The 230,686-nt window shown below is 41.7% G+C and carries 236 protein-coding genes, 1 tRNA gene, 1 other RNA gene, 19 pseudogenes and 2 other annotated features; of the genes and pseudogenes, 198 read left to right on the top strand and 59 right to left on the bottom strand.

Annotation, left to right across the window (positions count from 1 at the left end; genetic code table 11):
* Positions 1 to 27: 27 nt before the first annotated feature.
* The gene (locus JQX68_RS13935; protein ID WP_147772447.1) at positions 28 to 684 is read left to right on the top strand and encodes a DUF421 domain-containing protein; all 657 of its coding nucleotides are present in this window, start codon (positions 28 to 30) and stop codon (positions 682 to 684) included.
* Between the two features lie 3 nt (positions 685 to 687).
* Here the strand turns inward: JQX68_RS13935 and spoVB are convergent, their stop codons facing one another.
* Positions 688 to 2,244 (bottom strand): stage V sporulation protein B, encoded by a 1,557-nt coding sequence (gene spoVB, locus JQX68_RS13930; protein WP_147772308.1) that lies wholly within the window; start codon positions 2,242 to 2,244, stop codon positions 688 to 690.
* Between the two features lie 115 nt (positions 2,245 to 2,359).
* On the opposite strand from spoVB, the gene comN reads away from it, so the two are divergent.
* The 8 genes from comN to dtd all read left to right on the top strand — a co-directional run bounded on the left by comN (position 2,360) and on the right by dtd (position 11,732).
* The gene (comN, locus tag JQX68_RS13925; protein ID WP_014664815.1) at positions 2,360 to 2,656 is read left to right on the top strand and encodes a post-transcriptional regulator ComN; all 297 of its coding nucleotides are present in this window, start codon (positions 2,360 to 2,362) and stop codon (positions 2,654 to 2,656) included.
* Between the two features lie 38 nt (positions 2,657 to 2,694).
* Positions 2,695 to 4,908, top strand: a complete 2,214-nt coding sequence (gene secDF / locus JQX68_RS13920) for a protein translocase subunit SecDF (RefSeq protein ID WP_014664814.1) — start codon at positions 2,695 to 2,697, stop codon at positions 4,906 to 4,908.
* A 157-nt stretch (positions 4,909 to 5,065) separates the two neighbouring features.
* Complete coding sequence (locus tag JQX68_RS13915) at positions 5,066 to 5,563, top strand: cation:proton antiporter regulatory subunit (protein WP_014664813.1); 498 nt, start codon at positions 5,066 to 5,068, stop codon at positions 5,561 to 5,563.
* 74 nt (positions 5,564 to 5,637) lie between these two features.
* The gene (locus JQX68_RS13910; protein ID WP_014664812.1) at positions 5,638 to 5,961 is read left to right on the top strand and encodes a LapA family protein; all 324 of its coding nucleotides are present in this window, start codon (positions 5,638 to 5,640) and stop codon (positions 5,959 to 5,961) included.
* A gap of 66 nt (positions 5,962 to 6,027) precedes the next feature.
* A complete protein-coding gene (recJ, locus tag JQX68_RS13905) occupies positions 6,028 to 8,388 on the top strand; it encodes a single-stranded-DNA-specific exonuclease RecJ (protein WP_147772307.1) in 2,361 nt (786 codons plus the stop codon).
* Between the two features lie 5 nt (positions 8,389 to 8,393).
* The gene (locus tag JQX68_RS13900) at positions 8,394 to 8,906 is read left to right on the top strand and encodes an adenine phosphoribosyltransferase (protein WP_014477521.1); all 513 of its coding nucleotides are present in this window, start codon (positions 8,394 to 8,396) and stop codon (positions 8,904 to 8,906) included.
* 168 nt (positions 8,907 to 9,074) lie between these two features.
* The gene (gene relA / locus JQX68_RS13895) at positions 9,075 to 11,279 is read left to right on the top strand and encodes a GTP diphosphokinase (protein ID WP_003229747.1); all 2,205 of its coding nucleotides are present in this window, start codon (positions 9,075 to 9,077) and stop codon (positions 11,277 to 11,279) included.
* Positions 11,280 to 11,291: 12 nt separating this feature from the next.
* On the top strand, positions 11,292 to 11,732 hold the full coding sequence (gene dtd / locus JQX68_RS13890) for a D-aminoacyl-tRNA deacylase (protein ID WP_040082299.1): 441 nt from the start codon (positions 11,292 to 11,294) through the stop codon (positions 11,730 to 11,732).
* A gap of 26 nt (positions 11,733 to 11,758) precedes the next feature.
* On the opposite strand, the gene JQX68_RS13885 is transcribed toward dtd, so the two are convergent.
* Positions 11,759 to 13,315 carry an N-acetylmuramoyl-L-alanine amidase family protein gene (locus tag JQX68_RS13885; RefSeq protein ID WP_205440318.1) on the bottom strand — a complete coding sequence of 519 codons (1,557 nt, stop codon included), beginning with the start codon at positions 13,313 to 13,315 and terminating at the stop codon, positions 11,759 to 11,761.
* A 132-nt stretch (positions 13,316 to 13,447) separates the two neighbouring features.
* Between JQX68_RS13885 and JQX68_RS13880 the strand changes: the two genes are divergently transcribed.
* From JQX68_RS13880 to JQX68_RS13860, 5 genes are all read left to right on the top strand, one after another.
* A complete protein-coding gene (locus JQX68_RS13880; RefSeq protein WP_014664807.1) occupies positions 13,448 to 13,618 on the top strand; it encodes a YrzK family protein in 171 nt (56 codons plus the stop codon).
* Positions 13,619 to 13,677: 59 nt separating this feature from the next.
* Positions 13,678 to 13,910: a binding site (T-box leader), on the top strand.
* Positions 13,911 to 13,999: 89 nt separating this feature from the next.
* Positions 14,000 to 15,274 (top strand): histidine--tRNA ligase, encoded by a 1,275-nt coding sequence (gene hisS / locus JQX68_RS13875; protein ID WP_205440317.1) that lies wholly within the window; start codon positions 14,000 to 14,002, stop codon positions 15,272 to 15,274.
* 13 nt (positions 15,275 to 15,287) lie between these two features.
* A complete protein-coding gene (aspS, locus tag JQX68_RS13870; RefSeq protein WP_069149972.1) occupies positions 15,288 to 17,066 on the top strand; it encodes an aspartate--tRNA ligase in 1,779 nt (592 codons plus the stop codon).
* Positions 17,067 to 17,126: 60 nt separating this feature from the next.
* A non-coding RNA gene (gene ssrS, locus JQX68_RS13865) (6S RNA) lies at positions 17,127 to 17,319 on the top strand.
* 81 nt (positions 17,320 to 17,400) lie between these two features.
* A complete protein-coding gene (locus tag JQX68_RS13860; RefSeq protein WP_014664803.1) occupies positions 17,401 to 18,165 on the top strand; it encodes a tRNA threonylcarbamoyladenosine dehydratase in 765 nt (254 codons plus the stop codon).
* A 39-nt stretch (positions 18,166 to 18,204) separates the two neighbouring features.
* Here JQX68_RS13860 and JQX68_RS13855 read toward each other — a convergent pair whose 3' ends face one another.
* Positions 18,205 to 19,470 carry a replication-associated recombination protein A gene (locus JQX68_RS13855; protein ID WP_147772305.1) on the bottom strand — a complete coding sequence of 422 codons (1,266 nt, stop codon included), beginning with the start codon at positions 19,468 to 19,470 and terminating at the stop codon, positions 18,205 to 18,207.
* Between the two features lie 202 nt (positions 19,471 to 19,672).
* Between JQX68_RS13855 and cymR the strand changes: the two genes are divergently transcribed.
* The 8 genes from cymR to JQX68_RS13815 all read left to right on the top strand — a co-directional run bounded on the left by cymR (position 19,673) and on the right by JQX68_RS13815 (position 26,458).
* Complete coding sequence (gene cymR, locus JQX68_RS13850; RefSeq protein ID WP_003225879.1) at positions 19,673 to 20,089, top strand: cysteine metabolism transcriptional regulator CymR; 417 nt, start codon at positions 19,673 to 19,675, stop codon at positions 20,087 to 20,089.
* 18 nt (positions 20,090 to 20,107) lie between these two features.
* A complete protein-coding gene (locus tag JQX68_RS13845) occupies positions 20,108 to 21,250 on the top strand; it encodes a cysteine desulfurase family protein (protein ID WP_147772304.1) in 1,143 nt (380 codons plus the stop codon).
* 27 nt (positions 21,251 to 21,277) lie between these two features.
* Positions 21,278 to 22,393 (top strand): tRNA 2-thiouridine(34) synthase MnmA, encoded by a 1,116-nt coding sequence (gene mnmA / locus JQX68_RS13840; RefSeq protein ID WP_004398509.1) that lies wholly within the window; start codon positions 21,278 to 21,280, stop codon positions 22,391 to 22,393.
* 85 nt (positions 22,394 to 22,478) lie between these two features.
* Positions 22,479 to 23,099, top strand: coding sequence for a tetratricopeptide repeat protein (locus JQX68_RS13835; RefSeq protein WP_206696623.1), 621 nt, complete (start codon positions 22,479 to 22,481; stop codon positions 23,097 to 23,099).
* A gap of 24 nt (positions 23,100 to 23,123) precedes the next feature.
* Positions 23,124 to 25,520 (top strand): SF1B family DNA helicase RecD2, encoded by a 2,397-nt coding sequence (gene recD2, locus JQX68_RS13830; protein ID WP_014664799.1) that lies wholly within the window; start codon positions 23,124 to 23,126, stop codon positions 25,518 to 25,520.
* 57 nt (positions 25,521 to 25,577) lie between these two features.
* A complete protein-coding gene (locus JQX68_RS13825; protein ID WP_082032957.1) occupies positions 25,578 to 26,102 on the top strand; it encodes a PRC-barrel domain-containing protein in 525 nt (174 codons plus the stop codon).
* 11 nt (positions 26,103 to 26,113) lie between these two features.
* Complete coding sequence (locus JQX68_RS13820) at positions 26,114 to 26,305, top strand: hypothetical protein (RefSeq protein ID WP_003225893.1); 192 nt, start codon at positions 26,114 to 26,116, stop codon at positions 26,303 to 26,305.
* 21 nt (positions 26,306 to 26,326) lie between these two features.
* Entirely contained in the window at positions 26,327 to 26,458 is a 132-nt protein-coding gene (locus tag JQX68_RS13815) for a DUF3918 family protein (RefSeq protein ID WP_014664797.1), read from the top strand.
* Between the two features lie 34 nt (positions 26,459 to 26,492).
* Here JQX68_RS13815 and JQX68_RS21980 read toward each other — a convergent pair.
* Positions 26,493 to 26,750 (bottom strand): annotated as a pseudogene (locus tag JQX68_RS21980) (amino acid ABC transporter permease); the annotation flags it as partial.
* 102 nt (positions 26,751 to 26,852) lie between these two features.
* Here JQX68_RS21980 and JQX68_RS13810 point away from each other — a divergent pair.
* The 13 genes from JQX68_RS13810 to JQX68_RS13750 all read left to right on the top strand — a co-directional run bounded on the left by JQX68_RS13810 (position 26,853) and on the right by JQX68_RS13750 (position 40,128).
* The gene (locus JQX68_RS13810; protein ID WP_147772303.1) at positions 26,853 to 27,914 is read left to right on the top strand and encodes an AI-2E family transporter; all 1,062 of its coding nucleotides are present in this window, start codon (positions 26,853 to 26,855) and stop codon (positions 27,912 to 27,914) included.
* Positions 27,915 to 28,243: 329 nt separating this feature from the next.
* On the top strand, positions 28,244 to 30,880 hold the full coding sequence (gene alaS, locus JQX68_RS13805) for an alanine--tRNA ligase (protein ID WP_147772302.1): 2,637 nt from the start codon (positions 28,244 to 28,246) through the stop codon (positions 30,878 to 30,880).
* Positions 30,881 to 30,964: 84 nt separating this feature from the next.
* The gene (locus tag JQX68_RS13800) at positions 30,965 to 31,231 is read left to right on the top strand and encodes an IreB family regulatory phosphoprotein (RefSeq protein WP_003225903.1); all 267 of its coding nucleotides are present in this window, start codon (positions 30,965 to 30,967) and stop codon (positions 31,229 to 31,231) included.
* Between the two features lie 7 nt (positions 31,232 to 31,238).
* Positions 31,239 to 31,655, top strand: coding sequence for a Holliday junction resolvase RuvX (ruvX, locus tag JQX68_RS13795; RefSeq protein WP_003229795.1), 417 nt, complete (start codon positions 31,239 to 31,241; stop codon positions 31,653 to 31,655).
* A gap of 17 nt (positions 31,656 to 31,672) precedes the next feature.
* The gene (locus JQX68_RS13790) at positions 31,673 to 31,954 is read left to right on the top strand and encodes a DUF1292 domain-containing protein (protein WP_014664792.1); all 282 of its coding nucleotides are present in this window, start codon (positions 31,673 to 31,675) and stop codon (positions 31,952 to 31,954) included.
* Between the two features lie 130 nt (positions 31,955 to 32,084).
* Positions 32,085 to 33,167, top strand: a complete 1,083-nt coding sequence (gene mltG / locus JQX68_RS13785) for an endolytic transglycosylase MltG (protein ID WP_147772301.1) — start codon at positions 32,085 to 32,087, stop codon at positions 33,165 to 33,167.
* Positions 33,168 to 33,318: 151 nt separating this feature from the next.
* Positions 33,319 to 33,972, top strand: coding sequence for an O-methyltransferase (locus JQX68_RS13780; RefSeq protein WP_040082308.1), 654 nt, complete (start codon positions 33,319 to 33,321; stop codon positions 33,970 to 33,972).
* A 5-nt stretch (positions 33,973 to 33,977) separates the two neighbouring features.
* On the top strand, positions 33,978 to 34,907 hold the full coding sequence (locus JQX68_RS13775; RefSeq protein WP_040082309.1) for a peptidase U32 family protein: 930 nt from the start codon (positions 33,978 to 33,980) through the stop codon (positions 34,905 to 34,907).
* 18 nt (positions 34,908 to 34,925) lie between these two features.
* Positions 34,926 to 36,194: a peptidase U32 family protein gene (locus JQX68_RS13770; protein WP_003229802.1), complete on the top strand. Its 1,269-nt coding sequence runs from the start codon at positions 34,926 to 34,928 to the stop codon at positions 36,192 to 36,194.
* Between the two features lie 6 nt (positions 36,195 to 36,200).
* Positions 36,201 to 36,836, top strand: coding sequence for a uridine kinase (udk, locus tag JQX68_RS13765; RefSeq protein ID WP_003225916.1), 636 nt, complete (start codon positions 36,201 to 36,203; stop codon positions 36,834 to 36,836).
* Positions 36,837 to 37,086: 250 nt separating this feature from the next.
* On the top strand, positions 37,087 to 37,560 hold the full coding sequence (greA, locus tag JQX68_RS13760) for a transcription elongation factor GreA (RefSeq protein WP_004399078.1): 474 nt from the start codon (positions 37,087 to 37,089) through the stop codon (positions 37,558 to 37,560).
* A gap of 53 nt (positions 37,561 to 37,613) precedes the next feature.
* Positions 37,614 to 39,368 carry a peptidoglycan D,D-transpeptidase FtsI family protein gene (locus JQX68_RS13755; RefSeq protein ID WP_014664788.1) on the top strand — a complete coding sequence of 585 codons (1,755 nt, stop codon included), beginning with the start codon at positions 37,614 to 37,616 and terminating at the stop codon, positions 39,366 to 39,368.
* Between the two features lie 64 nt (positions 39,369 to 39,432).
* On the top strand, positions 39,433 to 40,128 hold the full coding sequence (locus JQX68_RS13750) for a YrrS family protein (protein WP_014664787.1): 696 nt from the start codon (positions 39,433 to 39,435) through the stop codon (positions 40,126 to 40,128).
* Between the two features lie 36 nt (positions 40,129 to 40,164).
* On the opposite strand, the gene JQX68_RS13745 is transcribed toward JQX68_RS13750, so the two are convergent.
* Positions 40,165 to 40,368 carry a YrzA family protein gene (locus JQX68_RS13745; protein WP_071577188.1) on the bottom strand — a complete coding sequence of 68 codons (204 nt, stop codon included), beginning with the start codon at positions 40,366 to 40,368 and terminating at the stop codon, positions 40,165 to 40,167.
* Between the two features lie 192 nt (positions 40,369 to 40,560).
* On the opposite strand from JQX68_RS13745, the gene JQX68_RS13740 reads away from it, so the two are divergent.
* The 5 genes from JQX68_RS13740 (at position 40,561) to JQX68_RS13720 (ending at position 44,357) form a co-directional block, all read left to right on the top strand.
* Positions 40,561 to 41,202: a class I SAM-dependent DNA methyltransferase gene (locus tag JQX68_RS13740; protein ID WP_014664786.1), complete on the top strand. Its 642-nt coding sequence runs from the start codon at positions 40,561 to 40,563 to the stop codon at positions 41,200 to 41,202.
* Between the two features lie 20 nt (positions 41,203 to 41,222).
* Positions 41,223 to 41,918, top strand: coding sequence for a 5'-methylthioadenosine/S-adenosylhomocysteine nucleosidase (gene mtnN, locus JQX68_RS13735; protein WP_014664785.1), 696 nt, complete (start codon positions 41,223 to 41,225; stop codon positions 41,916 to 41,918).
* Between the two features lie 61 nt (positions 41,919 to 41,979).
* Positions 41,980 to 42,903 carry an O-acetylserine dependent cystathionine beta-synthase gene (locus JQX68_RS13730; protein WP_014664784.1) on the top strand — a complete coding sequence of 308 codons (924 nt, stop codon included), beginning with the start codon at positions 41,980 to 41,982 and terminating at the stop codon, positions 42,901 to 42,903.
* A 1-nt stretch (position 42,904) separates the two neighbouring features.
* Positions 42,905 to 44,044: a bifunctional cystathionine gamma-lyase/homocysteine desulfhydrase gene (locus JQX68_RS13725; RefSeq protein ID WP_014664783.1), complete on the top strand. Its 1,140-nt coding sequence runs from the start codon at positions 42,905 to 42,907 to the stop codon at positions 44,042 to 44,044.
* Between the two features lie 82 nt (positions 44,045 to 44,126).
* The gene (locus tag JQX68_RS13720; RefSeq protein ID WP_003237358.1) at positions 44,127 to 44,357 is read left to right on the top strand and encodes a YrhC family protein; all 231 of its coding nucleotides are present in this window, start codon (positions 44,127 to 44,129) and stop codon (positions 44,355 to 44,357) included.
* A 32-nt stretch (positions 44,358 to 44,389) separates the two neighbouring features.
* Here JQX68_RS13720 and JQX68_RS13715 read toward each other — a convergent pair whose 3' ends face one another.
* Entirely contained in the window at positions 44,390 to 44,872 is a 483-nt protein-coding gene (locus JQX68_RS13715; protein WP_134975277.1) for a helical membrane plugin domain-containing protein, read from the bottom strand.
* Positions 44,873 to 44,894: 22 nt separating this feature from the next.
* Positions 44,895 to 47,837 (bottom strand): formate dehydrogenase subunit alpha, encoded by a 2,943-nt coding sequence (gene fdhF / locus JQX68_RS13710; RefSeq protein WP_103749985.1) that lies wholly within the window; start codon positions 47,835 to 47,837, stop codon positions 44,895 to 44,897.
* A gap of 315 nt (positions 47,838 to 48,152) precedes the next feature.
* Here fdhF and JQX68_RS13705 point away from each other — a divergent pair, with 315 nt between their 5' ends.
* From JQX68_RS13705 to cypB, 7 genes are all read left to right on the top strand, one after another.
* Complete coding sequence (locus JQX68_RS13705; RefSeq protein WP_014664781.1) at positions 48,153 to 48,521, top strand: Na-translocating system protein MpsC family protein; 369 nt, start codon at positions 48,153 to 48,155, stop codon at positions 48,519 to 48,521.
* Positions 48,522 to 48,782: 261 nt separating this feature from the next.
* Positions 48,783 to 49,583 carry a formate/nitrite transporter family protein gene (locus tag JQX68_RS13700; RefSeq protein WP_147772300.1) on the top strand — a complete coding sequence of 267 codons (801 nt, stop codon included), beginning with the start codon at positions 48,783 to 48,785 and terminating at the stop codon, positions 49,581 to 49,583.
* Positions 49,584 to 49,974: 391 nt separating this feature from the next.
* Positions 49,975 to 50,124, top strand: coding sequence for a YrzI family small protein (locus JQX68_RS13695; protein ID WP_004399102.1), 150 nt, complete (start codon positions 49,975 to 49,977; stop codon positions 50,122 to 50,124).
* A gap of 155 nt (positions 50,125 to 50,279) precedes the next feature.
* Positions 50,280 to 50,438: a hypothetical protein gene (locus tag JQX68_RS13690; RefSeq protein ID WP_134975278.1), complete on the top strand. Its 159-nt coding sequence runs from the start codon at positions 50,280 to 50,282 to the stop codon at positions 50,436 to 50,438.
* A gap of 187 nt (positions 50,439 to 50,625) precedes the next feature.
* Positions 50,626 to 51,168: a class I SAM-dependent methyltransferase gene (locus JQX68_RS13685; RefSeq protein ID WP_014664777.1), complete on the top strand. Its 543-nt coding sequence runs from the start codon at positions 50,626 to 50,628 to the stop codon at positions 51,166 to 51,168.
* Positions 51,169 to 51,387: 219 nt separating this feature from the next.
* Entirely contained in the window at positions 51,388 to 51,972 is a 585-nt protein-coding gene (fatR, locus tag JQX68_RS13680) for a transcriptional regulator FatR (protein ID WP_014664776.1), read from the top strand.
* Positions 51,973 to 51,987: 15 nt separating this feature from the next.
* Positions 51,988 to 55,152 (top strand): bifunctional cytochrome P450/NADPH--P450 reductase CypB, encoded by a 3,165-nt coding sequence (cypB, locus tag JQX68_RS13675; protein WP_147772299.1) that lies wholly within the window; start codon positions 51,988 to 51,990, stop codon positions 55,150 to 55,152.
* A gap of 246 nt (positions 55,153 to 55,398) precedes the next feature.
* Here the strand turns inward: cypB and JQX68_RS13670 are convergent, their stop codons facing one another.
* The 5 genes from JQX68_RS13670 to JQX68_RS13650 all read right to left on the bottom strand — a co-directional run bounded on the left by JQX68_RS13670 (position 55,399) and on the right by JQX68_RS13650 (position 60,219).
* On the bottom strand, positions 55,399 to 55,689 hold the full coding sequence (locus JQX68_RS13670) for a YrhK family protein (protein ID WP_147772298.1): 291 nt from the start codon (positions 55,687 to 55,689) through the stop codon (positions 55,399 to 55,401).
* Positions 55,690 to 55,822: 133 nt separating this feature from the next.
* Positions 55,823 to 57,727: a peptidoglycan O-acetyltransferase OatA gene (gene oatA / locus JQX68_RS13665; protein WP_147772297.1), complete on the bottom strand. Its 1,905-nt coding sequence runs from the start codon at positions 57,725 to 57,727 to the stop codon at positions 55,823 to 55,825.
* Between the two features lie 112 nt (positions 57,728 to 57,839).
* Entirely contained in the window at positions 57,840 to 58,697 is an 858-nt protein-coding gene (gene rsiV / locus JQX68_RS13660) for an anti-sigma-V factor RsiV (protein WP_014664772.1), read from the bottom strand.
* Entirely contained in the window at positions 58,697 to 59,197 is a 501-nt protein-coding gene (gene sigV / locus JQX68_RS13655) for an RNA polymerase sigma factor SigV (protein ID WP_014664771.1), read from the bottom strand. Before sigV ends, rsiV begins: the two co-directional genes overlap by 1 nt.
* A 194-nt stretch (positions 59,198 to 59,391) precedes the next feature.
* A complete protein-coding gene (locus JQX68_RS13650; protein WP_014664770.1) occupies positions 59,392 to 60,219 on the bottom strand; it encodes a TrmB family transcriptional regulator in 828 nt (275 codons plus the stop codon).
* A 153-nt stretch (positions 60,220 to 60,372) separates the two neighbouring features.
* Between JQX68_RS13650 and JQX68_RS13645 the strand changes: the two genes are divergently transcribed.
* The gene (locus tag JQX68_RS13645) at positions 60,373 to 61,005 is read left to right on the top strand and encodes a LysE family transporter (protein WP_103030731.1); all 633 of its coding nucleotides are present in this window, start codon (positions 60,373 to 60,375) and stop codon (positions 61,003 to 61,005) included.
* A gap of 83 nt (positions 61,006 to 61,088) precedes the next feature.
* On the opposite strand, the gene JQX68_RS13640 is transcribed toward JQX68_RS13645, so the two are convergent.
* Positions 61,089 to 62,477 carry an amino acid permease gene (locus tag JQX68_RS13640; RefSeq protein WP_069149951.1) on the bottom strand — a complete coding sequence of 463 codons (1,389 nt, stop codon included), beginning with the start codon at positions 62,475 to 62,477 and terminating at the stop codon, positions 61,089 to 61,091.
* 38 nt (positions 62,478 to 62,515) lie between these two features.
* A pseudogene (locus JQX68_RS21765) lies at positions 62,516 to 62,584 on the bottom strand (hypothetical protein); the annotation flags it as partial.
* 624 nt (positions 62,585 to 63,208) lie between these two features.
* Between JQX68_RS21765 and levR the strand changes: the two are divergent.
* From levR to sacC, 7 genes are all read left to right on the top strand, one after another.
* A complete protein-coding gene (levR, locus tag JQX68_RS13635; protein ID WP_069149950.1) occupies positions 63,209 to 66,016 on the top strand; it encodes a transcriptional regulator LevR in 2,808 nt (935 codons plus the stop codon).
* A gap of 189 nt (positions 66,017 to 66,205) precedes the next feature.
* Positions 66,206 to 66,646 carry a PTS fructose transporter subunit IIA gene (gene levD / locus JQX68_RS13630; protein ID WP_014664766.1) on the top strand — a complete coding sequence of 147 codons (441 nt, stop codon included), beginning with the start codon at positions 66,206 to 66,208 and terminating at the stop codon, positions 66,644 to 66,646.
* Entirely contained in the window at positions 66,646 to 67,134 is a 489-nt protein-coding gene (gene levE / locus JQX68_RS13625; RefSeq protein ID WP_069150778.1) for a PTS fructose transporter subunit IIB, read from the top strand. The genes levD and levE overlap by 1 nt, the downstream gene beginning before the upstream one ends.
* Before the next feature lie 16 nt (positions 67,135 to 67,150).
* Positions 67,151 to 67,960: a PTS fructose transporter subunit IIC gene (gene levF / locus JQX68_RS13620; protein ID WP_014664764.1), complete on the top strand. Its 810-nt coding sequence runs from the start codon at positions 67,151 to 67,153 to the stop codon at positions 67,958 to 67,960.
* A gap of 20 nt (positions 67,961 to 67,980) precedes the next feature.
* On the top strand, positions 67,981 to 68,808 hold the full coding sequence (gene levG, locus JQX68_RS13615) for a PTS fructose transporter subunit IID (protein ID WP_147772295.1): 828 nt from the start codon (positions 67,981 to 67,983) through the stop codon (positions 68,806 to 68,808).
* A 116-nt stretch (positions 68,809 to 68,924) separates the two neighbouring features.
* Entirely contained in the window at positions 68,925 to 69,056 is a 132-nt protein-coding gene (locus tag JQX68_RS21760; RefSeq protein WP_231560761.1) for a hypothetical protein, read from the top strand.
* Positions 68,995 to 70,998, top strand: coding sequence for a levanase SacC (sacC, locus tag JQX68_RS13610; protein WP_240345576.1), 2,004 nt, complete (start codon positions 68,995 to 68,997; stop codon positions 70,996 to 70,998). The genes JQX68_RS21760 and sacC overlap by 62 nt, the downstream gene beginning before the upstream one ends.
* Positions 70,999 to 71,231: 233 nt before the next feature.
* Here the strand turns inward: sacC and JQX68_RS13605 are convergent, their stop codons facing one another.
* The 5 genes from JQX68_RS13605 to JQX68_RS13585 are packed head-to-tail and all read right to left on the bottom strand — an operon-like array spanning position 71,232 to position 73,548.
* On the bottom strand, positions 71,232 to 71,531 hold the full coding sequence (locus tag JQX68_RS13605; protein ID WP_040082347.1) for a spore coat protein: 300 nt from the start codon (positions 71,529 to 71,531) through the stop codon (positions 71,232 to 71,234).
* Complete coding sequence (locus tag JQX68_RS13600; protein ID WP_147772293.1) at positions 71,528 to 71,743, bottom strand: hypothetical protein; 216 nt, start codon at positions 71,741 to 71,743, stop codon at positions 71,528 to 71,530. The genes JQX68_RS13605 and JQX68_RS13600 overlap by 4 nt, the downstream gene beginning before the upstream one ends.
* Positions 71,744 to 71,761: 18 nt before the next feature.
* A complete protein-coding gene (locus JQX68_RS13595) occupies positions 71,762 to 72,898 on the bottom strand; it encodes a zinc-dependent alcohol dehydrogenase (protein ID WP_134975285.1) in 1,137 nt (378 codons plus the stop codon).
* Between the two features lie 18 nt (positions 72,899 to 72,916).
* Positions 72,917 to 73,285, bottom strand: a complete 369-nt coding sequence (locus JQX68_RS13590) for a spore coat protein (RefSeq protein WP_009967868.1) — start codon at positions 73,283 to 73,285, stop codon at positions 72,917 to 72,919.
* Positions 73,286 to 73,302: 17 nt separating this feature from the next.
* Positions 73,303 to 73,548, bottom strand: a complete 246-nt coding sequence (locus JQX68_RS13585) for a spore gernimation protein GerQ (protein WP_147772292.1) — start codon at positions 73,546 to 73,548, stop codon at positions 73,303 to 73,305.
* 286 nt (positions 73,549 to 73,834) lie between these two features.
* Here JQX68_RS13585 and JQX68_RS13580 point away from each other — a divergent pair, with 286 nt between their 5' ends.
* The 3 genes from JQX68_RS13580 to JQX68_RS13570 all read left to right on the top strand — a co-directional run bounded on the left by JQX68_RS13580 (position 73,835) and on the right by JQX68_RS13570 (position 75,435).
* On the top strand, positions 73,835 to 74,221 hold the full coding sequence (locus tag JQX68_RS13580) for a VOC family protein (RefSeq protein ID WP_147772291.1): 387 nt from the start codon (positions 73,835 to 73,837) through the stop codon (positions 74,219 to 74,221).
* Positions 74,222 to 74,667: 446 nt separating this feature from the next.
* Positions 74,668 to 75,027 (top strand): SH3 domain-containing protein, encoded by a 360-nt coding sequence (locus JQX68_RS13575; RefSeq protein ID WP_069839574.1) that lies wholly within the window; start codon positions 74,668 to 74,670, stop codon positions 75,025 to 75,027.
* 51 nt (positions 75,028 to 75,078) lie between these two features.
* Positions 75,079 to 75,435, top strand: a complete 357-nt coding sequence (locus JQX68_RS13570; protein ID WP_014664754.1) for an SH3 domain-containing protein — start codon at positions 75,079 to 75,081, stop codon at positions 75,433 to 75,435.
* Positions 75,436 to 75,722: 287 nt separating this feature from the next.
* Here the strand turns inward: JQX68_RS13570 and JQX68_RS13565 are convergent, their stop codons facing one another.
* Together JQX68_RS13565 and JQX68_RS13560 are read right to left on the bottom strand one after the other, a co-directional pair.
* Positions 75,723 to 76,535, bottom strand: coding sequence for an alpha/beta hydrolase (locus JQX68_RS13565; RefSeq protein ID WP_147772290.1), 813 nt, complete (start codon positions 76,533 to 76,535; stop codon positions 75,723 to 75,725).
* A gap of 136 nt (positions 76,536 to 76,671) precedes the next feature.
* The gene (locus tag JQX68_RS13560) at positions 76,672 to 76,935 is read right to left on the bottom strand and encodes a CD3324 family protein (RefSeq protein ID WP_147772289.1); all 264 of its coding nucleotides are present in this window, start codon (positions 76,933 to 76,935) and stop codon (positions 76,672 to 76,674) included.
* Positions 76,936 to 77,380: 445 nt separating this feature from the next.
* Between JQX68_RS13560 and csn the strand changes: the two genes are divergently transcribed.
* The 10 genes and pseudogenes from csn to JQX68_RS13510 all read left to right on the top strand — a co-directional run bounded on the left by csn (position 77,381) and on the right by JQX68_RS13510 (position 86,914).
* Entirely contained in the window at positions 77,381 to 78,217 is an 837-nt protein-coding gene (csn, locus tag JQX68_RS13555; RefSeq protein ID WP_040082357.1) for a chitosanase, read from the top strand.
* Positions 78,218 to 78,412: 195 nt separating this feature from the next.
* Positions 78,413 to 78,655 (top strand): annotated as a pseudogene (locus JQX68_RS13550) (sigma factor-like helix-turn-helix DNA-binding protein); the annotation flags it as partial.
* A 153-nt stretch (positions 78,656 to 78,808) separates the two neighbouring features.
* On the top strand, positions 78,809 to 79,561 hold the full coding sequence (locus tag JQX68_RS13545; RefSeq protein ID WP_136654269.1) for a metal-binding protein ZinT: 753 nt from the start codon (positions 78,809 to 78,811) through the stop codon (positions 79,559 to 79,561).
* Positions 79,562 to 79,877: 316 nt separating this feature from the next.
* Complete coding sequence (locus JQX68_RS13540) at positions 79,878 to 80,345, top strand: MarR family winged helix-turn-helix transcriptional regulator (protein ID WP_038829673.1); 468 nt, start codon at positions 79,878 to 79,880, stop codon at positions 80,343 to 80,345.
* A gap of 151 nt (positions 80,346 to 80,496) precedes the next feature.
* A complete protein-coding gene (locus JQX68_RS13535) occupies positions 80,497 to 81,906 on the top strand; it encodes an MDR family MFS transporter (protein WP_147772288.1) in 1,410 nt (469 codons plus the stop codon).
* Positions 81,907 to 82,426: 520 nt separating this feature from the next.
* Complete coding sequence (locus JQX68_RS13530) at positions 82,427 to 83,263, top strand: transketolase (RefSeq protein ID WP_014664745.1); 837 nt, start codon at positions 82,427 to 82,429, stop codon at positions 83,261 to 83,263.
* The gene (locus JQX68_RS13525; protein ID WP_147772287.1) at positions 83,260 to 84,213 is read left to right on the top strand and encodes a transketolase family protein; all 954 of its coding nucleotides are present in this window, start codon (positions 83,260 to 83,262) and stop codon (positions 84,211 to 84,213) included. The genes JQX68_RS13530 and JQX68_RS13525 overlap by 4 nt, the downstream gene beginning before the upstream one ends.
* 22 nt (positions 84,214 to 84,235) lie before the next feature.
* Entirely contained in the window at positions 84,236 to 84,994 is a 759-nt protein-coding gene (locus tag JQX68_RS13520) for an SDR family NAD(P)-dependent oxidoreductase (RefSeq protein WP_014664743.1), read from the top strand.
* 189 nt (positions 84,995 to 85,183) lie between these two features.
* The gene (locus JQX68_RS13515; protein ID WP_147772286.1) at positions 85,184 to 86,524 is read left to right on the top strand and encodes an MFS transporter; all 1,341 of its coding nucleotides are present in this window, start codon (positions 85,184 to 85,186) and stop codon (positions 86,522 to 86,524) included.
* A gap of 240 nt (positions 86,525 to 86,764) precedes the next feature.
* The gene (locus JQX68_RS13510; RefSeq protein WP_014664741.1) at positions 86,765 to 86,914 is read left to right on the top strand and encodes a GapA-binding peptide SR1P; all 150 of its coding nucleotides are present in this window, start codon (positions 86,765 to 86,767) and stop codon (positions 86,912 to 86,914) included.
* 85 nt (positions 86,915 to 86,999) lie between these two features.
* On the opposite strand, the gene JQX68_RS13505 is transcribed toward JQX68_RS13510, so the two are convergent.
* From JQX68_RS13505 to JQX68_RS13485, 5 genes are all read right to left on the bottom strand, one after another.
* Positions 87,000 to 87,701, bottom strand: coding sequence for a FadR/GntR family transcriptional regulator (locus JQX68_RS13505; RefSeq protein ID WP_038829685.1), 702 nt, complete (start codon positions 87,699 to 87,701; stop codon positions 87,000 to 87,002).
* Positions 87,702 to 88,199: 498 nt separating this feature from the next.
* Complete coding sequence (locus tag JQX68_RS13500) at positions 88,200 to 88,907, bottom strand: YrpD family protein (RefSeq protein WP_040082365.1); 708 nt, start codon at positions 88,905 to 88,907, stop codon at positions 88,200 to 88,202.
* Between the two features lie 400 nt (positions 88,908 to 89,307).
* Positions 89,308 to 90,105, bottom strand: coding sequence for a glutamate racemase (murI, locus tag JQX68_RS13495; protein WP_147772285.1), 798 nt, complete (start codon positions 90,103 to 90,105; stop codon positions 89,308 to 89,310).
* A 330-nt stretch (positions 90,106 to 90,435) separates the two neighbouring features.
* Entirely contained in the window at positions 90,436 to 91,479 is a 1,044-nt protein-coding gene (locus JQX68_RS13490) for a nitronate monooxygenase (protein WP_136654263.1), read from the bottom strand.
* Positions 91,480 to 91,579: 100 nt separating this feature from the next.
* Positions 91,580 to 92,461, bottom strand: coding sequence for a glutamate biosynthesis transcriptional regulator GltR (locus JQX68_RS13485; protein ID WP_147772284.1), 882 nt, complete (start codon positions 92,459 to 92,461; stop codon positions 91,580 to 91,582).
* Positions 92,462 to 92,776: 315 nt separating this feature from the next.
* Here JQX68_RS13485 and aadK point away from each other — a divergent pair, with 315 nt between their 5' ends.
* The 8 genes and pseudogenes from aadK to JQX68_RS13445 all read left to right on the top strand — a co-directional run bounded on the left by aadK (position 92,777) and on the right by JQX68_RS13445 (position 99,433).
* Positions 92,777 to 93,631 carry an aminoglycoside 6-adenylyltransferase AadK gene (aadK, locus tag JQX68_RS13480; RefSeq protein WP_147772283.1) on the top strand — a complete coding sequence of 285 codons (855 nt, stop codon included), beginning with the start codon at positions 92,777 to 92,779 and terminating at the stop codon, positions 93,629 to 93,631.
* A 280-nt stretch (positions 93,632 to 93,911) separates the two neighbouring features.
* Positions 93,912 to 94,415, top strand: coding sequence for a DinB family protein (locus tag JQX68_RS13475; RefSeq protein WP_069149938.1), 504 nt, complete (start codon positions 93,912 to 93,914; stop codon positions 94,413 to 94,415).
* A gap of 411 nt (positions 94,416 to 94,826) precedes the next feature.
* Entirely contained in the window at positions 94,827 to 94,982 is a 156-nt protein-coding gene (locus JQX68_RS13470; RefSeq protein ID WP_176720971.1) for a hypothetical protein, read from the top strand.
* Between the two features lie 45 nt (positions 94,983 to 95,027).
* A complete protein-coding gene (locus tag JQX68_RS13465) occupies positions 95,028 to 95,399 on the top strand; it encodes a YrdB family protein (protein ID WP_147772282.1) in 372 nt (123 codons plus the stop codon).
* Positions 95,400 to 95,629: 230 nt separating this feature from the next.
* Positions 95,630 to 96,197 (top strand): annotated as a pseudogene (locus JQX68_RS13460) (cysteine hydrolase family protein).
* A gap of 229 nt (positions 96,198 to 96,426) precedes the next feature.
* Positions 96,427 to 96,840 (top strand): annotated as a pseudogene (locus JQX68_RS13455) (substrate-binding domain-containing protein); the annotation flags it as partial.
* A 532-nt stretch (positions 96,841 to 97,372) separates the two neighbouring features.
* On the top strand, positions 97,373 to 98,308 hold the full coding sequence (locus JQX68_RS13450) for a cation diffusion facilitator family transporter (protein WP_147772281.1): 936 nt from the start codon (positions 97,373 to 97,375) through the stop codon (positions 98,306 to 98,308).
* 87 nt (positions 98,309 to 98,395) lie between these two features.
* The gene (locus JQX68_RS13445; protein ID WP_147772280.1) at positions 98,396 to 99,433 is read left to right on the top strand and encodes a flavin-containing monooxygenase; all 1,038 of its coding nucleotides are present in this window, start codon (positions 98,396 to 98,398) and stop codon (positions 99,431 to 99,433) included.
* A 1,005-nt stretch (positions 99,434 to 100,438) separates the two neighbouring features.
* Here JQX68_RS13445 and JQX68_RS13440 read toward each other — a convergent pair.
* Entirely contained in the window at positions 100,439 to 101,305 is an 867-nt protein-coding gene (locus JQX68_RS13440; protein WP_147772279.1) for a DUF1259 domain-containing protein, read from the bottom strand.
* Between the two features lie 270 nt (positions 101,306 to 101,575).
* On the opposite strand from JQX68_RS13440, the gene JQX68_RS13435 reads away from it, so the two are divergent.
* The 6 genes from JQX68_RS13435 (at position 101,576) to JQX68_RS13410 (ending at position 107,876) form a co-directional block, all read left to right on the top strand.
* Complete coding sequence (locus JQX68_RS13435; protein WP_147772446.1) at positions 101,576 to 102,535, top strand: FUSC family protein; 960 nt, start codon at positions 101,576 to 101,578, stop codon at positions 102,533 to 102,535.
* Between the two features lie 67 nt (positions 102,536 to 102,602).
* Positions 102,603 to 103,637, top strand: coding sequence for an XdhC family protein (locus tag JQX68_RS13430; RefSeq protein WP_147772278.1), 1,035 nt, complete (start codon positions 102,603 to 102,605; stop codon positions 103,635 to 103,637).
* Positions 103,634 to 104,254 (top strand): NTP transferase domain-containing protein, encoded by a 621-nt coding sequence (locus JQX68_RS13425; RefSeq protein WP_147772277.1) that lies wholly within the window; start codon positions 103,634 to 103,636, stop codon positions 104,252 to 104,254. Before JQX68_RS13430 ends, JQX68_RS13425 begins: the two co-directional genes overlap by 4 nt.
* 5 nt (positions 104,255 to 104,259) lie before the next feature.
* Positions 104,260 to 106,590 (top strand): xanthine dehydrogenase family protein molybdopterin-binding subunit, encoded by a 2,331-nt coding sequence (locus JQX68_RS13420; RefSeq protein ID WP_147772276.1) that lies wholly within the window; start codon positions 104,260 to 104,262, stop codon positions 106,588 to 106,590.
* Complete coding sequence (locus JQX68_RS13415) at positions 106,577 to 107,419, top strand: FAD binding domain-containing protein (RefSeq protein ID WP_147772275.1); 843 nt, start codon at positions 106,577 to 106,579, stop codon at positions 107,417 to 107,419. Before JQX68_RS13420 ends, JQX68_RS13415 begins: the two co-directional genes overlap by 14 nt.
* Positions 107,412 to 107,876, top strand: a complete 465-nt coding sequence (locus JQX68_RS13410) for a (2Fe-2S)-binding protein (RefSeq protein WP_147772274.1) — start codon at positions 107,412 to 107,414, stop codon at positions 107,874 to 107,876. The genes JQX68_RS13415 and JQX68_RS13410 overlap by 8 nt, the downstream gene beginning before the upstream one ends.
* Before the next feature lie 203 nt (positions 107,877 to 108,079).
* Here JQX68_RS13410 and bltD read toward each other — a convergent pair whose 3' ends face one another.
* Entirely contained in the window at positions 108,080 to 108,538 is a 459-nt protein-coding gene (bltD, locus tag JQX68_RS13405) for a spermine/spermidine acetyltransferase (protein WP_103030708.1), read from the bottom strand.
* Between the two features lie 200 nt (positions 108,539 to 108,738).
* Entirely contained in the window at positions 108,739 to 109,941 is a 1,203-nt protein-coding gene (gene blt / locus JQX68_RS13400) for a multidrug efflux MFS transporter Blt (protein ID WP_014664714.1), read from the bottom strand.
* Between the two features lie 114 nt (positions 109,942 to 110,055).
* Here blt and bltR point away from each other — a divergent pair, with 114 nt between their 5' ends.
* From bltR to JQX68_RS13355, 10 genes and pseudogenes are all read left to right on the top strand, one after another.
* The gene (gene bltR, locus JQX68_RS13395) at positions 110,056 to 110,877 is read left to right on the top strand and encodes a multidrug efflux transcriptional regulator BltR (protein WP_014664713.1); all 822 of its coding nucleotides are present in this window, start codon (positions 110,056 to 110,058) and stop codon (positions 110,875 to 110,877) included.
* 355 nt (positions 110,878 to 111,232) lie between these two features.
* A complete protein-coding gene (locus JQX68_RS13390; RefSeq protein WP_205440316.1) occupies positions 111,233 to 111,793 on the top strand; it encodes a cupin domain-containing protein in 561 nt (186 codons plus the stop codon).
* 360 nt (positions 111,794 to 112,153) lie between these two features.
* A complete protein-coding gene (locus JQX68_RS21755) occupies positions 112,154 to 112,471 on the top strand; it encodes a sulfurtransferase (protein WP_081483632.1) in 318 nt (105 codons plus the stop codon).
* Between the two features lie 21 nt (positions 112,472 to 112,492).
* Entirely contained in the window at positions 112,493 to 112,753 is a 261-nt protein-coding gene (locus JQX68_RS13385) for a metal-sensitive transcriptional regulator (RefSeq protein ID WP_003237170.1), read from the top strand.
* Between the two features lie 153 nt (positions 112,754 to 112,906).
* Positions 112,907 to 113,389, top strand: coding sequence for a DsrE/DsrF/DrsH-like family protein (locus tag JQX68_RS13380; RefSeq protein ID WP_014664711.1), 483 nt, complete (start codon positions 112,907 to 112,909; stop codon positions 113,387 to 113,389).
* A gap of 41 nt (positions 113,390 to 113,430) precedes the next feature.
* Complete coding sequence (locus JQX68_RS13375) at positions 113,431 to 113,799, top strand: rhodanese-like domain-containing protein (RefSeq protein ID WP_069839540.1); 369 nt, start codon at positions 113,431 to 113,433, stop codon at positions 113,797 to 113,799.
* Positions 113,800 to 113,864: 65 nt separating this feature from the next.
* Positions 113,865 to 114,434, top strand: coding sequence for a sulfurtransferase TusA family protein (locus JQX68_RS13370; protein WP_095432903.1), 570 nt, complete (start codon positions 113,865 to 113,867; stop codon positions 114,432 to 114,434).
* Positions 114,400 to 115,564, top strand: a pseudogene (locus tag JQX68_RS13365) (MBL fold metallo-hydrolase). Before JQX68_RS13370 ends, JQX68_RS13365 begins: the two are co-directional and overlap by 35 nt.
* A 33-nt stretch (positions 115,565 to 115,597) precedes the next feature.
* Positions 115,598 to 115,825 carry a sulfurtransferase TusA family protein gene (locus JQX68_RS13360; protein ID WP_014664707.1) on the top strand — a complete coding sequence of 76 codons (228 nt, stop codon included), beginning with the start codon at positions 115,598 to 115,600 and terminating at the stop codon, positions 115,823 to 115,825.
* Positions 115,826 to 115,884: 59 nt separating this feature from the next.
* Complete coding sequence (locus JQX68_RS13355; RefSeq protein WP_147772273.1) at positions 115,885 to 116,661, top strand: sulfite exporter TauE/SafE family protein; 777 nt, start codon at positions 115,885 to 115,887, stop codon at positions 116,659 to 116,661.
* 459 nt (positions 116,662 to 117,120) lie between these two features.
* Here the strand turns inward: JQX68_RS13355 and JQX68_RS21750 are convergent.
* A pseudogene (locus JQX68_RS21750) lies at positions 117,121 to 117,318 on the bottom strand (DUF255 domain-containing protein); the annotation flags it as partial.
* Positions 117,319 to 117,918: 600 nt separating this feature from the next.
* Positions 117,919 to 118,178 (bottom strand): annotated as a pseudogene (locus tag JQX68_RS13340) (ImmA/IrrE family metallo-endopeptidase); the annotation flags it as partial.
* A gap of 269 nt (positions 118,179 to 118,447) precedes the next feature.
* Here JQX68_RS13340 and JQX68_RS13335 point away from each other — a divergent pair.
* Positions 118,448 to 118,984 (top strand): ATP-binding protein, encoded by a 537-nt coding sequence (locus tag JQX68_RS13335; protein WP_014664704.1) that lies wholly within the window; start codon positions 118,448 to 118,450, stop codon positions 118,982 to 118,984.
* A gap of 206 nt (positions 118,985 to 119,190) precedes the next feature.
* Here JQX68_RS13335 and JQX68_RS13330 read toward each other — a convergent pair whose 3' ends face one another.
* Both JQX68_RS13330 and JQX68_RS13325 read right to left on the bottom strand, forming a co-directional pair.
* The gene (locus tag JQX68_RS13330; RefSeq protein WP_014664703.1) at positions 119,191 to 119,718 is read right to left on the bottom strand and encodes a PadR family transcriptional regulator; all 528 of its coding nucleotides are present in this window, start codon (positions 119,716 to 119,718) and stop codon (positions 119,191 to 119,193) included.
* Positions 119,715 to 120,557 carry a sialate O-acetylesterase gene (locus JQX68_RS13325; RefSeq protein WP_014664702.1) on the bottom strand — a complete coding sequence of 281 codons (843 nt, stop codon included), beginning with the start codon at positions 120,555 to 120,557 and terminating at the stop codon, positions 119,715 to 119,717. The genes JQX68_RS13330 and JQX68_RS13325 overlap by 4 nt, the downstream gene beginning before the upstream one ends.
* Positions 120,558 to 120,906: 349 nt before the next feature.
* On the opposite strand from JQX68_RS13325, the gene JQX68_RS13320 reads away from it, so the two are divergent.
* The 5 genes and pseudogenes from JQX68_RS13320 to JQX68_RS13300 all read left to right on the top strand — a co-directional run bounded on the left by JQX68_RS13320 (position 120,907) and on the right by JQX68_RS13300 (position 122,716).
* A complete protein-coding gene (locus JQX68_RS13320; RefSeq protein WP_240345545.1) occupies positions 120,907 to 121,305 on the top strand; it encodes a hypothetical protein in 399 nt (132 codons plus the stop codon).
* A gap of 170 nt (positions 121,306 to 121,475) precedes the next feature.
* Positions 121,476 to 121,764, top strand: a pseudogene (locus JQX68_RS13315) (ATP-binding protein); the annotation flags it as partial.
* Positions 121,755 to 121,904: a hypothetical protein gene (locus JQX68_RS13310; RefSeq protein ID WP_080478253.1), complete on the top strand. Its 150-nt coding sequence runs from the start codon at positions 121,755 to 121,757 to the stop codon at positions 121,902 to 121,904. The pseudogene JQX68_RS13315 and the gene JQX68_RS13310, both read left to right, overlap by 10 nt.
* A 92-nt stretch (positions 121,905 to 121,996) precedes the next feature.
* Positions 121,997 to 122,425 (top strand): RusA family crossover junction endodeoxyribonuclease, encoded by a 429-nt coding sequence (locus tag JQX68_RS13305; protein ID WP_147772272.1) that lies wholly within the window; start codon positions 121,997 to 121,999, stop codon positions 122,423 to 122,425.
* A gap of 81 nt (positions 122,426 to 122,506) precedes the next feature.
* Positions 122,507 to 122,716 (top strand): XtrA/YqaO family protein, encoded by a 210-nt coding sequence (locus tag JQX68_RS13300; protein WP_147772271.1) that lies wholly within the window; start codon positions 122,507 to 122,509, stop codon positions 122,714 to 122,716.
* A 146-nt stretch (positions 122,717 to 122,862) separates the two neighbouring features.
* On the opposite strand, the gene JQX68_RS13295 is transcribed toward JQX68_RS13300, so the two are convergent.
* Positions 122,863 to 123,222, bottom strand: a complete 360-nt coding sequence (locus tag JQX68_RS13295) for a BLB8/JUQZ-1 family protein (RefSeq protein ID WP_017697598.1) — start codon at positions 123,220 to 123,222, stop codon at positions 122,863 to 122,865.
* 209 nt (positions 123,223 to 123,431) lie between these two features.
* Between JQX68_RS13295 and JQX68_RS13290 the strand changes: the two genes are divergently transcribed.
* The 10 genes and pseudogenes from JQX68_RS13290 (at position 123,432) to JQX68_RS13245 (ending at position 129,632) form a co-directional block, all read left to right on the top strand.
* On the top strand, positions 123,432 to 124,190 hold the full coding sequence (locus JQX68_RS13290) for a hypothetical protein (RefSeq protein ID WP_147772270.1): 759 nt from the start codon (positions 123,432 to 123,434) through the stop codon (positions 124,188 to 124,190).
* A gap of 134 nt (positions 124,191 to 124,324) precedes the next feature.
* Positions 124,325 to 124,735: pseudogene (locus tag JQX68_RS13285) on the top strand (sigma-70 family RNA polymerase sigma factor).
* Between the two features lie 144 nt (positions 124,736 to 124,879).
* Positions 124,880 to 125,272, top strand: coding sequence for a hypothetical protein (locus tag JQX68_RS13280; protein WP_129508155.1), 393 nt, complete (start codon positions 124,880 to 124,882; stop codon positions 125,270 to 125,272).
* A 115-nt stretch (positions 125,273 to 125,387) separates the two neighbouring features.
* A complete protein-coding gene (locus tag JQX68_RS13275) occupies positions 125,388 to 125,855 on the top strand; it encodes a hypothetical protein (RefSeq protein WP_147772269.1) in 468 nt (155 codons plus the stop codon).
* Between the two features lie 184 nt (positions 125,856 to 126,039).
* A complete protein-coding gene (locus tag JQX68_RS13270) occupies positions 126,040 to 127,119 on the top strand; it encodes a nucleotidyltransferase family protein (protein WP_147772268.1) in 1,080 nt (359 codons plus the stop codon).
* 105 nt (positions 127,120 to 127,224) lie between these two features.
* A pseudogene (gene terS / locus JQX68_RS13265) lies at positions 127,225 to 127,880 on the top strand (phage terminase small subunit).
* Positions 127,873 to 128,058: pseudogene (locus tag JQX68_RS13260) on the top strand (phage terminase large subunit); the annotation flags it as partial. The pseudogenes terS and JQX68_RS13260, both read left to right, overlap by 8 nt.
* A gap of 26 nt (positions 128,059 to 128,084) precedes the next feature.
* Positions 128,085 to 128,225: pseudogene (locus JQX68_RS13255) on the top strand (phage holin family protein); the annotation flags it as partial.
* Positions 128,226 to 128,268: 43 nt separating this feature from the next.
* Positions 128,269 to 129,097 (top strand): annotated as a pseudogene (locus JQX68_RS13250) (peptidoglycan recognition protein family protein).
* A 118-nt stretch (positions 129,098 to 129,215) separates the two neighbouring features.
* Positions 129,216 to 129,632: a hypothetical protein gene (locus JQX68_RS13245; RefSeq protein WP_015483456.1), complete on the top strand. Its 417-nt coding sequence runs from the start codon at positions 129,216 to 129,218 to the stop codon at positions 129,630 to 129,632.
* 265 nt (positions 129,633 to 129,897) lie between these two features.
* Here the strand turns inward: JQX68_RS13245 and JQX68_RS13240 are convergent, their stop codons facing one another.
* Positions 129,898 to 130,422, bottom strand: a complete 525-nt coding sequence (locus JQX68_RS13240; RefSeq protein ID WP_187248794.1) for an HNH endonuclease — start codon at positions 130,420 to 130,422, stop codon at positions 129,898 to 129,900.
* Between the two features lie 263 nt (positions 130,423 to 130,685).
* Positions 130,686 to 131,624 (bottom strand): annotated as a pseudogene (locus tag JQX68_RS13235) (ribonuclease YeeF family protein); the annotation flags it as partial.
* 185 nt (positions 131,625 to 131,809) lie between these two features.
* On the opposite strand from JQX68_RS13235, the gene JQX68_RS13230 reads away from it, so the two are divergent.
* A complete protein-coding gene (locus JQX68_RS13230; RefSeq protein WP_147772266.1) occupies positions 131,810 to 132,937 on the top strand; it encodes a Rap family tetratricopeptide repeat protein in 1,128 nt (375 codons plus the stop codon).
* Positions 132,938 to 133,479: 542 nt separating this feature from the next.
* On the opposite strand, the gene JQX68_RS13225 is transcribed toward JQX68_RS13230, so the two are convergent.
* On the bottom strand, positions 133,480 to 134,037 hold the full coding sequence (locus tag JQX68_RS13225; protein ID WP_147772265.1) for a GNAT family N-acetyltransferase: 558 nt from the start codon (positions 134,035 to 134,037) through the stop codon (positions 133,480 to 133,482).
* A gap of 369 nt (positions 134,038 to 134,406) precedes the next feature.
* Positions 134,407 to 135,603: a DUF418 domain-containing protein gene (locus JQX68_RS13220; RefSeq protein WP_205440315.1), complete on the bottom strand. Its 1,197-nt coding sequence runs from the start codon at positions 135,601 to 135,603 to the stop codon at positions 134,407 to 134,409.
* A 268-nt stretch (positions 135,604 to 135,871) separates the two neighbouring features.
* On the opposite strand from JQX68_RS13220, the gene yrkP reads away from it, so the two are divergent.
* The 5 genes and pseudogenes from yrkP to JQX68_RS13200 form a co-directional block, all read left to right on the top strand.
* Positions 135,872 to 136,567, top strand: coding sequence for a two-component response regulator YrkP (yrkP, locus tag JQX68_RS13215; protein ID WP_147772263.1), 696 nt, complete (start codon positions 135,872 to 135,874; stop codon positions 136,565 to 136,567).
* The gene (gene yrkQ, locus JQX68_RS13210; protein WP_147772262.1) at positions 136,554 to 137,852 is read left to right on the top strand and encodes a two-component system sensor histidine kinase YrkQ; all 1,299 of its coding nucleotides are present in this window, start codon (positions 136,554 to 136,556) and stop codon (positions 137,850 to 137,852) included. Before yrkP ends, yrkQ begins: the two co-directional genes overlap by 14 nt.
* Positions 137,853 to 137,896: 44 nt before the next feature.
* On the top strand, positions 137,897 to 138,313 hold the full coding sequence (gene psiE, locus JQX68_RS13205) for a phosphate-starvation-inducible protein PsiE (RefSeq protein ID WP_003246154.1): 417 nt from the start codon (positions 137,897 to 137,899) through the stop codon (positions 138,311 to 138,313).
* Between the two features lie 541 nt (positions 138,314 to 138,854).
* A pseudogene (locus JQX68_RS21740) lies at positions 138,855 to 139,030 on the top strand (hypothetical protein); the annotation flags it as partial.
* Positions 138,991 to 139,090, top strand: a pseudogene (locus tag JQX68_RS13200) (recombinase family protein); the annotation flags it as partial. The pseudogenes JQX68_RS21740 and JQX68_RS13200, both read left to right, overlap by 40 nt.
* A gap of 102 nt (positions 139,091 to 139,192) precedes the next feature.
* Here the strand turns inward: JQX68_RS13200 and sigK are convergent.
* A complete protein-coding gene (gene sigK, locus JQX68_RS13195) occupies positions 139,193 to 139,921 on the bottom strand; it encodes an RNA polymerase sporulation sigma factor SigK (RefSeq protein ID WP_013308023.1) in 729 nt (242 codons plus the stop codon).
* A gap of 196 nt (positions 139,922 to 140,117) precedes the next feature.
* Between sigK and nucB the strand changes: the two genes are divergently transcribed.
* Positions 140,118 to 140,528, top strand: a complete 411-nt coding sequence (gene nucB / locus JQX68_RS13190) for a sporulation-specific Dnase NucB (RefSeq protein ID WP_147772261.1) — start codon at positions 140,118 to 140,120, stop codon at positions 140,526 to 140,528.
* A gap of 32 nt (positions 140,529 to 140,560) precedes the next feature.
* Here nucB and JQX68_RS13185 read toward each other — a convergent pair whose 3' ends face one another.
* A complete protein-coding gene (locus JQX68_RS13185; protein ID WP_103032335.1) occupies positions 140,561 to 141,283 on the bottom strand; it encodes a YqeB family protein in 723 nt (240 codons plus the stop codon).
* Positions 141,284 to 141,519: 236 nt separating this feature from the next.
* Between JQX68_RS13185 and JQX68_RS13180 the strand changes: the two are divergent.
* Positions 141,520 to 141,812: pseudogene (locus JQX68_RS13180) on the top strand (NAD(P)-binding domain-containing protein); the annotation flags it as partial.
* 159 nt (positions 141,813 to 141,971) lie between these two features.
* Here the strand turns inward: JQX68_RS13180 and JQX68_RS13175 are convergent.
* Positions 141,972 to 142,598, bottom strand: coding sequence for a TVP38/TMEM64 family protein (locus JQX68_RS13175; protein WP_147772260.1), 627 nt, complete (start codon positions 142,596 to 142,598; stop codon positions 141,972 to 141,974).
* Between the two features lie 432 nt (positions 142,599 to 143,030).
* Here JQX68_RS13175 and JQX68_RS13170 point away from each other — a divergent pair, with 432 nt between their 5' ends.
* On the top strand, positions 143,031 to 143,762 hold the full coding sequence (locus JQX68_RS13170; RefSeq protein ID WP_014664678.1) for an SGNH/GDSL hydrolase family protein: 732 nt from the start codon (positions 143,031 to 143,033) through the stop codon (positions 143,760 to 143,762).
* 305 nt (positions 143,763 to 144,067) lie between these two features.
* Here JQX68_RS13170 and sda read toward each other — a convergent pair whose 3' ends face one another.
* Positions 144,068 to 144,208 carry a sporulation histidine kinase inhibitor Sda gene (gene sda / locus JQX68_RS13165; RefSeq protein ID WP_003226124.1) on the bottom strand — a complete coding sequence of 47 codons (141 nt, stop codon included), beginning with the start codon at positions 144,206 to 144,208 and terminating at the stop codon, positions 144,068 to 144,070.
* A gap of 361 nt (positions 144,209 to 144,569) precedes the next feature.
* Here sda and JQX68_RS13160 point away from each other — a divergent pair, with 361 nt between their 5' ends.
* From JQX68_RS13160 to JQX68_RS13125, 8 genes are read left to right on the top strand one after another with little or no spacing between them, the layout of a single operon-like run.
* On the top strand, positions 144,570 to 145,088 hold the full coding sequence (locus JQX68_RS13160; protein WP_003226126.1) for a YqeG family HAD IIIA-type phosphatase: 519 nt from the start codon (positions 144,570 to 144,572) through the stop codon (positions 145,086 to 145,088).
* A 3-nt stretch (positions 145,089 to 145,091) separates the two neighbouring features.
* On the top strand, positions 145,092 to 146,192 hold the full coding sequence (gene yqeH, locus JQX68_RS13155) for a ribosome biogenesis GTPase YqeH (protein WP_147772259.1): 1,101 nt from the start codon (positions 145,092 to 145,094) through the stop codon (positions 146,190 to 146,192).
* A 17-nt stretch (positions 146,193 to 146,209) separates the two neighbouring features.
* On the top strand, positions 146,210 to 147,052 hold the full coding sequence (gene aroE / locus JQX68_RS13150; RefSeq protein WP_147772258.1) for a shikimate dehydrogenase: 843 nt from the start codon (positions 146,210 to 146,212) through the stop codon (positions 147,050 to 147,052).
* A complete protein-coding gene (yhbY, locus tag JQX68_RS13145; RefSeq protein WP_014664674.1) occupies positions 147,046 to 147,336 on the top strand; it encodes a ribosome assembly RNA-binding protein YhbY in 291 nt (96 codons plus the stop codon). Before aroE ends, yhbY begins: the two co-directional genes overlap by 7 nt.
* An 11-nt stretch (positions 147,337 to 147,347) precedes the next feature.
* Complete coding sequence (locus tag JQX68_RS13140) at positions 147,348 to 147,917, top strand: nicotinate-nucleotide adenylyltransferase (RefSeq protein ID WP_014664673.1); 570 nt, start codon at positions 147,348 to 147,350, stop codon at positions 147,915 to 147,917.
* Entirely contained in the window at positions 147,907 to 148,467 is a 561-nt protein-coding gene (gene yqeK, locus JQX68_RS13135) for a bis(5'-nucleosyl)-tetraphosphatase (symmetrical) YqeK (protein ID WP_014664672.1), read from the top strand. The genes JQX68_RS13140 and yqeK overlap by 11 nt, the downstream gene beginning before the upstream one ends.
* 17 nt (positions 148,468 to 148,484) lie before the next feature.
* Positions 148,485 to 148,841, top strand: coding sequence for a ribosome silencing factor (gene rsfS / locus JQX68_RS13130; RefSeq protein ID WP_014664671.1), 357 nt, complete (start codon positions 148,485 to 148,487; stop codon positions 148,839 to 148,841).
* A complete protein-coding gene (locus tag JQX68_RS13125; RefSeq protein ID WP_014664670.1) occupies positions 148,838 to 149,581 on the top strand; it encodes a class I SAM-dependent DNA methyltransferase in 744 nt (247 codons plus the stop codon). The genes rsfS and JQX68_RS13125 overlap by 4 nt, the downstream gene beginning before the upstream one ends.
* 65 nt (positions 149,582 to 149,646) lie before the next feature.
* Here JQX68_RS13125 and comER read toward each other — a convergent pair whose 3' ends face one another.
* Complete coding sequence (comER, locus tag JQX68_RS13120) at positions 149,647 to 150,468, bottom strand: late competence protein ComER (protein WP_004398597.1); 822 nt, start codon at positions 150,466 to 150,468, stop codon at positions 149,647 to 149,649.
* 83 nt (positions 150,469 to 150,551) lie between these two features.
* On the opposite strand from comER, the gene JQX68_RS13115 reads away from it, so the two are divergent.
* The 3 genes from JQX68_RS13115 to JQX68_RS13105 all read left to right on the top strand — a co-directional run bounded on the left by JQX68_RS13115 (position 150,552) and on the right by JQX68_RS13105 (position 154,139).
* Complete coding sequence (locus tag JQX68_RS13115; RefSeq protein ID WP_014664669.1) at positions 150,552 to 151,169, top strand: helix-hairpin-helix domain-containing protein; 618 nt, start codon at positions 150,552 to 150,554, stop codon at positions 151,167 to 151,169.
* Positions 151,170 to 151,235: 66 nt separating this feature from the next.
* Entirely contained in the window at positions 151,236 to 151,805 is a 570-nt protein-coding gene (locus tag JQX68_RS13110; RefSeq protein ID WP_014664668.1) for a ComE operon protein 2, read from the top strand.
* Positions 151,806 to 151,808: 3 nt separating this feature from the next.
* Positions 151,809 to 154,139 (top strand): DNA internalization-related competence protein ComEC/Rec2, encoded by a 2,331-nt coding sequence (locus tag JQX68_RS13105; protein WP_147772257.1) that lies wholly within the window; start codon positions 151,809 to 151,811, stop codon positions 154,137 to 154,139.
* A gap of 40 nt (positions 154,140 to 154,179) precedes the next feature.
* Here the strand turns inward: JQX68_RS13105 and JQX68_RS13100 are convergent, their stop codons facing one another.
* Positions 154,180 to 154,314: a YqzM family protein gene (locus JQX68_RS13100; RefSeq protein ID WP_003229983.1), complete on the bottom strand. Its 135-nt coding sequence runs from the start codon at positions 154,312 to 154,314 to the stop codon at positions 154,180 to 154,182.
* A 76-nt stretch (positions 154,315 to 154,390) separates the two neighbouring features.
* Between JQX68_RS13100 and JQX68_RS13095 the strand changes: the two genes are divergently transcribed.
* Positions 154,391 to 154,504, top strand: a complete 114-nt coding sequence (locus tag JQX68_RS13095) for a hypothetical protein (protein ID WP_134975484.1) — start codon at positions 154,391 to 154,393, stop codon at positions 154,502 to 154,504.
* 39 nt (positions 154,505 to 154,543) lie between these two features.
* The gene (holA, locus tag JQX68_RS13090; protein ID WP_014664666.1) at positions 154,544 to 155,587 is read left to right on the top strand and encodes a DNA polymerase III subunit delta; all 1,044 of its coding nucleotides are present in this window, start codon (positions 154,544 to 154,546) and stop codon (positions 155,585 to 155,587) included.
* 14 nt (positions 155,588 to 155,601) lie between these two features.
* Here holA and rpsT read toward each other — a convergent pair whose 3' ends face one another.
* Positions 155,602 to 155,868, bottom strand: coding sequence for a 30S ribosomal protein S20 (rpsT, locus tag JQX68_RS13085; protein ID WP_003229989.1), 267 nt, complete (start codon positions 155,866 to 155,868; stop codon positions 155,602 to 155,604).
* A 203-nt stretch (positions 155,869 to 156,071) separates the two neighbouring features.
* On the opposite strand from rpsT, the gene gpr reads away from it, so the two are divergent.
* The 12 genes from gpr to mtaB all read left to right on the top strand — a co-directional run bounded on the left by gpr (position 156,072) and on the right by mtaB (position 170,006).
* Complete coding sequence (gene gpr, locus JQX68_RS13080; protein WP_136654231.1) at positions 156,072 to 157,178, top strand: GPR endopeptidase; 1,107 nt, start codon at positions 156,072 to 156,074, stop codon at positions 157,176 to 157,178.
* Positions 157,179 to 157,240: 62 nt separating this feature from the next.
* Positions 157,241 to 158,446, top strand: coding sequence for a spore autolysin SpoIIP (spoIIP, locus tag JQX68_RS13075; RefSeq protein WP_147772256.1), 1,206 nt, complete (start codon positions 157,241 to 157,243; stop codon positions 158,444 to 158,446).
* Between the two features lie 16 nt (positions 158,447 to 158,462).
* Positions 158,463 to 158,801 carry a YqxA family protein gene (locus JQX68_RS13070; protein WP_014664663.1) on the top strand — a complete coding sequence of 113 codons (339 nt, stop codon included), beginning with the start codon at positions 158,463 to 158,465 and terminating at the stop codon, positions 158,799 to 158,801.
* A gap of 133 nt (positions 158,802 to 158,934) precedes the next feature.
* On the top strand, positions 158,935 to 160,770 hold the full coding sequence (gene lepA / locus JQX68_RS13065) for a translation elongation factor 4 (RefSeq protein WP_014664662.1): 1,836 nt from the start codon (positions 158,935 to 158,937) through the stop codon (positions 160,768 to 160,770).
* A gap of 55 nt (positions 160,771 to 160,825) precedes the next feature.
* On the top strand, positions 160,826 to 161,965 hold the full coding sequence (gene hemW, locus JQX68_RS13060; RefSeq protein ID WP_040082580.1) for a radical SAM family heme chaperone HemW: 1,140 nt from the start codon (positions 160,826 to 160,828) through the stop codon (positions 161,963 to 161,965).
* A gap of 80 nt (positions 161,966 to 162,045) precedes the next feature.
* On the top strand, positions 162,046 to 163,077 hold the full coding sequence (gene hrcA, locus JQX68_RS13055) for a heat-inducible transcriptional repressor HrcA (protein WP_003226167.1): 1,032 nt from the start codon (positions 162,046 to 162,048) through the stop codon (positions 163,075 to 163,077).
* 71 nt (positions 163,078 to 163,148) lie between these two features.
* Entirely contained in the window at positions 163,149 to 163,712 is a 564-nt protein-coding gene (grpE, locus tag JQX68_RS13050) for a nucleotide exchange factor GrpE (RefSeq protein WP_014664659.1), read from the top strand.
* A 23-nt stretch (positions 163,713 to 163,735) separates the two neighbouring features.
* The gene (gene dnaK / locus JQX68_RS13045) at positions 163,736 to 165,571 is read left to right on the top strand and encodes a molecular chaperone DnaK (RefSeq protein WP_014114462.1); all 1,836 of its coding nucleotides are present in this window, start codon (positions 163,736 to 163,738) and stop codon (positions 165,569 to 165,571) included.
* Between the two features lie 199 nt (positions 165,572 to 165,770).
* Positions 165,771 to 166,898 carry a molecular chaperone DnaJ gene (dnaJ, locus tag JQX68_RS13040; protein WP_014114461.1) on the top strand — a complete coding sequence of 376 codons (1,128 nt, stop codon included), beginning with the start codon at positions 165,771 to 165,773 and terminating at the stop codon, positions 166,896 to 166,898.
* A gap of 24 nt (positions 166,899 to 166,922) precedes the next feature.
* Positions 166,923 to 167,858, top strand: a complete 936-nt coding sequence (prmA, locus tag JQX68_RS13035; protein ID WP_134975324.1) for a 50S ribosomal protein L11 methyltransferase — start codon at positions 166,923 to 166,925, stop codon at positions 167,856 to 167,858.
* Positions 167,859 to 167,880: 22 nt separating this feature from the next.
* Entirely contained in the window at positions 167,881 to 168,651 is a 771-nt protein-coding gene (locus tag JQX68_RS13030; protein ID WP_134975325.1) for a 16S rRNA (uracil(1498)-N(3))-methyltransferase, read from the top strand.
* Entirely contained in the window at positions 168,651 to 170,006 is a 1,356-nt protein-coding gene (gene mtaB / locus JQX68_RS13025; protein WP_205440314.1) for a tRNA (N(6)-L-threonylcarbamoyladenosine(37)-C(2))-methylthiotransferase MtaB, read from the top strand. Before JQX68_RS13030 ends, mtaB begins: the two co-directional genes overlap by 1 nt.
* Positions 170,007 to 170,042: 36 nt before the next feature.
* Here mtaB and JQX68_RS13020 read toward each other — a convergent pair whose 3' ends face one another.
* A complete protein-coding gene (locus tag JQX68_RS13020; protein WP_147772254.1) occupies positions 170,043 to 170,966 on the bottom strand; it encodes a Na/Pi symporter in 924 nt (307 codons plus the stop codon).
* A 172-nt stretch (positions 170,967 to 171,138) separates the two neighbouring features.
* Between JQX68_RS13020 and rpsU the strand changes: the two genes are divergently transcribed.
* The 25 genes from rpsU (at position 171,139) to JQX68_RS12895 (ending at position 194,183) form a co-directional block, all read left to right on the top strand.
* Positions 171,139 to 171,312, top strand: a complete 174-nt coding sequence (gene rpsU, locus JQX68_RS13015; RefSeq protein WP_003152957.1) for a 30S ribosomal protein S21 — start codon at positions 171,139 to 171,141, stop codon at positions 171,310 to 171,312.
* A 14-nt stretch (positions 171,313 to 171,326) separates the two neighbouring features.
* On the top strand, positions 171,327 to 171,773 hold the full coding sequence (locus tag JQX68_RS13010; RefSeq protein WP_003230022.1) for a GatB/YqeY domain-containing protein: 447 nt from the start codon (positions 171,327 to 171,329) through the stop codon (positions 171,771 to 171,773).
* A 130-nt stretch (positions 171,774 to 171,903) separates the two neighbouring features.
* Positions 171,904 to 173,217 carry an NfeD family protein gene (locus tag JQX68_RS13005; protein WP_147772253.1) on the top strand — a complete coding sequence of 438 codons (1,314 nt, stop codon included), beginning with the start codon at positions 171,904 to 171,906 and terminating at the stop codon, positions 173,215 to 173,217.
* A gap of 21 nt (positions 173,218 to 173,238) precedes the next feature.
* The gene (floA, locus tag JQX68_RS13000) at positions 173,239 to 174,234 is read left to right on the top strand and encodes a flotillin-like protein FloA (RefSeq protein ID WP_014664652.1); all 996 of its coding nucleotides are present in this window, start codon (positions 173,239 to 173,241) and stop codon (positions 174,232 to 174,234) included.
* A gap of 24 nt (positions 174,235 to 174,258) precedes the next feature.
* Positions 174,259 to 174,678 carry a YqfB family membrane protein gene (locus JQX68_RS12995; protein WP_040082590.1) on the top strand — a complete coding sequence of 140 codons (420 nt, stop codon included), beginning with the start codon at positions 174,259 to 174,261 and terminating at the stop codon, positions 174,676 to 174,678.
* Positions 174,679 to 174,734: 56 nt separating this feature from the next.
* A complete protein-coding gene (yqfC, locus tag JQX68_RS12990) occupies positions 174,735 to 175,016 on the top strand; it encodes a sporulation protein YqfC (RefSeq protein ID WP_003237082.1) in 282 nt (93 codons plus the stop codon).
* An 18-nt stretch (positions 175,017 to 175,034) separates the two neighbouring features.
* Positions 175,035 to 176,231 (top strand): sporulation protein YqfD, encoded by a 1,197-nt coding sequence (yqfD, locus tag JQX68_RS12985; protein WP_003230033.1) that lies wholly within the window; start codon positions 175,035 to 175,037, stop codon positions 176,229 to 176,231.
* On the top strand, positions 176,228 to 177,187 hold the full coding sequence (locus tag JQX68_RS12980; RefSeq protein ID WP_014477373.1) for a PhoH family protein: 960 nt from the start codon (positions 176,228 to 176,230) through the stop codon (positions 177,185 to 177,187). The genes yqfD and JQX68_RS12980 overlap by 4 nt, the downstream gene beginning before the upstream one ends.
* Positions 177,188 to 177,265: 78 nt before the next feature.
* Complete coding sequence (gene pgpH, locus JQX68_RS12975; protein ID WP_014664649.1) at positions 177,266 to 179,401, top strand: cyclic-di-AMP phosphodiesterase PgpH; 2,136 nt, start codon at positions 177,266 to 177,268, stop codon at positions 179,399 to 179,401.
* Positions 179,402 to 179,875 carry an rRNA maturation RNase YbeY gene (ybeY, locus tag JQX68_RS12970; RefSeq protein WP_014664648.1) on the top strand — a complete coding sequence of 158 codons (474 nt, stop codon included), beginning with the start codon at positions 179,402 to 179,404 and terminating at the stop codon, positions 179,873 to 179,875. It begins immediately after the preceding gene.
* Entirely contained in the window at positions 179,856 to 180,227 is a 372-nt protein-coding gene (locus tag JQX68_RS12965) for a diacylglycerol kinase family protein (protein ID WP_069149890.1), read from the top strand. The genes ybeY and JQX68_RS12965 overlap by 20 nt, the downstream gene beginning before the upstream one ends.
* Positions 180,228 to 180,345: 118 nt before the next feature.
* Entirely contained in the window at positions 180,346 to 180,756 is a 411-nt protein-coding gene (locus JQX68_RS12960; protein ID WP_014664646.1) for a cytidine deaminase, read from the top strand.
* On the top strand, positions 180,737 to 181,642 hold the full coding sequence (gene era, locus JQX68_RS12955) for a GTPase Era (protein ID WP_014664645.1): 906 nt from the start codon (positions 180,737 to 180,739) through the stop codon (positions 181,640 to 181,642). The genes JQX68_RS12960 and era overlap by 20 nt, the downstream gene beginning before the upstream one ends.
* A gap of 147 nt (positions 181,643 to 181,789) precedes the next feature.
* Entirely contained in the window at positions 181,790 to 181,933 is a 144-nt protein-coding gene (locus JQX68_RS12950) for a YqzL family protein (RefSeq protein ID WP_003230053.1), read from the top strand.
* A gap of 36 nt (positions 181,934 to 181,969) precedes the next feature.
* Positions 181,970 to 182,737: a DNA repair protein RecO gene (recO, locus tag JQX68_RS12945; protein WP_014664644.1), complete on the top strand. Its 768-nt coding sequence runs from the start codon at positions 181,970 to 181,972 to the stop codon at positions 182,735 to 182,737.
* 39 nt (positions 182,738 to 182,776) lie between these two features.
* Positions 182,777 to 182,951 (top strand) — a binding site (T-box leader).
* A gap of 82 nt (positions 182,952 to 183,033) precedes the next feature.
* Entirely contained in the window at positions 183,034 to 183,921 is an 888-nt protein-coding gene (gene glyQ, locus JQX68_RS12940; RefSeq protein WP_040083765.1) for a glycine--tRNA ligase subunit alpha, read from the top strand.
* Positions 183,914 to 185,953, top strand: a complete 2,040-nt coding sequence (gene glyS / locus JQX68_RS12935) for a glycine--tRNA ligase subunit beta (RefSeq protein ID WP_147772252.1) — start codon at positions 183,914 to 183,916, stop codon at positions 185,951 to 185,953. Before glyQ ends, glyS begins: the two co-directional genes overlap by 8 nt.
* A 132-nt stretch (positions 185,954 to 186,085) precedes the next feature.
* Positions 186,086 to 186,724, top strand: coding sequence for a transcriptional regulator CcpN (gene ccpN, locus JQX68_RS12930; RefSeq protein WP_003237058.1), 639 nt, complete (start codon positions 186,086 to 186,088; stop codon positions 186,722 to 186,724).
* Between the two features lie 25 nt (positions 186,725 to 186,749).
* A complete protein-coding gene (locus JQX68_RS12925; protein ID WP_014664641.1) occupies positions 186,750 to 187,562 on the top strand; it encodes a pyruvate, water dikinase regulatory protein in 813 nt (270 codons plus the stop codon).
* Between the two features lie 253 nt (positions 187,563 to 187,815).
* The gene (locus tag JQX68_RS12920; protein ID WP_071578553.1) at positions 187,816 to 188,310 is read left to right on the top strand and encodes a YaiI/YqxD family protein; all 495 of its coding nucleotides are present in this window, start codon (positions 187,816 to 187,818) and stop codon (positions 188,308 to 188,310) included.
* 33 nt (positions 188,311 to 188,343) lie between these two features.
* Positions 188,344 to 190,155, top strand: a complete 1,812-nt coding sequence (gene dnaG, locus JQX68_RS12915) for a DNA primase (RefSeq protein WP_071578554.1) — start codon at positions 188,344 to 188,346, stop codon at positions 190,153 to 190,155.
* A 199-nt stretch (positions 190,156 to 190,354) separates the two neighbouring features.
* Positions 190,355 to 191,470, top strand: coding sequence for an RNA polymerase sigma factor RpoD (gene rpoD / locus JQX68_RS12910; RefSeq protein WP_003226225.1), 1,116 nt, complete (start codon positions 190,355 to 190,357; stop codon positions 191,468 to 191,470).
* Between the two features lie 329 nt (positions 191,471 to 191,799).
* Entirely contained in the window at positions 191,800 to 192,162 is a 363-nt protein-coding gene (gene cccA / locus JQX68_RS12905) for a cytochrome c550 (RefSeq protein ID WP_003230068.1), read from the top strand.
* Positions 192,163 to 192,418: 256 nt separating this feature from the next.
* Positions 192,419 to 193,069 carry a tRNA (adenine(22)-N(1))-methyltransferase TrmK gene (trmK, locus tag JQX68_RS12900; protein WP_240345575.1) on the top strand — a complete coding sequence of 217 codons (651 nt, stop codon included), beginning with the start codon at positions 192,419 to 192,421 and terminating at the stop codon, positions 193,067 to 193,069.
* Complete coding sequence (locus tag JQX68_RS12895) at positions 193,062 to 194,183, top strand: Nif3-like dinuclear metal center hexameric protein (protein ID WP_136654223.1); 1,122 nt, start codon at positions 193,062 to 193,064, stop codon at positions 194,181 to 194,183. The genes trmK and JQX68_RS12895 overlap by 8 nt, the downstream gene beginning before the upstream one ends.
* A gap of 22 nt (positions 194,184 to 194,205) precedes the next feature.
* Here the strand turns inward: JQX68_RS12895 and JQX68_RS12890 are convergent, their stop codons facing one another.
* Together JQX68_RS12890 and JQX68_RS12885 are read right to left on the bottom strand one after the other, a co-directional pair.
* Positions 194,206 to 195,150: a 4-hydroxy-3-methylbut-2-enyl diphosphate reductase gene (locus JQX68_RS12890; protein WP_147772251.1), complete on the bottom strand. Its 945-nt coding sequence runs from the start codon at positions 195,148 to 195,150 to the stop codon at positions 194,206 to 194,208.
* A gap of 122 nt (positions 195,151 to 195,272) precedes the next feature.
* On the bottom strand, positions 195,273 to 196,010 hold the full coding sequence (locus JQX68_RS12885; protein ID WP_147772250.1) for a YqfQ family protein: 738 nt from the start codon (positions 196,008 to 196,010) through the stop codon (positions 195,273 to 195,275).
* A 168-nt stretch (positions 196,011 to 196,178) separates the two neighbouring features.
* On the opposite strand from JQX68_RS12885, the gene cshB reads away from it, so the two are divergent.
* Both cshB and JQX68_RS12875 read left to right on the top strand, forming a co-directional pair.
* Positions 196,179 to 197,495 (top strand): DEAD-box ATP-dependent RNA helicase CshB, encoded by a 1,317-nt coding sequence (cshB, locus tag JQX68_RS12880; RefSeq protein ID WP_041521384.1) that lies wholly within the window; start codon positions 196,179 to 196,181, stop codon positions 197,493 to 197,495.
* A 9-nt stretch (positions 197,496 to 197,504) separates the two neighbouring features.
* Positions 197,505 to 198,398, top strand: coding sequence for a deoxyribonuclease IV (locus tag JQX68_RS12875; RefSeq protein ID WP_095431705.1), 894 nt, complete (start codon positions 197,505 to 197,507; stop codon positions 198,396 to 198,398).
* A 26-nt stretch (positions 198,399 to 198,424) separates the two neighbouring features.
* Here the strand turns inward: JQX68_RS12875 and JQX68_RS12870 are convergent, their stop codons facing one another.
* On the bottom strand, positions 198,425 to 198,679 hold the full coding sequence (locus JQX68_RS12870; protein ID WP_014664631.1) for a DUF2624 domain-containing protein: 255 nt from the start codon (positions 198,677 to 198,679) through the stop codon (positions 198,425 to 198,427).
* Between the two features lie 115 nt (positions 198,680 to 198,794).
* Here JQX68_RS12870 and JQX68_RS12865 point away from each other — a divergent pair, with 115 nt between their 5' ends.
* Positions 198,795 to 199,676: a YitT family protein gene (locus tag JQX68_RS12865; RefSeq protein WP_147772248.1), complete on the top strand. Its 882-nt coding sequence runs from the start codon at positions 198,795 to 198,797 to the stop codon at positions 199,674 to 199,676.
* A 136-nt stretch (positions 199,677 to 199,812) separates the two neighbouring features.
* Positions 199,813 to 200,250 carry a zinc uptake transcriptional repressor Zur gene (zur, locus tag JQX68_RS12860; protein WP_004398578.1) on the top strand — a complete coding sequence of 146 codons (438 nt, stop codon included), beginning with the start codon at positions 199,813 to 199,815 and terminating at the stop codon, positions 200,248 to 200,250.
* Between the two features lie 40 nt (positions 200,251 to 200,290).
* On the opposite strand, the gene JQX68_RS12855 is transcribed toward zur, so the two are convergent.
* Positions 200,291 to 200,872, bottom strand: coding sequence for a hypothetical protein (locus JQX68_RS12855; RefSeq protein WP_147772247.1), 582 nt, complete (start codon positions 200,870 to 200,872; stop codon positions 200,291 to 200,293).
* Between the two features lie 132 nt (positions 200,873 to 201,004).
* Between JQX68_RS12855 and JQX68_RS12850 the strand changes: the two genes are divergently transcribed.
* Positions 201,005 to 201,394, top strand: a complete 390-nt coding sequence (locus JQX68_RS12850; protein WP_080478340.1) for a DUF308 domain-containing protein — start codon at positions 201,005 to 201,007, stop codon at positions 201,392 to 201,394.
* 25 nt (positions 201,395 to 201,419) lie between these two features.
* Here the strand turns inward: JQX68_RS12850 and ispG are convergent, their stop codons facing one another.
* The 3 genes from ispG to JQX68_RS12835 form a co-directional block, all read right to left on the bottom strand.
* Positions 201,420 to 202,553, bottom strand: coding sequence for a flavodoxin-dependent (E)-4-hydroxy-3-methylbut-2-enyl-diphosphate synthase (gene ispG, locus JQX68_RS12845; RefSeq protein WP_080487989.1), 1,134 nt, complete (start codon positions 202,551 to 202,553; stop codon positions 201,420 to 201,422).
* 122 nt (positions 202,554 to 202,675) lie between these two features.
* A complete protein-coding gene (locus JQX68_RS12840; RefSeq protein WP_040082610.1) occupies positions 202,676 to 202,975 on the bottom strand; it encodes a LysM peptidoglycan-binding domain-containing protein in 300 nt (99 codons plus the stop codon).
* Between the two features lie 94 nt (positions 202,976 to 203,069).
* The gene (locus JQX68_RS12835; RefSeq protein ID WP_103030659.1) at positions 203,070 to 203,831 is read right to left on the bottom strand and encodes a DUF1189 domain-containing protein; all 762 of its coding nucleotides are present in this window, start codon (positions 203,829 to 203,831) and stop codon (positions 203,070 to 203,072) included.
* 109 nt (positions 203,832 to 203,940) lie between these two features.
* Here JQX68_RS12835 and JQX68_RS12830 point away from each other — a divergent pair, with 109 nt between their 5' ends.
* The 9 genes from JQX68_RS12830 (at position 203,941) to pstB (JQX68_RS12790) (ending at position 213,434) form a co-directional block, all read left to right on the top strand.
* Positions 203,941 to 204,423, top strand: coding sequence for a DUF456 domain-containing protein (locus JQX68_RS12830; RefSeq protein ID WP_014664624.1), 483 nt, complete (start codon positions 203,941 to 203,943; stop codon positions 204,421 to 204,423).
* A 178-nt stretch (positions 204,424 to 204,601) separates the two neighbouring features.
* Positions 204,602 to 205,210, top strand: a complete 609-nt coding sequence (gene sodA, locus JQX68_RS12825) for a superoxide dismutase SodA (protein ID WP_069839500.1) — start codon at positions 204,602 to 204,604, stop codon at positions 205,208 to 205,210.
* A 106-nt stretch (positions 205,211 to 205,316) separates the two neighbouring features.
* Positions 205,317 to 206,609: an MFS transporter gene (locus JQX68_RS12820; protein WP_014664622.1), complete on the top strand. Its 1,293-nt coding sequence runs from the start codon at positions 205,317 to 205,319 to the stop codon at positions 206,607 to 206,609.
* A gap of 113 nt (positions 206,610 to 206,722) precedes the next feature.
* Positions 206,723 to 208,873 (top strand): penicillin-binding protein 2A, encoded by a 2,151-nt coding sequence (gene pbpA, locus JQX68_RS12815; protein WP_147772246.1) that lies wholly within the window; start codon positions 206,723 to 206,725, stop codon positions 208,871 to 208,873.
* 154 nt (positions 208,874 to 209,027) lie between these two features.
* A complete protein-coding gene (locus JQX68_RS12810; protein ID WP_147772245.1) occupies positions 209,028 to 209,930 on the top strand; it encodes a phosphate ABC transporter substrate-binding protein in 903 nt (300 codons plus the stop codon).
* 67 nt (positions 209,931 to 209,997) lie between these two features.
* A complete protein-coding gene (gene pstC / locus JQX68_RS12805) occupies positions 209,998 to 210,927 on the top strand; it encodes a phosphate ABC transporter permease subunit PstC (RefSeq protein ID WP_147772244.1) in 930 nt (309 codons plus the stop codon).
* The gene (gene pstA, locus JQX68_RS12800) at positions 210,927 to 211,811 is read left to right on the top strand and encodes a phosphate ABC transporter permease PstA (protein ID WP_014664618.1); all 885 of its coding nucleotides are present in this window, start codon (positions 210,927 to 210,929) and stop codon (positions 211,809 to 211,811) included. The genes pstC and pstA overlap by 1 nt, the downstream gene beginning before the upstream one ends.
* Positions 211,812 to 211,831: 20 nt before the next feature.
* The gene (pstB, locus tag JQX68_RS12795) at positions 211,832 to 212,641 is read left to right on the top strand and encodes a phosphate ABC transporter ATP-binding protein PstB (protein ID WP_014664617.1); all 810 of its coding nucleotides are present in this window, start codon (positions 211,832 to 211,834) and stop codon (positions 212,639 to 212,641) included.
* A 10-nt stretch (positions 212,642 to 212,651) separates the two neighbouring features.
* A complete protein-coding gene (pstB, locus tag JQX68_RS12790; RefSeq protein ID WP_040082619.1) occupies positions 212,652 to 213,434 on the top strand; it encodes a phosphate ABC transporter ATP-binding protein PstB in 783 nt (260 codons plus the stop codon).
* Positions 213,435 to 213,464: 30 nt separating this feature from the next.
* Here pstB (JQX68_RS12790) and JQX68_RS12785 read toward each other — a convergent pair whose 3' ends face one another.
* Positions 213,465 to 213,929 (bottom strand): endolytic transglycosylase MltG, encoded by a 465-nt coding sequence (locus JQX68_RS12785; protein WP_040082620.1) that lies wholly within the window; start codon positions 213,927 to 213,929, stop codon positions 213,465 to 213,467.
* Positions 213,926 to 214,279 (bottom strand): hypothetical protein, encoded by a 354-nt coding sequence (locus JQX68_RS12780; protein ID WP_014477348.1) that lies wholly within the window; start codon positions 214,277 to 214,279, stop codon positions 213,926 to 213,928. Before JQX68_RS12780 ends, JQX68_RS12785 begins: the two co-directional genes overlap by 4 nt.
* 179 nt (positions 214,280 to 214,458) lie before the next feature.
* Here JQX68_RS12780 and JQX68_RS12775 point away from each other — a divergent pair, with 179 nt between their 5' ends.
* The 12 genes and pseudogenes from JQX68_RS12775 to JQX68_RS12720 all read left to right on the top strand — a co-directional run bounded on the left by JQX68_RS12775 (position 214,459) and on the right by JQX68_RS12720 (position 224,719).
* Entirely contained in the window at positions 214,459 to 214,920 is a 462-nt protein-coding gene (locus tag JQX68_RS12775) for a hypothetical protein (RefSeq protein WP_147772243.1), read from the top strand.
* A 5-nt stretch (positions 214,921 to 214,925) separates the two neighbouring features.
* On the top strand, positions 214,926 to 216,005 hold the full coding sequence (locus tag JQX68_RS12770) for a glycosyltransferase family 4 protein (protein WP_147772242.1): 1,080 nt from the start codon (positions 214,926 to 214,928) through the stop codon (positions 216,003 to 216,005).
* 83 nt (positions 216,006 to 216,088) lie between these two features.
* A complete protein-coding gene (gene rpmG / locus JQX68_RS12765; RefSeq protein ID WP_003153056.1) occupies positions 216,089 to 216,238 on the top strand; it encodes a 50S ribosomal protein L33 in 150 nt (49 codons plus the stop codon).
* Between the two features lie 84 nt (positions 216,239 to 216,322).
* Positions 216,323 to 216,886, top strand: coding sequence for a 5-formyltetrahydrofolate cyclo-ligase (locus tag JQX68_RS12760; RefSeq protein ID WP_147772241.1), 564 nt, complete (start codon positions 216,323 to 216,325; stop codon positions 216,884 to 216,886).
* 66 nt (positions 216,887 to 216,952) lie between these two features.
* Positions 216,953 to 217,126 (top strand): hypothetical protein, encoded by a 174-nt coding sequence (locus JQX68_RS12755; RefSeq protein ID WP_003230126.1) that lies wholly within the window; start codon positions 216,953 to 216,955, stop codon positions 217,124 to 217,126.
* Between the two features lie 89 nt (positions 217,127 to 217,215).
* Positions 217,216 to 218,727, top strand: coding sequence for a rhomboid protease YqgP (gene yqgP, locus JQX68_RS12750; protein WP_147772240.1), 1,512 nt, complete (start codon positions 217,216 to 217,218; stop codon positions 218,725 to 218,727).
* Positions 218,728 to 218,838: 111 nt separating this feature from the next.
* Positions 218,839 to 219,055 (top strand): annotated as a pseudogene (locus tag JQX68_RS12745) (YqgQ family protein).
* 10 nt (positions 219,056 to 219,065) lie between these two features.
* On the top strand, positions 219,066 to 220,031 hold the full coding sequence (gene glcK / locus JQX68_RS12740; RefSeq protein WP_147772239.1) for a glucose kinase GlcK: 966 nt from the start codon (positions 219,066 to 219,068) through the stop codon (positions 220,029 to 220,031).
* A gap of 118 nt (positions 220,032 to 220,149) precedes the next feature.
* On the top strand, positions 220,150 to 222,066 hold the full coding sequence (locus JQX68_RS12735) for an LTA synthase family protein (RefSeq protein ID WP_147772238.1): 1,917 nt from the start codon (positions 220,150 to 220,152) through the stop codon (positions 222,064 to 222,066).
* A gap of 82 nt (positions 222,067 to 222,148) precedes the next feature.
* Entirely contained in the window at positions 222,149 to 223,279 is a 1,131-nt protein-coding gene (locus tag JQX68_RS12730; RefSeq protein ID WP_147772444.1) for a M14 family metallopeptidase, read from the top strand.
* Positions 223,280 to 223,346: 67 nt separating this feature from the next.
* Positions 223,347 to 224,402, top strand: coding sequence for a YqgU-like beta propeller domain-containing protein (locus JQX68_RS12725; RefSeq protein WP_147772237.1), 1,056 nt, complete (start codon positions 223,347 to 223,349; stop codon positions 224,400 to 224,402).
* Positions 224,403 to 224,404: 2 nt separating this feature from the next.
* Complete coding sequence (locus JQX68_RS12720) at positions 224,405 to 224,719, top strand: MTH1187 family thiamine-binding protein (protein ID WP_014664603.1); 315 nt, start codon at positions 224,405 to 224,407, stop codon at positions 224,717 to 224,719.
* Between the two features lie 31 nt (positions 224,720 to 224,750).
* Here the strand turns inward: JQX68_RS12720 and JQX68_RS12715 are convergent, their stop codons facing one another.
* Positions 224,751 to 224,924: a DUF2759 domain-containing protein gene (locus JQX68_RS12715; RefSeq protein WP_003230141.1), complete on the bottom strand. Its 174-nt coding sequence runs from the start codon at positions 224,922 to 224,924 to the stop codon at positions 224,751 to 224,753.
* A gap of 156 nt (positions 224,925 to 225,080) precedes the next feature.
* Between JQX68_RS12715 and JQX68_RS12710 the strand changes: the two genes are divergently transcribed.
* Complete coding sequence (locus JQX68_RS12710; protein ID WP_014480263.1) at positions 225,081 to 225,716, top strand: MBL fold metallo-hydrolase; 636 nt, start codon at positions 225,081 to 225,083, stop codon at positions 225,714 to 225,716.
* Between the two features lie 39 nt (positions 225,717 to 225,755).
* Here JQX68_RS12710 and JQX68_RS12705 read toward each other — a convergent pair whose 3' ends face one another.
* Positions 225,756 to 226,001 carry a DUF2626 domain-containing protein gene (locus JQX68_RS12705; protein WP_003226300.1) on the bottom strand — a complete coding sequence of 82 codons (246 nt, stop codon included), beginning with the start codon at positions 225,999 to 226,001 and terminating at the stop codon, positions 225,756 to 225,758.
* Between the two features lie 233 nt (positions 226,002 to 226,234).
* On the opposite strand from JQX68_RS12705, the gene mgsR reads away from it, so the two are divergent.
* Positions 226,235 to 226,615, top strand: coding sequence for a transcriptional regulator MgsR (gene mgsR, locus JQX68_RS12700; protein ID WP_014664601.1), 381 nt, complete (start codon positions 226,235 to 226,237; stop codon positions 226,613 to 226,615).
* A 66-nt stretch (positions 226,616 to 226,681) separates the two neighbouring features.
* On the opposite strand, the gene JQX68_RS12695 is transcribed toward mgsR, so the two are convergent.
* Positions 226,682 to 226,752 (bottom strand) — tRNA-Gln (locus JQX68_RS12695).
* 84 nt (positions 226,753 to 226,836) lie between these two features.
* Between JQX68_RS12695 and rsbRD the strand changes: the two genes are divergently transcribed.
* A complete protein-coding gene (rsbRD, locus tag JQX68_RS12690; RefSeq protein WP_136654215.1) occupies positions 226,837 to 227,673 on the top strand; it encodes an RsbT co-antagonist protein RsbRD in 837 nt (278 codons plus the stop codon).
* A gap of 49 nt (positions 227,674 to 227,722) precedes the next feature.
* Here rsbRD and JQX68_RS12685 read toward each other — a convergent pair whose 3' ends face one another.
* Positions 227,723 to 229,051, bottom strand: coding sequence for a hemolysin family protein (locus tag JQX68_RS12685; RefSeq protein ID WP_069150775.1), 1,329 nt, complete (start codon positions 229,049 to 229,051; stop codon positions 227,723 to 227,725).
* Between the two features lie 142 nt (positions 229,052 to 229,193).
* On the opposite strand from JQX68_RS12685, the gene corA reads away from it, so the two are divergent.
* Complete coding sequence (gene corA / locus JQX68_RS12680; protein WP_103030653.1) at positions 229,194 to 230,147, top strand: magnesium transporter CorA; 954 nt, start codon at positions 229,194 to 229,196, stop codon at positions 230,145 to 230,147.
* A 62-nt stretch (positions 230,148 to 230,209) separates the two neighbouring features.
* Entirely contained in the window at positions 230,210 to 230,620 is a 411-nt protein-coding gene (locus JQX68_RS12675; RefSeq protein WP_147772236.1) for a CBS domain-containing protein, read from the top strand.
* The last annotated feature ends 66 nt before the right edge of the window (positions 230,621 to 230,686 follow it).

The following is a 230,686-nucleotide window of genomic DNA, read 5'->3' as shown; positions in this document are numbered from 1 at the left end:
CATCCTATGACGAGTCGGAGGTGCATGATGGAAGAGCTTCTCACTATTGTGTTTCGCACAATCGTATTGTATTTTGTGATACTGATCATTTTTCGTTTCATGGGCAAACGGGAGATCGGGGAGCTTAGCATTTTAGACCTCGTTGTCTTTATCATGATGGCTGAAATTGCCGTTTTGGCCATAGAAAACGTAGAAGATCATTTGTTTCACACCATTTTGCCAATGCTTGTATTAATGGTTATTCAAGTGACATTCGCATACCTATCTTTAAAAAACCGAAAAGTCCGCCAGCTTCTTGACGGTAAGCCGACCATAATTATTAAATATGGGAAAATTGACGAAGACGCCATGAGATCACAGCGGTATAATTTTGATGATTTAATGGTTCAGCTCAGAGAAAATAGTATCGACAGAGTAGCTGATGTATCATTTGCCATTTTAGAACCGTCGGGCAAACTGACTATTGTAAAGAAAGAAAATAGCGGAGAGCATCGGCAGCTCGATTTGCCAATCATCCTTGACGGCTCCATTCAAACCGAAAACCTGTACAGAATCGGTAAAGATAAACAATGGCTGCTTGAAAATTTGCGAAAACACGGATACACAAACCCTTCAGATATTTCATTTTGCTCGTTTACAGACGGAGAATTATTTATTGATGAAAAAGATGGGCACCGTACGTGACCATTATCGGATGATCAAACGTCCGATAATGGGAATGCGGCGAAGCTCATCTTTTTTAATTAAACGGAAAACGAGCAGGAGGGCAATGTAAATAGCGGTGCTCACCGCAATCCATCCAGCGAGATTCACAGCCTCAGATGCTCCAAAATGAATATATTGTTTGATGGCGGAGCTGATGAATCCGCTAATCACAATAACAGCGAAGCTGAGTGCGTATTCCTTAATTTTAATGCTGATCGGTAGCACTTTGCTTACAGTTGCTGCATGCAATAGCGTGACGAGCACCATGCCTGTAACAATGGCCAATGCCGCCCCCATAATGCCAAGAGACGGCCTTGTGGCTAGGACAAAAATAAGACCTGTTTTGACAAGCGCTCCGATTAAGCTGTTCATCATCGCAGCTCCTGCCAAATTAAGCGCCTGCAGCACAGCTTGAAGCGGGCCTTGGAAATAATAAAGCAAAAAAAACGGGGCCATCACTTTTATAAATACAGCTGCGCTTGAGGAACCGTACATCACTCTCATCAGTTCATCCGCAAATACAAATAAAATAACAACCGAAATGCCTCCGCTGAGCAGACAGAGACGCATCGCCTGTTCCAAGCGGTATTCCACCACCTGCAATTTTTTCTGCTCCATTCCTTCACTGATCGCAGGAACAAGCGCGGTCGACAAAGAATATGTAATAAAGCTGGGCAGAGTCAGCAGAGTCATGGCAAAGCCGGTCAGTTCACCGTATTGCTTTGTTGCGGAAATTGTCGCCACACCTGCAATGGCAAGGCTTTGAGCGACGACAATCGGCTCGAAAAACCAAGAAAGGTTTCCGATAAAGCGGCTCCCGGTAGTTGGAAGGGATACGCTCATTAATTGGGTAAAGGTTTGTTTTCCATTTTTAATTGACTGGAAAAAATGCTTTCTGATTTTAATTGTTTTTTTATACTTAAAGCAAACAAATAAATAAAGAAGGGATGCTAGCTCACCTGCTACTGAGGAAAGCATGGCCCCCGCTGCAGCATATTCAATTCCGTAAGGGAGAAAAATCGTCGTGCAGACAGCTACGAGTGAAATACGGACGACCTGTTCAAGGACTTGTGACATAGCGAGCGGGTTCATATTCTGTTTTCCTTGAAAGTACCCCCTCAGCACACTCGAAATAGCAATAATCGGCACAACCGGCGTAATGGCCAGAAGCGGGTACAGTGTTCGCTTATCTGTCAGCATCGTTTCAGCCATAACCGGGGCGAAAAACAGAAACAGCGGTGTAAAGATGAGGCTGAGCACTCCCGTGATGGTCAGAGACATGACTAAAATGTTTTTCGTTTTTTGATGATCTCCGCGCGCACTGGCTTCAGCGACAAGCTTGCTGATCGCGACCGGCAGACCGAATTGAGTTAATGTAGTGGCCAAGAAAAAGGTAGGCGCCGCCATCATGTAAAGCCCGACCCCTTCTTCACCGATAAAACGGGCGATAACCACCCGGTTGACAAACCCGAGCATTCTTGTAACCATTCCTGCTGCGATAAGAATAAGAGTGCCCTTTAAAAACGTCTGTTTCGCCATTTTTACCCCCTGCCTTCTCAAACTACCTGGAATCATATACAATAAAGATATGCGTATATATCGTCCAAGCATGACAAGTCTTCATGAAAAACAATAAAAAAGGAGCGTGGAATTCATGGAGAAGCATCCCGCAGATCTATATAAAGACCACGTCAGGCCGTTTCTTTACAGCAAACTGGAAGAGTTTAAGATTCTCGGGTATGATGATGTTGAACTTGAAAGTTTGTGGTCATACTTAACAAATAAGAAGTGGAAAAAGAAAATGGAACTGAACATTTATGAACTGGCGAGTGATATTTTATCAGTGAAAATTGGCGAATTTATGAACTATGCAACCGTTGAGTCATTCAAAACGTCTAATTGGCTGGGCAGTGAAGAAGGACAGGAAGCATTGGAAGAACTGCTGAGATAGCAGATTGATTCGCACAGGTTTAAGGGAGGATATACATAATGAAAAAAGGACGCTTGATTGCGTTTTTCCTTTTCGTTTTATTGATCGGCACGGGCTTGGGCTACTTTACGAAGCCTGCCGCGAACAATATTACGTTAGGATTGGATTTGCAAGGCGGATTTGAGGTGCTGTATGATGTACAGCCTGTAAAAAAAGGTGACAAAATCACAAAAGACGTTCTGGTCAGCACAGTAGAGGCGTTGAACCGCCGGGCCAATGTTCTCGGTGTCAGCGAACCGAACATCCAAATTGAAGGAAATAACCGGATTCGCGTTCAGCTCGCTGGGGTGACAAACCAAAACAGAGCGCGTGAAATTCTGGCAACTGAAGCGCAGCTTTCTTTCAGAGATGCAAATGATAAGGAACTGTTAAACGGTGCTGATCTTGTTGAAAACGGAGCTAAACAAACATATGACAGCACAACAAACGAGCCGATTGTCACTATCAAACTGAAAGACGCTGATAAATTTGGTGAAGTGACCAAAAAGGTCATGAAAATGGCACCAAACAATCAGCTTGTCATTTGGCTGGATTATGATAAAGGTGATTCCTATAAGAAAGAAGTTCAAAAAGAGCATCCTAAATTTGTATCCGCTCCAAATGTAAGTCAGGAGCTAAATACAACTGATGTAAAAATTGAAGGGCATTTCACAGCTCAAGAAGCGAAAGATTTAGCCAGCATTTTAAACGCTGGTGCACTTCCTGTGAAACTGACTGAAAAGTATTCGACATCAGTAGGCGCACAATTTGGACAGCAAGCTCTCCATGATACGGTGTTTGCCGGTATTATCGGTATCGCAATTATTTTCTTATTTATGCTTTTCTATTACCGTCTGCCGGGATTTATCGCGGTGATTACGCTATCCGTTTATATCTACATTACACTCCAGGTCTTTGACTGGATGAATGCTGTACTTACGCTTCCGGGGATTGCCGCGCTCATTTTAGGGGTAGGGATGGCGGTTGACGCCAACATCATTACCTATGAGCGGATTAAAGAAGAGCTTAAGCTAGGCAAGTCAGTTCGCTCTGCCTTCCGTTCAGGAAACAGACGGTCATTTGCGACAATTTTTGACGCGAATATTACAACGATTATTGCCGCGGTTGTGCTCTTTATCTTTGGGACAAGCTCTGTTAAAGGGTTTGCGACAATGCTGATCCTATCGATTTTGACAAGCTTTATCACTGCCGTTTTCTTATCAAGATTTCTACTCGCTCTCCTTGTGGAAAGCAGATGGCTTGATCGGAAAAAAGGCTGGTTTGGCGTTAATAAGAAGCATATTATGGATATTCAGGATACGGACGAAAATACAGAGCCGCATACGCCGTTCCAAAAATGGGATTTCACGAGCAAACGCAAATATTTCTTTATTTTCTCCAGTGCGGTCACGATTGCCGGGATTATTATCTTGCTTGTGTTCAAGCTGAATCTTGGCATTGACTTCGCAAGCGGTGCACGGATAGAAGTGCAAAGTGACCATAAGCTGACGACAGAGCAAGTTGAGAAGGATTTTGAATCTCTGGGCATGGACCCTGATACTGTTGTTCTGTCAGGCGAAAAGAGCAATGTCGGTGTTGCCCGTTTTGTTGGAGTGCCTGATAAAGAAACGATTGCCAAAGTGAAAACGTACTTTAAAGACAAATACGGGACAGAGCCGAATGTCAGCACAGTTTCACCGACAGTCGGCAAAGAGCTGGCAAGAAATGCGCTGTACGCAGTTGCTATAGCTTCTATTGGCATCATCATTTACGTTTCAATCCGATTCGAATACAAAATGGCGATTGCCGCAATCGCTTCACTGCTATATGACGCATTCTTTATCGTCACGTTCTTCAGTATTACAAGGCTGGAGGTAGATGTTACGTTCATTGCGGCCGTCTTGACGATTATCGGGTATTCGATTAACGATACAATTGTTACATTTGACAGGATTCGCGAGCATATGAAAAAGCGCAAGCCGAAAACATTTGCCGACCTGAACCATATTGTAAACCTGAGCCTGCAGCAAACCTTTACACGATCTATTAACACTGTATTAACTGTCGTGATCGTTGTTATCACGTTGCTGATCTTTGGAGCATCTTCTATTACAAACTTCTCAATTGCTTTATTGATCGGGCTGTTAACAGGCGTTTATTCCTCTCTATACATTGCCGCACAAATTTGGCTTGCATGGAAAGGGAAAGAATTGAAAAAAGACTCGGCTCAATAAAACATCTCAGGCTGTCCTCTGCAGGACAGCCTGTTTTTTGAAGTTTCATTGAACTTAAAACAGGCATTTGCTATAATGACATACGCTTACATTTAAACATATATATGGTGTTAAACGTGTTTGTGACTGGTTTTCAGATATGTAGGAGGGTTTATATATGAGGGTTCGCGAATCAGAGCTGCCGGGCATAGGACAAAAAGTTGAAATGGTTACTAGAAACCGTGATAAAATTTCAATTATCATTCATCATGACGGACGGAGAGAGCTTTACTATTTTGACGAAAACGACCATGAAGAATGTGTTGCCTCCATGCAGCTTGATGACGCTGAAGCAAGGCAGATTTCTGCAATTCTTGGCGGAATGGCATATAAACCGAAAGCAATAGAACAGGTTGAGTCAGCCCTTGATGATTTTATGATAGAGTGGTGTAAAGCAGAAGCGGGAGCGCCTGCCATTCATCAGACGATTGGTGATTTGGATATGGGGCAGGAATATCATGTGACGGTCATTGCAATGATTAAGAAGAATCAGGATAAACAACTAAATCCGAGCTCTGAAACAATCATTGATGAAGGCGATACACTTGTCATGTCCGGTGAGGGAAACGGACTGAAGAGGCTGATCCGGGAAAAATTGACCGCAAACATGGCTTAACCTAGTGTTAAGCCATGTTTAAAACCAGTCTTGATAGGGAAAGTTACCTCAATAAAAAGTTTGGGGGAAAGAGAATGAATAAACAATGGACCATTATTTTCGCACTTATTTTTACCTTAATTGTCGCTATTTTTGCAGTTATTAATGTTCGATCCGTAGAAGTTGATTACCTGTTTGGCAGGTCAGAATGGCCGCTTATTCTTGTTATTTTAGGCTCGGTTTTAATGGGAGCGCTCATTGTATTTTCTGTCGGCATTTTTCAGGTGATGAAATTAAAGCGGGAAATCAAAACGCTGCGGAAAGAAAATAGAGCTGCAATCCATAAACAAGAGGATATCCAGCTTGCTGATCAGACCGACACACAGGATGCTTCAGCCATGATTGAGAAAAAAGACTAGTTTTCGAATATTATTTGAAACCCTTCAGCCTGCTCTAGTATAATAGGGTGGTTGAGGGGTGAATTTATGTTAGCGTCAAAAATGCGATGGGAAATCCAGCGACCAGATCAGGATAAGGTCAAATCACTCACAGAACAATTGCATATAACACCTCTTGTTGCGTCCCTGCTTGTAAAAAGAGGCTTTGATACGGCAGAAAGCGCTAGGCTGTTTTTACATACAAAGGATGCCGATTTTTATGATCCTTTTGAAATGAAAGGCATGAAAGAAGCGGCAGATCGAATAAAACAGGCGATTTCACAACAAGAACAGATTATGATATATGGCGATTATGACGCCGATGGGGTTACCAGTACGTCAGTGATGCTTCACACGCTGCAAAAACTATCGGCTCAAGTTGATTTTTATATACCTGACCGTTTTAAAGAAGGATATGGACCTAATGAACAGGCGTTTCGTTCGATTAAAGAACGGGGCTTCTCTTTGATCATTACGGTTGATACAGGAATTGCCGCTGTGCATGAAGCGAAGGTGGCGAAAGAACTCGGGCTGGATGTCATTATTACAGATCATCATGAACCGGGACCGGAGCTTCCGGATGTCCATGCGATCGTCCACCCGAAGCAGCCGGGCTGCACTTACCCGTTTAAAGAGCTTGCAGGGGTCGGAGTCGCGTTTAAGCTGGCCCATGCTTTATTGGGTGAACTTCCGGATGAACTGCTTGACCTGGCGGCAATCGGCACCATTGCTGACCTTGTCCCGCTGCATGACGAAAACAGATTAATTGCAACACTAGGACTTGAAAGGCTCCGGCGGACAAACCGGCTCGGCTTAAAAGAACTGATTAAGCTGTCAGGCGGAGACATTGGAGAAGCGAACGAAGAAACTGTCGGATTTCAGCTCGCTCCAAGGCTGAATGCCGTCGGAAGAATCGAACAGGCGGACCCAGCTGTTCATTTGCTCATGTCAGAGGATTCGTTTGAAGCGGAAGAGCTTGCCGCAGAAATTGACCAGCTGAACAAAGAGCGCCAAAAAATGGTCAGCAAAATGACGGATGAAGCGATTGAAATGGTTGAACGGCAAGGGCTCGATCAAACTGCAATTGTCGTGGCAAAAGCCGGATGGAACCCGGGAGTCGTCGGGATTGTGGCCTCAAAGCTTGTGGACCGTTTCTATCGCCCTGCTATTGTGCTTGGCATTGATGAAGAAAAGGGGATCGCTAAAGGTTCGGCCCGAAGCATCAGGGGATTTAATTTATTTGAGAGCCTTTCTGAATGCAGAGATATTCTTCCTCATTTCGGCGGCCATCCAATGGCAGCGGGGATGACGCTGAAAGCCGAAAATGTGCCGAATTTGCGAAGCAGGCTGAATGAAATAGCGGACAATACGCTTACGGAAGAGGATTTTGTTCCTGTACAGGAAGTCGACCTTGTCTGCAGCGTCGAGGACATTACAGTTGAAAGCATCACAGAAATGAACATGCTTTCTCCTTTTGGCATGCTGAACCCGAAACCGCACGTTCTCGTAGAAAACGCAGTACTGGAAGATGTCCGCAAGATAGGGGCAAATAAAACTCATGTCAAAATGACGATCAAAAATGAGTCGTCTCAGCTTGATTGCGTCGGTTTTAATAAAGGTGAGCTCGAAGAAGGCATCGTACCTGGATCAAGAATTTCCATTGTCGGTGAGATGTCAATCAACGAATGGAACAATCGGAAAAAACCGCAGCTTATGATAAAGGATGCCGCTGTTTCTGAATGGCAGCTGTTTGATTTAAGGGGAAAACGGACGTGGGAAGATACAGTTTCCGCCCTTCCATCTGCTAAACGGGCCATTGTCTCTTTCAAAGAAGACTCAACAACACTTCTTAAAACTGAAGGCCTTCGTCAAGAAGTGCAGGTCATCAGCTCAGAAGATCAAGCAAAGGCGTTTGACCTCGATGGTGCATATATTGTATTGCTGGATCCGCCGCCTTCGTTGGACATGCTCGCACGTTTGCTGGAAGGAAAGGCGCCTGAGCGGATATATTTTATTTTTCTCAATCATGAGGACCACTTTTTATCGACTTTTCCCGCAAGAGACCACTTTAAATGGTATTATGCGTTCTTGCTGAAAAGAGGCGCTTTTGATGTGAAAAAACACGGTTCAGAGCTTGCAAAACATAAAGGCTGGCCCGTTGAAACAATCAATTTCATGACAAAGGTGTTTTTTGATCTCGGTTTTGTTAAAATAGAGAATGGTGTGCTGTCTGTTGTGAGCGGAGCAAAGAAACGCGACTTAACAGACTCACAAACATATCAGGTGAAACAGCAGCTGATGGAACTGGATCAAAAGCTGAATTATTCTTCTGCTGAAGAGCTGAAGGAATGGCTGAATAAGCTGATGAAACAAGATTCAGAGGCTTATGAAAGTACGAGGAGGACATAAAACAGATGGATTTAAAACAATACGTAACAATTGTACCGGATTACCCGAAAGAGGGCGTGCAATTTAAAGATATTACAACACTGATGGATAAAGGCGATGTATACCGCTATGCCACAGATCAAATTGTTGAATATGCGAAAGAAAAGCAAATCGATTTGGTCGTTGGCCCTGAAGCGCGCGGCTTTATTATCGGCTGTCCCGTTGCTTACGCGCTTGGCGTAGGTTTCGCGCCGGTCCGCAAAGAAGGCAAATTGCCTCGTGAAGTAATCAAAGTGGATTATGGCTTGGAATACGGAAAAGACGTATTAACGATCCACAAAGATGCGATTAAGCCTGGTCAGCGTGTGCTTATTACAGATGACCTGCTTGCGACAGGCGGCACAATTGAAGCGACAATCAAACTTGTTGAAGAACTTGGCGGCGTTGTTGCTGGTATCGCTTTCTTAATCGAGCTTTCTTACCTTGACGGCAGAGATAAGTTGGAAGATTATGACATCTTAACATTAATGAAATACTAAGGATAATCGCATAACGAAAAAAGCACTCCATGTCAGGGTGCTTTTTTCCTATTGTTTTGCATTTATTTTATATAATATTTGGCTATTTGAACTTCTGCTCTTTACATCTTTCGTTTTTTTCTTGATAATAAACTACAATACAGTTTACATTTTAAAAAAGGTGATTCCATGGCGAACGAACAAGTATTGACTGCCGAGCAAGTTATTGATAAAGCGCGAAGCTATCTATCTGATGAGCATATCGCATTTGTCGAAAAAGCATATCTGTACGCTGAAGATGCTCACCGCGAGCAATACCGCAAATCGGGCGAGCCATATATTATTCATCCGATTCAGGTTGCGGGGATTCTCGTCGATCTTGAAATGGACCCTTCCACAATTGCGGGCGGATTTTTGCACGATGTCGTGGAAGATACAGATGTGACGCTCGATGACCTGAAAGAAGCATTTTCCGAAGAAGTGGCAATGCTTGTAGACGGCGTAACAAAACTCGGCAAAATTAAATATAAATCTCAAGAGGAACAGCAGGCGGAAAATCATCGCAAAATGTTTGTCGCTATGGCTCAAGATATCAGGGTCATATTGATCAAGCTGGCGGATCGTCTTCACAATATGCGGACACTGAAACATCTGCCTCAAGAAAAACAGCGAAGAATCTCCAATGAAACACTGGAAATTTTTGCTCCTTTGGCGCATCGTCTCGGGATTTCAAAAATTAAATGGGAATTGGAAGATACGGCGCTCCGTTATTTGAATCCTCAGCAATATTACAGAATTGTCAACCTCATGAAGAAGAAACGCGCAGAACGTGAGCTTTATGTCGATGAGGTTGTCAATGAAGTGAAGAAACGTGTCGAAGAAGTGAATATCAAGGCTGACTTCTCGGGACGTCCGAAACATATTTACAGCATTTATCGAAAAATGGTGCTGCAAAATAAGCAATTTAATGAAATTTACGATTTGCTGGCTGTCCGTATTCTTGTGAATAGCATAAAGGACTGCTACGCGGTGCTCGGCATCATTCACACATGCTGGAAACCGATGCCCGGCAGATTCAAAGATTATATCGCAATGCCGAAGCCGAATATGTATCAATCGCTTCATACAACGGTTATCGGGCCTAAAGGCGATCCGCTGGAAGTGCAGATCCGCACCTTCGAAATGCATGAAATCGCTGAATACGGGGTTGCGGCTCACTGGGCTTATAAAGAAGGGAAAGCAGCCAATGAAGGCGCAACTTTTGAGAAAAAGCTTTCTTGGTTCCGTGAAATTTTAGAATTTCAAAATGAATCGACAGATGCAGAAGAATTTATGGAATCGCTCAAAATTGATTTGTTCTCTGACATGGTGTATGTCTTTACGCCAAAAGGAGATGTAATCGAGCTTCCGTCCGGTTCTGTTCCGATTGATTTTTCTTACCGGATTCACTCTGAAATCGGCAATAAAACAATCGGTGCCAAAGTGAACGGAAAAATGGTTACGCTTGACCATAAGCTTCGGACGGGTGATATCGTTGAAATTCTCACTTCTAAGCATTCCTATGGTCCGAGCCAGGATTGGGTGAAGCTTGCCCAAACATCCCAAGCGAAGCATAAGATCCGTCAATTCTTTAAGAAACAGCGACGTGAAGAAAATGTCGAAAAAGGCCGTGAACTGGTCGAAAAAGAAATAAAAAACCTGGATTTTGAATTGAAGGATGTCTTAACACCGGAGAATATTCAAAAGGTTGCTGACAAATTTAATTTCTCAAATGAAGAAGATATGTACGCAGCGGTCGGCTACAACGGTATTACAGCTCTGCAGGTGGCAAACCGCCTAACAGAAAAAGAGAGAAAACAGCGCGATCAGGAAGAGCAGGAAAAGATCGTTCAGGAAGTCACCGGGGAACCTAAGCCATACCCTCAAGGAAGAAAACGGGAAGCTGGTGTTCGCGTCAAGGGCATCGACAACCTCCTTGTCCGTTTATCAAAATGCTGCAATCCTGTGCCGGGTGATGATATTGTCGGCTTTATCACAAAAGGCAGAGGGGTTTCGGTCCATCGCGAAGATTGTCCGAATGTCAAAACGAATGAAGCCCAAGAGCGGCTGATCCCGGTAGAGTGGGAACATGAGTCACAGGTTCAAAAGCGCAAGGAATACAATGTTGAGATAGAGATTCTTGGGTACGACCGTCGCGGATTGCTGAACGAGGTGCTTCAGGCAGTGAACGAAACAAAAACAAATATTTCATCTGTCTCTGGCAAATCGGATCGAAATAAAGTGGCAACCATTCATATGGCGATTTTTATTCAGAACATCAATCACTTGCACAAAGTCGTCGAGCGTATTAAACAGATTAGAGATATCTACTCTGTGCGCCGCGTCATGAACTAAAGGGGTTAGAAAATGAGATTAGTTGTTCAGCGAGTAACAGAAGCAAGCGTTACAGTGGACGAAGAGGTCGTCGGCCAAATTGGACAAGGCCTCATGGTGCTGGTCGGCATCACTCACGATGACACAGAAGAGGATGCAGCTTATTTAGCCGATAAAGTTGTCAATCTCCGTATTTTCGATGACAGTGAAGGAAAAATGAATCTGTCTCTTTTAGATATAGGAGGAGAAATTTTATCTGTCTCACAATTTACGCTTTATGGAGATACGAAAAAAGGGCGCCGGCCGAACTACATGAATGCGGCCAAACCTGATAAAGCTTTAGGCCTTTATGAAAAATGGAATGACCTGCTTCGTGAAAAAGGAATCAAAGTAGAGACCGGAACGTTTGGAGCCATGATGGATGTTCAGCTTACAAACTCCGGACCGGTCACGCTTATAATGGATTCAAAATAAAAAAAGCTGCCAAGAGGCAGCTTTTTTTATTGGAAGTATTTCTCTAATCCGCTTTCGATCCCATCTGTTACTTTTTCTTGGTATGAATTGCTATGTACAATGGCTTCTTCCTGCGGATGGCTTACATATCCCAGCTCATACAGCATAGCGGGCTGTCTGTTTTCCCGGAGCACATAATAATCCCCGAATAATACGCCGCGGTCTGGAATGGAAGACCGCTTTACCACTTCAGAGTGTACATCTGATGCGAGTTCCTGATCTTTGGCAGGGCTGTAGTAGTATGCAGTACTGCCTCTTGTAGAGGTATCCGCATAGCTATCATAGTGAATGCTGATAAAGGCGTCAGCGTTGCGATAGTGAGACGTGGAGACCCGTGACTGCAGGCTGACAAAGGTATCATCCTGGCGTGTCACATACACATCTGCCCCAGCCGATCTAAGTTTGCTGGCGAGCAGTTTTGCCGTTTTGATCGTCAGGTTTTTCTCGAATTTCCCCGAATACCCGATCGTGCCGCTGTCTTTTCCTCCGTGTCCCGGGTCAACAATAATCGTTTTATTGTTGAGAGAGCCGTTTCCAGACGGGGAATCAGAGACTGGCGGTTCACCTGCTTCTTCTGCGCTTTTAGATGTTTGGACTACCCAATTGGCTACATAAGCAGTCTGCCCGTTATCAAGCTTGATTTCATACCAGTTTCCCTTTGAACCGGTAATGGTGTATGAATCTCCTTTGGCAGCACGCTCAACGATCGAAGCTGATGTTGACGCATCGCTTCTTAGATTCGTTCCTCCGTACATAATATAGGCTTTTTTAGCGGAGGACGAACTGCTTGCATTTGCCGAATTCTCAGCTGGATCAGAATTAGTCAAAAGGTAATGGCTTGCAACCCAGCCTTTCAGCCCATTCACCTCAATGTGAGCCCAGCCATTTTTCTCGTTGAGAACCGTCAGTTTCGTTCCGCGGTCAAGTTTTGTTATAATTGCCGCGTCATGTGAGGCGGAGGCTCTTACATTTAGTGAAGAAACACCGACTGTGCCCGTCGTTGACGCACCGGAATCCTCGGTTTGGTCACTCTCATTAGATGCTGAACTGCTGCCTCCTGACGTGACATATTCAGATGATACCCATCCGGTGGCATTTTGATAGGAAATCTTGATCCAGCCGGAATCTTTCTCAAGGACAGATGCTTGGCTGCCTTGAGGGAATTTGCCGATGACTTCGTATGAAGTGCCCGGACCGGTTCTCATCCGCAGATCGGGGTCTGTTGATGTCACAGTGTCCCTGCTTCCTGAAGAGCTTGTGCTGGCCTGGTGTTCCTTTGTAATTAGCCAGGAGACTACCCAGCCCTTTTCTCCGGAACCAAGCTGGATCTGCACCCAGTCTCCATCTTCCTTTAAAATGGGATAGCGTTCTCCCTTTTTTACTTCCGCTGTAATGCCGTAGCTAAGCCCCGGGCCGCTTCTGACATTCATTTCATCTGTTGCGATGACTGCTTCTCCTTGAGCGGCTGTAACGGATGAAAATGTCGGGAAAAGCGCTCCGGTGAAAATAATACATACAATAAGGACAAAGTATTTCTTGCTCATTGTTTCCTCCTTTCAGATGATCATTAAAAAAGCATTCTTGTTTAATATCGTAAAGTCCTTTCTGATTTTTAAATAAAAATAAAATGATTTGTTTATACTAAGCGTAAATACAATCAAAAAGGTGTGCAAATCATGAAATATCATCCAAAAATGGGACGGGCATTTCAAGACGGTGAAGCAAATCTGCATTACAGCGATCACGCAGATCCCGATACGACTGGTTATCTAACGGAAACAGCATCTGAATTTGGTCTTATGTCCAAAGAAGCAGCGCTGAGGAAAAACAACCGGAATAAAGCTTGACAGAGAACCCCAATCCCATTATTATAATAGAAATTGAGTACATAGCAAATGATGAAAGATTTGAACCAATAATGGAGAAGAGTAGGTCAGATTGCATGGCTAGAGAGGAACCCGCCCCAGGCTGAAAGCGGATCCCATTGCGTCTTTCTCGAAACAACACTCCGGAGGTTTCCTGCTGAACGCGTGAATAACGTCATTAGGCAGTGAACGTGAACCTGCGTTAAAGGATCGAGCGGGAATATGAACATATTCCAACTAGGGTGGCACCACGGGTATAACTCTCGTCCCTACTATCATGTATAGTAGGGGCGGGAGTTTTTTTCATTTTCATCATGAACGACAATTGTATATTTTAAAAGGAATACATAAGGAGGTCTACTTATGGGATATAACATTCCAAGAGGAACACAGGATATTCTGCCTGGAGAATCAGATCGCTGGCAGTTTGTTGAACAAATTATGAGAGACACTTGCCGCACTTATCAATATAAAGAAATCCGCACACCGATTTTTGAGCATACAGAACTGTTTGCCAGAGGCGTCGGAGAATCAACGGATATCGTACAAAAAGAAATGTATACCTTCGAGGACCGCAAAGGCAGAAGCCTGACGCTTCGTCCGGAGGGAACAGCTGCGGCGGTTCGCGCTTTTAATGAAAACAAGCTGTTCGCGAATCCTGTACAGCCGACAAAGCTTTATTATGTAGGGCCGATGTTCCGTTATGAACGTCCTCAGACGGGTCGTTACCGCCAGTTTTATCAGTTTGGAATTGAAGCGATTGGCTCGAAAGACCCAGCAATAGACGCTGAAGTGATGGCGCTTGCGATGAGTATTTATGAAAAAGCAGGTTTAGAAAACGTAAAGCTTGTCATAAACAGCCTCGGCGATCAAGCTAGCCGCAAAAGCTACAGAGAAGCGCTCGTGAAACACTTCGAGCCTCGCATCGAAGAATTTTGTTCAGACTGCCAGTCACGGCTGCACACAAATCCGCTTAGAATTTTGGACTGCAAAAAAGACCGTGATCATGAGCTGATAAAATCGGCACCTTCGATTTTGACATATTTAAATGAAGAATCAGCCGTTTATTTTGAGAAAGTGAAACAATACTTAAACGATCTTGGCATTTCGTATGAAATTGATCCGAACCTTGTGAGGGGGCTGGATTATTACAACCACACCGCATTTGAAATTATGAGCAATGCGGAGGGCTTCGGCGCGATTACGACACTTGCCGGCGGCGGACGCTACGACGGACTTGTCGAACAGATCGGCGGACCTGAAGCTCCGGGCATCGGATTTGCGATGAGCATCGAACGCCTGCTTGCCGCAATTGATGCTGAAAAAAGAGAGCTGCCTGTTGATAAGGGGATCGACTGCTATATCGTCACACTCGGCGAAAAAGCCAAGGATTATTCTGTTTCATTGGTGTACAAACTGAGAGAAGCAGGCATTTCCAGTGAAATCGATTATGAAAATAAGAAAATGAAAGGCCAGTTTAAAACAGCTGACCGCTTGAATGCGAGATTTATTGCGATTTTGGGTGAAGATGAGCTGGCCCAAAACAAAATCAATGTAAAGGATGCACAGACGGGCGAACAGATTGAAGTGGCACTTGATGAATTTATACATGTAATGAAGGCAAACCAAAAGGGATAAGGAGTGGAACACATTGTTTGGTAGAACATATTATTGCGGTGAAATAACTGAACAAGCAATCGGTGAATCTGTAACGCTGAAAGGCTGGGTCCAAAAAAGACGGGACCTCGGCGGATTGATTTTTATTGACTTGCGTGACCGTACGGGAATTGTTCAAGTCGTTTTTAACCCTGATGTGTCAAAAGAAGCGCTTGCTATTGCGGAAGGCATCAGAAATGAATACGTGCTTGATATTCAAGGAAAAGTGGTGGCGCGTGAAGAGGGAACAGTTAATCCGAATTTGAAAACAGGCGCGATCGAAATACATGCTGATGGAGTGAACGTATTAAATGCTGCAAAGACACCTCCATTTGCGATTTCTGATCAAGCAGAAGACGTATCAGAGGATGTTCGTTTAAAACACCGTTACTTAGATTTGCGCAGACCAGCTATGTTCCAGACGATGCAGCTGCGCCATAACGTGACGAAAGCTGTTCGTAGCTTTTTAGATGAAAACGGGTTTCTTGATATTGAAACGCCGATTTTAACAGGAAGCACGCCTGAAGGCGCACGTGACTACTTGGTGCCGAGCCGTGTGCATGAAGGTGAGTTCTACGCGCTGCCGCAGTCCCCGCAGCTATTTAAACAGCTTCTGATGGTATCAGGCATTGAACGATATTATCAAATTGCCCGCTGTTTCCGCGATGAAGACTTGCGCGCGGACCGCCAGCCTGAGTTTACGCAAATTGATATTGAAATGTCCTTTATGAGCCAGGAAGACATTATGTCATTGGCTGAGGAGATGATGGCAAAGGTTATGCGTGAAACAAAAGGTGTGGAACTTAAGCTTCCTCTCCCTCGAATGACGTATGACGAAGCAATGAACAAGTACGGTTCTGATAAACCGGATACGCGTTTTAACATGCTATTGACGGATGTGTCTGACATTGTAAAGGATACGGAATTTAAAGTGTTCTCATCAGCTGTAGCAAACGGCGGCGTGGTCAAAGCCATCAACGTAAAAGACGGTGCTGGCGACTACTCCCGAAAAGACATCGACGCTCTTGGCGCTTTTGCTGCAAACTACGGGGCAAAAGGGCTTGCCTGGGTGAAAGTTGAGGCAGACGGAGTGAAAGGCCCGATCGCTAAATTCTTTGATGAAGAAAAGCAGTCTAAGCTGATTGAAGCACTTGATGCTGCTGAAGGTGATTTGCTGCTGTTCGGAGCGGATCAATTCGAAGTTGTGGCCGCATCACTCGGCGCCCTGCGCTTAAAGCTTGGGAAAGAACGCGGACTGATTGACGAAAAATTGTTCAATTTCTTATGGGTCATCGACTGGCCGCTATTAGAGCATGATCCGGAAGAAGGCCGTTTTTACGCAGCGCACCATCCGTTCACAATGCCTGTCCGCGAAGACCTTGAGCTGATTGAAACAGCGCCTGAAGACATGAAAGCACAAGCCTATGACCTCGTTTTAAACGGCTATGAGCTTGGCGGCGGTTCAATCCGTATTTTCGAAAAGGATATTCAGGAAAAAATGTTTGCGCTTCTCGGCTTCTCACCAGAAGAAGCGGCTGAACAGTTCGGATTCCTGCTGGAAGCATTTGAATACGGCGCTCCTCCGCACGGCGGAATCGCACTCGGCTTAGACCGTCTCGTTATGCTTCTAGCTGGACGTACGAACCTGAGAGATACGATTGCATTTCCGAAAACGGCAAGCGCAAGCTGCTTGATGACAGAAGCGCCAGGCGAAGTAAGCGATGCTCAGCTTGATGAGCTTCATCTTTCTATCAAGAAAAAAGTTAAGAACTGAATGTGCAGTTCGATTCTTGAAAATCAAAATCGTCTGTGATATGATTTTGACAAGTTAAATAAAGTCCTGATGTGTTAGTTGTACACCTAGTTTTGACCGAACATTTTTTTGATTTGGGAGCCCGCATTTTTAAATGGCGTACATGCCTCTTTTCATTCGGTAAAGAGGACTTACAAGATTTAAAAGAGGGCACCCACCTGCTGAGAGCGGGTTCAAAACAAAGGAAAGCTGAAACGGCACTATTGGGACTTTATTTTTTGTGCGCAGAAAAACGGCTGCCCATGAATCAGCCATTTTATAGATGAAACCAGAATACGAATGTGGAGTGAGGTTCTTGTTACACCAGTTTTCACGCAATGAATTAGCTATCGGAAAAGAAGGCCTTGAAACGCTGAAAAACAGCACGGTGGCTGTACTTGGGGTTGGCGGAGTCGGATCGTTCGCGGCGGAAGCGCTCGCGCGGTCAGGCGTCGGCCGCATTCTGCTTGTCGACAAAGATGATGTGGATATTACAAATGTAAACCGTCAGCTTCACGCGCTGCTTTCAACTGTCGGACAGCCGAAAGTTGATTTAATGAAGGAGCGGATCGCTGACATTAACCCGGAGTGCGAAGTGATCGCGTTAAAAATGTTCTATACGGAAGAAACGTATGAGCAATTTTTTGACTATAATCTCGACTATGTCATTGACGCGTCAGACACGATTCATTATAAAATCCATTTAATGAAAGAATGTCTGAAACGGGATATTCCGCTCATTTCCAGCATGGGTGCCGCGAACAAAACGGACCCGACACGCTTCCAAATCGCAGATATTTCAAAAACGCACACTGATCCAATTGCGAAGGTCGTCCGTACGAGATTACGCAAAGAGGGCATCAAAAAAGGCGTTCAAGTGATTTTTTCTGATGAAAGCCCGATTGTCATTCGGGAAGATGTCAGAAAAGAAGTGGGAAATGACGAAGCGAAAATCCGTAAAGCGAAAATGCCGCCATCCTCTAATGCGTTTGTGCCGTCAGTCGCAGGCTTGATTATGGGCGGACATGTTGTCATGGATCTTTTGAAAGACATTGAAATCAAACGCGTAAAGGATAAATAACGCATAAAAACAGCCTTGAAGAGCAAGGCTGTTTTTGTTTTATTTTCTTTTCATTAATTTGTCGTACACCTGCTTTAAGGCGGATTCGAACTTTCCTGTCTGTTTCGGCTTGTAGTATTGCTTATTCTTTAAAGGATCAGGGAGATATTGCTGTTCGACCCATCCATTGTCGTAATTGTGCGGGTATTTATAGTCAATTCCTCTTCCTAATTCCTGAGCTCCTTTATAATGCGCGTCCTTTAAATGCTTCGGTACATCTCCGATTTTTCCGGCTCTGATATCAGCCAGAGCCTCATCAATTGCCAGAATGGCTGAGTTTGATTTCGGTGAGAGGCAAAGCTCAATGACTGCGTTGGCTAGCGGGATTCGCGCTTCGGGAAAACCGACTCGCTCAGCGGTCTGAATAGCGTGCAGCACTCTCGGACCGGCTTGCGGGCTTGCTAAGCCGATATCTTCATAGGCGATGACGAGCAGGCGTCTTGCGATGCTCTCCAGATCACCGGCTTCAATTAATCTTGCCAAATAGTGAAGAGCAGCGTTGGCATCAGAGCCGCGGATCGATTTTTGAAAAGCGGACAGCACATCATAATGCGCGTCACCATCTTTATCGTGAGAAAAGCTCTTTTTCTGCAGACATTCTTCCGCAGTGTCTAATGTAATATGAATCACACCGTCTGCTGACTCCTTCGTTGACAACACGGCCAGCTCAAGTGCATTTAAAGCGGAGCGGACATCTCCTCCGCATCCGTGAGCAAAATGCTCCATCGCCTGGTTATCAATGGTTACAGAATATGTGCCGAGGCCTCGATGTTCGTCATGAAGGGCCCTTTCCAGCGCTTGTTTGATCAGTTCAGGTGTTAACGGCTCAAGCTCAAAAATCTGGGTCCGACTTCTGATCGCCGGATTAATGGCATGATACGGGTTAGCCGTGGTTGCTCCGATCAAAATGATCATCCCATTTTCTAAATAGGGCAATAGAAAATCTTGTTTTCCTTTATCCAGCCTGTGGACTTCATCCAGAATCAAAATCACCTGGCCTGACATTTTGGCTTCCTGGGCGACGATTTCCATATCTTTTTTATTGTTAATGACAGCATTCAGCTTTCGAAAAGCAATACTTGTTGAACCGGCGATTGCTGTGGCGATTGATGTTTTTCCAATTCCGGGCGGCCCGTACAAAATCATGGATGACAAATGTTTTGCCTGGACCATTCTGCCGATAATTTTATCTTCAGCCACCAGATGCTGCTGGCCGATAATATCCTCTATTTTTGTCGGACGCATCCGATATGCCAATGGCTTCATCTATCATCTCTCCTTACTTAATTACAGGGTAACGGAAAACCGTACATTAGAAAAGGGGAAAGGCCCGTTTCCTTTTGCCTCAATGAAAATTCGCTGAAGGTATGTTATAATAACAGTTGGTCTATTAGATAATAAACGGACGAAACATATAGAAATTACCATTATAAATGTGGAAAATCATGAAATAACAGAGGTGTTCATGTTGAAAATATCAACTAAGGGAAGATACGGGCTCACCATTATGATCGAGCTTGCAAAAAAGCATGGTGAAGGCCCGACTTCATTAAAAAGCATCGCACAGACGAATAATTTGTCCGAACATTATTTGGAGCAGCTGGTATCGCCGCTCCGTAATGCCGGTTTAGTGAAAAGCATCAGAGGCGCATATGGCGGATATGTATTAGGCAGTGAGCCGGATGCCATTACGGCAGGAGATATTATCCGTGTGCTAGAGGGGCCGATCAGCCCTGTTGAAGTGCTGGAAGATGAGGAGCCTGCCAAGCGTGAGCTTTGGATTCGCATCCGAGACGCTGTAAAAGAGGTTTTAGACAGTACAACATTAGAGGATCTTGCCAGCTATACAGACGGAGAGCAAGAAGCTTATATGTTCTATATTTAGATCAGAGGTGTAAACATTATGGAACGGATTTATTTAGATCATGCCGCAACATCTCCGATGGATGAGCGCGTGCTGGAAAAAATGATACCGCATTTCTCAGGCAGTTTCGGTAATCCATCCAGTATTCACTCATTTGGCAGAGAATCTCGAAAATGGGTGGATGAAGCAAGAGCGCAGATCGCAGCAGAAATCGGAGCGGCAGAGCAGGAGATCATTTTTACAAGCGGGGGCACGGAAGCTGATAACTTGGCGATTATGGGAACCGCGCTTGCACGTAAAGATCTGGGCAGACATATCATCACGACAAAAATTGAACATCATGCTGTGCTTCACACATGTGAAAAACTGGAGGAAGACGGATTTGACATAACGTATCTGGACGTTGACCAAAATGGAAGAGTCAGTGCAAAACAGGTGAAAGAAGCACTGTGTGATGATACAATCCTTGTGACAGTGATGTATGGAAATAATGAAGTCGGAACAGTGCAGCCGATCGATGAAATCGGTGAGCTGCTGAAGGAACACAAAGCGTATTTTCATACCGATGCTGTTCAGGCGTTCGGGTTGCTGCCAATTGATGTGAAAAACAGCCATATTGATCTTCTGTCTGTTTCCGGGCACAAGCTCAACGGGCCAAAAGGGACAGGCTTTTTATATGCGAGTAAAGATGTGAAGCTTTCACCGCTATTATTCGGAGGAGAGCAAGAAAGAAAACGCCGTGCCGGAACAGAAAATGTTCCGGGCATTGTCGGGCTGAAAGAAGCGATTAAGCTGTCAAGGGAAGAACGGGACGAAAAAAACGAGAAGTATCAATCGTTTAAAGCAATCTTTGCCGACACGCTTAAAGATGCAGGTGTGGCATTCGAGATCAACGGGGACAAAGAGCATAGTCTGCCGCATGTTTTGAATCTTTATTTCCCCGGTGTGTCAGTGGAAGCGCTGCTGGTCAATCTTGATATGGCGGGTGTCGCTGTCTCAAGCGGTTCAGCGTGCACGGCCGGTTCAGTCCTGCCGTCACATGTTCTGACTGCTATGTTCGGAGAAGAGAGTGACAGGCTGACGTCCTCTATTCGAATCAGCTTCGGTCTCGGCAATACGGCTGAGCAAGTGAAAACTGCTGCCAAACATGTGGCCGACGTTGTCAAACGACTGACACAATAAGGTGGCTTAGTTATTGGAGTGAATGAAATGGAAAAACGGCCGGAGGATACAAGAGTCGTCGTCGGCATGTCCGGCGGAGTAGACTCATCTGTGGCGGCCCTGCTGTTAAAAGAACAGGGCTATGATGTAATCGGAATCTTTATGAAAAACTGGGATGACACGGACGAAAACGGTTTTTGCACGGCGACAGAGGATTATGAAGATGTGATCCGCGTCTGCAACCAAATCGGAATCCCGTATTATGCCGTAAACTTTGAAAAGCAATATTATGAGAAGGTATTCCAATACTTCCTTGATGAATATAAAGCAGGCAGAACACCAAACCCGGATGTACTGTGCAACAAAGAAATTAAATTCAAGGCCTTTTTGGAGCATGCATTGTCACTTGGCGCTGACTATTTAGCGACTGGCCACTATGCAAGAGTAGACAGAAGCGGCGGAAAAGTCAGAATGCTGCGCGGCATTGATGAAAACAAGGATCAAACGTACTTTTTGAATCAGCTGACAGAAGATACGCTGAGCAAAGTCATGTTCCCGATCGGCGAACTTCAAAAAAGCCGTGTGCGTGAAATCGCCAAAGAAGCAGAACTTGCAACGGCGACGAAAAAAGACAGTACAGGCATCTGCTTTATCGGCGAACGTAACTTTAAAACGTTTCTCAGCCAATATCTCCCTGCACAGCCGGGCGATATGATGACGATGGACGGCGAAGTTAAAGGCCGCCACGACGGGTTGATGTACTACACGATCGGACAGCGTCACGGCCTTGGCATCGGCGGAAGCGGCGAGCCGTGGTTTGCGGTAGGGAAAGATCTTGAAAAGAACATCCTCTACGTAGATCAAGGGTTCCATAACCCGCTTTTATATTCCGACAAAATCACAGCAACAAATATCAGCTGGGTACGTTCGGATATCATGAAGGGCGAAGAAATTTCCTGCACGGCTAAATTCCGTTACCGTCAAGAAGATCATAAAGTGACGGTGCGCATGACTGGCGAAGGTGAAGCGGAAGTCATCTTTGATGAACAAGTCAGAGCTGTAACGCCGGGACAAGCCGTTGTCTTCTATGACGGTGAAGAATGCCTTGGCGGCGGGACAATTGATGATGTGTACAAAGACGGAACAAAATTGTGGTACGTATAAAAGATGAGAAACCTCAACACTGAGTTGGGGTTTTTTAGTGAAAGGAAGATGATCGGTGGATTATAATCAACTCGGTATAGAGGCGATGCAGGAAGGCGATTACGAGAAAGCGGCAGAGGCATTTACAAAAGCGATTGAAGAAAATAAAGAAGACGCGATTCCGTATATCAATTTTGCCAACCTGCTTTCATCCGTAAACGAGCTGGAACGTGCGCTTGCGTTTTATGATAAAGCGCTAGAATTAGACAATAGCGCAGCCACTGCTTATTATGGAGCAGGAAATGTCTATGTTGTAAAAGAAATGTACAAAGAAGCGAAAGACATGTTTGAAAAAGCGCTTCGTGCGGGGATGGAAAACGGCGACCTGTTTTACATGCTCGGAACGGTTCTTGTCAAGCTCGAACAGCCTAAGCTTGCACTGCCATATTTACAAAGAGCGGTTGAGCTGAATGAAAACGATACGGAAGCACGCTTTCAATTCGGGATGTGCTTAGCCAATGAGGGCATGCTGGACGAAGCGCTCAGCCAGTTCTCAGCTGTAACAGAGCAAGATCCCGGGCATGCAGATGCATTTTATAATGCCGGTGTCGCTTATGCTTATAAAGAAAACCGAGAAAAAGCGCTGGAAATGCTGGACAAGGCGATCGATATCCAGCCAGATCATATGCTTGCGCTTCATGCTAAAAAACTGATCGACCCATCATAATAGGCACAGGAGGAGGGAAAGCTCGTGCAGCAGCATCCGGATCAGCTTAAACTGGAGGAAGAGCCCTATTTAAAAGGGACAGTTAACACAGTCATCTATCATAATGACACCAATTTATATACGGTTCTGAAAGTGAAAGTCACAGAGACCTCCGAAGCCATAGAAGATAAAGCCGTATCCGTGACGGGCTACTTCCCTGCGCTTCAAGAAGAAGAGACCTACACGTTTTACGGAAAGATCGTAACACACCCGAAATTCGGGCTCCAATTTCAAGCGGAGCATTTCAAAAAAGAGATACCGACGACTAAGGAAGGCATTATACAATATTTATCGAGTGATTTATTCGAGGGAATCGGCAAAAAAACAGCTGAAGAAATTGTGAAAAAGCTGGGCGACAGCGCCATTAACAAAATATTGGCTGACGCTTCAGTGCTTTATGATGTTCCGAGGCTCTCAAAAAAGAAAGCAGACACGCTGGCCGGTGCCTTGCAGCGGCATCAGGGGCTGGAGCAAATCATGATTTCCCTGAACCAGTTTGGCTTTGGCCCGCAGCTGTCCATGAAAATCTATCAAGCCTATGAATCCGAGACGCTTGAAAAAATTCAAGAAAATCCTTATCAGCTTGTGAAGGACGTAGAAGGCATCGGGTTTGGGAAAGCGGATGAGCTGGGCGGCAGAATGGGTCTTTCGGGTAACCATCCTGAGCGGGTAAAAGCTGCGATTCTGTACACGCTTGAAACGACTTGTCTGTCAGAGGGGCACACGTACATAGAAACGGAGCAGCTGATCATCGACACCCAATCACTGTTAAACCAGTCAGCAAAGGAAGATCAGCGCATCACAGAAATGGATGCCGCTAACGCGATTATTGCTCTTGGAGAAAATAAAGACATTGTCATAGAAGATGGACGCTGTTATTTTCCATCGCTGTTTTACGCTGAACAAAATGTTGCTAAGCGAGTGAAACATATCGCAAGCCAAACTGAATATGATGACCAGTTTCCCGAATCAGAGTTTTTGCTCGCTTTGGGGGAATTGGAAGAACGGATGAACGTTCAGTATGCCCCCAGCCAGAAAGAAGCGATTCAAAAAGCTCTTTCCTCGCCGATGCTTCTTTTAACAGGCGGCCCAGGAACAGGGAAAACGACGGTTATCAGAGGGATTGTCGAGCTCTACGGAGAGCTTCACGGTGTGTCACTAGACCCGTCAGCTTATAAAAAGGATGAAGCTTTTCCGATTGTTTTGGCCGCTCCGACAGGGAGAGCAGCAAAACGAATGAGTGAATCAACGGGACTTCCTGCAGTCACGATACACAGGCTGCTTGGCTGGAACGGTGCTGAAGGCTTTACTCATACAGAGGATCAGCCGATCGAAGGGAAGCTGTTAATTATCGATGAAGCCAGTATGCTTGATATATGGCTGGCGAATCATTTGTTCAAGGCGATCCCTGATCATATACAAATCATCATTGTAGGAGACGAAGACCAGCTGCCTTCCGTCGGTCCGGGACAAGTGCTCAGAGACCTGCTGGCATCCCAGGTGATTCCCACGGTGAGACTGACAGACATCTACCGCCAGGCTGAGGGGTCATCAATCGTCGAGCTTGCCCACCAGATGAAAAATGGATTGCTGCCGAACAATTTGACTGCCCCCACAAAGGACCGATCCTTTATTCGCTGCGGAGGCTCGCAAATTAAAGAAGTTGTTGAAAAAGTTGTCGCCAATGCATTGAAAAAAGGCTATACGGCAAAGGACATTCAGGTCCTCGCTCCGATGTACAGAGGAAAAGCCGGCATCAATGAGTTGAATGTGATGCTGCAGGATATTTTAAATCCTCCTAAAGAAAAACGGAGAGAATTGAAGTTCGGGGATGTTGTCTACAGAACCGGAGATAAAATTTTGCAGCTTGTCAATCAGCCGGAAAACAATGTATTCAACGGAGATATTGGCGAAATTACGTCGATATTTTATGCAAAGGAAAATACAGAAAAAGAAGACATGGCCGTCGTTTCTTTTGATGGCAATGAAATGACGTTTACGAAAAAAGATTTTAATCAATTTACCCATGCGTATTGCTGTTCTATTCATAAATCGCAGGGAAGTGAATTTCCGATTGTGGTTTTGCCTGTTGTGAAAGGCTACTATAGAATGCTCAGAAGAAACCTTCTTTATACCGCGATTACAAGAGCGAAGAAATTTCTCATTTTATGCGGGGAAGAGGAGGCGCTGGAGTGGGGCGTGAAAAATAATGATGCAACTGTCAGACAGACCTCCTTAAAAAACAGGCTGTCCGTACAGGTTGAGGAAATGGATGCCGAGCTTGAGGCTCTCCAAAAAGAGCTCCCATTCAGCGTACACGACGCCAACATTGGCATGGAAGGCATTACACCATTTGATTTTATGAAAGAAGAACAGCTGTAAACATGCTCCCGTGTAAGCGGGAGTTTTTTTCATTTGCAGTGGAATTGATTTCATCGTATGAGTCTAAGGCGCAAAGCAAAACCTAAGCCTGTTCAACAAAAGGTGGTTGATCACACTTTGAGAACATGCCATGAAGTAGAAGGATTCCCAGTATACTCAGAACGAACTTCTTGTTATCTCGGGGCAATTTCTGATATTTGTTTTTCTCTGCAGGGAGATTGTCTCGGGTTTATTCTTGCACAAAAACGGTTTTTGCATCATCATCATGCGCTATTACGGGCGTGTGATATCTCTTCCGTTCTTGATGACCGCATATTGGCTTCGGTCAGTTCAGAACAGCTTCTGCCTCTTCCGAAATCATGCTTCACATACGAGCAGATGAAAATGAAGCTTGTGAAATCGCAAGAGGGGGATATATTGGGGATGCTGGAAGATGTATACTTTTGTTTGGACAGGGGCATAATCGTAGCATATGAACTCTCGGACGGTTTCTTTTCTGACCTGGCGGGAAGCAAGCGCCAGATCCAAAGAGCGGATTCGCTTGTCGAGGTGCGGAAAGACGAGATCGTTCTGAACGGATAGAGGTGTGAGATATGCTTATATGCCCGAATTGCAAAAGTAAGGATATCGGGAAAATCGGCGTGAACCAATATTATTGCTGGGGCTGTTTTATTGAGCTGACTGTGGCGAAAGGGAAGATTGCAACTCATCAGGTGGAAGAAGACGGAACGTTAAGCAGCTTGGATGATTTGTTTTCTGAGGATGAACGCAGCATCAATTTTTAATCATGAAAGGAGATGCGCAGGATGAATCGGACGATGACTTCTCTTTTGGCAATGGGAGCCGGAGCTCTCGTGTACCGAATGGCGACTCAATCTGACATGCTGAATAATCGAAGCATGAAGCGGATGAGAAGAAGAATGATGAAAATGTTTTAATGCAAAAAGGATACTCTCTAAAGAGTATCCTTTTCTATATTTGCCGGACTGAAAGGGAGTAATTGACTGCCACATACATAAGGTGCCGTAAGTAAATCGAAAAAAATAACCACCGTCTGATCAGTTCGGGCAGAGCAATCACAACAGCAAGCGATGTATCTAATGGGCGGAAACATGCAGCGAAGCGCTTGCGGCATGAAAAGAACAAAGTCAGTGTAGCTCAGCCCGGTGGAGCACGACGCTTCTATCAGCCGCTTCGGGTAATTTCAGATAGCATAGCGGATTTAAAAACACACTAAACGATCTGAAAAAATGTCCACGACTTAGGACTGGCTGAAAACATAAAAGAATAATTCTGTGTAAACCTCAAAAGATATAGGTGAGGTGAAAGCAGATGCTTCAAAAACCGGTGCAGCTTTTGTTATGGGTGGCCATTTGTTTGCTGGTTCTGTTAACAGTCTACGTCTTTTTTATGCTTGATATGTTATGGACACCCTTTTGGTACGTCATAAAAACGATCTTTATTCCCTTGATTATTTCCATTTTTATATCTTATTTATTGCTTCCGGTCACAGAATGGCTGCATGACAAAGGATTGCCTAGGACTTTGAGCATCTTGGTTATTTATGTTCTTTTTTTTGGCGGGATTGGCTGGGCGCTGTATAAGGGGGTGCCTGTTCTCATCGTGCAGCTGACGGAGTTGTCAGAAAATATACCGATGTTTGCCGAAACGTATAACGGGCTCCTTCTTCATGTGCATAATCATACGGATGATTGGCCTGATGGTATGCATCACCGTATAGATAAAATGATCAGCCAGACGGAGGCGTTTTTTGCTGGAACGATCGAGGGTGCGATCAGCGGAATCCGAAACGTGCTTGATTATTTCTTAATTGCGGCAACGATCCCTTTTCTTGTATTTTATATGGTAAAGGACATTGAGCTAATGAAAAAGACGGTATGGTACCTGACTCCGAAGTCGTGGAGAAAGCGTGGCAGCGCCTTTTTGCGCGATGTGGATGACTCTCTTGGAGATTACATCCGCGGGCAGCTTTTGGTCTGCTTGATTCTCGGCGTGATTGCCGGCTTTACGTTCTGGGTATTTGGGCTTCCGTATCCGCTGATACTCGGCCTTATCTCTGGGATCACGAATGTCATTCCGTATTTTGGCCCTTTCATTGGAGCTGTTCCTGCATTGTTAATTGCGATGACGATCTCAGTGAAGGCGGTTCTTGTTGTGGTGATTACGGTGTTTATTCTGCAGTTTATGGAGGGCAATATCCTTAGTCCGTTCATTGTCGGCAGAAGCCTTAAAATGCATCCGGTCGTAATCATGCTTGCGCTCCTCGCCGGAGGGGAGCTTGCGGGAATCGTCGGGATGATTCTGGCTGTTCCTGCGACGGCTGTTTTAAAAGTGATGATGATCCATTTTTTGCGGATGAGGACAGAGCATTGACATTGGCGTGCCGCTTGTCTATAATTTCTCGTAGAATACATACGAATCTCGAGTGACGGATCTGAGTACGCCGAAGCCCTGTTAAAGAGAGAAGCTCCATAAGCTGAAAGGAGCTTTAGCAGAAGATCGGAGGAAGCTAATCCTGAGTGCAGTTAATCACTGCCGCACATCCTGCGTTACAGGGTTTAAGGTGACGGGCGAATGAAGCCCGTAATCAGGGTGGTACCGCGAGACAGCTCTCGTCCCTGTGTAAACGTTGGTTTGCATAGGGGGAGGGCTTTTTTGCTGTCACTGAAGAGAATTTCGATTTTTATAGAGGAGGAAATACAATGAAACACTTAACTTCTGCGGAAGTGCGTCAAATGTTTTTGGATTTCTTTAAAGAAAAAGGGCATGCGGTAGAGCCAAGCGCGTCATTAGTGCCTCATGAGGATCCTTCACTGCTTTGGATCAACAGCGGTGTTGCGACGCTGAAAAAATATTTTGACGGCCGTGTCGTGCCGGAAAATCCTAGAATCGTAAATGCTCAAAAAGCGATCAGAACAAACGATATAGAAAACGTAGGTAAAACTGCGCGCCATCACACTTTCTTTGAAATGCTCGGAAACTTTTCCATCGGCGATTATTTTAAAGAAGAAGCCATTACATGGGCTTGGGAGTTTTTAACGAGCGATAAGTGGATCGGCTTCGACAAAGAGCTTCTTTCTGTTACGGTTCATCCTGAGGATGAAGAAGCGTATGAGTTTTGGGCGAAAAAAATCGGTATTCCTGAAGAAAGAATCATCCGTCTGGAAGGGAACTTCTGGGATATCGGTGAAGGGCCGAGCGGACCGAACACGGAGATTTTCTACGACCGCGGTGAAGCATATGGTAATGATCCAGAAGATCCGGAGCTTTACCCAGGCGGAGAAAACGACCGTTACTTAGAAGTATGGAACCTTGTGTTCTCAGAGTTCAACCATAACCCTGACGGCACGTACACACCGCTTCCGAAGAAGAACATTGATACAGGCATGGGACTTGAAAGAATGGTATCTGTCATCCAGAATGTTCCGACAAACTTTGATACCGATTTGTTTGTTCCGATCATAAAAGCAACAGAATCGATTTCTGGTGAAACATACGGCAAAGACAATGTGAAGGACACTGCGTTTAAAGTGATTGCCGACCATATCAGAACAGTTGCCTTTGCTGTCAGTGACGGGGCGCTGCCGTCAAATGAAGGCCGCGGCTATGTATTAAGACGCTTATTGCGCCGTGCCGTCCGTTATGCCAAAACGATCAACATCCACCGTCCGTTCATGTTTGATTTAGTGCCGGTTGTCGCAGAAATCATGGCTGATTTCTATCCTGAAGTAAAAGAAAAAGCGGATTTCATCGCAAAAGTCATTAAAACCGAGGAAGAACGATTCCATGAGACCCTTAATGAAGGGCTTGCGATCCTGTCAGAAATGATCAAAAAAGAAAAAGACAAGGGCAGCAGCGTCATCTCAGGTGCTGATGTGTTTAAACTGTATGATACGTATGGATTCCCGGTTGAACTGACTGAAGAATACGCAGAAGACGAGAACATGACGGTTGACCATGAAGGCTTTGAGGAAGAAATGAACCAGCAGCGTGAACGGGCAAGAAACGCCCGCCAGGATGTCGGCAGCATGCAGGTGCAGGGCGGCGCATTGCGCGACGTGACCGATGAAAGTACATTTGTCGGCTATTCTCAAACCAAAGCTGATGCCAATGTCATTGTGCTTCTTCAGGACGGCCAATTAATCGAAGAGGCTCATGAAGGCGAAAGCATTCAATTCATTCTTGATGAAACACCGTTCTATGCAGAAAGCGGCGGTCAAATCGGCGACAAAGGCTATCTCCGCAGCGAGCAGGCAGTTGTGAGAATTAAAGATGTCCAAAAAGCGCCGAACGGCCAGCATGTGCATGAAGGTGTTGTGGAGAGCGGTACTGTTCAAAAAGGCTTGCATGTTACTGCTGAAGTTGAAGACCATATGAGAAGCGGCGTCATTAAAAACCACACGGCAACGCATTTATTGCATCAGGCTCTAAAAGATGTTCTTGGAACTCATGTCAATCAGGCGGGCTCTCTTGTAACTGAAAACCGTCTTCGTTTTGACTTCTCACACTTTGGCCAAGTGACAAAAGAAGAGCTTGACCAAATTGAAAGAATCGTAAACGAAAAAATTTGGGCGAGCATCCCGGTCAATATTGATTTGAAACCGATCGCTGAGGCAAAAGAAATGGGTGCGATGGCTCTGTTCGGCGAAAAATATGGCGATATTGTCCGTGTCGTTCAAGTTGGGGATTACAGTTTAGAGCTGTGCGGCGGCTGCCATGTCAGAAATACAGCAGAAATCGGCTTGTTTAAAATCGTTTCTGAATCTGGAATCGGGGCAGGCACAAGACGGATTGAAGCTGTGACGGGGCAAGGCGCTTACGTCGAAATGAACAGCCAGATTTCTGTATTGAAGCAGACTGCTGACGAGCTGAAAACAAATATCAAAGAGGTGCCGAAACGGGTCGCGGCTCTGCAGGCTGAGCTGAAGGAAGCACAAAGAGAAAATGAATCTCTTCTTGCGAAACTAGGCAACGTGGAAGCAGGAGCGATCCTGTCGAAAGTAAAAGAAGTTGGCGGCGTAAACGTGCTTGCGGAAAAAGTTAATGCAAAAGACATGAACCATCTCCGCACAATGGTTGATGAACTCAAAGCAAAGATTGGCTCTGCGGTGATTGTGCTTGGTGCGGTACAAAACGATAAAGTAAATATTTCTGCCGGAGTCACAAAGGACCTTATTGAGAAAGGCCTTCATGCCGGCAAGCTGGTTAAACAAGCTGCGGAAGTTTGCGGCGGAGGCGGCGGAGGCCGTCCGGACATGGCGCAGGCAGGCGGCAAACAGCCGGAAAAATTAGAAGCAGCTTTGGCTTCTGTAGAAGATTGGGTGAAATCCGTTTTATAATTCGCCCATGTAGTGTAGAATGATGGTAAGATTAGGACCCCAGGCTGAACTTTGCCTGCGAATTTGGGAAAGAGGTGCAAAACGGTGAGCTCGTTTGATAAAACGATGAAATTTAATTTCTCCGATGATTCTGCTGAGACTAACGTAAATGAGGTGCTGATTACTGTGTATGACGCGCTTCAGGAAAAGGGCTACAATCCAATCAACCAGATTGTCGGATACTTGCTGTCAGGTGATCCCGCTTATATTCCTAGGCATCGTGACGCTCGCAATTTAATTCGCAAACTTGAAAGAGACGAATTAATCGAGGAATTGGTGAAGTCTTATTTAGAACAGCATAAAGAGGCGTAAATAAAGAATGAGAATATTAGGACTCGATTTAGGAACCAAAACACTCGGTGTAGCTCTGAGCGATGAAATGGGCTGGACTGCTCAAGGCATTGAGACCATAAAGATAAATGAAGCGGAAGGCGATTATGGTTTATCTCGTTTATCTGAACTGATAAAGGACTATACTATAGATAAAATCGTGCTCGGCTTTCCTAAGAACATGAACGGAACAGTCGGCCCGAGAGGCGAAGCCAGCCAAACATTTGCTAAAGTGCTTGAAACAACGTACAATGTTCCTGTTGTGCTGTGGGACGAGCGTCTTACCACAATGGCGGCTGAAAAAATGCTGATTGCAGCTGACGTAAGCAGGCAAAAACGAAAAAAAGTCATTGATAAGATGGCGGCTGTCATGATTTTACAAGGATATCTCGACAGCTTAAATTAGAGCCAGAGGTGAAAAAAATGGAACACGGCGAAAAAAATATTACAATTGTTGACGAGCAAGGAAATGAACAGCTTTGTGAAGTGCTGTTTACATTTGAAAACGAAGAGTTTGGCAAGTCTTATGTATTGTACTATCCAATCGAATCAAAAGATGACGAAGAAGTAGAAATTCTTGCTTCCAGCTTCACGCCAAACGAAGACGGTGAAAACGGTGAGCTATTCCCGATTGAAACTGACGAAGAATGGGATATGATCGAAGAAACACTAAACACATTCTTAGCGGACGAAGACGAAGAGTAAAACATCGTGCCAAATCAAAGCCGGAGCTATACTGCTCCGGCTTTTTTGTGCTTGATGCAGGCCTCTTTTTGTAATAAATTGCCGAAATACAATGAATCATGTAGTATAAGAGCTGATGGGAGGAGACCTAATGTATATCAATCAGCAAAAAAAATCGTTTTTTAATAAAAAAAGAATCATACTGTCTTCCATTGTTGTGCTGTTTCTCATCATTGGCGGGGCATTTTTATATGGGAAATCATTGCTTGAACCTGTTGAAAATGACAGTAAAACGGCAGTGAATATTAACATTCCGAGCGGTTCGTCTGTTTCAGCCATCGCATCGATATTAAAGAAAAATGATGTCATAAAAAGCGAGAAGGCATTTCAGTACTATGTGAAATATAAAGGTGCTTCCGGGTTTCAGGCCGGATTCTACCATCTGAATAAAGGAATGGATTTAGATGCCATTATTCAGAAGCTGACAAGCGGGGCTACAGGCTACGCTTTTCAAATCACAGTGACTGAGGGAGCACAGCTGACCCAAATCGCAGCTGCTATTGCTGATGAAACGAAATACTCGAAAAAACAAGTCATAGCGAAGCTGGACGATGAAACATTTATCAATCAGCTGAAGAAAGAATTCCCGGACACTGTGACAAACGATGTTTTCAATCAAAACATTAAGCACCCGCTTGAAGGGTACCTATTCCCGGCTACATACCCTTTTAACGATCCGGACACATCACTTGAAGACATTATCAAGGCAATGATCAAGCAGACAAATTCTTATGTGGAAACATATAAATCAGAAATGAAGAAAAACAAACTTTCTGTGCATAAGCTGCTGACGATGGCTTCTTTAATTGAAGAAGAAGCGACAGAAAAAGCCGACCGCCATAAAATTGCGAGCGTCTTTTATAACCGCCTGAAAAAGAAAATGCCGCTCCAAACAGATCCGACCGTCCTGTACGCGGCAGGCAAGCATAAAGATCGGGTTCTTTATAAGGATCTGGAAATCGATTCACCATACAATACGTATAAAAACACAGGACTGACGCCAGGACCGATCGCCAATGCCGGCATGTCGTCATGGGAAGCGGCGCTGCATCCGGATAAAACGGACTATCTATACTTCTTGGCCAAATCTAATGGTGAGGTCGTATTCACAAAAACGCTAAAAGAGCATAATAAAGCAAAAGAAAAATACATTTCCTCAAAAAATGCGAAATAAAAGGAGAGCAAAAAGCTCTCCTTTTGTTCGCTTTCCGCAAGGTTTTATGATAAAATATATCGGGTTGTTTACCGATGTATCATGATGTATTCAGAGAGTGTCCTGTGCATAAGACTGGGGCACTCCTTTTTAGAACGGGAGGCTGTTTGTAGTGACTGACCGGTATGAACAAATAAATGACTATATAGAAGCATTATTAAAGCCTCGGCCGGATAACGTGAAGAAGCTTGAAGCATATGCAGAAGAACATCATGTCCCGATCATGGAAAAAGCGGGCATGGAGGTGCTGCTTCAAATTTTGTCTCTGAAACAGCCGAAAAAAATACTAGAAATCGGAACGGCCATTGGTTATTCTGCCATTCGAATGGCGCTGGAGCTGCCGTCTGCTGAAATATATACAATTGAACGCAATGAGAAACGGCACGAAGAAGCGGTAAACAATATCAAGGAATTTCAGCTTGATGACCGGATTCATGTTTTTTACGGAGATGCGCTTGAATTAGCTGACGCCGTTCATGTAACTGCGCCTTACGATGTCATTTTTATTGACGCTGCAAAAGGTCAGTATCAAAACTTTTTTCATTTATATGAACCGATGCTTTCACCGGACGGGGTGATTTTAACGGACAACGTGCTGTTTAAAGGTCTGGTGGCAGAGGATTACAGCAAAATAGAACCGAAGAGAAGGCGCAGGCTTATAACAAAAATTGATGAATATAATCATTGGCTGATGAATCATCCGGATTACCAAACTGCGATTATTCCTGTCGGGGACGGACTTGCGATTAGTAAAAAGAAGAGGTGAACGTCATGAAAAAACCAGAGCTCTTAGTGACGCCGACAAGTACGGCTGACATTTTGCCGCTCATACAGGCGGGAGCAACTGCGTTTTTAGTTGGGGAACAGAGATACGGCTTGAGATTGGCCGGAGAGTTTTCTCGTGAAGATGTAACGAAAGCCGTAGAGATTGCCCACAAAGAAGGGGCAAAAGTATACGTTGCTGTAAATGCAATTTTCCATAACGATAAAGTGGGTGAGCTTGGCGAATATCTGGCTTTCTTAGCGGAAGCCGGTGTCGATGCAGCGGTATTCGGCGATCCTGCCGTGCTGATGGCTGCCCGTGAATCTGCGCCTGATCTGAAGCTTCATTGGAGTACAGAAACAACAGGCACCAACTACTATACATGCAACTACTGGGGACGCAAGGGCGCGGCGCGTTCTGTGCTTGCCAGAGAATTAAACATGGATAGCATTGTCGAAATGAAAGAAAATGCTGAAGTCGAAATTGAAATCCAGGTGCATGGAATGACGTGCATGTTCCAATCGAAGCGTTCTTTGATTGGAAACTATTTTGAATATCAAGGCAAAGTCATGGACATTGAAAGAAAGAAAAAAGAATCTGGCATGTTTTTGCACGATAAAGAACGTGATAATAAATATCCGATTTTCGAAGATGAAAACGGCACTCATATTATGAGCCCGAACGATGTGTGCATCATTGATGAGCTCGAGGAATTGATAGATGCCGGAATTGATTCCTTCAAAATTGACGGTGTCCTGAAAACGCCTGAATACTTAATAGAAGTCACCAAAATGTACAGAGAAGCAATTGATTTGTGCGTGGAAGACCGTGACGAATACGAAGCGAAAAAAGAAGACTGGATTGAACGCATTGAAAGCATCCAGCCAGTGAACAGAAAAATCGATACCGGATTCTTCTTCAAGGAAACGGTTTATTAATCAAAAGGAGGTTAAGCTATGACTGCCGTAAATGATAAAATATCCACAATCGTCAATGGTAAGCGTGTGATTACGAAAAAGCCGGAGCTTCTCGCACCTGCGGGTAATCTTGAAAAGCTGAAAATCGCTGTTCATTACGGAGCGGACGCGGTCTTTATCGGAGGACAGGAATACGGGCTGCGCTCGAATGCCGATAACTTTACGATCGAAGAAATTGCAGAAGGCGTTGAATTCGCAAAGAAATATGGCGCGAAGATCTATGTAACAACGAATATTTTCGCTCATAATGAAAACATGGACGGGCTTGAAGACTATCTAAAAGCGCTTGGAGACGCCAACGTTGCCGGCATCATTGTGGCGGATCCGCTTATTATCGAAACATGCCGCAGAGTGGCGCCGAATGTTGAGGTTCACTTGAGCACACAGCAGTCTCTTTCAAACTGGAAGGCTGTCCAGTTCTGGAAGGAAGAAGGTCTTGACCGCGTCGTGCTGGCACGTGAAACCAGCGCTCTTGAAATCAGAGAAATGAAAGAAAAGGTAGATATCGAAATCGAATCCTTCATTCACGGCGCAATGTGTATTGCATATTCCGGCCGCTGCGTGCTGAGCAATCACATGACAGCGCGGGATTCCAACCGCGGAGGCTGCTGCCAGTCATGCCGCTGGGATTATGATCTCTACCAAACAGACGGTGCCAACGCCGTTGCTTTGTATGGTGAAGAAGATGCACCATTTGCGATGAGCCCGAAAGATTTGAAGCTGATTGAATCCATTCCGAAAATGATTGAAATGGGAATAGACAGCTTAAAGATTGAAGGCCGCATGAAATCCATTCACTATGTAGCAACTGTTGTCAGCGTATACCGCAAAGTAATCGATGCTTATTGCGCTGATCCAGAAAACTTTGTGATTCAAAAAGAATGGCTTGAAGAGCTCGATAAGTGCGCCAACCGGGACACTGCGACAGCTTTCTTTGAAGGAACGCCAGGCTATGAAGAGCAAATGTTCGGCGAGCACGCCAAAAAAACGACATATGATTTTGTCGGCTTAGTGCTGAATTATGATGAAGACACACAAATGGTCACGCTTCAGCAGCGCAATTTCTTCAAAAAAGGCGACGAAGTGGAATTTTTCGGTCCGGAAATCGAAAACTTTACACATACGATTGAAACCATTTGGGACGAAGACGGAAATGAGCTAGATGCTGCCCGCCATCCCCTGCAAATTGTCAAATTCAAACTAGACAAAAAGATTTATCCGAGCAACATGATGAGAAAGGGGAAGTAACAGCCCATGGGTAAGAATCCAGTAGTCATTGGAATCGCAGGAGGTTCCGGTTCAGGAAAAACGAGTGTCACACGGTCCATTTATGAACAATTTAAAGGACACTCGATTTTAATGATCCAGCAGGACCTTTATTATAAAGACCAAAGCCATCTTCCGTTTGAAGAAAGGCTGAACACAAACTATGATCATCCGCTTGCGTTTGATAATGACTATTTAATCGAGCATATTCAAGATCTATTGAATTATCGCCCGATTGAAAAGCCGATCTATGATTATAAGCTGCACACCCGTTCAGAAGAAACGGTTCACGTAGAGCCAAAGGATGTCATTATCCTTGAAGGCATTCTTGTTCTTGAAGACAAAAGGCTTCGTGATCTGATGGATATCAAGCTTTACGTTGATACGGACGCTGACTTGCGTATCATCAGACGGATTATGAGGGATATTAATGAGCGCGGACGCTCTATTGATTCTGTCATTGAACAATATGTGTCAGTGGTCCGTCCGATGCATAATCAATTCGTCGAGCCGACAAAACGATACGCTGATATTATTATCCCGGAAGGCGGACAGAATCACGTCGCAATTGATCTGATGGTCACAAAAATTCAAACCATTCTTGAACAAAACGCGATTTTGTAATACCATAGCATAGACATAAATAACTCTGACCATATTATGTATAGGCAGGAAGGGAATGTGCGAATTCCCTTCTTTCCCTGTTTATAAACGCGAAATATTTGCAGAACGACAAGATTCAGTTTAAGATAAACAGTACCTATATGGGAGAGAAGAACGAGGACTGCCCTGTGTTCTCATTCTTGTATTTTTTAGTTTATGCTCTCATACATAATCGAAGATGTTGAGGGACAACCAGAAGGAGTGAAGGGACATGGCACAAGAGAAAGTTTTTCCTATGACTGCAGAAGGAAAACAGAAACTTGAACAAGAATTAGAATATTTGAAAACGGTTAAACGAAAAGAAGTAGTAGAGCGCATCAAAATTGCGAGAAGCTTCGGAGACCTTTCCGAGAACTCTGAATACGATTCAGCGAAAGAAGAGCAGGCATTTGTAGAAGGCCGCGTGACGACTCTTGAAAATATGATTCGCAATGCGAAAATCATTGAAGATGACGGCGGATCTAACGTAGTCGGCTTGGGTAAAACCGTCACTTTCGTCGAACTGCCTGACGGCGACGAAGAATCATATACGATCGTCGGAAGCGCTGAAGCTGATCCGTTTGAAGGGAAAATCTCAAACGATTCACCGATCGCAAAAAGCCTTTTGGGCAAAAAAGTAGATGAAGAAGTCACAGTTCAAACACCGGGCGGAGAAATGCTCGTGAAAATTGTGAAAATTTCATAATATCTGTTTAGCAGCGAAACACCTCGTCCACAATGTGGGTGAGGTGTTTTTTTATGATGATATCGAAACGAATGAAGCTGGCAGTCATCGCTTTTTTGATTGTATTTTTTCTGCTTCTGCTGAGGCTTGCGGAAATCCAGCTGTTCTTCACAGAATCATTTTCTAAAAAGAAAATCAATTTGATCCAAGAAAGTGTGAAACAACGAACGGAGGAAGTGCTCATTTCTGATGGAAGAGGCTCTTTTTTAGATCGGAACGGGCGGGCGCTGACAGGCCAAAGCGAGCCTGCGGTTGTTTTGTTCCCTTTTCTGCTGACACAGGATTGGCCGATCAAAAAAGTTGCGGACATCCTCGGCATGTCTGAAGACGATTTGCGCCAGACACTAGGTAAGGCAAAAAAACCGGTCATTTTGCAGCAAAAGAAAATCAAAACACTTTCAAAACAATCTATCACAAAAATCAATTCTTTGAAATATCCAGGCATTTACGGCGTATATATGGAGAATGAAGACAAGCCTAGCCTTGCTTCACATACGATAGGGAGCACGAATCAAGATCCGGCGCTGCTCCGAAAGAAATATCCTGACAAGGAGAACCTTCCGATTACGACAGAAATCGGAACAACCGGTTTAGAACGGACATTTGATGAATTTTTGCTTCCGGAACAAGACACAAAGCTTTTATATCATGTGGACGGAAAGGGAAACCCTTTGTTTGGCATGGACGTCAAATATACAGCTGAAGCCAATACATTTTATCCGCTCCAGGTCAAAACAACGATCGATCAAAGCATTCAAAAAGCGATGGAGGAGGTATTGGATGAACAGGGGCTGAAAAAAGGAGGAGCTGTGCTGCTGGACATCGAAAATAGCAGCGTTTTGGGTATTGTAAGCAAACCTAATGCGGATGTGTCCCGGCAAAACACACTTCAAAATTATATGCTGACGCCAATCTATCCCGGATCAGTTTTTAAAACAGTTATTGCAGCGGCAGCAATCGAAAATAATACGGTGAAGCCGAGCCAAACCTTTAATTGCAATTTAAACCTGTACGGGGAACCGGGGGACGACAAAGGAACCTTGTCTTTTGATGAAAGTTTTGCCCAAAGCTGCAATTACACATTTACGAGTCTTGCAGAACAATTAATGAAAAAAGACAGCTCGGTTATTGAATATATGTCTGAGAAGCTGGCTCTCACTGATCGGGCAGGCTGGGAGGGAAAGCTGTACCACGAAACCGATTTCCGTCAGCTGTATAACGAAAAAAGCGGCGTGATATGGGGGGATGAAAAAGACAAATCAGTCAAAAAAGCCATTGCGCAAACAGCGATTGGGCAGAAAAATGTAAAGGTAACGCCGCTCGAGGTAGCCAATATGATGGCGACAATCGCCCGCGGCGGAGAAAAACGGCAGGTGAAAATTGCCGAACAAATTGAGTATAAGAATGGGACAACGCTCGTTACGTTTAAAGATCAGAAGCTTAAAGGAGAAACGATAGACAAATATACGTCACAGCAGCTTCAAAAAATGCTGCGGCGGGTGGTAGAATCTCCTTCCGGAACGGGCAGAAGGTTTCAAGATCTTCCGTATACTGTAGCAGGGAAGTCGGGCACAGCCCAGACAGGCAAGCTTTCAAAAGAGAAAGAAACGCTTTATGAAAAATGGTTTGCCGGATACTTTCCCGCGGATAAGCCGAAATACGCTCTTGTTGTTTTACACATGGATACACCGGGAGATAAGGCTCTGACAAATTCAGTGTTTTATGATATTGTTAAAAAAGTACACGAAATTGAAATCAATCAGAAATAGAACAACTTCTCAGCACATGTTAAAATATATGCTGAGCCAAGAGGGATAAAGGAGTGCAGAATTATTGAGCAATAATCAATCTCGTTATGAAAACCGTGATAAGCGCAGAAAAGCCAATTTAGTGCTTAACATTTTAATCGCAATCGTATCCATACTAATTGTCGTAGTAGCAGCGAATCTCTTCATTAACAGTCCTTCTAGCAAAGATGTCAGCAAGGATTCTGAAACGACACAAAAACAAGAATCTCCGGCTTCAGGAAAGACGGAAAAGAAATCGGATGAGGATATAAAAGACAGCAAGAAAGATACTTCTGACAGCGAAAAGGATTCTGAGAAGTCTTCAGATGCTGATTCAGATTCAAAAAAAGATGATTCTTCTTCTAAAAAAGATGACTCTGACTCAGATACAGCAGGTGACGGGCTTAAAGATGCAAAAGTTACAGAAGGCGGCTCATCAAGCGATGTGGAAAAAACGTATGAAAATTCTGACTGGAAAGCAGTCGGAACTGAGCAGACAGGCGAGCATGCCGCTACTTATGATTCAAGCTCACAAGACTGGGCTGAGATGCTAAAAGCCATTTCATACGCAACAGGTGTCTCAACAGATAACATGACGGTGCTCTGGCTCGGAAATAACGGCAGCCCTCAGGACGCCAAAGGCAAGATTTTAGACAAGGCGACTGGGAATAAATATCAAGTCACGATTACATGGGTTGATAAAAAAGGCTGGAAGCCGACAAAAGTAGAAAAGCTAAAATAAACAAAAGCAGCCGGGCTACAACCGGCTGCTTTTGTTTCAGGATTCTGCTGCGAAATGAACCACCGCGCTATACAATATTCTTCCTTCTGCCACAGCAGTTTGGTGTGAAACAGATTTCACCCGGAGCATGATAGCTTTATTGTTTTCAATTTGTGTATTGATTTTCTTTTCAAGCTCCTGCAATGAAGCCGCTTCAAAAAATTCCACTTTGTCTTTAATCAGATCTAATTGAAAATTCATGTCTTGACCCTCCAGCTTTCACAAGTCATATGAAGTATAAGCTTTTTTGCAGTTTTTGCGCAATATGAGATGGCATAAAATACACAAAGTGTTTTAGTACCTGCTTTTCAGAAGATGTGGTATGATAGGAACTGTTCCATCGTTAATTCATAGTATACTTATAGGAATTATTAAATATGGAGTGTGACAAATATGGGACGTGAATTTATCCCTCTCTTTGAAGATTGGGCAGCAACTTATGATCAAACAGTACAAGGCTTTGATATTCAGTATAAAGAAGCGTTCAGAGGCTACGATCATATCCTTGATGCCATCGTCAGCAAATCTGGAATGCACGTGTTAGAATTTGGCCCGGGGACCGGGAATTTGACAGCAAAGCTGCTTGATGCGGGCAAAACTGTATTTGGAATCGAACCTTCTCCAGCAATGCGTAAACTGGCTTCTGACAAGCTTTCAGGCAGAACGGAAATCGTAGACGGAGATTTCTTGACATTCCCTAAGCCGCCATTTCAGGCTGATACCATTGTCAGTTCATACGCTTTTCATCATTTAACCGACGAAGAAAAGCGGGCCGCCATAAAGCAATATGGCAAATACCTTCATTTGCATGATAAAATAGTGTTTGCCGATACCGTCTTTGAAGATGCGCAAGCGTATCAACAGGCTATCGATAAAGCCCGTTCTCAAGGCTTCTATCAGCTTGCAAATGATTTAGAGACAGAACATTATCCTACATTGGATGCGTTGAAAGAGATGTTTACAGCTGAAAGTTTTGCAGTCCAATTCACTCAGCAAAACGACTTCGTGTGGATAATGGAGGCGATCAAACGGTAAAATGAAGGGAATGTGAATAGATGAAACTAGCAGTCATCGGAGCAATGGAAGAGGAAGTTACCATCCTAAGAAACAAACTTGAAAATGCAAAAACAGAAACAATCGCACACTGTGAATTTACAACTGGCGAATATGAAGGAACTGAAGTGATTCTTCTAAAATCAGGAATTGGAAAAGTGAATGCTGCTATCAGCACGACGCTTTTGCTTGACCGTTACAAGCCTGATTATGTGATTAACACAGGCTCAGCGGGCGGATTTCATCATACATTGAATGTAGGAGATGTCGTCATTTCCACTGACGTTCGCCACCATGATGTAGACGTAACGGCTTTTGACTATGAATACGGGCAAGTGCCAGGTCTTCCGGCTGCTTATCCGGCGGATGAAAAGCTGATCAGCATCACGGAAGAAGCGGTTTCCGAACTCGACGGCATTCAGGTTGCAAAAGGAACGATTGCAACAGGCGATTCTTTTATGAACGATCCGAAGCGGGTTGAAGAGGTGCGTGCGAGATTTTCTGATCTATACGCGGTTGAAATGGAGGCTGCGGCAGTGGCTCAGGTGTGCCATCAATTTAAAACGCCGTTTGTCGTCATCAGAGCGTTATCAGATATCGCAGGAAAAGAATCACATGTTTCATTTGACCAATTTTTAGAGCAGGCGGCTGTCAATTCAACAGAGCTTGTGTTAAAGGTGATCAAACGAATTCATTAAAACGGAGGCATGTTCTCCTCCGTTTTTCTAAAAACAACCTCTAATAAGGAGGAGGACATACATGACAGTGATTACGGACATTACCGAGCTGATTGGGAATACACCGCTTCTCCGCTTAAAGAACTTTGATGTTCCAGAAGGAGTCGCGGTGTATGCCAAGCTTGAAATGATGAATCCCGGCGGAAGCATCAAAGACAGACTGGGAGATATGCTGATTCGTGACGCGCTCGATTCAGGCAAGGTGAAGCCCGGCGGAGTGATTATAGAAGCGACGGCAGGCAATACAGGGATCGGCCTTGCGCTAAGTGCCAGAAAATATGGGTTGAAAGCGATTTTCTGTGTCCCGGAACATTTCAGCACAGAGAAGCAGCAAATTATGCAGGCGCTTGGAGCATCAATCATTCATACCCCGCGTGAGGACGGAATGCAGGGCGCCATTCAAAAAGCCATGCAGCTGGAGACTGAGATTGAAAATTCTTATTGTGTTTTGCAATTTAAAAACCGAGTAAATCCATCGACTTACTATAAGACGCTTGGACCTGAAATATGGGAAGCGCTTGACGGGAATATTCATACGTTTGTCGCCGGGGCAGGATCAGGGGGCACGTTTGCAGGAACAGCTTCCTACTTGAAAGAAAAAAATCCAGCAGTCAAAACGGTGATTGTTGAACCGGAGGGTTCGATTTTAAACGGAGGAGAGCCTCATGCTCATAAAACTGAGGGCATCGGCATGGAGTTCATCCCCGATTATATGAATAAGAATCACTTTGACGAAATCTACACCGTAACAGATGAGAATGCGTTTAGACTTGTGAAAGAAGCGGCAGAAAAAGAAGGCCTGCTGATCGGAAGCTCTTCAGGTGCAGCGCTTTATGCAGCATTGGAGGAAGCGAAAAAAGCATCCGCGGGAACTAACATTGTTACTGTATTTCCTGACAGCAGCGATCGATATATCAGCAAACAAATATACGAAGGAGGCATCTGATATGAAGAAAAAAACAATGATGATACATGGCGGAATCACAGGTGATGAGAAAACAGGCGCAGTTTCCGTGCCCATTTATCAAGTAAGCACGTACAAGCAGCCGAAAGCAGGGCAGCATACAGGCTACGAGTATTCAAGAACGGCCAATCCGACTCGAACCGCTCTCGAAGCACTTGTGACAGAACTGGAAGACGGGGAAGCAGGTTATGCGTTCAGCTCAGGAATGGCTGCCATTACAGCAGTTATGATGCTGTTTAACAGCGGAGATCATGTCGTGTTGACTGATGATGTGTACGGCGGAACATACCGCGTGATGACAAAGGTGCTTAACCGTCTTGGCATTGAATCAACATTTGTCGATACGAGCAGCAGAGAAGAAGTTGAAAAAGCAATTCGTCCTAACACAAGAGCCATTTATATTGAGACACCGACAAACCCATTGCTCAAAATCACCGACTTGACGCTCATGGCGGATATCGCAAAAAAATCAGGAGTTCTGCTTATCGTAGACAATACCTTTAACACGCCTTATTTTCAGCAGCCGCTTACTTTAGGCGCTGATATCGTGCTTCATAGTGCGACAAAATATCTTGGCGGACACAGTGATGTCGTCGGAGGTTTAGTTGTAACAGCCTCGAAAGAGCTTGGAGAAGAGCTGCATTTTGTGCAAAACTCCACAGGCGGTGTGCTCGGCCCTCAAGATTCCTGGCTTTTGATGAGAGGAATCAAAACGTTGGGACTCAGAATGGAAGCGATCGATCAAAATGCGCGGAAAATCGCAAGCTTTCTTGAGAATCACCCTGCTGTCCAAACGTTATATTATCCCGGTTCTTCAAATCATCCCGGACATGAGCTTGCAAAAACGCAAGGATCTGGCTTCGGCGGCATGATCTCCTTTGATATCGGCAGTGAAGAACGGGTAGATGCGTTTTTAGGAAATCTGAAACTGTTTACCATTGCTGAAAGCTTGGGGGCGGTTGAAAGCTTAATTTCTGTTCCGGCTAGAATGACACATGCCTCTATTCCGAGAGAACGCCGGCTTGAGCTCGGCATTACGGACGGGTTGATCAGAATTTCTGTGGGAATTGAGGATGCGGAAGATTTGCTGGAAGATATCGGCCAAGCGCTTGAAAATATATAACAAATGGATAGAATTACTTTCTCTGTAAGCCGCCGGATTATATTATAATAGTCGTATACTATGAATCTGGCAGGTGATTCTTTTGAATAAAAATAGAATGAAATCTTTAAAAGAAGACTACAAGCATTTTGCTTTTACATTGCTTGCAGTCAGCACTTTTTTATATATAGGCGCAGTTCTCCCTGATCAAGGCTTAACATTAGGCCAGAAATCGACTATGTTTTTAGCGGATTGCGTATTTTTAGCCGGTGCCTTCTTTTGCGCTGACCGTTCACTTATTTACAAGAAGCGTTTGGAGGAAGCCGACGAATAAAAAACAGCCATCATCGCGATGGCTGTTTTTTGTTATTTTTCTCGGAGTTCTTTTCCCATGCCTTTTAAAAACTGAAGGCCGAAGCCGACGGCTCTGTTGATGTCAGGGTCGTTCATTGCTTTTAACAGGTCGAGAACCCCGACTTTCTTGTCTTCTTTTAAAAAGCTTTGTGCCTGTTCAGTCCCAGCCATTACGCTTTCTAAAAGCTTTGCTGTAAACTCAGGATCGGCTTTTGTCAATGCGCCTCCGGCGGCCATCATCGTGTTGATGAGGTTGGTGACAGGCTCACGGGAAACCTGGCCAAGCGCAATCTTGGCAATGTCTTCTTTCGCTCTGAGCATGCTTGTTGCCGCGTCAAAAATTCCAAGATCATTGAGTTCATTCATTATCGTCATCGTTTTAGAGACGGCGTCCTCGTTTTCCGCCAGCAGTTCTTTCAGTTCTTCTATTTTTTCAAGCTTCATTTGCTCGGCTGTTTTTGTTTCTTTTTTGATCGTCGTAATGGGAGTGGCCATTCGTTTTCCTCCTATCGGTTAATCAGTCAGTCAGATGGACATAGCCCGGGCGGTTCCATTTTCTTTCTGCTTCGACTCCGTTTTGCGGGTGCCGTTTTTTGTTGCGCGGATTTGTTTTTGGAAGCGGCGCTGTTTCACAGCCGCCAAGCACTTCCATGCGGACCTTTGTCTGTTTATAAGCAGGCGTGTTCGTCCGTTTATCAGCTGCAGGTCCCGTCAAGAAGTTAATCGCTGACTCCTTGTCTGTCGAGTTCATTGGCAGATAGAGTTCATTTTTCCGTACCCGATCTGTGATCAGCGCGTTCAATTTGACTGCTCCGAACGGAGAAACGAGGCGTACAAGCGAACCGTCACAAACACCTCGCTCTTGTGCAAGCTCAGGTGAGATTTCAACGAATACATTCGGCACTTTAGCTTGGATGCCTTTCGATTTATTTGTCATGTTTCCTTCGTGGAAATGCTCCAGCATCCGGCCGTTATTGATATGAAGATCATATTCCTCCGGAAATGCCGCTGGCTCAGTCCAATCAGAAAGGGCAAAGCGGGCTTTTTTGTCAGGGAAATTAAATCCGTCTTCATACAGAAGCGGTGTGCTTTCACCTGTGAAGCTGCCCCATAGGAAGCTGTTCCAGCCTTCTAGCACCTCATAGCTTGCTTTGGCAAACAGAGGAGAAAGGCTCGCCATTTCAGAGAAAATGTCACTTGGATGGCTGTAATTCCAATTCGCTCCTAAACGGTTTGCCACCTCTTGAATAATCCACCAGTCCGGCTTTGCGTCACCAAGCGTCGGAAGCGCCTGATACAATCGCTGCACACGGCGTTCTGTGTTGGTGAATGTTCCGTCTTTTTCAAGTGAAGGAGTGGCCGGCAAGACGACATCCGCATATTGAGCTGTTCTTGACAGGAAGATGTCCTGTACCACGAAGAAATCAAGGCTAGATAAAATATCATGCACATGGTTCGCGTTTGAATCGACCAATGCCATATCCTCACCGACAAGATACATGGCCTTCATTTTGCCTTCTTCAATGGCATGAAGCATTTGAATATTATCTAAACCAGGCTTTCCATCAATCTCAACACCATATGCCTCTTCAAATTTAGCGCGGGCTTTGTCATCTGTAATATGCTGATATCCCGGCAGCCAGCCAGGCAATGTTCCCATATCACAAGCGCCTTGCACGTTATTGTGTCCGCGCAGAGGATAAGCGCCTGCACCCGGACGGCGATAGTTGCCCGTAGCGAGAAGCAGGTTTGATATGGCTGCTGATGTATCAGAACCGCCTGTATTTTGTGTGACACCCATTCCCCAAAGGACACAAGTGCCGTCAGCATCACGGATCATTTCAGCGATTTGAATGATGTTTTCTTTTGAAAGGCCTGTGATGCGTTCTGCATAATCAAGCGTATACGTTTTAAGGGTTTCTTTATAATCTTCAAAGTAATTGACGTTCTCATCAATAAACGCCTGATCGTGCCAGCCTTGGTCGATCATATATTTCGTAACAGCCATCAGCCAAACTTGGTCTGTGCCTTGTTTAGGGCTGATGAACAGATCAGATCGCTCAGCCATCTCATTTTTACGCAGGTCGGCAACAATCAGTTTTTGACCGTGGAGCTTGTGTGCCCGTTTGACGCGTGTTGCGAGCACTGGATGTCCTTCCGCCGGATTGGCGCCGACGATGATGACGAGACCGGCTTTGGCGATATCTTTAATCGTGCCGGCGTCACCGCCCATACCGACAGTGCGGAACAATCCGTCTGTGGCAGGAGACTGACAGTAGCGTGAACAGTTATCGACGTTGTTTGTTTCAAATACCTGACGCGCTAGCTTTTGAATGACGTAGTTTTCTTCATTCGTAATTTTAGATGAAGAGATAAACCCGACAGAGCCTTTACCGTACTGCTCTTTAATTGATCCTAGTCTGCTTGCGACAAGATCGAGGGCCTCTTCCCAAGAAGATTCCACAAAAGCTCCGTTTTTACGGATTAAAGGCTTTGTGATCCGCTCTTCAGAATTGACGAAATCCCAGCCGAATTTCCCTTTGACACATGTGGAAATCGCGTTAACCGGAGCATCAGAAACAGGCTGGATCTTTAGAATATCCCGGCCTTTTGTCCATACTTCAAAAGAACATCCGACACCGCAGAACGTACATACAGTTTTTGTTTTTTTCGTTCTCGTTTCTCGCATTGCCGCTTCAACTTCCGAAATGGCAAAAATGCTGCCATATCCCGGTTCAACGTTTTTCACGAGGTCAATCATCGGTTCCATAACGTCCTCTTTAATGCCTGTCATAAAGCCAGCCTGACCGAGCATTGATTTTTCCATCAGTGCATTACATGGACATACTGTGACACACTGACCGCAGCTGACACAAGAAGATTCATTGATCGGAACTCCCTCATCCCAAATAACGCGAGGGCGTTCGCGTTCCCAATCGATTGAGAGTGTTTCATTTACCTGAAGGTTTTGACAGACTTCAACACACTGGCCGCAGGCAATACATTGGTTTGGATCATAGCGGTAAAAAGGATGAGACATATCAACCGCGCAAGAAGGATCTTCTTTTGGCGTATATGGGTATTTTTGATGCTCAATCCCCATCATTTCCGCTGTATTGTGCAGCGTACAGTTCCCATTGTTGTTATCGCAAACCGTACAATACAGCAAATGGTTTTCAAGAAGGCGGTCCATCGCCTCGGTTTGCGCTTCTTTCACTCGATTTCCCGAAAGATCAATTGACATTCCGTTTTCTGCGACCGTCGCGCATGAACGTACCAGCTTGCCATTTGCTTCTACAATGCAAGTATCACAAGTTTGAATCGGATCAACCTCAGGTACGTGGCAAATCTGCGGGTATTCAATTCCGTTTTCATTTAAAATATCTAAAATTGTGGCCCCTGCTCGTGCTTGAATTTCTGTTCCGTCTACACGGATACTGATCGACTTACCGTCCATCATATTCATATTCCCCTCCATCTTTCTTTCAAGAAGTCAAAAAAAGCCATGTATAGATACACCTGTCCTTAATTCTAAGAAGGTGTAAACACACATGGCGGAATAGTTCACTAGCAAGTCTTACTAACAGACCAATCCTTGATTTTTATAAAACGATAGACTCATAACAAGATCCTATTACAAATCCATCAACACTGCTTTTATTATAAAGTGATATTTATTATAATACAATATGGCAGGAAAATTTTAACCAAGTGAAATGTCCTAAGGGGAACCGGGAAAAGCCTTTATAAGGCAATATCGGAAGGGGTAATCAGCATGTCTAAAAAAATTCACGAATTCAATGATATCATTCGAAAGCTTCGCAAAGAATTGTTCGGAAAAGGGCCTGAGCGAATTCATACTGTATTTGTAGAAAACATGGCAGTTTCAACGCTATACGGAAATCTGAGTGCAAGCGAGCAGTTTATCGCCCGTACGCCTGAAGGAAGAGAGATGGTACATGCGGCCCGGACAAGCCTGATTCAAGACCTTTATTCCAAACAAACGCCGGAAGGAATGGAGGAACTTATGGGAGCTAAGCTAGTCCATTTGTTTTCTGATATTAAAATTGAGGAAAACATCGCTGTATCTGTATTTGTTTTTGACCGAAAAATAGATGATCAAAAAGAAGCTGTGCAAAGCTAGCATATTTGCCATTGACACAAATTTGTCACATTTGATATGATGTTGCTACAGTTATAGAAGGCTAAAGCAATGGAATGTATGCACGAACTGTATATATTCTCTTTCAATATCTTACATACTGCTTGATATTGTTGTATGGGTATGCATACAAGTTAGGCAGCATTCAAACGCCTGGTTTGACACAGGTTATTTGAGTGCTGCCTTTTTTATTGCCTTTCTTGCATAACTGTTAGAAAAGAAGAAGTATGGAGGCGTTTTATTATGGCTTTTCGAAAACCGGATGAAATAGCGGAAGCAGCAATAGAAGCAGGGATGAAAAAAATAAAGCTCCCGCTGCTGTCACTGCTTGTGCTGGGGTTTTTAGGCGGTGCATTTATCGCACTTGGGTATTTGCTTGATATCAGGGTGATCGGCGATCTTCCGAAAGAATGGGGGAGCCTGTCCAGTTTGATCGGTGCATCAGTATTTCCAGTCGGTCTGATCCTTGTCGTTCTCGCTGGCGCTGAACTGATCACAGGAAATATGATGTCAGTTGCGATGGCGTTATTTTCGAGAAAAATATCAGTAAAAGAGTTGGCGATTAACTGGGGAATCGTCACAGTTATGAACTTAATCGGCGCATTGTTTGTTGCGTACTTTTTTGGGCATTTGGTTGGATTGACTGAAACAGGTCCTTATTTAGAAAAAACGGTTGCCGTTGCCCAAGGAAAACTCGATATGAGCTTTGGAAAGGTTCTCATTTCCGGCATCGGCTGTAACTGGCTTGTATGTCTTGCAGTGTGGCTTTCTTTCGGCGCCCAAGACGCAGCAGGTAAAATCCTTGGCATCTGGTTCCCAATTATGGCTTTTGTGGCTATCGGATTTCAGCACGTTGTCGCCAACATGTTTGTGATCCCTGCTGCCATTTTTGCAGGCTCGTTCACGTGGGGGCAGTTTATCGGAAACATCATTCCTGCTTTTATCGGCAATGTCATCGGCGGAGCTGTATTTGTCGGACTCATTTATTTTATTGCATATCATAAGAAAGACCGCTCCAGAAAAGAAATGAAGCAGGTATCATGAGCAACGGGCAAAACCATTCGATGATTTGCACAATTTCAGTCCATTTTTAGAAAAAGATGTTTACAAAATGGAATTTGGTGGATATACTTACAAAGTAAGAAAAAAGAGCAAAGGAGGCTGAACCAAAATGACAATGAGACAACGACGTCAACCTGTACGTGATACACAAGGAAAAGTTCATGGTTTATTCAGCCTGTGGAAGAGTTCGTGTCCTTCCTTAACCGATGCTTATCGCACGCATTAAATTCGGAATAGTCGGACATACGCAACTCCCCGCAGGCAGTAGAGGCATTGGTGTCTTCTTTTGTCTGCGGTTTTTATTTGCCCGCGGCAGAAGGATTGATGCTGTGGGCTATTTCGCTTGGTGCGGACTTTGAAAGGGGGTGAGCATATGACGATTAACCTATTCTTTTTAACGTTAACGATAAAAAAACGGTTTAAGAGCCTGGAAGAATTCGAACGAGAACAGCAGATTGAGCAGATTTATGATGAAATGAAGGAGTCTCAGTTAAAGCATCTTTATTTAACAAACTGGCGCTAAAAGCAATAAAAAAACTGAAGGGGGAATGGCATATGCTTAGAATGGAATTATTGATGCATTATACAATGGAGAAGGACCAAGTTTAGCGAAACAGCTGTCAAGAAAATGCGCGCCTGCATATAGTAAATCAACGTTATTGTGAGGCAGGTGATGGCATCATGAACGATGATCAAAAAAGGCTGCCGTCGATTGGCCATGGTTATGCGTCCATGCCGCATTCCTTCAAACATGGCTATGGAAATCCGTTCCGACAGCAGAGGCTGATGGCAATGCAGCAGCAAAGGCTGTATGTATTCCCTTATCATTGGCATTAGAAAGAGGGCAGAAAACATTTTGTTTTCTGCTTTTTTTGCGGGAAAAATGAAAAAGTTTAGTTCTATCGAAACGTTTTTAGACACATTGCCGTCTAGTTGGTACCTTCCTTCCCTTTTAGAAAAGAAGATGATGTTTATTTTTCGAATATAATAAATAAACATAGGAAACCAAAAGCAGGTGTTTAAAATGCTAGAAAATAGACTCTATAAACGATCGAATCTTTGGAAATTATTTTCTCGGAAATATAAGCAAATTAAAACCATTGAGCATATGATGATTGACTCTATAGATATACAAGGAAATGACAGAATTTTAGAAATTGGAATCGGAAATGGCACTGTTTTTAAAAGCATAGCCAAGAAACTAGACAAGGGGAGCTTAAAAAGCATTGATCCTTCAAAGCGAAAGGTAAGGCAGATATCCCGTGCGAATCGAAAAAACATGGGGAAAGGGGAGGTTTTTCATGGCTTTCCAGAGAACCTTCCCTTTGATGACCGTATCTTTAATAAAGTGTTTTCTTTACATACGGTTCAGAGCTGCACCGATATTAGGCTTGCATTAAGAGAAATTTACAGGGTGCTTCAAATTGACGGCCGGTGTTACATCAGTATTGATGCAAATACCGGTGAAAAAGAAAAAACGTATATTCAACTGTTGAAAGACCAGCATTTCAGGGAACTTTCTGTCATCAGGCGTGATTCCTGTCTATGTATTGTGGCTGTTAAATAAAAAATTTCTCGGGAAATATATCCAAGGTCCTTACATTAGGGATTGGGTATATTTTCTTAATTTTTTATTTTTTGCATATACTTTATATTAAAAAAAGTTTTTTTCATATAAACTTATAACAGAAGAAAGAACAAAGAGGTGATATCAGATAGGGCAGATATTATTTATGAACAAAAGGAATGAATATTCATTCCGCAAACGAATCGGAGGTTGCATTACATGTTATCCGAATCCAGCAGTAAATACGACATGATTATGAAAGCGTCGGTCTCGCTTTTTACAGAAAGGGGTTTTGACGCTACCACTATTCCTATGATAGCTGAACGTGCTCATGTGGGGACAGGGACGATCTATCGTTATTTTGACAGCAAAGAAACACTCGTCAACGTACTGTTTCAAGAAAGCATTCAGCGATTTACAGAAAAGCTGAAGGGAGACATTTCGGAACTGCCTGTCAGAGAAGGCTTCCATCACGTATTTAGCTGTCTCGTTCAGTTTACGAAAGAGAGCGACTATGCGCTTTTTTTTCTTGAAACCAAAAAAGACGCTCATTACTTAAATCATACAAGCAAAAAAATGATAGAAAATCTGACTCAAATGCTTGATGACTATTTTAATAAGGGAAAAGCGGAAGGCGTGATTCGCAGCCTGCCCTCTAATGTGTTAATCGCGATTGTATTAGGGGCGTTTCTCAAGTTATATCAGCTCGTCCAAACAGGTGATATAGAGATGGACACTGGTTTAATTACTGAATTGGAACAGTGCTGCTGGGATGCCATTAAGCTTCAATCATCACAAAAATAGGAAAGGGAGATGTCAATGAAACAGGCAAGCGCAATACCTCAGCCCAAAACATACGGACCTTTAAAAAATCTTCCGCATCTGGAAAAAGAACAGCTTTCTCAATCTTTATGGCGGTTAGCTGATGAATTGGGACCGATTTTCCGTTTTGATTTTCCGGGAGTATCCAGTGTTTTTGTCTCAGGCCACAATCTTGTGGCTGAAGTGTGTGATGAAAGCCGCTTTGACAAGAACCTTGGCAAAGGTTTGCTAAAGGTGCGCGAGTTCGGCGGAGATGGCTTATTTACAAGCTGGACGCACGAACCGAACTGGCAAAAAGCCCACCGCATTTTGCTGCCGAGTTTTAGCCAAAAAGCGATGAAAGGCTATCATTCTATGATGCTGGATATCGCAACCCAGCTTATACAAAAATGGAGCCGCCTTAACCCCAATGAAGAAATTGACGTAGCGGACGATATGACGCGTCTGACGCTTGATACGATTGGGTTATGCGGGTTTAACTATCGATTCAACAGCTTTTACCGTGATTCGCAGCATCCGTTTATCACCAGCATGCTCCGTGCCTTAAAAGAGGCGATGAATCAATCAAAAAGACTGGGCCTGCAAGATAAAATGATGGTGAAAACGAAACTGCAGTTCCAAAAAGATATAGAAGTCATGAACTCCCTTGTCGATAGAATGATAGCGGAGCGAAAGGCGAATCCGGATGAAAACATTAAGGATCTCTTGTCTCTCATGCTTTATGCCAAAGATCCAGTAACGGGTGAAACGCTGGATGACGAAAACATAAGGTATCAAATCATCACATTTTTAATAGCTGGACATGAGACAACAAGCGGGCTGCTTTCCTTTGCGATTTATTGTCTGCTTACACATCCGGAAAAACTGAAAAAAGCTCAGGAGGAAGCGGATCGCGTGCTAACGGATGACACGCCTGAATATAAACAAATCCAGCAGCTCAAATACATTCGGATGGTGTTAAACGAAACCCTGAGACTGTATCCAACAGCTCCGGCTTTTTCTCTATATGCGAAGGAGGACACTGTTCTAGGCGGGGAATATCCGATCAGCAAAGGGCAGCCTGTCACCATTTTAATTCCGAAGCTGCACCGGGACCAAAACGCTTGGGGAGCGGATGCGGAAGATTTCCGTCCGGAACGGTTTGAAGATCCTTCAAGTATCCCTCATCATGCGTATAAGCCGTTTGGAAACGGCCAGCGCGCTTGTATCGGCATGCAGTTTGCTCTTCAAGAAGCGACAATGGTTCTTGGTCTTGTATTAAAGCATTTTGATTTGCTCAACCATACTGGCTATAAACTAAAAATCAAAGAAGCATTAACAATCAAGCCGGATGATTTTAAAATTACTGTGAAACCGCGGAAAACAGCGGCAATCAATGTACAGCGAAGAGAACAGGCAGACATCAAAACAGAAACAAAGCCAAAAGAAACCCAACCTAAACACGGCACACCTTTACTCGTTCTTTACGGTTCAAACCTTGGGACAGCTGAGGGAATAGCCGGTGAACTGGCCGCTCAAGGCCGCCAGATGGGCTTTACAGCTGAAACGGCTCCGCTTGATGATTACATCGGCAAGCTTCCTGAAGAAGGGGCAGTCGTCATTGTTACGGCTTCTTATAATGGGGCGCCGCCTGATAATGCCGCCGGCTTTGTAGAGTGGCTGAAAGAGCTTGAGGAAGGCCGATTGAAAGGCGTTTCCTATGCGGTTTTCGGTTGCGGAAACCGGAGCTGGGCCAGCACGTATCAGCGGATTCCCCGCCTGATTGATGACATGATGAAAGCAAAGGGGGCAACGCGTTTAACAGCGATTGGGGAAGGTGATGCGGCCGATGATTTTGAAAGCCATCGCGAGTCTTGGGAAAACCGCTTCTGGAAGGAAACGCTGGACGCATTTGATATTAACGAAATCGCCCAGAAAGAAGACAGGCCTTCATTGTCGATTACTTTTCTCAGTGAAGCGACGGAAACGCCGGTTGCCAAAGCATATGGCGCGTTTGAAGGGATTGTATTAGAGAATCGAGAGCTCCAGTCAGCTGACAGTACGCGTTCGACCCGCCATATTGAATTGGAAATTCCGGAGGGTAAAACATATAAAGAAGGCGATCATATCGGAATCCTGCCGAAGAACAGCAGGGAGCTTGTTCAGCGGGTTCTCAGCCGATTCGGTTTGCAGTCCAATCATGTAATACAAATAAGCGGAAGCGCTCATATGGCTCACCTGCCGATGGACCGGCCGATTAAAGTAGCGGATTTACTGTCGTCCTATGTAGAGCTGCAGGAACCGGCTTCAAGGCTTCAGCTTCGCGAGCTGGCTTCTTATACAGTCTGCCCGCCGCATCAAAAAGAGCTGGAACAGCTCGTTTCAGATGATGGCACTTACAAAGAGCAGGTGCTTGCAAAACGTCTTACCATGCTTGATCTTTTAGAAGATTATCCTGCCTGCGAAATGCCGTTTGAACGGTTTTTAGCACTTTTGCCATCACTAAAACCGAGATACTATTCCATTTCAAGTTCACCGAAAGCCCATGCAAATATCGTGAGCATGACGGTAGGAGTTGTGAAAGCCTCAGCCTGGAGCGGCCGAGGTGAATACCGGGGTGTCGCCTCTACTTATTTAGCAGAATTGAATACAGGTGATGCAGCAGCCTGCTTCATTCGTACGCCGCAGTCCGGATTCCAGATGCCGGATGACCCTGACACGCCTATGATTATGGTTGGTCCGGGTACAGGAATTGCGCCATTCAGGGGCTTTATTCAGGCAAGATCTGTTTTGAATAAGGAAGGAAGCACGCTTGGTGAAGCACTTTTATACTTCGGCTGCCGGCGCCCGGATCATGACGATCTTTACAGAGAAGAGCTGGATCAAGCGGAACAGGAAGGTTTGGTCACAATCCGCCGATGCTACTCACGCGTCGAAAACGAATCAAAAGGATATGTCCAGCACTTGCTCAAGCAAGATTCACAGAAATTGATGACACTCATTGAAAAAGGAGCCCATATTTACGTATGCGGTGATGGATCGCAAATGGCTCCTGACGTAGAGAAAACTTTGCGATGGGCATATGAAATTGAAAAAGGGGCAAGTCAGGAAGAATCCGCCGATTGGCTGCAAAAGCTGCAAGACCAAAAACGTTATGTAAAAGACGTTTGGACAGGAAATTAATAAAAAATAAAATCCCGCCAATCTGATTGGCGGGATTGCTTTGCATGTGAGAAAACCGGCACGATAATGAAATCTACTGAAAAGGATGTTATAGGGAGTATCGCGCCGGCCTTATTATTCATATCGTCATATAGAGACAAAAGTTTAGTTCTTTTTACCTTATTTTTAAAAATAAATAGTCTAAAAGTCTTGTTTTTGATTTTCGACTCAGGCTTTTGGCATTTTGTTCTTTCTTATTCCTTAAGATCAGTCATCTGTTGAAGATTGATGTTTGAATTGCCGTTCCACATGTTTACGGTAATGAAGGTCATGAATCAGCCGAATGGTCGGCCTGATTAACAGCAGCAAGCTTCCGACCGCAAACAGCCATATTCCTGCCGACTTTAAACGGTCATAGAAAAAGAAAAAGCTTCCAACGAGAAACAAAGCACCGATGATAAAATCGTTTACTGTATAAAGAATCTTATATCGTTTTTTGAAAAAAAGCTCATATCGTTTCAGCTCTTTTTGGATGTCATGTTCTTCATTTCCTTTCATTATCATCCCTCCATTCAATTTTGGCTTACCCTTACGTAAACGGTATGTAAACATAAGGGCTGCCTTGCTGAAAGGAGACATAATCAACGATCAGAAACTAAAGTAAAAAAGTGATCCGTATAGGATCTCTTTTTTACGATTTCATCGCCTGAACAATAAGAGCAGTCAAAGCTTTTGCCCCTTTAGGAACCAAGTGAACACCATCAGGGGTAAAATATTCCGGATGCTGAAGGGCTTCTGTATGCCAGTCAACTAACGTAACATTTTGATGTGCGCTTGCCTGGTGCTGTAAAGATTCATTAACCTTGCTTTCCCATTGGCGGGGAACCCGTGTATTGACGAGATAGATATGGGCTTTTGAGAAAGATTGAAGCAGTTGTTCGATTTGGCTGTTTGTAAAGTAGCCATTGGTTCCAAGCTCAATGATGACAGCCTTGTTGGGCTGATTAAAAGACTTGTATTCCTTTGCGAGTTCCAAAGCTTGAGACATTTGTCTTCCCACCTTTCCATCAATCGTTACATTTGAAAGTGACTGATGCAGGTGTGAAGAAATATCAAGCATGACGGAATCGCCTATAGCTAACACTTCTTTCGCAGTGTCTGCGGGTTCTTTCGACTGTTGAGATTGCGTGTCTTTCTTTTTATGAGTCTCTTGCCCATTATTTTTATTTTCCTTTTGTCCTTGCTTGGAGCCTGGTGTTTTTTGTTCAGGATTGTGTTTTTTATCTGCTGCAGCATCCTTTTTATCCCCAGAAGCTTGGCTGATGTCAGCATTTGTTTCTTGTGAGCTATAGGTCCATTTAGTAGGGTGCTTTTGCTCTCCGGCCAATCCAGACAGCCCTCCTGCAAAAATAAGTATAGTGAAAATGACGAAACCAATTGACATTTTGCTAATAACAGATGTCGTTTTCCATTCCTTGATTCTATGTATCAAAACACCGCTGAAAAATGTTCTAAATCCCTGTGTCCGTATCGGCTTCTCAATAAAATGATAGGAAAGCTCGGCAAGTATACATGTCACAATAATCTTTAGCACGATATGCCAAAAAACAGGATTTCCGATTTCTTGAACTGGTGTGCTCAACACAATAACAGGGTAGTGCCAAAGATAAATACCGTAAGACCTTGTTCCAAGCCACCGAAGCGGCCTCCATGAAAGGAGCTTGCCTAAAAAGCTGCTCGGATGGCAAACACATGCGATAAGGATTGCGGCAGTGATGCTAATGAATAGCATTCCGCCTCTGTAAAGAAAAGGTTCGTACTCATCTGTGAAATAGACACATAACACTAAAATGCAAAATGCCGAAAATTCAGTGGCGTGCAAAGTGTGCTTCAGTTTGCTTGGCAGCCTGTTGGAAGACAGCCTTTTCATCGGCCATACCAAAGCCAAGGCGCATCCGATGAGAAGGTCAAACGAACGAGTGTCTGTGCCATAGTAGACGCGGCTCGGATCTCCGCCAGGTTCATACAGTATGCTCATCATCATGGCTGAACAAAGCGCAAGCAACGATATTACCGCAGCCAATCTGGCACGGCTTTTCAATATGTACATTCCAAAAACGAAAAACATTGGCCATATGATATAAAATTGTTCTTCAATCGCCAGCGACCAAAGGTTTTTTAGAGGTGATGGGGAACCGAAACTATCAAAATATGATAGCTTGTGAAAAATAAACCACCAATTGCTCATATAAAAGAGAGAAGAGATCGCATCCCCGCGTACGGTGTGCAATAGTTCCCGGTCAAACAATACGACCCAAACAACAGTGGAAAAGATCATAAGGTAAGCCGCTGGCAAAAGCCGCCGAATGCGGCGCACCCAAAAGTCCCGAAAATCAAGATTAATATCATTTCCATATGCCGGCAATAGAATGGAGGTAATCAAATATCCGGATAAAACAAAAAAGATATCAACTCCGATAAAGCCTCCGTTAGCCCAATTGAAATTTAGGTGATAAGCGATAACGGACAGGACGGCAAAAGCCCGAAGGCCATCAAGTCCAGGGATGTATCGATGATGCTGTGTCTTGTGATACATGGGTATTCCTCCAATAGTATGCAAATATTCTCGTTTGTTTTGATAGCGAGGTTACGACCTCAAATAGAAAAGAGAGAAAACATCCATAATCTAAAATGGATGTTTTTTTATTTTATCGAATATAACGTTCTCCCACGAGCAAGTTTGAAATGACGCTGGTTGGAATTTTAAACTCGGTAACGCCCATATAGCCGGGGGCGACTTCATATTCGTCAAATGAGATCATAAGTTTATGGTCCTCAGTAATGTAAAACGTTTGATCAGGAAGAATCGTTTTGAACGGTTCAGCATCTTCATCAGTGAGCCAATATATTTTATTAGGATCTTCCTTCATTTGCTGTTTCATTTGCTCTTTGATGTTTTGACTGATGACTTTGATATAGCGCTCATCTTTGAATAAGCTTTTTAATGTAAGTAAAATATCATTCTTTTTGTCAATCGTAATATAACGGCTTTGTGTGTAGGAAGATGCTTGTGTTGTTTCAATATTGCGCCGGATCGAGAGCAAATCTGGCGTGTCTGTGACCGTCTCGTAATCACTGTAGATGCTGAGATGCCCTTTTTTGTTTTTGGATGTGGATTGTATAAACTCTTTATACAGCTGCTGGCTTTCTTTCAAGTATTTCTCGTTAATGCTGTTTTCAAGCTCTTTATTAGAAAGTCCGGACAAAGCAGGTGTTTTGACATCAATGCTTGATTGGTCTTTTTCCTCTTTGATTTCAATAAAGGTGATCGCTTTGACGATTTTGCCGATGACAGGGATCTTAGACATAGCGTGAGCGGCGTCAGGGTTGATATTCACAAGCGCAGTGAATAAAATAGCTGCAGCGATTGCTGCTGATGTCGGCCACATGACGATTCTTTTCTTTTTTGGTTCTTGCTGAAGGGCTTTTTCAACAATGACATCCAATTCTTTAGGAATCGGAACATTTTTATATTCTTCTTTTAATTGCTGTAATCTCTTATCCATTAAGAAAGATCCTCCTTCGTCAACTGAATGCGCATCAGCTTCAATGCTCTGTATAGGCGCGTTTTGACGGTATTCGTGTTTTCTCCTGTAATTTCCGCAATTTCTTCTAATTTGAGGTCTTCAAAAAAACGTAAAATAATAATGGTTTTATAGCGGTAAGGCAATTCGTCAAGCGCTTCATGGAGATCAGTATCCTTGTAATGGTCTTCTTTTCCCTTGCTTAAAAATTCTATCGTTTCGTCGTCCATCACTCTTATCTTTTTTTGTTTGCGCAAAAAATCAATAGCTGTCCGCACCAAAATTTTATAAAACCAGCTTTTTATCGTCTCGGGGTTTCTGATCGTTTCAACTGAGCTCAGCGCTTTTTTTATCGATTCTTGAACAATATCTAATGCGTCATCTTGATTTTTCACATAACTGAAAGCCAACCGGTAGAAATCTTGCTTATGATCAGTTATGCATGTGACAAGCAACGCTTTTGTTGTTTGTTTTTTCTTCATTGCAATAAAGGGCTCCTTTTTGAATATACGTATATCTTAGGCTGTTACCTAGGATAGACGCGGCAGGCTGAAAAATAGTTTGCGCAGAATCACATTTTTTTAAAGAAGTAAATCAGCATGGGGAAGTTTTTATGCATAAAAAAACAAGGCTTATTTCGTACAAGCCTTGTTTTTGGGGTAAACGATGCCAAACGCTATTCCAAGTAATGTTTTTTGAAATCTGAGTGGATAGAAAATTTACGGCGCAATTGAATGAGGTTTTTCCCAAAGCTTTCTTCCAAAAGCTCTCTATGCTTTTTCAGAATTTCCATAAGATACAGATCATGAATGATCACTTCAGTAATAGGCATGACTAAACCTACATGCATCGTCCATGCGGCACGGCTGTCGTTGCCAAGCGAGACAATGCCCGCAACTACTTCTGAATCATCTCCGCTATAGACAAGCCACCGTCCATCATACTCTTCTGTAATTTCACTGCTCATATCATGCAGGTAAATATTAGCGAAATCAGATACGATGTCTCCGTAAGCAATAATGGTGACAATAACGCCTTGATCTGCCGCCTGTTTGAGCTCTGATTCTATCTCTTCAAAATCCTCTTTCCATATTTCTAAGAGGATTCTTTTTTTGGCGGATAAGATACAGGCCTTCACCTTTTCAAGAATTTCACTGCGGCCGGTGATATTCCAGATGTTTTCCCGGTCATTTGCGGTCTGCTCGAACTTTTCAAAATATTTTTCAGCCTGATCAAAATGTTCTTCCGCTTTGAGCCGGCGGTTTTTAATCAGTTCTTTCGCGGGGACAGGAACATACTGAGGCGTATTTCCATGACTGACAAAAACATCTCCTCTGATCACAAGGCTTTCCAGGACTTCATAAATTTTAGAACGGGGCACTCCGGATTTTTTGGCAACGGCGTAGCCTGTTAAAGGTGATTCTTGCAATAACGCCAAATAAGCTTTCGACTCATATTCTGTAAAATTGAGGTTTTTCAAAATGTCTAACATATTTTCCTTCATATATCCTCCAATATAAAGAGCAATTACTGCCTTTGTAATCGCTATTTTAACAAACCATATTGATTTATTCCAAACGCATTGATACAATTTTTATAAGTAGTTACTTTTGTAGTCACTATATGATTGAGGGGATTTTTAAAGGGGGAGAGAACAATGCACAGCTTACTCGCATACATACCGATCGCTGCCATGATGGTTATCATGCCGGGTGCAGATACGATGCTTGTGATGAAAAATACGCTTCGATATGGCCCGAAAGCCGGACGTTATAACATTCTCGGATTGGCAACTGGACTATCCTTTTGGACGGTGATTGCCATTTTAGGATTATCGGTGGTGATTGCAAAGTCAGTGATTCTTTTCACAACGATCAAATATTTGGGAGCGGCGTACTTAATTTATTTAGGCGTAAAAAGTTTTTTTGCAAAAAGTATGTTTTCGTTAGATGACATGCAGTCCCAAACAAAAAATATGACAAGTTCTCCGAAACGTTATTATAAAACTTCCTTTATGCAGGGATCACTCAGTAACATTCTTAATCCTAAAACTGTTTTGGTGTATGTTACAATCATGCCCCAATTTATCAATTTGAACGGAAATATAAACCAGCAGCTCATTATTTTAGCTTCAATCCTAACCTTATTAGCGGTGTTGTGGTTTCTGTTTCTTGTTTATATTATTGATTACGCGAAAAAATGGATGAAAAACTCGAGGTTCCAGAAAGTGTTTCAAAAAATAACCGGAATGATATTAGTAGGTTTCGGCATCAAAACTGGTTTGAGTTAACACTTAAATGAAGTGAATGAAATTTAAAACTTAGTGTTTGGCCATAAAAAAGACAAGGGAGTGAGTATCCCTTGTCTTTTTTTTTATTTCATCTGATGTCCTCTGCGGGTCTGCACTTTATACAAAATAATCAACAAAACAAACCAGACCGGGGTGACAAACAAAGCAACACGTGTATCATTCGCCAGTGCCAATATGACAAGAATGAATGCAAGAAATGCAAGTGTTAAATAGTTGGATAATGGATAAAAAGGCATTTTAAATTTGTTTGCTTTCGCTTCATGCTGTCTTGTTTTTCGATATTTCAAATGGCAGATCACCGTGATGCCCCAAATAAAAATGAAGCATATTGTAGAAACACTTGTAATCAGTGTAAAGACTTGCTCAGGCATTAAATAATTCAGACTAACGCCAATCAGAATGGCGATGGTTGAAAAGAACAGCGCATTGCTTGGAACGTTAGAAGAAGTCAATTTCTTTAATAGTCCAGGTGCGTGATGATCCTTTGCAAGTGAATAGACCATTCGGCTTGTGCTGAATAAAGCGCTATTGGCAGCTGATGCGGCTGATGTTAATACAACAAAATTGATCAAACTGGCGGCCACAACGATGCCCACAGCAGAGAAGACCTGAACAAATGGGCTTTCGTTTGGATTCAACACATTCCAAGGATAGATACACATAATCACGAAAAGTGCGCCTACATAAAAAAGTAAAATCCGGACAGGGATTTGATTGATGGCTTTAGGGATCACTTTTTGGGGATTTTCTGTTTCACCAGCTGTCAGTCCAACAAGTTCAATACCCACGAAAGCGAAAACGACCATTTGGAACGATAGGATAAACCCATGCCATCCATTTGGGAACATGCCGCCATGGCTCCAAAGGTTGGTAAGGCTGGCAGGGCCGGAAGCTGCGGAAAAACCTTTCACAATCAGGAAAATGCCAGTTACGATCAGGGCCAGTATGGCAATGACTTTGATCAATGCAAACCAAAATTCTAATTCTCCGAAAAGTTTAACGGTGGCAAGATTCATGATCAGCAGGATAATAAGCGCAAGAAGGCCGGGCAGCCATTGAGGCACATCGGGCAGCCAATATTGCGTATAAATGCCGACCGCCGTTAAATCAGCCATCGCGAGGGAAATCCAGCAGAACCAGTAGGTCCACCCAGTAATAAATGCTGCCATGTTTCCTAAATAGTCCCTTACAAAATCCACAAAAGAGTGGTATCCCGCATTTGATAAGAGCAGTTCTCCGAGCGAACGCATAATGAAAAAGCAAAATACGCCGGTGATCAAGTAAGCAAATAAAATGGATGGCCCTGCAAAGTGGATGGATTTACCTGACCCTAAAAATAAACCTGTACCGATTGCACCTCCAATCGCCATTAATTGTATATGCCTGTTTTTTAGGCCTCTAGACAATTTCTGTTGCTGGCCAAAATTGTCTTTGCTAGAATTGCCTATCAATTTTATTTTCCTCCAATAATAAAAAGATGAGTAAAGTTTTAACGGATATTATAACATTTAAAAGAGGAGATGCTTTTATTTTTAAATTTTAAAACTATTTTGAGTTTATGAATAAAACTTGCAGTTCTATTGAATAACAGAATAAACAGGACCGTCATTTGGACGATCTGATAGGCTATTTTTTAATAGGCATCGATTTGAACCATTGTATGCCCGCTATAATGGTGGCCTGCAGGGGATATCGGAGATTTTTCTATCCTAGGTGAATGGCTGTAAGACATCATCATTGCTGATAAGTTTACCGAATCATTAACTTTCCAGATGTATTGTAAAAATGAAGAATTTTTGCATATCGTGCTACTGTGGCGAACACATAGAGTGACCGCCCTTTTTAATTGTGAATAAATCTCCCGGGGGTATTTAGGAAATTTGTCCTGAGCTATAAGGTTCATTTTTTGTCATTGATGATTTTGACATCATTACATTCCTCAAGAATGATAAACTGTTTACTGATTATTACTTTTGAAGGGGACTTGCCCTCAAGAACTGCGAATCTATCATACTAAGATGAGATGCAAATGGTTCGAAATATAAATATATACGCATAAAAGTCAGTTTTGTCAATCTGCTATAGAGACCTTTTTGAACGATGCAGATCATCTCAGGGCGGACTATAAAATTCGGAATATTCTTGTTAAAGGCTTATCTAATAAGGACAAAGGATGATAGACGTGAAAAGAATAGATAAAATATACCATCAGCTCATGCATAATTTTCATGATTCAACCTTAGATCATCTTTTAAAAATACAAGGGAATTCAGCAAAGGAAATTGCTGAGCAGTTGAAAATGGAGCGGTCCAATGTCAGCTTTGAGCTGAACAATCTTGTCCGGACCAAAAAGGTCATCAAAATTAAAACGTTTCCTGTGCGCTACATTCCAGTCGAGATAGCAGAAAAGGTATTCAACAAGAAATGGGATACAGGGATGATGGAAGTGAAAGACCTTAAGGTGTTTTCTGGGGATTTAAAACAGAATCATCAACACATTTCCACGAATCCTCTAGAGCTTATGATTGGGGCAAAAGGGAGTTTGAAAAAAGCGATCTCCCAGGCAAAAGCAGCTGTCTTTTATCCGCCTAACGGTCTGCATATGCTCCTTCTAGGGCCGACTGGTTCCGGTAAATCCCTTTTTGCGAACCGAATTTACCAGTTTGCCATATACTCTGACATTTTGAAGGCCGGCGCACCATTTATTACATTTAACTGTGCAGATTACTACAACAACCCTCAATTATTGCTTTCTCAATTATTCGGACACAAAAAAGGTTCATTTACAGGTGCCGCCGAGGATAAGGCAGGTTTAGTTGAACAGGCCAATGGGGGCATTCTGTTTATGGATGAAATCCACCGTCTCCCTCCTGAGGGACAGGAGATGCTGTTTTATTTTATTGACAGCGGTTCTTATAACAGGCTTGGAGAATCTGAACATAAACGAACATCGAACGTATTGTTTATTTGTGCGACTACAGAAAATCCGAGTTCTGCCCTATTGAAAACATTTTTGAGAAGAATCCCAATGACCATTCATATTCCTTCGCTTGAAGAACGATCGCTTAAAGAAAGAGTGGATCTGACAACGTTTTTATTAGGGAAAGAAGCAGAGCGGATTAAGAAGAATCTCAGTGTGCACATCGATGTCTATAATGCGCTTATTCATTCCGCGAAATTTGGGAATGTCGGACAGCTGAAATCAAATGTCCAGTTAGTTTGCGCACACGGTTTTTTGCATAACCTTGACAGAAATGAGGTTATTGAACTGACGGTTCGGGATCTGCCTGATGAAATCAAGCAAGAATGGATGTCCAGCAGCAAAAACATGCAAAGAAGCAAAGCCATTTCAGAATACGTCAATATTACAACGATTATCTCTCCGATTGTAGAAGATGAAACAACAAAAATTGACGAAGACCTCTCCTTTAACTTATATCATTTGATCGAGGAAAAAGTAAAAACGCTTATGAAAGAAGGTTTATCCAAAAAGGATATTAACCAATACATCTTGACTGATGTCCATTTGCATGTCAGAAGTTTTTTTCATCATCAAGCCTTTCAAAAGGACAGCCTGCTGACATTCGTTGAAGATGACGTTATTCAAATGACAAAACAGTTAAAAGAAATAGCTGAACATGAGCTGGATTGCACATTTGACCGTAAATTTATTTATTTCTTGAGTATGCATATTGACGCATTTTTAAAGCGCGGAAAGCAAATTGATGTCTTAAATACACAGGAGACGGATGAAATTCGTGATACGCACGTGAAAGAATATCGGGTAGCGATGATTTTTAAAGATAAAATGCAGGAATATTTTAAAGTGGCTATTCCTGAAATAGAAGTCATCTACTTAACGATGTTAATCCATTCGATCAAATCGTTAAAAGAGAACAAAAGAGTCGGTATTATCGTTGCTGCTCATGGAAACAGCACGGCGAGTTCAATGGTTGAAGTTGCGACAGAACTATTAGGGAGCACGCCAATTGCAGCAGTCGATATGCCGCTTTCTGTTTCACCTTCGGACATTCTTGAATGCGTAGCAGAAAAAATGAAACAGGTTGATGAAGGCGAAGGTGTGTTAATGCTGGTAGATATGGGCTCGCTTGCGATGCTGGAAAGCAGGCTGGAGGAAAAGACAGGCATTGCCATCAAAACGATCAGCAATGTTACAACCTCAATGGTGCTGGATGCTGTCAGAAAGGTCAACTATTTGAATTTGAATTTGCATGCGATCTATCAATCGGTTACGAAGGATTTTATCGAGTTATGGGAGCGCCAGCCAGCGGCAGCCGGCAAAAAGAAGGCTTTGGTATCCATCTGCACGACAGGCAGCGGAACGGCCAAAAAGCTGGAAGACATTTTAACCACGATCGTAAACAAGGCCTCTGATACTCCGATTCACATATTGACCGTATCATCGATTAAACTGGCCAACAGCATAAAAGAAATCGAAAAAGAGTATGAAATCCTTGCCACAGTTGGAACGAAAGACCCTAAAATGAATGCTCCGCATGTATCCTTAGAAGTGTTAATTGAAGGGGAGGGAGAGAAGCTGATTCAACAGGCGATTACAAAAGGAAGCATTCCCTTGAGCAATGGATTAAATGAAGCAAATATTATTGTCAGGGAGCTTTGCGAGGATAGCTTGAAAAAGTATCTTGTCTTCTTAAATCCCCATCATGTAACCGAAATGTTAGTAGAGTGGCTGCAAACCGTTCAAGATGAGCTGGGTGTCATTTTCAATAATGCCGTTTTGATCAAAGTCATTATGCATACAGCTTTCGCCTTTGAAAGGGTAATTAAGCAGAATCCGATCGCTTTCTCGGAGGAAGAAGAAATTAATGATCAGCTGAAGGAAATGGTGAACGTCACAGAGCGGACACTAGCCCCTTATGAAGAAAAGCTCGGACTTCGCATAAGTGATGATGAAAAATTATTTATAGCCGCCATATTTGCTGAAGAAGTGCATGGCCATCTGTTTTAAAACCAGTTTTTTCATATGAACCTGTATTAAATGGAACACCATTTTAATACAGGTTTATTTTTTTCGTTTTAAGTGTTTCAACAACAAACTGCGATTGGCTGAAATATCAATGAAAACGCTTAACACAAATGTGTTGGCACGATCCTTGCATTATATATGGGTGTACAAAACAGGAAAGGAGCAATAGATATGATTTCAGTTATTATCAGTGGTCATGGAGATTTTCCCATAGCATTAAAAGAGTCTTCAGGGATGATATTCGGTGAAGAAAATAACTTGATTGCAGTGCCGTTTTTTAAAGGGGAAGGGATTCAAACGCTGCAGGAAAAATATCATCAGGCGCTCAAGGACATTCCGGAAGAACATGAAGTGCTTTTTTTAGTCGATATTTTTGGAGGGACGCCATATAACGCGGCAGCTTCCATCATTGCTGAGGATCAAAGAATGGATATGGCAGCCGGCGTAAACCTGCCGATTCTGCTGGAGGTATTAAGCTTGAGAGAACATCTGGCTCTCAAAGCTTTGCTGAACAACTTAAAAGCGATGAGTCAGCAAAGCTTTCAGGTGTGCAGTGAACATTTAGAAAAAGTAAAAACAGCCAATCAAGATACAAGAGAGGATGAACTATGATGAACATTGTGTTAGCAAGAATTGATGACCGCTTTATTCACGGCCAAATCCTGACAAGGTGGATTAAAGTACATGCGGCCGACCGAATCATCGTTGTCTCCGATGATATTGCTCAGGATGAAATGAGAAAAACGCTGATCCTATCTGTTGCGCCTTCAAATGTTAAGGCGAGTGCCGTCTCTGTTTCTAAAATGGCAAAAGCCTTTCATAGTCCGCGCTATGAAGGAGTAACAGCAATGCTCTTGTTTGAAAATCCGTCCGATATCGTATCCCTCATAGAAGCAGGCGTACCGATCAAAACCGTAAACGTCGGGGGAATGCGTTTTGAAAATCAACGCAGGCAAATCACAAAATCAGTCAGTGTCACAGAGCAAGATATAAAGGCATTTGAAACATTAAGTGACAAGGGCGTGAAACTGGAATTAAGGCAGCTGCCTTCAGATGCCAGTGAAGATTTTGTACAGATATTACGGAACGTAACAAAATAATCAAGGGGATGAGAATATGTCTTCATTACAAATTATTTTGTTGTTAGTCATTGCAGCAATTACCGGAATCGCAAGTGTATTGGATGAAGGGCAGACACACCGGCCGCTTGTGGCCTGTACGCTAGTTGGCCTGGTGCTCGGGGATTTAAAAACGGGGATTATCCTTGGAGGCACACTGGAGCTGATGGCGCTCGGCTGGATGAACGTCGGGCTTGCCATGGCGCCTGATACGGCGATCGCTTCTGTCATCTCAACCATTTTAGTTATTACAGCTGATCAGGGAATTGGCGAAGGGATTGCTGTCGCTGTTGCTTTGGCAGCTGCGGGTCAGGCGCTGACGATTTTTGTTCGGACGATCACTGTCTTTTTCATTCACCGCGCTGACAAATATGCAAAAGAAGGAAATATAAAAGGAATTGAAATTATGCATATTACCGCAATGGTGTTTCAAGCTTTGCGCGTCATGATTCCTACATTGATTGTTGCTTTAATTAGTGTCAGCGCTGTTCAGGCATTCCTAGGAAATATTCCTGATGTCATTACAAAAGGACTGCAAATAGGCGGAGGCATTATTGTGGTTGTCGGGTATGCCATGGTGATCAATATGATGAATATTCCTTATTTAAAGCCATTTTTCTATATCGGTTTCTTATTAGCGGCGTTTACCGATTTTAACTTAGTGGGATTCGGAGCCCTTGGTCTTTGTCTGGCGCTTTTATATCAGCAGGTGATACAAAAACAAAGCGCTCACGGAGCAGTCGCGGCCGCATCAGACAGTGGCAGTGTTGCTGTTTATGATGACGATGATGACGATCTTGATGCCTAAACATGAGGGGGGATGAAAAAATGGAGAAAGAAAAACGATTAACGAAAAAAGAAATTTTCAGCATGTTTATTCGTTCAAATTTTTTGCTCGGTTCCTTTAACTTCGAACGTGTGCAGGCAATGGGATATTGTTATGTCATGATACCGGCGATCAAAAAATTGTACGCTCCCGGAGCGAAAAGAAACGAAGCCCTGCAGCGCCATTTGGAATGGTTTAATACACACCCGTGGCTGACAGCGCCTATATTTGGCGTGACGGCAGCCATGGAAGAAGAAATGGCGAACAATAAAGGAATTGATGGAAAAGCGATAAGCGGAATGAAAATCGGTTTGATGGGACCAATAGCGGGCGTAGGCGACCCCATTTTCTGGGGAACGATTCGCCCGGTCTTAGCTGCCTTAGGAGCCTCTCTTGCTTTAGGAGGAAACATTGCCGGTCCTTTGCTATTCTTTTTCTTGCTGAATGCTATAAGATTAAGCACAAAATATTACGGATTAAAGTATGGCTATGTGAAAGGAATGGAGATCCTTCAGGATTTAGCGGGGAATCGCATTCAAAAGCTTACAGAGGGTGCTTCGATTCTCGGGTTATTTGTTATGGGGGCCCTCGTGTCCAAATGGACCACCATCAACATTCCAATCGTTGTATCCAGGATTAAGGATGAAAGCGGCAAAGTAGATGTTCAAACGGTACAAAATGTGTTAGACAGCATTATGCCGGGTGCGCTGCCGCTCGGATTAACGTTATTGGTGGCTTGGATGCTGCGCAAAGGAGTGAACCCTCTTCTCATTATTTGCGGCATCTTTATCATCGGGATTCTCGGGTTTTGGGCTGGATTCTTAGCATAAGCTGTGTGAAGGAAGAAGAGAGAAACTGCAGCAGTCTTTTAAGATATAAATGATTCGGATAACAGCGAAACAGAAGAGAATTTCCAGAAACGGACCAGCTTGCGCAGCAGTCTCTCTTGAAAGTGTTTAAACATGAAGAGAGGAGCGAAGGAACAAATGAAAAAGAGACTTATTCAAGTCATGATCATGTTCACCCTGCTGTTGACTATGGCATTTTCGGCGGATGCAGCCGATTCAAGCTACTATGATGAGGAATACCGTCCTCAATATCACTTCACACCGGAAGCAAACTGGATGAATGACCCAAACGGAATGGTATATTATGCGGGGGAATATCACTTGTTCTATCAATACCATCCTTACGGGCTTCAGTGGGGGCCAATGCATTGGGGGCATGCCGTCAGCAAAGATTTGGTTACATGGGAGCACCTTCCTGTTGCGCTGTATCCGGATGAAAAAGGCACGATCTTTTCTGGAAGCGCAGTTGTCGATAAAAATAACACAAGCGGTTTTCAAACAGGCAAAGAGAAGCCGCTTGTGGCCATTTATACACAGGATCGGGAAGGCCATCAAGTGCAAAGTATTGCCTATAGCAATGACAAAGGCAGAACATGGACGAAATACGCAGGCAACCCTGCCATTCCAAACCCGGGTAAAAAAGATTTTCGCGATCCAAAAGTCTTTTGGTATGAGAAAGAGAAAAAGTGGGTGATGGTACTGGCAGCTGGTGACCGAATTCTCATATATACATCAAAAAATCTGAAGCAGTGGGCGTATGCAAGTGAATTTGGACAGGGACAAGGAAGCCATGGGGGAGTATGGGAATGTCCGGATTTATTTGAGTTACCGGTAGATGGCAAACCGAATCAAAAAAAATGGGTCTTGCAAGTCAGTGTCGGAAACGGAGCGGTTTCGGGAGGATCAGGCATGCAATATTTTGTAGGGGACTTTGATGGAACTCATTTTAAAAATGAAAACCCGTCAGACAAAGTTCTTTGGACGGATTACGGCAGAGACTTTTACGCAGCTGTATCCTGGTCCGATATTCCATCCAGAGACGGCCGGAGGCTTTGGTTAGGTTGGATGAGCAATTGGCAATATGCGAATGATGTTCCGACATCTCCATGGAGAAGTGCAACGTCTATTCCAAGAGAGTTAAAATTGAAAGCGCTTACTGAAGGGGTTAGAGTAATCCAAACACCAGTAAAAGAGCTGGAAGCCATTCGCGGGACCTCTAAGAAGTGGAAGAATCTGACCATATCGCCTGCAAGTCATAATGTGCTATCGGGGCTATCTGGAGATGCCTATGAAATAAATGCAGAATTTAAAGTAAGCCCTGGTTCAGCTGCTGAATTTGGTTTTAAGGTCCGAACAGGAGAAAAGCAATTTACGAAAGTCGGCTATGACCGAAGGAACGGCAAACTGTTCGTTGACCGGAGCAAGTCGGGCAACGTCACCTTTAATCCGGCCTTTGACACCGGAAAAGAAACAGCACCGCTGAAGCCGGTAAATGGAAAGGTTAAGATGCGCATTTTTGTTGACCGCTCCTCGGTTGAAGTATTTGGGAATGACGGACAGCAGGTCATAACAGATGTCATTCTCCCAGATCGATCAAGCAAAGGGCTTGAATTATATGCTGCAAATGGAGATGTAAAGATAAAATCTTTAAGGATTCACCCTTTAAAAAAGGTATGGGGCACGTCACCTTTTATGTCCAATGTAACCGGCTGGACAACGGTAAATGGCACGTGGGCCGACACAATTGAGGGAAAACAAGGGCGGTCGGATGGCGATTCCTTTATCTTGTCTTCAGCATCCGGGTCAGACTTCACTTATGAATCTGATATCACCATAAAGGATGGAAACGGAAGAGGGGCGGGAGCACTCATGTTTCGCTCTGACAAAGATGCCAAAAACGGTTATCTTGCCAACGTGGATGCGAAGCATGACCTGGTGAAATTCTTTAAATTTGAGAACGGTGTTGCTTCTGTCATTGCTGAATACAAAACGCCGATAGATGTTAATAAAAAGTATCATCTAAAAACAGAGGCCAACGGTAATCGTTTTACAATTTATTTAGATGATCGTCTTGTGATTGATACCAATGATTCCACATTTTCAGAAGGCCAATTTGGTTTGAATGTGTGGGACGCGACTGCTGTCTTTCAGAATGTAAACAAGAAGTCTTAATTTTTAAGAAGGCACAGACCTGAACAATCTGTGCCTTCTCGTTATTTCAACAAAATAATGATTCGCGGTTACATGCTTCCAAATCATCTTAGAAAATCCGTATCAACGTTAATCTGTTTACACTCATGAGGCCCGAAAGATGAAAAACACTGTTCATAGCGACTTGAACAACAGAAGCTGAGGAGCAGTTTTGGTCTATCAATACTGTTCCTCAGCAAATCAGTCATTGTATGTTAAAGGGTTGGCAATTGAATCGCTGTATCAATATTTTTCAAATGCAGCTTGACTTGTTCGTCAGTATTCCAAGGATGGTACCAGCCTTTTTCCATCATATAGCTTGAGAGTTGTTCATGCATATCGAGTGCTTCTTCCAAATGGCGGATAAGGACCTCTTTTACTTCAGGCGTTCCGGCTTCAGTGGCTGCCATCGCATAATTTCTGACTCCGTTTTTTGCTGAAATTAATAAGTCCATAGCAATGATTTGGTCTGTCAGAACGTTCATGCCTGTTAGATATTCAATGATAGGATTCATTTTTCACTCATCTCCTCAACTTGCTTTGCATTAGATAAAATAGAGGCAAATTCCTGCAGCTGTCGGGTTGTGATGTCAACGTCTTGCTGCATGATTTCTTTAAGCTTCGGATCAGATACCAATGCTTTCATTGTTTTAGATTTCGTCAAACAGAGGGTCTTGAAAGCAGTCATTTCCTGGACCTCAAGCACTTCATGTAAGGCGTATTCCATTTCTGTCACCTCCGTTTTTTAAGGCTTTAACACAACTTTTATACAATCATCCATTTTTGCATCAAAAATGTCATAGCCATGCTTGGCTTCACTAAGCGGCAGAACATGGCTGACAACATCTCCCGGATCAATTTTGCCCGTTGATACGAGTTCAAACATGTACGGCATATAGTGGATTACAGGAGCCTGTCCAGAGCGTATATTGATGTTTCGCTGCATGATATCTCCTAACGGAAAACCGTTATATCTGCCCCCGTACACACCTGTAATTTGGATGGTTCCTCCTTTGCGAACAGCTTGGGAAGCAATGACTAATGCACTCATCGTTCCGCCATGAAGCTTTAATCCGCTGGCTAGGAACTCGAGATCGCTCATTTTCCCATCCATCCCAACAGCGTCAATGACTACATCCGCCCCGCCTTTCGTAATTTCCTTTAAATAATTCCCTGTATTCTCATGGTCTTCAAAATTAACGATTTCTACTTTGTTTGTACGTTTCGCATGCTGTAAGCGATAGTTTACATAGTCAACTGCTATGACGCGTTTAGCGCCTTTTAGCCAACAAAACTTTTGAGCAAACAGGCCGACTGGTCCGCAGCCGAGAACGATAACTGTATCGCCTTCTTTTACGCCGGCATTGTCAACACTCCAAAAGCCAGTGGTCATGGCATCGGCTATCACGCTTAATTTCTCATCAGGCTCCTCACAAGATTCAGGAATTTTAAAATGGGTAAAATTCGCAAAGGGCACTCTTAAATATTCAGCTTGGCCGCCCGGATAACCGCCAGTTTGCCCTGAATAGCCGAAATAAGCACCCATTTCCCCATTGTCATTAGACTGATCACATTGGCTTTCCAGCTGGTTTTTACAAAAAAAACATTCCCCGCAGGCGATTGTAAAAGGGATAATGACGCGGTCACCTTTTTTGACCTTTGTAACCCCTGGCCCAACTTCTTCAACGATTCCCATCGGTTCATGGCCGATGACATAGTCTTCTTGCAGATTAGGAATGAATCCATGGATTAAATGTAAATCTGATCCGCAAATGGCTGTACTGGTGACCTTTATAATCATGTCATCGGATTTTTCAATCTTTGGATCGGGGACATCTTTGACCACAACATTTTTAATGCCTTGATACGTTACTGCCTTCATGCTGTCAAACCTCCAGTATTAGTGTTCATCAGGTGTCCGGTCAAACATCCCTTTTCGATTTGTTTCATCAGGAAAGAGGTTCATATTGCCGACCATGATTGTGTTTTTTGCAGAGAGCTGATCCAGCTTATACTGTTCGCTCAGCTCATATGGATGGAACCATTTTTTGCTGATCATCAGTTCTGTAATCTCTTGGTGCATCGCAATTCCTTGCATCAGCTGTTTCCGCAGCAGGGCTCTTACATCTGGTGAAGCGGTTTCTGTCAAAGCTACAGCAGTATTTCGTACGCCTTCCTTAGCTCGTATGAGAAAATCCATCGCGAATGTAGTGTCTGCAAGTTCAGGCACATTCAGCGAATTAATAGGGTCTAAATGATCATTATTCAAAGAGGCCTACCTTCCTTTCAATTGATGATTGGCGTTGGGCGGCTTTGAGGGACAGGGGCCTGAAATGAGGCACGCTCATAAACCGCTTGTAATTCAGCAAGGTCTTGAATGGATTGCTGCACATCTTTTTGCATCAAGTCCTTCAGTTCTTGGTCAAACACAAGTCCTTGCATTAACTTTGATTTCGCTATACAAAGTGTTTTAAAGTTCACGATTTCATGTAGGTCTACAGCCTCGTGAGCTGCTAATGTTTGCTGATCCATATTGATGCAACCTCCTTTTATCAACGTTACATTTCCCGAAATGAAGTTGAAGCATACAGAAAGAACACTTGGTATCATTTTTTGTTGATGTAGAAGCGCTGTTTTTGCTCGTTAGCGTACATTACTCATGACATGGAATAAACTGCACTTTAAATTGTGAGTATATTTTGAACCTGAAAGACGAGTGAAGTTTTTTATGGAAACTTGACATCATGCTGTCAGGTTTCTTTTTGTATCATTAAAATGTATGACCAGTAAAAAGTATGTTTTATAGGAGGCACACAATATGAAGCTGCTGCAAATTAGACTTTTGGTGAACGATTTTAAGAAAAGCGTCGATTTTTATAAAGATTCATTAGGACTTCCGATAAGTTGGTTAGAGAATGAAATGGAATATGCACTCTTTGATAATGGGGAGACGAAAATAGAGATATTATCTCGAGAAACGATGGCTGAAATCATTGGAGAGGAAAAACAATCTTTGGAAGGAGAAACTCAATCAAAATTTTTGCTTCAGTTTAAGGTAGCTGATGTTGATAAAACGTATGACGATTTACACAAAGAAGGAGTGAAATGTGTGAATAAACCGCATGATCGCAAGGAATGGGGTGCCCGAGTTGCTCACTTCAGAGATCCAGATCATAACCTGATTGAAATATATAAAATGCTATGATTTTTCGACTTGCAAAATGATAGAATCAGCCTTTGATAACGTACCTTGTCCTTTTTATATACGTTCTAGAAAAGAAAACAAAGCCATCACACCCTTTGGACACTGAACTTACAGCATTTACGCTGGTTTGTTTGGTGTTCGTTTTTGATTAGATGAAATAGGAGAAGTATCCACGAATCGAGGAGAAGCTCGGATACAAGGCAGCAGTACACGAATAGAGTTAATTGGTGGAAACGAATCGCATGATCCAAGTCCTTAATATCAAGCCTGACTGCCATTTATTTTGTATCTTTAATTGTCGAAAACATAGGAATAATTCCACTTTTGAAAGATCTAGTTTATGGTACATTGATACATATATGGGAGGGGGCCTGTGTTCTAAAAGTAGATCCTTAACTGGATGGAAGTAAGTTAAACGTACGGCATTTATAAGGGGAGGGTATAAGATGAATAAGCTAAAGAGACTAGGTATGCTAATGGTAATGATCGCATCATTGTTCATTTTTTCTAGTCATGCACTTGCGGCTCAGTATTATACGGTTTCAACAAGCAGCGGTGCGCCTGTAAATATGCGCAGCGGCCCAGGTACAAGTTGGGGAATTGTAACGACCATTCCGAGCGGAACCCGCATCCCGATCTATTGCTACAAAACCGGTACAACTGTAACTGGAAAGTATGGGACGAGTAATATTTGGAATTACACAGAGCGGACGCTTGCAAGCGGCGAGATCGTTCCTGGTTTTGTCTCTGATACTTATATGTATACAGGCTCAGATGGTCCGGTTGTTCCTAAATGCAGCTGGTAGCATTGTTCTATCGATTCTCAAAATGAAGAAATTGAAGAAAGAGGGATGACATTGACTAAACTGAAAATGCTCAGTATGTTAACCGTTATGATTGCATCATTATTCATTTTTTCCAGTCAAGCGCTTGCCGTTCAGTACTTTACTGTCTCAACAAGCAGCGGTGCGCCTGTAAATATGCGCAGCGGTCCAGGTACAAATTATCCTATTATGCTTTCCATTCCGAGCGGCTCCCGTGTTCCTTATTATTGTTATGCTTATGGAACAACAGTGACTGGGAAGTATGGAACGAGTAATATTTGGGACCAAATCCAATGGAAAGATTCCCGGGGGATCGTGAATATTGGATATGTGTCTGACACGTATGTGTACACAGGCTCAGATGGCCCAGTCGGTTACAAATGCAACTAGCGATATACGGATCTCCCTCTTAAGGGTCTATCAGAGAGAAACCATACCAATCACAATAGTTGGTATGGTTTTTGCTATGCTTGCGTCTTCTATTCCTGCATTTGTGGTGATTTTCAAAGTAGCTTCATGATGTTAGACACTGGTTGTTAGTGAGGACAAAATAACCAGCCGCTTTAGGGTTGTATCTAATGCTCTAAAATACGAAATTAAGATAGGGAACATCTCACATTGCCGTTCTCGTTATTGAAAAGTTCTCCTAGTCCTTTTATGGAAATTTTAATCAATCCTTAACCCGTATGCTTATTTTTTTCTAACATGTCGTGTAACCTCTCAGAAAATTCTTTATGATGCATGGTGTACCCCGTATGATTCCCGGGGAATTCAACCAATTCTGTTTCCAATTGTTCTGCTAGGGCGTTCGCGCAGCGATAAGGAAAAAGCTCCCGTGAAGCACTTCCGCCAGCTGGGATTATCTTAACCGATGCAGATGTAAACACAGTTTTTAATGCTTCGATATCTAATGTATAGTTGAGAATTCCTTGAATTTCATAATCAGTGAAATACGTTGAATTGCCGAGGAGCCGTTTTGTCAGGACATTCTTTGATTGTTCGTCAATCTCTAATCTTGCTATTAACTTCGTGACTTCACCTCGATGATTTTTCTTAAGGTCCTCCATGAATTGCTCGGCTTGTTTCAGCTCATTTCCATGCAGAAGCTGCAATAGGATTGGTTCGTGCGGGATCATGACACGTACTTGTTCAGGGTGGCGTATGCACAGATCAAGCCCTATAACAGCACCGGAGCTGCTTCCAAATACATAGGCCGGCTTATTGGTGATTTTAGCTAGAAGACGGTGAGCATCGTCGCTGTGTGTTTCCACACGGTAATTCTCAACCTGATGGGCGAGATTGCTGCGGGAATGGCCGCGGCGATCGTAAGTAACAACCGTGTACCAGTTAGCCAGATGATTGGCAACATGATGGAACTTGTCGGCATCACCGCCTCCGCCGTGGACCAAAAGAATGATTGGACCTGTGCCCCGCACCTGATAGTGGATGTTGGCGCCGGGTACTTGCAACGTTCCATTGTTTATCGTCATTTGTAAAACCTTCCTTTCTTCTCATCTCCCTTAACTTTACACAATGAGCCAATGGGATCATATGCAGGAAATAACTAAGAAACAAACTCGCCATATAAAAAGCACTGATTATATTTCATCAGTGCTTCCGTTTGGTTTATTTAGAGTAGACAATTTTTTTTATTGTTTCATCAGAGAGGTGATATTCCTCACATAATTGATGAATGGTTTTGCCGTTTTTAAATGCTTTTTTAATAGAAGCGTTTCTGTCATCGATCAGCTTTCTTGTTCCTGAACACGCGCCCCATTTTTGATGAGAGGTTTCAGGTTTAGGGATATATATTGTTTCTCCTTGGACATACTTTTGAATTTCCGATATCAGCTTTTTAGGTAAAATAGCGGTTGCTTTTACATATGCCATTTCTGCCAGCTCCTTATTTTTTATGTTAAATAAGGTGCAAAGCCACTATATCAGAAAAGCTTACTTGGGCGATCTTTTAGAAAGTCTACCCCATGCAAAGTATCGCCTTCCCAATAATAGGCTTTGCATGGGACGTTGCGGAATCTGGCATTCTCATCTTGCTTGCCATTTACATCACCTCCATACCTATTTTCGATGATCATTTCTATTATAAATTAGAGTAAAGCTTTATGGCATCTTGTTAATGAAAGTTGAAGCAGTATGAAATTCAAAGGGGGACCTTCCAAGTAAGAAGGGCTGAGGCTGATTGGCAAAGAAAAGAGTAAGATGCAAGTTATATTACTTTGGATTCAAAATATTGACAAAACAATGTATTTTCAACAATAGGACAGCTTCTTCATGTATACTAAGTCTGGATTTACAATATTTAGAAGGAGGCAATAAAATGAATATCAGTTTGAAGAAAAAAGCGGGCTTCTGGAAAAAGGCAGCAATCTCATTACTTGTTTTCACCATGTTTTTTACCCTGATGATGAGCGAAACGGTTTTTGCGGCGGGACTGAATAAAGATCAAAAGCGCCGGGCGGAACAGCTGACAAGTATCTTCGAAAACGGCACGACGGAGATCCAATATGGATATGTCGAGCCATTGGGTGACGGGCGAGGCTATACATGCGGACGGGCAGGTTTTACAACGGCTACAGGGGATGCATTGGAAGTGGTGGAAGAATACACAAAGGCAGTTCCGAATAACAAACTGAAAAAGTACCTGCCTGAATTGCGCCGTCTGGCCAAGGAAGAAAGCGATGACATAAGCAATCTTAAGGGCTTCGCTTCTGCCTGGAAGTCGCTTGCAAATGATAAGGAATTTCGCGCTGCCCAAGACAAAGTAAATGACCGTTTGTATTATCAGCCTGCCATGAAACGATCGGATAATGCCGGACTAAAAACAGCATTGGCAAGAGCTGTAATGTACGATACGGTTATTCAGCATGGCGATGGTGATGATCCTGACTCCTTTTATGCCTTAATTAAACGTACGAACAAAAAAGCGGGCGGGTCACCAAAAGACGGAATAGACGAGAAGAAGTGGTTAAATAAATTCTTGGACGTACGCTATGACGATCTGATGAATCCGGCAAATCATGATACCCGTGACGAGTGGAGAGAGTCGGTTGCCCGTGTGGACGTGCTCCGCTCTATCGCCAAGGAGAACAACTACAATCTAAACGGACCAATTCAGGTTCATTCAAAGGAATACGGTCATTTCGTAATCAAATAAGCATTGAATAAAGCGGCATCGTTTCTTGCCGCTGCATTCTCCCCATGATGTGAAAAAGACAAGAGACAAACAAGCTCTTGTCTTTCCTATATATGATTGTTCAGCATAAATATTTTAGAAAAATGTCAGTATCAAGTAATGAATGTATCACCAGGCGTATGCTTCAGGTGTCTCTCCTCCAGGTCCGTTAAAGATACTGTGTGTATTCGATCGACCATCAAACGGTTGCCTGAAAAGTATCGAGAGGCGCTCGAGTTAACTGAATTTCAGGGGTTATCACAAAAAGAGCTGAGTGAAAAGCTCGGCATTCCTTACTCGGGAGCAAAATCAAGGGTACAACGCGGAAGGGGAAAATGAAAACAGCTGCTTGAGGGATGCTGTCATATTGAAGCGGATCGATATGGAAATATCGTAAACTTTCGTTTTTTAAAGGAATAACTGATGAACAAAGTCAGTTTTCTAAAGTAAATTGGCCATCCGCTGCCAGATACGATTCTGCAATAGGAAGATGATGTTCCCGTTGATGTCGGCAAGAGATAGATGTATAATATAAATCGTAATATTTTCGATTTAATAAAAAGGAGTGTTGGAATGAAGGTTTTATTTGCAAAGAGGTTAGGTATATTAGCTATAGGTTCATTACTCGTATTGGCAGGATGTCAGACTTCCGATTCATCTAAAGAGTCTAATCAAACAACATCATCCTCAGCAGCTGAAGAAAACTCTTCCAAAGCGCAAGAGCACACATCTGAAAGTCACACACATGAACATTCTCACGATCATAGTCATGCGCATGATAAAGAAACAGAAAAAATGTATGAAGGCTATTTTAAAAACAGCCAAGTAAAGGATCGCCCACTTTCTGATTGGGAAGGAGATTGGCAATCTGTATTTCCATACCTGCAAGATGGTACTCTTGACGAAGTGTTTTCTTATAAATCAGAACACGAAGGCGACAAGACAGCTAAAGAATATAAAGAGTATTATAAAAAAGGCTATCAAACAGATGTTGACCGTATTGTAATCCACAAAGAAACTGTAACCTTCTTTAAAAATGGAAAAGAATATTCTGGTAAGTATACGTATGACGGGTACGAAATTCTAACATATGATGCGGGCAATAGGGGGGTAAGATACATATTCAAACTAGCTAAAAAAGCGGAAGGGCTTCCTCAGTATATCCAGTTTAGCGATCATAGTATTTATCCCACTAAAGCTAGTCATTACCATCTCTATTGGGGTGACGACCGTGAAGCTTTACTTGATGAAGTCAAAAACTGGCCTACCTACTACCCATCAAAAATGGATGGGCACGATATTGCCCATGAGATGATGGCTCATTAAATGAGGATTATTCTATGAAGTATGGTGCTTTTTTATCATAAAGTATGGAATGAAATGTTTATGCGCCCCTGTATTAGCTGCTGACCCTTCGCCAGCAGCTTTTTGTCCTCTTTAGTTTTTGGCGTTTCTTCTCTCCGCTGACGGTGAGTTCTAACAAAATAAAGGTGGTCTATAAGCCTGACAGCATCCAATTAAAAGTCAAGGGAAAATAGTGTGCTGCCCTGATCTTACTAGTTATCATTTTCTAATTTTGTTGAAATAGAAACAATAAATGAATATAATATGGCTAGTGCACCAACTGGTGGGAGGGCAGGCCATGAATAAAGAAGAACAGCTCATATTGAATTTCAGAGACTTATTTAACAAGATGGTGTTGCTTAATAAGTCTAAGATGGAAGACAGTTTGAAGGGGTACAAGCCTTCTGAAGTACATTGTATTGAATCCATTGGGAAAAATGCTGATAGCAATGTGAGAAAACTTGCGGAGTCCCTTTATATGACGAGAGGTGCCATAAGTAAATTAACTAAGAAACTGATAAAAAAAGACCTTATTGAAAGCTACCAGAAGCCGGATAATAAAAAAGAAATTTATTTTAGGCTTACTGCGCAAGGCAAAGTAATTTATAACATCCATGAGGAACTCCATAAAGAGTTTCGAGAACGGGACAAAGTCGTTTTTGAACAAGTTACCGAAGAACAATTTGACAGTATGCTTAGCTTCGTGGAAAAGTACAGTAGGCATTTGGATACTGAAATAAAGAAACAGGGAATAGCTGTTAATTAAATCGGATAAATAGAATAAAGAAACCAAAGTCAGCCCAACTCTATTGTGAATGGGCTGTCTTTTTTTATTCTTAATTTTGTTGACAAGGAAACAATATGGTGATATCTTTTTGTTGACAGGGAAACAAAATGGTTTCTGAGAGGAGAATAATATGTCAAAAGATCAAATAAAGAAATCAGGCTTATCGAAAGAAATTCTCTCGGCTGCCTGGGCAATTGCACTTGGAGCAATTGCTCCAATGCTTGATTCAACTATGGTAAACATCGCCATTGACAAATTAAATAAAGATTTCAGCACGACGTTGGATACCATTCAATGGTCCATTACAGGTTATGTTTTAGCCCTTGCTATTGCAGTTCCTGTATCCGGATGGCTTATGAACAAATTTAACGGAAAGAAAATCTTAATCGGTGCAGTCATAGCCTTTGGTGTAACTTCTGTTTTTGCTGGGGTTAGTTGGAATATTTCTAGCTTTATCTTATTCCGTTTACTTCAAGGGTTTAGCGCTGGGATTATTACCCCGCTTATGTCAACGCTATTGGTTAAAACAGCAGGCCGAGAACATATAGGGAAAGTGATGGCTATTGTCAGCACACCAATGATTTTGGGCCCAATCTTAGGACCTGTAATCGGGGGCTTCATCGTCCAAGCTACATCATGGCATTGGATTTTCTTCATCAACGTGTTCATCGTTTTGATTGCTGCACCACTGATGATGAAAACTCTTCCAGACTTTGAGCCATTCAACAAAAATAGCAAACTTGATATTTTTGGAATTATCAATTTATCCTTAATGAGTGCAGCAATGATATACGGAATTACGAAAGCAGCGGACCATGCATCATTTAACAATAGCGAAACAATCCTATGGACGGGCATCGGCCTCGCATTAGCTGTAATTTACATCGTATATAACCGAATCAGAAAAAATCAAACCGTACTCCCCATAAATTTGTTTGCGCACAAAAACTTCTTAGCATCCAGCGTCGGGTTATTATTAGCGAATATTGCCGTCATGGGACCCATGTTAATACTTCCATTGTTCTTTCAAAACTTCCGTCATTTCACGGCAATCGAAGCTGCGCTAGCATTAATCCCCCAAGGAGTCGGGATGCTTATTACTCGGCCAATGATTGGAAAAATGATTGATCGGGTCGGTGCGAAATACGTCGTTATGGCCAGTCTTGTTCTTTCGCTTATCGGGTCTATTCCACTTATCTTTATCACCGATAAAACGAGTATGATTTGGATTTCCATCATATTATTCATCCGGGGGACCAGTTTTGGAGGAATTATGCTTCCATTGACGAGTGATGCTTATACAGGGCTTGGCAGCAAACAACTTCCAGAAGCAGGTGTCGGTATTCATATTATTGAAAATCTTGGTTCGAGCTTTGGTACGGCTGTTATCGCCACTGTGGTCGCAACTGTCATGCAAGGATTACAACCAACGATTGCGAATGGCTTAAAAGGTTACCATGCTGGGTTCTTAGTATCCACCATTGTCCTTGCTGTAATCTTCATCCCAAGTCTATTCCTCACACATAAAAAAGCTAAATAGAGAAATAGAAATTGTTGGATTGGTGTGTTTGTATCATATTTAATGTGCTGGAAGCGTTTATGAGACTGAATAATCTTTCGCGGTAAGAGGTTAGCAGAAGCAGCGCCGTTACCCAGCCTAAGATACAAAGAAAAAAGAGGCCTGGTTATAGACATTCCAAGCCTCTTCATACTTTTACTCCCTTCACATGTAACATCTCATCTTTTCCGATTTAGTACATTGATCTAGCTATTTTGATATGAAGGTGTCGTCCTTTCTAATAATTGAGTGGATTTGCTCAAAAAAGATCTTAAGGGTAATAACCAGTTGACACTGGCGTAGTGTGCTTATGACAATCTGAAATGGAACCAAGCTAGATGTTAAGTATTTGAGCTTTAATCCATTCAATTTTAAATTTTCAAAAAACGGTAGACAAACGCTTTCAGGAGTTGTATAGTGTTCTCATAAGTTACTTGTAATACAAGTGAACAAGTAACTGAGTATTCGTGTTTCTATCTTAATAATGACTGAGGTGATCGGAGTGAAAGAAATAAGTATTGCGGAACTCCAAGAGAAAGCCATTGAGCTTAGGAAAACAGCGGTAACAATGATTTACGAAGCGCAGTCCGGGCATCCAGGAGGTTCATTATCTGCTGCTGATATCATCACAGCCCTTTATTTTAAAGAAATGAAAATAGATCCCAAAAATCCCAAGTGGGAAGACCGGGACCGTTTTGTCTTATCGAAAGGCCATGTGGCGCCTATTCAATACGCTGCTTTAGCGCTGCGAGGCTTTGTCCCTTATGAAAGCGTATACAAATTAAGGCAGTACGGCTCGCCTTTTCAAGGGCATCCTGATATGAAGAAATGTCCAGGGATCGATATTTCAACTGGCTCACTAGGCCAAGGGCTTTCCTGCGGTGTCGGTATGGCGCTTGCAGGAAAACGAGACGACAAAGATTACCGGGTGTTCGCTATGGTAGGTGACGGAGAATGCCAAGAAGGACAAATTTGGGAAGCGGTTCAAACAGCAGTGAAATACAGCCTTGATAACTTAATTGTTTTTGTCGACAATAACCGTCTGCAAATTGATGGATTCTGTGATGAAGTAATGCCACTTCAAGATATCGAGAAAAAGTTCGAAGTATTTGGTTTTGAAACAAAGCGAATTGATGGACACTCGATGGAAGAGATTGTAGAGACATTAGACATCGTAACAAAAACGAAAAATGGAAAGCCGAAATGCATTGTAGCAGACACGATTAAAGGCAAAGGCGTGTCTTACATGGAAAATATCTGCTCATGGCACGGAGTAGCGCCAAAGGAGAAAGAATACGAACAAGCATTAGAGGAACTGGCAGGAGGTTTAAGATCATGAGCCAAACCGAAAAAGCATTAATCACGAAAAAAGCGACGCGGGAAGCTTTCGGTGATGAAATCGTTCAATTGGGAAAAGAAAATAAAAATATTTACGTAATCGATATCGATATCGGCAAGTCATGCAAAACAGGAGAATTCATAAAACAGCTCCCCCATCAGCATGTGAACGTCGGGATTGCGGAACAGAACGGCGCCGGCCTGGCAGCAGGTTTGGCGACAACAGGTAAAATCCCATTTGTAAGCACTTATGCCGTCTTCGGTTCGCTGCGCATGGCGGAACAAATTCGCCAAGAAGTTTGCTATCCAAATTTGAATGTGAAAATCGCCTGCTCACACGGCGGACTAACGCCGGGAAACGATGGCGGGAGCCACCAGGCGATTGAGGATATGGGCGTCTTAAGATCATTCCCAAATATGACTGTGATCATGGGTGCTGACTACCACTCAACTAGAAAACTGATCAGGCGGGCAGCGAATACGTACGGCCCAATGTATCTGCGTTTTACTCGAGACGCAGTGCCGGTTATTTACGACGAAAATGAAGAATTTATCATTGGAAAAGCCAAACGATTAAAGCACGGAAAAGATATCGCAATCATTGCGAATGGGGATGCAGTATATCTTGCCTTAGAAGCGGTCAAACAGCTGGAAGAGCAAGGGATTTATGCAACACTTTTAGACATGCATACAATCAAGCCTTTGGATAGAGAAGCCGTGGTAGAGTGTCTGGATATCGGCAATATCGTGACTGTAGAGGATCACAACATCCTGAATGGACTGGGAAGTGCTATATGTGAAGTAGCAGCGGAAGAAGGGAGGGGCCGAGTCAAACGAATCGGAGTGCAGGACCGGTTTGGAGAATCAGCTCCTTATGAGAAGCTGCTGGAAATAAACGGCATTACCATCGAAAACATTATAAAAACGGCCAAGGATATGCTTAGAAGATAAAATATGAAAGTGGGAGAACGCCATGTTTACATTAAATGATCAGGTAGCTATCGTGACAGGAAGTGGGTCTGAAAAAGGAATCGGCAGAACCATTGCATTAACTCTTGCCAAACAGGGAGCTTCAATTGTAGTAGCAGATATGAATCAGACAGGTATTCTAAAAACAGTAGAAGCTATCACAGAAAGCGGAGGGAGAGCGGTTGGTGTAGAAGTTAATGTAACGAATAAAGAATCGGTTGACCATATGATAGCCAAAACACTTGAAGAGTTCGGGCGCATTGATATTTTAGTGAATAACGCAGGAATTTCTCAAAAAGTAACGGTACAGGATATGACATTGGAAGATATGACAAGAGTATTCAACGTCAATATGTTTGGGCTGTTCTTGTGCACACAAGCCGTTTTAGAAACAATGAAAAAGCAGCAATATGGCCGTATTATCAATCTTTCTTCTGTATCTGCAAAAAGGGGAGGCGGCGTTTTTGGCGGTGCCCATTACTCCGCTTCCAAAGCAGCCGTATTAGGCTTTTCTAAAAACCTTGCCCGTGAAGTAGGGAAGGATGGTATAACTGTGAATTGCGTAGCGCCTGGCCTTATCAATACCGACATTTGGAAATCACTTTCTGAAGAAGATGCGAAAAAAGTCATTGATAATATCCCCATGGGTCGCCCGGGTGAAACAGAAGAAATTGCCGCCGCAATTACGTTTTTGGCTACTAAGGAAGCAGCCTACATCACAGGAGAAGAAATTGATATTAATGGCGGTTCACACATGGACTAGTGGATCTATGCATAGCAGGTATGTTAAACATGCCTGACCCACTTCTATCAAAGACGAAACAAAACAAGAGAAAAATGTAAGCGTTTAACAAAGAGAGGAGAACTTTTGTTTTTGAAGAAAATGTGATTCTTTTATCTTTGGACAGGGCAGCACCTAGAAGGACAAAACTAGGGTTAAGGGGGAGTCTTTTTGGATCAATTAGCATTAGAGCGTTCAACCACTCGTAAAGTAACAATCCGGTTAATTCCATTTTTATTCTTATGTTTTATTATCGCGATTTTAGACCGAGTTAATATCGGTTTTGCAGCTCTCCAGATGAATGAGGATCTAGGGTTTTCAAATGCTGTATTTGGACTGGGAGCAGGGATCTTCTTTCTTGGTTATTTCATTTTAGAAGTTCCGGGTAGTGCTATCATGACAAAAATCGGGGCGAGAAAATGGATCAGCCGGATTATGATCACGTGGGCCATCATCGCGATATTAATGGCTTTTGTACAAGAACCATGGCAGTTTTATACTGCGCGGTTTTTATTAGGTACTGCGGAAGCTAGTTTTTATCCATGTATGGTCTTTTATTTGAGTGGATTTTATCAAACGAAACACCATGCTAAAGCAATTGCTGGATTTATGCTGGCCATCCCCGGGGCGAATGCATTGGGTTCTCCGCTTTCTACATTTCTCTTAGGAATTGAATGGCTTGATATATCTGGATGGCAGTGGCTATTTATTTTAGAAGCGATTCCTGCACTTATACTTGGTGTAATTGCATTTTTTTACCTAGATGACAAAATCGAAGATGTGAAATGGCTGAATAAAGATGAAAAGCGGTGGCTTATTAACGTAACAACAAAAGAAAGGATGGAAAAAGAACAGGTAAAGCACTATACATTTGCTCAAGCCTTAAAAGATCGGGATGTGTTAATTCTATCGATCGGCTATTTTTGCTGGATGATTGGATATTACGGCATTAATATGTTCTTGCCGACGATCTCACAAGGATTATCTGAAACGATTTCCCTAAGCACACAGGGGATGGGCTGGCTGTTAGGCGTTATGTATTTCTGCGCTATGGTGGTTATGATTTTCGTTGGAAATCATTCTGACAAGAAAAACGAAAGACTCTGGCACGTAGCTGCTTGTTTAACTGTCAGTGCTGTTGCAATGGTCATTAGCAGCTATGTAGCAAATTCAAGTGTTATATTAGCATTTGTATTTTTAACAATTGCGTTATGCGGCGCTTTTGGTGCCTATTCTCCTTTTTGGGCAATTCCGCCTTCTTTCTTAACAGGAGCTGCAGCGGGTGGTGCGATAGCATTAATCAACAGTATCGGAAATCTTGGCGGATTTTTCGGTCCATACATTGTCGGTTATATTAAGGATATGACAGGTTCTTTTAATATAAGTATGATTTTCTTAGGCTTGAGCATGATCCTAGCTTCTCTAATTCTTGTATTTCTGGTGAAACAGTCTGGAAAAGCGCTTAAAGTAAAAAATGACACATATAAATCCAGCATTGAAAAGTCTAGTTGAAAAAGGTTTGTGATTAAGAGCCAATGGGTGATGTTCATAACGACAGTCATTTTTTGAATATAGAAAACTCAAAATCTTGCAAAGTGTCCATAAAATTTAGGGTTAATCAGCGAAAGGATGATCCAGGAATGAATACTGTCATTTCGGGCTGTGGTCACAGACGTTGTGGGGAAGCGGCCATCAAGCCCTTGATTTGATGAGGGCATTTGTGAAATAAAAATGATTGGAGGCAATAAAACCATGGTACAGAAATCAAAAGTGCAACAAGATACGATTGTATGCCAGGTGTGTGAAAAAGTGATCGATACAGTTTATAGTTCTGAAGGTGTTAAAGTGTTATATGGTATTTGTCAAAGATGTTTAGGACCAGAAGACCAAAAAGGAGAATAGGTAGGTAAGGCGTATAGAAATGGAGGTCATATTGTATCCACTATACGCCAGATTTTTTTTAATAAAGGACTTGTTCTAACAGAGTTTAGCTTTTCCAATATCGTTCATATAAGTTCTGCATGTGGGCAGTCATTCGCTCAACAGCTTCTTTTTCGTTACGGTCTTCAATTGCTTTAATAATCAGTTTATGTTCCTGAAAATTCACTTCGCGGTATTCTGAACGAGTAACGGTTCGGTCACGGATAAACCGCCACATTTCCTGCTGCTTCATAGCATTCGTGATAGCGGACATGAAGGTAATAAATAAATCATTATGTGATGCTTTCGCAATCCCCATATGCAATTGTTCGTCAGTTTCAGGAACGTACACACCAGACATCGTTTCTTCTTCCATTTTTTTTATTGTCTTCCTAAGCTCCTGAATATCATCGTCAGTCGCTCTCAAAGCCGCAAATTTTATAATTAAAGGCTCAATGTGCATTCTTGCCTCCACAATATCTTCCGGAGATGCTGACTCCATGGAAGCAGAAATCCCATTGGTTATTGTGGTATTCTTAACAAACACACCTTCTCCCTGGCGAGAATAAATGACCCCATTCATTTCCAAGGCACTCAAAGCCTGCCTAACCGGCGCGCGGCTGACACCAAACTGTTCACATAATTCCCTTTCTGAAGGCAGTTTATCACCTACTTTAAAAGAACCTAACTGAATTTCCGAAAGGATCTGATTATAAATTTGTATGTATAATTTTTTATTGGAAACAGGATTGAATTTAATAAAAATCATTCCTTTCAATTGTCATACAAGTATATTTATTATATACCTTTCAGATTTGAAGGGCAAAATAATTATTCCTCAAAATGTTCCTGTAATCGGGAACTAAAAGCCTCTGTGCTTACTAATCCTACGGAAATCAGAGGAGAATTAAAGCAAAAGAAGATTGATTAGAAGAGATGCCCGTCCAATGACTTTTATCCCTTAAGAGAGCGGTATGCATAGTAGACAACTGTAAAAAACAAATGAAGAGAATGTAAAGGGGAGCCTTAATTTTTCGCGCTTATCACGTAGTATGTAGCTGAAAAGAAGGTGAACACAGACAAGTGATTCGTTTTAAAAAGAACCGCCTTCGATCTTAATACGTTGAAGCAGTTTTGCTGTACAAACAGTTAGCTGTCTTGGCTACCGGGCGGGCTGCTTACCAAAGCTAACTGTTAAATTGAAATGAAAAAAGGGCCTTTTAAAGCCCCTTTAAAGCCTATTGCCGCACTGGTTGCTCGACATGTTTTAGTTTTTCACAACGGACAAACTGACACTGTTGCCTGAGACTGTTACTTTAGCGAAATCTTGAGTATCAATCACAGGTGTTATAGCTTTGTTGTCGATGGTGATGTTTGTAAAAGATGTTGAAAAATTTGATTTGATAGATTGGCGTGAACCTGTTGTTGCAACTGTAGCGAGCGCTTTCCACTTCGAGATGGAGCCGACATTTGTTTTGCTGATTTCTGAAATGAGACGGCCGTTGTATCCCGCATTGTTCGTGCCCCAGTAGGTAGCGCGGGTATTGCCGTTAAGATTTTTGTAGATGGTAAGTTGTACGGTGCTGCCTGGACGGAAACCTTTCGTATTCGTGAATTGGCTTCCACCTTCGAGGTACTGAACCTGATCCTGTCCTTTTGAACCAACTTTCATATATGGTTTCCATACATTATATTTTTCACTGTACTGAAGCCCGATATCGGATTCTGTGCCTCCGCTAAAGCCAGAGTAGATGTAGGCTGTCCCATTTGAAACTTGAACGGAGCTAGGAAGCTGGATTTTCGTAACTAGAATGGCACCGGTGCTGTTCAAGTAAGCCCTCCCGCCGATTCCATCAGTTAGCTGTGATGCAGCTTCTGCGGTTTTTGGGCTAATAATACCCGGCACATCTACTGCACATGTGCCAAAAAGCACGGTTGCCGTAAGCACACCCGCAAGCAGTCCTTTTTTCATCATCATTGTTTCCCCCTATCATTATAATTAGAAAACGCTATCATCTTGTATTATAAAACATTATGAAAAAAATTCCATAATAAATATGTAAATAGACACAGAATTTACACATTATGACTTTATAGATCTGGCAAACGGTTGATTCGTAATCTCAAATAATGCTCTATGAAGTGCAAAATTAACTATAAATTTCCAATTGGTGCTTGTGCTTAAAAGAAATTCAATATAAAAAAGGGGGAGAGATAAGAGAGGGAGGGAAAAATATAAACATAAGAGGGTAATGAAGTGGGCTTTTGAAGCCCACTTCTTAGTTCATATTTCCCTTCAGAAGACTGCCTCTATCATTTTGTACATTTACTGAAAACCCATAATTTGCATTGTTTATAACCAGGAGCCCTTACATTCAATGTCCAACATGACTCATTTGATTTTCATCTAATATTTCAAACAATGTTTTGTACTTTAATACGATTTCGTGGTCATCGACTTTATGGCCTGAATTGAAAAAGGTGATTGAGCCTGAGCCTTTACCAAGCTGGTTACGCTCTGCAAGTATTTTCTTCAACTGTTTTGCAGTACCGACGCTGCCTGAAATAATATCAACTTTTTTTCCAAACAGTTTTTCAAAACTGTTTTTGAAAAACGGAAAATGAGTGCATCCTAACACAATGGTTCCGTATTGTTTCAAATCAAAAGAAGATAGTTCATTCTTTAGATATTTAATGATCTTGTCTTCATTAAAATCAAAGTTCTCAGCAAATTCAACTAGCCCTGGAAGAGCTAAGCAATCAACAAGGTCATGGTGATCAACTTCTTTTACTAGATGATGAAATTTCTCTTCTTTAAGCGTCAAATGAGTAGCAACTACGAGAACTCTTTTCCTTTCCTCCTCACAGTTTTTTATAGCAGGTTTTACAGCAGGCTCTATTCCGATTATCGGAAAGTCGAAGTTTCTCCGAAGATCTTCTATAGCTATGCTAGTAGCTGTATTACATGCAATAACAAGAGCTTTGATATTTTGACTGACTAGAAATTCAACTGCATTAAAAATATATTCTTTCACTTCTATCTTTGATTTTTCACCGTATGGAACATGTAAAGTGTCCGCATAAAAAATGTAATCTTCATAAGGAAGAACTTTTATGGCCTCATACAATACAGTCATTCCACCTACTCCAGAATCAAAAAATCCTATTTTCATAACTTTTCACGCTTTCTATCTAATCTTTTTTTATCATATGACTTCATATCATTTGAATCAAATGAAAAAGGCTGATTTTAATATTCGAGTTAAATATGGGAGCTATCGATTTTTTGAATAGGCAGCAAAACTTGAGAAGAGAGAGAAGACCAATAGTGAAAACTTGGTGATGTAAATGTGGCGAAACATCAAGATCGCACCAACCAGTCAAGTTTTCGGATTCTGGGCTAGATTCTGGATGATTTTACGGTTCAGGATGCGAAATCACAAAAAAAAGCAAACTGCCTGTCGGAGTTTGCTTGTTGGCTCTATCCAAACAATGAGCTGCACCTATATTTTTATATCCTCTGGGCAAAGCTTATGTAAAAGCTGCTTAACCGACATTTCCTCAGTTAATGATCGTATCCCTTGACCTGCCCATAAAGACATCTGATCATGGTTATTTTGAAGTGAAGCCTGCTGTCTCATTGCCTTTGTTAGTGTATTTTGATAAGGATACGGAAGGGTTTGTGTCTCATACTGTTCTTTTTCTTCCATCCATTTATTTACGATTCCTCTGGCCTCTTTACCTGAAAATAGTTTCGTAAGCTTTGTATCTGCTTCGTTTGCCTCTCGTATTTTCTGTTTATGCACTGGATGTGCGCTGCTCTCGTGACAAATTAAAAAGGCAGACCCAATTTGAACGCCTTGGGCTCCAAGAGTTAAAGCTGCTTTTACTCCTCTGTGGTCTATAATTCCCCCAGCAGCTATGACAGGTACACTCAATGCATCTGCTGCTTGTGGAATCAGAGCCATTAAACCTATGGCAGATTCACCTTTGGAAGGTAAAAATGCTCCGCGATGTCCACCGGCTTCGCTTCCTTGAAGGACGACGATATCCATTCCCCGTTCCTCCATTAACAATGCTTCTTCCACTGTTGAAGCGGTTCCAATTAAACAGCAACCAGAAGTTTTTAGTTCCTTTACAGCGTCTTCCGGCGGCAGATCAAAAGTGAATGAGCAAGCCTTTACCTTGTATCTTAAAATCATATCAATTTTTTGATAGAAATCATCCCACTCTTCTTGCACAGGTGTGAATTGATTTACTTGATTCGCTAACGGTATGTTTTCTTTCCACTTTTTAACCTGGTCTTCTGGCGGCATTTCTAGACCCAGCGGAACAAACACATTAATTTGAAAAGGAGCGTCTGTCAGCTCAAACATTTCTTTTATTTGTTGTTCTAGCAGTTCTGGCTTAAGGTACCCCGATGCTAAACTACCAAGAGCCCCTTGATTTGAAACAGCAGAGGCCAGTCGAGGCTTTGTAATGCCGCCAGCCATTGGAGCTTGAATAATCGGTTTTGTTAAGGAAAGCTTCTTCATAAATTCATTCATACCGAATCCCCCCGTTAAGACATGACTTTTGAAAAAGTGTCATTTCTCATTTTCCTCAAAAACTCGTATTCGCTTAAATATATCGTTTTCCTTCTTTTTGTCAACCAATGTTTTTCTGAAAATGATCTCTCATATTCGTTAAAAAAGCAGTTAAAGCAGGGGTAATGGAAGTGTCTTTTCGCCTGATAAACATGGTTGATACTAAGGAATATTTGTCAGAGATCGTGTGGCTGCGGATGCAGCCTTGTTTTTCGTGTGAAGCAATGATTGAACGAGGCAGCAGCGAAATACCCAAGCCGGCGCTCACACAGCCAATGATCGCTTCAAGAATGCCAAATTCCATTAATTTTAGAGGTAATAAACCTTCTTCTTGCAGGATATGATTGAGCTTTGCTCTGTAAGAACACCCTTCACGCAATACCAGCATTGTTTGTGTTTGAACATCCTGAATGGAAGAAATCTCAGGGTGTGAAGCACTTGTAACAAGAACCAGCTCTTCATCCAATATCTTTTCTTGAACTAAATCAGGGTGTTCAATAGGCCCGGAAATAAAAGCGCCATCTAACTCGTAATGCAAAACTGCTTGTATTTGCTGTTCCGTTGGACCGGTTACCAGGTTAAAATCAACATTTGGATAGAGGTTATGATAATGTGCAAGGAGTTGCGGAAGCCAAACGGCAGCCGTTGTTTCCATTGAGCCAATACGCAAAGGTCCAGAAGGCGCAGATGATTCGCCCATGGCTGCTCTAGCTTCTTCAATTGTATGTAGAATTTTTTCTGAGTAAGAAACAAGAATTTGCCCAGAGGGAGTAAGTGTGATTCCTCGACTATGGCGATAGAATAATGTTGTCTGTAAATCGTTTTCTAGCTGTTGTATTTTATTCGTTACGTTCGATTGTGCATAATTTAAAGTCTGGGCAGCCTTGGAAATACTGCCTTCACGAGCAGTAGTGAGAAAAAACTGTAACAACTGAATATTCATATAATCCTCCATAGCTGATATCTGTTTTTGAGATGTCTTTCATCTTAATTTCGAATTATATATGATAGGAGAACTTCATGTAAACTAAAGCTTAGAAGACTAAAGCATTTCGTGAGTGGCTCATATACATAAGGTTGTAAATGATGTGCACAAAAATAACACGGTGATATGGATGACAACTTACATAATATTGGAAGGTGAAACTGACAACCATTGATAATGAAAAATCTTTATTTCATAATAAAATCAATATTCGGTTTTAGAGTTAGATGTTAGGCTGTATAAAGAAAAGTCTGAAACGGAGGAATACATGCAATGCGAAGTGAACAGGAAATGATGGACATGTTTTTAGCCTTTGCTTTGAACGATGAGAGAATCCGATTGGTCACTTTAGAAGGGTCACGTACAAACAAACATATTCGCCCCGACAACTTCCAAGATTATGACATTTCTTATTTTGTAACTGATATAGAATCTTTTAAAGAAAATGATCAGTGGCTTGAAATCTTTGGGAAGCGTATTATGATGCAAAAACCCGAAGATATGGAGCTTTTCCCTCCCGAATTAGGTAATTGGTTTTCATACATTATTCTTTTTGAGGATGGCAACAAAGTAGATCTAACCCTTATTCCAATTCGTGAAGCAGAAGATTATTTTGCTAATAACGATGGTTTGGTTAAGGTCTTGCTCGATAAGGATACGTTCATCAGCTATGAAGTGACCCCAAATGACCGCCAATATTGGACGAAAAAACCGACTGCAAGGGAATTTGATGATTGCTGTAATGAGTTCTGGATGGTTTCGACTTACGTAGTCAAAGGATTAGCAAGAAATGAAATCCTTTTTGCCATTGATCATTTAAATGAAATCGTCCGTCCTAATCTATTGAGAATGATGGCTTGGCATATCGCATCCCAGCAAGGGTATTCATTTAGTATGGGGAAGAACTATAAGTTTATGAAATGTTACCTTTCAAATAAAGAATGGGAAGAACTCATGTCTACCTATTCTATGAGTGGGTATCAAGAAATGTGGAAGTCTTTATTTACTTGCTATGCATTATTTAGAAAGTATTCAAAAGCTGTATCAGAAAGTCTTGAATATAAGTATCCTGATTACGATGCAGGTATCACTAAGTATACGAAAGGTATTTATTGCTCAGTAAAGTGATAAGAATATAGATCGTCTTCATATGATATTTGATTCTGGCTGATATGTAGAATTGCAGTATGATTATCATCAGTTCCTGTTTTTATTTCACTCATCCTATACTCTTCTATTCTTAAATGGCTTCACGAGCTTATCAGCATGTTAGTGTAAGCATGGAGATTTTCAGTGATTCATTTACTAGGCAGCACGCTTGTAAAATTTTTGTTCTTTTTAACGAAATGGTGCATTATAATAAACCTATAGATATAGAAAAAACAAAAGAATAAAAAGGAGGATTTTTGTGTTTCAAACCTTAGAGCATTTTTTGAAATCTTGGGAGTTCGAATCAGATGCTACACAGAAACTATTAAATAGTCTGACTGATGAATCACTTAAACAAGAAATAACTTCACAAAATTGGACTCTAGGCCGTATTGCTTGGCATACCGTTGCTGCCATTCGCATCATTACCTCAAACACAGACTTAACGTTCCAAGCCCCAGCTGAAGATTATCCTGTTCCAACTTCTGCTCAGTTTATTGCTGACAGCTATCATCAAGCCAGTAATGCATTTGTACAGGCATTAAAAACCCAATGGACTGACCATACACTTCAAGAAAATATCAACTTTATTGGACAACAAATGCCCAACGGTTCACTTTTGATGTTTTTGATTCAACATCAAAATCACCATCGAGGACAAATGACTGTTCTCATGAGACAAGCAGGTTTAACTGTTCCAGGTATTTATGGTCCAGCAAAAGAAGAATGGACAAAATTTGGTTTGGAAGCCCCGAAAATGTAATCAAACTTTTTATAAAAAAGTTACGCTATGACAACATATAAGAAGATGTTTTGATCATTCTCTTATCAAAACATGTTCTTTTTTTGTGCGTTTATCAACAATATTTTCCAAACACTTCAAATAACAATGACCTTTCATACCAATGATTTAGGTATGATTTTTCATGCTGTCAAATCTTCTAGATATACATATCTCTATAGATTCCTCTAACAAAATCCATGTCTTTTTTTAACTGCCCGATATGATGTTGGAAGGCAGGTTATTACCGCATCACCACCTAAATTCATACAAAGAGTAAAGCCTCCCAGCGTGAAGCGAGGTCAACATAGTCATTACTTCGTTCGACAAATTCTGCAAATCGTAGACAACCTCCTGATTATTTGGATAATTAACTGGATAGGAGGGGAACAGTTGTCATATTTCATTATACTTATCATCGTTCTATTAATCGGAGCATTGGTAACTGCAGCAGTCGGTATCATATCTTCAAAAGTGGAGGTAACCTCGCCGAAAACCACAATTGAATCTAAAGAGGAAGAACAGAAAAGTTTTTATACGCTGAAATAAAGGAGAGAAAGAGCATCTCCTACGGGGGTGTTTTTAATAGAGGAGTTGGAAAAACTGAATCAGGCTAATTTACTTTTAAGATTCATCCTTGAAATCGCTGCACTAATCTCCATAGGAGTGTTTGCTTGGATAAGCTTTGATGGTTATTTTAAATATGTTTTAACTTTGGTTTTACCTATTGCAGTTATGATTGTCTGGTCTGTATTTGCAGTACCTCATGATCCTAGTCGAAGTGGACAAACTGTAATAGCTATAAACGGGGTAACAAGGTTAGTTATTGAAATATTGATCTTTGCAATGGCTGTTGTAGCGCTTTATTTTAGTCACTTCAAACCAGTTGGTATTATCTTTTTATGTCTTATAATCCTCCACTACATCATTTCAGCTGAGCGTATCAAATGGCTTCTAAATCAATAGTCTTTCATTTCAGCACTCCTTATGAGAGTGCTTTTTATTATTCTCTGTCGATTCAGTGGTTCCCAGATTAGATTATTGGCGGTTAATGGCTTGGACACAGTTGCAGTTTAGAACGCATTTTCCAATAAGGAAGGCGCTCATTTGAAATTCACCATTAAACAATTGTACAAAAGTAAAATTTGTATTTAAAATGTAGTAATAAATAGAAATTCTGCGTAGGAGGGTATCTTGTGGAAGAAAAGAAAAAAGCTTTAATCATTGTGGATGTACAAAAAGCCTTCGATGATAAAAAATGGGGGGGAACGAAATAACGTAGAGGCGGAAGAAAACATTAGTAAAATACTAAAATTATGGAGAGAAAAAGAATGGACAGTCATATACATACAACACACTTCTGATAAACCTCATTCTTTATTCCATCCAGAGAATGAAGGGTTTGTTATAAAGGAAATAGTTAAGCCTATGGATGAAGAAGTCATTATAACCAAGAAAGTAAATAGCAGCTTTATTGGTACGAATTTAGAAGAATTCTTAAAATTAAATGGAATAACAACTGTAGTAATAACTGGTTTAACCACGCCTCACTGTGTATCAACAACCACAAGAATGAGTGGTAATTTGGGGTTTGATACATACCTGATTTCAGATGCAACAGCAGCCTTCGGAATGAGAGACCAAAATGGTACATATTATGATGCGGCGACTATTCATAATATATCTCTAGCTACATTGCATGATGAATTTGCCACAATAGTAACAACTGATCAATTAATAAATGATGTTATAAAAACTCACTGATGAAAAACATTTAACAATAAAGCGGCAGGCGCCTTTCCAATAGGAAGGGCGCTCTAATTCGAATTCCCGCTTTATTTGCTCAACGGAACTATTAACCTCAGGCAGCACAATTTCTGTCCAAACCGCATTTCCACAGTAACACAGGCACAAATAGCCAGCCCTTCGCCTTGATTGGCTCATTCATTAAGATATATGGGATGGCTGGGACAATTAAACCCCTTCTGTAGCGCCTGCAAATCTCAGGAGAAAAGCATATGAAGATGTGATGCGTGAACATGGAAGACAGCCTATTACATATGAAGTGTCATTTCATGAAGACTACCAGAACATCATTTCAAAACTATTCGATGAACAGCCTGCAGTTGACGGCATTTTTGCCAGTGATGATATCATGGCTGCCGGAGTCATGACAGAAGCCAAAAAACGTGGAAAAGACGTTCCAGTTCAATTAAAAGTGATTGGTTATGACGGTACAGAAACCATTCAGGCTATTCTGCCGAAATTGACTACAATCCAACAGCCGATTGAATTAATTTCTAAAACAGCCATTGAGATTTTAGAAAAACAAATTGAAGGCGAATTTGATGATTTACCACTTGAAACGTATTTGCCCGTACAGCTTTTCGAAGGCGGGACGACGTAATGAACATGGCAGAAGAGTTCCACGGAGTTAGATGATCTCTTTTTATAGATGGCCTTTTAACGCTTCTAATTGATTTGCTTGTTCTATATTTGATACACATAAAATTAGAAGTAAGAGAAATTGAAGGATCATTTGCAGAGGATCTATATCAAGAAGAAAACATGCCAAATTGATTTTGGTATGTTTTTATTTATGTATTGAATCTCTTAAAAGCATCCATACATGCTCCCAATGCTGTGTGCGTGTAAGCTACCCGAGACAAACATAGCATCACCAAGTTAGAGGAGTAAACCTTGAGTTTGCTCCTCTTTTTATATGCAAACGATGATTCTTGTGAAGCGATATGGGGAAGATTAAAGACTAATCTGGAATTTTCATAAAAAATATTTTGACATTTCAATGTAAAAAACTTATATTCATATATGAGCATACATTCATATACTTATTTTGCATCACGTTAGAATGCTCAATAACAGATGTAACATCATAACTACATATGTATCAACAAACTTTCGTTAAGGAGGAGATTTTTATGGGTCATAATCATACCGAAGGAGCCAATAAAAAAGTTTTATTGTTCTCTTTTATCATCATTACAGGTTATATGATGATAGAAGCTATAGGCGGATTTCTAACAAATAGTCTGGCGCTTTTATCAGATGCAGGCCATATGCTGAGTGATTCAATCTCATTAATGGTTGCCCTGATTGCTTTTAGATTAGCTGAAAAGAAGGCAAGTCACAATAAGACATTCGGATATAAACGATTTGAGATTCTCGCCGCGGTGATAAACGGGGTTGCATTAATTCTTATTTCCCTTTACATCATTTATGAAGCAATCGAACGTTTCTCTCATCCACCGGAAGTTGCTACAACTGGCATGCTTACGATTAGTATTATCGGGTTAATTGTGAATGTATTGGTTGCATGGATTATGCTGAGAGGCGGAGACACAGAGGGTAACCTGAACATAAGAGGAGCTTATTTACATGTGCTAAGCGATATGCTCGGCTCTGTAGGCGCCATTTTAGCTGCCGTACTTATCATCTTCTTTGGGTGGGGCTGGGCAGACCCATTGGCGAGCGTCATTGTGGCTATTCTTGTTTTAAGAAGCGGTTACAATGTGACTAAAGATGCTATTCACGTATTAATGGAAGGAACACCAGAAAATATCGATGTCACTGACATTATTCATACAATTAAAGAGACAGAGGGAATTCAAGACATTCATGATTTACACATATGGTCTATCACAAGTGGATTAAATGCTCTTTCCTGCCACGCTGTTGTTGCCGATCAACTGACCATTTCAGAAAGTGAAAATATTTTACGCAAAATTGAACATAAGCTTGAGCATAAAGGCATTACGCATGTAACCATACAAATGGAAACCGAAGCGAATCATCACGATAATACGATCCTTTGTCAGACCAAAATTGAGAAGCCTCTTGACCACCATCACCATTAAATTTTTTCTCTCATTATATAGTGAGGAGATCAATAGCATTTTGCAGATTTTGTCTACTGACAATATAAAATTGATGGAGGGCTTAATATGTACGACACTATCGTAATCGGGGCTGGTCAAGCAGGAATCTCAATAGGGTATTATCTTAAGCAGACCGGCCAAAAGTTTCTCATTTTGGATAAAAGCCATGAGGTTGGGGAGAGCTGGAAAGATCGATATGACTCATTGGTTTTATTTACTTCTCGAATGTATAGCTCATTGCCTGGAATGCATCTTGAAGGAGAAAAGCATGGATTTCCTTCAAAAAATGAAATTGTTGCTTATCTAAAGAAATATGTTGAAAAATTTGAAATCCCAATCCAATTACGGACAGAAGTAATAAGTGTCCTAAAATCAAAGAATCATTTCTTAATAAAAACCAATAAGGAAGAATATCAAGCGAAGAATCTTGTCATTGCTACAGGTCCTTTTCATACCCCTCATATTCCATCAATATCAAAGGATTTAGCCAGTAATATTCATCAATTACACTCGTCACAATATAAGAATTCAAAACAATTGGTAGATGGAAATGTACTAGTAGTTGGTGGGGGGAATAGTGGTGCTCAGATAGCTGTTGAATTATCCAAAGAAAGACTTACATATTTAGCTTGCAGCAATAAACCAGTTTATTTCCCTTTATTGATTGGAAAAAGAAGCATCTTTTGGTGGTTTGATAAATTAGGAGTTTTACATGCAAGTCATACATCAATATTAGGAAAATTCATTCAAAAGAAAGGAGATCCAATATTTGGGTTCGAATTAAAACATGCCATAAAACAGAGGGAGGTCATCTTAAAAACAAGAGTCATAGGGGGAAAGCAAAATGAAATCGTTTTTAATGATTCATCTTCATTAGAAGTAAATAATATTATTTGGGCTACAGGTTTTAGGAATCCCCTTAGTTGGATAAAAATAAAAGGTGTTTTGGATAAAGAAAATCGAATCATACATCATAGAGGTGTTTCACCTATAGAGGGATTGTACTTTATTGGTTTGCCTTGGCAGCATAGACGAGGTTCAGCATTGCTTCAAGGCGTTGGAAATGATGCTGAATACATTGTAAAACAAATGAACGGTGAATAAATTGAGTAGAGCAGTAACTCACAAGTTTACTGCTCTATTTTTTGTGTGAGTAAGTGTCGTTATGTTACGGTGTAAAGCCGCAAAGGTATCGCTGTTGTATCTCTTGCCATATTAATAAGAGGTACCCTGGCTCACTGATTGTGCAACCTTCTGCCGTACTTCCCGTGCTAAATGTGTAGCACATAAGGTTGCCTCCCAAATAGTAGGATGAACTGAAGAATGACTGACTGATAATGCCCGTTGTGTGTATGGGACCATTGGTCTTAGGAGACTTTCTGCCTCGTCTACCGATGACGCGTATTGTTGACCAGATGCTCTTCGCAGGTCTGCTATAGCTGCAGGGAAGTTTGACCATAGGCGAAGTATCGAATTCATGCAGCCTACCATAAGAGGGAAATGAGGAGCGCGTCCTTGTCCGGAGGCTAGAAGCTCTGCTGCACCTAAGGCAGAATAAACGTGATAACTCAATGGAGTAAGGTATTTCGCGTGCACAATATGAAGTTCACGTAATCCCCAGGTATCTGGAAGAAACCTGAATTCTGAACTCATGCCGCATCCTAGAGCAAGCGCCCTGCTAACAACTCTCAAGTCTTTTACCACTGTAGCCATTGACTCTTTGAAGGAGGAGGAGTGTATTGGAATGTGGTGAATAGTAGATAAAAGGCTTCGCATTTCATTATTTGCTTGACTTAAATCAGGGTGTTGACGAAAATCGTAAGAATCATCATACGGTTTGGATTGAAAATGCATATCTTTACCCCTTTCATTGAAGACTTTTAGGCAGGATATGCACCTAGCTTGCTTATTGATCAAGGCAATCGCCCAGATTTAGATGATAAAAGATTACATGCTTACTTGTGAATAAAAAAATCCATCATATATAGAAAGCTTCATGCGATAAGAGCATCCCTACCTTTTCTGATCATACACTTTCACTTTATTAAGGGACTCTTTAGTATATGTAAAAAGCGATTTTTCAAATCGCTTTTTTTGCATAAAATCATGTTAACCTCTAACTTCTTTATCAGTAAGAACTTTTAAAGCATCTCTTACTTTTAATGCGAAGTTGATAGGTTTATCAATTGATTCGAAATGAATATACATCAGTCTTGGTTTATCAAACAACCAGTGATTATGGAGTGCCGTTACAATAATATCATGTTCCCGAAGCACACTAATAAATGGATTGATTTCTTTTTGGAGAATCACGGTTTCACCACTGCAAAGAGCGCGGCCATCTTTTGTCATTGATTCAAATGAAAACAACTGAGGAATGAGTAAAAATGATCTTCCTGGTCTTCCCAGTACTTCTGGTTTTATATTCGTTCGTGATCTCATCACTGTGCAAATTCCATTTTCAAAAGTATGCATGGTTCCACCTAAAATATCGTTGAATTCGTCACAAAGACCATGCTGTTGAATCATTTCACCATCAACTTTTGCTTCTGCACGGACTGTTCTCTTGACAAGAACTTTCATAGCCTCCCTTACTTTTCTCGCAAAGGTGAGAGGTTCGTCTATTGATTCAAAATGCATAAACATCAGACGTGGCTTATCAAACAGCCAATGGTTATGAACGGCAGTTACAATAATACCAAATTCGCGTAACTCAGTCATAAACGGGTTCACTTCTTCTTGAAGTAAAACAGTCTCACCTAAACATAAAGCTCTGCCATTCCGATCCATGCTTTCAAATGAAAAGGCTTGAGGAATAAAAGGAAATGCTTCTGCTCTTCTTCCAAGTACCACTGGATGAATGTTGTTTCGAAATCTTGTAGCCGTACATACACCATTTACGACACTAGGTGTTGAATTGAGAATCCTTGCAAATTCCCTGCAAAGTTGGGATGGCTCCATGCCCATTTCTTCCACTGAATATCTCCTCCTGAATATATTTACACCTTACTTTAAAGATATGTGGAGATGGAAAAAATGTAACACGGCATGAGTCTATATAGGAGAAATTCAATTGTTATTTAAGTTACAAAATGATCAATATTCCTCTAAATTCAAAAATAGCTTTTTTAATATGACAGTATAAAATCCTTTGAGTAAAGAAACCTATTGGAAAAGGTTCGCTGAAAGGAGGAAGAGTATGTGGGGAAGAAAAAAATTGAAAATAAAACATCCTTAGTCTGGAAAATGGCTATTGCATCTGCTGTTTCTTGGGAAGCGGCAAAACTAGTGGGCTCTAAACACCCGTATTTAGCACCTCTATCTGTTATATTATGTTTGCAAACGACCATCGATAAGTCAATTCGATTTTCTTTTCACAGGATTGTGGGAACGGCAATCGGGGTCATGTTAACAGCCTATCTTGTTAGTCATTTACATATGAATGGTTGGATATTGGGTCTTTTAATGCTAGGCGGGACCTACATTGCAAAGTGGTTAAGATTAGATGAAACGGTTTTACATCAGGTTGCCCTCACCATTTTATTAGTATTTACGTTTGAAAGAACATCTAAAGATTATGTGATAGATCGGATCATCGATACGATTATTGGAGTCATTATCGCTATTTTGATTCATATGTTACTTTTTCCGCCAGACTTTACAAAAAAGGCAGCCGAAACTTTTCAAACATTAGCTCATCAGCTTTCTGACATACTTTTAGAACTGTCCAAATGGGTTCAATTAGAGTGGGGACAAGGAAAAGGGAACTTAATGGAGTATAAAATGAACCATCTCCTACAGGAGCTGCATGCGACAAAAGAAATGTTACAAACGGCTTCTCAGAGCGTAAAATTCAACCCAATCAGAAAAAAGCATAAAATCATTCTCTCAAGATATCAAATGCAGATGCAAAAGATGAATGCAGGATATGAGTATGTATCAAATATCGCGAAAACGTTAAAAGAATGGGAAAAAGAAGGGACTTTATCTTCAAGTGACAAAATGGAGTTGGGCAATGATTTAAAAATGTTAAGTGAATTTTTTGAGGAATTTAAAGGAATACAACAGGGGCAAATAAACGATTGGAAACACAACATGCTATTGGAATCTCTTCGTTCAAAACTGATGTTGTATCCACCGCCTAATCATAAGGTCTATAAAGACTCTTTTTTTTTAGAAACGACGAAATTGCTGAAAAACCTATAATATTTTTTTAAAAAAAGAATATGGATATACAGATGTAGATGTAATGAGGTAAAAGCGGGGGAATAAAATGGATGATATACACCGGATTTTGGATGCAGTCGCCAATTCTAAGAATGCTATGGTATTGGCTACCATAATTAAAGTAGAGGGGTCCGCTTATAAAAAAGAAGGGGCCTCCATGTTAATTTTAGGGGACAAAACAAGAGTTGGCATGTTATCTGCCGGTTGTTTAGAAGAGGATCTTGTTGAAAGGGCAGAGCAAGTTTGGACTACAGGAGAGCCCTTGATTGTTCATTTTGATATGAGTGAAGAAGACGATTTATCGTGGGGACAGGGAGTTGGCTGTAATGGTGTTTTGACGGTTTTACTCGAGCCTGTAAAAGGGGAATTAGAAAGAAATCTTAGGACAGTAAAGAAATGCTTAGATATAAAAAAGTCTGTTACTCGAATGAAACGATTCACTAAAAGATTAGAGCCAAGGGAAGATATGTATATCGTTGAAGATGGCAGCGTGTTTGGAACCGGGGATGTTAAGGGGCTAGGCTGTATTCAAAAACTGAGAAATCAGAATCCCCTTTATGATACAGAAAAGGGAATCAAAAGAGATGAATATACGTCTGATTTATTTTTTATCCATCAGATGGTTCCAAAACCTTGTTTATATGTCTTTGGAGCAGGGGAAGATGCGAAGCCATTAGTTTCTTTGGCAGCTGGTATAGGCTTTCATGTCACAGTGATTGATTGGCGTCCTTCTTTATGTCATAACGGCCATTTTCCTAAAGCCGACGATTTGATTGTAGGAGTACTGGAAGAAGTAATGGAGGGTCTGAGCATTACAGAAAGGGATTTTATCGTCATAATGACACACAGCTTTCAAAAAGATCAGATCATTTTACATAAATTTAAAAATATGGATGTGTTTTATAAAGGTGTATTAGGCCCTAGGAGGCGAACGGAACGACTATTAGGCGGGGCTCAGATTCCAGAAGATATTCATTCCCCCATTGGACTTCCCATTGGGGCACAAGGCCCCGAGGAAATTGCTATAAGTATTGTTGGCGAGATGATTAAAAACATGCGAAAACAAAGGTCTACCTCATGAAAACAGCAGCCATATACTTGGCAGCTGGTACAAGCAGACGTATGGGAACAGATAAGCGAAGTTTATTTCTTAATGGAGTCTCCCTAGGAAGTATGGCTCTTAAAAATGCCTTGTTATCTAAATTAGATCATATTTTCGTTATTACGAGAAAGGGAGATTCACTGCATTGGCTTTCGGCTTTTTTCTTTTTATATCCTATGTCAAATAAATGGAGTCAGGTGGAATGTGAGCAAGCGGGTAAGGGCCAGGGCCACTCCATACAATGTGGTTTAAAAAGAGCAGTAGAGTATGAGGCTGATGCCGTTATCATTCTTCTTGCAGATCAGCCATTTGTCACCACAGATATCATCAATACGTTAATTGATTCCTATCAAAGAGAGCACCACTATTCATTTATAGCTGCTGAAAATCAACATCTGCCTATGCCCCCTATCTTATTTTCAAATCAATGTTTTCCAGTGTTACATCAGTTAAAGGGAGATCAAGGCGCTCGGTATGTCATCCGTGAACGTATTTTAAATACGGGAAAAATGATCAACTTCCAAGACCCTTTGCTTTTTTATGACGTAGATACAGTTGAAGATTACAATTTACTACTGAATAAATTCGGGGAGTGAATGAGTTGGAGTATATCGGGAAAAGTGTTATACGAAAAGAGGCCCTTGAAAAAGTGACAGGAAAGGCGAAATATACAAATGATTTTCAAGAAACAGGGACATTACACGCAAAAATGTTGGTTAGTCCGTATGCTCATGCGAATATTGCTTCTATAGACTTTTCAGAAGCTTGGAAGATTCCTGGAGTGAAAGCGATATTGGGTGATGAACCTTTTCCGCTTGTAGGTGAAGAAATTAAAGACAGGTCGCCGATTGCTTATAAAAAAGTTAGATACCATGGTGAGCCAGTTGCTGTAGTTGTTGCGGAAAATCCAATCATAGCTCAAAAGGCGGCGGATGCCATCAAAGTGTTATATGAACCTCTTCCTGTCGTAAATTCTCCCCGTGCGGCCTTCCAGAAGAATGCTCCTCTCGTCCATGAACATTTGGACCGCTATGAGAAGAAGGAAGGTGTATACCCGGTTCCGAAGACAAATATCGCAAACCTAGATAAAATCAGAAAAGGAAATATAGAAGACGGGTTTAGGGAAAGTGATGTGGTAGCGGAGTTTCAAATTTCCTTTAATCCTTCTGATCACACTGCTATGGAAACAAGATGCTCGATTGCTGAAATTCGAGCGGATGGAGAGATTATTATTACCACATCCTCTCAAGCTCCTTTTGCCATTAAAAAATTAATGGAATGGTATTTTGGAATTGAACCTGGAAAGGTTATCGTCAAAACCCCTTTAGTAGGAGGGGCGTACGGGGGAAAAGCAGCAGTTCAGTTAGAGGTTATTGCATATTTGGCATCAAGAGCAGTTGGTGGCCAGCCCGTAAAATTATTTAATTCAAGAGAAGAGGATATGATCACATCTCCTGTTCATATCGGATTGGATGCCATCGTAAAATTAGGAGCAACAAAAGATGGCATATTAAAGGCGGCAGACATTCAGTTTTTATTTGATGGCGGAGCATACTCCGATAAAGGAGTTGACGTCAGTCGAGCTGGAGTGGTTGATTGTACGGGTCCATACGCGATCGACCATATATGGTGTGATTCATATTGTATGTATACGAATCATCCATATCCCAGTGCATTTAGAGGCTATAGTCATGTTGAAGTTTTATTTGCTTTTGAGCGAACAATGGATGTATTGGCAGAAAAGCTAAACATGGATCCATTAGAACTTCGCTATAAAAATGCCATTCGTCCTGGTGATACTACACCTACTCAAGTTCTTCTCAATTCAAGCACGGTTGGAAATGTACCAAAATGTATTGAAAGATTGAAGGAATTAATGAATTGGGACGAGGGACAGAAAATTGAAATCGGTGATCGGAAGATACGGGCAAAGGGGATCAGCTGTATTTGGAAAACATCAACATTTGATACAAATGCAACTTCCGGGGTTATTTTAACCTTTAATCCTGACGGAAGCATTAATTTGATGTCAGGGGTAGTGGAAATTGGAACAGGGACAAAAACAGTGTTAGCCCAAATCTTAGCGGAACGAATGAAAATGGACATAAGCAAAATTCATGTAAAAATGCTTATCGATACTCAAACAACACCTGAGCATTGGAAAACTGTAGGCAGCAGAGGGACTTTAATGGGAGGAAGAGCCGTACTGAATGCAGCGGAGGAAGCCATTCGAAAGCTTAAGGACGTGGCATCTTGTGTGTTAAGAGTTCCTGTTGAGGAATTAGAGGTGGCTGATGGAAAGGTTTATTTTTTAGATAATCCTAATGTGAATGTTGAAATAAAAGACATTGCTTACGGATATACATTTCCAAATGGAAATACCATTGGCGGCCAAATCATTGCGAGCGGCAACTACACATTAACCCGGATGACGAATTTAGACCAAGAAACAGGAAAAGGAAAGCCGGGACCCGAGTGGGCTGTAGGTGCTCAGGGAATTGAAGTTGAGTTGGATAAACGGGATTATACGTATCGAATTACGAAGGCCTATTCTGTTGTGGATATAGGAACTGTACTGAATGAAAAAGCTGCAAGGGGTCAAGTGATGGGGGGGATGAGTATGGGAATTGCATTTGGAGGAAGAGAAACCTTTGTATTTGATTCATACGGCAGAGTATTAAATCCTCAGCTTAGAACATACCGCCCCCTTCACTATGGAGAGCAGCCTGAATATATCATTGAATTTGTTGAAACACCGCATGTGATTGCGCCTTATGGAGCGCGCGGCGGCGGGGAACACGGACTGTTGGGGATGCCGGCAGCATTGGGAAATTGCCTTTCCACTGCTTTAGGTGTCCAATTGAATCAACTTCCTCTGATTCCTGAACATTTATGGAGGACGCAAGAGGGGTGGAAAGATGATACCGTTTGATTTCGACTATTTTAAACCGAAGACCATTCAAGAAACAACCCGCCTGTTTCACTCTCTTGCGGCCGAAAAGAAAACACCAATGTATTATTCCGGCGGCACAGAAATCATAACATTAGGAAGGTTGAATCTCATCTATACGGATGCAGCTATAGATATTAACGCACTTCCGGAATTTCATACCATCCGTTTTCATGAAAAGTATCTAGTGATGGGAGCAGGTGTGTCATTAACGAAAGTGGAGGAAGAAAATCCGTTTCCGTTATTGAGTAAAACAGTAAGTGAAATCGCGGACCGGACGGCTCGAAATAAAATCAGCCTGGGTGGAAATATTTGTGGGAACATCTATTACCGTGAGGCAGTCTTACCGTTGTTAATTTCCGATAGTTTGGTAGGAGTCGCAGGGAGAGCAGGGCTTCGTTACCATCCTATTAATAAAGTATTTAACAGGGAAATACAATTACAAAAAGGGGATTTTTTATTTCATATCCTTATAGATCGAACGTATATAGAATCGCCATTTGTAAGTATAAAAAGAAGACAACAGTGGAATGTTGGGTATCCATTGGTGACAGTTTGTGCACTGAAAAAAGATGAAGAGGTTAGAATGGCCTTTAGCGGCGTATGTCCATTTCCTTTTCGTTCTATTGAAATGGAGGAAATGTTCAACGATAAAAGCTACTCATTTGAAGACAGAGTGCGCAGGTCTTTACAGTATCTGCCCAAACCCATTCTTGATGATGTAGAAGGCTCAAGTGAATATCGAATATTTGTCTTGCAACATGCAATCTTGGATGCCTTACATGAATTAGAAGGAGGCCCAAATGTCTAACCCTATTACATTAAAAATAAATGGCAAGGAAAGAAGGATTACTGTCAGACCAGCCGATACTTTGTTATATGCCCTTCGTCTTCGTCTTGGATTAACTGGTTCAAAGCCAGGCTGCTTAAATGGCGATTGTGGCGCCTGTACGATATTAATAGATGGAGTACCGATGAAATCTTGTTTGATGCTTGCAGTAGAAGGTGAAGGTAAGAATATTACTACAATTGAAGGACTTATAAATACGCCAATCCAAAAGGCTTTTATTGAGAAATTTGCGTTTCAATGTGGCTATTGTACCCCGGGTTTTCTAATGAATTGTCATGCTTTAGTGAATACTGAGCCGAACGCTGGCGATGAAACGATAAAAGATTGGCTGCAGTCCAATATTTGCAGATGTACTGGTTATAGGGAGATTGAAGAAGCAGTTAAATCTGTTTTACATACAGAGAAAGGGAATCATTAGCCCGGCATAACTGATTACCAAATATCACGTAAGATTTTTTCTTCTAATGAGATCCTTAAAGCCTGAGATGAACTGAATGTTTCATCCAGGCTTTTTTTAGGTATAACATAGCTTATCCTAGGGGTAATGTATATAGGCAATGATGAGTCAGCTTCCTGTAATGATGAAACGTTTCTTAGCAAACGAAGAAGTGCTTGGAAAACCTACAGCTCTTTCACCATGACTTTTTCGCCATTAAAATCGAGTTCACCATTAAAGTGAAAACCAAACCTTTGATAAAGGCGAAGAGCATGAATATTATTTTCAAATATACTTAAATAAATTCTCTTACATTTATATAGCTCAGCAAGGTGCTGAATGAGAGCTTTAAGCATTTTCTTCCCTAATCCTTTTCCCTGATAGTGTTCGTCGATAAAAAATCGGTCAAGCCAAACTCGTCCATTTTTATTATCTTCATCATACTCGGGAAACAATCCATACATTGCAAAACCGACTAGATCTCCTTCATAGTAAAGCCCGACAGGTTTATAATAGGGGCATTCTTTTGCATCCTCTAAACATACTTTTGTTGATTCAATATATGATAGTTGATTCTGGCTGACATGCAGATCAAGAATGGCAGCACGATTATCATCAGTTACTGCTTTTATTTTTATACTCATACTACATTCTCCTTATTTTTCTTATCCCCCGGTTAGGCTGCGGCTTAAGGTGATGGCAGATGGAATTGATATTGCTAAAACTCTGCATAACTATATTCACGTCAAGCAACATGTAGCCTATCAAATTAAGTACCTTATCTTATTGTGCCTAACCAGGGGCATTCCCTGCAGCCAAATGACTTGACTTTATAGAGAATGAATTAATTCAAAGCTGCAGCATCATTCTTATTTTCTTTCCAAACCATTGTAAGACCAAGGCCGATCACCATAACGAAACCTGCAAATAGGAAAGGGAAATGAATGTTAAGATCAAATAGGATACCGCCTAGAGCGGGGCCAAATATATTTCCCAGGCTGGTGTATGTGGAGTTCATGCCTGCTACGAAACCCTGCTGGTTACCGGCCATATTGGATAAATGAGCAGTTAAGGCCGGACGTAGCAAATCGAACGCCAGAAAAATAAAACAAGTTACAAGCAAAACAGTTAAAAATCCTGACATAACAGTAGACACGAAAGCCAAGATCGCTCCGGTTATTAAGCATAGCTGAATGATTCTTTTCTCTCCAAGTTTGTTGACCAATTTCCCGAAAAGTAAAACTTGAATAACTACCGCCACAATGGAACTAATCGTAATAATGGTTGCAATATCTTTTGGTGTGAAGCCAAATTTATGATCAGAAAACAAGCTGAATACCGTTTCATAAGCTGATAAACCAAAAGCCATTACAAAGACGATAATAAATGCAATGAAATAGACAGGATGAATGGACCTCTTCAAGTCTTTAATGAAATTTGATTCCTTTGTATGAGATGAGAGTTGATGGCGTTCTTCTATCGACAATGACTCTTTTAGTATAAAAACGGAAGTGACAGCTGCTATTAACGCGATGGCGGAGGCGAAGAAAAACGGCATGCGGATGCCAAAGCCGGCAATAAATCCTCCCGCACCAGGTCCAATAATAAAGCCTGTGCTAATTGCAGCAGAAACATACCCCATAGCTTTTGACCTTTCCTTTAGGGTTGTCATATCAGCTACATATGCTGTTACCGCGGTCATGATAAAAGCCGCACTTATGCCACCCAATATCCTTGAAACATAAAAGATTGAAACATGGGTCCCTAATCCGAAAATCAGCTCTGATAAACTGAATATAAGCAACCCGAGAATAATCATTTTTTTTCTGCCGAAACGGTCAACCCACCTACCTGCAAAAGGTGACGCAACTAACTGAGAAATGGCAAAAGCCGCAACAAGATAACCCATAGTGCTGCCGGATAAATGCATGATTTTCATAAAAGAAGGCATAACCGGAATAATTAAACCGATACCAAGAAATGCTACGAAGATGTTGCTCAATAGTATAATGAAAATCGTTTTTTGCTCACTTATTGATTTTTTCATTTAAATTCCCCTTTACTCAATTGAACCCTTTTACCTATCCTTTTCACTTGAAGCTTTTTTCAAGTACAATCAAATCATAAGGTATATGGTTACCGTATAGTCAAGGAGGTTTTTATGGGCGAAGATGTTAGGAAGTATTTCACAACAGGGGAGTTTTCAAAGCTCTGCCGTGTAAAAAAACAAACCTTATTTCATTATGATGAGATTGGTCTATTCTCACCGGAAATAAAAAAAGAAAATGGGTATAGATATTATTCCTATCATCAATTTGAGATTTTTCAAGTCATCAGACTATTTAAAGAGCTTGGCGTTCCGTTAAAAGAAATAAAGTGTCTAATAAAAGGGAAAACACCAGACAAGATCCTGCATGTTCTAAAAGAAAAATCTGTTGAGATTGATAAAAAAATAAATGAGCTTAAACAGTTGCAAACGATCTTACATACAAAAGTGGCGCTTACTGAACAAGCACTTGAGACTGATTTTTCCTCAATTTCTTTTGAATATTTACATGAAGAAACATTCATGTTAAGCCGAAACACATTAAACTTACGAGAACGAAAATATGTGGCTGCCATTTCAGAACTCATTCATGAAGTTCAACAATATGAATTAGATGAAGGATATCCGATAGGCGGGATCTTTGCACGGGAACAAATATTACAAAAAGACTTCTACAATTACAGTTACTTTTATATAAAAGTAAAAGATGGGATAGAGAACATAAATTATCATGTGCGGCCAAAAGGCCTTTATGCAGTTGGATATGAAATAGGTGGAAACACTGAAGAGGCGTATCGCAGAATCATTGAGTTCATTGAAAAGAATGGAATGCAAATAGGGGAAAATGCATATGAGGAATATATGCTGGATGAGATGGTAGTTGACGGGTATGAAAATACATACGCCAAAATCCTCCTTCAAGTTAAGGAGGTGTAAGATTACGAGATGTTGATATGGAAAAATTGTTATTTTTGTGTGCCCAAGAAGAATATAAACTGGTTACATAAAAGCGAGCCCACAGCCCTACTTCAAAAGCTGCACCATTGAATAAATAGCAATGTCTGTCTTTATTCGCTGGCATAATTATTTGTAAAGTTTTAAAAATTCTAGGCTAGTGAAATTCAACATCCATAAAATGATGAAAAAGTCGGTGATAAATTATTCATCCGTGAATCAAACGGCGATCGAACATTCTATTTTTGTGTTTAAGATGAGTTTTCTTGATTTAGCACACTTCCTTAATAAATGCATAGGATACTATCACAAAAATTTATAATTGTGGGGATCAAAAATGTACTTTAACCCTTTTCCGTCTCAATGTTATTATTATGTGACTGTACCGATGTATAACGATGGAAGATCTGTTTATTGGATTATTCCAAATGAGATGGAGCGCGTACACAGATGTGCCGATTTGCGCTCTTCATATGAAGATAGAAACCTTCTCTTGAAGGATTATGGACCAAAACCATTTGTTGTAAATATCAATAGAGCCACAAAACAAAACAATACGTTCCGTACGGCTTTATGGACAGGAAAGCATTTTCAAGTTACTTTGATGAGTCTTGGTATTGGAGAAGATATTGGTTTGGAAATCCATCCTAACGTCGATCAGTTCTTACGGATTGAGCAGGGGCGTGGGATCGTCAAAATGGGAAAGAGCAAAGATCATTTGAACTTTCAAAGAAATGTTTATGATGATTCTGCCATTGTTGTACCTGCCGGCACTTGGCACAACGTGATGAATACAGGGAATACGCCATTAAAACTTTACTCCATTTATGCTCCTCCTAACCATCCATTTGGTACAGTTCATGAAACTAAAGCAGATGCAGTGGCTGCGGAAGGTTAGCATAGATATTCACAGAATTCTATGTAATTGGAGTCACATCCAGCATGAAACATAGGGAACCAGTACCTAAGAATTGTTTTTATGTAAATGAAACCCAATGTAATATCCAAGCAGTCTTGTGCTAATTTTAAAAGTAATTGATAAAATAAAGTCGATTTAATAAAATCGGCTTATTTCTTTATTCGAGTCACTTTTAGCAGAATTGGCATTATCGAAATGAATCTATCAACTCAAAGAAAGTAACTTTCACACTTGACTATATACCTATGGGGGTATATTATTGTTTTGTGAATAACAAAGAGTTAATAAGGTGGTGTAACTCGTATCAATTATTTAGTTATTGCATTCCTGCTTATTTTTGTGATTATCATTGCAACGTATAGACGTTATTATCCTATAACCGGAATCTCTTGTATCCATAAAGATAAATTAAAGGCTACGGACATGACAATATTAGATATTCGACATTATAACGATGTACCCAATTTTTCGGATGATATTATTTTAAACATCCCATATGCGTATCTAAAACGTTTTTATTTAGAGATTCCACGTGATAAAATACACATAATAGCTCGTGATCGGGTGGAATTAAATTTAGGAGTGCGTTTTCTAAAGCGCAAAGGTATCCATGTAAACAGTTATGAGCTGGCAGCATGTAAATGTGAAAATAAATGAAAGAAAGGATTTCATTGATATATGGAGTATGATCAAAAGATTAAAAACCGCTTACGACGGATAGAAGGACAAATTAAAGGTGTATTGACTATGATGGAACAAGGAAAAGATTGTAGAGAGGTTGTGACCCAATTAGCAGCTTCCCGTAATGCTATCGATCGAGCGATGGGTTTAATTGTGAGCACAAACCTTGAACATTGTGTTCGTGAAAGTTTAGAAAAAGGCGAAGACACACAAAACTTAGTAAAAGAAGCAGTCGACTTGTTGGTAAAGAGCCGATAAAAATTCATCAACCTCTATTTAAGGTTGACGAATTTTTATATACGTTATATTATACCCCTACCGGTATTTTAAAGAGTTGAATAATAGCAGATCTCTCGAAAAAATTTTTCGATTTTAATATACCCATGGGGGTAATTAGTTGGGGGAATAAACATGACAGAACAAACAAAACGCACAACAATTGTTTTATTTAGCGGGGATTATGATAAAGCAATGGCAGCCTATATTATTGCAAATGGTGCAGCTGCCTACGATCATGAAGTGACGATCTTCCATACTTTTTGGGGATTAAACGCTTTGCGTAAAGAAGAACCTGTTCCAGTGAAAAAAGGGTTTCTTGAAAAAATGTTTGGAAAGATGATGCCTCGTGGTGCTGATAAGATGAGCTTATCTAAAATGAATTTTGCAGGTATGGGCCCTAAAATGATTAAAAATGTGATGAAAAAGCATAATGCATTAACATTGCCTCAGTTAATTGAGATGACTCAAGAACAGGGGGTAAAGCTCGTAGCCTGTACGATGACAATGGATCTTCTTGGTTTACAGGAAAAAGAACTATTAGATGATATCGACTATGCTGGTGTAGCAGCTTATTTGGCAGATGCTGAGGAAGGCAGTGTCAACTTATTTATCTAATGTTACTCATTGCTAAATAAATGAAGGGAGGTTATAACACTATGGATAGTGGCGTAATGTTCAATATCTTACTCATTTTATTTTTACTATGGTTCGTATTTCGACGTTTTTTATCATTGCAAGGTGTTAAACAAATAACAACTGCTGATTTAAAGTCAGAGCTGAAAAATAAAGACATACAGTTTATAGATGTGCGAACACCTTATGAGTTTCGTACAAGGCATATTAAAGGGTTCAAAAATATTCCCTTGACTAACTTGCCTCATCTAACTAATCAGCTTTCGAAAGACAAAGAAGTTTTTGTTATCTGTCAAAGCGGAATGAGAAGTTTAAAGGCAAGTAACATATTGAAGAAACAAGGATTTAAAAACATCACAAATATAAAAGGGGGTATGAATACATGGTATTAACTTCTAGGAAGAACCTTTTTGCATATTTATATACCCCCACCCCTATATGAAAAAAGGAGGAAAAAATGATGAAAGCAAATATTGTACTAGACGCTAAAGGTTTGGCGTGTCCTATGCCTATCGTAAAAACGAAGAAGAGTATGAAGGATTTAAAAGCTGGTGAAGTATTGGAAATTCAAGCGACAGATAAAGGTTCTACAGCAGATCTGGAAGCATGGGCAAATAGTACAGGCCATGAATATCTAGGTACTGAAGCAGAGGGGGAAATACTTCGTCATTTTCTTCGAAAAGGAGGAGAGCTTTCAGCAGAAAATGCAGCTTCAATTCCTGAGATTTCATTAGAAGCTTTCAAACAGAAAGTGGATAGTGACGAGTCTCTTAACATTTTAGATGTACGAGAGATAGAGGAGTATGAAAAAGCTCATATTCCTGGAGTTGTGCATATCCCTCTTGGTGAAGTGGAAAAGCGCTCTAACGAATTAAACAAAAATGATGAAATTTATATTATCTGCCATTCGGGAAGAAGAAGTGAAATGGCGGCCCACACCATGAAAAAACAAGGTTTTAAAAAGGTTATTAATGTTGTCCCCGGTATGCGGGATTGGACAGGTAAAACAGAAAAAGGAGGTATGTAAACATGACCGTTCAAGCACTTACCGCAAAAGAAGTCACACAAAAAATCTTTAACAAAGAATCTTTATTTATTCTGGATGTGCGTAATGAAAATGACTTTAACGATTGGAAGATCGAAGGACATTGTTTTGACTATTTAAATGTACCGTATTTCGATCTTTTAGATGGCGTAGAAGGTATCTTGGAGAAAATTCCTTCTGATAAAGAAGTGCTGGTCGTTTGTGCAAAAGAAGGTTCATCCGTCATGGTATCCGAAATGCTTTCTGAAGCAGGTCATTCTGTATCCTATCTTAAGGGTGGAATGAAAGCATGGAGCGAACATTTAGAGCCGATAAAAGTCGGGGATTTAAAAGATGGCGGTGAGATGTATCAGTTTGTTCGAATCGGTAAAGGCTGCCTGTCATACATGGTCATTTCCAATGGTGAAGCAGCGATTATTGATGCGACACGTATGGCGGATATTTTTATAGACTTTGCGAAAGAGAAGGGTGCGGAGATTACTCACGTATTTGATACACATCTTCACGCGGACCATATTTCAGGCGGCAGAGTCATTGCTGAAAAAACAAAAGCAACCTACTGGTTACCGCCTAAAGATGCTGAAGAAGTGGCATTCGATTATCAGCCGTTGGAAGAAGGAAATGACATGATCATTGGAAATACAAAGATTAAAATTCAACCGATTTATTCTCCGGGGCACACGATTGGGTCCACTTCTTTCATTGTCGATGATCTGTATCTTCTTTCAGGTGATATTTTGTTTATTGATTCAATTGGCAGACCAGACTTAGCCGGTATGGCAGAAGATTGGGTAGGAGATTTAAGAAAAACGCTTTATAGCCGTTACAAGTCGTTATCAAAGGATTTAATTGTATTACCTGCACACTTTATGATCATTGACGAGCTAAATGAGAATGGAAGTGTTGGTAAAAAACTAAGCACTTTATTTAGCGAGAACCATGGTTTGAACATTGCGGATGAAACAGAATTTAGACACCTAGTAACAGATCATTTGCCTCCGCAGCCAAATGCATACCAAGAGATTCGAGAAACAAACATGGGGAAAATCAGCCCGGATGAAGAAAAACAGCGTGAAATGGAGATTGGTCCAAACCGCTGTGCAATACGGTAACATAAGTTTCTATTAAAAAGAGGAGAGATGAACATGAAATCAGATAAAGTATTAGACGCAAAAGGCCTGGCATGCCCAATGCCAATCGTCAGGACAAAAAAAGCGATGAATGAACTGGAATCAGGTCAAATATTAGAAGTGCATGTAACAGATAAGGGAGCTAAAAGTGATCTTGCAGCTTGGTCTAAATCAGGCGGGCATGACCTTTTAGAGCAAACTGATGAAGGCGATGTATTGAAATTCTGGATTAAAAAAGGCTAATGAATGGAAAGGGTATCGAATAAAAAGATACCCTTTTCCTTTGAAAGGAGGAAACCAAAGTGGATATTGCCTTTATCACAACTCTTTTCACTATAGGGTTTATTGGTGCCTTTATTTCTGGAATGATTGGTATTGGCGGAGCAGTTATTAATTATCCAATGCTATTGTACATTCCTTCTTTAGTGGGAGTGATGTCATTAACTGCCCATGAAGTGTCAGGTATAGGGGCTATTCAAGTTTTCTTTGCGACACTTGGCGGTGTTTGGGCTTATCGTAAGAGTGGTCTTCTAAATAAAGCATTAATTATTTACATGGGAAGCAGCATCCTTTTAGGGAGTGTATTGGGGAGTTACTTTTCTCATTATATATCTGAAAAAGGAATTAACTTTATATACGGTATTCTGGCTATTTCAGCAGTTATTTTAATGTTTATACCTAAAAAAGGACAAGAACAAAGCGAAGACAAAGAAGTGATATTTAATAAATGGTTGGCTTCGTCCCTAGCGTTTATCATTGGTGGTGTATCGGGTGTTTTAGGAGCTGGCGGCGCCTTTATCCTGGTCCCCTTTATGTTATCAATTTTAAATATTCCTGTTAGAATCACAGTCGCTTCATCTCTTGCGATTACATTTCTTTCATCTATTGGCGCAACAGTTGGAAAAGTAATCACGGGCCAGGTTCTTTTTGTACCAGCTCTGGTTCTTATGATTGCCAGTTTAATTGCTTCTCCTATTGGCGCATCAGTTGGGCAAAAAGTAAATACAAAATTCCTGCAATGGATTTTAGCGCTATTAATAAGTGCGACAGCTATTAAAATTTGGTTAGAGCTGATATGAGTCAGCGGGTAAAATGAAAGATTAAAAGATTCATCACTCGTTGGTTTCTTATTAATGTTATGACACTTGGTCATGTTCAATAAATGTTTCAAGTATTTGATGAAATTCATTTTGATAATGGTGACTTGGACAAGTCTTGACTATAGTACCTTGAAATGCATTTGACTTAGTGGCGTCCAGTGGAATTAGGACAACGTTAAGAAAATAAAAAAACCATAACTTCACCTTTGATCATTTTTTTAAAACGTTTTAATCCCGATTGGTTTAATGGGTATTATTGAGTTAATATAAATTATGTCTATTTTGTATAATAGGCTGTATGGCATGATTTCAAATGCTTGAAACGGCGTGCTTTTGTAACTGATAATATACCACTTTTGTTGAGGGATTCGAACTAAAAAGAAGATGCCAAACTATATGGGTATCTTTGTTTGCTTTAGAGTTATTATATTTGAATATCATGACATGGCACCAATGGCAAGTTTGTGTAGCTGCCCTGCTAGTTATACTCAATAGATACGAGAAAGGTTTGTTTTCTCGTTTCGCTTTTTCAAATGCTTCTTCTCCCCAAGGGAACCAGTTTACACGGTTGTGAGCATGTTGAAGTAAGTAAGGAGACTTCTCAGCATTGGGTCTATTGTGCGGGCATGGGATCACCTTCTTTCTTTATGATTTATTATCGAGTATGATTTTCTTTATTTGGTATACCGCAAGCTATATCTTTATAGCATTGTTCTGTGGACTTCTAATCTATTTGTGATTAAAGCAACTACTTAAAGGGTACTTCAGATGGAGTCAATATAACTTACCAACAACCCATTTGGTGTTTTTTTATTTATCCTACCTAGTGAAGATCATCTCATTAGGACAAACAGCTGTTACATAGCATTGCCAAGGGGGGATGCACATTCTATGAGGTGATAATCATAAGAGGGTCCGCAAGCTGAACAATGTTATTAACGATGGCTATTATTGAAAATGGAAATGTTGTAAGGGTGTCGTGTAAGCACAAGCGATCAAGAGGGCGAGCATCGACAGCCAGACCGGAGCCTGCATGAAGAAAGCAGGAACGAGGATGCTCTGAAGTTTGACAATGAATGCTTTTCTGGAGAGCTGTTAGAACGTCCGGCTTTGAACTGCTTAAGGGAGGGTGTCAGTAAGGCCCCATAAGCGAAATCATCTGCTATGATCCAGACTGTCTTTCTCGGAGAGCATATCAGTGATGACAAAAATGATGTTCCCTTCGCCTTCTTCCGCTTTTTCCTTCTCTGCCCGATAAAACTCATGAAACATCTTCATCAGCGCCCGCTTTTCAATCCGCGATACATTTCGGCTGTCCAAGCATATGTTATAAGTTCCGCTGTGTTTAAGTGCGAAGCTTGTAACAGGTTTAAATGAAAGCCTGATGTCTAAAGCTTCGGCAATCCGTTCAAAATTAATTTGTTCAGACTCTGTCATATCAATCTTCCATATAAGCTTTCGATCCAATTCTCTAAATGACTGTTTGTATACCTCAAGATGAAAAACCTCCTTAAAGACGACAATCTAAAAATTGGATTCATTTAAATATTATAGGAAAATCAAGACTTTTTTTCATAGGAAAATGCGTCTAAGGAGATGGAATATGAATCTGTTTAATAATGGCTGTTTTCGTAAGTATGATGATTTTAACACGCATCTGGATTTCCCTCGAAAAGTAAAGGTCTTTAGGGATTTATGTCAAAATAATAGTAAGTACCTTATGCAACAAACAGGGAGTTTGGTTGCTTAATAAGGAGGGGGATGTATGAAAAAAAATATTCACATATTGGGAGCCTCTGGTGTCGGAACTTCTACATTGGGTGCTGCATTATCAAAGCGTTTGCCTCATACGCATCTTGATACTGATAATTACTATTGGTTAGATAAATTCACTAAAAAAAGAGAAATTCCTGAAAGAAAAAGGTTGCTTGAAAAAGACTTAACAATCAATGAAAAATGGATTCTTTCTGGTGCAGTGTGTGGCTGGGGCGATAATCTAAAAAGTTATTTTGACCTTGTCGTCTTCTTATGGATTCCACAAGATATACGGCTTGAGAGACTAAGGCACAGGGAATTTCAGCGTTATGGAAACGAAGTGTTAGCCGGTGGCAGTAAATATGAACAATCAAAAACATTTTTAGAGTGGGCTTCTTTATATGATAATGCTGGAATGGAAGTTAGAAGTAGAGCTTTGCATGAACATTGGATGGCAGATTTATCTTGTCCAGTGTTAAAGATTGAAGGCGACTGCTCAGTCAATGAAAGAGTTGACCGTGTCTTGGATTATCTGAGTTCTAATTAAACTAAGGAATAGCGATTGAAAAAGAAGAACACGCAGCAGATTCACTTGTTCTTCTTGGGGGGCAAGTGTTGACTCTATTGCTGGTTTAATTAAAGAAGAAGTATAAAACCTGTATCAAAGTTGTTGGTAGATATCTATGACACAGGTTTTATATTTAGGTAACCAATATCCTTATATATTTAACATTACATTTTTTATTAAATAGTTCACTCTATTTCTGCTTTCAATTTTTCGAACCATTCTAAATTAACCAAGTGATGTGAACGGGAATTTTCGTTCATACGGCGAAAGTAATCGATTGTGCCGGGAATTTCTTGAGTGATGGACAGGTATTCATCAAGGAGCTCGATTCGAGTTTTAGTCTGATCGATTTGTGATTGGATCAGATCCAGTAATTTATTTTTGTCGAATTCATCGGCAAAGAGTAAAGCCCCATAAAATTGCAGGTTCACATATTCCGATTTGGTGCCGTATTTGATCATTAATTTTTCGAATTCTGCCCTTCCCGAATCTGTAACTTTGTAGTTACGGATTTCACGCCCGGTGGTTGAGGGTTTCTGCTGAATCTGTTCAATAAAGCACTTTTCTTCAAGTTGCTGCAGATTGTAATAAAATGAACCTTTCGTGAAGTTAACAATGTATTTGTAATGACGCTTTTCCATTAAGGCCAGAAGTTCATAGCCGTGAGCTCCGGGGTTTTGGATTAACAAGCCAAGGATAAGTAAGGGAATCATGGTTTCATCACCTTCGCCAGCCGCGCCTCAAATTCCGCGTACGTGATTTTACCCGAAGCCAAATCCATACTATGAAGGTAAATCTGTTCTGTTTTAGAATAGTCACCATTCACTTTCAGTGATTGCTCCTCTCCCGAAATGGGTTTCAGGATATGGTGCTTTTTTGAAAAAGCCTCGAAATAGCGGTAACCGAATTTGCGTTGTGAAGCTGCGTCTAAATGAATGCCATCAGGATTCGCAGTCAAACCTGCTGCAGTAACAAAATAACAATTTTGTTGTTCATTAGCAAAACGCAGCAATTGTTCATTAACCTGTCGAAACTCAGTCGCGTGCTGTCCAAAACCGGTCTTCCCAAGAAAGTCACCAAGCCCTCCAATTATCAACGGTACCTCATCAAGTTTCAACTCGTTTCTTAGCGTCTCGATGATAAGACTTAATTTCTCGTAATAAGTTTCATGTAGTGAACGATAACTGTCACTCTCACCTTGATGCCAAAGGATTCCGCAAATTTGACTGGAACGGAGGGCGAAGCGGGCTTCGGACAAAGCATGCTGAAAAAGGATGCCTTCCGGATGCCAGTCATTCAATGAACTGCCACCTTCCGCACAAGGAATCAAGCCAATTTCTTCATCGGGATGAGCTTTCGACCATGCATCTGCAAAAGATGCCGCCAGGCCAACGCCGGAAACCGGACGGTCGTAATTAATCGGTTCTGTCATCATCTGCCACTGTCCATTGCGCAGCATTTTTATTTTTTCATTATAGATAGGGTCTACTTCATTCAAAAATCCACGGCCCGCCATATTCGACTGCCCCAACATTAAAAAAGACTTTATCATCTTATTTTTCACTTCTTTACATCAATATTTTAGTCTAATTAGACTATAGTCAATTCAGTTTATCTTGTAAAGTTTTAATAATGTTTTACTTTTATTATTAGTATGTATGAAAAACAAACTAACATTGAACATTTGGTGGATGTATTTTTCTTATCCAACTATCGGGAGGCCTTAGTTCAATAACGATCTCCCCCAATCGGGCGCGATTCTTGAACAAGAACTAAAGAAGTGATACATATTAGTCATGTATAATATGTATCACTCTCTATTTTGCATTTTTCATAGGAAATACGTTCAATGATGGAGGTGTATCCCAAATGAAATGGATTGTTAAAAAGGGAGGGCTATGTTGAAGGGGTTAAATATCAATAAAAAATTATTAAAAAGGTTAGCGATTGTACCAATTCTATTCATTTGTTATGTTATATTTTTAAATCCTGAAGTTATACTTGAAGAGAAATGTCCTAATAAGCCTTATAGTTTAACAATCGTAAAGCACGGGACAGGTATATTTGATAAGAAAATTGTTCTAATATATTACAAGATCCACGGAAAAACAGTAGCTGTTGGGGATTTGGTGTTTTTTGAGAATTTCGGCAGGGATATAGATGTTATTTGGGATACGAATACTGATGATGGAACTTGGTGGATAGATAAAAACGTACATTTAACCATGACCTATGCTAAAAATGTTAAGGGGGAATTAGACAAGAAAGATATTGATTTTGATTATGGTACTGTCCAATAATAGTGGAGTGAAATAGCAATATACACTAAAAGAACCGCCAGTCGCGGTTCTTTTGTGTTAGATTTAAACTGATTTAGGAGGGGGTTTTTTCTTTCCTTGCAAGTAGCATGATTCCAGGAGACTATCATAAGTATTGCTGGTATTAAGTAGAACAAATCAATACATAACTTGACAACTTAGTAGTAAAACTCGATGCCTTGAGAAAGGTCTAAGTTCTATTCCTTGATGACTTATTTAAACTAATAAACGGTCAACCAAGGGCAACCGACTGGCAGGTTCTTAAACTACCGATATTTAAATCACAAGCCTTTGCTGATTTCTTCGGAGTTAACAATTGATGAGATTTTGAATATAGACGAGGATCTTGGTTCAAGAATTCACCAGATGTGTCGTGATTACATAGTGATTATTAAAGGCGATCGAATGCAATTAAATCATAGGTTAGGTGAATGGGAATGAAGGAGAAAACGAATATAAAAGCAGCTGATGGACTTTATATATTTGGACCTCTAAGTCCTACAGAAGGTAAAGATCTTATGCCAACTATCCGTTTACTTGAGGAAAAAATAAAGCAAATGGAGCGGATGCTGTGTGCTTAAAGCAGTCGTGTCTCTGCTGTTAATTTTACTCTCTGCACCGAGAATAGAAAAAAATTCAACTATGGGAACAGCTTGACGGGAGGTAAGGCCAGTTGGATTGCATTAAGTTCACTGTTTATGGTGTGCCAGTCGCACAGGGGCGGCCGCGTGGATCAATACGAAATGGGAAGGTGCATTTGCGTGATCCAGCGAAATCAAAGTATTTCAAACAGTATGAAGCTTTGGTTGCGTCTCAGCATCGACCAGAAACAATTATTACTGGTCCTGTCTCAATGGATGTCAAAGTGTACAGACCAATGCCTAAGTCAGTTTCAAACTCAAAAAAGAATAAAGACAAAGCTGAAAATGGTCTTCTGCGGACTACTACAAAGCCTGATGTTGATAACTATGTAAAGGGTGTAAAAGATGCCCTGAATCATCTTATTTACAAAGATGATAGCCAAGTAGTGGACCTGAAAGTTAGCAAGTTTTATAGTGAAGAGCCGCGAGTGAAAGTCATGATAAAAGAGGTTTCTGCCTGAAATAAAAAAACACCGAAGCGCTTAGCCTCAGTGTTCTTGATATGAACTGGTACTTCTATCATAACATAGGGGGCGCATTGAGTGTACAGTCCAAGAGAAATAAACATCAAAAAAGACTTCACTATTCAGCAGAAAATTGACCCGGGGAAGGTTAAGATCATCGTTTTAGATGGGAATCAAGGTACAGCACATGTCTTAGATGCTCCTGAGCACGGTAAAACGGTGATCCAGACGGTAAAGGGCAGTTTTGCGCGGGTTGACCATGAGATAGGGTTTAAGGTGAAGGGATAAATTAAGAATTATTGCTATTAACATAAATAAGCATGAAACTGGTTGTAAGTGAACAGTTAACCGGTTAGAAGTTGGTATTATTAGAACTCTGTATGTTTTTAATAATTGAATATAAATAAAAGCCTCTATAAAGAGGCTCTTAGATCCTATTTTCTAACTGTAACATAAAGGGCGCCTAATAAAGCACCGTTTGATTTATACATCCAAACTTCTGCTTTATTACTACCTGAGTCTTTCAAACCTACAATTTCACGACCAGATACTTCGACATACTGAGACCCCTTTACAACGACAGCCCAAGAAGCATTATCATCGATTGGATAAGATTTGCCTACGTTAATAGTTACGCTTCTAGCCATCGTTTTAAAAGGGGCATCTTCTGATAATGAATTCAAATGCATGGGTTGATTAGATTGAACTGGTTCTTGAGCAGATGCTATACCACCAATAGAGAAAGATAAAGCAGAGACCGCGAGCAGGGATGCTACAGATTTTCTTAATTTCATTCTGAAACACTCCTTTAATTTTTTTGTGTTGCATTAGAATAGTTCACCATTAGTTAAGTTTTTCCTTGTGAATAAATGTTAACTATTTGTGAAATAAGAGTTGATTTAATAATCAACTCTGTTACCCAATGCGTTTTATTAGATGCATTGAAGAAGAATTTACAGGTTGCTAAAATTAAGGAAGATTAAGAAGAAGAAGGTGACTATTGATGAATTTGGGAGAAAGTCTTAACAAATTATTGAGTGCTTTTGGGATACCCACTGTTGTTATTTCAATAGTGTTCTTAGTAATAAACATTTTTAAAGTATTCCAACCAATTACTTTATTATCTTCGAACATATTTGAACAGAAGCTATTCTCCAAAGAAAGATTGTTTTTTGTGAAGTTTTGTAAGTATTTACTGTATGCTTTAGCTTGGATGTGTATTTTTTATTCAATATCAGAGACTCTAAGAGACAAACTAAAATGGGATTATAACGAAGTGGTGTCTATCTGTTCACAAATAATATTGGGAGGAATATTCCTATTTCTTGTAATTGTTAATGAAATTCAAAATCCAAATCGTTGGTTTTTTAAATTGAAATCAAAAAAACTATTTAAAATTATAATTGTGACTATATATTTAACTTCTTTATTCACTTTTTATATTCAATTTTATTTGCTGATAGCATTCCCTCAGTTTAAAGATTTGGGAATTTTAATTGCAGTAATAATTATGTTTTTTGTCCTTTGTTCGGCAATTCCTTTCATATCTATTCCTGTATTAAGATTGATTAATTGGACTACTAAAAAAACTGTGTATATAAGAGATGAAAATAATAAGAAATGGTTTATCTTATATCCAATAAATAAGGAAATCATTTTATTGGGGGATGATAGCGATCCTAAAATGTGCAAAAAAACTAAGATGAAAAAACTAGAAGATTTGTATAATGAGCCAATTTTACTAAAAGTTAAAGATAACTAAGTCCAAGACAGAGAGCCTGTGGACACTGAACTACAGTATTATGCTGATGGTTTGGTGTCCGTTTTTTATTTGAAAAAGGAGGACAAAATCATGATCGAAAAGATATTGAAAATCTAATCAATAGCTATTATTGGATGGTGAAAGAGATTCGTCAATTGCAAAGGGTACTCTATGGTTCAGTAATTCCAATGAAAAATTGGGGTGTTGCGAAATATGGATTAGAAGCTGCTATGCCAAAAGGAAGACCTGGGAAGAGTCAGTCTGAGCTGAGGCAAATGGATATGAGAGAAGAACGTCTTTTCAAACGTCTTAAGTACTATGAGGAACGAGTATATACAGTTGAGTTGGGGGCAGAAAAAATCAAAGGAGAGTAACATAAGGTCATTTATGACTGCATGATGGAGGGAATGAGCTACCGTGCAATAGGTCTTCATCTTGGTATTTCAAGGGAAACTGTACGCAAAATGAAAGACGAGTTGATCAGCCAATTATGCCAAGAATGCCACTTTGAGCGTTTGTTGAATCTGAAAAAATCTGTGGTGTAAAATGGGAGGCAGGTCGGCGCGGATGAAATTTTAGTGAGCCACCTAAACCATATAGTACACAGGATAATAAAACATTCGACAAATTCTGCAAAGTGTTCCTTTGTTCTCTTTGTTCACCGATAATAAAGGTGGGAGAGGAGACAAATGAAAAAGATTTGTTTGTTATTTATGTTAGTTGGCATTGTGGCGGTAATTGGTGCATGTTCTTCAGAAGATCCGACTGACGATACATCGGTAAACTCTGTCGATTCATCAACAGATGATTTAACGGACGATACATCTGATGAATTAGATACAGATAATGGTGAATCTGATAGCTCAATTTATACTGAAGACGAATTAGAGAGTGATCCAAAAGCACCTTCTTCAAATCCAAATGATTACAATGATGATGGAGAGTATGTACCAGAGAATGGGGTTTCTGATAAACCAGCTGATTATAATGCCAACGGAGAATATAAACCAGTTGAAGACATGACTCAAGAAGAGATTGAAAAAGAATTGGAAAGTATGATTGGAGATAGTATAAATCAATAATTTTTTCATTGGGCACCTTATTAGGTGTCTATTTTATGTTCAATCGTTCGACAAATTTTGCAAATTGTTCCTTTGTCCTTTTCTTTCACCGATAATAAGGGGGGGAGGGATAGTAATGGAAACAGAGTTAACCGAATTAATTGCACAAAGAATATCTACATTAGAGGAAGACAAAAGATTATTAAAAGAGACAAAAGAAACTTTTATTGACACTCTAGATCAACAAAGAGATAAATTTCTTGAGTTGTTCAACAAAATCAAACCAATTTTATTGCAAGTTCTTGAAACCAAAGGAAGTTTTTACAATAGTGAGCTAGATTTAAATTCACCTCATGGACCAGTTATTGCAGCAACAAACCAAGAAATGTATGTATTTAATGTAAGGTCTAGAACGGTTAAAAAATATCGTATATTCGATTATGAGGAAATTTCATCTAATATACACTTAGCTACTTTATTTGAACATTTCTCGTTTAAAACAGCGTATACCAGTCTAGTTGAGCAAATAGACTATCATCAAAATCTAGTAGAGAGAATAAACAAAAAAATTGATCAAGCCAGACAAGAATTAGAGAGTATCTAAGCATCCTTCGGGATGCTTTTTAAAATTGTCACTAATTTTTAAAATATTTTTTATACAAAAAATGCAGGTTTGCTAAAAGTGTGTCACTGTTCTTATTGAAAGAATTTTAACCCATATTCCCTATTTAGGAAATTTAATGCATAATACTATTAAAGAGGTCAATATGATTACTAGGGGGAAACTAATGGCTACTCTAATAGATGATAAACTGCGATTTTTCGCAAAGTATAACATTAAAGAAAAAGAGTTTAACCAATCAGGACTGCAATGGGATTCCTTAATAGAGATATATAATCATTACTTAAAACAGAAACCACTTCTTGAGAATACAGGTAAAACAATTGCAGATATTTTACGAACTGAACCTGCTGCTCACACAGTTAGAATGAGAATCAAGGATCCTGAACATCTTATCGAAAAACTAATAAGGAAAAAAATCAAGGATAACGATTTCTCGTTTAGTATAGATGATTATATGGAGAAAATAACAGATTTAATCGGTTTAAGAGTTCTTCATCTTTATAAGAGTGAAGCACGGAAAATTGATGAAATGATAAGAGAACAATGGGAACTTGCCGAAACTGTTACTATCTACTTTAGAGAAGGAGATATGGATGATAAAGCTCAAGAAATATTAAGAAGGGAGGGAGAATTCAAACCAGAAAAACATAAATATGGTTATCGCTCATGGCATTATTTAATCAAAAGTAGATTAACTAAAGTACAACTTATAGCTGAAATACAAGTGCGTACCATTTTTGAGGAGGGATGGAGCGAAATCGATCATAAGCTCCGTTATCCATACAATAGAGGAGATCAAGTTCTTACTAACCAATTGCTAGTACTAAATAGATTAGCTGGTAGTGCAGATGAAATGGTTGACTCAATAATCGAAACTTTAGCGCGTTTTGATGAAATGAAAAAAGATAAAAAGAATATGGAAAATGAGTTAAACGAATTAAGAAGTGATTTAGAAAAAGCAGGATTGGAGAATGACAAATTACAATCGATTTTGGATAAAGTAGATAAAATTGATAAAAGCCAAGATAACCTTTTCAGTATAAGACTTAGTAATATCGATGAAAGTTTAAGATCAATAGGTAGTTTAGGCGAGAGTTTTAGTTCTTCTATAGGAAGTATAGGAGATAGTTTGATTTCTATAGGAAGTGTAGGAGGCAGTAGAAGTGAGGTGCGAGGTATAGGCAATAGTCTAAACATTGACGAGAATATAACTGAAACTCTTATTACTAAGAAGCAAAATTAGTTTGACCATGAATATAGATTTAGCTGCTGTCTCTAATAGACAGCAATAGACAAATGAAAAACAAACTTAAACTCAAATACGAGGCCCGGAGGTGGGTGAGATGTAATGCCAAGACCACGAGATCCACGCAGAGACAAAGCTTTTCATTTGTGGGAAGAGAGTGGCGGGAGCAAGAAGTTAAAAGACATTGCTGAGCAATTAAACGTAACAAGCAGCACTGTCCGCAAATGGAAAGCAAACGATAAATGGGAAGAAAAAATTAATGAGAGCGCTCCTATATCGAAAGGGAGCGCTCCTTTTCGTCCAGGCGCACCTATAGGGAACAAAAATGCAAAAGGAAACAAAGGAGGAAGAGCACCGCTTGGAAATAAAAATGCATTAGGGAATAAAGGTGGTGCTGCTCCACTTAGAAATCAAAACGCTGTGACTCATGGGTTCTTCTCAAAGTTCCTGCCAGAAGAAACACTATCCATCATGGAAGGGATTCAAGAACGTTCACCTGTCGATATGATATGGGATCAGATACAGATCCAATATGCTGCAATTATTAGAGCACAAAAAATTATGTTCGTTTCTGATAAGCAGGAAATGATTAAAGAACTGAAAAAGAAAAAGTCTGTCCTATCTGAGACGAACGACGCCTTAAATTGGAACATATGCGCTTAAATATCAACAAGAAAAAATTAAAGGTCGAAGAACTTACAGAAGAAGATAAACCTTTTGAGATCACCATTGTGAATAAAGGTGATGACAGTGATTAAACAGGTAAATCCTCATTTTAAAGAATTTCTTTTTAACTGGAGTCAAAAGTTTCAGTTTCTCGTTGGTGGTTATGGATAATCTAAAAGCTATCATGTTGCTTTGAAGATTGTTCTGAAATTGCTTAAAGAAAAACGAACTGCACTTGTTATCAGAGAGGTGTACGAGACACATAGGGATATTTTACCTACGTGCGTCAGGAAGCTGTCGCTAATGAAGGATTATCAATAACTGGAAATTTAGCACAGATCGGTGTTAAAATCCCTACAACGATAACAGATCGATTACAAACAATTGAGAACGAAAAAGAACAGAGTAAGAATAACGCAGACAAATCTGCTGGCTAAGCCAGTGGCTTTTTTATTAGACAGACAGAAGGAGAGAGGATATATGGCCATTAAAGTTGTAAAGAATCTAGTCTCTAAATCAAAGTATGGATTGAAATGTCCTAACCCTATGAAAGCTGATATATCACTATTCACAACACTGCAAATGATGCTTCAGCAGCCAATGAAATTTCATATATGAAGAATAACTCTAGCTCAACGAGCTTTCACTTTGCAGTAGACGATAAGCAAGTCATTCAAGGTATTCCAACGAATCGTAACGCTTGGCACACAGGAGATGGAACAAACGGCACAGGGAATCGAAAGTCAATTGGTGTCGAAATTTGTTATAGCAAGTCAGGAGGGGCACGATATAAGGCAGCGGAAAAGCTCGCTATTAAGTTTGTGGCGCGGCTACTGAAAGAACGCGGATGGGGTGTTGATCGTGTCCGTAAGCACCAAGACTGGAACGGCAAGTATTGCCCGCACCGTATTTTGTCAGAGGGAAGATGGAATCAAGTTAAGGCTGCCGTTGAAAAAGAATTAAAGGCGCTAGGTGGGAAAACTAGCTCAAGCAATGCAAGTGTAGCTAAAAAGAAAACAACAAACACAAGCAGCAAAAAAACGTCATATGCGCTGCCTTCCGGTATTTTCAAGTGAAGAGCCCAATGATGAGAGGGGAAAAGGTAACACAAATTCAAAATGCTCTGGCAGCTCTTTATTTCTACCCGGACAAAGGGGCGAAAAATAACGGCATTGATGGCGTTTATGGTCCGAAAACAGCAAATACAGTCAAGCGATTCCAGTCAGTGAATGGTCTGACTGCTGATGGCATTTATGGTCCTAAGACAAAAGCGAAAATTGAAGAGAAATTGAAGGATAACAGAAATTGATAATAACCTTTATAATCCTATTGTGTCAAATTTATGAAGTTTAATCCAAGTGGGAGGATTTGTTAAATGAAGAGAAGTATTATTACAGTGACTTAAATTTAAAAGGGGGAAATGTGAAATGAAAAAGTCGTTAGTATCAATGTTTTTTGTTCTGATTTTAATGTTTACTGCTATGGGAAGTGCTTCAGCCTATGAATTTAAAGGTATGCTGCCTCTTAATGACAAGGTAAGTGGATCTTTTGCTGATGCCGCTGCTGCTAAAGAAGGGCATGAGTGGCAATTCCATCCAGGATCAGCTACAAAAGTAAAGTTTTATTTGTCCAAAGATAGTACAACAACTCCGTTAAAAGTTAGTATTTACAAAACGGATGTAAATGGTGGTGGGACAACTTTTGTGAATTCTTATGATTCCTCAGAATTATCGAAACATACTATTGCAGTCAGTAAAAGCTATACTTATAGCATAAGGGTTGCTGGATATAGCACTGCAAAAACTGGCGGATCATACACATTGGAAAGTTCTGTAATTCAGTGAACAAAAGGGAGCGATGGCTCCCTTTTAAAGTTACTACATCAGGGTAAACAGCAGGAACAATGATTCCTCGTTTGCTATTGTTCTCGTCATGAATGTACCAATTCTCATCTTCTAACAACTCTTCATCGTAGCGAGTTTCATCAAACTGTCCTTCTAAATAATCTTTTGGGAACTTTACTTGTAACAGGTTTTCTACTTCAATAATTTCCTCGTTACTAACAGGATGCTCTCCGAAATCCCATTCAACCATTTTAATAAACTCCTTTTATCTGTATTTGGAACCTCCGCCCCTTGTTTTTTTGCCTTTTAAAATCTGTTTTAACTGCATTTCTGTAAAGTGTTTTTTCAACTCTGGATTTTTATTAATTTCTTGCTGTAACAGTTCAGTGGCTTTTTTAAATTGTACAGTATCTTTCTGTAGATATAATGATTTATCAATCTTTACTTCGGCAACTGGATCAAAAATTGGGAAGCCATCTTTATCATAAAGTACTCCGGTTACAGGGTGAACATCATTTTTTAAATGTCCATTTTTTAAGTTGGTTGTGACAGTGTTGCCGAATGCATCTTTATGCGTATATGGTGCAGCTTGGACGAATTGATCTTGTTTGGATTGAATCTCTTTTTTTAAAATAGATGTATTTTTTACATTGTAAGTGTTCTCTATATCTTGAGCTATTCCTACAAGAGCCAGTTCATCTTTATTTCCAGATAAAGATTTGATGTATTTTTTTCCTTTAGAGATTCCTTTATTTACATGGTTAGTTGCTGTCTTTTCTCCAGCTTCCAAAACTTTATCTACCTTAGTTGCGCCAGTTTTGGCGATCTTACTAGATACTTTTACAGCAGATCCTGCGCCTTTTAATCCAACTAGATTGCCGATTACATATGTAACATAGTGTGCCTTTGAGTAAGTATAAATTTATCATTCTATGAATCAGCTATATTTTTCCATATGATTTTAGCATATGAAGGTGTATTCAACACAGTACTAATTGTTGTGGCAACTTTTTGCTTATCAGAGAGTTGGGAGAATTCCCGGGCGCCGACAGCTAAGTCTTTTAAACCAATTACAGTATCTTTTCCAACATCATAAAGACCGACACCGACTCCTTTGAAGCCCTCAGTGAGTTCATGTGTGTTTTCAATCTGTGTGAAATACCTTTGCTGATCCTCTGTTAGGTTCTCGTAACCAATAGTTTTAGCCATTGAATAGAATTCATCTGAATCAGCATAGTCGTAATTTATCAGTCTTACTTTCAGTTTTTCAATTTCCCGTTCTTTTTCTTCTTTCTTTTTAAGCGTCAAATAAGCTTCTGTACGTTTCTCAATATCGCCTTTTTTCTTATGTATATCACTTTCACGGTATGCCTTGGCGTTGTAGTGGATGGGCGTTGCGTTTTTGCCTTTGCCCGTTGCTTCTTGGAGCTTTTGAAAATCTGACTTGATGAATTGTTCATTTGGTTCTGACATAGCATATTCTGTCAGTAAATCTTCATCAAGATCACCTAGTTTTTCAATTGTTTTTTTACGTTTATCATTGGCATCCGCAAGCTCATCCTTGAAGGTTTCTATTGAAAACAAGTCGAGCGGAAGGATGTCATCAATGTCGTTTAGGATATCTTTCATGGCTTTTTTCTGTTCGGACATGATTGACTTTGATTTTTTATGGGCGTTAGCCAGTTCATGTTCTAGAAAAGATTCTTCAATATAAGCATCAGAGAGACCTTTGTCCTCGACAGCTCCGGCAATGCTGTTAAAGAATGCGATTTTCATGTCAATGTAGTCGATCTATTGATCAGTGACACCAACATGGTCGTGATAGAATGCTTTAATGTTATTAGCACCTTTACCAGAGAATTCGCTGTCACTGAGTTCGGCGACGCTTTGTAAAGCTTTTCTCAAGTTGACCATTTGCGTCCTTAGTTCTTTATATTCTTTGGCGCGGTCTGTAGCTTCAGACATAAGTGTTTTGGCTTCAAAGACTTTCATCATCATACTCTCTCATTTAATTGTATAACGAAATATTACCATGGGATAAAGAGGAAGATAACTTAAATTTATCTTGATAGACCATATCAAAGATACTGAATAAAAAGTTTGCGGTTTTTTTGCGGTCATACATATTTTTGGAAATGTTAGAATATTACATAAAAAGGCATATAAGGAGGGGTCTTGTGAATCCGGTTTTATCATCGTCAGAAGTTGGCGTAAAGATCAATGAATGGTATAAAATGATACGTCAATTTAGTGTCCCGGATGCAGAGATTTTAAAGGCAGAGGTGGAGCAAGAGATCAATCAGATGGAGGAAGATGAGTATTTACTTATTTACTTCTCTCTAATGAAATTCCGTCATCAGCTTATGTTAGATTATTTGGAACCAGTTACAACAAGAATCAGGCCAACTATTAACGAACTTCTTGAAAAAATTGAGACTTCAAATAAGGGTATATCTGGCCTCTTGTCGTATTATTCTCTGTTTTTCAGAGGGATGTACGAGTTTGATAAGAAGCAATACATGAAAGCTATCTACTATTATAGAGAAGCGGAAAAGCAGCTTATACATGTCCCCGATGAGATCGAAAGGGCAGAGTTTCATTTTAAGTTAGCTGAAGCATATTATGGTATGAAGCAAAGTCATGTGTCTATGCATCACGTTAAACAAGCATTGGATATTTATAATCAATATGAACTTTATAAGGTGCGAAAAGTTCAATGTATGTTTGTTATCTCAGGGAATTATACTGATTTTAAACATTACGAAAAAAGTCAGCCGCATCTTGAAAAGGCATTAGAGTTATCTAGGGAATTGAATAACAAAAGGTTGATTAGTTCTGCACTATATAATTTAGGCACTAATTTTGCTGACAGTGGTGATTACGAGCAGGCGGAAGTATTCATGAAGCAAGCAGTGGAGATTACAGAAAAAGAAAAGCTCACAAACTTGCCACATTCTTTATTTTCTTATGCAAAAATCCTTTTTAAACAAGGAAAAATGAATGAGGCTATCCAAGTAAGTAAGAAAGGGTTGTCAGCAGCTCTTTATCAAGGTGATGAGCTTTTCGCAAAATTACAGGGATATTTAAAAGCTCTTTATGTCGATGCAGTGGACCAACAAGGTGTTAATAAAACAATAGAATACTTAGAAAAAAATAAGAACTATTCATATATTGAAGACATTGCCTGTGAAACCGCAGCTGCTTACGCAAACTCAAAAGAATTTGAAACATCCTATGTATATCATCAGAAAATGCTTGAGACTCAAACACAAATTCAAAGGGGAGAATGCCTGTATGACTTTTAAAAAGAAGGTATGCCTAATCCTGGGTTTGTCACTTGTTTTAGTGTGTGGTTTCGGATCCAACTTAACAGAAAATCAAACTCAAAACACATTTCATATTGCCTCTGATCGTTTTCAAACTTGATAATATTACTTCTAAACCTCCTTCATAAATGGAGGTTTTTTTATTTGATATCAACAGAAACAATGGAATCCAATGCGATATAATTAGTATCTCCTTTTAAATCCTTGAGGCTTGAGGCATAACCTTGCTTTTTGGGGAGAGAAAAAGGCAATAGGGCACGGGACTGACCCCTGTTTTTGAGACAGGGATCAAAACACCTTTTAAACAGCATTATTACCTTCCAATGATAATGAAATATAGATTGTATAAACATGGATAATTTCCATTGATTAGTTAAAGTGAGCGTTGTTAGGAGTATATTTATGTCTGTGAAAATAATTATTGATAATAATATAGTATTTTTAGGGTTTTTTGGATCCAAACAAACATCTTTAAAAAAGTTACCAGCAACTCTCTGCGGCATCTCGCCGTGTTCAATTGTTTAGTCCTTTTTTTTCATAATCTTTACAAATCTGAAAAAGTCATCATCATCCGGCAGGGGCTTGTCATCTTCGCGTCCATTGCGATGCATGTGCGGATCAGAGTGATGTTCATTGTAAAACTCTACGATATGGAATCCACACTTATTCACATAGAAGTTGATATTTCGTTTTTCAAAATAAGGTGTCACGGTTTCCCAAAGCACAGTATCCGGATACTGTGCTTCAATGGCTTTCCAAGCAGAAAGACCAATCCCTTGGCTGTGATATTCTGGAGACACATAGAATAAATCTAGCGAATTATGATGTGTTTGGCTGTTGATACGTACTACTGCACCACCGACCTTCTTACCATCCTGAAGAATATGATATACCACTGCACCGGGAGCATTGAAAGACTCCTGAACATCATTGTCCGATGGAATCGGTCCATCTTCGCAATCACCGAACGTTTCAATCACGGCGAGCGCAAATGCTTCTTGTAATTTTTTTTGGAATTCTGGCAGATCAGACTCCTTTGCTAGTTCCAGAATAACTTTAGGTTCCTTTTTTGTTTTCATGATTGCTCACTCCTTCATTTGCTAAAATATCGAGTCAAGTCGTTCAGTAGAAACATTCCAGCTATTCTACGAGCCCTTTTCACAAAAAGTTTCTTCCGCGGGATTAGTCATTCTTTTCAAATTTTCTCTATCACAAATCACAAAAATAGTCGAATGTGTCGCCGACTATAGGAATGCGCAAAAGATTCATTTTAGATTCGATCTCGACCTATGCACATTGAGTAAAATCTGGCGAAATTTCTGTCTGGTTTAGCCCAAAGAAGCACTTAATGATATAAAAATAACCAGTCCATACTATTCAAATCTGTCCGTTTAATACCCACTTCCGTCAACAACTAATTTGAAGTCCGTGCAATCTGGGAAAAGGGGTTATTTCTGAATTGATTTTGCCGCATGTGGAGTTGCTTTGGAGCGCTCGCTTACTTTGCCGTACGTCAGCTTGCGCCATATTAATTCCATCGGACCGTACTTAAACCGTCTCAACCACAATGTACTAAAGATCATAAGCACGAAATACACGGCCAGGCTGAACATGAACGTGCCGGCGGATTGAATATGATCCGCAAGACCGAATCCGTACCTGAGGAACAGAACTGTTCCAATGATAGAGTGAAGCAGATAACAGGTCAATGACATCCGTCCAACTTTGGTGAATATCATCATAGGGCCTCGCAGCTGAGGAACGTATAGAAACAGCATTGCAAAAGTGCTCATATAAAACATACTTCCGGTTAAGCCGCCATTTTGACCCAAGACAGAGGAAATGTCCGAAAAATTAAACATGTCTAGCAATATACTGCTTTGTGTTATTAGAAAAGCGATTGTGCTAATGATCCAGATACGCTTCCATATAGGCTTTTTCGCTTCCATGTCTTTGAAAAATTCCATCTTAACAAAGTACACGCCCAGCAGAAACATGAGAAACATGGAATAGATCATAGGGAAAGAGCTGGCAGCCATCGTGACCATATCTGTCCACCGAGTGCTGATGGATTCCATGTAGGTAAGGCTGCTGTGGCTAAACAAAGTAAACTCTGAAAAATTCGGGTTTTTTGACCCTGCAGTATTGATGATATTGTACAACATTGTGAAAACAGGAGTCAGGAATTGAAACACGATAAGTGCGATAATCCATCTAAGCACCGTTTTGGCCGTGCGTTTATAGAAGGCGAGTAACAGGAAGCCACTTACGGCGTAAAAGGCCAATATGTCACCGACCCAAACAAATGTGATGTGCAAAATGCCAAATCCCAACAGGATAGATAACCTGCGGGCAAACAGCTTGTTGGGACTATCTACCTTCTGCGTGGCTCGATCCATAAAGATCATAAACCCGACTCCGAACAGGAAGGAGAATAACGTAACGAATTTCCCTTCGGCAAACCAGGAAACCAGCTTGTGCAGTACGTCATCGGAAGTCCTTTCGAATCCCTTTACTGAATCTACGATCAGAAAATAATTGACGACAATAATGCCAAGCAAGGCAAATCCGCGTACGATGTCCAGAAAATGAACCCGTTCCCGCAGACTCACCGGTTGCCCGTGTCCTTCTTTTTGTACAGTCATATCAATGCTCCTTTTCAATTTATCATGGCAATGTGTAATGCGGATCTGAAAATCCTGAGCCTTACAATAGATAAATATAAAGACCGAATCTTAACAATTTATGAAGAGTCATCATTTTTTTAGAAAATATGATAAGTTTGTGGCAGACATCAGCTTTCATAAATTGTTAAGGTTTACGTAGTATCTTAGTAACGTACGTGTTACTTATGAATGATATATAGTAAGGACACACGAGAATTAACATCAAGAATCATGAGGTGAGAGAGACATGACCCATCGAATATTAGTCGTAGAGGATAATGAGGATATTTGTGAACTTTTGGAGGAATCCCTTACGCGTGCAGGCTACGAGGTGCTAAGAGCCAAGGATGGAAAGCGAGCATTGCAACTTGTGGATGATTCGCTTGATTTGGTTGTTTTGGATATTATGATGCCAGGCATTTCGGGAATTGAAACATGTCAGCACATCAGGAAAACCTCTAACGTCCCGATTCTGTTTCTGACGGCCAGATCGAGTACACTCGATAAAACTGAGGGATTACTCGCCGGCGGCGATGATTATATGACTAAACCCTTCTCGGAAGAGGAACTTCACGCTAGAGTGATTGCTCAATTACGCAGATATACTATCTATCAGGAAAAGAAGGAAGAGGAAGAAACATTTCTTATCGGGGGCAAACTAAGAGTGAGCGAAGAATTTAATGAGGTCTGGAAAGAGGAGCAGCAAATCAAGCTTTCAGATCTGGAATATCGTATCCTGAAACTGCTGATGAGCAAACGCAACAAAATATTTTCTGCTCAAAATATATATGAGAGTGTGTGGGGACAGCCTTATTTTTACTGTTCCAACAATACGGTGATGGTGCATATTCGAAAGCTGCGCTCCAAAATTGAGGATGATCCGGCACGTCCGGTTTATATAAAAACTGAATGGGGAAGAGGATATCGATTTGGCGCATCGTAAATTTACGCTAACCAAAAAACTGGCTTTGCTGATCATGGTTGCTGCGATTGTGAGTGGTGTGATCTTTCTGACGTTGCAAAAGATTACAGATGACCTGATCGAGGGATACCTGAGTTCGGATGAGTATTATCACAAGGAGTCAGCGAGATACATTCAAAAATTCAGTCAGTACGTTTCAGAAAATGAGTTGTCTACATCGGATAGAAAAGCGTTTGGCGAGTGGGTCAAAAAAGAAAATTACATTAACCTCACCATATTCAAGGATCAAGAGCTGCAATATGATTCCATTTATTCCGAATCGGATTATGGAAAGGAAAAGCTGACTCAGTATGCTCAAAATCATTCACATCCGGTCAAGTTTAGCGATGGTGAAGGACGAGTCATTATCGACGGTTTCTACTCTTCCCGATATTATGATCTGGCCTTTACATTGGAATTGCTCGGTGCAACTCTCATCTTTTTAATCATTGTTCTCTTCGGCATTCGCCAAAGTCTTCGCTACCTTAAAACGCTTCACCAAGAGATTCATATTCTTGAAGGGGGCCAGCTGGATTACGAGATGACGATAAAAGGGCATGATGAATTAGCGATGATTGCAAAGAGCATTGAGGATCTGCGGAAAGCTTTCTTGGACAAACTTAAAGCTATCGAGGAATTGCAAGCAGAGAGCCGCAGCCTGGTTACCGAAATGTCGCATGATATGCGCACACCGCTGACGTCGCTGATCATGAATCTGGAGTTTGCCAAAAAAGAAAGAGGCGAAGCGGGTGCCAGCAAAGATCGGTATGTAGCCAATGCTTATAGTAAAGCACTGCAATTAAAAAGCTTGTCTGACAATCTGTTTGCGTATTTCCTGCTGGACAGGGAACCTGGGGCCGACCTGGAGACCGTTGCAGTGAAAGAAGTGATCTACGATCTAATATCAGATCAGATTGCCATCCTTCATCAGGAGCATTTCCGGGTCCATATTTCAGGCGAGCTGCCGGAAACCTATATTAACGTGAATGTGGAGGAGCTTGGTCGTGTATTTGATAATGTGATGTCAAACTTATTTAAATACGCAGATCCGAAAGAAGAAATCAGCATCACGTTTGTATCGGATCAAGAAATATTTGAGATTCATGTTAGCAATACGATTAAACTTGCGGATGTAACACCGGAAAGCAACGGACTCGGTGAAAGAAGCATTGCGCGAATGATGTCCCGCATGCAGGGGCAGTTTCACAGTATACAAAAGAATTCTAAGTACTACATTGTGCTACGATTTTGGAACACCAAGATGTAGGCTGAGAATAAAAACCGAATATATTGAAATTAGGAGACAACATGATGAGATTTTCCAACAAATTCAAAAAGGTGCCTTACCTGTTACAAGCGCTTCTCAATGTCTGTCTGTTCTTCCTGGCGTTAGCCTTAAGCGCACTTCTGATCAGCGAGACTTGGTACATTGTGCTATTCGTATACAAGTCACTGTTCAACAAAGTGGACAGCTATTATGAGATGCTTGGAGAACTGCTTATATTCTTCATGTACTTTGAGTTCATTGCTTTGATTATCAAATACTTCAAATCAGACTTTCATTTCCCGCTTCGCTACTTCATTTATATAGGCATCACAGCTGTCATTCGTTTGATTATCATCGATCATGATCAAGCGATCTCAACGTTCTGGTGGGCGATGGCCATTCTTGCAATGATTTGTGGATTCTTTATTGCCAATAGACGAAATTCTGTTGTTGAACATTAATAAATTAGTTCACTTTATGCCGATACGCCGCCGAAATGTCCTAATTGTGAATGGCAACTGGAACAGAATAAAATATTGTTAATCAGTATTTATAGATTTAGCTGTTTAATGTCAGCTCAGAAATCTGGATCAAATTGAATTGTGCTTGTAAGTGGATATCTGAATGGATTTATTGGCTACTTTAACAGTCATATCCCGATGATATAGCTTTAACTGTCTGGAGATGAAAATCGTTCTTTATTTTACAAGGAAGAGGTTAAAATTCTTAATAAATAAGATGAAAAAGTTTTGGATGGACGTTTATTGTTTTTTTGTTTTTTACCATAATTATACAAACATTTAAAAATGATAACAAATGAATATAGAATGTGTAATGAAAATAAGCTTTCATAACCAATGAGATAGATTTACTATATTGAGGGCCCAGTGATATAGAAAACAGATCGATGGTTCAAGCCATCGGTTTTTTGTTTTCATACTGAAAACCACCTCATTTGGACAAACAGCTGTTACATAGCATACCCAAGGGGTGATGCATTTTATGAAGGTAATAATCATCGAGGGACCGCAAGCTGACAAATGCATTAACGATTGCTATCATTATTTAATAAAACTTTATAGGAAGGAGATCCAGGATGATAGCAATATATGTAAGGGTATCGACCGAGGAACAAGCGATCAAGGGATCCAGCATTGACAGCCAGATCGAGGCCTGTAAAAGAAAGCAGGGACTATGTGCTGAAGTATGCCGATGAAGGATTTTCTGGAGAGCTTATCAGTGATAACAAAAATGATGTTCATAACTCTTTTTCTATTTCTTTTAATAGAAACTTTAGTAAAATAGAGAAAGCCGGAATATGAGATCCGGCCTCTTCTGCATTATTTCCCCTTCGCCTTCTTCCGCTTTTCCTTCTCTGCCCGATAAAACTCATGAAACATCTTCATCAGCGCCCGCTTTTCAATCCGCGATACATAGCTGCGCGAGATCCCGAGTTCTTTGGCAATCTCACGCTGCGTTTTTTCCTTCTTCAAATCAAGTCCAAACCGCCCGACAATCACTTCCTTTTCACGGTCATCTAAAATGTCAATGTATTGTTTCACTTTTTCAAGTTCCATATTGAGCTGGATCGTGTCTATCACATCTTCGTTTTCTGATTTCAAAACATCAATCAGGCTTATTTCATTCCCTTCCTTATCCTGCCCGATCGGATCGTGAAGGGACACATCTTTTTTTGTTTTTTTCAATGCGCGCAAATGCATGAGGATTTCATTTTCAATACACCTCGCAGCATACGTCGCCAGCTTTGTCCCCTTACCAGCGGAATAGCTTTCAATTCCTTTAATCAGCCCGATCGTTCCGATGGAGATTAAGTCCTCTGCATCCTCACCTGTATTTTCAAATTTTTTCACAATATGGGCGACCAAGCGAAGATTATGCTCAATCAGCATGTTTCTGGCATGTTCATCCCCTTTAGCCATGAGCTCTAAGTATTTTTTTTCCTCGCTGCTTGAGAGCGGTTGTGGAAAGGCATTGTTTTTCACGTAAGATACTAAAAAGACAAGCTCTTTAACAACAAAGCCGAGCGCTGCGAAAACACCTGTCACCATCGTCACCTCCACAAAAGTATGTAGGCAAAAGCCTATATGTAAATGTATGTGGGCGGGAGGCTGTCTGTGTCTGTACCGGGAAATTTCTCGCAGGGGAGCCTGGGCTTTTGTAAACAGCATATTAACTTCAAATGTTAACAATAATTTTTATCATGCGCCCATACATTGAAATGAACAAATGTATGGGGGGATGGGAATGAAAAAATGGATGGCAGGCCTGTTTCTTGCTGCAGCAGTTCTTCTTTATGTAATGGTTCCGCAGCAGATCCAAGGCGCTTCTTTGTATGACAAAGTGTTATATTTTCCGCTGTCTCGTTATCCGGAAACAGGCGATCATATTAGAGATGCGATTGCAGAGGGACATTCTGAGATTTGCACCATAGATAGAGATGGAGCAGACAAAAGGCGGGAGGAATCATTAAAGGGTATTCCGACTAAGCCGGGCTATGATCGGGATGAGTGGCCGATGGCGGTCTGCGAGGAAGGCGGCGCAGGAGCTGATGTCCGATATGTGACGCCTTCTGATAATCGCGGTGCCGGCTCATGGGTAGGGAATCAAATGAGCAGCTATCCTGACGGCACCAGAGTGCTGTTTATTGTGCAGTAGTAAAGAAGAGGCTCTTTCTTGAGCCTCTGTTGTTACAACCCTTCGCCGTGCTGAATGTTCGGGGGATAGGTTTCTGCTTTTCGCCAATATTGGCGTGTGCCCTCGTCCCGTACAACAATGCCCAATTGTGCCAGTTCGAGGCGGAATTCTTCAATATCGTCTTTTTCTTCGTCCTCCAGCGCTTTGTGCCGAGCTTTTAATAAGGCATGGGCGCCTTGCGATAGGTCCGGTGCCTCAGGAATCCATCGGCGAAATTGATCTTTAAACGGATCACCATCTGCTGCCCATTCGTAATGATGCTGTTTAAAGGCCTTCTCAACGTTTACTGGTTTTTCATCAATTTCTTCCCGTACCAATTCATATCCGGCTGTTCCTAGGAGGACAAGCTGTTTGTGATCCATAAATACAAGAGCGATGTCACCGGAATGAATTGATTGCACTTTTTTTCCTTTCATGAATTCCACTGTGTGATCTGTAATCTTGACAGACAGCAGCATTGCAATAACAGAATGAGCGAACCAAATCCCTGCAGTCATACCGAGAAGAGCAGTGATAAATGCAGCTGTTGATCCCTGAAAAGAGGTGATGAGCCGAAGCGGTCCTTCAAAAGGAATCCACGGGAGGGATAATGCCCATTTCGCAATCTGCGGGATAAAATACCCGATGGTAAAACCGATGATTGCAAGTGCAGCGTATAAAAAGAATACAGCGGTTTTCGTAACACCAATAAGAGTATGAGATTGATTCTGCAACATGACACCTTCTTTTACTGAAAATTCTCTTCCCATATTTTAACTCAACGAGATGGTAAATCAAGGATAAAGTAAAAATTATGGATTTAAAGAGGGTTCTGAAATGGAACTGGCAGGTACAGCAGGTCATGAAAAACATATTAAAATGGGCAGAAGATGTAGTTTCATTTGTTTTCCTGCGTATCAAATACAAAGGGAACATAAAAAGTAAAGGCTTTTGACAATCAGGAAGAACAGGCATGAAAATCGGATTAATCGGCTTAGGGAAAATAAACATAGGAAAGCAATTCATAGAGATGATGCAGTTTTGCGTGATGTTTGACCTTTATTAAGAAAAGGCGATATGATTATCATTAAAAAGAATCGATCTACCGCTACAATTAAATGAAAGAAGCGGTATCCATTATCTCGATGCCGGTACGGCGGGCGGAATGAAGGCGCATGGCATGGAGCCTGTTTTATGGTGGGGGGTGATCATAAAGCATGGGAGATTGTAGAACTGCTTTTTCGGGACACCGCCGTCGGAAGCGGGAAGCGGACATTTTTGAAAAATGATCCATAGGTGAAGGGAAACGGACGGCGGAAACCACTCTTGATCCTGCAGACCGCAACTCCTGTGGTCGCATGTCGCTGCCCTTCAAAATTTGGAGGCCATGCGACGGAAAAAAAGTAAGGGGGCGAACAAGCCTCCTTATTTTTTTGGCACCTTCAGAAGATGAGGGAACTTTTTATATATGACCAGCATGATGATCAGAATATACGCACCGTAAATGCTGATAGACAATAATTTATTGCTGGTGAAGTTGGCACCTGCAATGGTGACAACAACAATATTGGGGATTTTCCCTATGAAAGATGCAAAGAAAAAAACATGCCAGCGAACCTGACTCAGTCCGCAGATCACGTTCATTATAAGGGAAGGTATGACCGGTATCAGCCTTCCTAATAAAACAGCGGTAAAAGCATTTTTGTTGAAGGAAGCCTCGTAGCTTTGTATGGCAGGATATGCCCGAACTTTTCTTCTGGCCCAATCTCTAAAACTGTACCTGGCGAGAAAAAACAGCAATATTGTACCAAGCATTGAGCCGGTCAGTGTAATCCAAATTCCATTTGCCGTCCCGAACACAGCGCCATTTAAAGCAGCAACTAAAGCAAACGGCACTATTGGGAAAAAAACATCGACAGCAATCAGCAGCATACTAAATAAAACGGAAAATATCCCCCCTGCTTTGATTGCATCAAGCCAAGCTTCTTTTTGAAAAAAACCGACTGCAATGATAGCGATAATCACAAGTATACCTATTCCCTTTTTTAACATAGTCTATGTCACTCCCAACTTAGATGATGTCAGGAGCCAAAATCTCCGTCATCTAAATTAGTATAACTGGTGTCATTTCAGCCGTTCAACTGAAAACCAGGTTAAGAACACAATTCTTTTTAGTTCATAAAAAAGGCTGTCCGTCTATCTCTCTGTTTTCTTAACATAGGGGAGATAGAAAGGGTAACCATAACCTTAAGGGATAAGCTGTATCTTAGCCTATTTATTTCCTTTGGTTTGTGTGTTTTTCAGATTAGAGAGAAGGGAATTTAAAAATAAAAAGTCATCTGCTGCGCCGCAATGAAAGCAGAATGATATTCACTGAGGGGGACACGTTAACTATAGGAAAAAACAGTGTTAGCAAAAAAACTCTTCGTTGAACGAAGGGAAACAGAGGTATAACATTAAGGTGAGGCTTTTGGGGGTGTAAAGATGAAACATTTTATCATCCTTTTCCTTCTGTTGTTCGTTACAGCAGGGTGCGAGGGAATGGGATACGAAGACGTTGTAGCATTTGGTGACAGCAATACGCGTGGCTCTAATTGGGATTATCGCGATTATCCAAAAGCACAGCAGTGGGTCAATATACTTAAAACAGCTGAACGCGGTAACCTTGATATACTCAATGCGGGAATCGGAGGACAGACGACAGAGGATGCCCGTCTTCGGTTTCAGACAGATGTGCTGGATCAAAAACCGAAGTATTTGTTTATTATGTTCGGCACAAATGACGCCGCCATACTGACTGAGGGAAAACCGAGAGTGTCGAAGCAGCGTTTTAGAGAAAATCTGGTTTATTTTATTGAAGAAAGCAGAAAACACGGGATCAAGCCAATCTTAATGACGTGTATTCCGATTATAGAAGGTAATGGGAAGCATCATCTGTTTTACTATTCCAGATATAAAGCAGCTGCTTTTGAACCAAAAGGCGGAGCAAGGAAATGGCACGACTCATACAACGATATTACAAGAGATGTGTCGAAGCGCCTGAATGTCCCTCTTGTAGATAACTGGAAGCATTTTATAGAAGCAGACGGCGGAAAAGCAACTGATGAAGCGCTTATCCAATCCGGTCTTATAGATCCTTCAGGCAATCATATGACACCTAAAGGGGCAAGGATCGTATATGAAGGAATACAAGATGGGCAGATTCTGCAGCGTTGAGCCGGACAACCGCCTAGTCCGATTTATTTCTCCTACATAGGCTGTTATAAAACCTTATTAAGGAGGCGCTTCACATGTATGGCGCAGGCAGAGCATATGGATACGCTTTTATTGTTGTTTTAGTTGTTGTTCTCCTGGTTGTGGGCGGCATATACTGGTTAGCATAATAACCGGCCCTTTAAAACACCTCTTTTTAGGGGTGTTTTTTGCTGAAAATAGTAGTAAAGCGCGCAGCCGAAGTGATATAATATCAGTCATCTGAGTAAAAAAAGGAAATACGCCCGGAAAAAATAGACAAATTCCTATTAAGAAGATACGGAAATAATATGTCCGAGCGATCTTCTTTTTATTTCGTTTTCAATTAACTCGATAAAGTCACGGTTTAAATTCATCTCGGTGGCTTTGAAATAAGATTCTATTAGTAATTCATCAGACAGTTTTCTCATGCTAGGAACCCAATTAATGGGAGAGGCACCTCCTTAAAAGTTGGAATCATTCATGATCTTAACGCATACAATGATAAGTTGCGTTTATCTGAGGTTGAAGTTATCTTTAATCTACCATGAAATGAATATAAGAACAATCGTTCTGTTATCCACACCAAAAAGTGGATAACTTGTGAGTATCGTGTTTATAATTTGTCTAAAGAGTGATGTAATAAGAGTGGATAGTGTGTGTAAATTTATCCACACCTGGTGAAGAAACCCAATTTTTGTCGAAATTTTTTTGCTCAGTTTTTCTTTAGGCGCAAGTTCGATTTTTTTCGACAATCATATTAAGGAGAAAGAAAAGGGAAGGGTGCGGGTTTTGTTAAAAAAGTTTTTTTTACCTGACGAGTTTGTAAAAAATATTTTTCATATTACACCTGAAAAATTAAAGGAACGAAATGTAAAAGGGATTATTACTGATCTGGATAATACGCTTGTTGAATGGGACAGGCCGAACGCGACGCCGCGCTTGATCGAGTGGTTTGAAGAAATGAAGGAACACGGCATTAAAGTGACAATCGTCTCTAATAATAATGAAAGAAGAGTGAAACTTTTCTCTGAACCGCTTGGAATCCCATTCATTTATAAAGCAAGAAAACCGATGGGTAAAGCCTTTAATAGAGCGGTGCGCAATATGGAGCTGAAAAAAGAGGACTGCGTGGTCATCGGAGACCAGCTGCTGACCGATGTACTCGGGGGAAACCGAAACGGCTACCATACGATTTTGGTCGTGCCTGTCGCTTCCTCTGACGGATTCATTACGCGCTTTAATCGCCAGGTTGAACGCAGAATACTGAGTGCTCTCAAACGAAAAGGGCACATTCAGTGGGAGGAGTAAGAAATGGAAAAGGTTGTTTGTATCGGATGCGGAGTTGCAATCCAAACCGAGGACAAAACAGGTCTGGGGTACGCGCCGCCTGCATCGCTTACGAAAGAAAATGTGATTTGCCAGCGTTGCTTCAGACTGAAAAACTACAATGAAATACAAGACGTTTCCTTAACGGATGATGATTTTTTGAACATCCTTCACGGTATTGGGGAAACGGACTCTCTTGTCGTAAAAATAGTTGATATTTTTGATTTTAACGGCAGCTGGATTAATGGGCTGCAGCGCTTGGTGGGGGGGAACCCTATCTTATTAATTGGCAATAAAGCGGATATTTTGCCTAAGTCACTGAAAAGAGAGCGTCTGATCCAATGGATGAAACGTGAAGCGAAAGAGCTTGGCTTAAAACCGGTTGACGTATTTTTGGTCAGTGCGGGACGCGGCCAGGGAATCAAAGAGGTCATTGATGCGATTGAGCATTACCGCAACGGCAAAGATGTCTATGTTGTCGGATGTACAAATGTAGGGAAGTCCACCTTTATTAACCGGATTATTAAAGAAGTGTCAGGTGAAGAAGATATTATTACAACATCCCAATTTCCTGGCACAACCCTTGATGCGATTGAAATTCCGCTGGATGACGGCTCAGCGCTTTATGATACTCCGGGAATTATCAACAACCATCAAATGGCGCATTATGTCAATAAGAAGGATCTGAAAATACTATCCCCTAAAAAAGAGCTGAAGCCTCGCACTTTTCAGCTTAATGATCAGCAAACACTGTATTTTGGCGGACTTGCAAGGTTCGATTATGTGTCTGGGGAAAGATCTCCTTTTATTTGCTATATGCCAAATGAGCTGATGATTCATAGAACAAAACTTGAAAATGCAGACGCGCTTTACGAAAAGCATGCAGGGGAATTGCTCACGCCTCCGGGTAAAGATGAAATAGATGAGTTTCCGGAATTGGTCGCCCATACGTTTACGATAAAAGACAAAAAGACAGATATCGTTTTCTCTGGGTTAGGCTGGGTTACTGTCCATGACGCCGATAAAAAGGTAACTGCATACGCTCCAAAAGGCGTTCATGTATTTGTTCGGCGCTCATTAATTTAAGAAAAGGGGAGAGGAGTATGAAAAAGCTGTACGGGGTTATCGGAAATCCGATTGGCCATTCCATGTCACCTGATATTCATAACGCATCATTGAAAGATCTTGGGCTTGACGGGCATTATCATGCCTTCAAGGTGGAAGAGAATGATCTGGAGGATGCGGTAAAGGGAATAAAAGCTCTAGGCGTACAAGGAATCAATGTGACTGTCCCGCACAAGGTTTCTATTATGGATTATTTGGATCATATTGATGAGAGTGCAAAAGTGCTTGGTGCCGTAAACACGGTCAGAAGAGAGGGAGACAAGCTTGTCGGATACAATACCGACGGGGAAGGCTTTGTAAAGTCATTAATGAAGGTATTAGACAAGCCCATCTCTGAACTGTCATTTTTAATGATCGGCGCGGGCGGAGCGGCGAGAGCCATCTTTACAACAATTGTCCGTAATAGCCCAAAAAAATTTGACATTTGCAACCGGACGCTGGAAAAAGCAAAGCGGCTTACAGAATCCACTCCTTCGTTTCACAATAAAGAAGTATTAAGCTTAAAAGAAGCAGAAGAACGTCTTGAGCAGTATGATGTGATTATCCATACAACGTCAGTGGGCATGTATCCGAATGTGGACGAAGTGCCGCTTTCATTACAGCGTGCCGCAAGCAGTGCTGTCGTATGTGATATCGTGTATAATCCAATTCAGACGGCCCTTTTAAAAGAAGCAAGCCAAAAAGGCTTAAAAACACTCGATGGTGTGGGCATGTTTGTTGAACAGGCGGCATTATCCTTTCAATTATGGACTGGACAAGAGCCTGATATTGAAAAAATGAGATCAATTGTAATAGGAAAATTAGGAGGAACAGAATGTTAACAGGTAAACAAAAACGTTTTTTGCGTTCAAAAGCGCATCATTTAACGCCGATTTTTCAAGTAGGTAAAGGCGGAGTAAACGACAACATGATTAAACAAATTGCTGAGGCACTTGAAGCGAGAGAGCTGATTAAAGTCAGTGTTCTCCAGAATTGCGAAGAGGATAAAAATGATGTGGCGGACGCTCTTGTAAAAGGAAGCCGCTCTCAATTGGTGCAGACAATCGGCAATACAATTGTGTTATATAAGGAATCAAAGGAAAATAAACAAATCGAGCTTCCTTAAAGGTGGTTGAAATGAAGAAAATCGGAATTTTCGGAGGCACGTTTGATCCTCCGCATAATGGTCACCTCTTAATGGCGAATGAGGTGCTGTACCAGGCGGGGCTTGATGAAATTTGGTTTATGCCCAATCAAATTCCGCCGCATAAACAGGACGAAGACTATACCGACAGCTTGCATCGCGTGGAAATGCTGAAGCTTGCGATTCAATCCAATCCGTCCTTTAAGCTGGAGCTTGTTGAAATGGAAAGAGAAGGGCCATCATATACCTTTGATACCGTTTCTTTATTGAAGCAGCGTTATCCAAATGATCAGCTGTTCTTTATTATCGGTGCTGATATGATTGAATATTTGCCGAAATGGTATAAGCTGGACGAGCTGCTGAACCTCATTCAATTTATTGGAGTAAAGCGCCCCGGTTTTCATGTTGAAACCCCTTATCCGCTTCTCTTTGCAGACGTTCCGGAATTTGAGGTATCATCAACTATGATAAGGGAACGGTTTAAAAGCAAGAAGCCCACTGACTACTTAATCCCTGATAAAGTGAAGAAGTATGTAGAGGAGAATGGTTTATATGAATCGTGAGGAGGCACTTGCATGCGTGAAGCAGCAATTGACCGAACATCGATATATCCACACGATTGGCGTGATGAACACGGCGATCGAACTTGCGGAGCGTTTTGGAGCCGATTCTAAAAAAGCGGAAACAGCGGCGATCTTTCATGATTATGCCAAATTCCGCCCAAAAGAAGAAATGAAACAAATTATTGCGCGAGAAAAAATGCCTGCGCATTTATTGGATCATAATCCGGAGCTCTGGCACGCTCCGGTCGGCGCGTATTTGGTCCAAAGAGAAGCGGGTGTCCAAGATGAAGACATTCTTGACGCCATCAGGTATCATACCTCAGGGCGCCCTGGCATGACACTTTTAGAAAAAGTCATTTACGTTGCCGATTACATTGAGCCTAATCGGGCATTTCCCGGTGTCGATGAGGTGCGTAAGCTTGCTGAGACTGATTTGAATCAAGCGCTGATTCAGTCCATTAAAAATACAATGGTTTTTCTTATGAAAAAAAATCAACCGGTTTTTCCAGACACATTTTTAACATATAACTGGCTTGTGTCTGGCAACTGAACAGGAGGAATTTGTGAATGAACCAAAAGGCCATTTTAAAGCTCGCAGCTGCGGCATGCGATGATAAACGGGCAGAGGATATTTTAGCACTGGATATGGAAGGCATTTCTCTAGTTGCTGATTATTTTTTGATCTGCCACGGAAATTCAGATAAACAGGTGCAGGCGATTGCCCGTGAAATCAAGGATCAGGCTGATGAAAACGGCATTCAAGTCAAAAAGATGGAAGGCTTTGATGAAGCAAGATGGGTGCTCGTTGACCTTGGCGATGTGATTGTTCATGTCTTCCACAAGGACGAAAGAAGCTACTATAACCTTGAAAAGCTGTGGGGAGACGCTCCGCTCGCAGATCTTGACCTTGGAATGAACCAATGATTTATCAAGGCTTTGCAAGCGTGTATGACGAGTTGATGTCACACGCGCCTTATGATCAATGGACAAAATGGATTGATGCATCTCTCCCGGAAAAAGGCCGTGTTCTTGATCTTGCATGCGGCACGGGAGAAATCTCCATCCGGCTTGCCGAAAAAGGTTTCGAGGTTACAGGCATCGATCTCAGCGAGGAGATGCTTTCCTTCGCCCAGCAAAAGGTATCTAGTAGCCAGCCTATTCTATTTCTTCAGCAGGATATGAGAGAGATTTCCGGCTTTGACGGTCAGTTTGATGCTGTTGCGATATGCTGTGACTCATTAAATTATTTAAAAACAAAAAATGATGTAATCCAAACCTTTAAAAGTGTGTTTCGGGTGTTAAAGCCTGGAGGCATTTTGCTGTTTGATGTACATTCATCTTATAAAATTGCAGAAGTTTTTCCGGATAGCACATTTGCTGACCAGGACGAAGATATCAGCTATATTTGGCAGAGCTTTGCTGGAAGTGAAGAGCTTTCTGTCATTCATGATATGTCGTTTTTTGTTTGGAACGGAGAAGCATATGACCGCTTTGATGAGACACACGAGCAAAGAACGTTCCCAGTGGATGAATACGAAGAAATGCTGAAGAACTGTGGCTTTCAGCTCCATCACGTGACAGCTGATTTTACGGATTCTGAGCCATCAGCACAATCAGAACGCCTATTTTTCAAGGCGCAGAAACCAAAAACCATCGTTTCCTAAAACGATGGTTTTTTAAAATGCTTTTTTATGCTTTTGCAGTACAGACAAAAGTATGACATACTCGCCTACACATGAAACTGCTTTTTCACTGCGGAAATATCCTCCTCGTACTTCATATGAGTATTTTGAAATACCCGATGAAACATATCCTGCACACCGCTTTCCAGCGCTTTAATGCCTTCTCCCGTTACACCGCCTTTAACGCAAACCTTTTCCTGTAATGCAGGCAGGGTGTACAATTCGGTTTCTAACAGTTTTCCCATTCCGACAAGCATTTCCTTACACATCAAAATCGCGTCCTGTTTAGACACTGACGTTTCCGAAACAGCTGCATCTATAAACCGCTGAATCAGATAGCTCATAAAAGCGGGGCCGCAGCTTACGATGTCTGATGCAACTCTCGTTATGTCACTTTCAATTTGCAGCGGATGAGAAATATGCTGCATCAGCTCATTGATTTTCGCTTTTGCAGATTCGCCGCAGCTTGTGCCGAAAGTGACGAGAGAAACACCTGCCAGCGCCCTGTTCGTAATACTTGGGATCACTCGCGCCACTTGACACGGCACATATTGTTCGAGCTGTTCGGTTTGAACGGGGCTTGTAATTGAAATGAGAATATGATCTTTTCTTAAATAAGGTAACGCTCTTGCCAGTAAAGGATATATATCAAGCGGCTTAACACAAATAAAAATCATCTCGTTTTCAGAAACGAGCTTTTCGAGACTTTCGGTAACGTTGATGCTGTTGTAGCGGTTTTTTATGTGCAACGCTTTTTCAATTGTGCGGTTTGTGATTGTCATGTTTGAGGGATCGGCTGCTTTTGATTCAATAAATGATTCTATAAGGATCGTACCCATATTTCCTGTGCCGATAAAGCCTATCTTCAATGGTTTCCCCTCCTTTGAGCTATTATCCTCTAAACCATATGTGTTATGAAAATAAAATATGACGAAAGCGGGGAACATGCACGATGAATTGGTTGAATCAGCATAAGAAAGCAATGATTTTAGCGGCTTCTGCAGCTGTTTTCACAGCAATTATGATCTTTCTGGCCAGCGGGAGAAACAAAGAGCCGGTGAAGCAGGCTGTACCAACTGAGACGGTAAATACAGAGGTAAAGCAGGAAGCAGGCAAAGATGAGCCAAGCGAAGCAATTGTGATAGACATCAAAGGTGCTGTTCAGCATCCTGGCGTTTATGAAATGCGAACAGGGGACAGAGTATCTCAGGCAATTGAGAAAGCAGGTGGAACCAATGAGCAAGCTGATGAAGTGCAAGTGAATTTGGCGGAGATTCTGCAGGACGGGACAGTGGTGTACATCCCGAAAAAAGGAGAGGAAACAGCAGTGCAGCAGGGTGCCGGAGGAGCTGTTCAAAGCGGTGGAGGGAAGGGGGAGCTGGTAAATATCAATACAGCCACCTTAGAGGAGTTACAAGGCATCTCAGGGGTGGGGCCATCCAAAGCTGAAGCTATTATTGCATACCGGGAAGAAAATGGGCGTTTCCATACTATTGAAGATATCACGAAGGTTTCAGGAATAGGCGAAAAGTCATTTGAGAAAATAAAGTCTTCCATTTCAGTAAAGTGATTTGACGGTCATGCATTATGATAGGTAAACTAAAGGTCAGGCAACACAACATTTGGAGGGAACAACGTGGAACGAATTTCATGGAATCAATACTTTATGGCTCAAAGCCATTTATTGGCGCTGCGCAGCACCTGTCCGAGATTATCTGTCGGCGCTACTATAGTCAGAGACAAACGCATGATTGCAGGAGGCTATAACGGGTCAATTGCGGGCGGCGTGCATTGTGCCGACGAAGGATGCTTAATGATAGATGATCATTGTGCAAGAACGATTCACGCTGAAATGAATGCGATTCTACAATGCTCTAAGTTTGGGGTACCGACTGATGGAGCGGAGATTTATGTGACGCATTATCCGTGCATTCAATGCTGCAAATCTATTATTCAAGCGGGTATCAAAACGGTTTATTATGCTGAGGATTACAAAACAAATCCGTATGCGCAGGAATTATTTGAACAGGCGGGTGTAACTGTTGAACAGGTTGAACTCGATGAAATGATCGTTGATTTGAAAAACAGGGAAAAGCTTTCATTTGTAGCGGGTCTTATAGGGAAATTGGCCGATGCCGGTTTAGCGGAGGAAGAATTGAAAAAGATACATGAACAGGCGAATACACTTTTCACGAGCTACGTGTGATGAATGCGTAATTCGCGTTTGTTATTGCCTTTGGCGGCAGCTTCGGCAACGGCTGGAATTACTGCCGCCGCTTATTTCCCCGCTATTTTTCTATTTATCCTCTTTCTCCTCATCATTTTAATCAAAACGAGGCACGCTTTTCTCATTATTGTTTGTTTCTTCTCTTTTATATTGTTTTTTGTACTGTATGCAGTCACAGATTCTCAGAATGTCTCTTCCTATCGGCAGGGAACCTATCATTTCAAGGCAGTGATTGACACTATTCCCAAAATTGACGGCGACCGTATGTCTATGATGGTTAAGACACCTGATAAGGAAAAATGGGCTGCTGCGTATCGCATTCAGTCTGCTGATGAAAAAGAAAAGCTGTTATACATAGAACCAGGAATGTCATGTGAATTGACTGGTACATTGGAAGAACCGAATCACGCAACTGTGCCGGGTGCATTTGATTATAATGAGTATCTTTATCGACAGCATATTCATTGGAACTACTCTGTCACGTCTATCCAAAACTGCGGCGAACCTGAAAATTTCAAGTATAAGGTGCCCAGCTTGAGAAAACATATCATATCATTCACAAACAGCCTTCTGCCTCCTGATTCGGCAGGAATTGTACAGGCACTTACAGTTGGTGACAGATTTTATGTGGAGGACGAAGTGCTTACCGCGTATCAAAAGCTTGGTGTTGTCCATCTCTTGGCGATTTCAGGGCTCCACGTTGGGATTTTGACAGCAGGTTTGTTTTTTATCATGATCCGTGTCGGTATAACAAGAGAAAAGGCGTCAATTCTGTTGCTATTATTTCTGCCGCTCTATGTGATGTTGACCGGCGCTGCTCCTTCAGTGCTTCGCGCCGCTTTAATGTCAGGTGTTTACTTAACTGGAAGTCTCGCCAAATGGCGTGTCCGCCCGGCAACGGCAATCTGTCTCTCATATATCGCCCTTCTGCTCTTCAATCCTTATCATCTCTTTGAAGCCGGTTTTCAGCTATCGTTCGCCGTCAGTTTTTCTTTAATTCTTTCCTCTTCTATTTTTCAGCAGGTAAAAACCTCCTTGGGTCAGCTGGCAATTGTATCACTCATCGCTCAGCTCGGATCGCTTCCGATTCTCCTGTATCATTTTCATCAGTTTTCAATCATCAGCATACCGATGAATATGTTGTTGGTTCCATTTTATACGTTCTGTATTTTGCCGGGGGCTGTAGCAGGTGTTCTTCTATTAAGTCTTTCCTCTTCATTTGGCAGATTGTTTTTCAGTTGGTTTGATTTCTTGATAAGCTGGACCAATAAGCTGATCACAAAAATCGCAGATATTGATGTGTTCACGCTTATCATCGCACGTCCCGTGCCTGTTCTTCTCTTTTTATTCACAGTGACGATCATCCTATTGCTGATGTCGATTGAAAAACGCTCCTTTTCTCAGTTGATGATAACCAGCGGCATTTGCTGCTCGGTGCTGTTTCTTCTCTTTGCATCTCCGCGTCTTAGTCCCGAAGGAGAAGTGGATATGATTGATATTGGGCAGGGCGACAGCATGTATGTAGGTGCTCCGCATCAGCGGGGACATGTCTTAATCGATACTGGCGGCACTTTGTCTTACTCGTCAGAGCCTTGGCGCGAAAAACAACATCCGTTTTCACTGGGGGAAAAGGTGCTGATTCCGTTTTTAACTGCTAAGGGAATCAACCAGCTTGATGCTTTAATTCTGACGCACGCTGACCAAGATCATATCGGAGAGGCGGAGACCTTGCTGAAGCACCATAAAGTAAAGCGCCTCGTGATTCCGAAAGGGTTCGTTTCTGAACCTAAAGATGAAAAAGTGCTGCAGGCAGCTAAAGAAGAGGGAGTGGCAATTGAAGAGGTGAAGCGAGGCGATGTATTGCAAATAAAGGATTTGCAGTTCCATGTACTGTCACCGGAAGCGCCTGATCCGGCAAGCAAAAATAATTCATCTCTCGTTCTATGGATGGAAATGGGCGGTATGAGCTGGATCTTGACGGGTGATCTGGAGAAAGAAGGGGAACAAGAGGTGATGAAGGTGTTTCCGAATATAAAAGCAGATGTGTTAAAGGTGGGGCACCATGGGAGCAAAGGCTCTACCGGTGAAGAATTCATCAAACAGCTTCAGCCGAAAACGGCCATTATCTCAGCCGGGAAAAACAATCGGTATCACCATCCTCATCAAGAAGTTCTGCAGATATTACAGAGACATTCTATCCGTGTGCTGCGTACAGATCAAAACGGAACGATCCAATATAGATATCAAAACAGAGTTGGAACCTTTTCTGTCTATCCTCCATATGATACATCAGATATAACAGAGACGAACTAAAAAAAGACTGCCGAGAAATCAGCAGCCCGGGCAGTCGCTGTTATGAACCAACCAGGTGAATAACCGTTGCCATGACAAACAAGAAGGCGAAAAATCCGAAGGACACAACAAAACCAACAGCTGAGTCTACAGCATCATTTCGTTTGCTTTGAACGTTTTTTTCAAAATCATTCAACTTTATCCCTCCTGACTGATTTAAGTATAATCGAATCGTTTTGAAAAATCTAGAAGCTTAGGTAACGTTTTCTGTTCTGGTGATTATCGCCTTTTTACAAGCTGTCCCGGGGGCTTGCGAACAGGCGTTTAATATAAATGGGGAAGCAGCAGTCAGGCTTCCTCTTTACTATTTTGTAAACTCAATTTAGGATAGAAGGGGATGATGAAAGAGAGGAAGTCGTACAACAATGGTATTTGATGTGTGGAAAAGCCTGAAAAAAGGAGATGTCCATCCGGTTTATTGCTTATACGGAAAAGAGACATATCTGCTGCAGGAAACCGTCAGCAGGATCAGACAGACGGTCGTTGATCAGGAGACAAAGGATTTCAATCTATCCGTTTTCGATCTGGAAGAGGACCCGCTGGATCAAGCAATTGCAGATGCTGAAACGTTTCCGTTTATGGGAGAGCGGCGTCTTGTCATTGTGAAAAATCCATATTTTTTAACAGGTGAAAAGAAAAAAGAAAAACTGGAGCACAACATAAGTGCGCTTGAATCGTATATACAATCGCCTGCGCCTTACACAGTTTTTGTCCTGCTTGCTCCGTATGAAAAGCTTGATGAGCGGAAAAAGCTGACGAAAGCGTTAAAGAAGCACGCGTTTATGATGGAGGCGAAGGAATTAAACGCAAAGGAGACAACAGACTTTACTGTCAACCTTGCAAAAACAGAGCAAAAAACAATTGGCACTGAAGCGGCGGAGCATTTGGTTCTGCTTGTGAATGGACATTTGTCATCGATTTTTCAGGAGATTCAAAAACTCTGCACGTTTATTGGAGACCGTGAAGAAATTACGCTGGATGATGTGAAAATGCTTGTTGCTAGAAGCCTTGAACAAAATATTTTTGAGCTGATCAATAAAATCGTCAACCGAAAACGAACTGAGAGTCTGCAAATTTTTTATGATTTGCTTAAACAAAATGAAGAACCGATCAAGATCATGGCGCTTATTTCGAACCAGTTCCGGCTGATTCTGCAGACAAAGTACTTTGCGGAACAGGGGTACGGACAAAAACAAATCGCGTCTAATCTAAAAGTTCACCCATTTCGGGTAAAGCTGGCGATGGATCAAGCGAGGCTTTTTTCAGAGGAGGAGCTCCGTTCTATCATTGAGCAGCTTGCCGTCATGGACTATGAGATGAAAACCGGTAAAAAGGACAAGCAGCTCCTGCTCGAACTGTTCCTTTTACAGCTGTTAAAAAGAAATGAAAAAAACGATCCCCATTATTGAGGATCGTTTTTATATTATGCAGAAAGTCCGTTCACTTTTTTCGCTAGTCTTGATTTGTATCGAGCTGCGGTATTTTTGTGTACAAGACCTGTTTTCACTGCTTTATCAATACGTTTAGCTGCTTCAGTAAGAGCAGTTTTCGCTTTGTCAGCTTCGTTGTTGGCAACAGAAGCTTCAACTTGTTTGATTGCAGTACGCATAGCAGATTTGATTGTCGCGTTATGAACGCGGCGTTCGTTGTTTGTTTTTGTACGTTTAATCGCTGATTTAATGTTTGGCATGTGTTTCACCTCCTAAGATACAACCTGTAGCACAGTGTCTTAAGGTTAAATCTTCTTCACAATAGAACAAATTGTATTCTATCAAACACATCTTTAGATTGCAATATAAATGTAAAGTATTTTTCATTGAAGGCTCTCTTTTTAGCATGATTCATTCAGCAAATGGCAACAATATAGGTACTTAATGTGAAGGAGGCCCCTGTATGAAAAAGAGTGAGCTAGATGTGAATCAGTATTTGATACGTACCGATTTGGCAGTGGAAACGAAGGAAGCAATGGCCAATCAGCAGGCTGTGCCGACAAAAGAAATTAAAGGATTTATTGAAAAAGAGCGTGATCACGGCGGCATTAAAATCCGCACAGTTGATGTTACAAAGGAAGGCGCGGAGCTTTCGGGAAAAAAAGAAGGGCGCTATTTAACGCTGGAGGCACAGGGAATCAGGGAGAATGATTCGGAAATGCAGGAAAAGGTCTCTGCTGTCTTTGCAGAGGAATTCTCGGCTTTTCTTGAAAACCTTAATATCTCAAAAGATGCGAGCTGTTTGATCGTTGGACTCGGCAACTGGAACGTGACACCTGACGCGCTTGGGCCGATGGCTGTAGAAAATCTGTTGGTAACAAGGCACTTATTTAAGCTTCAGCCGGAAAACGTACAGGAAGGGTATAGGCCTGTCAGTGCATTTGCACCGGGTGTCATGGGGATTACAGGAATCGAGACAAGCGACATTATTAAAGGTGTGATTGAGCAATCGAAGCCTGATTTTGTCATTGCTATTGACGCATTGGCGGCACGGGCGGTGGAAAGGGTCAACACAACCATTCAGATATCGGATACAGGCATTCACCCAGGATCTGGGGTGGGGAATAAACGAAAAGATTTAAGCAAAGACACACTTGGTGTTCCGGTGATTGCTATCGGTGTTCCGACAGTAGTTGATGCCGTGACAATTGCCAGCGACACGGTGGACTACATATTAAAACATTTTGGCAGAGAAATGAAGGATAACAGTCCGTCAAGATCACTTGTTCCAGCTGGCATGACGTTTGGGAAAAAGAAAGTGCTCACTGAAGAAGATCTTCCAGATCAAAAGCAGCGCCAATCGTTTCTGGGTATTGTCGGAACCCTTCATGAAGATGAAAAACGGCAGCTTATTCACGAGGTGCTTTCGCCTTTAGGGCACAACTTAATGGTTACGCCGAAGGAAGTCGATTCATTTATCGATGACATGGCAAATGTTTTGGCGAACGGATTAAACACAGCGCTTCATGAAAAAGTATCACAAGAAAACAAAGGCTCCTACAATCACTAAACAGTTCTACTTCCTCTAGCTTGTTCATAGAGTAATTACTAGACAAGCGCTGGAGGGATTCAATGAGAAATAAACGCAGAAACAGACAAATTGTTGTTGCGGTAAATGGCGGGAAAGCGGTAAAAGCCATCTTTCTATTTATCGTAAGCCTTATCGTGATTTTTGTTCTATCCGGTGTGCTGACGTCTCTCCGGCCGGAACTCAGGCCGTCGTCCGACTCTTTTTATGGGATTGCTGAAGAATTGCCGGGTGACGTGTTTGCACACTTGCTGCAGATGGAAAACCATTATTTTGCTTCTGACCTTTCTGAAACCGACAGCTCATTTCATCTTTCCCGTCTATCTTTAAAGCTGGCGACGAGCATTAACCTCGAAGATCCGCGGAGCTTTCTCGGCCGGGAGCTGCCGGGGTTTGCACAATTTGATACCGAGATTCTGTTAGCTGGACAAGGCACGGATTATACGAATATGCCTGCGGAATCGCCGCCGCCGTCTAAGGTGATGGAAGAAGAAAGAGAAGCGAATTTGGCAGAGATTGAAAAACAGCAGACGCAATCAGACAATGGGCAAAAAGATCCGCCGAAACAAACAACAGGTGACAAAAAGGTCGTGTTTATCTATCATACGCACAATACGGAATCATATCTCCCTCTATTAAAAGGCGAGACTAATCCTGATATGGCGCGCCATTCTAAAGCCAACGTCACGCTTGTAGGAGATATGTTCGGAAAAGCGCTTGAATCCCAAGGTATCGGAGCCACAGTGAATAAAACCGATATACAGTCGAAACTGAATAAAAAAGGCTTAAACTATGCAAGGTCTTATGATGAATCAAGACCGGTCGTGAAAGACGCTCTCACTACAAATAAAAATCTGCAATATATCATTGATATCCACAGAGACTCACGACGCAAAAAAGACACGACTGCAACGATTAAAGGGAAAAGCTATGCCAGGGTATCCTTTGTCGTCGGGAAAAAAAGCAAAAACTTCGAAGAAAACTATAAAATTGCGAGCGAGCTTCATAAACTGATGGAGAAAAAATACCCTGGACTAAGTACAGGTGTCTTTTCCAAAGGTTCGCCAGGCGATAACGGTGTTTACAATCAAGATTTAACCGACAGAGCGCTTTTGCTCGAATTTGGTGGAGTAGATAATAATCTCGAAGAGCTGCAGCGTGCGGCTAACGCGGCAGCGGATGTATTCAGCGAAATGTATTGGGATGCTGAAAAGGTCAACGCGAAGAGCGGTGAGACGAAAAAACAATAAGAAATAGGTGGTTGATTTGATTGCATACTTTGGAAAGTGCTTACTGCTTGTTACGATCATGTTTTTAGGCGTTCTGTTTGGCATGCAGCAGGCAAACAACGGAATGCTGAGTATGAAAGGCTATCATGACCCTTCACTGAAGGGGGCGTTTACGCTCACCGACGGAAAAGGGAATGAAAAAGAAGCCTCGATTCTAGGAGAAACAGTCACAGCAAAAGATTTAGAAGAAAAACAAAAAGAGCTTGAACAGGTGGAAACATTCAATATGTTCTCAAAAGCCGGAAAAGCGCTTTCGGATACCGTAACCAATACTGCCCAGTCAATGTATGAATGGATACGGGATATGAATCAATAGGTACGTGGAAGAGAAAAGCAGCCCAGATATGACGGGGGACTTTTCTCTTTCTTGTTTTACATTGAATCTTTACAATCCTATTGATATAATCTAAGCTAGTGTATTTTGCGTTTAATAGTAGGAGTGATAGATTGTGACAGATAAAGAAAAGCGTTTAGAGAGGCAGTCGAGAATACGGAATTTCTCTATCATTGCCCATATTGACCACGGAAAATCGACCTTAGCGGATCGTATTTTAGAAAAAACGTCGGCAATCACTCAACGAGAAATGAAAGAACAATTGCTCGATTCTATGGATCTTGAACGTGAGCGGGGCATAACCATTAAGTTAAACTCTGTTCAGCTTAAATATAAAGCAAAAGACGGAGAGGAATATATTTTTCATCTGATCGACACGCCGGGACACGTCGACTTCACGTATGAAGTATCCCGAAGCCTTGCTGCCTGCGAGGGAGCGATTCTAGTCGTGGATGCAGCCCAGGGGATTGAAGCGCAGACGCTCGCCAATGTCTACTTAGCGCTTGACAACGATCTTGAAATCCTTCCGGTCATCAATAAAATCGACCTTCCGAGCGCCGAACCGGAACGCGTACGCCAAGAGGTAGAAGACGTTATCGGCCTTGATGCGTCAGAAGCCGTGCTTGCTTCCGCAAAAGCAGGAATCGGGATCGAGGAGATTTTAGAGCAAATCGTAGAAAAGGTGCCCGCTCCGACCGGAGATCCAGAGGCACCGCTAAAAGCGCTGATTTTCGACTCGCTTTATGACGCCTACCGCGGTGTCGTGGCGTATATCAGAGTTGTAGAAGGAACGGTAAAGCCGGGTCAAAAAATCAAAATGATGGCAACCGGCAAAGAATTCGAAGTAACAGAGGTCGGCGTGTTCACGCCGAAAGCGACTCCGACAAATGAACTGACTGTCGGTGATGTAGGCTTCCTGACTGCATCAATTAAAAATGTCGGTGACACACGTGTCGGTGATACAATAACGAGCGCTGCCAATCCTGCAGAAGAAGCGCTGCCGGGATACCGCAAGCTAAACCCGATGGTGTACTGTGGTTTGTATCCGATTGATACAGCGAAATACAATGATTTAAGGGAGGCCCTTGAAAAGCTTGAGCTGAATGATTCCTCCCTTCAATATGAAGCGGAAACTTCGCAAGCGCTTGGATTTGGGTTCCGCTGCGGATTTTTAGGCATGCTCCACATGGAGATCATTCAGGAGCGTATTGAGCGTGAGTTCAACATTGACCTGATTACGACAGCGCCAAGTGTTATCTATGACGTGTATATGACAGACGGCGAAAAGGTCGTTGTCGACAACCCGTCCAACATGCCGGACCCTCAAAAGATCGAACGGGTTGAGGAGCCATACGTAAAAGCGACGATGATGGTGCCGAATGACTATGTCGGCGCTGTAATGGAGCTTTGCCAAGGAAAACGCGGCAATTTCATTGATATGCAGTATTTAGACGCAAACCGTGTCAGCATCATTTATGATATGCCATTAGCGGAAATCGTATATGAGTTTTTTGACCAGCTGAAATCAAGCACAAAAGGCTATGCGTCCTTTGATTATGAACTGATCGGCTACAAACCGTCCAAGCTTGTGAAAATGGACATTATGCTGAATGGTGAAAAAATCGATGCCCTTTCCTTTATCGTGCATCGTGATTACGCATATGAGCGCGGAAAAGTGATCGTTGAAAAACTGAAAGAACTTATTCCGCGCCAGCACTTTGAAGTACCGATTCAAGCGGCGATCGGCCAGAAAATCGTGGCCCGCTCTACCATAAAAGCAATGCGTAAAAACGTATTGGCTAAATGTTACGGAGGGGACATCTCGCGGAAACGAAAGCTTCTTGAAAAACAAAAAGAAGGAAAACGCCGAATGAAGCAGGTCGGCTCAGTTGAAGTGCCGCAAGAAGCATTTATGGCGGTCCTGAAAATGGACGACAGTCCGAAAAAATAATAGAAGCCGCCGCAGTCCTGTACTGCGGCTTCTTTCTGTAAAGAAGGTGAATCCGTTGAAATCAGCTTATATCCATATTCCATTTTGTGAGCATATTTGCCACTACTGCGATTTCAATAAATATTTTATTCAAAGTCAGCCTGTCGACGAGTATTTAAACGCACTCGAACAGGAAATGATAAATACATTAGCAAAAACTGGGCAGCCAGACCTCAAAACGATCTTTATCGGAGGAGGCACGCCGACCTCCTTGTCTGAGGAACAGCTCAAAAAGCTGATGGACATGGTCAATCGCGTGCTGAAGCCATCAAGCGACTTATCGGAATTTGCGGTAGAAGCGAATCCGGACGACTTGTCCGCAGAGAAATTAAAGATATTAAAAGAAGCAGGCGTAAACCGTCTCAGCTTTGGTGTTCAAACATTCGAAGACGATCTGTTAGAAAAAATCGGCCGAGTGCATAAGCAAAAAGATGTATTCGCCTCTTTTGAAAGAGCGCGGGAAATCGGTTTTGAGAATATCAGTCTTGATCTAATGTTCGGGCTCCCGGGGCAAACCCTCAAGCATCTGGAACATTCCATAAACACTGCTTTATCACTGGATGCCGAGCATTATTCCGTATACTCCCTTATTGTAGAACCGAAAACGGTATTTTATAATTTGATGCAAAAAGGGCGGCTTCATCTACCGCCGCAGGAGCAGGAAGCTGAAATGTATGAGATGGTGATGAGCCGGATGGAAGCTCACGATATTCATCAATATGAAATCAGCAACTTTGCTAAGGCGGGCATGGAATCCAAGCACAATCTGACGTATTGGAGCAACGAACAATATTTCGGTTTCGGAGCAGGGGCCCACGGATATATCGGCGGCACACGAACAGTGAACGTCGGACCTGTTAAGCATTACATTGACCTGATTGCTGAAAAGGGTTTTCCGTACAGAGATACACATGAAGTGACAACAGAAGAACAGATTGAGGAAGAAATGTTTTTAGGTTTGAGAAAAACAGCCGGAGTCAGCAAAAAACGATTCGCAGAAAAATACGGCCGTTCCCTGGATGGACTTTTCCCAAACGTATTAAAAGACCTCGCTGAAAAAGGGCTGATTCACAATTCGGAGTCTGCCGTTTATTTGACTCATCAAGGGAAATTATTAGGCAATGAAGTTTTTGGCGCTTTTTTGGGTGAGTTATAATTGACATTTTTCTTGTGGTTTGATACTTTTGTTATAGAATTAGCACTCACTTATTGAGAGTGCTAACAGAGGTGATGATGATGTTAACAAATCGTCAGCTGCTGATCCTTCAGGTTATAATCAACGATTTTATTAAATCGGCACAGCCGGTAGGATCGAGAACTCTTTCGAAAAAAGATGAAATCACATTTAGCTCTGCAACAATTAGAAACGAGATGGCTGACTTGGAGGAATTGGGCTTTATTGAAAAAACCCATTCATCCTCAGGGCGTGTTCCGTCAGAAAAAGGGTATCGGTACTATGTTGACCATTTGCTGTCACCCGTTAAACTGACGAAAAGCGACCTGGACCAAATCCACTCGATCTTCAAAGAGAAAATTTTCGAGCTGGAGAAGACAGTTCAAAAATCAGCGCAAATTTTGTCCGATCTGACGAATTACACATCCATCGTACTCGGGCCGAAGCTGAGTGAGAATTACCTTAAACAGATTCAAATCATACCGATTCAGCCTGATATGGCGGTAGCGATTCTCGTTACCAATACGGGGCATGTGGAAAACAAAACGATTAACTTTCCGGCCAAAATGGATCTGTCTGATATTGAAAAACTGGTAAATATACTGAACGACCGTTTAAGCGGCGTTCCAATGGATGAACTGAATGAGCGCATATTTAAGGAAGTTGTCATGTACCTAAGACAGCACATTAAGAACTATGACAATATACTCGATGCGCTTCGATCAACCTTTCATTCCACAAATCACGTCGAAAAGTTGTTTTTTGGCGGAAAAATCAATATGCTAAATCAGCCGGAGTTCCATGATATTACCCGTGTTCGGTCGCTGCTTTCATTAATTGAGAAGGAACAGGATGTTCTTAAGCTGGTTCAATCCCCGCACACGGGAATTTCGATTAAAATCGGAAAAGAAAACGACTATGAAGAGATGGAAAACTGCAGTCTGATTACGGCATCTTATTCCGTTGACCAGAAACAGATCGGCTCAATTGCGATCATCGGTCCGACCCGCATGAATTATTCCAGGGTTGTCAGCCTGCTTCAGCATGTGACTTCGGACTTGTCAAAAGCATTAACAAATTTGTATGATGAATAAGGGAATTTTGGCAAATTTTATCGAAGGGCAGCACCTGTCCTTCTCCTTACACTTTGAGGGAGGTGAACACAATGTCAGAAGAAAAACAAACCGTTGAACAAAACGAAACAGAAGAGCAAGAAATCATTGAAGAACAAGCTGCCGCTGATGAACAGCAGGAGGAAACAAATGAAAGCGAACTTCTTCAAAATCAAATTAACGAATTGCAAGGTTTGCTTGAGGAAAAAGAAAACAAACTTTTGCGTGTTCAAGCAGACTTTGAAAACTATAAACGACGCAGCCGTTTAGAGATGGAAGCGTCCCAAAAATACCGTTCTCAAAATATCGTGACTGATTTGCTGCCGGCTCTTGACAGCTTTGAACGAGCGCTGCAGGTTGAAACCGACAATGAACAGACGAAAAGTTTGCTCCAGGGAATGGAAATGGTCCACCGTCAGCTCGTAGAAGCCTTGAAAAAAGAAGGCGTCGAAGCCATCGAAGCTGTAGGGCAGGAATTTGATCCTAATCTGCACCAAGCCGTTATGCAGGCTGAAGACGAAAATTACGGCTCCAACATTGTTGTTGAGGAAATGCAAAAAGGCTATAAGCTGAAGGATCGCGTCATTCGCCCTTCCATGGTCAAAGTGAATCAATAATTACATAGCAGGAGGTTATTCAAGTGAGTAAAGTTATCGGAATCGACTTAGGAACAACAAACTCATGTGTGGCAGTGCTTGAAGGCGGCGAGCCTAAAGTTATTGCTAACGCTGAAGGAAACCGCACAACGCCATCAGTTGTTGCATTCAAAAACGGCGAACGCCAAGTAGGGGAAGTGGCTAAACGCCAATCTATCACAAACCCTAACACAATCATGTCTGTTAAACGCCATATGGGTACTGACTATAAAGTGGAAATTGAAGGGAAAGATTACACTCCTCAAGAAGTGTCTGCTATCATCCTTCAACACCTTAAATCATACGCTGAAAGCTATCTTGGCGAAACAGTATCAAAAGCAGTTATCACAGTTCCTGCTTACTTTAACGATGCTGAGCGTCAAGCGACAAAAGACGCTGGTAAAATTGCAGGTCTTGAAGTAGAACGTATCATCAACGAGCCGACTGCAGCAGCTCTTGCATACGGACTTGATAAAACAGATGAAGATCAAACGATCCTAGTATACGACCTTGGCGGCGGTACATTCGACGTTTCAATCCTTGAACTTGGCGACGGTGTATTCGAAGTTCGTTCAACTGCCGGTGACAACCGTCTGGGCGGGGACGATTTTGACCAAGTCATCATCGATCACCTTGTATCTGAATTCAAAAAAGAAAACGGCATTGATCTGTCAAAAGACAAAATGGCGCTTCAACGTTTGAAAGACGCAGCTGAAAAAGCGAAAAAAGATCTTTCCGGCGTATCTTCTACGCAAATTTCTTTACCGTTTATCACAGCTGGAGAAGCAGGACCGCTTCACCTTGAACTTACATTAACTCGCGCTAAATTTGAAGAGCTTTCTTCTCATTTAGTAGAGCGCACAATGGGTCCTGTCCGTCAAGCGCTTCAAGATGCAGGACTTTCTGCAAGCGAAATCGACAAAGTTATCCTTGTCGGCGGATCAACTCGTATCCCTGCCGTACAAGAAGCAATCAAAAAAGAAACTGGAAAAGAAGCGCATAAAGGCGTAAACCCGGATGAAGTTGTAGCGCTTGGTGCTGCGATTCAGGGCGGCGTTATCACAGGTGACGTAAAAGACGTGGTTCTTCTTGACGTTACACCGCTTTCTCTCGGTATCGAAACAATGGGCGGCGTGTTCACAAAACTGATCGACCGCAATACGACGATCCCGACAAGCAAATCTCAAGTGTTCTCAACTGCTGCTGATAACCAAACAGCTGTTGATATCCATGTTCTGCAAGGTGAGCGCCCAATGTCTGCCGACAACAAAACACTCGGCCGCTTCCAGCTTACTGATATCCCGCCAGCACCGCGCGGCGTGCCTCAAATCGAAGTTTCTTTCGATATTGACAAAAACGGTATCGTAAACGTAAGAGCAAAAGACTTAGGCACAGGAAAAGAGCAAAACATTACAATCAAATCTTCTTCAGGTCTTTCTGATGATGAGATCGAACGCATGGTAAAAGAAGCGGAAGAAAATGCTGACGCTGATGCGAAGAAAAAAGAAGAAATCGAAGTCCGCAACGAAGCAGATCAGCTTGTTTTCCAAACTGAGAAAACATTAAAAGATCTTGAAGGCAAAGTGGATGAAGAACAAGTGAAAAAAGCCAACGATGCCAAAGACGCTTTAAAAGCTGCGATTGAGAAAAACGAATTTGAAGAGATCAAAGCGAAAAAAGATGAGCTTCAAGCAATAGTTCAAGAGCTTTCTATGAAGCTTTATGAAGAAGCTGCCAAAGCACAGCAAGCTCAAGGCGGAGCAAACGCTGAAGGCAAAGCGGATGACAACGTTGTCGACGCTGAATACGAAGAAGTAAACGACGACCAAAACAAAAAATAAATTCTTTTTAAAGTCAGTCCCGCTTCCGGGGCTGACAGAAAAGAACACATTTCATAATCTGATTCAATGATTAGAAAGTCAAAGTCAGGCATCTCTTGGCTTTGACTTTTTTTCTTGCCCGGGATAAAAGGAATTGAAAAATCATAATTCAAAATGATACAATCTAATTTATGTGAGAAATTCGGGAGAGTGAAGCGAGATGAGTAAGCGTGATTACTATGAAGTGCTGGGAGTAAGTAAGAGCGCTTCAAAGGATGAAATTAAAAAAGCTTATCGGAAGCTGTCAAAAAAATATCATCCAGATATTAATAAAGAAGCCGGATCAGATGAAAAATTTAAAGAGGTAAAAGAAGCGTACGAAGCGCTGTCAGATGACCAAAAACGTGCGCATTACGACCAATTTGGGCATACTGATCCTAATCAGGGCTTCGGCGGTGGAGGTTTTGGCGGCGGCGATTTCGGCGGTTTTGGTTTCGATGATATTTTTTCAAGTATTTTCGGCGGAGGCACAAGACGAAGAGATCCAAACGCACCGCGCCAAGGTGCCGATTTGCAATATACGATGACCTTGTCGTTTGAGGATGCCGCTTTCGGTAAAGAAACAACGATTGAAATTCCGCGCGAGGAAACGTGCGACACATGTAAAGGCTCAGGTGCGAAACCTGGAACAAACCCGGAAACGTGCTCCCACTGCGGAGGCTCCGGCCAGTTAAACGTGGAGCAAAACACGCCGTTTGGAAAAGTCGTGAACAGACGGGTCTGCCACCACTGTGAAGGTACGGGCAAAATTATTAAAGACAAGTGTGCGGATTGCGGCGGCAAAGGAAAAATCAAAAAACGCAAAAAAATAAACGTGACAATTCCAGCCGGTGTAGATGACGGACAGCAGCTTCGTCTCTCGGGACAGGGTGAACCAGGAGTAAACGGCGGCCCTGCCGGGGATTTATTTGTCGTGTTCCATGTGCGCGCCCACGAGTTCTTCGAGCGTGACGGCGATGATATTTACTGTGAAATGCCGTTAACGTTTGCTCAGGCTGCTCTTGGAGATGAGGTAGAAGTTCCGACGCTGCATGGAAAAGTGAAATTGAAAATTCCAGCCGGTACACAAACAGGAACGAAATTCAGATTAAGAGGAAAAGGCGTTCAAAATGTCAGGGGCTATGGACAGGGTGACCAGCATATCGTCGTCCGCGTCGTTACGCCGACAAACCTGACAGATAAACAAAAAGACATTATCCGCGAATTTGCCGAGGTCAGCGGAAACCTGCCTGATGAACAGGAAATGAGTTTCTTTGACAAGGTAAAACGCGCGTTTAAAGGCGATTAATTATTGGATGAGGAGTTGGTAGTTTTGAAATGGTCCGAATTAAGCATTCACACAACACATGAAGCGGTCGAACCTATCTCAAATATATTGCATGAAGCTGGTGCAAGTGGGGTTGTGATAGAGGACCCGCTTGATTTAATTAAAGAACGTGAGAATGTGTACGGGGAAATCTACCAGCTCGACCCCAATGATTATCCTGATGAGGGTGTCATTGTCAAAGCATATCTGCCGGTTAACAGTTTTCTAGGTGAAACTGTAGACGGCATTAAAGAAACGATTAATAATCTCCTTCTTTACAATATTGATTTGGGCAGAAATCACATCACCATTTCTGAAGTAAATGAAGAAGAGTGGGCGACTGCCTGGAAAAAGTATTATCATCCTGTGAAAATTTCTGAAAAGTTTACGATTGTGCCGACGTGGGAGGAATATACGCCAGTCCATACTGATGAACTGATTATTGAAATGGACCCGGGAATGGCTTTCGGCACAGGGACACATCCGACAACCGTGCTCTGCATTCAGGCGCTTGAACGCTTTGTGCAAAAGGGTGATAAGGTGATTGATGTTGGTACAGGTTCGGGGATTTTAAGTATTGCGGCTGCAATGCTTGAGGCTGAATCGGTTCATGCCTACGATCTTGACCCTGTAGCTGTAGAAAGTGCACGCCTCAATCTCAAGCTGAACAAAGTGAGCGATGTTGCACAAGTGAAGCAAAACAACTTGTTAGACGGGATTGAAGGTGAACATGATGTGATTGTGGCCAACATTTTGGCTGAAGTCATTCTTCGCTTTACTTCACAAGCGTACAGCCTGTTAAAAGAAGGCGGACATTTTATTACGTCAGGTATCATCGGCCATAAAAAACAAGAAGTAAAAGAAGCATTGGAACAAGCTGGCTTCACCATTGTAGAAATCCTTTCAATGGAAGATTGGGTCAGCATTATTGCGAAAAAATAACAGTTAGTAGGTGTCACAGCGTATGCAACGATATTTTATCGAGCTCACGAAGCAGCAAATAAAGGAAGCGCCGGCTTTTTCGATTACCGGCGAAGATGTTCATCATATTGTAAACGTGATGAGAATGAATGAGGGAGATCAGATCATCTGCTGCTCTCAAGACGGCTTCGAGGCAAAATGTGAACTTCAATCTGTTTCCAAAGATAAAGTGTCCTGCCTTGTGATAGAATGGACGAATGAAAACAGAGAGCTTCCGATAAAGATCTATATTGCGAGCGGCCTCCCGAAAGGTGATAAGCTTGAATGGATTATCCAAAAGGGGACTGAGCTCGGAGCTCATGCCTTTATTCCCTTCCAAGCCGCGCGTTCTGTTGTCAAGCTGGATGACAAAAAGGCGAAGAAAAAGCGGGAAAGATGGACGAAAATTGCGAAGGAAGCGGCTGAACAATCGTACCGTAACGAAGTGCCGCAAGTGATGGATGTCCATTCTTTTCAGCAGCTTCTTCAAAGGATGCAGGATTTCGATAAATGTGTCGTTGCATACGAGGAGTCATCGAAGCAAGGGGAAATAAGCGCATTCAGCGCGGTTGTAAGCAGCCTTCCGAAAGGATCATCTCTTTTGATCGTATTTGGTCCCGAAGGCGGTTTAACAGAAGCGGAGGTTGAACGGCTCACTGAGAAAGACGGTGTGCCGTGCGGCCTTGGACCGAGAATTTTAAGGACAGAAACCGCTCCGCTATATGCGTTGAGTGCGATTTCTTATCAAACAGAGTTATTAAGAGGTGATCAGTAATGGCAACTGTTGCTTTCCATACGCTTGGCTGTAAAGTCAACCATTATGAAACAGAAGCAATCTGGCAGCTTTTCAAAGAAGCGGGCTATGAAAGAAGAGACTTTGAACAAACAGCTGATGTATATGTCATTAATACATGTACAGTAACTAATACTGGAGATAAAAAAAGCCGCCAAGTGATCAGACGCGCCATTCGTCAAAATCCTGACGGTGTCATCTGTGTCACAGGCTGCTACGCGCAAACCTCACCTGCTGAGATTATGGCGATCCCTGGTGTCGATATTGTAGTTGGAACACAGGACCGTGAAAAAATGCTTGGCTACATTGACCAATACCGTGAAGAACGCCAGCCGATTAACGGCGTCAGCAACATCATGAAAGCAAGAGTCTATGAAGAGCTCGATGTGCCTGCTTTCACGGACCGGACAAGAGCGTCATTGAAAATACAAGAGGGCTGCAATAATTTCTGCACATTCTGTATCATTCCGTGGGCGCGCGGCCTGCTACGCTCCCGCGACCCTGAAGAAGTCATTAAACAAGCGCAGCAGCTTGTCAATGCGGGCTATAAAGAAATTGTTCTTACAGGTATTCATACGGGCGGTTACGGCGAAGATATGAAAGATTACAACTTCGCTAAGCTTTTGAGCGAATTAGACTCTCGTGTAGAAGGCGTGAAACGGATCAGAATTTCTTCAATTGAAGCCAGCCAAATCACTGACGAAGTGATTGAAGTCTTAGACCGCTCAGATAAGATAGTGAATCATTTGCATATTCCTATCCAATCCGGCTCAAACACAGTGCTTAAACGGATGAGACGCAAATATACAATGGAATTCTTTGCAGACCGTTTAAACAAATTGAAAAAAGCACTGCCAGGCTTAGCCGTTACTTCTGATGTTATTGTTGGGTTCCCTGGTGAAACAGAAGAAGAATTTATGGAAACCTATAACTTTATTAAAGAACATAAATTCTCTGAACTGCATGTTTTCCCTTATAGTAAACGTACAGGAACACCAGCTGCGCGAATGGAAGACCAAGTGGATGAAAACGTGAAAAACGAACGTGTGCACCGCCTGATTGCTCTTTCTGACCAGCTTGCAAAGGAATACGCTTCTCAGTATGAAAATGAAGTGCTTGAGATTATCCCTGAGGAAGCGTTTAAGGAAACAGAAGAAGAAAATGTGTTTGTCGGTTACACAGACAATTATATGAAGGTTGTTTTCAAAGGCACGGAAGATATGATCGGCAAAATTGTAAAAGTCAAAATCCTAAAAGCAGGTTATCCTTACAACGAAGGGCAATTTGTCCGTGTTGTTGAGGATGAAATAACTGAACATATGCGTATGTCTTCTTAACCTAAAAAACCGGTGCATTTAAAATGTCCCGGTTTTTTATTTAGCTGGGATAAGAAGGTGAATCAATCGGTAAAACAAGTTTGTAAGCGGAAGAAATAAAAGAGCTGTCACTACATTAAATAAAAGGCTGAAATGGGCAATCCTTTGGGCGGGATCGGGTGATAACTGTTCTACAAAGCCAGTCGCTGCGGTCAGAAAAGGCAATACTAGAGCCACGCCTAGCACATTAAACACCACATGGGCATACGCTGTCTGTTTCGCCGCATATCCGCCGGATACAGCCGCCATGACAGCTGTAATGCATGTCCCGATATTTGATCCGAGCACAACGCTCATCGCCTGTGTCAATCCGATAATCCCTTCATTCATAAAACTCATTAAAATGCCGATACAGACAGAGCTGGAATGAATGATGGCAGTTAACACCATTCCGATGAGCAAAGCTGACCAGTTTGAATCGTTAACGTGGTATAAAACGTCGGCTCCCGTTTTCAGCTTTGTCAGCGGCCCGGCAAGATGGCTGAATCCACTGATGCAAAAGAAGATGATGCCCAATCCGAGGAAGCTTGTTCCCAGCGGTTTTAAAGGGTACCTGCCAGTCAGAAAAAACAATAAACCGCCTATTAAAAGAACCCAAATCAAAATATCCATTTTGATGGCAATAAATTCAGTTGTAAAAGTAGAGCCAACATTTGTCCCCAGAATCATCGGTATCGTCCGCTTAAAAGAAAGAACGCCTGCACTGACAAAGCCGATGACAATGACCATAAAGGCTGAACTGCTCTGAAGTATCCCCGTAAATACAATGCTGATAAGAAACGCTTTTAGCGGGTGATCCGTAAATAATAGCAAACGGTCTTCAATTTTTGAGTACGCCATCGATATTAAGCCTTTTCGAAGCATATTCATGCCTGCGAGAAAGAATAATATAAGAGCTGTAAAACTGATCAGAATCAACATCCTATTCACCAACCCCTTTCCATCATTATATAGACAGGCAGTCTCACTCATGACGGAAAAGTGAACTCACTTAGTTGACCTGACTGATGGCTTATATTATAATGTCAAAGTACATGTTTATATGTGTAACTTAAAGGTAGTCGATTGGTGTATTCGGAGGGAGGGAAAGAGAATGTCAAAAACGGTCGTTAGAAAAAACGAATCGCTTGAAGATGCTCTTCGTCGCTTCAAACGCAGTGTATCAAAGACAGGTACTTTGCAAGAAGCAAGAAAGCGTGAATTTTATGAAAAGCCTAGCGTAAAGCGCAAGAAAAAGTCTGAAGCTGCTAGAAAACGCAAATTCTAAAAGAGGGTGGATTTATGAGTCTTCTTGAGCGTCTCAACCAGGATATGAAGCTGTATATGAAAAACCGTGAGAAAGACAAACTGACTGTCGTTCGAATGGTTAAGGCTTCACTTCAAAATGAAGCAATTAAGCTTAAGAAAGACAGTTTGACCGAGGATGAGGAACTCACTGTCCTTTCTCGTGAACTTAAGCAACGTAAAGACTCCCTCCAGGAATTTTCAAACGCTAATCGTTTAGATTTAGTAGATAAAGTTCAAAAAGAGCTGGACATTTTAGAAGTTTATTTACCTGAGCAGCTGTCAGAAGAAGAGCTGCGTACAATCGTAAATGAAACCATCGCAGAGGTCGGTGCGAGCTCAAAAGCGGACATGGGCAAAGTGATGGGGGCAATTATGCCTAAAGTAAAAGGTAAAGCTGACGGAAGTTTAATTAATAAGCTTGTGAGCAGTCAACTGTCTTAAATGGCAAAGAAAAGGACATCTTTCTAAGAGAGATGTCTTTTTTTATACATAAAAAAATGAAACCTTTGATACATTTGTTACGTATGAAGAGAAGGCACTTATTATAAAAGGAAGGAGGGATACACAGCCCTTGCTTCAAATCAAAGGATTCCGTGCTGTTCTTTTGAGTATATTTTTACTTTCTTTATTTGGCGTACAGCTGAACGCAAAAGCAGAAAAACAAACTGTATATGTGATCCCGGTTGAGAAAAATGTCGAACAGGGTCTCGCCTCGTTTTTGTCCCGTTCGTTACAAGATGCAAAGGATGCACATGCAGCCCATATTATTCTTGATATCAATACACCGGGGGGATTAGTCAAATCTGCTATTGATATGGCGGATGTGATCACCGAAAGCGAGATCCCCGTAACTGCATATGTAAACAAACGCGCGTTGTCTGCTGGTGCATACATTGCGCTGCAAGCCGATCACATTTATATGGCGCCTGGCGGAAAAATGGGAGCCGCCGCGATTATTGATGGCCAAGGCAATGCCGCTGACCAAAAAGCTGAATCACTTTGGCTGGCAGAGATGGAAGATGCCACAGTGAAAAATAATCGCGATCCAAAATATGCGCTCGCAATGGCTGACCCGGATATAGATGCCAAGGAAGTCGGCGCGCCTAAGGGAGATCTGCTGACACTTAACGCAGACAAGGCGAGGGAGGTAGGCTATTCAGAAGGCACGGCTGACAATGTATCCGCGCTCGTAAAGAAGCTTGGGTTCGAAAAAGCGCAGATCAGCTATGCAAAGGAAAGCTTTGCGGAAAAAACAGCAAGATGGCTGACGAGTCCGGTCATTGTCCCCATTCTGCTGACTATCGCTTTTTTAGGTCTGACAGTAGAGCTTTTTTCCCCGGGTGTCGGCCTCCCTGGAACGGCTGGATTCATTGCGTTATTGCTGTTTTTCTACGGTCATCTCGCAGCAGGCCTTGCCGGGTATGAGACGGTTCTCCTCTTTATCGCAGGGGTGATCCTCATCCTGCTTGAGATTTTCCTTCCTGGAGGAATCATTGGTTTACTTGGCTTGGGGTCGATTATTGTGAGCCTGTTTTTAGCCGCGGGGAGCTTCACTGTCATGGCGGTTTCTCTCTTGATCGCCACAGCTGTTTCAATTACAGCTTTTATTTTACTGACAAGGGTGTTGGGAAAGCGTATGAAATTCTTTAGAAAATTGATATTAAATGATTCTACAAATACGGAGAGCGGCTACGTATCAAATCAAACGCGGACGGACCTAATGGGAAAGGTGGGTATAACCTCTACACCGCTGCGTCCTTCCGGTACCGTCATTATTGACGATGAACGCCTTGACGTTGTTTCGGAGGGATCGTTTACAGAAAAAGATAAGAAAGTAAAAGTGATTAAAGTAGAAGGCTCACGTATTGTCGTGAGAGAAATTTAAATAGAAACGAGGAGAAGTTATATGGATCCGTCAACATTTATGATTCTGGCAATTGTCGCAGTCGCGATCATTGTTTTGGCTGTATTTTTTACATTTGTGCCTGTAATGCTTTGGATTTCAGCTTTAGCAGCCGGAGTGAAAATCAGCATTTTCACCCTGGTTGGGATGAGGCTTCGCCGCGTCATACCGAATCGGGTTGTTAACCCGCTGATTAAAGCGCATAAAGCAGGACTGAATGTTGGAACAAACCAGTTAGAAAGCCACTATCTGGCCGGAGGTAATGTTGACAGAGTTGTCAACGCGCTTATCGCCGCCCAGCGAGCTAACATTGAACTCACATTCGAGCGTTGTGCTGCCATTGATCTTGCAGGCCGGGACGTGTTGGAAGCTGTTCAAATGAGCGTTAATCCTAAGGTCATTGAAACGCCGTTCATTGCCGGTGTGGCCATGGACGGTATTGAAGTGAAAGCGAAAGCGAGAATCACAGTAAGAGCGAATATCGAACGTCTCGTCGGGGGAGCGGGGGAAGAAACCATTGTTGCCCGTGTCGGTGAAGGGATCGTCTCTACAATCGGTTCATCCGAAAATCACAAAAAAGTGCTTGAAAACCCCGACATGATTTCTCAGACGGTACTAGGAAAAGGATTGGACTCAGGGACGGCATTTGAAATTCTCTCGATTGATATTGCTGATGTTGACATCGGCAAAAACATCGGTGCGATTTTACAAACTGATCAGGCCGAGGCTGATAAAAACATCGCGCAGGCAAAAGCGGAAGAACGACGTGCAATGGCTGTCGCTCAAGAACAGGAAATGCGCGCCCGCGTAGAAGAAATGCGCGCGAAAGTGGTAGAAGCCGAGGCGGAAGTGCCGCTTGCGATGGCGGAAGCCTTGCGTGAAGGGAATATTGGCGTCATGGATTACATGAATATCAAGAACATTGATGCTGACACAGATATGCGTGATTCATTCGGCAAGCTGACGAAAGACCCGTCGGATGAAGACCGCAAATCATAATCTCTCTAAGAAGGGAGAACGCTGATGGAAGATCTACTGACAAATCCGCTTATTATTGCAGCGATCATCGGAATTATTTCTGCGATTTTCGGCAAAAAGAGCAAAGAAGAAAAGCAAAACAGCCAAAAAAGAAAAATACCTCAACAGGTGCAAACTGCTTCCCCTCAAAAGAAGCAGTCAAAAGAAGAAGCTCCTGCACCTATCCCTAACCGCATGGAACAGGCAAGACGGGAAGCGGAAGAAAGACGCAGGGAAACAGAAAGAAATCTGAAAGGGCTGGAACGAGATCTTACTGCTGCCAAACAAAAAGCGGTATACACAAAACAAAAAATGCTCCAGGTGAATAAAGACACCGTGGTACAGGGGATCGTTCTAGGAGAGGTATTCGGGCCTCCAAGGGCGAAAAAACCTCATCATACGATGCGCCCGGCCCGTAAAAATTAAAGTGTTAGAACCTCCTTTCAAATCATACATATGAGATGAAAGGGGGTTCTTTTTGTATGGGGCAAAGAAAGAATCGTGTGAAAGCTTGGCTGACAAGAGCATTGGAAATTCCCCCGGACGTTATGATGGATCTGCCGAGGATTACAATGGTTGGCAGACTTCATATCTACATAGAAAACCACAGAGGCCTTTTGCTTTTCAGCGAGAATGAAGTGAGGCTGATGCTGAAGCAGGGCCAGTGCATCATATCTGGTAAAAATTTTGTCATCAAGGCGATTCTTCCGGAAGAAATACTTTTGGAGGGTACGATTGATGTCGTTCGATATGTTGAGTCATAAAGCCGAGGGGGAAATGTTGTGAAAAATAAATGGCTGTCTTTTTTTTCGGGTAAGGTCCAGCTTGAATTGACGGGAAGAGGGATTGAGCGGCTCCTTAATGAATGCACAAGACAGGGGATTCCAGTCTTTCATGTCAAAAAAAAGAAAGAAGCCGTATCGTTATATATACAGCTTCAGGATGTACATGCCTTTCGGCGGGTGAGAAGTAAATTTAAATGTAAAGCCCGATTTATCAATCGGAAGGGTTTTCCCTTCCTGTTGCTGAAATCAAAGCTGAATATAGGGTTTACGATCGGTTTTGCGATTTTTTTCATCCTTTTGTTTCTGCTTTCCAATATGGTGTGGAAAATTGATGTGACAGGCGCTAAGCCTGAAACAGAGCATCAAATGAGGCAGCATCTTAATGAAATCGGCGTCAAAAAGGGCCGGCTGCAGTTTTTAATGATGTCGCCCGAAAAAATACAGAAATCATTAACCAATGGAATAGACAATATCACCTGGGTCGGCGTTGATCTGAAGGGGACGACCATTCACATGAAAGTTGTGGAGAAAAATGAGCCCGAAAAAGAAAAGTATGTTAGCCCGCGCAATATTGTCGCCAAAAAGAAAGCAACGATTACGAGAATGTTTGTGCAAAAAGGGCAGCCCATGGCCGCCATACACGACCATGTTGAAAAGGGACAGCTGCTTGTTTCTGGGCTGATTGGCAGTGAAGACCATCAGCAGGAAGTCGCCTCAAAAGCAGAAATTTACGGAGAAACCTGGTATAGATCAGAAGTGACAGTCCCGCTTGAAACATTATTTAACGTCTATACGGGCAAAGTAAGGACAAAGCACAAGCTTTCTTTTGGCTCGTTGGCAATCCCGATCTGGGGGATGACGTTTAAAAAAGAGGAATTGAAGCATCCAAAAACAGAACAAGAAAAGCACTCGCTTCATTTTCTCGGATTTAAGCTCCCTGTATCCTATGTCAAAGAGCAAACAAGAGAAAGTGAAGAGGCTTTGCGAAAATATACGAAAGAAGAAGCAGTTCAAGAAGGCATTAAATTGGGTAAACAGGATGTAGAGGATAAAATAGGCGAAAACGGCGAGGTGAAAAGTGAAAAAGTTTTGCACCAGACTGTTGAGAATGGTAAAGTAAAGTTGATTATTCTCTACCAAGTTATAGAAGATATCGTTCAAACCACACCTATTGTCAGGGAGACTGAAGAATGACAGAACATTTACTTGCGATGAATCAAAAACTGAAAAACCCGGACGAGGCGCTTTCACTCTTCGGGAACCAAGATTCTTTTTTGAAATTGATGGAGAAAGATCTGAATGTAAATATCATTACGCGCGGCGAAACGATTTATGTTTCAGGCGATGATGAATCGTTTCAGATTGCAGACAGGCTGCTGGGATCACTCCTCGCTTTAATTCGCAAGGGGATAGAGATCTCTGAACGTGATGTGATTTATGCCATCAAAATGGCAAAGAAGAATGAACTTGAATACTTTGAAAGCATGTATGAAGAAGAAATTACAAAAAACGCAAAAGGCAAATCAATCCGTGTAAAAACAATGGGACAGCGGGAATACGTGGCCGCTATGAAGCGGAATGACCTTGTATTCGGCATTGGTCCGGCGGGAACCGGGAAAACGTACCTGGCTGTCGTAAAAGCAGTCCATGCTTTAAAAAACGGACATATTAAAAAAATCATTTTAACAAGGCCTGCCGTGGAAGCCGGTGAAAGCCTCGGTTTTCTCCCAGGTGACCTAAAAGAAAAAGTAGATCCTTATTTGCGCCCGCTGTATGACGCTCTCCATGATGTGCTTGGGGCAGATCATACAGAACGTCTGATGGAAAGAGGCATCATTGAAATTGCTCCGCTTGCATATATGAGGGGACGGACGCTCGATGATGCTTATGTTATACTTGATGAAGCACAGAATACCACGCCTGCTCAAATGAAAATGTTTTTGACGAGACTGGGTTTTGGCTCTAAAATGATCATTACAGGTGACGTTAGCCAAATTGACCTGCCGAAAGGCGTCAAATCGGGACTTGCAGTAGCGAAGGAGATGCTGAAAGGAATAGACGGCATTTCTATGATTGAGCTAGACCAGACAGACGTGGTCAGACATCCGCTTGTTGCGAAAATTATTGAAGCATACGATAAGCAAAATTAATGCTGAATGACCCGATCGCGCGTTATCGGGTCATTTTTATGATTGCTTGTGGGCTTGATGTTTCAAGAGGAGGTTCTTGTGTTGAAAAAGAAGGCTAAGACCAAAAGCAGCTCAAAAAAATGGAGCAATTTTAAAAATGCCCGCTCCATGCATGTACTGCTGTATCTTCTGCTGGCTGCCATTATGTTTGCTTTGCTCTTTGTACATGTTAAGCCGGAAACACTTGATTTGGACCTGTTTTCAGTCAGCGACAAGACCATTTATGCTCCGGCAACCGTGGAAGATCAAAAAGCCACGGAGGAAAAAAAGCAAGCCGCTGAGGACGCGGTTGAGGATCAATATACATTAAAAAAAGAATACACAGATAATCGGATAGACCTTGTGTCATCAATATTCGACAGTATCAGTGAAGTGAAAAAATCATCGGAAGAAGGCAGCAAATCCCCATCGGAAAAATCAATGGTCAAATCCGTAAAGGATAAATTGACGTCAGATGTGAATGATTCCATATCCGAGGACTCCATCAAGACATTGCTGAAAGCAGACAGTGAAGACTTTTCTTTTGTCAGAGATACGGTCATTACCGCGGTAAATACGGTCATGAGCAGTGAAATCCCTTCGGATAAGCTATCTGATGCAAAGGATAAAGTAGAAAAAGAGCTAAAGAGCAATTCTATTCCATCTAAATACTTGGGAGCTGCGACAGAAATCGGGCGTTTTGCTATTATTCCGAATTACGTCTTCGATCCGAAAGCAACAGAGGCAAAGCGGCAGGAAGCGTCAGACAATGTCCAGCAAGTTCAAATCAAACAGGGGCAAGTGCTCGTGGAAGAAAATGACCTCATTGATCGGGAAGTGTACAGAAAACTTGAGCTGACCGGGTTATTAAATAACTCAAATCTCTTTAAGCCGATCAGCGGGCTATTGATTATGATCGGACTGTTCATTGCAACACTTGTATATTATTTTGAAAAACAGAAACAAAACCTAAAGTTTAAAAACCAATCCATTCTGCTATTCTCTATTATCACAACACTTTTGCTTGTGATCATGGAGGTTGTCAGTTTGTTTCAGAAGATGGAATATAATAATATCGGCTATCTGGTTCCCATTGCGGCCGGGGCCATCTTAATCAAACTTCTGATGAATGAACGCATTGCCATTTTGGGAAGTATCATTCTTGCGATTTGCGGGAGTATGATGTTTAATCAGGGTGTGACAGGAACGTTCAATTATGTCATAGGAATTTATTATTTGATTAGCGGTATTTCAGGCGTTTTATTTTTAGGAAAACATAATGCAAGGTCAAAAATTTTGCAGACCGGACTTTTCGTGGCGTTTATTAATATGGTTGTTGTTCTTTCCTTATTATTGATCCAGAACACCGCACTTTCGGGTCTTGAAATCGGCACGTTAATGCTCATGGGTGTTGTGTCGGGGTTTGCATCATCGGTATTGATCATCGGCCTGATGCCGTTTTTCGAGACAGGCTTTGGCATTTTATCCACCATGAGGCTGCTCGAGCTGTCTAATCCTAACCATCCGCTATTGCGCAAAATACTGACAGAAACACCAGGTACATATCATCACAGTGTAATGGTCGCCAATTTATCAGAGGCAGCCTGTGAAGCGGTTGGGGCTAATGGTTTGCTTGCAAGAGTCGGCGCATATTATCACGATCTCGGAAAAACAAAGCGCCCGCAATATTTTATTGAAAACCAAATGAATATTGACAATCCGCATGATAAACTGTCTCCTCAGCTGAGTAAAAATATTATCATCTCGCATACGACAGACGGTGCGAATATGCTGAGAAGCTATAAATTTCCGAAAGAGCTTGTCGATATTGCTGAGCAGCATCATGGAACCTCGCTTTTAAAGTTTTTTTACTATAAAGCGAAGGAAAAAGGCGACCAGATTACAGAGGAAGAGTTCCGTTATCCGGGGCCGAAGCCGCAGTCAAAGGAAGCCGCAATTATATCAGTGGCCGACAGTGTTGAAGCGGCCGTCAGATCCATGCATAATCCAAATCCTGAACGAATTGAAAAGCTTGTCCGGGGTATTATATCCGATAAGCTTCAGGACGGACAGTTCAGTGAATGCGATTTGACATTTAAAGAGCTGGATACAATCGCAAAAACGCTCTGTGCAACATTAAAAGGAATTTTCCACTCCCGGATTGAATATCCGGAGGCTACTAAGAAGGTGAAATAGATGAGTTTACTGATTGATATCGTTGATGAAACAGGAAGCGTCTCAGAAGAGATGCTCAAAGAAGTAGAAAATCTGCTTCAATTTGCTGCTGAGCGTGAAGGCGTTCAGGATCAGGCTGAGGTTTCTGTCACGATCGTTACCAATGATGACATACAGCAGATTAACAAAGAATACCGGGGAAAGGATACACCGACAGATGTCATCTCATTTGCTCTTGAAGAAGAGGGAGAAGGCGAGGTCGAAATCGTGGGCGCCGAGATGCCTCCGGTTTTAGGTGATATTATCATCAGTGCCGATCGCACAAGAGAGCAGGCAGAGGAGTATAATCATTCTTTTAAAAGAGAGCTCGGATTTCTTGCCGTACACGGATTTCTGCACCTTTTAGGATATGACCATATGACGAAAGAGGAAGAAGAGGAGATGTTTACTAAGCAAAAGGATTTGCTGGACGCTTATGGACTCAAGAGATCATAGAAATGAGCTGAAGCGATTCTACAAAAGCTTCGTGCATGCAGGCCGGGGAATCTGGAAAACAGCGCGGACGGAGCGGAATTTCCAATTTCATGCCGCAGCCGCCTGCGTTGTTCTCATTTGCGGCTTCCTTGTAGGACTCAGCACGATAGAGTGGGTGATTATATTCCTTTTGATTGGCGGAATGTTTTCGCTTGAGCTTTTAAATACAGCCGTTGAACATACGGTTGATTTAATAACTGACAAACATCACCCTCTTGCTAAAGCGGCCAAGGACGCTGCCGCCGGGGCTGTTTGCGTTTTTGCCGTCATTTCGTGTATCATTGGTTTACTTATTTTTTTGCCAAAGCTGTAATGGCTGAAAATTCTTACATTTATTTTACATTTTTAGAAATGGGCGTGAAAAAAAGCGCGCGATTATGTAAAATATAAAGTGATAGCGGTACCATTATAGGTAAGAGAGGAATGTACACATGAACAGACAAGAATTAATAACAGAAGCTTTAAAAGCGCGTGATATGGCATATGCGCCGTATTCCAAGTTCCAAGTAGGAGCCGCTCTTCTTACCAAGGATGGAAAAGTGTACAGAGGCTGCAACATTGAGAACGCTGCATACAGCATGTGCAATTGCGCTGAGCGTACCGCTTTATTTAAAGCTGTTTCTGAAGGGGATACAGAGTTTCAGATGCTGGCCGTTGCGGCTGACACCCCTGGACCGGTATCTCCGTGCGGAGCCTGCCGCCAGGTGATTTCTGAGCTTTGCACAAAGGACGTTGTTGTCGTACTGACTAATTTACAAGGACAAATAAAAGAAATGACTGTGGAAGAATTACTGCCAGGCGCATTTTCATCGGAGGATTTACATGACGAACGAAAGCTTTAAATCAGGATTTGTATCCATTATTGGAAGACCAAACGTAGGAAAGTCTACATTTTTGAACAGAGTCATAGGGCAAAAAATCGCGATCATGAGCGATAAGCCCCAAACGACGAGAAACAAGGTGCAAGGGGTATTAACGACAGGCACATCACAAACCATTTTTATTGACACACCAGGGATTCATAAACCTAAGCATAAGCTCGGGGACTTTATGATGAAAGTGGCGCAAAATACATTAAAAGAAGTTGATTTGATCTTGTTTATGATCAATGCCGAGGAAGGCTACGGGAAAGGCGACGAATTCATCATTGAGAAATTGCAGCAGATGTCTACGCCTGTATTTTTAATCGTAAACAAAATTGATAAAATTCATCCCGACCAATTGCTTTTGTTAATTGACGAATACCGCGGACGTTATCCTTTTAAGGAAATTGTTCCGATTTCTGCTCTAGAAGGAAATAACATCGAAACATTGCTCGCTCAGATTGAAGCGTATTTGCCGGAAGGGCCGCAATTCTATCCGAGTGATCAGGTCACCGACCACCCAGAGCGATTTATCATTTCTGAATTAATCAGGGAAAAGGTGCTGCATTTGACGAGAGAAGAAATCCCGCACAGCATTGCGGTGGCCATCGAATCCATCAAAGGGCAGGACAACGGTTCTGTGCATGTAGCGGCAACGATTGTGGTCGAGCGGGATTCCCAGAAAGGCATCGTGATTGGTAAAAAAGGAAGCCTTCTGAAAGAGGTCGGAAAAAGAGCGAGGGCGGATATTGAAGCACTGTTAGGCTCCCGTGTCTACCTTGAATTGTGGGTGAAAGTGCAGAAAGATTGGCGCAATAAAATGTCCCAGCTTCGCGATTTTGGCTTTAAAGAGGACGAATATTAATCTCTTGCCGTGTGGGACATTATCTCACAGGAACAGGGATACATTAGCAAATTTTGTTTAACATGAAATGGAGGACATCTGGTCAAGATAAAGGTAAGAATTTGGAATTTAGGTAAGCTAGTTTAACTACAGAAAGGTGGGTTTCTTGTGTTGAATTTTACCTGGAACGTATTTTCTCAAACAGGAAATGTTGATACGTATCTTCTTTTTAAAGAACTGGAAAAAGAGAACATGGAAAGACCCGAAGAACTAGAAGATGAGCTAGCCCGATTTGATTATCCAATTTTATAAACCTCTTGGCCGCTCCTGCTTTAGGAAGGTGCGGAAATGCTGACAAAATGTGAAGGGATCGTTCTTCGCACAAATGATTACGGAGAGACGAATAAAATCGTAACATTACTGACAAGAGAACACGGAAAAATAGGTGTTATGGCACGAGGCGCCAAAAAACCGAACAGCCGTTTATCAGCAGTCAGCCAGCCCTTTTTGTATGGTTCATTTTTAATGCAAAAAACATCAGGCCTCGGAACGCTTCAGCAGGGGGAAATGATCCTCAGCATGAGAGGCATCAGGGAAGACTTGTTTTTAACAGCCTATGCCGCATATATTGCTGAATTAGTCGACAGAGGCACAGAGGAAAGAAAGCCAAATCCTTATTTATTTGAATTTATATTAGAATCACTAAAACAGCTGAATGAAGGAACAGATCCGGATGTTATCACCTTCATTGTTCAAATGAAGATGCTCGGTGTCATGGGGCTGTATCCTGAGCTGAATCATTGTGTACATTGTAAAAGCCAAGACGGAACTTTTCATTTTTCTGTCCGTGATAATGGTTTTATATGCCATCGCTGTTTTGAAAAAGATCCTTACAGGATTCCGATTAAACCGCAAACAGCAAGGCTGTTGAGACTCTTTTATTACTTCGATCTGTCGAGGCTGGGCAATGTGTCCTTAAAAGAGGAAACAAAAGCTGAATTAAAGCAAGTGATTGATTTGTATTACGAAGAATATTCAGGGTTATATTTAAAATCAAAGCGCTTTTTAGATCAAATGGAAAGCATGAAACATCTTATGGGTGAAAACAAAAGTTGACATCTGGTCCATCTTTTTATATGATCATTTATTATAAAATATGTTGCAGTGAGAGAAAGAAGTACTTGCGTTTACCTCATGAAAGCGACCTTAGGGCGGTGTAAGCTAAGGATGAGCACGCAACGAAAGGCATTCTTGAGCAATTTTAAAAAAGAGGCTGGGATTTTATTCTCAGCAACTAGGGTGGAACCGCGGGAGAACTCTCGTCCCTATGTTTGCGGCAGGCAAGCATAGAGACGGGAGTTTTTTGGTTGCTGCCGCAGTCATTTTATGAAAGAAAAGTGGAGGTGCTTGAAATGAATATTCAAGACATGATTCTTACCTTGCAAAAGCATTGGTCCAGTCAGGGCTGTGTGCTTATGCAGGCTTACGATGTAGAAAAAGGAGCCGGCACGATGAGCCCGTATACATTTTTGCGCAGCATCGGCCCTGAGCCGTGGAAAGTGGCTTATGTAGAGCCTTCAAGACGCCCTGCAGACGGCCGATACGGGGAGAACCCAAACAGATTGTATCAGCATCATCAGTTCCAGGTCATTATCAAACCGTCTCCTGATAACATTCAAGAGCTGTATTTAGATTCCTTGCGGGCTCTCGGAATTGATCCGCTTGAGCACGATATTCGTTTTGTTGAAGACAACTGGGAGAATCCGTCTTTAGGCTGTGCGGGTCTTGGCTGGGAAGTATGGCTTGACGGAATGGAAATTACACAATTTACGTATTTCCAGCAGGTCGGAGGACTTGAATGTAAACCGGTTTCAGTAGAAATTACGTATGGAATCGAGCGTCTCGCGTCTTATATCCAGGATAAAGAAAATGTTTTCGACTTGGAATGGACGACAGGGTTTACAGTAAAAGATTTATTCATGATGGCTGAATATGAGCATTCCGTTTATACATTTGAAACGTCAGACGTCGATATGCTGTTCCAACTGTTCAGCACATATGAAAAAGAAGCGATCAAGCAAATGGATAACGGACTTGTTCATCCAGCATATGACTATGTGCTGAAGTGCTCGCACACCTTCAATCTGCTTGACGCCAAAGGTGCGATCTCTGTTACCGAGCGGACGGGCTATATCGCAAGAGTGCGGAATTTAGCTAGAAAAGTAGCAAAAACCTATTATGAGGAACGAGAAAAACTAGGGTTCCCAATGCTTAAAGGGGAGGGTTCTTCTCATGAGTAAACAGGATTTACTTTTAGAGATCGGATTAGAGGAAATGCCGGCGCGCTTTTTGAATGAAAGCATGGTTCAGCTTGGCGAGAAGCTGACAGGCTGGCTTAAAGAAAAAAATATTACTCACGGTGATGTGAAGCTCTTCAATACACCGAGACGTCTTGCTGTGTTCGTTAAGGATGTTGCAGAAAAGCAGGATGATATAAAAGAGGAAGCAAAAGGACCTGCGAAAAAAATTGCCCTAGATGCAGACGGAAACTGGACAAAAGCGGCAATCGGATTTTCAAAAGGCCAAGGCGCGAATGTGGAAGACCTGTACATCAAAGAAGTAAAAGGCACAGAGTATGTATTCGTGCAAAAATTCCAAGCCGGCCAAGAAACGAAATCGCTTCTGCCAGAACTGAGCGGTTTAATTACAAGCTTGCATTTCCCGAAAAACATGCGCTGGGGAAATGAAGATTTGCGTTATATCCGACCAATCAAATGGATTGTCGCTTTATTTGGACAGGATGTCATTCCATTTTCGATCACAAACGTTGAATCTGGACGAACAACACAGGGACACCGTTTTCTCGGACATGAAGTATCAATTGAATCACCTTCAGCTTATGAAGAGCAGCTGAAAGAACAGCATGTTATTGCTGATCCTAACGTCCGAAAGCAAATGATTCAATCTCAGCTGGAGGCAATGGCTGCTGAAAACAATTGGAGCATTCCGGTTGACGAAGACCTTCTTGATGAAGTGAATCATTTAGTAGAATACCCGACAGCTCTTTACGGTTCATTTGAATCTGAGTTTCTGTCAATTCCTGAGGAAGTGCTTGTCACGACAATGAAAGAGCATCAGCGCTACTTCCCTGTCAAAGACAAAAACGGTGACTTGCTGCCTCACTTTATCACAGTCCGAAACGGCAACAGCCACGCGATCGAAAATGTGGCCCGAGGCAATGAAAAAGTGCTGCGCGCGCGTTTGTCTGATGCTTCATTCTTCTACAAGGAAGATCAGAAACTGAACATTGATGCAAACGTGAAGAAGCTTGAAAACATTGTGTTCCATGAAGAGCTTGGTTCTCTAGCTGATAAGGTTAGAAGAGTCACATCAATCGCAGAGAAGCTTGCCGTTCGTCTCCAGGGTGATGGAGATACGTTAAAACATGTGAAGCGAGCTGCTGAAATTTCTAAATTCGACCTTGTCACGCATATGATATATGAATTCCCTGAACTTCAAGGAATTATGGGCGAAAAGTATGCGAGAATGCTTGGTGAAGATGAAGCTGTGGCTGCGGCAGTCAATGAACATTATATGCCTAGATCAGCTGGCGGAGAAACGCCTTCTACTTTTACAGGAGCTGTTGTAGCAATGGCGGATAAGCTTGACACAATCGCTTCATTCTTCTCAATCGGCGTTATTCCGACCGGTTCTCAGGACCCTTACGGACTGCGCCGCCAGGCAAGCGGTATTGTTGCGATTCTTCTTGACCGCAACTGGGGAATTTCATTTGAAGAGCTGCTTACTTTCGTTCAAACTGATAAAGAAAATGAACTGCTGGATTTCTTTACTCAGCGCCTGAAATATGTCTTGAATGCTGAACAAATCAGACATGATGTCATCGACGCCGTGCTGGAAAGCTCTGAGCTTGAGCCATACTCAGCGCTGCATAAAGCGCAAGTGCTGGAACAAAAGCTTGGTGCACCTGGCTTTAAGGAAACAGCTGAAGCGTTAGGCCGAGTGATCTCTATCAGCAAAAAAGGAGTCCGCGGAGACATTCAGCCTGATCTGTTTGAAAATGAATACGAAACAAAGCTGTTTGATGCCTACCAAACAGCGAAGCAAAATCTGCAGGAAAACTTCAGTAAAAAAGATTATGAGGCGGCGCTTGCTTCACTTGCAGCCTTAAAAGAACCGATTGATGCTTACTTCGACCATACAATGGTTATAGCGGATAATGAGGCATTAAAGGCAAATCGTTTAGCGCAAATGGTAAGCTTGGCGGATGAGATCAAGTCCTTTGCGAATATGAATGCCCTTATTGTAAAATAAAGAGAGAAAAGGCGGTTGCTGTGTGATCGGTAATCGTCTTTTCCCCATTTATAAGTTTTTTGTTTGATTACAAGATATTTACGCTATAATATGGATTATTATTTCTTTACATAGCTATGAAGTGAAAAGGTGGTGAGTACGATCGAACTAAATAAACGGCAAGAACATATTTTGCAGATTGTAAAAGAAAACGGGCCGATTACAGGGGAGCATATTGCAGAAAAGCTGAACCTAACCAGGGCGACATTGCGTCCGGATTTAGCCATACTCACCATGTCAGGATTCCTCGAGGCGCGCCCGAGAGTCGGTTATTTCTATACGGGAAAAACCGGCACACAGCTTTTAGCGGATAAACTCAAAAAGCTTCAGGTGAAAGACTTTCAATCTATCCCCGTAGTGATTCACGAAAACGTTTCTGTGTACGATGCGATTTGCACCATGTTTTTAGAAGATGTAGGTACTCTGTTTGTGGTGGACCGCGATGCTGTTTTAGTCGGGGTGCTTTCACGAAAGGACTTGCTCAGAGCGAGCATTGGCCAGCAGGAGCTTACATCGGTCCCTGTTCACATCATCATGACAAGGATGCCGAACATTACGGTGTGCAGACGTGAGGATTATGTAATGGACATTGCAAAGCACTTAATAGAAAAACAAATTGATGCGCTGCCTGTCATCAAAGATACCGATAAAGGCTTTGAAGTGATCGGCAGAGTGACAAAAACAAATATGACAAAAATACTTGTCAGTTTATCTGAAAATGAAATCCTATAAGATTACAAACTAACGGGGGGATAATATGAATAACCGCATCATCTATGTTGTATCGGATTCCGTCGGTGAAACGGCCGAATTGGTAGTAAAAGCAGCACTCAGCCAATTTAACGGATCGGCGGATGATACACATGTAAGAAGAATTCCTTATGTTGAAGATATAGGCACTATCAATGAAGTGATTTCACTTGCAAAGGCAGACGGCGGCATTATCTGTTTTACACTCGTGGTGCCGGAAATCAGAGAATATTTGATAGCCGAAGCGGAAAAAGCAAATGTTTTATATTATGATATTATCGGCCCGTTAATTGATAAAATGGAAACGGCCTACGGTTTAACAGCGAAATACGAACCGGGGCGGGTCCGCCAGCTTGATGAAGATTATTTCAAAAAAGTGGAGGCCATCGAGTTTGCAGTTAAATACGATGATGGACGTGATCCAAGAGGGATTTTAAAAGCTGATATCGTTTTGATCGGCGTCTCAAGAACGTCTAAAACACCGCTGTCTCAATATCTCGCTCACAAGCGCCTGAAGGTTGCCAATGTTCCGATTGTACCTGAGGTTGATCCACCGGAAGAACTTTTTAACGTTGATCCGAAAAAATGCATCGGCTTAAAGATTAGCCCTGATAAACTGAATCATATCAGAAAAGAACGCTTAAAATCACTCGGGCTTAATGATAAAGCGATTTATGCAAATATCAACCGAATCAAAGAGGAACTGGAGTATTTCGAAAAGATTGTGGATCGGATCGGCTGCCAGGTTGTTGATGTTTCAAATAAAGCGGTTGAAGAAACAGCGAATATTATCCATCATCTCAAAACAAAAAACTTATAACTCAGGACGCTCTATCCTGGGTTTTTGGCTATGCCAAAAGGGAATAATGAAAAACAATAGCTTCTTTGCGAAGTTTGTATTATAATAAAAAATTGTGATAAAATGATTAATTTTAGGTTTAAGGATCGTGTGATACGAATAAACTATTATGGGTAAGATGTCAAGAATTTCTCCCGGAAATTTTTCGACAAATTCATATACATCCGCAATAATAAAGGATGTGCGATTTTGCTTGCTTTTATGCAGGAGTTTAATGGAGGGATGGAGAATTACTCTTCTTAATGAACAAGAAAAGACGATTTTTGTCGATGCTGATGCTTGTCCGGTAAAAGATGAAATTTTACAAACAGCATCCGAGTATGAAGTTCAAGTTCTTTTTGTCGCTTCATTTGAACATTATCAGCTTTCCAGAAGCAATGAAGAAAAATGGAAGTATGTTGATCCTCATAAAGAAGCTGCTGATTTATATATCGCAAATCACGTAAAACCGGGAGATATTGTTGTGACGCAGGACATCGGATTAGCATCTCTGCTGTTGAACAGAAATGTCTCCGTTATGTCGGAAAGAGGTCGTCTTTACAAAGAAGACACGATTGATTTTGCTCTTGAGAGCCGTCATTTTTCCGGCAAACAAAGGAGAAAAGGCGTATACGCCAAAGGGCCTAAAAAATTGAATAAAGAAGATCGAGAACGATTTATTACACTGCTGCAAAAAATCCTGTCGAACGATGAAGGGATTTTGCACTAAAGCATCGAATAATGTACGACGGAGTGTTATAAGATGGGAAATCGGATACCAGATGAAATTGTGGATCAGGTGCAAAAGTCGGCAGATATCGTTGAAGTCATAGGTGATTATGTTCAATTAAAAAAGCAAGGCCGAAACTACTTTGGACTCTGTCCTTTTCATGGAGAAAGCACACCTTCGTTTTCCGTATCGCCCGACAAACAGATTTTTCATTGCTTTGGCTGCGGAGCGGGCGGCAATGTTTTCTCTTTTTTAAGGCAGATGGAAGGCTATTCATTTGCCGAGTCGGTTTCTCACCTTGCTGACAAATACCAAATTGATTTTCCAGATGATATAACAGTCCATTCCGAAGCTCGGCCAGAGTCTTCTGGGGATCAAAAAATGGCTGAGGCACATGAGCTCCTGAAGAAATTTTACCATCATTTGTTAATAAATACAAAAGAAGGTCAAGAGGCACTGGATTATCTGCTTTCCAGGGGCTTTACGAAAGAGCTGATTGATGAATTTCAGATTGGCTATGCTCTTGATTCTTGGGACTTTATCACGAAATTCCTTGTGAAGAGGGGATTTAGTGAGGCGCAAATGGAAAAAGCGGGTCTTCTGATCAGACGCGAAGACGGAAGCGGATATTTCGACCGCTTCAGAAACCGTGTCATGTTTCCGATCCATGATCATCACGGGGCTGTTGTTGCTTTCTCAGGCAGGGCTCTTGGCAGCCAGCAGCCTAAGTATATGAACAGTCCTGAGACTCCGCTTTTTCATAAAAGTAAACTGCTTTACAATTTCTATAAGGCCCGTCTTCATATCAGAAAGCAGGAAAGAGCAGTCTTATTTGAAGGGTTTGCCGATGTCATATCGGCTGTAAGCTCGGGTGTAAAAGAAAGCATAGCCACGATGGGAACGTCTCTTACAGATGATCATGTCAAGATCCTGAGAAGAAACGTCGAAGAAATCATTCTTTGCTATGACTCTGATAAAGCCGGTTATGAAGCCACCTTAAAAGCTTCGGAGCTTCTGCAAAAAAAAGGGTGCAAAGTCAGAGTTGCAATGATTCCTGACGGATTGGACCCTGATGATTACATCAAAAAATTCGGCGGGGAAAAATTTAAAAACGACATTATTGACGCCAGTGTCACCGTAATGGCATTTAAAATGCAATATTTCCGAAAAGGAAAGAACCTGTCCGATGAAGGCGATCGCCTGGCTTACATTAAAGACGTACTGAAAGAAATCAGCACGCTTTCAGGGTCTCTAGAGCAGGAAGTCTATGTAAAACAGCTTGCTTCAGAGTTTTCGCTTTCACAGGAGTCTTTAACTGAGCAGCTGTCTGTTTTCAGCAAGCAAAACAAACCTGCTGACAATGGCGGTGAAACAAAAACACGGCGAGCGCATTTGACGACAAAAGCAAGGCAAAAACGTTTGCGCCCGGCGTATGAAAATGCAGAAAGGCTGTTACTCGCTCACATGCTTCGAGATCGGAGCGTCATAAAAAAAGTGATTGACCGGGTAGGGTTTCAATTTAATATTGATGAGCACCGAGCATTAGCCGCTTATCTTTATGCTTTTTATGAAGAGGGAGCCGAGCTGACGCCCCAGCATCTGATGGCCAGGGTGACAGATGATCATATAAGCCAGCTCTTGTCTGATATATTAATGCTTCAGGTTAATCAAGAGCTTAGCGAAGCTGAGTTATCAGATTATGTAAAAAAAGTGTTGAATCAAAGAAATTGGTCAATGATAAAAGAAAAAGAGGCGGAAAGAGCCGAAGCCGAAAGGCAAAAAGATTTTTTAAGAGCTGCTTCTCTGGCTCAAGAAATCGTTACATTGAACCGATCTTTAAAATAACTGGAAAACTGATGAGAAGCATTTATTGGCAATGATTCCTTGCGGAGGAGCAAATAGATCGCTTAACCTCATCATGAATTGTCATTTCATTATTCGCACATTTGTTAAAGGCAGTTCATATAGAAAACGCCTGAATGGACCGAATAAGAATCATACCGCTTATAGAATTCGTTGCAAGCTTTGGAAGGAGGGATCCATAATGGCTGATAAACAAACCCACGAGACAGAATTAACATTCGACCAAGTAAAAGAGCAATTAACAGAGTCTGGTAAAAAACGTGGCGTTTTGACATATGAAGAAATCGCTGAGCGTATGTCCAGCTTTGAAATTGAATCAGACCAAATGGATGAGTATTATGAATTTTTAGGTGAACAAGGTGTTGAATTAATTAGTGAGAATGAAGAAACAGAAGATCCTAATATTCAGCAGCTTGCCAAAGCCGAAGAAGAATTTGACCTTAATGACCTTAGTGTACCGCCTGGCGTTAAAATCAATGACCCAGTTCGTATGTATTTAAAGGAAATCGGTCGGGTTAACCTTCTATCTGCAAAAGAAGAAATCGCCTACGCTCAAAAGATTGAAGAAGGTGACGAAGAATCTAAACGCAGATTGGCTGAAGCGAACCTGCGGCTTGTTGTCAGTATCGCAAAACGGTATGTCGGACGCGGTATGCTGTTCCTTGACCTGATCCAAGAAGGAAACATGGGTCTGATGAAAGCCGTTGAAAAATTTGATTATCGCAAAGGTTATAAATTCAGTACGTATGCTACGTGGTGGATCAGACAGGCGATTACACGCGCTATTGCCGATCAGGCGAGAACGATCCGGATTCCCGTTCATATGGTGGAAACCATTAATAAATTAATCCGTGTGCAGCGTCAATTGCTTCAAGACTTAGGCAGAGAACCAACACCTGAAGAAATTGCGGAAGATATGGATTTAACGCCTGAAAAAGTACGCGAAATCTTAAAGATTGCACAAGAGCCGGTATCACTGGAAACACCGATCGGTGAAGAGGATGACTCACACCTTGGTGATTTTATTGAAGACCAAGAAGCAACTTCACCTTCAGATCACGCCGCATACGAGCTGTTAAAAGAGCAGCTGGAAGATGTACTTGATACGTTAACTGATCGTGAAGAAAATGTATTGCGTCTTCGATTCGGTCTTGATGATGGCCGTACAAGAACATTAGAAGAGGTCGGCAAAGTATTTGGAGTGACGAGAGAGCGTATTCGACAAATCGAAGCCAAAGCGTTGCGGAAACTAAGACATCCTAGCAGAAGTAAACGTTTGAAAGATTTCCTCGAATAAGATGGAACGGGTCTTGCAGATCCGTTCTTCTTTTTTTAAAAAAGATATATGGATAATATGCCTTTATTTTACTGAAAAATGATGTCATTTGCAAATGAACATTGTGATGAAAAATTTCAAAATCTAATTCCATATTTTCTATTGTAAGCGTATACAATACATTATACAATAGAATAAAAAGGATATTAGAGAAATAGGCATGTCTCTATTCAATTTTGTATAAAGTGTGAATAAAAAACTTTTGTATAGCAATCCATTTACTTTTTGTTAAAATAAGTTAGAATTAGAAGTGTTTACATAGGGGGAAGGATCAAAAAGGGGGAAGGGAAATGAAATGGAACCCGCTTATTCCATTTTTACTGATCGCTGTTTTAGGAATTGGTCTAACTTTCTTTTTATCAGTAAAAGGACTTGATGACTCTCGGGAGATTGCAAGCGGAGGAGAAAGCAAATCTGCTGAAAAGAAAGATGCAAACGCTTCACCAGAAGAAATTTACAAGGCAAACTGCATCGCATGCCACGGTGAAAATTATGAAGGTGTTTCGGGTCCGAGCTTAAAAGGTGTAGGGGATAAGAAAGATGTCGCTGAAATTAAAACAAAGATCGAAAAAGGCGGTAATGGAATGCCTTCCGGTCTTGTTCCGGCAGATAAGCTGGATGATATGGCAGAGTGGGTGTCAAAAATTAAATAAAAGAACCATTTTTCTCTTTATACATTCACAGGCCGCCGAGATGTTCTCGACAGCCTTTTATTTTTGACGGCCGCGTGCAGACCCGAATCAAAAGAAATAATCTCAAAATCATTTGCTTCAGCTTGGATTCCGGGCTGATTTTTTATATGATAGTAAAGGAAAAAATGATTGAGAAAAGTTGTGATGACAAGTGAACGAATTAAAATTATCTAAACGATTGCAAACAGTAGCGGAGTACATACCGAATGGAGCGGTGATGGCCGATATCGGGTCTGACCACGCATACCTTCCTTGTTATGCGGTGCTGAATCATAAAGCCAGCGGAGCGATTGCCGGAGAAATAACAGAAGGCCCATTTTTGTCTGCAAAGCGGCAGGTTGAAAAATCAGGCTTAAACTCGCACATTTCTGTAAGGCAGGGAGACGGACTGGAAGTGATTAAAAAAGGTGAAGCTGATGCCATTACGATTGCCGGAATGGGCGGGGCTTTGATCGCTCACATTTTAGAAGCAGGTAAAGACAAATTAACGGGGAAGGAACGCCTTATTTTACAGCCGAATATTCATGCTGTTCATATCAGGGAGTGGCTTTATAAAGAAGGGTATGCGCTGATAGATGAAGTGATCCTTGAAGAGGACGGAAAATGCTATGAGGTGCTGGTTGCCGAAGCGGGAGACAGAGATGCGGCTTATGCCGGGATTTCTTTATCAGCCGGGATGCTCGTCGGTCCTTTTTTGGCAAAAGAAAAAAATGCTGTCTTTTTGAAAAAGTGGACACAAGAGCTTCAGCACACTCAAAACATTTATGAGCAGATTAGACAAGCCGCAGGCACAGAGCAAAATAAACAAAAATTAAAGGAGCTCTCCGATCGAATGGAGCTGTTAAAGGAGGTAATCGATCATGGCTAAAAGCGTTAATGGGCAGCAGATCATCCAGCTGTTTGAACAATTTTCCCCGAAAGCCTATGCGGTCGAAGGAGATAAAATCGGCCTGCAAATCGGCACCTTAAATAAACCGATTAAAAATGTGATGGTCACACTTGATGTGTTGGAGAGCGTTGTCGATGAAGCGATTGAAAAAGAGGTTGACTTGATTATTGCACACCATCCTCCTATTTTTCGGCCGCTCAAGCATATTTCAACAGATCAGCCTGCCGGAAGGTTAATTGAAAAGTGTTTGAAGCATGATATTGCTGTTTATGCAGCTCATACAAATTTAGACGTTGCGGACGGCGGCGTGAATGATTTGCTTGCTGAAGCACTAGAGCTGCGTGAGACGGAAGTGCTGACGCCTACTTATACGGATCCTCTGAAAAAGCTGGCCGTCTACGTGCCGAAGGAATATGAAGAGCAGGTCAGAGCCGCGCTTGGAAATGCTGGCGCCGGCCATATCGGCGAATACAGCCATTGCGCGTTTTCGTCTGAAGGGATCGGCAGCTTCAAGCCATTGGACGGAGCTAAGCCTTTTATCGGTGAAGTAGGAGAGCTTGAGCTTGTTCATGAAGTAAGGCTTGAGACTGTATTTCCTAAAAGCATCGAAAAAGCTGTTATCAATGCAATGATAAAAAGCCATCCATACGAAGAAGTCGCTTACGACATCTATCCTGTTGAACAGTCTCCCGCCGAAAAAGGGCTCGGCCGTGTCGGAACCCTTAAAAATGAGATGACGCTCAAGGAATTTGCTTTATATGTGAAAGACAAGCTTGATGTCAATGGTGTCAGAATGGTGGGGGATGCTGACAGTATGGTGAAAAAGGTAGCTGTTCTTGGCGGAGATGGGAACAAGTATATTCACCATGCAAAACGAAAGGGCGCCGATGTTTACGTTACAGGAGATTTATATTTCCATGTGGCCCATGATGCGATGATGCTTGGCCTGAATGTGGTTGATCCGGGCCATTACGCGGAAAAAATCATGAAAGAAGGCGTCACGAGAAAACTGACATCAATGTGTAATGATAAAAAATATGACGTGAATATCTTTGTTTCTGAAACAGATACAAATCCATTTACATTTCTATAAAAAAACTGAGGCTTTTACAGCCTCAGTTTTTTGCTTTTACTTTTGGAAGTATTTTTTTGAGCGGTACATTGTGATCAGTTGTCCAAGTTGATGGATCTTCGTGATCGTACTGCTCCAAAAAGCGAATGACTTCTTTTGTGATCGGCGTAGGTGTTGAAGCTCCCGCTGTAACTGCAACGGTATTAACGCCTTTCAGCCATTCAAGCTTTAATTCGCTTAAGTCGCCGATCCGGTATGCTTTTGTGCCGGCTATTTCCTCTGACACTTGTGCAAGCCTATTTGAATTGTTGCTTTTCGGGTCTCCGACAACGATTGTTAAGTCCGCTTTTTTCGCCTGCTCTGATACAGCTTCCTGCCGCACTTGAGTAGCAAGGCAAATCTCTTGGTGATATTCGACATGAGGATATTTTTCTTTGACAAGCTCCATAATGTCGTGAACATCCCATTGAGACATGGTTGTTTGATTCGTCACGATTAACTTATCTGCTTGGATATCAAGGTTTTTTACATCTTCTTCTGTTTCAACTAAGTGAACGATTTCCGGCGCTACGCCAACGGCTCCCTCAGGCTCTGGATGCCCTTTTTTGCCGATATAGATCACGTGATATCCTTTTTCTTTCATCTCTAAGATTAGATTATGAGTTTTCGTCACATCCGGACATGTAGCATCAATTGCAACCAATCCTTTTTCTTCTGCGATTCTTCTGACTTCGGGAGAAACACCGTGCGCAGTGAAAATGACAGTTCCTTTTTCAACCTGCTTAAGAATGTCCAGACGGTTAGCGCCGTCCAATGTAAAAATCCCTTCCTCTTCAAACGCATCAGTGACGTGTTTATTATGAACAATCATCCCGAGTATATAGATGGGTCTTGGCAAACTTTTATCTAGTGCCGCATTTTTGGCAATGACCATAGCATCAACAACGCCATAGCAATAGCCGCGCGGCGAAATTTTAATTACGTCCATTTTCGGTTGTCCTCCAATACTGAAGTGAGTAAAGGCAATATAAAAAGCCGTAATCAAACGGCTCTATTCTTGCATTCTTCTGATCTCATTATAGCCAATCTCACTTCAGATATCAAAGAATGTTAAATATATAATCTCGGTTTTGAACTGCCTGATGTTCTTTTTGGGGCAGGAGAGGCAGCTTCTTTTTTCTTCGGAGCAGATGTTTTTGATTCTTGCTCTTTATTGTCAGGTGTTTTTGATTTCTTAGGCAGAGAAGAACTTTTTGGTTTTGATTTTTTGTTCCCGCCTGAGGTTTTTGTTTCATCCTCTTTCTCTTTTTCTGATGATTCATCTGAATCCGATTGTTTTTTACTTTCCTCATCGCTCTCTGTCTCTGTATCATCACTTTTACTTAATTGGCTGTACAGCTTCATCAATGACGGCAGATTGCGGACTAAAGGGCCGTACTGCTGGATCATAGGGGTGACTTGCTGCGCCATGCCGAGTACTTTTTGCACATTTCCAAGCATACTGGATAAAGATGCAGGATTGGCGATATTTTGAATGCCTTGCAGACCTGCACCTCCGCTCGCTGCTGCACCTGCTCCAGGAACGCCGGAAACGCCGGCGCCGCCAGCGCCTCCTCCGCCGGGGAGGAACTTTGACAGCATCCCTTTTAAGCCTCCGCCCGCACCATTTCTCGCTCCGGCATTTGCCTGAGGAAGAAATTGTCCCGCTTGCTGAAAACCCTGCTGCTGTGCTCCAAATGAAGGCCCTCGCATATTAGGCGGTCTTCTCCCCATCATTCGCTGATTTGGCATAGGGCGGGGCGGTCCGGGCTGTGGATAATTTCTCATTGGCTGCTGCGGTGAAAACATACTTGTACCTCCTTTCAGCTCTCTCTGCTATTAGAATATGCAGGGACTGCGGTATTTGCTTTACATAACTGAATAAAACAAACGCCTTGCAAACGTGGTGTTTTTAAGCGAAATCGGGTATAATGTGATGATGGACACATAATGTGCCGCTTTAAGGAGCTGGGAAAAATGAAAGAAACGAAATTTGAACTTTATGAATTGAAACCGTTTATTATAGATGCAGTACATCGCCTTGGTTTTTACGAACCGACTGATATCCAGAAAAGGCTGATTCCTGCAGTGCTAAAAAAAGAAAGCGTCATCGGCCAGTCTCAGACGGGAACTGGAAAAACCCACGCTTATTTACTGCCTTTATTAAACAAAATCGATCCTGCTAAGGATGTCGTTCAGGTTGTTATTACGGCTCCGACAAGAGAGCTTGCCAACCAGATTTATCAGGAAGCGCTTAAAATCACGCAGGGTGAAGAAGGAAGTCAGATTCGCTCGAAATGTTTTATCGGAGGCACCGACAAACAAAAATCAATTGATAAATTGAAAATACAGCCGCATCTTGTTGTCGGTACACCCGGACGGATTGCTGATTTAATCAAAGAACAGGCGTTAAGTGTTCATAAAGCGGAAGCTCTTGTTATTGATGAAGCGGATTTAATGCTGGACATGGGATTCCTTGCAGATGTAGATTACATCGGTTCCCGTATGCCTGAGGATCTGCAAATGCTTGTGTTCTCAGCGACCATACCGGAAAAGCTGAAACCATTTTTAAAGAAATACATGGAAAATCCAAAATACGCCCATGTGGAGCCAAAGCAGGTGACTGCTGCGAAAATTGAGCATATCCTTATCCCTTCGAAACATCGTGACAAGGACAAGCTCCTTTTTGACATCATGTCGCATCTGAATCCATACCTGGGGATTGTGTTTGCCAACACGAAAAACACGGCTGACCATATTGCCCAGTATCTGACTGGCAAAGGCATGAAAATCGGCCTGCTGCACGGCGGATTAACACCACGTGAGCGGAAAAAAGTCATGAAGCAGATTAATGATTTAGAATTCACTTATGTCATTGCAACTGACCTTGCTGCAAGAGGCATTGATATTAAAGGTGTCAGCCATGTTATCAACTATGAGCTGCCGGATGATCTCGATTTCTATGTTCACCGTGTGGGCAGAACGGCCCGAGCCGGCTCATCAGGACAAGCGATGACCATTTATGAGCTTTCTGATGAGGATGCATTAGTAAAACTTGAGAAAATGGGCATCGAATTTGATTACTTAGAGCTTGAAAAGGGCGAATGGAAAAAAGGCGATGACCGCCAGCGCCGCAAAAAGCGTAAAAAAACGCCGAACGAAGCAGACGAAATTGCTCATCGTCTCGTGAAAAAGCCGAAGAAGGTTAAGCCTGGATATAAAAAGAAAATGAGCTATGAGATGGAGAAAATCAAGAAAAAACAGAGAAGAAACCAATCTAAGAAAAGAAAGTAGGGGAACCTGTTGTTGAGAATAGGCTCACACGTCTCTATGAGCGGAAAACATATGCTTCTGGCAGCAAGCCAGGAAGCAGTCTCTTATGGGGCGAACACGTTTATGATCTATACAGGCGCACCGCAAAATACGCGCCGAAAGAAAATTGAAGACTTAAATATAGAAGCAGGCCGAGCACATATGCAAGAAAACGGCATTGACGAGATTATCGTACATGCGCCTTATATTATTAATATTGGCAACACGACAAATCCGTCCACTTTTGAGCTGGGGGTTGATTTTCTTCGTTCTGAAATTGAACGGACAGCGGCCATCGGAGCGAAGCAAATTGTCCTTCATCCTGGCGCTCATGTAGGAGCAGGAGCTGAAGCCGGCATCAAAAAAATTATTGAAGGTTTAAATGAAGTGATTGATCCAAAACAAAATGTCCAGATTGCATTAGAAACAATGGCAGGTAAAGGATCAGAATGCGGCAGAAGCTTCGAGGAGCTTGCACAGATTATCGAAGGCGTTACACACAATGAGCATTTGTCAGTGTGCTTCGACACGTGCCATACACATGATGCCGGGTATAACATTGTTGAGGACTTTGACGGGGTGCTGAGTGAGTTCGATAAAATCGTCGGCATTGACCGTATTAAAGTGCTTCATATTAATGACAGCAAAAATGTCAAAGGCGCGAGAAAAGACCGCCATGAAAATATCGGCTTTGGTGAAATAGGTTTTGACGCTCTGCAATATGTTGTTCACCATGAGCAGTTAAAAGACATTCCTAAAATTCTAGAAACACCGTATGTCGGTGAGGATAAAAAGAACAAAAAACCGCCATACCGTTTTGAGATCGAAATGCTGAAAGAAAAACAATTTGATGATACATTGCTCGAAAAGATTTTACAGCAATAAAAAATGGGGGATAACACCCCCATTTTTTAGCTTGTGAATTGTTTGAATAGTTCATTAACGGTTTGAGCTGTTTCTTTCGATGTAATTGTCTCTACTTGTTTCAACAGCCGCATCCGTTCACTCTCATTAAAGATGTTTACATTTTTGCCGTTTAACAGGTTCGCCACTTCAACGGCCTGCGATCTTGTTAAGCTGATTCCGTATTGTTTTGAGTACTTCAGCAAATCGTCAGCAGTAGCCTGATTAAGCCGCTGCAAAATAATTCTTTGAAATAAAATCATCGATCATTCCACCTCCAGACTTAATGTATGGGCAAATCAGTAAAATGTGTCAGTGTTTAATGGTAAAATAGATTTATAATGTATTTAAAATAGTTATTGCAGGAAAGGAGATTTTATGACCCCAACAAAACAACATAAGAGAGAAACATTTTCCCATTTTATTTTCAGGGTCTTTATGATTCTGGCAGGAGCTGCATCTGCGGCTGTAAGTATCGAATTATTTTTAATCCCCAATGATTTTATTGATGGCGGGATCATCGGTGTATCACTTATTTTAGACCACCTCTTTATATCAAACCCCTTTCTGAATTTCGCTTTTTTCGTTGTCATATTAAATATTCCTTTTATGATCTTCGGATATAAATATATCGGTAAGACCTTCCTTGTCTCTACTTTTATAGGGATTGTCGGGCTTGCCGTTATTGAATCCTCACTTCACCATGTAGAAGCCTTTACAACCCAGCCTATTTTGGCTACTGTGTTCGGAGGTCTTTTGCTCGGCTTTGGCGTCGGGCTCGTTATACGAAACGGAGGTTCAATGGATGGCACTGAAATCCTCGGTATTTTGCTGACGAAAAAGCTGCCTTTTTCAGTGGGTGAGTTCGTTATGCTCATCAATGTTTTCATTTTCATTTGGGCTAGTTTTGAGTTTGGTCCTGAGCAAGCGATGTACTCTTTCATGACTTATTACATTGCGATGAAAACCATTGATGCCGTCATCCAAGGGCTTGATGAAACAAAAGCGGTCATTATTGTATCTGATCAGTATGATGAGATTTCGGATGCTATTTTGCACCGTCTCGGCCGGGGAACAACAAAGCTGAAGGGCAAAGGCGGATATACGGACGAAGAAAAGGACGTGATTTACGCGGTTGTCACAAGGCTGGAAGTGACAAAGCTCAAATCAATCGTGTTTGAAGTTGATCAAAATGCATTCATCACAATTATGAATACTCATGAAACGAGAGGCGGAAAATTCAAAAACGCAATCCACTAGGCTTTCATTTACTTTTATTCATTTTATGGGTATAATTTTATCTGCAGTAAAGAAAATGGCTTGCTGACAGACAGCTGCCATTTTCTTTTTCATACATGGGATACGTTCTTAAGCAAAGCGAAAAGGGGGACCCTTCATGAACGTACAAGAAGCGCTGAACCTACTAAAAGAAAACGGATATAAATATACAAACAAACGGGAGGATATGCTGCAGCTTTTTGCTGATTCAGACAGATATCTTACCGCTAAAAACGTACTGTCTGCATTAAATGATGATTATCCAGGCTTAAGCTTTGATACAATCTATAGAAACCTTTCTTTATATGAAGAACTTGGGATTTTGGAAACAACTGAGCTGTCTGGTGAAAAGCTCTTCCGATTTAAGTGTTCATTCACTCATCACCATCATCATTTTATTTGTCTTGCCTGCGGCAAAACAAAGGAAATTGAATCATGTCCGATGGACAAGCTTTGTGATGATTTGGATGGCTATCAGGTCAGCGGGCATAAATTTGAGATTTACGGCACTTGCCCTGATTGTACAGCGGAAAACCAAGAAAACACTACTGCGTAATGCGAATATATGAAAAAGGGGCCCGGTTTGGGCTCCTTTTTTAGTTATTGACACGTATCAAGTGGTGCTTGTTGTTGTTCATCCATTGGACGGCTTCTAGCCAGTTGTTCACTCTGATGATGCTTGAATCAATCGGAAGCTGATTATAAGGGGAATTAAACAAAATCACCGGAATTCCGGCTTCCTTCGCAATCATCATGGCGTTTCCATGATGATCCTCAAAAAACAGGTCGATGTTATGGTTTTTGACCGCTTCAACTTTGTGATGACCGCCAACGAGTTCGATGTGATCATAATGAATGTTTTGTCTGTCAAACCATTCATAGGTAACATCAGTTAAATGAGTCCGTCTCGCTGTAATATAAATAAGCTTGTGCTCCTCTTTGAGGAGGTCAAGTGACTGTTTTGCATGCTGTGCAAGCAATGCTTCCTTATATATGATCGCTTCATTTTGATTCATCCAATTCCAAAATTCTTCCTTTGTAATATTTAACAGTTTTGTTAAATCATAATCCGTCATATCGTTTAATGAAATGGAAAGATTAAACGAACGGTTCAAATAAGGGACGAATGTATCCTGAGCCGTAATTGTGCCGTCAATATCTATTCCTAAGCGTAACATGCCCACACTCCTTCAGTTTCATCCTTTCAAGTGTAACATAAACAATTGACATTAACAGAAAAGTTTAGCAAACATGAATCAGGCAAAATGGATCAAACTATAAAAGCTCCTTTAATAAAACAGAAGGGGGAATTGAAGGTGGCATACGATTACGAAAAGCGTGATAACAACAGTTACTATGTTGATCATGGATCTGAAGGAACAAATATTACCCGCGACAATGACGGTTTTTTTGAGGAAACAGCTGCTGAAATTGCAGAGCCTTATCGTGCTGCTGACCGCAGCAATGACCGAGATAACGATCGCAGCGGCGGCAATGTCAATGAAGGACGGGGAATAGGATATATCGCTTTAGCCTTGTCCATTATTTCATTGTTTGTACTGCCTGTTTTATTGGGAGCTGCCGGTATTATTGTCGGCTATATCGCAAGAAGAAGAGGTGCTCAAGGACTGGGTGCTTGGGCAATGGGTATCGGTGTCGTTTCATTAGTGCTTGGAATATTTATTATTCCATTTTTCTAACACAAAAAAGCTTGACGGGTTCCCGTCAAGCTTTTTGTGTTTCTTCTTTTAAATTTGCTTTTTCAGCTTCAAGCTTTGCATAGTGTTCCTCAGCAAGAATGTCAATTTCTTTTTTGAGTTCCTCAACCATCGTTTCCTCGGGAACCTTACGGACAATTTTTCCTTTCCGGAACAGCAGTCCTTCACCGCGTGCGCCGGCGATTCCGATATCAGCTTCTCTCGCTTCACCAGGTCCGTTTACAGCGCAGCCGAGAACAGCCACTTTAATCGGCGCTTTTATCTTAGAGATATATTCTTCCACTTCATTGGCAATGCTGATCAGGTCAATCTCAATACGGCCGCAAGTCGGGCATGAAATGAGCGTGGCAGCATTGGACGCTAAACCGAAAGATTTCAGAAGCTCCCTTGCTACTTTTACCTCTTCCACAGGGTCTGCGCTTAATGAAATGCGCAGGGTGTTTCCGATGCCTTTGCTTAAAATGGCGCCGAGCCCTGCTGCGCTTTTTACTGTGCCGGCAAACAGTGTTCCTGACTCGGTGATGCCGAGGTGCAGCGGGTAGTCAAACGCTTTTGCCGCTTTTTCATAGGCCTCGATCGCAAGGTTCACATCAGATGCCTTCATGCTGACGATAATATCGTGAAAATCAAGATCTTCAAGAATTTTAATGTGATGAAGTGCACTTTCTACCATTCCGTCGGCAGTCGGGTAACCGTATTTTTCTAAAATCCGTTTTTCAAGTGAACCTGCGTTTACTCCGATTCTGATCGGAATGCCCTTATCTTTGGCCGCTTTAACAACCGCTTCCACTTTTTCGCGACGGCCGATGTTGCCGGGATTGATTCGGATTTTATCTGCGCCGCCTTCAATGGCCTTCAACGCAAGTTTATAATCGAAATGTATGTCAACAACGAGAGGGATGGAAATGCGCTTTTTAATATCCGCAATGGCGTTTGCCGCCCGTTCATCCGGACATGCTACCCGAACAATTTGGCATCCGGCTTCAGCCAAACGGTTAATTTCCGCAACCGTTGCTTCTACATCATGTGTTTTAGTTGTTGTCATGCTTTGGATGACAACTTCATTGTTGCCGCCTATTGTTAAAGGTCCCACTTTGACGGGACGCGTTTTTGTACGATGTGTGATTTCACTCACTTGCAATCGCTCCTTAATTGTAGTTGCCGCTTCTAGATATAACAATTCTAGTATGGTTTATGTGAATTTATTTTACAAATTACATTGTAACAGTGTCTTCGCCGAACTGACAAGAAATTAACGTTAAATTAAGGGTAGACCGGGAATTTGTACGCTGTTCCGGCTTGAATGGCGTTGGCTTTCACATTCGGATTCAGTGCTTCAAAATCCTTTACAATGTCATCTGGGGAACCTGCTGATCCGACTATCGACATAACCGTATCACCCGGCTTTACCTTCACCGTTTTATATGCTGGTTCTTGTGAAACAGTTTTTGCTGATGCTTCATAGACAGGGAGGTCCTGAATGGGTATCGTTCCAATTTTAAGGTCATAAAAAAGAATAAAGAGAATAAAAACAATACTGCATACTAAGGTGAGACGCTTCATCGCTTTTCCTCCCGCATACGAAATTTTATACCATAGTATGCTTGTCCATTTAGAATCATGACAAAAGAAAAGAGACTGCGAATGCAGTCTCGGTTTATACAGGAGCTTTTTTGGACGGAATCTCTTTTAAAACGAGAAACAGAATGACAAAGTTGACAAACCAGTTAAGCAAAAATTCACTTGGAACGGTTGCTTCTAATGCCCGCATGATTGTAAAGAATACAGTCGAAAGGGTGATGGAATAAGCAGAAAGCTTCCAGAGCTGATGATAGGATAGATGTTTTTTCTGCGAATTCTTAATGATTAACCCGATAAGCGCTAAGAATGACACTTCAATAAATTTCCCCGCTGCTGTTACGAGAAAAATAAGTGCTGAGAGAACAGTTACGATCATCGCTTTATTTTGGTTTAAACCTGCAATGACATCTTTTTTCTGTAACTCTGACGGCATCATTGAGTAAGGCATTTCTTGGGCTTGTCCGTCAATGGCCAAAACAAATTTGTTCTGAAGGATGCCGATCGCGTTTTGTTTTGCTTCAATTTGTTTCGTGCCATAGGCGTCTGTCGGATCGAACACGATAACGAAACCATTTGCCTGAGATTCCGTGGCTTTTTTCTCATCCGTTTGAAGTTTGCCGTTTGAAATTGTGAAATCAGGGAAATCTTTGTTTAAAACAGTTTTAAAGCCGTTCATGGATTTTACGGTCCCTGTACTTACATAATAAGCGGTAGGGATTGCAAACAGGACAGAGAGCAAAAATACATAAAGAATCGCTTTACCGATTCCTTGAAATCTTGTTTTTGCAATATCACGGGGAGAGTATGTACTTTTAATGAAAAGCTGAAACACATTCACTATCTTCACTTCCTAGCTAAACTAATATATGTTGCTTATTGTATCGTTGCATGCATGTGAATACAAGGAAGACATGAAGAAGACAGAGTAAAATGGGAGGATGGAAGCTATGGATATGTTGTATTGGCTGTTAATTGCAGCGGTTTTTATCATCGCCTTTATCGGGCTGGTGTATCCTGTTATTCCGAGTGTAGTATTTATTGTTGCCGGATTCATATTATACGGATTTTTATTTTCATTCAGTCCGTATTCTTATATGTTCTGGCTCGTTGAGGCAGTTTTTGCTGCAGTATTATTCGCGGCAGATTACGTATCTAATCTGCTTGGAGTGAAACGGTTCGGAGGAAGCAAGGCCGCCATATGGGGAAGCACGATCGGTTTATTAATCGGACCTTTTGTCATTCCGGTTGCAGGGATCATATTGGGTCCGTTTATCGGTGCTGTTTGTGCAGAACTTATCGTCCATCAGAAGGACTTAAAGTCAGCGTTTAAAATTGGCCTCGGTTCACTCATTGGTTTTTTAACAGGGGTCATTGCAAAGGGCATCATACAGCTTTTGATGATCGGATATTTTTTATGGACGGTCCTATAAGAAATGCTGGGGACAGGTTTAATGGGGCTGAATATCGGTTAAAGTGAAATATGTCCGCTGAAATGAGCCAAATTGTGAGCTTTTTCATTGATTACAATGCATTCTTTTGTTACATTGAATGAAGAAAGGCTCGCTGTGAAGCGGCATTTCAGTACATATATATTAAGGAGGAATTATCATGGCTTACGAACTTCCAGAATTACCATATGCGTACGATGCTTTAGAACCGCATATCGACAAGGAAACTATGACTATTCACCATACGAAACACCACAACACATACGTTACAAATTTAAACAAAGCGGTTGAAGGAAACACTGCTCTTGCAAACAAATCAGTTGAAGAGCTTGTTGCAGATCTTGATTCTGTTCCTGAAAACATCCGCACTGCAGTCCGCAATAACGGCGGCGGACATGCGAACCACAAATTATTCTGGACACTTTTATCTCCAAACGGCGGAGGCGAACCGACTGGCGCGCTTGCTGAAGAGATCAACAGTGTATTTGGAAGCTTTGACAAATTCAAAGAGCAATTCGCAGCTGCAGCGGCTGGACGCTTTGGTTCTGGCTGGGCATGGCTTGTTGTGAACAACGGCAAACTTGAAATCACAAGCACGCCAAACCAAGATTCTCCACTTTCAGAAGGCAAAACGCCTATCTTGGGTCTTGACGTTTGGGAGCATGCTTACTATCTTAACTATCAAAACCGCCGTCCTGATTACATTTCAGCTTTCTGGAAAGTTGTAAACTGGGATGAAGTGGCTCGTCTATACAGCGAAGCAAAATAATGACACAAACAAGGTCCTCAATAAAGGACCTTGTTTTTTTATGTCTTCTTTTTACATATCTCGGTTTGAGTGAGACAGACTAAGGGATAGTAAAGGGGAGTCAGTAATGAGCAAACTAAAAAAAGTGATAGGCGATGTAGACGTAAACAAAGGGTTACTCTTTCTGCTGACCATTGGCGGGCTTTACTCGCTGGGAATTGCACTGTCCAATACATTTGTTAATGTGTATCTTTGGAAGCAGTCAGGGAAATTTATTGATTTGGCGATATATAATTTATCCGTTGTGACAATGCAGCCGATAACCTTTTATTTGGCTGGACGGTTAGCCAAAAAAATAGACAGGGTGTTTATTTTAAGATTCGGCGTCATTTTCTTAGCTGCCTTTTATTTAAGTGTGCTTTTAGCCGGAGAAACGGCGGCCAGCCGTCTCGTGCTGATCGGAGCGGTGCTCGGAGTGGGCTATGGCTTTTATTGGCTAGCGTTTAACGTGCTGACCTTTGAAATAACAGAGCCGGATACGCGAGACTTTTTCAACGGGTTTATGGGCATTCTGTCTTCCTCTGCAGGAATGATCGGCCCGATTGTAGCGGGATTTGTGATCTCAAGGCTTGAAAATAATACGGGTTATACAGTCATTTTCAGTCTCTCCCTCAGCTTATTTGCCCTCGCTGTCGTGATGAGCTTTTTCTTAAAACGGAGAGAATCAAAGGGCCGTTTTATGCTGAGCAAAGTATTTGGAGAGCGCCATAGCAATATGAATTGGCGGAGAATTACGAATGCGCATTTTTTTCAGGGCTTGAGAGAAGGGATTTTTGTCTTTTTAATCAGTGTGTTTGTATTTATTGAGACAAACAGCGAACTTGCTCTCGGTACATTCGGTCTTGTCAATTCAGCTGTTTCCTTCTTTGCCTACTACTTTGCATCTAGGCTGATTAAGAAAAAGGCCAGAAAAAAATCGATTTTGCTGGGCGGACTTATTTTGTATGGCGCGCTGTTTTTGATTCTGTTCCATATGAGCTTTTCGACATTATTAACGTATGGCGTTTTTATTGCCATCGGCTATCCTCTGTTGCTTGTGCCATATGTATCACTTACATATGATGTGATAGGGCGCGCGAGGCATGCCAGAAAAGCAAGAATTGAATATATCGTGCTAAGGGAAATGTTTTTGAACGCCGGCAGAATTGTTTCGATTTTATGCTTCCTCCTGATCGTGGCCCTTCTGAAAGAGGACGTGGGGATTCCTTTGTCACTTGCGATATTAGGTATAGGACATCCTTTGATTTATTACTTTGTCAAGGATATCCGTTTTAAGGAGAAGGAAGGGGAAAATGAAACCATGGAAGAAGACGGCCAAAAACGGGTAACAGAACCGACCCTTTTAAAAGGCGAGAGATAATTTTTTTGCCAAAAAGGGGTTATCTGTAGAAAAAAGTCGAAAAAACCTTTAAAATGAAAACTGGCACTCTTACTGAGTGTCTTTTCTTTCTGTAAATAGAAAAAGGTGATGTTATGAGGAGAAATAAACCAAAAAAACAAAATCATAAAGAGAAAAAGAAGTCGCTTCCGATCCGGCTGAATATTTTATTTTTAGCGGCCTTTGTTATATTCACCTGGATCATTGTGGAATTGGGCATTAAGCAGATCGTGCAAGGCGATGATTACAAAAATCAAGCGAATAAGCAGGAACAAAGTGAAGTCAGCTCGGCGGTGCCGCGCGGGAAAATTTATGATCGAAACTTTAATGCCATTGTGACAAACAAGGCTTTAAATGCAATCACATACACAAGATCTAAATCGACCACGCAAGAACAGCGCTTAAAGATCGCAAAAAAGCTGTCTGACATGATCAAAGTCGATACAAAAAAAGTAACAGAACGGGATAAAAAAGATTATTGGATTTTGACTAGACCGAAAGAAGCAAAAAAGCTGATTAGCTCTAAAGAAAGACAGCAGGTTGAAGACAAAAAAATATCCGATGACGATTTATACCAGCTTCAGCTAAAACGGATTACTGATAAGCAGCTGAATGAATTGACGGATAAAGATATGCAGATCCTCGCTATCAAAAGACAGATGGATTCGGGCTATGCATTGACCCCTCAATATATCAAAAACGAAGATGTATCAGCGAAGGAAATGGCAGTGGTAAGTGAACATTTAGACGAACTGCCGGGTGTTGATGTCACCTCCGATTGGGAACGTGAATATCCGTATAAAAACCTTCTTCGCTCAGTGCTCGGAAGTGTTTCCAGCTCTAATGAAGGATTGCCGTCCAACTTGCTCGACCATTATCTGTCGCTTGGCTACAGCCGTAATGACAGGGTCGGAAAAAGCTATTTGGAATACCAATACGAAAGCCTTCTGCAGGGCCAAAAAGCCAAAGTCGAAAATATCACAGATTCAAACGGCAATGTCACGGGAACAAAAACGGTATCTGAAGGCAAAGCCGGTAAAGATCTCGTACTTACGATTGACATTGATTTGCAAAAAGAAGTGGAAAAAATCATTGAGAAGAACCTCAAATCTGCTAAAGCAAGACCAAGCACTCAATTGTTAGACCGGGCATTCGTTGTGATGATGGACCCAAGAAACGGTGAAGTGCTTTCAATGGCGGGCAAGCAGATTAAACAAGAAAATGGGAAATATAAAATTGATGATTATGCTTTAGGTACAATGACGTCATCTTACGCCATGGGTTCAGCAGTCAAAGGCGCAACAGTCTTGACAGGCCTTCAAACCGGAGCCATCAATCTAAATACAGTTTTTCAGGATGAACCATTGTATATCGGTCAGGATAAAAATGGTAAAAAATCATGGACTAATTTAGGACCGGTCAATATTCAAAGAGCCTTAGAGCAGTCTTCCAACGTATTTATGTTTAAAACTGCGATTGCGCTCGGAAAAGGTGAATATAAACCGCACCAGGCTTTACCGATTGATACAACGGCCTTTGATACGTTCCGTAATTACTTCAGTCAATTTGGATTAGGTGTCAAAACTGGAATTGATCTTCCGAATGAAATGACAGGCTATAAAGGAACAGACAGATTGACGGGATTCTTGCTTGACTATGCGATCGGCCAATACGATACGTATACACCACTGGAACTTGCGCAATACGTATCAACGATTGCAAACGGCGGATATCGCTTAAAGCCTCAGCTTGTAAAGGAAGTCAGAGAACCTGATGCTAAAAGAGGGATCGGTGCTGTCGTACAATCCGTTCAGCCTGAAGTGCTGAATAAAATCGACATGAAGAGTGAATACATTAAAGAGGTTCAGGCCGGATTCAGACGGGTGATGACAAAAGGGACAGCTGCCAGCCAATTTGCTTCAGCGTCCTATCAGCCTGCCGGTAAAACAGGAACAGCACAATCGTTCTATGATGGACCTGATAAATCAAAAACGGGAACAGCGACTTATAATACGACACTTGTTGCCTATGCACCGGCTGATAATCCTGAGATTGCCATCTCTGTAGTAGTCCCTTGGGCTTATATTGATTACAGCGCTAAATATACCATTACAAACGAAATCGGCAGGGAAGTAATGGATAAATATTTTGAGCTGAAATCGAAGCAGGACAAAGAAGATACGCAACAAAAGAATAAAGACAAAATCGAAGAAAATGCAGAAAACACAACGTCTTCTGATAACTAAAAAGAAACGCTCACATAATGTGGGCGTTTTTTTTATACAAAAAAACGCATTGATTTACAAAACCTTAACATTCGATTCAAACCCTTTTTACATAGAACCTTTACTCTATACGTGTAGGACAAATTACACATTATACGCAGGGGGAATTCAGGAAATGAAAAAAAACAAATTGGTGCTTATGCTTCTGATGGCTGCTTTTATGATGATTGCAGCTGCATGCGGAAATGCAGGAGAAAGTAAAAAATCGAATAGCGATTCTGCAAAAGGAGAAGAAAAGGCATCAGGTTCTTTAACCATTTCTGGTTCATCGGCTATGCAGCCGCTAGTACTTGCTGCCGCGGAAAAATTTATGGAAGAAAACCCTGATGCTGATATACAGGTACAAGCTGGCGGTTCTGGAACAGGGCTTTCTCAAGTCTCAGAAGGAGCTGTTCAGATCGGGAATTCAGACGTTTTTGCTGAAGAAAAAGAAGGCATCGATGCAAAAGCGCTTGTCGATCATCAAGTCGCAGTAGTTGGTATGGCAGCAGCTGTAAACCCTAATGCTGGTGTGAAGGATATTTCAAAAGATGAATTGAAAAAAATCTTCACTGGCAAAATCAAAAACTGGAAAGAGCTTGGCGGCAAAGACCAAAAGATTACACTTGTAAACCGTCCTGATTCTTCTGGCACACGTGCTACATTTGTGAAGTATGCGCTTGATGGAGCAGAACCTGCAGAAGGCATTACTGAAGATTCCTCCAACACAGTGAAAAAGATCATTGCTGATACTCCGGGAGCGATTGGATATCTTGCATTCTCATATTTAACAGATGACAAAGTAACTGCGCTATCTATTGATGAAGTTAAGCCTGAAGCGAAAAATGTAGCAACTGGCGAGTATCCAATCTGGGCTTATCAGCATTCTTATACAAAAGGTGAAGCGACAGGTTTAGCTAAAGAGTTTCTCGATTATCTAAAGAGTGAAGACATTCAAAAAAGCATTGTTACTGACCAAGGCTACATTCCGGTTACTGATATGAAAGTGACACGTGATGCCAACGGGAAGCAAAGCTGATCTTAATAAAAAGAGGAGTGCGGGGACAACCGTTTCTCCTCTTAACACATTCATAGGAGTGTAAAAAATGATAAACAATAGAGAAAATATGTCTGTGAGCGAGCGTTTAATCAGCTCGAGGCAAAATCGGCAATTGGATGAAGTTCGCGGAAGAATGATGGTGACAGCATGTGCGCTCATTATGATTGCGGCATCTGTGGCGATCACCATTTTCCTCGGCATTAAGGGGCTGCAATCTTTTCTTGTAAATGGTGTAAGCCCAATTGAATTCTTAACGAGCTTAAATTGGAATCCTACAGATAGTGATCCGAAATACGGAGTGCTGCCATTTATTTTTGGCTCGTTTGCAGTAACGATTCTTTCTGCTCTGATCGCTGCTCCGCTTGGCATTGCAGGAGCGATTTTTATGACAGAGATTGCCCCGAATTGGGGGAAAAAAGTGCTGCAGCCTGTGATTGAGCTTTTAGTCGGCATTCCATCTGTTGTTTATGGATTCATAGGTCTTACAGTATTGGTGCCGTTTATCGCCGAGTTCAAATCGAGCGGGACAGGGCACAGTTTATTGGCGGGAACGATTGTCCTTTCCGTCATGATTCTGCCGACCATTACATCAATTTCTGCTGACGCAATGGCTTCTCTTCCGAAGAGCTTAAGAGAGGGTTCTTACGCGCTTGGTGCGACGAGATGGCAGACGATCAGAAAAGTACTTGTGCCTGCGGCTTTTCCAACATTAATGACAGCTGTTGTGTTAGGCATGGCTCGGGCGTTCGGTGAAGCTTTGGCTGTTCAGATGGTCATAGGAAATACAAGAGTATTGCCGGAAAGCCTGTTTGACACTGCGGGAACGCTGACAACGATCATCACGCTGAATATGGGCCACACCACATACGGAAGTGTTGAAAACAATACGCTGTGGTCAATGGGGCTTGTGCTTCTGGCGATGTCATTCTTGTTCATCCTGCTTATTCGCTACTTGTCATCTAGGAGGAAAGTGTAATGAACCGCAAAATAACAGATAAACTGGCGACCGGAATGTTTGGTTTGTGTGCAGCCATTATCGCTGCCATTTTAGTAGGTTTGTTTTCCTATATTATTATAAACGGTGTTTCTCAGCTCAGCTTTCATTTTATTACGACAAAATCGAGCGCCATTGCAGCCGGTGGAGGCATACGCGACCAGCTGTTTAACTCCTTTTATATTTTATTGATTACGATGCTGATTACAATCCCGCTCGGTGTGGGAGGCGGAGTGTTCATGGCTGAGTATGCGCCTAATAACAAAGTGACTGATTTCATCAGAACATGTATCGAGGTGCTTTCATCTCTCCCGTCTATTGTCATTGGGATGTTTGGATTATTGATGTTTGTCAACTTAACAGGCTGGGGATATACGATCATAGGCGGGGCGCTTGCGTTAACTGTTTTTAACCTTCCTGTCATGGTGCGTGTGACAGAAGACGCGATTCGTTCAGTCCCTAAGGATCTGAAGGAAGCCTCTCTCGCTTTAGGGGTATCACGCTGGCATACTGTAAAAACCGTTTTAATTCCAAGTGCGATCCCTTCTATCATTACTGGAGCCATTTTAGCGTCAGGAAGAGTGTTCGGAGAAGCGGCAGCATTATTATTTACAGCCGGCCTGACAACACCGCGTCTTAATTTTACGGAGTGGAATCCGTTTTCGGAAACATCGCCGCTTAATATTTTCAGGCCCGCTGAAACACTTGCGGTCCACATTTGGAACGTAAATACGCAAGGAATGATTCCGGATGCTGAAGCGATTGCCAATGGTGGTTCTGCTGTGCTGGTGATTTCTGTTCTTGTGTTTAATCTCGCAGCGAGATGGCTTGGCACGATGATCTACAAAAAGCTTACGGCAAATTAGTACGGAAAGAGGCGAAAAACATGTCTGAACAAATGGTAAAAGAAAAACCTGAGCGAGCTGTTATTGTTCCGAAGCAGAACCACGTGCTTGAGGTCAAAGACCTGTCTATTTTTTACGGAAATAAACAAGCGGTTCATCATGTGAACATGGATATTGAAAAGAATGCGGTGACTGCTTTAATTGGGCCGTCAGGATGCGGAAAATCTACTTTTTTGAGAAATATTAACCGAATGAATGATTTAATTCCTTCTGCAAGAGCTGAAGGTGAAATCCTTTATGAAGGATTAAACATATTGGGCGGCAATATTAACGTCGTCAGCTTGAGAAGAGAAATCGGAATGGTTTTTCAAAAACCAAATCCTTTTCCGAAATCGATCTATGCAAATATCACACATGCATTGAAATATGCCGGAGAGCGTAATAAAGCGGCCTTAGATCAAATTGTGGAAGAGAGTTTAACAAAAGCAGCGCTCTGGGATGAGGTGAAGGATCGTTTACATTCATCCGCACTCTCGTTATCCGGCGGCCAGCAGCAGCGTTTGTGCATTGCGAGAACGCTTGCGATGAAGCCGGCTGTTCTTCTGCTTGATGAACCAGCTTCAGCGCTTGATCCGATTTCAAATGCAAAAATAGAGGAATTAATAACAGAATTGAAAAGAGAATACTCGATTATTATAGTCACACACAATATGCAGCAGGCTCTGCGGGTTTCTGATCGGACGGCATTCTTTTTAAACGGCGAGCTTGTAGAATACGGACAGACTGAACAGATCTTCACGAGTCCGAAACAGCAAAAGACAGAGGATTATATTAACGGGAAATTCGGATAGGAGGGCGGCAATGAGCATTGCTACCGAAGCTGTAATGAAACAGGAAGTCTATCAAGTCAATGGAATGAACTTATGGTATGGACAGCATCATGCTTTAAAAAATATCAATTTGAGCATACATGAAAACGAGGTCACGGCGATTATCGGGCCATCGGGATGCGGGAAATCGACCTTTATCAAAACATTGAATTTAATGATTCAAATGACGCCGAATGTAAAGCTTGCAGGTGAGCTGAATTATAATGGCAGCAACATTTTAAAAGATAAAGTGGATATCGTGGATTTGCGAAAAAATATCGGTATGGTATTCCAAAAAGGGAACCCGTTTCCCCAATCTATTTTTGATAATGTAGCTTACGGACCGAGAGTCCACGGCACCAAAAATAAAAAGAAGCTTCAAGAAATTGTGGAAAAATCATTGAAAGACGTGGCGTTATGGGATGAGGTGAAGGATCGATTGCATACGTCCGCTCTTTCCTTGTCAGGCGGCCAGCAGCAGCGTCTTTGTATCGCCAGGGCACTTGCGACCAATCCAGATATTTTGCTGATGGATGAACCGACATCTGCATTAGATCCAATCTCAACAAGAAAAATTGAAGAACTCATTCTTGAGCTGAAAAATAAATATACGATTGTCATTGTCACGCATAACATGCAGCAGGCAGCAAGGGTTTCTGATCAAACCGCCTTTTTCTATATGGGCGAGCTTGTTGAATGCGACAATACGAATAAAATGTTCTCTAACCCGCAGGACCAAAGAACCCTCGATTACATTACAGGAAAGTTTGGTTGAAAAAAACAGGCTGAGTCTTCAGCCTGTTTTTTATCGTGTTAACGTTTTTACGAGCTTTTTAAAGCTCATATCTGATTTTACTTTAAACTCGCCGGCACGGATTTCTTTGTGATAGCCGGCATCAATGACATAGTCATTAAAGTCTTGAGCCGAGGAGATAATGCCTTCTTTTTCAAGAAGAGCAGATACATCTGCAGTGCTCATGCCGTCTTTAATTTTCAGTTTGTACGTTTTGACCTTGTCTGTTTTCGTGTCTGATCCGCTGTCATTGGTCAAGGATTTCTCTTTTGAATCGAGAAGTTTTTGATATTCATCGCGATTCACAGAAACCATTTTTTTAGAATCAAGGTAATTGTTCACGTCTTGTTCGGTTACTGTTTTATTTTCTTTTACAGCAGCGGCCTGGTCTTCGTCAGTCAGATAAAAAACAGCTGCAAGAACGGCTGTCGCTAAAATGATGCCGCCAGCAAATGCCTGAATGCCTCGTTTTGTCATACGAGCACCTTCTCGTTATCTTTGATAATCGTATTTACGTCTTCAACTGATACATGCTCAGCTTTAGCAATCGCTTCAGCGGACATGCCGTTATTATATTTAGAAAGTATTTGTTTAGCAATTTTTTGATTGATGTCACTCTGCTTTGATTTGCGGATGACAAGGTTTGTTTCCAGTAATTCTTCCTCAAGCACGGTCATTTTCTTTTTGAGCTTGTAAATTTCCTGCATCGCAGAAAGCTGCAGAGTTTCGAGCTCTTGTTCTACATCTTTCATCGGGTCTCTTTGAGAATATGAGAATGCAATTAGCGCTATACTGACGATAAACAACGCAATAATAGCAATTTCCACGTTTCATCACCTTCTATTCTTTTTTTATCCTTCTTTTTTATACCATAAAACCAATAGTTTCTAAAGGAATTCGCGAAAAAAACGAGATTTTGTCGAGAAATCTTTCTTTGCTTCTTCTCTATGTAATGGTTTAATAGGATCACTAAGTGAACGATAGGAAAGGAGAATGTCAGGAGTCCATGGATAAACACCCATTTCCCTATAATATACGACATAAGCTTTCTTTTTTTAGGGACACATTCGACATGAACATTCAAAACGCTCACACCTTGACCGTATGCTGGGAAATCTCAGAAGAAACAATGCGGCTGGCTGAAGCGGTCCTTTTCGAAAAAACGCAGGATATGATGAAAGAATTGCGCATTGTCATCAAAAGAAAAGATAACGAAGCTGTCAGGACTAAACGCACACCGTATGATAAAGGGGAATGGACGATTGGACAGGCGGCTGGTGATGCTGTATATCGGGCTGAATACAGAATGGTTAACTCCATGAATGTCTCTCTCAAGCTTGCCTGCACAGACGACATCTATCTTGATGAAAATGGGATCCGTCATATAAACAGCTTTCAGATTGAGGAGGCACACACCAGGTGGGAGGCGCAATTTTCTGCATACACCTGTTATGGAGAAGGGGAATAAGAACGATGAACATTCTCATGCTTTCACTCGAACATCCCGATGACCCGAAAAGCGGGCTCGGTGTCCATTTAAACCGTCTCATTTCCTATTTAAATCCTCATATCAACATGACGGTTTGTACTCCGAGCAGGCAGTTGTCTTCATATGCGAAGTTTGAAGATTACATAGCCGATGCTAACTTTACAATGGTTCGCCAGGTGTTATCCGGCAATGAACGCTTTGATCTGATTCATGCTCATGATGACACAACAGTCCCTGCCGCCCAGTATTTGAAACAACGGCTTGGCCTTCCGCTTGCTGCGACAATCCACGGTCTTGAAAGCGAAAGGAAGAAGGTGTGCCGAGAAGTCCCACACCCATACAGGCTCAAGACCGAACAGCTCCTTATAGAGTCCGCTGATGCTTTGATCGTATTAAGCACATTTATGAAGCGGTCTCTTAATAAGGCAGCATATAAAAAAACAACCGTTATTCCGAGCCCTGCATCTATGGAGGAAGAGAAGGGGAAAATCCCAAGAAGCATAAATAGAAGATTCCTCTTTTCATATGGAAGGTTCGTTCCGGAAAAAGGATTTTCTCAGCTGTTAAAGGTGTTTGCCATCTTGAAGAAGCGGCAGCCTGACCTCTATCTAGTGCTGGCTGGGGAAGGTCCGTCTCTGTCCTCCTATGAGAAATTGGCTGCGGCATTGAACCTAAAGGATCGAGTCATGTTCCTGCCGTTTCTGAATAGGAAAGACATTAGAATGTTACTGTCTCACTGTGAAATGGCTGTTTTCCCTAGTTCTTATGAACCGTTTGGGCTTGCCGCACAGGAAAGCATGGAACAAGGTGTGCTGACTGTCGTTTCTCAGTCGGGTGGTTTTTGTGATTATGCCGTTCATGACAAAACGGCAATCATCGCTGATTTTACGCTCGTACAGGAAGCGGCTGATCTGCTGGACCGTTTTTTAAAAGACCGGGAAAGAGCCCGCCGGATAAAAGAAGCTGGCAGACAACAAGTGTTTAAGCTCCACCACCCCCGACTCATTACGTCATCATATGTGCAGCTTTATGAGCGTATCATCAATAATTCAGCAATTCATTGAAAAACAGCCTAGCATTCCGTCCATTATAGTGGTATTATATATAAGTCTGAATAAGTAAATGATTTTAGTTTGGAGGGAAAATAATGCGCGTTAATATTACTTTGGCTTGCACTGAATGTGGTGAGCGTAACTATATTTCTAAAAAGAACAAACGCAACAATCCAGACCGCGTTGAATTTAAAAAATATTGCCCACGTGATAAAAAATCTACGTTACACCGTGAAACAAAATAACAGCTTTGCTGTTTGAGGTGTAAGAAAAAAGCCAGAGCTTTGAAAAAGGTTCTGGCTTTTTTTCTATTCCGAGGGGGATGAGAGATGAAATCACAATTAAGAAAACAGACGATGGCGGCACTGTCTGCTTTACCAAATGAAGATCTGCTTCAAAAAACGGACCGTATATATAAGTATTTGATTTCTCTGCCGGACTGGCAAAATGCCAGCACCATTGCCGTCACCATTTCCAGAGGACTAGAGATACCGACGCGTCCTGTCATTGAGCAGGCTTGGGAGGAAGGAAAGCAAGTTTGCATCCCCAAATGCCATCCGGACACGAAGAAAATGCAATTTCGCGCATATCAGACTGATGATCAGCTCGAAACCGTTTACGCCGGACTCCTTGAGCCGATAATTGAAAAAACAAAAGAAGTAAACCAATCACAAATTGACTTGGTGATCGTTCCAGGTGTTTGTTTTGATGTTAACGGGTTTAGGATCGGCTTTGGAGGCGGCTATTATGATCGTTTTTTAAGTAAATATCAAGGAAAGTCAGTCTCTCTGCTTTTCGAGTGTCAGCTGTTTGCGCACGTACCCCGTCTGCCGCATGACATGCCGGTACATAAGCTGATAACAGAGGATCGCATCATTTCTTGTTATTCATAACTTTCCTGCCTCTTTTTCGAGAATAAATCAGGTAGAATAACAAACCCTATTGGCAGGAGGGATATCATGAAAAAACTTTTGATTTATGCCATTTTTGCTGTTTCAGCCGTCATGTTTTATCAAAATCGCTACCGTCTTATGAATACTGTACTCAGCCAGCCAGGAATCAGGCGGTCTTTTATCCATTTGTTTTTAAGAATTCCGTTTATCCGCAATAAGTTTATACAGCAAGCTTTCTAAAATCCCGTGAAAAACGGGATTTTTTGCTTTCAGTAGGCGTTTCGGAACGCCAGCTGTTATAATGAAAAAAAACTATTGGAGCGGTAAATATGTTTTTGCTGGAGTATACATATTGGAAATTGGCAACGCACCTGGTGAAAAGCGGGTATGGCGTCATACAAGCCGGCGAGCCAGATGAAATATGGCTGGAAGCGCCGGACAAGTCCCCTTATGATCTAGTTCGTCTTTATAAGCACGATCTTGATTTCCGTCAAGAAATGGTTAGAGACATCGAAGAGCAGGCCGAACGAGTAGAAAGAGTCAGAAATCAATTGGGCAGACGAAGGATGAAGCTGCTGAATGTATTTTTTTCAACTGAAGCCCCTGTTGATGACTGGCAAGAAATTTCCAAACGACCTTTTGAGAAGGGAACTGTGTCAGTTGAGCCTGTGATCGTTAGAGGATCGATGCTTCGAGATGATCTTCAAGCGGTTTTTCCATCATTTCGTACAGAAGAACACGTTTCGTTTGAAGACAAGCAAATGGCAAGGGAACACTTCCTTTCGTTAGTGCTGAAACAAGAAGAACAGAGAAAAACTGAAGCGGCGGTTTTTCAAAACGGAAAACCCATTTTTACATATTTATTTATTGCGCTTCAGGTCCTAATGTTTTTCGTGCTCGAAATAAACGGGGGCAGCACAAATACGGAGACGCTGGTCGCTTTTGGAGCAAAGGAGAACAGCCTGATTGCACAAGGAGAATGGTGGCGTCTTCTGACACCGATCGTGCTTCACATTGGCATAGCGCATTTAGCTTTTAATACGCTTGCTTTATGGTCGGTTGGTACAGCGGTTGAGCGCATGTATGGATCGGGCAGGTTTCTGCTGATTTATCTGGCGGCTGGCATTACGGGATCGATTGCGAGCTTTGTGTTCAGCCCGTATCCTTCAGCAGGCGCATCAGGAGCCATATTCGGATGCTTAGGCGCACTGCTGTATGTAGCTTTGTCAAATCGGAAAATGTTTTTGAGAACTATAGGAACCAATATTATTGTCATTATTATCATCAATCTGGGCTTTGGTTTTGCGGTTTCGAATATTGATAATTCGGGACATATTGGCGGCTTGATTGGCGGCTTTTTCGCCGCTGCAGCACTGGGGCTGCCCAAAGCCGGAGCCTTGGGAAAAAGATTGTTGTCAGCGGTTTTACTGATTGCTTTGGCGGCTGGATTTTTATATTACGGATTGCATTCGCCTTCCCACCAGGAGTCAGCGCTGATTCAGCAGGCAAGCGAGCTTTATCAGGAAGGAAAGTATGAAGAAGTAACGGAATTGCTAAACGGAGAAGCAGAGCAAAAAGATGCCTCTGCCGATCTGTTGAAAATCCTGGCGGTTTCTGATATTCAACTCGGCGAATATGATCAGGCGATTTCCCTTTTGGAACGAGCAGTGAAAAAAGAACCTAAAGACCATGCTTCATATTACTATTTAGCCGTATTGTATGTGGAAAAAAATGAGCTTGGCCAAGCAGAAAAGGCCATCCGAACGGCTGTAAAACTGAAGCCGAAGGAGAAGCGCTACAAAGAGCTCCAGCAGCAAATTGAAAACAATAAACAATCATAAAGGCGGAATAGGGTAAGGGGGCTGGCTTTTTTGTCAGCGTTTTCTTCTTGACGGACAGCTTCCATATGAATACGCTTATGATAAGTTAAGATCAAGAAATGGTGAGGAAAAATGAATACATTTTATGATGTGCAGCAGCTGTTAAAAACGTTTGGCCACATTGTTTATTTTGGAGACAGAGAGCTTGAAATTGAGTTTATGTTAGATGAATTAAAGGAATTATACATGAACCACATGATTGAAAAGGAGCAGTGGGCCAGAGCGGCAGCTGTCCTTCGAAAAGAATTGGAACAAACAAAAAACGTTAAGAGATTTTTATAAAGGCTAAGGTGATAAAAATGGATGAGATTTGGTTTGCGGGCGTTGACCTGGGAGGAACGACGATTAAACTCGCTTTTATTAATCAATATGGTGAAATTCAGCATAAATGGGAAGTCCCGACTGATAAAACTGGCGACACCATTACCGTTACAATTGCAAAAACAATCGACAGCAAGCTGGATGATCTGCAAAAACCGAAGCACCTCATTAAATACATCGGAATGGGCGCACCAGGTCCTGTAGATATGGCGGCAGGAGTTGTGTATGAAACCGTAAATCTAGGATGGAAAAATTACGCTTTAAAAAACCATTTGGAGACAGAGACCGGCATCCCAGCAGTGATAGAAAATGACGCGAATATTGCTGCGCTCGGGGAAATGTGGAAAGGAGCGGGTGATGGCGCAAAGGACGTCATTCTCGTGACGCTTGGCACAGGAGTTGGAGGCGGCATTATTGCAAATGGTGAAATTGTACATGGCATAAATGGCGCAGGCGGAGAAATCGGCCATATTTGCAGCATCCCTGAAGGCGGAGCGCCTTGCAACTGCGGCAAGACGGGCTGTATCGAAACCATTGCATCGGCAACAGGAATTGTAAGAATTGCAAAAGAAAAAATAGCGAATGCTAAGCAGACGACACGTTTAAAAGCAACTGAACAATTGTCAGCGCGGGATGTGTTTGAAGCGGCTGGTGAAAATGACGAAATTGCCCTTGAGGTGGTTGATTATGTAGCCAAGCACCTTGGTTTGGTGCTCGGAAATTTGGCAAGCTCGCTTAATCCGTCAAAAATCGTTCTTGGCGGCGGCGTATCGAGAGCCGGAGAGCTGCTGAGATCAAAAGTCGAGAAAACATTCCGCAAATGCGCGTTTCCGCGGGCAGCCCAAGCTGCTGATATTTCAATCGCAGCGCTTGGAAATGATGCCGGCGTTATTGGAGGCGCTTGGATCGCTAAAAACGAATGGCTAAAACACCAAAATTGTTAAAATTGTGTAAATGAAATTGATTTTTTGTTGTGCTCAGGTTAAGATTTAATTTGATGTGTTAATGAGAATGTTGGGAATTGACTGATTTTTTTTTGAGCGTGCTGCATAGGAGGTTGAAATGCGAAAAACGTTTTTTTCGAAGATTTCATTTATGCTGATTGCCATTTTATTGATGTGGCTGAAAACGTATGCTGTTTACAAAACCAGTTTTCATATTAAAATCGACAATCTAACACAGGAATTTATTCTGTTTATCAACCCATTGAGTTTTTTGTTGCTTATTTTTGGCCTCAGCCTGTTTTTAAAAGGCAAAAACAGAAATCGTTACATTATCGCGATGAGCTGTCTTGTCACGTTTGTATTGCTGGCTAATATGGTTTTTTACCGTTTTTACAATGATTTCTTAACAATCCCTGTTCTTTTTCAAACGAGCAATATGGGTGATCTCGGAAGCAGCATCGGAACACTTCTTGAACCGACAGACCTCCTATTGGGTGTAGATATTGCGGTTTTAATATGGCTTCACATCCGGCAAAAAGCTTTTCAATCGGACATTCCCTCTACGAAAAATGAACGGGCGGCTTATTTTTTGTTCGTTGCTTCTGTTTATTTCTTCAATCTGGGCTTGTCTGAGGCGGAAAGACCTCAGCTGTTGACACGCTCATTTGACAGAGAAATGCTTGTTAAAAACATTAGCCTGTTTAATTTTCATATTTACGACGGTGTTCTTCAGTCAAAGCAATCCGCACAGAGAGCGTTGGCAGATAGCAACAGCCTGACGGAAATTGAAAACTATGTAACCGCTAATGCGAAAGATGCCAACAAAAGGTTATTCGGCGCTGCAAAAGGAAGGAATGTCATTCTCGTATCCTTAGAGTCAACGCAAAGCTTCGTGATTAATGAAAAAGTGAATGGAGAAGAAATCACGCCTTTTCTGAATGACTTTATAAAACAGAGCTACAACTTTAATAATGTTTACCACCAAACAGGCCAGGGGAAAACCTCGGATTCTGAATTTATCGTGGACAATTCACTGTATCCGCTTGGACGAGGTGCCGTGTTTTTTACGAATGCGGGCAATCAATATATGGCAGCTCCTGAAATTTTGAAAAACAGCGGATATTATTCAGCGGTGCTTCACGCTAATAATAAAAGCTTTTGGAATCGTGATTTAATGTACGACTCATTTGGATATGATTCGTTTTTTGATAGTAACTCGTATGATGTTACGGACGAAAATTCAGTCGGCTGGGGACTAAAGGATAAAGAATTTTTTGAGCAGTCTTCAGAGCTGATGAAAAATCTGCCTCAGCCGTTTTACTCAAGGCTGATCACACTGACGAACCACTTCCCATTTGATCTTGATGAAGAGGATCAACTGATTGATGAATATGATTCAAGCAGCCAGACGCTAAATAAGTATTTTCCGACAGTGCGTTATCAGGATGAGGCGCTGAAACGGTTTATCGAAAAGCTGAAGGAAGACGGGTTATACGACAACTCTGTTATTGTATTATACGGTGACCATTATGGTATATCGGAAAACCATAATGAAGCGATGGGGCAGTTTTTAGGAAAAGAAATAACCCCATTTGAAGAGGTGCAGCTCCAAAAAGTGCCGCTTGTCATTCATATTCCGGGTATTACCGATAAAAAGCCGCAAACCATAGAAACAGTAGGCGGGCAGATTGATATCAGGCCGACGCTGATGAATCTTTTAGGAATTGATACGATAGATCAAATTCAATTCGGCAACGATCTGCTTTCGGACGAAAAACTGGACTTTACGGTGCTCCGGGACGGGAGCTTTATCACGGATCAGGTTGTATATACAGACGGTGCTTGTTATGACAAAGAGACGGGAAAACCGTTAGAAGAGACACAACAATGTGAAGCATTTGCTGATAAAGCGAAACAAGAGCTATCACTTTCTGATGAAATCATTTATGGAGATTTGTTGCGATTTTATGATCAGAAAAGGCTGGACAATTCGTCAAAACGGAAAGAAAAACAAATGCTTGATCAAGCATCGTAATCATAATGTCTCCCGCATCAAAGTGAGCGGGAGGCTTTCTTTTTTTAAGTGCGCTGTCATATAGTAACAAAAAAGGGGGATGATGATGGCGTTTATTACGGTGAAGCCTGAGATCAAGAACAATTTGTCCAGAGTGGCGAGAGAGCTGAAGATAGACGAGGAATTGCTTAGACGTGCAAATCGTACCGCACAGGAACACCAATTGTATTGCCCTGGTTATGTGATAGAAGAGCATAGTGGCAAGGAGCTTCAAACCATACAGGACATAAAGCGTTTTTTACAGCCTCGGCAGCTGGACTTTTCTGATAAATGGATTGAACAAGAGAAAATCTACGATGATTCAGCTGTTGAAAAGGAAATAAAGAAGATCATTGATGTGTTTCCGTTTGTCTCATGCAGGGAAATTGGCCGTTCTGTACTCGGAAGGCCTATCTGGGAGCTGAAGGCTGGTGGGGAGCATACTGTAAAAAAGGTCCATATGAATGCATCATTTCATGCGAATGAGTGGATTACTACGTCTGTCCTGCTAAAATGGTTTAAGGAATACTGTATGTCATTATGCCGCAACTCGCCCTTCTTCGGCTTTTCTCCCATACAGCTGTTTAGCAGTACATCCTTATCCCTCGTTCCTCTTGTCAATCCGGATGGCGTTGATCTTGTCTTAAACGGATCAGAAGTTATGGGAGCCAGAAGAGATGAGCTCGAGAGGCTAAATGAGCATCGTCCGAATTTTAATGAATGGAAGGCGAACATAAACGGGGTTGATTTAAATAAACAATTCCCTTCGTTATGGGAAATTGAAAAATACCGAAAACCGACAGCACCCAGCTACCGCGATTTTCCGGGAATCTCTCCGCTTACAGAGCCGGAATCCATTGCGATGTACCGGCTGATAACGGAGAATCCGCCTGACAGACTGCTGGCTCTCCATACTCAAGGGGAAGAAATTTATTGGGGCTATAAAGGCCTTGAGCCTGAAGAATCTGCCGCTGTTATAAAGGATTTTGAGGAGATAAGCGGGAACATTTATAAGGGAGTAAGGGATATAGACAGCTACGCGGGATTTCGCGATTGGTTTATTCACCACTATTTTAAAGAAGGGTACACGGTGGAACTTGGAAAAGGCCGAAATCCTTTGCCGTTTCAGCAGTTTTCACATATTTATAACGCCACAAACGGCATCTTGTGGAGAGCGTTATTTTTTCATGAGTAACTAAAACTTTTTCTTTTTTCTGCCGAAGCAAATATGAGACAATAAAGAGGATCGGAGGGGAAGGCTGATGAGATCAGTTTGTTTCATTCTGCTGTCGGCATTGCTCTTTAGTTTATCGGCATGCGAACCATCTCATCAGCAGCAAAAACAGGCATCAGCGGCAAAAGATGAGGAAAAAGATATCATACCGCTTTCCGCGGAAAAAGCGGACGGGGCGGAAGGCTGGCTGAATAACAGCACCATTTTATATACTGCGTCTAATCCGACGAAAACAGAGCTTTTTGCGTACCGCATCTTTACAGGCAAAGCGAAAAAGCTCTATCAAACGGATGGTCAAATCGTTGATGTTCAAATCAATGCGAGGGAGCAGATGATTCTGCTGCAAATCACACATAGCCAAAAGACAGCAGTGGTTTTGCTTAATGCAGACGGAGAGACGCTTTACGAAAAAGATTACGAAACATATGAACTGGAGGCTGCTTGGAATCTGTATGATCCTTATCAAATAATGGTGACGGAATTCAGTGAGAACTGGGATTTCCATACATATCAGGTGAATGCTAAAAAAGACGAGTCTTTCTTAAGTCCGGTACAGGTTCCGTTCATTCATTGGACATCCAAAAATACATTTGATTATGTAAAAGAGGGAAGAGACGAAAAAACAGGGCCTTTATATACGTTTAATACAGTCTCTAAGACGGAGCAAAAGCTTGAGGATAACGTTCTGTTCTTCGATTCTTTCCATCAAATGAGTTTTACTGTGAAGTCAGCTTCCGGAGAGAAAGGGACGTATCAGTTTGAAACGCCGCATACAAAATCACCTGTTACAGTGAAATGGCCGCTCCAAACGAAATATACAAGTTTGGCTCCAATGGAGTATGACTATGATGAAGCGGGAGGCCTGTTTTATACGTTCAAACAAAGCGGTGATGCTTATAAGCTTGCTGCAATCAATGTGGCATCGGGTGAGACAAAAGATCTTGTCTCTCTGCGGGAAATGGAGCCGATTCAAATATCTCCGAACGGGAAATATGCGTTATACGGCTTTCATTTTGAGCAAATCATTTTATTGAAATCACATAAAACGAAGCAACTCATTATTGATCAAAAGGAGATGGAGTAACGATGGCTATCGCAGATGTGACCATTATCCCAATCGGTACGGAAACACCCAGTGTCAGTGCTTACGTGGCCGATGTGCAAAAGATTTTAGAAGGATATCAAGCTGAAGGGAAAATCAAATATCAGCTGACACCGATGAATACGCTGATTGAAGGTGAACTCAGTGACCTTTTCACAGTCATTCAGGCCATTCACGAAGCGCCATTTCAAAAAGGATTGCACAGAGTGGCAACGAATATCCGCATTGATGACAGACGTGACAAAAAAACGACGCTTGAGAGCAAAATAGAAAGTGTCAATAAACATTTACAGCCATAAAAATAAACCTGTATCCTATCGGATACAGGTTTTAATGTGCGGTTGGATAGCCGCTGTTTATGACGGTCATCACGGTAAACCAGCCAAAGACAAATAAGGTGGCGCCGGCTAATAAAAACCCGAGTATATTTTTATTTCTAACAGAACGCAAGACTCCCCATAAAGCGAAAAGAGCGACAAGGCCGAAAATCACGACAAGTAACATAACACAGCCCCCTTTACATTGAAAAACCTGCAATTCTTTCCAGTTTTATTCTACCTGTTTTTTATAGGTTTGTCGATAGCGTTTTCATTGCGATTGTTTGAATCTTTTTTAAAAAACCCTCATAATAAGAGCATAAAAAAGAAAGAGGTGATAATAGTGAAATGGAGACGAATGCCAGTAGGGCCGATTCAAGCGAACGCATATTTTCTCATCAGTGATGATCAATGCCTGATTTTTGATCCGGGCGGCGAGGGACATAAAATCAATCAATACATAAAAGAAAAAGGGCTGACGCCTTTAGCCATTTTGCTTACACATGCTCATTTTGACCACATTGGGGCGCTTGATGAAGTGAGAGAAAAATGGGATATTCCTGTTTACTTACATCAAAATGAAAAAAATTGGCTTACGGATGCCTCTCTAAACGGCTCCGGCATGCTGCGAGGGATAGAGGTTACAGCTAAGCCTGCAGATCATCTGATTGAAGGCGACGGTGAGTTGAATATCGGGCCGTTTCATTTGGAAACATTATTTACGCCGGGACATTCACCAGGCAGTGTGTCTTACTACGTGAAAGACGCAGACCTGGTCATCTCCGGAGATGTCCTGTTTCAAGGCGGTATAGGGCGTACGGATTTAATAGGCGGCGATCAAGAGACGCTGCTGACATCCATTCATGAAAAACTGCTTACGCTGCCGGAGCATACGCTGGTGTTAAGCGGCCATGGACCTGAAACAGACGTACTGACTGAGCAGGATCAAAATCCGTTTTTAAATGGGTTTTCATTGTAAAAAAAGAGACAAACCGATAAGGTTTGTCTCTTTTTGCTTTTAATGGCCTCCGCCGCCGGGCACCATAATAAAAATCGAGTAATATGTAAAGCCGGCGAAGAAAATCGTTAAATAAGCGCCAAAAATATAAATATACATGCGTTCAGTTAAGTTCAAATACGATAGGAACACAAATAAAATCGTCTGTCCAAAAAATAAAAGGGAAGCATCTTTCATATCACCTAAATAAAACATGACTGCAAAAATTCCCGTCCAAAATCCTAACACCCGGAACATGCGATTCATTTTTTATCCCCTCCCGAGAGTCCCTCTGACTGTTATTATAATAGATCACACCTAGAAATGTAAACATTTTCATGATTAATATACATATGGAATTTGTCCTTTTGATTGCGTTCTCTAATGTATGAATATTTTTTAAAAAATAATCCGAAAAAAGTTCTGTAAATGGTTTAAATGAAAAATGATCCGGGTAGTTATTCTACAAAGAGATGGTTAACTGAGGAGGAAAATAAACAATGGAACAACAATTAACTTTTTACTCATACCCAAGCTGCACGTCATGCCGAAAAACAAAACATTGGCTTAAAGCACATCAAATTGAATTTAACGAACGGCACTTATTCAGAGAAACCCCAACAATAGATGAATTAAAGTACATCTTATCGTTAACGACAGAAGGCATTGATGAAATTTTAGCGACACGAAGCCAGACCTTCAAAAATTTAAATTTAAACATCGAAGAAATGACGGTAAATGAGGTGCTGGAACTTTTAATCGAGAAGCCAAAGCTTTTGCGACGCCCGATTCTAGTGGATAACAAAAAGCTGGTGATCGGTTACAATCCGGGAGAACTGTTGAAATTATCAAAGAAGAAAACGGTTCATCAATCTGCATGATGAAAAACCGAAGATCCGCTGATTTATACGAATCAGCTTATCTTCGGTTTTTCACCTGTTCAGAAACTGGGCTAGCTGGATTCGAACCAACGATCACGGAGTCAAAGTCCATTGCCTTACCGCTTGGCTATAGCCCATTGAATGTAAACATAGTATGTGTAAAGGCAGATGCGTTATACATATAAAGCATAATTTTCAAAAACAGGAGGTAACTCATTAAGATGGCAGCTCTTGATCAGCACTTAACAGAGCACAAAGAAGATATCACGCAACAATGGCTGGAAGTTTGTACGTCAAAAGGCAGCTGGCTGTATTCGGCGAAAGATCAGCAAAAACTAGCACAAAAGTTAAAAGACCAACATGAATTATTGGTGACCATCGTAGCAAAATCCCTTGGAAAAGAAGACGTAACGGAGGAGCTCAATCGATGGTCTCTTCAATGCGCCAGAGACCGTGCCGTTCATGAAGTGACGGTAACAGAAAGTGTCGGCCAGTTTAACGCCTTCAGGCACATTATGTTTGAATGGATTCAAAAATTCAGCGAAGCTTCTTCTCAAAAAATCAGCATTCAGGATTTTTATGAATGGAGCCGGATCTTGAATCAAAACATTGATAGGATCATCGAAGTGTTTACGGAGGAATATCATCAGGTGACCATAATACAATTAAACGCGCAAAAAGAAATGATTAATGAATTGAGTGCGCCGATTATGCCGATTACTGAGGGAATAGGGATTCTTCCGCTTGTCGGTGAAATTGATACCTACAGAGCGAGGACGATTTTGGAGTCGGTGCTGGAGCAGTGCTCAGCGTTAAAGCTCTCGTATTTATTTTTAGATATTTCTGGCGTTCCTATCGTTGATACCATGGTGGCCTATCAAATTTTTAAAGTGATTGACAGCACCAAATTGCTCGGGATTGAGACGATTATTTCAGGAATCAGGCCGGAAATTGCCCAAACTGTCGTGAAGCTGGGTCTGGATTTTTCGAATGTGAAAACCGAGCAAAGTCTTGCTAAAGCTCTGGCCAATAAAGGATTTAAAATAAAAGAGTGTTGATGCTTTTGCCATTCATTCTGAAAGTAGAAGCTGAACAGCCTTTCTCAGGCTATTCAGCTTTTTTTACTTCTATAAATAAAATGTGATGGCTGTCGATGTCTTTTACCTTAAAAGAGTAGCCGTCATATTCGATAACACTTTCAGGCTCAGCGTCTATGTTTTGTGTCAGAAACCAGCCGCCCAAGGTGTCTACTTCCGCGTCTGATAAATCTGTACCAAGCAGGCTGTTGACGTCGGTGATTAATAATTTTGCATTTAATAAATAGTGATCCTTTCCAAGTTCGCGTATATGAGGCACTTCATCCGCATCAAATTCATCACGGATTTCTCCTACAATTTCTTCGATAATATCCTCGACAGTGACCAAACCGGAAGTCCCGCCGTATTCATCTATTAGGATCGCCATATGAGTGCGTTCCTTTTGCATTTTCAGCAGTAGTTTATAAATAGGAATCGTCTCAATGACATGGATAACCGGCTGAACGAAAGGCTCAATTTGATGCTTTTTGAGTGAAAAATCTTTCGTCAGCATGGAAAACAACACTTCTTTCATATTAATCACGCCAATGACGTTATCTTTATCCTCTCTTACAACTGGATACCGCGTATATTTTGTTTGCTTGACTGTTTCCTGAAGATTTGAAATGGAGCCTTCATCTAGTGATAAACTGACCATTTCATTTCGTGGCACCATAATTTCCTTTGCCATTCGTTTATCAAAGGTGAAGATATTATTCATGTACTTTAATTCACTTTTTCTGATCTCACCGCTTTTATAGCTTTCAGCCAATAGGACCCGCAGCTCTTCTTCTGTATATGCCAGTTCATGCTCTGATGCCGGTTTCAGTCCGAACACTCCTGTAATCAATCGGGCAGAGTGGTTCAGCAGCCAAATGAATGGAAACATGATCTTATAAAACCAAATAAGCGGTTTAGCGAACAACAATGTAATGCTCTCTGCCTTTTGAATGGCGAAACTCTTTGGCGCCAGCTCCCCGATCACGACATTTAAATACGTAACCGCTAAAAACGCGATGACGAGTGAAAGTAGGTGTGTAAGCGATTCATTTAAGCCTGCTTTATGAAAAAGCGGCCGAAGCAGAGTTTGCACCGTCGGCTCTCCAAGCCATCCCAATCCTAAAGCTGCGACTGTGATGCCCAGCTGACAGGCTGATAAATATTCATCAAGGTGAGTGATGACATGCTTTGCCGCTTTAGCACCTTTCTTTCCTTTTGCGACAAGCTGATCAATTCTGGATCGCCGCACTTTTACAATTGAAAATTCTATGGCGACAAAAAATCCTGTTAACAAAATGAGAATAGCGACTGCTAGTAAATTGACAAATTCCAAAACAAATGCCTTCTCCAAGGAAGGCATGCACCTCCCTTTTCCGATGTCTTTCTCCATTCCATACCACCTGAAAATGCTCATAAAACATGTGTCAGAGCCGCACAATGGTTTAGTGACGCCGTTATTGGGCAATTAAAGTATAAAGAACAAAAGTTTGGAGGAGCTTGACATGAAGGCACATACGGGAAAAGATTGGTTTTGGTACCAAATGGGGCCTCAAGAAAGAAGTAAGGCAAGAGATCTAATCCATTTTTCTCACTGGCCTCAGTGTGAAAAGTGGTTTGAAAATAACCATCACGTTAATTTTTTGCGAGTAGATACAACTGAAACGGATAATGAAGCGGTATTTGGGTCGATTGTTTATGATCAGGGGCTTGGTGAAGAAAAAGACCATACTGTTTTTCACTTTTATATCACCAGACAATATTTTTTTACAATCAACTTTGACTTTGCGATTTTGAGAGAGATTAAAGGAAAAGAAGTTGTCCGGCAAATGGAAAGAGCGGACAATGCGATAGAGGGGTTTTTAATTCTTCTCGGCGAACTAATGAATGCGTATTTAATCGGTGTCGATGAATTTGAAGTAAAGCTGAGAAAGTTGCGATGGCAAATTAAAGACGACAATAGCAAAAGCATTTTAAACCGTGTCCATCTCCTGCGCCATGAACTGATGATTTGGAAAAATTTAATATTAAGCGCCAAAAAAATTGAAATGGCATTGAAAGAAACCTTTTTACCTCAAAATGAAGGGAAAAAGGATTATCAGCGGACACACCAGAAAATTGACAGAGGATTTACATACATCAGCGAATTTGAAGGGGAGCTGAACAATCTGCTGCATTCAGAGGAAGTCATTACCTCACACAGGGGGAATGAAATTGTAAAAGCATTGACCATTTTCACGACGCTATTTACGCCGATTACAGCTCTGGGCGCCTTATGGGGGATGAACTTTTCAGTAATGCCGGAGCTGAATTGGAAATATGGATACCTCTTTTCTCTCTTATTGATTGTCACATCTACGGTTCTGATCTACCTATATTTGAGGAAAAAAGGCTGGACGGGAGATATGCTGCAGGAGCGGAAGAAGAAAAGGAAATCTCGAAAAAGGCGGACCTTATAAGATGTTTCATATTTTGTGCAGCGGATAAAGAATAAATAGAACACGGTAAAGGAGGAATGAACATGAGAATAAGAGACATCATGACGAAGAATGTAGAATGCTGTGAGCCAGACGCTTCAATCACGGAACTAGCGAAAAAGATGAGAGACTCCAATGTCGGTTCTATTCCAATCTGTGAAAATGGCACGCTTCAGGGGATTGTATCTGATCGGGATATTGTGACGAGATGCTTAGCTGAAAATCAGATGGATGCAAAAGCAAGTGATATCATGAGCACTGACATCGTATCGGGCCACCCTGATATGTCTGCTGAAGAAGCGGGGCAGCTTATGGCTGAGCATCAAATCCGCCGTTTACCGATCCTTGAAAATGGGCACATTACCGGTATCGTTGCCTTAGGCGATCTTTCTGTTGAGAAAGATACTGATCAAAAAGCCGGAGAAGCATTAAGTGAAATTTCTAAAACAGCATAATGAAAATGGAATGAAGCAGGCATGGTGACCATGTCTGCTTTTTTATATTGGGAAAATAATAATGAA

Origin of the sequence: Bacillus sp. LJBS06 (assembly GCF_016924995.1) — a bacterium.
Taxonomy (GTDB): Bacteria; Bacillota; Bacilli; order Bacillales; family Bacillaceae; genus Bacillus; species Bacillus stercoris.
The sequence above is the reverse complement of the archived record's forward strand: the minus strand, read 5'-3'. Positions and strand labels throughout refer to the sequence as shown.

Coding starts and splice junctions, on each gene's coding strand:
- JQX68_RS13245 (WP_015483456.1), top strand. CDS start 129,216: ATGAAAAAGTCGTTAGTATCAATGTTTTTTGTTCTGATTTTAATGTTT.
- levG (WP_147772295.1), top strand. CDS start 67,981: ATGGAGAAAGAAAAACGATTAACGAAAAAAGAAATTTTCAGCATGTTT.
- hrcA (WP_003226167.1), top strand. CDS start 162,046: ATGTTAACAAATCGTCAGCTGCTGATCCTTCAGGTTATAATCAACGAT.
- JQX68_RS13540 (WP_038829673.1), top strand. CDS start 79,878: ATGAATAAAGAAGAACAGCTCATATTGAATTTCAGAGACTTATTTAAC.
- JQX68_RS13770 (WP_003229802.1), top strand. CDS start 34,926: ATGACTGCCGTAAATGATAAAATATCCACAATCGTCAATGGTAAGCGT.
- JQX68_RS13445 (WP_147772280.1), top strand. CDS start 98,396: ATGTACGACACTATCGTAATCGGGGCTGGTCAAGCAGGAATCTCAATA.
- JQX68_RS13010 (WP_003230022.1), top strand. CDS start 171,327: ATGAGTCTTCTTGAGCGTCTCAACCAGGATATGAAGCTGTATATGAAA.
- JQX68_RS13695 (WP_004399102.1), top strand. CDS start 49,975: ATGACGATTAACCTATTCTTTTTAACGTTAACGATAAAAAAACGGTTT.
- JQX68_RS13425 (WP_147772277.1), top strand. CDS start 103,634: ATGAAAACAGCAGCCATATACTTGGCAGCTGGTACAAGCAGACGTATG.
- JQX68_RS12895 (WP_136654223.1), top strand. CDS start 193,062: ATGGCTAAAAGCGTTAATGGGCAGCAGATCATCCAGCTGTTTGAACAA.
- JQX68_RS13580 (WP_147772291.1), top strand. CDS start 73,835: ATGAAGCTGCTGCAAATTAGACTTTTGGTGAACGATTTTAAGAAAAGC.
- JQX68_RS13500 (WP_040082365.1), bottom strand. CDS start 88,907: ATGATGAAAAAAGGACTGCTTGCGGGTGTGCTTACGGCAACCGTGCTT.
- JQX68_RS13105 (WP_147772257.1), top strand. CDS start 151,809: ATGCGTAATTCGCGTTTGTTATTGCCTTTGGCGGCAGCTTCGGCAACG.
- mltG (WP_147772301.1), top strand. CDS start 32,085: ATGTATATCAATCAGCAAAAAAAATCGTTTTTTAATAAAAAAAGAATC.
- JQX68_RS13450 (WP_147772281.1), top strand. CDS start 97,373: ATGGGTCATAATCATACCGAAGGAGCCAATAAAAAAGTTTTATTGTTC.
- rpoD (WP_003226225.1), top strand. CDS start 190,355: ATGGCTGATAAACAAACCCACGAGACAGAATTAACATTCGACCAAGTA.
- era (WP_014664645.1), top strand. CDS start 180,737: ATGACGAACGAAAGCTTTAAATCAGGATTTGTATCCATTATTGGAAGA.
- sodA (WP_069839500.1), top strand. CDS start 204,602: ATGGCTTACGAACTTCCAGAATTACCATATGCGTACGATGCTTTAGAA.
- JQX68_RS13275 (WP_147772269.1), top strand. CDS start 125,388: ATGGAAACAGAGTTAACCGAATTAATTGCACAAAGAATATCTACATTA.
- hisS (WP_205440317.1), top strand. CDS start 14,000: ATGGGATATAACATTCCAAGAGGAACACAGGATATTCTGCCTGGAGAA.
- JQX68_RS12810 (WP_147772245.1), top strand. CDS start 209,028: ATGAAAAAAAACAAATTGGTGCTTATGCTTCTGATGGCTGCTTTTATG.
- bltD (WP_103030708.1), bottom strand. CDS start 108,538: ATGAGTATAAAAATAAAAGCAGTAACTGATGATAATCGTGCTGCCATT.
- oatA (WP_147772297.1), bottom strand. CDS start 57,727: ATGTATCACAAGACACAGCATCATCGATACATCCCTGGACTTGATGGC.
- JQX68_RS13730 (WP_014664784.1), top strand. CDS start 41,980: ATGACAGTGATTACGGACATTACCGAGCTGATTGGGAATACACCGCTT.
- JQX68_RS13325 (WP_014664702.1), bottom strand. CDS start 120,557: ATGATAAAGTCTTTTTTAATGTTGGGGCAGTCGAATATGGCGGGCCGT.
- zur (WP_004398578.1), top strand. CDS start 199,813: ATGAACGTACAAGAAGCGCTGAACCTACTAAAAGAAAACGGATATAAA.
- fdhF (WP_103749985.1), bottom strand. CDS start 47,837: ATGATGGACGGTAAGTCGATCAGTATCCGTGTAGACGGAACAGAAATT.
- murI (WP_147772285.1), bottom strand. CDS start 90,105: ATGAAAATAGGATTTTTTGATTCTGGAGTAGGTGGAATGACTGTATTG.
- JQX68_RS12920 (WP_071578553.1), top strand. CDS start 187,816: ATGGAGGGATGGAGAATTACTCTTCTTAATGAACAAGAAAAGACGATT.
- yqeH (WP_147772259.1), top strand. CDS start 145,092: ATGGAAAAGGTTGTTTGTATCGGATGCGGAGTTGCAATCCAAACCGAG.
- floA (WP_014664652.1), top strand. CDS start 173,239: ATGGATCCGTCAACATTTATGATTCTGGCAATTGTCGCAGTCGCGATC.
- JQX68_RS13825 (WP_082032957.1), top strand. CDS start 25,578: ATGAGTCTAAGGCGCAAAGCAAAACCTAAGCCTGTTCAACAAAAGGTG.
- JQX68_RS13685 (WP_014664777.1), top strand. CDS start 50,626: ATGCTAGAAAATAGACTCTATAAACGATCGAATCTTTGGAAATTATTT.
- JQX68_RS13575 (WP_069839574.1), top strand. CDS start 74,668: ATGAATAAGCTAAAGAGACTAGGTATGCTAATGGTAATGATCGCATCA.
- JQX68_RS13715 (WP_134975277.1), bottom strand. CDS start 44,872: ATGGCCACTCCCATTACGACGATCAAAAAAGAAACAAAAACAGCCGAG.
- JQX68_RS13020 (WP_147772254.1), bottom strand. CDS start 170,966: ATGTTGATTCTGATCAGTTTTACAGCTCTTATATTATTCTTTCTCGCA.
- JQX68_RS12960 (WP_014664646.1), top strand. CDS start 180,346: ATGAACAGACAAGAATTAATAACAGAAGCTTTAAAAGCGCGTGATATG.
- JQX68_RS13650 (WP_014664770.1), bottom strand. CDS start 60,219: ATGAAGGAAAATATGTTAGACATTTTGAAAAACCTCAATTTTACAGAA.
- nucB (WP_147772261.1), top strand. CDS start 140,118: ATGAAAAAATGGATGGCAGGCCTGTTTCTTGCTGCAGCAGTTCTTCTT.
- JQX68_RS13485 (WP_147772284.1), bottom strand. CDS start 92,461: ATGAATATTCAGTTGTTACAGTTTTTTCTCACTACTGCTCGTGAAGGC.
- yrkP (WP_147772263.1), top strand. CDS start 135,872: ATGACCCATCGAATATTAGTCGTAGAGGATAATGAGGATATTTGTGAA.
- JQX68_RS13545 (WP_136654269.1), top strand. CDS start 78,809: ATGAAGGTTTTATTTGCAAAGAGGTTAGGTATATTAGCTATAGGTTCA.
- JQX68_RS13845 (WP_147772304.1), top strand. CDS start 20,108: ATGGAACGGATTTATTTAGATCATGCCGCAACATCTCCGATGGATGAG.
- ybeY (WP_014664648.1), top strand. CDS start 179,402: ATGAGTTTACTGATTGATATCGTTGATGAAACAGGAAGCGTCTCAGAA.
- JQX68_RS13935 (WP_147772447.1), top strand. CDS start 28: ATGGAAGAGCTTCTCACTATTGTGTTTCGCACAATCGTATTGTATTTT.
- JQX68_RS13600 (WP_147772293.1), bottom strand. CDS start 71,743: ATGGAATACGCCTTACATGAAGTGCTTGAGGTCCAGGAAATGACTGCT.
- JQX68_RS13585 (WP_147772292.1), bottom strand. CDS start 73,548: ATGGATCAGCAAACATTAGCAGCTCACGAGGCTGTAGACCTACATGAA.
- JQX68_RS13295 (WP_017697598.1), bottom strand. CDS start 123,222: ATGAAATTAAGAAAATCTGTAGCATCCCTGCTCGCGGTCTCTGCTTTA.
- pstB (WP_040082619.1), top strand. CDS start 212,652: ATGAGCATTGCTACCGAAGCTGTAATGAAACAGGAAGTCTATCAAGTC.
- JQX68_RS13910 (WP_014664812.1), top strand. CDS start 5,638: ATGAATAAACAATGGACCATTATTTTCGCACTTATTTTTACCTTAATT.
- JQX68_RS12870 (WP_014664631.1), bottom strand. CDS start 198,679: ATGATTTTATTTCAAAGAATTATTTTGCAGCGGCTTAATCAGGCTACT.
- JQX68_RS13725 (WP_014664783.1), top strand. CDS start 42,905: ATGAAGAAAAAAACAATGATGATACATGGCGGAATCACAGGTGATGAG.
- gpr (WP_136654231.1), top strand. CDS start 156,072: ATGAAAAAGAGTGAGCTAGATGTGAATCAGTATTTGATACGTACCGAT.
- cypB (WP_147772299.1), top strand. CDS start 51,988: ATGAAACAGGCAAGCGCAATACCTCAGCCCAAAACATACGGACCTTTA.
- yqgP (WP_147772240.1), top strand. CDS start 217,216: ATGTTTTTGCTGGAGTATACATATTGGAAATTGGCAACGCACCTGGTG.
- JQX68_RS13775 (WP_040082309.1), top strand. CDS start 33,978: ATGAAAAAACCAGAGCTCTTAGTGACGCCGACAAGTACGGCTGACATT.
- udk (WP_003225916.1), top strand. CDS start 36,201: ATGGGTAAGAATCCAGTAGTCATTGGAATCGCAGGAGGTTCCGGTTCA.
- rsfS (WP_014664671.1), top strand. CDS start 148,485: ATGAACCAAAAGGCCATTTTAAAGCTCGCAGCTGCGGCATGCGATGAT.
- JQX68_RS12995 (WP_040082590.1), top strand. CDS start 174,259: ATGGAAGATCTACTGACAAATCCGCTTATTATTGCAGCGATCATCGGA.
- JQX68_RS12925 (WP_014664641.1), top strand. CDS start 186,750: ATGAATAACCGCATCATCTATGTTGTATCGGATTCCGTCGGTGAAACG.
- JQX68_RS13490 (WP_136654263.1), bottom strand. CDS start 91,479: ATGAATGAATTTATGAAGAAGCTTTCCTTAACAAAACCGATTATTCAA.
- glcK (WP_147772239.1), top strand. CDS start 219,066: ATGGATGAGATTTGGTTTGCGGGCGTTGACCTGGGAGGAACGACGATT.
- JQX68_RS12725 (WP_147772237.1), top strand. CDS start 223,347: ATGAGATCAGTTTGTTTCATTCTGCTGTCGGCATTGCTCTTTAGTTTA.
- JQX68_RS12720 (WP_014664603.1), top strand. CDS start 224,405: ATGGCTATCGCAGATGTGACCATTATCCCAATCGGTACGGAAACACCC.
- JQX68_RS12820 (WP_014664622.1), top strand. CDS start 205,317: ATGAGCAAACTAAAAAAAGTGATAGGCGATGTAGACGTAAACAAAGGG.
- JQX68_RS13700 (WP_147772300.1), top strand. CDS start 48,783: ATGGCTTTTCGAAAACCGGATGAAATAGCGGAAGCAGCAATAGAAGCA.
- JQX68_RS13270 (WP_147772268.1), top strand. CDS start 126,040: ATGGCTACTCTAATAGATGATAAACTGCGATTTTTCGCAAAGTATAAC.
- rpmG (WP_003153056.1), top strand. CDS start 216,089: ATGCGCGTTAATATTACTTTGGCTTGCACTGAATGTGGTGAGCGTAAC.
- JQX68_RS12840 (WP_040082610.1), bottom strand. CDS start 202,975: ATGAAGCGTCTCACCTTAGTATGCAGTATTGTTTTTATTCTCTTTATT.
- JQX68_RS12760 (WP_147772241.1), top strand. CDS start 216,323: ATGAAATCACAATTAAGAAAACAGACGATGGCGGCACTGTCTGCTTTA.
- glyS (WP_147772252.1), top strand. CDS start 183,914: ATGAGTAAACAGGATTTACTTTTAGAGATCGGATTAGAGGAAATGCCG.
- mtaB (WP_205440314.1), top strand. CDS start 168,651: ATGGCAACTGTTGCTTTCCATACGCTTGGCTGTAAAGTCAACCATTAT.
- levF (WP_014664764.1), top strand. CDS start 67,151: ATGTCTTCATTACAAATTATTTTGTTGTTAGTCATTGCAGCAATTACC.
- JQX68_RS13885 (WP_205440318.1), bottom strand. CDS start 13,315: ATGAGCAAGAAATACTTTGTCCTTATTGTATGTATTATTTTCACCGGA.
- JQX68_RS13595 (WP_134975285.1), bottom strand. CDS start 72,898: ATGAAGGCAGTAACGTATCAAGGCATTAAAAATGTTGTGGTCAAAGAT.
- JQX68_RS13220 (WP_205440315.1), bottom strand. CDS start 135,603: ATGACTGTACAAAAAGAAGGACACGGGCAACCGGTGAGTCTGCGGGAA.
- JQX68_RS12885 (WP_147772250.1), bottom strand. CDS start 196,010: ATGTTTTCACCGCAGCAGCCAATGAGAAATTATCCACAGCCCGGACCG.
- dnaJ (WP_014114461.1), top strand. CDS start 165,771: ATGAGTAAGCGTGATTACTATGAAGTGCTGGGAGTAAGTAAGAGCGCT.
- JQX68_RS13790 (WP_014664792.1), top strand. CDS start 31,673: ATGGAACACGGCGAAAAAAATATTACAATTGTTGACGAGCAAGGAAAT.
- JQX68_RS12685 (WP_069150775.1), bottom strand. CDS start 229,051: ATGCCTTCCTTGGAGAAGGCATTTGTTTTGGAATTTGTCAATTTACTA.
- cccA (WP_003230068.1), top strand. CDS start 191,800: ATGAAATGGAACCCGCTTATTCCATTTTTACTGATCGCTGTTTTAGGA.
- JQX68_RS13140 (WP_014664673.1), top strand. CDS start 147,348: ATGAAGAAAATCGGAATTTTCGGAGGCACGTTTGATCCTCCGCATAAT.
- blt (WP_014664714.1), bottom strand. CDS start 109,941: ATGAAAAAATCAATAAGTGAGCAAAAAACGATTTTCATTATACTATTG.
- JQX68_RS12830 (WP_014664624.1), top strand. CDS start 203,941: ATGGATATGTTGTATTGGCTGTTAATTGCAGCGGTTTTTATCATCGCC.
- sacC (WP_240345576.1), top strand. CDS start 68,995: ATGTTCACCCTGCTGTTGACTATGGCATTTTCGGCGGATGCAGCCGAT.
- mtnN (WP_014664785.1), top strand. CDS start 41,223: ATGAAACTAGCAGTCATCGGAGCAATGGAAGAGGAAGTTACCATCCTA.
- JQX68_RS13645 (WP_103030731.1), top strand. CDS start 60,373: ATGCACAGCTTACTCGCATACATACCGATCGCTGCCATGATGGTTATC.
- rsbRD (WP_136654215.1), top strand. CDS start 226,837: ATGGCAGCTCTTGATCAGCACTTAACAGAGCACAAAGAAGATATCACG.
- JQX68_RS13170 (WP_014664678.1), top strand. CDS start 143,031: ATGAAACATTTTATCATCCTTTTCCTTCTGTTGTTCGTTACAGCAGGG.
- JQX68_RS13510 (WP_014664741.1), top strand. CDS start 86,765: ATGGTACAGAAATCAAAAGTGCAACAAGATACGATTGTATGCCAGGTG.
- JQX68_RS13565 (WP_147772290.1), bottom strand. CDS start 76,535: ATGACGATAAACAATGGAACGTTGCAAGTACCCGGCGCCAACATCCAC.
- JQX68_RS13335 (WP_014664704.1), top strand. CDS start 118,448: ATGAAAAAAAATATTCACATATTGGGAGCCTCTGGTGTCGGAACTTCT.
- sigK (WP_013308023.1), bottom strand. CDS start 139,921: ATGGTGACAGGTGTTTTCGCAGCGCTCGGCTTTGTTGTTAAAGAGCTT.
- JQX68_RS13330 (WP_014664703.1), bottom strand. CDS start 119,718: ATGATTCCCTTACTTATCCTTGGCTTGTTAATCCAAAACCCCGGAGCT.
- JQX68_RS13810 (WP_147772303.1), top strand. CDS start 26,853: ATGCTTCAAAAACCGGTGCAGCTTTTGTTATGGGTGGCCATTTGTTTG.
- JQX68_RS13855 (WP_147772305.1), bottom strand. CDS start 19,470: ATGAAGCCATTGGCATATCGGATGCGTCCGACAAAAATAGAGGATATT.
- JQX68_RS13380 (WP_014664711.1), top strand. CDS start 112,907: ATGACAGAACAAACAAAACGCACAACAATTGTTTTATTTAGCGGGGAT.
- rpsT (WP_003229989.1), bottom strand. CDS start 155,868: ATGCCAAACATTAAATCAGCGATTAAACGTACAAAAACAAACAACGAA.
- JQX68_RS13745 (WP_071577188.1), bottom strand. CDS start 40,368: ATGAATTTTCAATTAGATCTGATTAAAGACAAAGTGGAATTTTTTGAA.
- JQX68_RS13360 (WP_014664707.1), top strand. CDS start 115,598: ATGAAATCAGATAAAGTATTAGACGCAAAAGGCCTGGCATGCCCAATG.
- secDF (WP_014664814.1), top strand. CDS start 2,695: ATGAAAAAAGGACGCTTGATTGCGTTTTTCCTTTTCGTTTTATTGATC.
- spoVB (WP_147772308.1), bottom strand. CDS start 2,244: ATGGCGAAACAGACGTTTTTAAAGGGCACTCTTATTCTTATCGCAGCA.
- yqeK (WP_014664672.1), top strand. CDS start 147,907: ATGAATCGTGAGGAGGCACTTGCATGCGTGAAGCAGCAATTGACCGAA.
- dnaG (WP_071578554.1), top strand. CDS start 188,344: ATGGGAAATCGGATACCAGATGAAATTGTGGATCAGGTGCAAAAGTCG.
- JQX68_RS12855 (WP_147772247.1), bottom strand. CDS start 200,872: ATGTTACGCTTAGGAATAGATATTGACGGCACAATTACGGCTCAGGAT.
- comN (WP_014664815.1), top strand. CDS start 2,360: ATGGAGAAGCATCCCGCAGATCTATATAAAGACCACGTCAGGCCGTTT.
- JQX68_RS13505 (WP_038829685.1), bottom strand. CDS start 87,701: ATGATTTTTATTAAATTCAATCCTGTTTCCAATAAAAAATTATACATA.
- pstC (WP_147772244.1), top strand. CDS start 209,998: ATGATAAACAATAGAGAAAATATGTCTGTGAGCGAGCGTTTAATCAGC.
- mnmA (WP_004398509.1), top strand. CDS start 21,278: ATGGAAAAACGGCCGGAGGATACAAGAGTCGTCGTCGGCATGTCCGGC.
- rpsU (WP_003152957.1), top strand. CDS start 171,139: ATGTCAAAAACGGTCGTTAGAAAAAACGAATCGCTTGAAGATGCTCTT.
- JQX68_RS13915 (WP_014664813.1), top strand. CDS start 5,066: ATGAGGGTTCGCGAATCAGAGCTGCCGGGCATAGGACAAAAAGTTGAA.
- JQX68_RS13390 (WP_205440316.1), top strand. CDS start 111,233: ATGTACTTTAACCCTTTTCCGTCTCAATGTTATTATTATGTGACTGTA.
- JQX68_RS12865 (WP_147772248.1), top strand. CDS start 198,795: ATGACCCCAACAAAACAACATAAGAGAGAAACATTTTCCCATTTTATT.
- sda (WP_003226124.1), bottom strand. CDS start 144,208: ATGAGAAAACTGTCTGATGAATTACTAATAGAATCTTATTTCAAAGCC.
- JQX68_RS13525 (WP_147772287.1), top strand. CDS start 83,260: ATGAGCCAAACCGAAAAAGCATTAATCACGAAAAAAGCGACGCGGGAA.
- JQX68_RS12980 (WP_014477373.1), top strand. CDS start 176,228: ATGACAGAACATTTACTTGCGATGAATCAAAAACTGAAAAACCCGGAC.
- rsiV (WP_014664772.1), bottom strand. CDS start 58,697: ATGGATAAGAGATTACAGCAATTAAAAGAAGAATATAAAAATGTTCCG.
- JQX68_RS12770 (WP_147772242.1), top strand. CDS start 214,926: ATGAACATTCTCATGCTTTCACTCGAACATCCCGATGACCCGAAAAGC.
- JQX68_RS13560 (WP_147772289.1), bottom strand. CDS start 76,935: ATGGCATATGTAAAAGCAACCGCTATTTTACCTAAAAAGCTGATATCG.
- JQX68_RS12730 (WP_147772444.1), top strand. CDS start 222,149: ATGATGGCGTTTATTACGGTGAAGCCTGAGATCAAGAACAATTTGTCC.
- dtd (WP_040082299.1), top strand. CDS start 11,292: ATGAGATTAGTTGTTCAGCGAGTAACAGAAGCAAGCGTTACAGTGGAC.
- pbpA (WP_147772246.1), top strand. CDS start 206,723: ATGAGGAGAAATAAACCAAAAAAACAAAATCATAAAGAGAAAAAGAAG.
- JQX68_RS13820 (WP_003225893.1), top strand. CDS start 26,114: ATGCTTATATGCCCGAATTGCAAAAGTAAGGATATCGGGAAAATCGGC.
- JQX68_RS13430 (WP_147772278.1), top strand. CDS start 102,603: ATGGATGATATACACCGGATTTTGGATGCAGTCGCCAATTCTAAGAAT.
- JQX68_RS13030 (WP_134975325.1), top strand. CDS start 167,881: ATGCAACGATATTTTATCGAGCTCACGAAGCAGCAAATAAAGGAAGCG.
- JQX68_RS13310 (WP_080478253.1), top strand. CDS start 121,755: ATGGGAATGAAGGAGAAAACGAATATAAAAGCAGCTGATGGACTTTAT.
- recO (WP_014664644.1), top strand. CDS start 181,970: ATGCTGACAAAATGTGAAGGGATCGTTCTTCGCACAAATGATTACGGA.
- JQX68_RS13815 (WP_014664797.1), top strand. CDS start 26,327: ATGAATCGGACGATGACTTCTCTTTTGGCAATGGGAGCCGGAGCTCTC.
- spoIIP (WP_147772256.1), top strand. CDS start 157,241: ATGAGAAATAAACGCAGAAACAGACAAATTGTTGTTGCGGTAAATGGC.
- JQX68_RS13125 (WP_014664670.1), top strand. CDS start 148,838: ATGATTTATCAAGGCTTTGCAAGCGTGTATGACGAGTTGATGTCACAC.
- greA (WP_004399078.1), top strand. CDS start 37,087: ATGGCACAAGAGAAAGTTTTTCCTATGACTGCAGAAGGAAAACAGAAA.
- JQX68_RS13370 (WP_095432903.1), top strand. CDS start 113,865: ATGATGAAAGCAAATATTGTACTAGACGCTAAAGGTTTGGCGTGTCCT.
- alaS (WP_147772302.1), top strand. CDS start 28,244: ATGAAACACTTAACTTCTGCGGAAGTGCGTCAAATGTTTTTGGATTTC.
- grpE (WP_014664659.1), top strand. CDS start 163,149: ATGTCAGAAGAAAAACAAACCGTTGAACAAAACGAAACAGAAGAGCAA.
- fatR (WP_014664776.1), top strand. CDS start 51,388: ATGTTATCCGAATCCAGCAGTAAATACGACATGATTATGAAAGCGTCG.
- recJ (WP_147772307.1), top strand. CDS start 6,028: ATGTTAGCGTCAAAAATGCGATGGGAAATCCAGCGACCAGATCAGGAT.
- JQX68_RS13435 (WP_147772446.1), top strand. CDS start 101,576: ATGGCTATTGCATCTGCTGTTTCTTGGGAAGCGGCAAAACTAGTGGGC.
- sigV (WP_014664771.1), bottom strand. CDS start 59,197: ATGAAGAAAAAACAAACAACAAAAGCGTTGCTTGTCACATGCATAACT.
- yhbY (WP_014664674.1), top strand. CDS start 147,046: ATGTTAACAGGTAAACAAAAACGTTTTTTGCGTTCAAAAGCGCATCAT.
- JQX68_RS12890 (WP_147772251.1), bottom strand. CDS start 195,150: ATGGACGTAATTAAAATTTCGCCGCGCGGCTATTGCTATGGCGTTGTT.
- JQX68_RS13835 (WP_206696623.1), top strand. CDS start 22,479: ATGCAGGAAGGCGATTACGAGAAAGCGGCAGAGGCATTTACAAAAGCG.
- JQX68_RS13375 (WP_069839540.1), top strand. CDS start 113,431: ATGGATAGTGGCGTAATGTTCAATATCTTACTCATTTTATTTTTACTA.
- JQX68_RS12735 (WP_147772238.1), top strand. CDS start 220,150: ATGCGAAAAACGTTTTTTTCGAAGATTTCATTTATGCTGATTGCCATT.
- yqfC (WP_003237082.1), top strand. CDS start 174,735: ATGGGGCAAAGAAAGAATCGTGTGAAAGCTTGGCTGACAAGAGCATTG.
- levE (WP_069150778.1), top strand. CDS start 66,646: ATGAACATTGTGTTAGCAAGAATTGATGACCGCTTTATTCACGGCCAA.
- JQX68_RS13705 (WP_014664781.1), top strand. CDS start 48,153: ATGTCTAAAAAAATTCACGAATTCAATGATATCATTCGAAAGCTTCGC.
- JQX68_RS13535 (WP_147772288.1), top strand. CDS start 80,497: ATGTCAAAAGATCAAATAAAGAAATCAGGCTTATCGAAAGAAATTCTC.
- JQX68_RS13670 (WP_147772298.1), bottom strand. CDS start 55,689: ATGAAAGGAAATGAAGAACATGACATCCAAAAAGAGCTGAAACGATAT.
- JQX68_RS13385 (WP_003237170.1), top strand. CDS start 112,493: ATGGAGTATGATCAAAAGATTAAAAACCGCTTACGACGGATAGAAGGA.
- JQX68_RS13185 (WP_103032335.1), bottom strand. CDS start 141,283: ATGTTGCAGAATCAATCTCATACTCTTATTGGTGTTACGAAAACCGCT.
- bltR (WP_014664713.1), top strand. CDS start 110,056: ATGGGCGAAGATGTTAGGAAGTATTTCACAACAGGGGAGTTTTCAAAG.
- JQX68_RS13740 (WP_014664786.1), top strand. CDS start 40,561: ATGGGACGTGAATTTATCCCTCTCTTTGAAGATTGGGCAGCAACTTAT.
- cshB (WP_041521384.1), top strand. CDS start 196,179: ATGAAAGAAACGAAATTTGAACTTTATGAATTGAAACCGTTTATTATA.
- JQX68_RS12965 (WP_069149890.1), top strand. CDS start 179,856: ATGGACTCAAGAGATCATAGAAATGAGCTGAAGCGATTCTACAAAAGC.
- JQX68_RS12675 (WP_147772236.1), top strand. CDS start 230,210: ATGAGAATAAGAGACATCATGACGAAGAATGTAGAATGCTGTGAGCCA.
- JQX68_RS13175 (WP_147772260.1), bottom strand. CDS start 142,598: ATGTTAAAAAAGGGAATAGGTATACTTGTGATTATCGCTATCATTGCA.
- levD (WP_014664766.1), top strand. CDS start 66,206: ATGATTTCAGTTATTATCAGTGGTCATGGAGATTTTCCCATAGCATTA.
- JQX68_RS13900 (WP_014477521.1), top strand. CDS start 8,394: ATGGATTTAAAACAATACGTAACAATTGTACCGGATTACCCGAAAGAG.
- JQX68_RS13290 (WP_147772270.1), top strand. CDS start 123,432: ATGAATTTGGGAGAAAGTCTTAACAAATTATTGAGTGCTTTTGGGATA.
- JQX68_RS13415 (WP_147772275.1), top strand. CDS start 106,577: ATGATACCGTTTGATTTCGACTATTTTAAACCGAAGACCATTCAAGAA.
- JQX68_RS12705 (WP_003226300.1), bottom strand. CDS start 226,001: ATGAATCGCATGTTCCGGGTGTTAGGATTTTGGACGGGAATTTTTGCA.
- pstA (WP_014664618.1), top strand. CDS start 210,927: ATGAACCGCAAAATAACAGATAAACTGGCGACCGGAATGTTTGGTTTG.
- JQX68_RS12775 (WP_147772243.1), top strand. CDS start 214,459: ATGGATAAACACCCATTTCCCTATAATATACGACATAAGCTTTCTTTT.
- mgsR (WP_014664601.1), top strand. CDS start 226,235: ATGGAACAACAATTAACTTTTTACTCATACCCAAGCTGCACGTCATGC.
- JQX68_RS12785 (WP_040082620.1), bottom strand. CDS start 213,929: ATGACAAAACGAGGCATTCAGGCATTTGCTGGCGGCATCATTTTAGCG.
- ruvX (WP_003229795.1), top strand. CDS start 31,239: ATGAGAATATTAGGACTCGATTTAGGAACCAAAACACTCGGTGTAGCT.
- JQX68_RS13280 (WP_129508155.1), top strand. CDS start 124,880: ATGAAAAAGATTTGTTTGTTATTTATGTTAGTTGGCATTGTGGCGGTA.
- aroE (WP_147772258.1), top strand. CDS start 146,210: ATGAAAAAGCTGTACGGGGTTATCGGAAATCCGATTGGCCATTCCATG.
- JQX68_RS13520 (WP_014664743.1), top strand. CDS start 84,236: ATGTTTACATTAAATGATCAGGTAGCTATCGTGACAGGAAGTGGGTCT.
- JQX68_RS12755 (WP_003230126.1), top strand. CDS start 216,953: ATGAAAAAACTTTTGATTTATGCCATTTTTGCTGTTTCAGCCGTCATG.
- JQX68_RS13225 (WP_147772265.1), bottom strand. CDS start 134,037: ATGAAAACAAAAAAGGAACCTAAAGTTATTCTGGAACTAGCAAAGGAG.
- glyQ (WP_040083765.1), top strand. CDS start 183,034: ATGAATATTCAAGACATGATTCTTACCTTGCAAAAGCATTGGTCCAGT.
- csn (WP_040082357.1), top strand. CDS start 77,381: ATGAATATCAGTTTGAAGAAAAAAGCGGGCTTCTGGAAAAAGGCAGCA.
- JQX68_RS13880 (WP_014664807.1), top strand. CDS start 13,448: ATGAAATATCATCCAAAAATGGGACGGGCATTTCAAGACGGTGAAGCA.
- pstB (WP_014664617.1), top strand. CDS start 211,832: ATGTCTGAACAAATGGTAAAAGAAAAACCTGAGCGAGCTGTTATTGTT.
- psiE (WP_003246154.1), top strand. CDS start 137,897: ATGAGATTTTCCAACAAATTCAAAAAGGTGCCTTACCTGTTACAAGCG.
- JQX68_RS13605 (WP_040082347.1), bottom strand. CDS start 71,531: ATGAATCCTATCATTGAATATCTAACAGGCATGAACGTTCTGACAGAC.
- holA (WP_014664666.1), top strand. CDS start 154,544: ATGGTATTTGATGTGTGGAAAAGCCTGAAAAAAGGAGATGTCCATCCG.
- corA (WP_103030653.1), top strand. CDS start 229,194: ATGAAGGCACATACGGGAAAAGATTGGTTTTGGTACCAAATGGGGCCT.
- aadK (WP_147772283.1), top strand. CDS start 92,777: ATGCGAAGTGAACAGGAAATGATGGACATGTTTTTAGCCTTTGCTTTG.
- JQX68_RS13755 (WP_014664788.1), top strand. CDS start 37,614: ATGATGATATCGAAACGAATGAAGCTGGCAGTCATCGCTTTTTTGATT.
- relA (WP_003229747.1), top strand. CDS start 9,075: ATGGCGAACGAACAAGTATTGACTGCCGAGCAAGTTATTGATAAAGCG.
- JQX68_RS13115 (WP_014664669.1), top strand. CDS start 150,552: ATGAATTGGTTGAATCAGCATAAGAAAGCAATGATTTTAGCGGCTTCT.
- JQX68_RS12715 (WP_003230141.1), bottom strand. CDS start 224,924: ATGTTACTTGTCGTGATTTTCGGCCTTGTCGCTCTTTTCGCTTTATGG.
- trmK (WP_240345575.1), top strand. CDS start 192,419: ATGGCCGATATCGGGTCTGACCACGCATACCTTCCTTGTTATGCGGTG.
- JQX68_RS13410 (WP_147772274.1), top strand. CDS start 107,412: ATGTCTAACCCTATTACATTAAAAATAAATGGCAAGGAAAGAAGGATT.